This window comes from Chromobacterium sp. FG22, assembly GCF_057809415.1.
In genome coordinates this window covers 1-219,052 of the sequence record NZ_JBMDJX010000005.1, presented here as the reverse complement: position 1 = coordinate 219,052, position 219,052 = coordinate 1, and the positions used below count along the sequence as shown (strand labels likewise).

221 protein-coding genes and 1 other RNA gene (1 of these 222 cut by a window edge) are annotated in these 219,052 nt (G+C 64.6%); 141 read left to right on the top strand and 81 right to left on the bottom strand.

Going from position 1 to position 219,052, the window contains the following annotated elements; genetic code table 11:
* On the top strand, positions 1 to 3,334 hold the 3' portion of the coding sequence (gene purL / locus ACODSD_RS07530) for a phosphoribosylformylglycinamidine synthase (RefSeq protein WP_488877088.1). Its footprint begins 626 nt before the window's first position; only the last 3,334 of its 3,960 coding nucleotides appear in the window; its start codon lies beyond the left edge, outside the window; it ends in the stop codon at positions 3,332 to 3,334.
* A gap of 80 nt (positions 3,335 to 3,414) precedes the next feature.
* On the opposite strand, the gene ACODSD_RS07525 is transcribed toward purL, so the two are convergent.
* Complete coding sequence (locus ACODSD_RS07525) at positions 3,415 to 4,335, bottom strand: LysR family transcriptional regulator (RefSeq protein WP_488877087.1); 921 nt, start codon at positions 4,333 to 4,335, stop codon at positions 3,415 to 3,417.
* 114 nt (positions 4,336 to 4,449) lie between these two features.
* Between ACODSD_RS07525 and ACODSD_RS07520 the strand changes: the two genes are divergently transcribed.
* The 6 genes from ACODSD_RS07520 (at position 4,450) to ACODSD_RS07495 (ending at position 9,162) form a co-directional block, all read left to right on the top strand.
* Positions 4,450 to 5,214, top strand: a complete 765-nt coding sequence (locus ACODSD_RS07520) for a sulfite exporter TauE/SafE family protein (RefSeq protein WP_197081470.1) — start codon at positions 4,450 to 4,452, stop codon at positions 5,212 to 5,214.
* A 209-nt stretch (positions 5,215 to 5,423) separates the two neighbouring features.
* Positions 5,424 to 5,714, top strand: a complete 291-nt coding sequence (locus tag ACODSD_RS07515; protein WP_107798801.1) for a helix-hairpin-helix domain-containing protein — start codon at positions 5,424 to 5,426, stop codon at positions 5,712 to 5,714.
* A complete protein-coding gene (locus ACODSD_RS07510) occupies positions 5,714 to 6,340 on the top strand; it encodes a paraquat-inducible protein A (RefSeq protein ID WP_227103427.1) in 627 nt (208 codons plus the stop codon). Before ACODSD_RS07515 ends, ACODSD_RS07510 begins: the two co-directional genes overlap by 1 nt.
* Positions 6,322 to 6,954 (top strand): paraquat-inducible protein A, encoded by a 633-nt coding sequence (locus ACODSD_RS07505; protein ID WP_107798803.1) that lies wholly within the window; start codon positions 6,322 to 6,324, stop codon positions 6,952 to 6,954. Before ACODSD_RS07510 ends, ACODSD_RS07505 begins: the two co-directional genes overlap by 19 nt.
* A complete protein-coding gene (locus tag ACODSD_RS07500; protein ID WP_488877086.1) occupies positions 6,944 to 8,572 on the top strand; it encodes a PqiB family protein in 1,629 nt (542 codons plus the stop codon). The genes ACODSD_RS07505 and ACODSD_RS07500 overlap by 11 nt, the downstream gene beginning before the upstream one ends.
* Positions 8,569 to 9,162, top strand: coding sequence for a PqiC family protein (locus ACODSD_RS07495; protein ID WP_227103423.1), 594 nt, complete (start codon positions 8,569 to 8,571; stop codon positions 9,160 to 9,162). The genes ACODSD_RS07500 and ACODSD_RS07495 overlap by 4 nt, the downstream gene beginning before the upstream one ends.
* Here the strand turns inward: ACODSD_RS07495 and ACODSD_RS07490 are convergent.
* The gene (locus ACODSD_RS07490) at positions 9,152 to 10,663 is read right to left on the bottom strand and encodes an amidase (RefSeq protein ID WP_488877085.1); all 1,512 of its coding nucleotides are present in this window, start codon (positions 10,661 to 10,663) and stop codon (positions 9,152 to 9,154) included. The genes ACODSD_RS07495 and ACODSD_RS07490 overlap by 11 nt on opposite strands.
* Positions 10,664 to 10,890: 227 nt before the next feature.
* Positions 10,891 to 11,679, bottom strand: a complete 789-nt coding sequence (locus ACODSD_RS07485) for a helix-turn-helix transcriptional regulator (RefSeq protein WP_488877084.1) — start codon at positions 11,677 to 11,679, stop codon at positions 10,891 to 10,893.
* A 103-nt stretch (positions 11,680 to 11,782) separates the two neighbouring features.
* Between ACODSD_RS07485 and ACODSD_RS07480 the strand changes: the two genes are divergently transcribed.
* A complete protein-coding gene (locus ACODSD_RS07480) occupies positions 11,783 to 13,357 on the top strand; it encodes an MFS transporter (RefSeq protein WP_488877083.1) in 1,575 nt (524 codons plus the stop codon).
* A 105-nt stretch (positions 13,358 to 13,462) separates the two neighbouring features.
* Here ACODSD_RS07480 and ACODSD_RS07475 read toward each other — a convergent pair whose 3' ends face one another.
* A complete protein-coding gene (locus ACODSD_RS07475) occupies positions 13,463 to 14,371 on the bottom strand; it encodes a LysR family transcriptional regulator (RefSeq protein WP_488877082.1) in 909 nt (302 codons plus the stop codon).
* 124 nt (positions 14,372 to 14,495) lie between these two features.
* Here ACODSD_RS07475 and ACODSD_RS07470 point away from each other — a divergent pair, with 124 nt between their 5' ends.
* From ACODSD_RS07470 to ACODSD_RS07455, 4 genes are all read left to right on the top strand, one after another.
* Entirely contained in the window at positions 14,496 to 15,680 is a 1,185-nt protein-coding gene (locus ACODSD_RS07470) for an MFS transporter (RefSeq protein WP_488877081.1), read from the top strand.
* A gap of 371 nt (positions 15,681 to 16,051) precedes the next feature.
* Entirely contained in the window at positions 16,052 to 16,780 is a 729-nt protein-coding gene (locus ACODSD_RS07465) for a pseudouridine synthase (protein ID WP_107801719.1), read from the top strand.
* 49 nt (positions 16,781 to 16,829) lie between these two features.
* Positions 16,830 to 17,816, top strand: a complete 987-nt coding sequence (locus ACODSD_RS07460; protein WP_486637308.1) for a hypothetical protein — start codon at positions 16,830 to 16,832, stop codon at positions 17,814 to 17,816.
* Positions 17,817 to 18,069: 253 nt separating this feature from the next.
* Positions 18,070 to 18,429 carry a hypothetical protein gene (locus ACODSD_RS07455; RefSeq protein ID WP_107798808.1) on the top strand — a complete coding sequence of 120 codons (360 nt, stop codon included), beginning with the start codon at positions 18,070 to 18,072 and terminating at the stop codon, positions 18,427 to 18,429.
* A 92-nt stretch (positions 18,430 to 18,521) separates the two neighbouring features.
* Here the strand turns inward: ACODSD_RS07455 and ACODSD_RS07450 are convergent, their stop codons facing one another.
* Positions 18,522 to 19,787, bottom strand: coding sequence for an Hsp70 family protein (locus ACODSD_RS07450; protein WP_107798809.1), 1,266 nt, complete (start codon positions 19,785 to 19,787; stop codon positions 18,522 to 18,524).
* 214 nt (positions 19,788 to 20,001) lie between these two features.
* Here ACODSD_RS07450 and ACODSD_RS07445 point away from each other — a divergent pair, with 214 nt between their 5' ends.
* The 3 genes from ACODSD_RS07445 (at position 20,002) to ACODSD_RS07435 (ending at position 22,244) form a co-directional block, all read left to right on the top strand.
* On the top strand, positions 20,002 to 20,670 hold the full coding sequence (locus ACODSD_RS07445; protein WP_488877080.1) for a YiaD family glycine zipper/OmpA-like lipoprotein: 669 nt from the start codon (positions 20,002 to 20,004) through the stop codon (positions 20,668 to 20,670).
* A 171-nt stretch (positions 20,671 to 20,841) separates the two neighbouring features.
* Positions 20,842 to 21,909, top strand: coding sequence for a DNA-binding protein (locus ACODSD_RS07440; protein WP_107798811.1), 1,068 nt, complete (start codon positions 20,842 to 20,844; stop codon positions 21,907 to 21,909).
* A gap of 98 nt (positions 21,910 to 22,007) precedes the next feature.
* Positions 22,008 to 22,244 (top strand): hypothetical protein, encoded by a 237-nt coding sequence (locus tag ACODSD_RS07435; protein WP_107798812.1) that lies wholly within the window; start codon positions 22,008 to 22,010, stop codon positions 22,242 to 22,244.
* A 99-nt stretch (positions 22,245 to 22,343) separates the two neighbouring features.
* Here ACODSD_RS07435 and ACODSD_RS07430 read toward each other — a convergent pair whose 3' ends face one another.
* From ACODSD_RS07430 to ACODSD_RS07410, 5 genes are all read right to left on the bottom strand, one after another.
* On the bottom strand, positions 22,344 to 22,826 hold the full coding sequence (locus tag ACODSD_RS07430) for a GAF domain-containing protein (protein ID WP_253313612.1): 483 nt from the start codon (positions 22,824 to 22,826) through the stop codon (positions 22,344 to 22,346).
* Between the two features lie 106 nt (positions 22,827 to 22,932).
* On the bottom strand, positions 22,933 to 23,673 hold the full coding sequence (gene phbB / locus ACODSD_RS07425) for an acetoacetyl-CoA reductase (RefSeq protein WP_107798814.1): 741 nt from the start codon (positions 23,671 to 23,673) through the stop codon (positions 22,933 to 22,935).
* A 115-nt stretch (positions 23,674 to 23,788) separates the two neighbouring features.
* Positions 23,789 to 24,664 (bottom strand): ribosome small subunit-dependent GTPase A, encoded by an 876-nt coding sequence (gene rsgA / locus ACODSD_RS07420; RefSeq protein ID WP_227103405.1) that lies wholly within the window; start codon positions 24,662 to 24,664, stop codon positions 23,789 to 23,791.
* Complete coding sequence (locus ACODSD_RS07415) at positions 24,661 to 24,987, bottom strand: 4a-hydroxytetrahydrobiopterin dehydratase (protein ID WP_048415508.1); 327 nt, start codon at positions 24,985 to 24,987, stop codon at positions 24,661 to 24,663. Before ACODSD_RS07415 ends, rsgA begins: the two co-directional genes overlap by 4 nt.
* A gap of 1 nt (position 24,988) precedes the next feature.
* Entirely contained in the window at positions 24,989 to 26,233 is a 1,245-nt protein-coding gene (locus ACODSD_RS07410; RefSeq protein ID WP_488877079.1) for a M48 family metallopeptidase, read from the bottom strand.
* A gap of 81 nt (positions 26,234 to 26,314) precedes the next feature.
* Here ACODSD_RS07410 and orn point away from each other — a divergent pair, with 81 nt between their 5' ends.
* The 3 genes from orn to ACODSD_RS07395 all read left to right on the top strand — a co-directional run bounded on the left by orn (position 26,315) and on the right by ACODSD_RS07395 (position 29,249).
* Complete coding sequence (gene orn, locus ACODSD_RS07405) at positions 26,315 to 26,860, top strand: oligoribonuclease (protein WP_107798817.1); 546 nt, start codon at positions 26,315 to 26,317, stop codon at positions 26,858 to 26,860.
* Between the two features lie 228 nt (positions 26,861 to 27,088).
* Entirely contained in the window at positions 27,089 to 28,738 is a 1,650-nt protein-coding gene (pgi, locus tag ACODSD_RS07400) for a glucose-6-phosphate isomerase (RefSeq protein WP_488877078.1), read from the top strand.
* 22 nt (positions 28,739 to 28,760) lie between these two features.
* Positions 28,761 to 29,249 carry a CinA family protein gene (locus ACODSD_RS07395; RefSeq protein WP_370445213.1) on the top strand — a complete coding sequence of 163 codons (489 nt, stop codon included), beginning with the start codon at positions 28,761 to 28,763 and terminating at the stop codon, positions 29,247 to 29,249.
* Positions 29,250 to 29,288: 39 nt separating this feature from the next.
* On the opposite strand, the gene xerC is transcribed toward ACODSD_RS07395, so the two are convergent.
* The 4 genes from xerC to ACODSD_RS07375 all read right to left on the bottom strand — a co-directional run bounded on the left by xerC (position 29,289) and on the right by ACODSD_RS07375 (position 31,958).
* The gene (xerC, locus tag ACODSD_RS07390; RefSeq protein WP_227103399.1) at positions 29,289 to 30,173 is read right to left on the bottom strand and encodes a tyrosine recombinase XerC; all 885 of its coding nucleotides are present in this window, start codon (positions 30,171 to 30,173) and stop codon (positions 29,289 to 29,291) included.
* Position 30,174: 1 nt separating this feature from the next.
* On the bottom strand, positions 30,175 to 31,029 hold the full coding sequence (locus tag ACODSD_RS07385) for an AAA family ATPase (RefSeq protein ID WP_107798821.1): 855 nt from the start codon (positions 31,027 to 31,029) through the stop codon (positions 30,175 to 30,177).
* 65 nt (positions 31,030 to 31,094) lie between these two features.
* On the bottom strand, positions 31,095 to 31,508 hold the full coding sequence (locus tag ACODSD_RS07380) for a tellurite resistance TerB family protein (RefSeq protein ID WP_107798822.1): 414 nt from the start codon (positions 31,506 to 31,508) through the stop codon (positions 31,095 to 31,097).
* A 12-nt stretch (positions 31,509 to 31,520) separates the two neighbouring features.
* Positions 31,521 to 31,958, bottom strand: a complete 438-nt coding sequence (locus ACODSD_RS07375; protein WP_107798823.1) for an acyl-CoA thioesterase — start codon at positions 31,956 to 31,958, stop codon at positions 31,521 to 31,523.
* 117 nt (positions 31,959 to 32,075) lie between these two features.
* Here ACODSD_RS07375 and ACODSD_RS07370 point away from each other — a divergent pair, with 117 nt between their 5' ends.
* Entirely contained in the window at positions 32,076 to 32,525 is a 450-nt protein-coding gene (locus tag ACODSD_RS07370) for a universal stress protein (RefSeq protein ID WP_107798824.1), read from the top strand.
* A gap of 125 nt (positions 32,526 to 32,650) precedes the next feature.
* On the opposite strand, the gene ACODSD_RS07365 is transcribed toward ACODSD_RS07370, so the two are convergent.
* Positions 32,651 to 32,974, bottom strand: coding sequence for a helix-turn-helix domain-containing protein (locus ACODSD_RS07365; RefSeq protein ID WP_107798825.1), 324 nt, complete (start codon positions 32,972 to 32,974; stop codon positions 32,651 to 32,653).
* Between the two features lie 272 nt (positions 32,975 to 33,246).
* An RNA gene (gene ffs / locus ACODSD_RS07360) (signal recognition particle sRNA small type) lies at positions 33,247 to 33,345 on the bottom strand.
* Between the two features lie 158 nt (positions 33,346 to 33,503).
* Between ffs and argE the strand changes: the two genes are divergently transcribed.
* Positions 33,504 to 34,676, top strand: coding sequence for an acetylornithine deacetylase (gene argE / locus ACODSD_RS07355; protein ID WP_488877077.1), 1,173 nt, complete (start codon positions 33,504 to 33,506; stop codon positions 34,674 to 34,676).
* A 186-nt stretch (positions 34,677 to 34,862) separates the two neighbouring features.
* A complete protein-coding gene (locus ACODSD_RS07350) occupies positions 34,863 to 36,251 on the top strand; it encodes a sodium-dependent transporter (protein ID WP_227103392.1) in 1,389 nt (462 codons plus the stop codon).
* Positions 36,252 to 36,315: 64 nt separating this feature from the next.
* Here ACODSD_RS07350 and ACODSD_RS07345 read toward each other — a convergent pair whose 3' ends face one another.
* Entirely contained in the window at positions 36,316 to 36,594 is a 279-nt protein-coding gene (locus ACODSD_RS07345; protein ID WP_488877076.1) for a hypothetical protein, read from the bottom strand.
* A gap of 220 nt (positions 36,595 to 36,814) precedes the next feature.
* Between ACODSD_RS07345 and ACODSD_RS07340 the strand changes: the two genes are divergently transcribed.
* The 4 genes from ACODSD_RS07340 to ACODSD_RS07325 all read left to right on the top strand — a co-directional run bounded on the left by ACODSD_RS07340 (position 36,815) and on the right by ACODSD_RS07325 (position 42,437).
* Complete coding sequence (locus ACODSD_RS07340; protein ID WP_488877105.1) at positions 36,815 to 38,014, top strand: amino acid aminotransferase; 1,200 nt, start codon at positions 36,815 to 36,817, stop codon at positions 38,012 to 38,014.
* Between the two features lie 96 nt (positions 38,015 to 38,110).
* On the top strand, positions 38,111 to 38,737 hold the full coding sequence (locus tag ACODSD_RS07335) for a YbhB/YbcL family Raf kinase inhibitor-like protein (protein WP_253313617.1): 627 nt from the start codon (positions 38,111 to 38,113) through the stop codon (positions 38,735 to 38,737).
* Between the two features lie 224 nt (positions 38,738 to 38,961).
* Positions 38,962 to 39,309: a hypothetical protein gene (locus ACODSD_RS07330; protein WP_107798831.1), complete on the top strand. Its 348-nt coding sequence runs from the start codon at positions 38,962 to 38,964 to the stop codon at positions 39,307 to 39,309.
* A 191-nt stretch (positions 39,310 to 39,500) separates the two neighbouring features.
* Positions 39,501 to 42,437 (top strand): DNA translocase FtsK, encoded by a 2,937-nt coding sequence (locus ACODSD_RS07325; protein ID WP_488877075.1) that lies wholly within the window; start codon positions 39,501 to 39,503, stop codon positions 42,435 to 42,437.
* A 71-nt stretch (positions 42,438 to 42,508) separates the two neighbouring features.
* Here ACODSD_RS07325 and ACODSD_RS07320 read toward each other — a convergent pair whose 3' ends face one another.
* Both ACODSD_RS07320 and ACODSD_RS07315 read right to left on the bottom strand, forming a co-directional pair.
* The gene (locus ACODSD_RS07320) at positions 42,509 to 42,643 is read right to left on the bottom strand and encodes a hypothetical protein (RefSeq protein WP_019100128.1); all 135 of its coding nucleotides are present in this window, start codon (positions 42,641 to 42,643) and stop codon (positions 42,509 to 42,511) included.
* Between the two features lie 159 nt (positions 42,644 to 42,802).
* On the bottom strand, positions 42,803 to 43,987 hold the full coding sequence (locus ACODSD_RS07315) for a vWA domain-containing protein (RefSeq protein WP_488877074.1): 1,185 nt from the start codon (positions 43,985 to 43,987) through the stop codon (positions 42,803 to 42,805).
* Positions 43,988 to 44,089: 102 nt separating this feature from the next.
* Between ACODSD_RS07315 and ACODSD_RS07310 the strand changes: the two genes are divergently transcribed.
* The 3 genes from ACODSD_RS07310 to ACODSD_RS07300 are packed head-to-tail and all read left to right on the top strand — an operon-like array spanning position 44,090 to position 47,653.
* Positions 44,090 to 45,517 carry a coniferyl aldehyde dehydrogenase gene (locus ACODSD_RS07310; RefSeq protein WP_488877073.1) on the top strand — a complete coding sequence of 476 codons (1,428 nt, stop codon included), beginning with the start codon at positions 44,090 to 44,092 and terminating at the stop codon, positions 45,515 to 45,517.
* A gap of 1 nt (position 45,518) precedes the next feature.
* A complete protein-coding gene (locus ACODSD_RS07305; protein ID WP_227103382.1) occupies positions 45,519 to 46,043 on the top strand; it encodes a twin-arginine translocation signal domain-containing protein in 525 nt (174 codons plus the stop codon).
* Positions 46,040 to 47,653, top strand: a complete 1,614-nt coding sequence (locus ACODSD_RS07300) for a GMC family oxidoreductase (protein WP_488877072.1) — start codon at positions 46,040 to 46,042, stop codon at positions 47,651 to 47,653. Before ACODSD_RS07305 ends, ACODSD_RS07300 begins: the two co-directional genes overlap by 4 nt.
* 75 nt (positions 47,654 to 47,728) lie before the next feature.
* Here ACODSD_RS07300 and ACODSD_RS07295 read toward each other — a convergent pair whose 3' ends face one another.
* The gene (locus ACODSD_RS07295; protein ID WP_488877071.1) at positions 47,729 to 48,313 is read right to left on the bottom strand and encodes a superoxide dismutase; all 585 of its coding nucleotides are present in this window, start codon (positions 48,311 to 48,313) and stop codon (positions 47,729 to 47,731) included.
* 118 nt (positions 48,314 to 48,431) lie between these two features.
* Here ACODSD_RS07295 and ACODSD_RS07290 point away from each other — a divergent pair, with 118 nt between their 5' ends.
* Entirely contained in the window at positions 48,432 to 49,604 is a 1,173-nt protein-coding gene (locus ACODSD_RS07290; protein WP_488877070.1) for a BaiN/RdsA family NAD(P)/FAD-dependent oxidoreductase, read from the top strand.
* 145 nt (positions 49,605 to 49,749) lie between these two features.
* On the opposite strand, the gene ACODSD_RS07285 is transcribed toward ACODSD_RS07290, so the two are convergent.
* Complete coding sequence (locus tag ACODSD_RS07285; protein WP_107798838.1) at positions 49,750 to 50,088, bottom strand: nuclear transport factor 2 family protein; 339 nt, start codon at positions 50,086 to 50,088, stop codon at positions 49,750 to 49,752.
* 155 nt (positions 50,089 to 50,243) lie between these two features.
* On the opposite strand from ACODSD_RS07285, the gene dnaB reads away from it, so the two are divergent.
* From dnaB to ACODSD_RS07270, 3 genes are all read left to right on the top strand, one after another.
* Positions 50,244 to 51,653: a replicative DNA helicase gene (gene dnaB / locus ACODSD_RS07280; RefSeq protein WP_107798839.1), complete on the top strand. Its 1,410-nt coding sequence runs from the start codon at positions 50,244 to 50,246 to the stop codon at positions 51,651 to 51,653.
* 172 nt (positions 51,654 to 51,825) lie between these two features.
* On the top strand, positions 51,826 to 52,134 hold the full coding sequence (locus tag ACODSD_RS07275) for a (2Fe-2S) ferredoxin domain-containing protein (RefSeq protein WP_107798840.1): 309 nt from the start codon (positions 51,826 to 51,828) through the stop codon (positions 52,132 to 52,134).
* The gene (locus tag ACODSD_RS07270) at positions 52,134 to 52,742 is read left to right on the top strand and encodes an alpha/beta hydrolase (RefSeq protein WP_253313622.1); all 609 of its coding nucleotides are present in this window, start codon (positions 52,134 to 52,136) and stop codon (positions 52,740 to 52,742) included. Before ACODSD_RS07275 ends, ACODSD_RS07270 begins: the two co-directional genes overlap by 1 nt.
* Before the next feature lie 59 nt (positions 52,743 to 52,801).
* Here the strand turns inward: ACODSD_RS07270 and rnk are convergent, their stop codons facing one another.
* The 5 genes from rnk to ACODSD_RS07245 all read right to left on the bottom strand — a co-directional run bounded on the left by rnk (position 52,802) and on the right by ACODSD_RS07245 (position 58,456).
* On the bottom strand, positions 52,802 to 53,206 hold the full coding sequence (gene rnk, locus ACODSD_RS07265) for a nucleoside diphosphate kinase regulator (RefSeq protein ID WP_107798842.1): 405 nt from the start codon (positions 53,204 to 53,206) through the stop codon (positions 52,802 to 52,804).
* Positions 53,207 to 53,373: 167 nt separating this feature from the next.
* Positions 53,374 to 54,231: a flagellin N-terminal helical domain-containing protein gene (locus tag ACODSD_RS07260; protein ID WP_253313623.1), complete on the bottom strand. Its 858-nt coding sequence runs from the start codon at positions 54,229 to 54,231 to the stop codon at positions 53,374 to 53,376.
* Positions 54,232 to 54,386: 155 nt separating this feature from the next.
* A complete protein-coding gene (map, locus tag ACODSD_RS07255) occupies positions 54,387 to 55,181 on the bottom strand; it encodes a type I methionyl aminopeptidase (protein WP_048415481.1) in 795 nt (264 codons plus the stop codon).
* 99 nt (positions 55,182 to 55,280) lie between these two features.
* On the bottom strand, positions 55,281 to 56,660 hold the full coding sequence (gene dbpA, locus ACODSD_RS07250) for an ATP-dependent RNA helicase DbpA (protein ID WP_107801722.1): 1,380 nt from the start codon (positions 56,658 to 56,660) through the stop codon (positions 55,281 to 55,283).
* Positions 56,661 to 56,827: 167 nt separating this feature from the next.
* Positions 56,828 to 58,456 carry a methyl-accepting chemotaxis protein gene (locus ACODSD_RS07245; RefSeq protein WP_107798844.1) on the bottom strand — a complete coding sequence of 543 codons (1,629 nt, stop codon included), beginning with the start codon at positions 58,454 to 58,456 and terminating at the stop codon, positions 56,828 to 56,830.
* A gap of 241 nt (positions 58,457 to 58,697) precedes the next feature.
* Between ACODSD_RS07245 and ACODSD_RS07240 the strand changes: the two genes are divergently transcribed.
* The 3 genes from ACODSD_RS07240 to ACODSD_RS07230 all read left to right on the top strand — a co-directional run bounded on the left by ACODSD_RS07240 (position 58,698) and on the right by ACODSD_RS07230 (position 61,847).
* Positions 58,698 to 59,936, top strand: coding sequence for a TIGR03862 family flavoprotein (locus tag ACODSD_RS07240; protein ID WP_107798845.1), 1,239 nt, complete (start codon positions 58,698 to 58,700; stop codon positions 59,934 to 59,936).
* Between the two features lie 189 nt (positions 59,937 to 60,125).
* Complete coding sequence (locus tag ACODSD_RS07235; protein ID WP_048415477.1) at positions 60,126 to 60,338, top strand: sigma factor-like helix-turn-helix DNA-binding protein; 213 nt, start codon at positions 60,126 to 60,128, stop codon at positions 60,336 to 60,338.
* Positions 60,339 to 60,488: 150 nt separating this feature from the next.
* Entirely contained in the window at positions 60,489 to 61,847 is a 1,359-nt protein-coding gene (locus tag ACODSD_RS07230) for an aspartate aminotransferase family protein (RefSeq protein WP_488877069.1), read from the top strand.
* Positions 61,848 to 61,988: 141 nt separating this feature from the next.
* Here the strand turns inward: ACODSD_RS07230 and ACODSD_RS07225 are convergent, their stop codons facing one another.
* Positions 61,989 to 64,145, bottom strand: a complete 2,157-nt coding sequence (locus ACODSD_RS07225; protein ID WP_488877068.1) for an HDOD domain-containing protein — start codon at positions 64,143 to 64,145, stop codon at positions 61,989 to 61,991.
* 208 nt (positions 64,146 to 64,353) lie between these two features.
* Between ACODSD_RS07225 and cysD the strand changes: the two genes are divergently transcribed.
* Together cysD and cysN are read left to right on the top strand one after the other, a co-directional pair.
* The gene (gene cysD, locus ACODSD_RS07220; RefSeq protein ID WP_107798848.1) at positions 64,354 to 65,280 is read left to right on the top strand and encodes a sulfate adenylyltransferase subunit CysD; all 927 of its coding nucleotides are present in this window, start codon (positions 64,354 to 64,356) and stop codon (positions 65,278 to 65,280) included.
* On the top strand, positions 65,280 to 66,716 hold the full coding sequence (gene cysN, locus ACODSD_RS07215; protein ID WP_488877067.1) for a sulfate adenylyltransferase subunit CysN: 1,437 nt from the start codon (positions 65,280 to 65,282) through the stop codon (positions 66,714 to 66,716). Before cysD ends, cysN begins: the two co-directional genes overlap by 1 nt.
* Positions 66,717 to 67,459: 743 nt before the next feature.
* Here cysN and ACODSD_RS07210 read toward each other — a convergent pair.
* Positions 67,460 to 68,035: a DNA-binding protein gene (locus ACODSD_RS07210; protein WP_488877066.1), complete on the bottom strand. Its 576-nt coding sequence runs from the start codon at positions 68,033 to 68,035 to the stop codon at positions 67,460 to 67,462.
* 107 nt (positions 68,036 to 68,142) lie between these two features.
* Between ACODSD_RS07210 and ACODSD_RS07205 the strand changes: the two genes are divergently transcribed.
* From ACODSD_RS07205 to ACODSD_RS07070, 28 genes are all read left to right on the top strand, one after another.
* Complete coding sequence (locus ACODSD_RS07205) at positions 68,143 to 68,424, top strand: helix-turn-helix domain-containing protein (RefSeq protein WP_081575558.1); 282 nt, start codon at positions 68,143 to 68,145, stop codon at positions 68,422 to 68,424.
* A gap of 93 nt (positions 68,425 to 68,517) precedes the next feature.
* Positions 68,518 to 69,042, top strand: coding sequence for a hypothetical protein (locus ACODSD_RS07200; protein ID WP_488877065.1), 525 nt, complete (start codon positions 68,518 to 68,520; stop codon positions 69,040 to 69,042).
* Positions 69,039 to 71,171 carry a transposase gene (locus tag ACODSD_RS07195; protein ID WP_488877064.1) on the top strand — a complete coding sequence of 711 codons (2,133 nt, stop codon included), beginning with the start codon at positions 69,039 to 69,041 and terminating at the stop codon, positions 71,169 to 71,171. Before ACODSD_RS07200 ends, ACODSD_RS07195 begins: the two co-directional genes overlap by 4 nt.
* Positions 71,172 to 71,221: 50 nt before the next feature.
* Positions 71,222 to 71,965 (top strand): AAA family ATPase, encoded by a 744-nt coding sequence (locus ACODSD_RS07190; protein ID WP_107732742.1) that lies wholly within the window; start codon positions 71,222 to 71,224, stop codon positions 71,963 to 71,965.
* Positions 71,965 to 72,573 (top strand): hypothetical protein, encoded by a 609-nt coding sequence (locus ACODSD_RS07185; RefSeq protein ID WP_488877063.1) that lies wholly within the window; start codon positions 71,965 to 71,967, stop codon positions 72,571 to 72,573. Before ACODSD_RS07190 ends, ACODSD_RS07185 begins: the two co-directional genes overlap by 1 nt.
* A complete protein-coding gene (locus tag ACODSD_RS07180; protein ID WP_488877062.1) occupies positions 72,560 to 72,892 on the top strand; it encodes an XRE family transcriptional regulator in 333 nt (110 codons plus the stop codon). Before ACODSD_RS07185 ends, ACODSD_RS07180 begins: the two co-directional genes overlap by 14 nt.
* A 1-nt stretch (position 72,893) precedes the next feature.
* Entirely contained in the window at positions 72,894 to 73,208 is a 315-nt protein-coding gene (locus tag ACODSD_RS07175) for a hypothetical protein (RefSeq protein WP_107732745.1), read from the top strand.
* On the top strand, positions 73,205 to 73,558 hold the full coding sequence (locus ACODSD_RS07170; RefSeq protein WP_488877061.1) for a hypothetical protein: 354 nt from the start codon (positions 73,205 to 73,207) through the stop codon (positions 73,556 to 73,558). The genes ACODSD_RS07175 and ACODSD_RS07170 overlap by 4 nt, the downstream gene beginning before the upstream one ends.
* Entirely contained in the window at positions 73,555 to 74,166 is a 612-nt protein-coding gene (locus tag ACODSD_RS07165) for a DUF3164 family protein (RefSeq protein ID WP_488877060.1), read from the top strand. The genes ACODSD_RS07170 and ACODSD_RS07165 overlap by 4 nt, the downstream gene beginning before the upstream one ends.
* Position 74,167: 1 nt before the next feature.
* Complete coding sequence (locus tag ACODSD_RS07160) at positions 74,168 to 74,605, top strand: hypothetical protein (RefSeq protein ID WP_488877059.1); 438 nt, start codon at positions 74,168 to 74,170, stop codon at positions 74,603 to 74,605.
* Positions 74,602 to 74,859: a hypothetical protein gene (locus ACODSD_RS07155; RefSeq protein ID WP_488877058.1), complete on the top strand. Its 258-nt coding sequence runs from the start codon at positions 74,602 to 74,604 to the stop codon at positions 74,857 to 74,859. The genes ACODSD_RS07160 and ACODSD_RS07155 overlap by 4 nt, the downstream gene beginning before the upstream one ends.
* Positions 74,859 to 75,098, top strand: a complete 240-nt coding sequence (locus ACODSD_RS07150; RefSeq protein ID WP_488877057.1) for a hypothetical protein — start codon at positions 74,859 to 74,861, stop codon at positions 75,096 to 75,098. The genes ACODSD_RS07155 and ACODSD_RS07150 overlap by 1 nt, the downstream gene beginning before the upstream one ends.
* Entirely contained in the window at positions 75,095 to 75,520 is a 426-nt protein-coding gene (locus tag ACODSD_RS07145; protein ID WP_488877056.1) for a hypothetical protein, read from the top strand. Before ACODSD_RS07150 ends, ACODSD_RS07145 begins: the two co-directional genes overlap by 4 nt.
* A gap of 57 nt (positions 75,521 to 75,577) precedes the next feature.
* A complete protein-coding gene (locus ACODSD_RS07140) occupies positions 75,578 to 75,988 on the top strand; it encodes a gp16 family protein (protein ID WP_488877055.1) in 411 nt (136 codons plus the stop codon).
* Positions 75,985 to 76,416, top strand: a complete 432-nt coding sequence (locus ACODSD_RS07135) for a Mor transcription activator family protein (protein WP_488877054.1) — start codon at positions 75,985 to 75,987, stop codon at positions 76,414 to 76,416. The genes ACODSD_RS07140 and ACODSD_RS07135 overlap by 4 nt, the downstream gene beginning before the upstream one ends.
* A gap of 33 nt (positions 76,417 to 76,449) precedes the next feature.
* On the top strand, positions 76,450 to 77,001 hold the full coding sequence (locus ACODSD_RS07130) for a hypothetical protein (protein ID WP_488877053.1): 552 nt from the start codon (positions 76,450 to 76,452) through the stop codon (positions 76,999 to 77,001).
* A 93-nt stretch (positions 77,002 to 77,094) separates the two neighbouring features.
* Positions 77,095 to 77,502: a M15 family metallopeptidase gene (locus tag ACODSD_RS07125; protein ID WP_107732753.1), complete on the top strand. Its 408-nt coding sequence runs from the start codon at positions 77,095 to 77,097 to the stop codon at positions 77,500 to 77,502.
* Positions 77,502 to 77,735, top strand: a complete 234-nt coding sequence (locus ACODSD_RS07120; protein WP_488877052.1) for a hypothetical protein — start codon at positions 77,502 to 77,504, stop codon at positions 77,733 to 77,735. Before ACODSD_RS07125 ends, ACODSD_RS07120 begins: the two co-directional genes overlap by 1 nt.
* A gap of 194 nt (positions 77,736 to 77,929) precedes the next feature.
* A complete protein-coding gene (locus ACODSD_RS07115) occupies positions 77,930 to 78,511 on the top strand; it encodes a hypothetical protein (protein WP_488877051.1) in 582 nt (193 codons plus the stop codon).
* The gene (locus ACODSD_RS07110) at positions 78,508 to 78,720 is read left to right on the top strand and encodes a TraR/DksA family transcriptional regulator (protein ID WP_081575577.1); all 213 of its coding nucleotides are present in this window, start codon (positions 78,508 to 78,510) and stop codon (positions 78,718 to 78,720) included. The genes ACODSD_RS07115 and ACODSD_RS07110 overlap by 4 nt, the downstream gene beginning before the upstream one ends.
* Positions 78,717 to 78,938 carry a hypothetical protein gene (locus tag ACODSD_RS07105; protein ID WP_081575578.1) on the top strand — a complete coding sequence of 74 codons (222 nt, stop codon included), beginning with the start codon at positions 78,717 to 78,719 and terminating at the stop codon, positions 78,936 to 78,938. The genes ACODSD_RS07110 and ACODSD_RS07105 overlap by 4 nt, the downstream gene beginning before the upstream one ends.
* A complete protein-coding gene (locus ACODSD_RS07100) occupies positions 78,938 to 79,438 on the top strand; it encodes a DUF1804 family protein (protein WP_488877050.1) in 501 nt (166 codons plus the stop codon). The genes ACODSD_RS07105 and ACODSD_RS07100 overlap by 1 nt, the downstream gene beginning before the upstream one ends.
* A complete protein-coding gene (locus ACODSD_RS07095; RefSeq protein ID WP_107732757.1) occupies positions 79,431 to 79,619 on the top strand; it encodes a hypothetical protein in 189 nt (62 codons plus the stop codon). The genes ACODSD_RS07100 and ACODSD_RS07095 overlap by 8 nt, the downstream gene beginning before the upstream one ends.
* Complete coding sequence (locus tag ACODSD_RS07090; RefSeq protein ID WP_488877049.1) at positions 79,616 to 81,379, top strand: hypothetical protein; 1,764 nt, start codon at positions 79,616 to 79,618, stop codon at positions 81,377 to 81,379. Before ACODSD_RS07095 ends, ACODSD_RS07090 begins: the two co-directional genes overlap by 4 nt.
* Positions 81,380 to 81,395: 16 nt before the next feature.
* On the top strand, positions 81,396 to 81,608 hold the full coding sequence (locus tag ACODSD_RS07085; protein ID WP_081575582.1) for a hypothetical protein: 213 nt from the start codon (positions 81,396 to 81,398) through the stop codon (positions 81,606 to 81,608).
* 5 nt (positions 81,609 to 81,613) lie between these two features.
* Entirely contained in the window at positions 81,614 to 83,191 is a 1,578-nt protein-coding gene (locus tag ACODSD_RS07080) for a DUF935 domain-containing protein (protein WP_488877048.1), read from the top strand.
* A complete protein-coding gene (locus ACODSD_RS07075) occupies positions 83,178 to 84,008 on the top strand; it encodes a phage head morphogenesis protein (RefSeq protein WP_488877047.1) in 831 nt (276 codons plus the stop codon). The genes ACODSD_RS07080 and ACODSD_RS07075 overlap by 14 nt, the downstream gene beginning before the upstream one ends.
* Entirely contained in the window at positions 84,005 to 84,568 is a 564-nt protein-coding gene (locus tag ACODSD_RS07070; protein ID WP_488877046.1) for a phage virion morphogenesis protein, read from the top strand. The genes ACODSD_RS07075 and ACODSD_RS07070 overlap by 4 nt, the downstream gene beginning before the upstream one ends.
* 152 nt (positions 84,569 to 84,720) lie before the next feature.
* On the opposite strand, the gene ACODSD_RS07065 is transcribed toward ACODSD_RS07070, so the two are convergent.
* Positions 84,721 to 84,993, bottom strand: a complete 273-nt coding sequence (locus ACODSD_RS07065; RefSeq protein ID WP_488877045.1) for a DUF2513 domain-containing protein — start codon at positions 84,991 to 84,993, stop codon at positions 84,721 to 84,723.
* Between the two features lie 125 nt (positions 84,994 to 85,118).
* Here ACODSD_RS07065 and ACODSD_RS07060 point away from each other — a divergent pair, with 125 nt between their 5' ends.
* From ACODSD_RS07060 to ACODSD_RS06960, 21 genes are all read left to right on the top strand, one after another.
* The gene (locus tag ACODSD_RS07060; protein WP_488877044.1) at positions 85,119 to 86,210 is read left to right on the top strand and encodes a phage protease; all 1,092 of its coding nucleotides are present in this window, start codon (positions 85,119 to 85,121) and stop codon (positions 86,208 to 86,210) included.
* A gap of 7 nt (positions 86,211 to 86,217) precedes the next feature.
* Positions 86,218 to 86,622, top strand: coding sequence for a hypothetical protein (locus tag ACODSD_RS07055; protein WP_488877043.1), 405 nt, complete (start codon positions 86,218 to 86,220; stop codon positions 86,620 to 86,622).
* A gap of 28 nt (positions 86,623 to 86,650) precedes the next feature.
* Positions 86,651 to 87,559, top strand: coding sequence for a Mu-like prophage major head subunit gpT family protein (locus tag ACODSD_RS07050; RefSeq protein ID WP_488877042.1), 909 nt, complete (start codon positions 86,651 to 86,653; stop codon positions 87,557 to 87,559).
* A gap of 10 nt (positions 87,560 to 87,569) precedes the next feature.
* Positions 87,570 to 87,965, top strand: a complete 396-nt coding sequence (locus tag ACODSD_RS07045; protein ID WP_488877041.1) for an HI1506-related protein — start codon at positions 87,570 to 87,572, stop codon at positions 87,963 to 87,965.
* Between the two features lies 1 nt (position 87,966).
* A complete protein-coding gene (locus tag ACODSD_RS07040; RefSeq protein ID WP_235088122.1) occupies positions 87,967 to 88,386 on the top strand; it encodes a gp436 family protein in 420 nt (139 codons plus the stop codon).
* Positions 88,386 to 89,051 carry a DUF1834 family protein gene (locus ACODSD_RS07035; protein ID WP_235088125.1) on the top strand — a complete coding sequence of 222 codons (666 nt, stop codon included), beginning with the start codon at positions 88,386 to 88,388 and terminating at the stop codon, positions 89,049 to 89,051. Before ACODSD_RS07040 ends, ACODSD_RS07035 begins: the two co-directional genes overlap by 1 nt.
* On the top strand, positions 89,048 to 89,236 hold the full coding sequence (locus tag ACODSD_RS07030) for a DUF2635 domain-containing protein (RefSeq protein WP_488877040.1): 189 nt from the start codon (positions 89,048 to 89,050) through the stop codon (positions 89,234 to 89,236). The genes ACODSD_RS07035 and ACODSD_RS07030 overlap by 4 nt, the downstream gene beginning before the upstream one ends.
* Positions 89,236 to 90,654 carry a phage tail sheath subtilisin-like domain-containing protein gene (locus ACODSD_RS07025; RefSeq protein WP_488877104.1) on the top strand — a complete coding sequence of 473 codons (1,419 nt, stop codon included), beginning with the start codon at positions 89,236 to 89,238 and terminating at the stop codon, positions 90,652 to 90,654. The genes ACODSD_RS07030 and ACODSD_RS07025 overlap by 1 nt, the downstream gene beginning before the upstream one ends.
* A 47-nt stretch (positions 90,655 to 90,701) precedes the next feature.
* Positions 90,702 to 91,076 carry a phage tail protein gene (locus ACODSD_RS07020; RefSeq protein ID WP_235088129.1) on the top strand — a complete coding sequence of 125 codons (375 nt, stop codon included), beginning with the start codon at positions 90,702 to 90,704 and terminating at the stop codon, positions 91,074 to 91,076.
* A gap of 7 nt (positions 91,077 to 91,083) precedes the next feature.
* Entirely contained in the window at positions 91,084 to 91,461 is a 378-nt protein-coding gene (locus ACODSD_RS07015; protein ID WP_488877039.1) for a hypothetical protein, read from the top strand.
* A gap of 124 nt (positions 91,462 to 91,585) precedes the next feature.
* Positions 91,586 to 93,709 (top strand): phage tail tape measure protein, encoded by a 2,124-nt coding sequence (locus ACODSD_RS07010; protein WP_488877038.1) that lies wholly within the window; start codon positions 91,586 to 91,588, stop codon positions 93,707 to 93,709.
* On the top strand, positions 93,710 to 94,987 hold the full coding sequence (locus ACODSD_RS07005) for a DNA circularization protein (RefSeq protein WP_488877037.1): 1,278 nt from the start codon (positions 93,710 to 93,712) through the stop codon (positions 94,985 to 94,987).
* Entirely contained in the window at positions 94,971 to 96,098 is a 1,128-nt protein-coding gene (locus ACODSD_RS07000) for a phage baseplate assembly protein (protein ID WP_488877036.1), read from the top strand. Before ACODSD_RS07005 ends, ACODSD_RS07000 begins: the two co-directional genes overlap by 17 nt.
* On the top strand, positions 96,095 to 96,721 hold the full coding sequence (locus ACODSD_RS06995) for a phage baseplate assembly protein V (protein WP_488877035.1): 627 nt from the start codon (positions 96,095 to 96,097) through the stop codon (positions 96,719 to 96,721). Before ACODSD_RS07000 ends, ACODSD_RS06995 begins: the two co-directional genes overlap by 4 nt.
* A gap of 11 nt (positions 96,722 to 96,732) precedes the next feature.
* Entirely contained in the window at positions 96,733 to 97,101 is a 369-nt protein-coding gene (locus tag ACODSD_RS06990; RefSeq protein WP_488877034.1) for a hypothetical protein, read from the top strand.
* Positions 97,102 to 97,159: 58 nt separating this feature from the next.
* On the top strand, positions 97,160 to 97,510 hold the full coding sequence (locus ACODSD_RS06985; RefSeq protein WP_488877033.1) for a phage GP46 family protein: 351 nt from the start codon (positions 97,160 to 97,162) through the stop codon (positions 97,508 to 97,510).
* Positions 97,510 to 98,574, top strand: a complete 1,065-nt coding sequence (locus tag ACODSD_RS06980; RefSeq protein ID WP_488877032.1) for a baseplate J/gp47 family protein — start codon at positions 97,510 to 97,512, stop codon at positions 98,572 to 98,574. Before ACODSD_RS06985 ends, ACODSD_RS06980 begins: the two co-directional genes overlap by 1 nt.
* The gene (locus tag ACODSD_RS06975) at positions 98,571 to 99,140 is read left to right on the top strand and encodes a YmfQ family protein (RefSeq protein WP_488877031.1); all 570 of its coding nucleotides are present in this window, start codon (positions 98,571 to 98,573) and stop codon (positions 99,138 to 99,140) included. Before ACODSD_RS06980 ends, ACODSD_RS06975 begins: the two co-directional genes overlap by 4 nt.
* A 2-nt stretch (positions 99,141 to 99,142) precedes the next feature.
* Positions 99,143 to 100,336 (top strand): hypothetical protein, encoded by a 1,194-nt coding sequence (locus ACODSD_RS06970; RefSeq protein WP_488877030.1) that lies wholly within the window; start codon positions 99,143 to 99,145, stop codon positions 100,334 to 100,336.
* Positions 100,337 to 100,345: 9 nt separating this feature from the next.
* Positions 100,346 to 100,897, top strand: coding sequence for a tail fiber assembly protein (locus ACODSD_RS06965; RefSeq protein WP_488877029.1), 552 nt, complete (start codon positions 100,346 to 100,348; stop codon positions 100,895 to 100,897).
* A 584-nt stretch (positions 100,898 to 101,481) separates the two neighbouring features.
* Positions 101,482 to 102,486 (top strand): BMP family lipoprotein, encoded by a 1,005-nt coding sequence (locus ACODSD_RS06960; RefSeq protein WP_107798850.1) that lies wholly within the window; start codon positions 101,482 to 101,484, stop codon positions 102,484 to 102,486.
* 237 nt (positions 102,487 to 102,723) lie between these two features.
* On the opposite strand, the gene ACODSD_RS06955 is transcribed toward ACODSD_RS06960, so the two are convergent.
* Genes ACODSD_RS06955 through dhbC form a run of 4 tightly spaced genes read right to left on the bottom strand, consistent with a single transcriptional unit; the run spans position 102,724 to position 107,229 of the window.
* Positions 102,724 to 103,518 (bottom strand): 2,3-dihydro-2,3-dihydroxybenzoate dehydrogenase, encoded by a 795-nt coding sequence (locus tag ACODSD_RS06955; protein ID WP_488877028.1) that lies wholly within the window; start codon positions 103,516 to 103,518, stop codon positions 102,724 to 102,726.
* A complete protein-coding gene (locus ACODSD_RS06950) occupies positions 103,515 to 104,405 on the bottom strand; it encodes an isochorismatase family protein (RefSeq protein WP_488877027.1) in 891 nt (296 codons plus the stop codon). Before ACODSD_RS06950 ends, ACODSD_RS06955 begins: the two co-directional genes overlap by 4 nt.
* Positions 104,402 to 106,048 carry a (2,3-dihydroxybenzoyl)adenylate synthase gene (locus ACODSD_RS06945; protein ID WP_253313627.1) on the bottom strand — a complete coding sequence of 549 codons (1,647 nt, stop codon included), beginning with the start codon at positions 106,046 to 106,048 and terminating at the stop codon, positions 104,402 to 104,404. Before ACODSD_RS06945 ends, ACODSD_RS06950 begins: the two co-directional genes overlap by 4 nt.
* Positions 106,045 to 107,229, bottom strand: coding sequence for an isochorismate synthase DhbC (dhbC, locus tag ACODSD_RS06940; protein ID WP_166451738.1), 1,185 nt, complete (start codon positions 107,227 to 107,229; stop codon positions 106,045 to 106,047). Before dhbC ends, ACODSD_RS06945 begins: the two co-directional genes overlap by 4 nt.
* A gap of 207 nt (positions 107,230 to 107,436) precedes the next feature.
* Between dhbC and ACODSD_RS06935 the strand changes: the two genes are divergently transcribed.
* Both ACODSD_RS06935 and ACODSD_RS06930 read left to right on the top strand, forming a co-directional pair.
* Positions 107,437 to 107,592 (top strand): hypothetical protein, encoded by a 156-nt coding sequence (locus ACODSD_RS06935; RefSeq protein ID WP_158274252.1) that lies wholly within the window; start codon positions 107,437 to 107,439, stop codon positions 107,590 to 107,592.
* A 60-nt stretch (positions 107,593 to 107,652) separates the two neighbouring features.
* On the top strand, positions 107,653 to 108,474 hold the full coding sequence (locus ACODSD_RS06930) for a hypothetical protein (protein WP_488877026.1): 822 nt from the start codon (positions 107,653 to 107,655) through the stop codon (positions 108,472 to 108,474).
* Between the two features lie 7 nt (positions 108,475 to 108,481).
* On the opposite strand, the gene ACODSD_RS06925 is transcribed toward ACODSD_RS06930, so the two are convergent.
* From ACODSD_RS06925 to ACODSD_RS06880, 10 genes are all read right to left on the bottom strand, one after another.
* On the bottom strand, positions 108,482 to 109,387 hold the full coding sequence (locus tag ACODSD_RS06925) for a GGDEF domain-containing protein (RefSeq protein ID WP_488877025.1): 906 nt from the start codon (positions 109,385 to 109,387) through the stop codon (positions 108,482 to 108,484).
* 75 nt (positions 109,388 to 109,462) lie between these two features.
* A complete protein-coding gene (gene gntU / locus ACODSD_RS06920) occupies positions 109,463 to 110,800 on the bottom strand; it encodes a gluconate transporter (RefSeq protein ID WP_253313630.1) in 1,338 nt (445 codons plus the stop codon).
* A gap of 1 nt (position 110,801) precedes the next feature.
* Positions 110,802 to 111,329 (bottom strand): gluconokinase, encoded by a 528-nt coding sequence (gene gntK / locus ACODSD_RS06915; RefSeq protein ID WP_235088454.1) that lies wholly within the window; start codon positions 111,327 to 111,329, stop codon positions 110,802 to 110,804.
* Between the two features lie 206 nt (positions 111,330 to 111,535).
* The gene (locus ACODSD_RS06910; RefSeq protein ID WP_107798859.1) at positions 111,536 to 112,537 is read right to left on the bottom strand and encodes a substrate-binding domain-containing protein; all 1,002 of its coding nucleotides are present in this window, start codon (positions 112,535 to 112,537) and stop codon (positions 111,536 to 111,538) included.
* A gap of 219 nt (positions 112,538 to 112,756) precedes the next feature.
* A complete protein-coding gene (locus ACODSD_RS06905; RefSeq protein ID WP_488877024.1) occupies positions 112,757 to 114,223 on the bottom strand; it encodes a GDL motif peptide-associated radical SAM/SPASM maturase in 1,467 nt (488 codons plus the stop codon).
* An 80-nt stretch (positions 114,224 to 114,303) separates the two neighbouring features.
* Complete coding sequence (locus ACODSD_RS06900; RefSeq protein ID WP_107798861.1) at positions 114,304 to 114,906, bottom strand: DUF1842 domain-containing protein; 603 nt, start codon at positions 114,904 to 114,906, stop codon at positions 114,304 to 114,306.
* 45 nt (positions 114,907 to 114,951) lie between these two features.
* Positions 114,952 to 115,575 carry a DUF1842 domain-containing protein gene (locus ACODSD_RS06895; protein ID WP_227103346.1) on the bottom strand — a complete coding sequence of 208 codons (624 nt, stop codon included), beginning with the start codon at positions 115,573 to 115,575 and terminating at the stop codon, positions 114,952 to 114,954.
* A gap of 47 nt (positions 115,576 to 115,622) precedes the next feature.
* Complete coding sequence (locus tag ACODSD_RS06890; RefSeq protein WP_107798863.1) at positions 115,623 to 115,811, bottom strand: DUF1843 domain-containing protein; 189 nt, start codon at positions 115,809 to 115,811, stop codon at positions 115,623 to 115,625.
* 291 nt (positions 115,812 to 116,102) lie between these two features.
* Complete coding sequence (locus ACODSD_RS06885; protein ID WP_488877023.1) at positions 116,103 to 117,053, bottom strand: M14 family metallopeptidase; 951 nt, start codon at positions 117,051 to 117,053, stop codon at positions 116,103 to 116,105.
* A complete protein-coding gene (locus ACODSD_RS06880) occupies positions 117,041 to 118,621 on the bottom strand; it encodes an ABC transporter substrate-binding protein (RefSeq protein WP_488877022.1) in 1,581 nt (526 codons plus the stop codon). The genes ACODSD_RS06885 and ACODSD_RS06880 overlap by 13 nt, the downstream gene beginning before the upstream one ends.
* Before the next feature lie 134 nt (positions 118,622 to 118,755).
* On the opposite strand from ACODSD_RS06880, the gene ACODSD_RS06875 reads away from it, so the two are divergent.
* The 9 genes from ACODSD_RS06875 to ACODSD_RS06835 all read left to right on the top strand — a co-directional run bounded on the left by ACODSD_RS06875 (position 118,756) and on the right by ACODSD_RS06835 (position 131,897).
* Positions 118,756 to 119,979, top strand: coding sequence for a D-amino acid dehydrogenase (locus tag ACODSD_RS06875; RefSeq protein ID WP_488877021.1), 1,224 nt, complete (start codon positions 118,756 to 118,758; stop codon positions 119,977 to 119,979).
* A 34-nt stretch (positions 119,980 to 120,013) separates the two neighbouring features.
* A complete protein-coding gene (locus ACODSD_RS06870) occupies positions 120,014 to 120,625 on the top strand; it encodes a M15 family metallopeptidase (RefSeq protein ID WP_488877020.1) in 612 nt (203 codons plus the stop codon).
* 281 nt (positions 120,626 to 120,906) lie between these two features.
* Entirely contained in the window at positions 120,907 to 122,094 is a 1,188-nt protein-coding gene (locus ACODSD_RS06865) for an O-succinylhomoserine sulfhydrylase (RefSeq protein ID WP_227103336.1), read from the top strand.
* A 202-nt stretch (positions 122,095 to 122,296) separates the two neighbouring features.
* Complete coding sequence (locus ACODSD_RS06860; protein ID WP_019102939.1) at positions 122,297 to 122,944, top strand: TetR/AcrR family transcriptional regulator; 648 nt, start codon at positions 122,297 to 122,299, stop codon at positions 122,942 to 122,944.
* Between the two features lie 90 nt (positions 122,945 to 123,034).
* Positions 123,035 to 125,488 (top strand): acyl-CoA dehydrogenase, encoded by a 2,454-nt coding sequence (locus tag ACODSD_RS06855; protein WP_488877019.1) that lies wholly within the window; start codon positions 123,035 to 123,037, stop codon positions 125,486 to 125,488.
* Between the two features lie 126 nt (positions 125,489 to 125,614).
* Positions 125,615 to 125,992 (top strand): acyl-CoA thioesterase, encoded by a 378-nt coding sequence (locus ACODSD_RS06850; RefSeq protein ID WP_107801726.1) that lies wholly within the window; start codon positions 125,615 to 125,617, stop codon positions 125,990 to 125,992.
* Between the two features lie 185 nt (positions 125,993 to 126,177).
* Entirely contained in the window at positions 126,178 to 127,650 is a 1,473-nt protein-coding gene (locus ACODSD_RS06845; protein WP_486637283.1) for an OmpP1/FadL family transporter, read from the top strand.
* A 475-nt stretch (positions 127,651 to 128,125) separates the two neighbouring features.
* Positions 128,126 to 130,501, top strand: coding sequence for a 3-hydroxyacyl-CoA dehydrogenase/enoyl-CoA hydratase family protein (locus ACODSD_RS06840; RefSeq protein ID WP_488877018.1), 2,376 nt, complete (start codon positions 128,126 to 128,128; stop codon positions 130,499 to 130,501).
* A 193-nt stretch (positions 130,502 to 130,694) separates the two neighbouring features.
* Positions 130,695 to 131,897: an acetyl-CoA C-acyltransferase gene (locus ACODSD_RS06835; protein WP_107798871.1), complete on the top strand. Its 1,203-nt coding sequence runs from the start codon at positions 130,695 to 130,697 to the stop codon at positions 131,895 to 131,897.
* Positions 131,898 to 131,979: 82 nt separating this feature from the next.
* Here the strand turns inward: ACODSD_RS06835 and ACODSD_RS06830 are convergent, their stop codons facing one another.
* Positions 131,980 to 133,413, bottom strand: coding sequence for a PilZ domain-containing protein (locus ACODSD_RS06830; RefSeq protein ID WP_227103326.1), 1,434 nt, complete (start codon positions 133,411 to 133,413; stop codon positions 131,980 to 131,982).
* A gap of 311 nt (positions 133,414 to 133,724) precedes the next feature.
* Between ACODSD_RS06830 and ACODSD_RS06825 the strand changes: the two genes are divergently transcribed.
* The 3 genes from ACODSD_RS06825 to ACODSD_RS06815 all read left to right on the top strand — a co-directional run bounded on the left by ACODSD_RS06825 (position 133,725) and on the right by ACODSD_RS06815 (position 137,998).
* On the top strand, positions 133,725 to 135,860 hold the full coding sequence (locus tag ACODSD_RS06825; RefSeq protein WP_235088465.1) for a patatin-like phospholipase family protein: 2,136 nt from the start codon (positions 133,725 to 133,727) through the stop codon (positions 135,858 to 135,860).
* Between the two features lie 297 nt (positions 135,861 to 136,157).
* Positions 136,158 to 137,087, top strand: coding sequence for an esterase/lipase family protein (locus tag ACODSD_RS06820; protein WP_107798874.1), 930 nt, complete (start codon positions 136,158 to 136,160; stop codon positions 137,085 to 137,087).
* A complete protein-coding gene (locus ACODSD_RS06815; RefSeq protein WP_488877017.1) occupies positions 137,087 to 137,998 on the top strand; it encodes a lipase secretion chaperone in 912 nt (303 codons plus the stop codon). The genes ACODSD_RS06820 and ACODSD_RS06815 overlap by 1 nt, the downstream gene beginning before the upstream one ends.
* A gap of 11 nt (positions 137,999 to 138,009) precedes the next feature.
* Here the strand turns inward: ACODSD_RS06815 and trpC are convergent, their stop codons facing one another.
* From trpC to bluB, 3 genes are all read right to left on the bottom strand, one after another.
* The gene (gene trpC, locus ACODSD_RS06810) at positions 138,010 to 138,816 is read right to left on the bottom strand and encodes an indole-3-glycerol phosphate synthase TrpC (RefSeq protein WP_488877016.1); all 807 of its coding nucleotides are present in this window, start codon (positions 138,814 to 138,816) and stop codon (positions 138,010 to 138,012) included.
* Positions 138,817 to 138,895: 79 nt separating this feature from the next.
* The gene (locus ACODSD_RS06805; protein ID WP_253313640.1) at positions 138,896 to 139,408 is read right to left on the bottom strand and encodes a prolyl-tRNA synthetase associated domain-containing protein; all 513 of its coding nucleotides are present in this window, start codon (positions 139,406 to 139,408) and stop codon (positions 138,896 to 138,898) included.
* 31 nt (positions 139,409 to 139,439) lie between these two features.
* The gene (gene bluB, locus ACODSD_RS06800) at positions 139,440 to 140,081 is read right to left on the bottom strand and encodes a 5,6-dimethylbenzimidazole synthase (RefSeq protein WP_107798878.1); all 642 of its coding nucleotides are present in this window, start codon (positions 140,079 to 140,081) and stop codon (positions 139,440 to 139,442) included.
* 336 nt (positions 140,082 to 140,417) lie between these two features.
* Here bluB and ACODSD_RS06795 point away from each other — a divergent pair, with 336 nt between their 5' ends.
* From ACODSD_RS06795 to aroF, 6 genes are all read left to right on the top strand, one after another.
* Positions 140,418 to 141,872 (top strand): aminoacyl-histidine dipeptidase, encoded by a 1,455-nt coding sequence (locus tag ACODSD_RS06795; RefSeq protein ID WP_488877015.1) that lies wholly within the window; start codon positions 140,418 to 140,420, stop codon positions 141,870 to 141,872.
* A gap of 266 nt (positions 141,873 to 142,138) precedes the next feature.
* Complete coding sequence (locus ACODSD_RS06790; protein ID WP_166451425.1) at positions 142,139 to 143,347, top strand: MFS transporter; 1,209 nt, start codon at positions 142,139 to 142,141, stop codon at positions 143,345 to 143,347.
* Between the two features lie 395 nt (positions 143,348 to 143,742).
* Positions 143,743 to 144,816, top strand: a complete 1,074-nt coding sequence (pheA, locus tag ACODSD_RS06785; RefSeq protein WP_227103307.1) for a prephenate dehydratase — start codon at positions 143,743 to 143,745, stop codon at positions 144,814 to 144,816.
* Positions 144,817 to 144,897: 81 nt separating this feature from the next.
* Positions 144,898 to 145,479: an LOG family protein gene (locus ACODSD_RS06780; RefSeq protein ID WP_227103306.1), complete on the top strand. Its 582-nt coding sequence runs from the start codon at positions 144,898 to 144,900 to the stop codon at positions 145,477 to 145,479.
* A gap of 18 nt (positions 145,480 to 145,497) precedes the next feature.
* The gene (locus tag ACODSD_RS06775) at positions 145,498 to 146,061 is read left to right on the top strand and encodes a hypothetical protein (RefSeq protein WP_199225839.1); all 564 of its coding nucleotides are present in this window, start codon (positions 145,498 to 145,500) and stop codon (positions 146,059 to 146,061) included.
* A 22-nt stretch (positions 146,062 to 146,083) separates the two neighbouring features.
* Positions 146,084 to 147,100, top strand: a complete 1,017-nt coding sequence (aroF, locus tag ACODSD_RS06770) for a 3-deoxy-7-phosphoheptulonate synthase (RefSeq protein WP_488877014.1) — start codon at positions 146,084 to 146,086, stop codon at positions 147,098 to 147,100.
* A gap of 73 nt (positions 147,101 to 147,173) precedes the next feature.
* On the opposite strand, the gene ACODSD_RS06765 is transcribed toward aroF, so the two are convergent.
* The 3 genes from ACODSD_RS06765 to ACODSD_RS06755 all read right to left on the bottom strand — a co-directional run bounded on the left by ACODSD_RS06765 (position 147,174) and on the right by ACODSD_RS06755 (position 150,412).
* Positions 147,174 to 147,818, bottom strand: coding sequence for a TetR/AcrR family transcriptional regulator (locus ACODSD_RS06765; protein WP_107798884.1), 645 nt, complete (start codon positions 147,816 to 147,818; stop codon positions 147,174 to 147,176).
* 96 nt (positions 147,819 to 147,914) lie between these two features.
* Positions 147,915 to 148,781, bottom strand: coding sequence for a mechanosensitive ion channel domain-containing protein (locus ACODSD_RS06760; protein WP_227103302.1), 867 nt, complete (start codon positions 148,779 to 148,781; stop codon positions 147,915 to 147,917).
* 20 nt (positions 148,782 to 148,801) lie between these two features.
* Entirely contained in the window at positions 148,802 to 150,412 is a 1,611-nt protein-coding gene (locus tag ACODSD_RS06755; protein ID WP_227103300.1) for a peptide chain release factor 3, read from the bottom strand.
* Positions 150,413 to 150,608: 196 nt separating this feature from the next.
* On the opposite strand from ACODSD_RS06755, the gene ACODSD_RS06750 reads away from it, so the two are divergent.
* The 9 genes from ACODSD_RS06750 (at position 150,609) to ypfJ (ending at position 159,040) form a co-directional block, all read left to right on the top strand.
* Positions 150,609 to 152,771: a TonB-dependent receptor domain-containing protein gene (locus tag ACODSD_RS06750; protein WP_488877013.1), complete on the top strand. Its 2,163-nt coding sequence runs from the start codon at positions 150,609 to 150,611 to the stop codon at positions 152,769 to 152,771.
* A gap of 101 nt (positions 152,772 to 152,872) precedes the next feature.
* Complete coding sequence (locus ACODSD_RS06745) at positions 152,873 to 153,490, top strand: riboflavin synthase subunit alpha (RefSeq protein ID WP_107798888.1); 618 nt, start codon at positions 152,873 to 152,875, stop codon at positions 153,488 to 153,490.
* Positions 153,487 to 154,149, top strand: a complete 663-nt coding sequence (locus ACODSD_RS06740; RefSeq protein ID WP_488877012.1) for a Dph6-related ATP pyrophosphatase — start codon at positions 153,487 to 153,489, stop codon at positions 154,147 to 154,149. The genes ACODSD_RS06745 and ACODSD_RS06740 overlap by 4 nt, the downstream gene beginning before the upstream one ends.
* A 189-nt stretch (positions 154,150 to 154,338) precedes the next feature.
* The gene (gene ribBA / locus ACODSD_RS06735; protein WP_486637270.1) at positions 154,339 to 155,445 is read left to right on the top strand and encodes a bifunctional 3,4-dihydroxy-2-butanone-4-phosphate synthase/GTP cyclohydrolase II; all 1,107 of its coding nucleotides are present in this window, start codon (positions 154,339 to 154,341) and stop codon (positions 155,443 to 155,445) included.
* 79 nt (positions 155,446 to 155,524) lie between these two features.
* Positions 155,525 to 155,995: a 6,7-dimethyl-8-ribityllumazine synthase gene (gene ribH, locus ACODSD_RS06730; RefSeq protein ID WP_081547190.1), complete on the top strand. Its 471-nt coding sequence runs from the start codon at positions 155,525 to 155,527 to the stop codon at positions 155,993 to 155,995.
* Between the two features lie 64 nt (positions 155,996 to 156,059).
* The gene (nusB, locus tag ACODSD_RS06725; RefSeq protein WP_081547192.1) at positions 156,060 to 156,506 is read left to right on the top strand and encodes a transcription antitermination factor NusB; all 447 of its coding nucleotides are present in this window, start codon (positions 156,060 to 156,062) and stop codon (positions 156,504 to 156,506) included.
* A gap of 80 nt (positions 156,507 to 156,586) precedes the next feature.
* On the top strand, positions 156,587 to 157,537 hold the full coding sequence (gene thiL / locus ACODSD_RS06720) for a thiamine-phosphate kinase (protein ID WP_488877011.1): 951 nt from the start codon (positions 156,587 to 156,589) through the stop codon (positions 157,535 to 157,537).
* On the top strand, positions 157,521 to 158,033 hold the full coding sequence (locus ACODSD_RS06715; protein WP_107798892.1) for a phosphatidylglycerophosphatase A family protein: 513 nt from the start codon (positions 157,521 to 157,523) through the stop codon (positions 158,031 to 158,033). The genes thiL and ACODSD_RS06715 overlap by 17 nt, the downstream gene beginning before the upstream one ends.
* Positions 158,034 to 158,182: 149 nt before the next feature.
* Complete coding sequence (gene ypfJ / locus ACODSD_RS06710; protein ID WP_488877010.1) at positions 158,183 to 159,040, top strand: KPN_02809 family neutral zinc metallopeptidase; 858 nt, start codon at positions 158,183 to 158,185, stop codon at positions 159,038 to 159,040.
* 64 nt (positions 159,041 to 159,104) lie between these two features.
* Here ypfJ and ACODSD_RS06705 read toward each other — a convergent pair whose 3' ends face one another.
* Genes ACODSD_RS06705 through ACODSD_RS06685 form a run of 5 tightly spaced genes read right to left on the bottom strand, consistent with a single transcriptional unit; the run spans position 159,105 to position 164,272 of the window.
* Complete coding sequence (locus ACODSD_RS06705) at positions 159,105 to 159,962, bottom strand: efflux RND transporter periplasmic adaptor subunit (protein ID WP_253313649.1); 858 nt, start codon at positions 159,960 to 159,962, stop codon at positions 159,105 to 159,107.
* Positions 159,963 to 160,005: 43 nt separating this feature from the next.
* A complete protein-coding gene (locus ACODSD_RS06700) occupies positions 160,006 to 160,203 on the bottom strand; it encodes a DUF1656 domain-containing protein (protein ID WP_107798895.1) in 198 nt (65 codons plus the stop codon).
* On the bottom strand, positions 160,193 to 162,352 hold the full coding sequence (locus ACODSD_RS06695; RefSeq protein WP_488877009.1) for an FUSC family protein: 2,160 nt from the start codon (positions 162,350 to 162,352) through the stop codon (positions 160,193 to 160,195). Before ACODSD_RS06695 ends, ACODSD_RS06700 begins: the two co-directional genes overlap by 11 nt.
* Positions 162,339 to 162,854, bottom strand: coding sequence for a MarR family winged helix-turn-helix transcriptional regulator (locus ACODSD_RS06690; protein ID WP_107798897.1), 516 nt, complete (start codon positions 162,852 to 162,854; stop codon positions 162,339 to 162,341). Before ACODSD_RS06690 ends, ACODSD_RS06695 begins: the two co-directional genes overlap by 14 nt.
* On the bottom strand, positions 162,851 to 164,272 hold the full coding sequence (locus ACODSD_RS06685) for an efflux transporter outer membrane subunit (RefSeq protein ID WP_158274255.1): 1,422 nt from the start codon (positions 164,270 to 164,272) through the stop codon (positions 162,851 to 162,853). The genes ACODSD_RS06690 and ACODSD_RS06685 overlap by 4 nt, the downstream gene beginning before the upstream one ends.
* Before the next feature lie 275 nt (positions 164,273 to 164,547).
* Here ACODSD_RS06685 and ACODSD_RS06680 point away from each other — a divergent pair, with 275 nt between their 5' ends.
* Both ACODSD_RS06680 and ACODSD_RS06675 read left to right on the top strand, forming a co-directional pair.
* Complete coding sequence (locus tag ACODSD_RS06680) at positions 164,548 to 166,182, top strand: methyl-accepting chemotaxis protein (protein WP_488877008.1); 1,635 nt, start codon at positions 164,548 to 164,550, stop codon at positions 166,180 to 166,182.
* Between the two features lie 134 nt (positions 166,183 to 166,316).
* Positions 166,317 to 167,936, top strand: a complete 1,620-nt coding sequence (locus ACODSD_RS06675; RefSeq protein WP_107798900.1) for an NAD(P)/FAD-dependent oxidoreductase — start codon at positions 166,317 to 166,319, stop codon at positions 167,934 to 167,936.
* A gap of 98 nt (positions 167,937 to 168,034) precedes the next feature.
* Here ACODSD_RS06675 and ACODSD_RS06670 read toward each other — a convergent pair whose 3' ends face one another.
* Both ACODSD_RS06670 and ACODSD_RS06665 read right to left on the bottom strand, forming a co-directional pair.
* The gene (locus ACODSD_RS06670; RefSeq protein ID WP_488877007.1) at positions 168,035 to 168,817 is read right to left on the bottom strand and encodes a copper chaperone; all 783 of its coding nucleotides are present in this window, start codon (positions 168,815 to 168,817) and stop codon (positions 168,035 to 168,037) included.
* Between the two features lie 6 nt (positions 168,818 to 168,823).
* A complete protein-coding gene (locus ACODSD_RS06665; RefSeq protein WP_488877006.1) occupies positions 168,824 to 170,368 on the bottom strand; it encodes a tyrosinase family protein in 1,545 nt (514 codons plus the stop codon).
* A gap of 259 nt (positions 170,369 to 170,627) precedes the next feature.
* Between ACODSD_RS06665 and ACODSD_RS06660 the strand changes: the two genes are divergently transcribed.
* Positions 170,628 to 171,521: a TraB/GumN family protein gene (locus ACODSD_RS06660; protein WP_235088489.1), complete on the top strand. Its 894-nt coding sequence runs from the start codon at positions 170,628 to 170,630 to the stop codon at positions 171,519 to 171,521.
* A gap of 7 nt (positions 171,522 to 171,528) precedes the next feature.
* Here the strand turns inward: ACODSD_RS06660 and ACODSD_RS06655 are convergent, their stop codons facing one another.
* A complete protein-coding gene (locus ACODSD_RS06655; RefSeq protein ID WP_107798904.1) occupies positions 171,529 to 171,957 on the bottom strand; it encodes a cytidine deaminase in 429 nt (142 codons plus the stop codon).
* 130 nt (positions 171,958 to 172,087) lie between these two features.
* Positions 172,088 to 172,978 (bottom strand): LysR family transcriptional regulator ArgP, encoded by an 891-nt coding sequence (locus ACODSD_RS06650; RefSeq protein ID WP_107798905.1) that lies wholly within the window; start codon positions 172,976 to 172,978, stop codon positions 172,088 to 172,090.
* 189 nt (positions 172,979 to 173,167) lie between these two features.
* Here ACODSD_RS06650 and ACODSD_RS06645 point away from each other — a divergent pair, with 189 nt between their 5' ends.
* From ACODSD_RS06645 to ACODSD_RS06630, 4 genes are all read left to right on the top strand, one after another.
* On the top strand, positions 173,168 to 175,558 hold the full coding sequence (locus ACODSD_RS06645; RefSeq protein WP_107798906.1) for an EAL domain-containing protein: 2,391 nt from the start codon (positions 173,168 to 173,170) through the stop codon (positions 175,556 to 175,558).
* A gap of 69 nt (positions 175,559 to 175,627) precedes the next feature.
* A complete protein-coding gene (locus ACODSD_RS06640; RefSeq protein WP_107798907.1) occupies positions 175,628 to 176,257 on the top strand; it encodes a LysE/ArgO family amino acid transporter in 630 nt (209 codons plus the stop codon).
* 206 nt (positions 176,258 to 176,463) lie between these two features.
* On the top strand, positions 176,464 to 177,015 hold the full coding sequence (locus tag ACODSD_RS06635) for a neutral zinc metallopeptidase (protein WP_107798908.1): 552 nt from the start codon (positions 176,464 to 176,466) through the stop codon (positions 177,013 to 177,015).
* Positions 177,016 to 177,021: 6 nt separating this feature from the next.
* Positions 177,022 to 177,762 (top strand): hypothetical protein, encoded by a 741-nt coding sequence (locus ACODSD_RS06630; RefSeq protein ID WP_253313656.1) that lies wholly within the window; start codon positions 177,022 to 177,024, stop codon positions 177,760 to 177,762.
* 265 nt (positions 177,763 to 178,027) lie between these two features.
* Here the strand turns inward: ACODSD_RS06630 and prmB are convergent, their stop codons facing one another.
* The 13 genes from prmB to wecB all read right to left on the bottom strand — a co-directional run bounded on the left by prmB (position 178,028) and on the right by wecB (position 191,476).
* Positions 178,028 to 178,942 (bottom strand): 50S ribosomal protein L3 N(5)-glutamine methyltransferase, encoded by a 915-nt coding sequence (gene prmB, locus ACODSD_RS06625; RefSeq protein ID WP_107798910.1) that lies wholly within the window; start codon positions 178,940 to 178,942, stop codon positions 178,028 to 178,030.
* A gap of 102 nt (positions 178,943 to 179,044) precedes the next feature.
* Positions 179,045 to 180,421, bottom strand: coding sequence for a phosphomannomutase/phosphoglucomutase (locus ACODSD_RS06620; protein WP_107798911.1), 1,377 nt, complete (start codon positions 180,419 to 180,421; stop codon positions 179,045 to 179,047).
* Positions 180,422 to 180,490: 69 nt separating this feature from the next.
* Complete coding sequence (gene trpD, locus ACODSD_RS06615) at positions 180,491 to 181,519, bottom strand: anthranilate phosphoribosyltransferase (RefSeq protein WP_488877005.1); 1,029 nt, start codon at positions 181,517 to 181,519, stop codon at positions 180,491 to 180,493.
* A 58-nt stretch (positions 181,520 to 181,577) separates the two neighbouring features.
* Positions 181,578 to 181,970, bottom strand: a complete 393-nt coding sequence (locus ACODSD_RS06610; RefSeq protein ID WP_488877004.1) for a lysozyme inhibitor LprI family protein — start codon at positions 181,968 to 181,970, stop codon at positions 181,578 to 181,580.
* Positions 181,970 to 182,539: an aminodeoxychorismate/anthranilate synthase component II gene (locus tag ACODSD_RS06605; RefSeq protein ID WP_486637258.1), complete on the bottom strand. Its 570-nt coding sequence runs from the start codon at positions 182,537 to 182,539 to the stop codon at positions 181,970 to 181,972. The genes ACODSD_RS06610 and ACODSD_RS06605 overlap by 1 nt, the downstream gene beginning before the upstream one ends.
* 166 nt (positions 182,540 to 182,705) lie before the next feature.
* Entirely contained in the window at positions 182,706 to 182,981 is a 276-nt protein-coding gene (locus ACODSD_RS06600; protein WP_488877003.1) for a recombinase RecA, read from the bottom strand.
* A 243-nt stretch (positions 182,982 to 183,224) separates the two neighbouring features.
* The gene (locus tag ACODSD_RS06595; RefSeq protein WP_107798918.1) at positions 183,225 to 184,010 is read right to left on the bottom strand and encodes a hypothetical protein; all 786 of its coding nucleotides are present in this window, start codon (positions 184,008 to 184,010) and stop codon (positions 183,225 to 183,227) included.
* Positions 184,007 to 184,870 carry a YaiO family outer membrane beta-barrel protein gene (locus ACODSD_RS06590; RefSeq protein WP_107798919.1) on the bottom strand — a complete coding sequence of 288 codons (864 nt, stop codon included), beginning with the start codon at positions 184,868 to 184,870 and terminating at the stop codon, positions 184,007 to 184,009. The genes ACODSD_RS06595 and ACODSD_RS06590 overlap by 4 nt, the downstream gene beginning before the upstream one ends.
* Positions 184,860 to 186,737 (bottom strand): polysaccharide deacetylase family protein, encoded by a 1,878-nt coding sequence (locus tag ACODSD_RS06585; RefSeq protein WP_488877002.1) that lies wholly within the window; start codon positions 186,735 to 186,737, stop codon positions 184,860 to 184,862. The genes ACODSD_RS06590 and ACODSD_RS06585 overlap by 11 nt, the downstream gene beginning before the upstream one ends.
* A complete protein-coding gene (locus tag ACODSD_RS06580; RefSeq protein WP_488877001.1) occupies positions 186,734 to 187,702 on the bottom strand; it encodes a hypothetical protein in 969 nt (322 codons plus the stop codon). The genes ACODSD_RS06585 and ACODSD_RS06580 overlap by 4 nt, the downstream gene beginning before the upstream one ends.
* Positions 187,699 to 188,709: a hypothetical protein gene (locus ACODSD_RS06575; protein ID WP_488877000.1), complete on the bottom strand. Its 1,011-nt coding sequence runs from the start codon at positions 188,707 to 188,709 to the stop codon at positions 187,699 to 187,701. The genes ACODSD_RS06580 and ACODSD_RS06575 overlap by 4 nt, the downstream gene beginning before the upstream one ends.
* Positions 188,706 to 190,304, bottom strand: coding sequence for a glycosyltransferase family 2 protein (locus tag ACODSD_RS06570; RefSeq protein WP_235088510.1), 1,599 nt, complete (start codon positions 190,302 to 190,304; stop codon positions 188,706 to 188,708). The genes ACODSD_RS06575 and ACODSD_RS06570 overlap by 4 nt, the downstream gene beginning before the upstream one ends.
* A 2-nt stretch (positions 190,305 to 190,306) precedes the next feature.
* A complete protein-coding gene (gene wecB / locus ACODSD_RS06565) occupies positions 190,307 to 191,476 on the bottom strand; it encodes a non-hydrolyzing UDP-N-acetylglucosamine 2-epimerase (protein ID WP_235088516.1) in 1,170 nt (389 codons plus the stop codon).
* Between the two features lie 406 nt (positions 191,477 to 191,882).
* Between wecB and ACODSD_RS06560 the strand changes: the two genes are divergently transcribed.
* On the top strand, positions 191,883 to 192,455 hold the full coding sequence (locus ACODSD_RS06560) for a hypothetical protein (RefSeq protein ID WP_235088518.1): 573 nt from the start codon (positions 191,883 to 191,885) through the stop codon (positions 192,453 to 192,455).
* A gap of 7 nt (positions 192,456 to 192,462) precedes the next feature.
* On the opposite strand, the gene ACODSD_RS06555 is transcribed toward ACODSD_RS06560, so the two are convergent.
* The 3 genes from ACODSD_RS06555 to ACODSD_RS06545 form a co-directional block, all read right to left on the bottom strand.
* Entirely contained in the window at positions 192,463 to 193,806 is a 1,344-nt protein-coding gene (locus ACODSD_RS06555) for an MFS transporter (protein WP_488876999.1), read from the bottom strand.
* A gap of 20 nt (positions 193,807 to 193,826) precedes the next feature.
* Positions 193,827 to 195,290, bottom strand: a complete 1,464-nt coding sequence (locus ACODSD_RS06550; protein ID WP_488876998.1) for a 2-hydroxymuconic semialdehyde dehydrogenase — start codon at positions 195,288 to 195,290, stop codon at positions 193,827 to 193,829.
* A gap of 267 nt (positions 195,291 to 195,557) precedes the next feature.
* Positions 195,558 to 196,535: a LysR substrate-binding domain-containing protein gene (locus ACODSD_RS06545; protein ID WP_227103242.1), complete on the bottom strand. Its 978-nt coding sequence runs from the start codon at positions 196,533 to 196,535 to the stop codon at positions 195,558 to 195,560.
* Between the two features lie 172 nt (positions 196,536 to 196,707).
* Between ACODSD_RS06545 and ACODSD_RS06540 the strand changes: the two genes are divergently transcribed.
* The 7 genes from ACODSD_RS06540 to ACODSD_RS06510 all read left to right on the top strand — a co-directional run bounded on the left by ACODSD_RS06540 (position 196,708) and on the right by ACODSD_RS06510 (position 202,378).
* Positions 196,708 to 197,520 (top strand): 2-keto-4-pentenoate hydratase, encoded by an 813-nt coding sequence (locus ACODSD_RS06540; protein ID WP_107798928.1) that lies wholly within the window; start codon positions 196,708 to 196,710, stop codon positions 197,518 to 197,520.
* A complete protein-coding gene (locus tag ACODSD_RS06535) occupies positions 197,517 to 198,455 on the top strand; it encodes an acetaldehyde dehydrogenase (acetylating) (protein WP_235088523.1) in 939 nt (312 codons plus the stop codon). The genes ACODSD_RS06540 and ACODSD_RS06535 overlap by 4 nt, the downstream gene beginning before the upstream one ends.
* A 10-nt stretch (positions 198,456 to 198,465) precedes the next feature.
* A complete protein-coding gene (dmpG, locus tag ACODSD_RS06530) occupies positions 198,466 to 199,485 on the top strand; it encodes a 4-hydroxy-2-oxovalerate aldolase (protein ID WP_107798930.1) in 1,020 nt (339 codons plus the stop codon).
* Positions 199,482 to 200,261, top strand: coding sequence for a 2-keto-4-pentenoate hydratase (locus ACODSD_RS06525; protein ID WP_488876997.1), 780 nt, complete (start codon positions 199,482 to 199,484; stop codon positions 200,259 to 200,261). The genes dmpG and ACODSD_RS06525 overlap by 4 nt, the downstream gene beginning before the upstream one ends.
* Positions 200,258 to 200,674 (top strand): RidA family protein, encoded by a 417-nt coding sequence (locus ACODSD_RS06520; protein WP_227103231.1) that lies wholly within the window; start codon positions 200,258 to 200,260, stop codon positions 200,672 to 200,674. The genes ACODSD_RS06525 and ACODSD_RS06520 overlap by 4 nt, the downstream gene beginning before the upstream one ends.
* A gap of 65 nt (positions 200,675 to 200,739) precedes the next feature.
* On the top strand, positions 200,740 to 201,303 hold the full coding sequence (gene nbaC, locus ACODSD_RS06515; protein ID WP_488876996.1) for a 3-hydroxyanthranilate 3,4-dioxygenase: 564 nt from the start codon (positions 200,740 to 200,742) through the stop codon (positions 201,301 to 201,303).
* Between the two features lie 91 nt (positions 201,304 to 201,394).
* Entirely contained in the window at positions 201,395 to 202,378 is a 984-nt protein-coding gene (locus ACODSD_RS06510) for an amidohydrolase family protein (protein ID WP_488876995.1), read from the top strand.
* A gap of 6 nt (positions 202,379 to 202,384) precedes the next feature.
* Here the strand turns inward: ACODSD_RS06510 and ACODSD_RS06505 are convergent, their stop codons facing one another.
* A complete protein-coding gene (locus ACODSD_RS06505) occupies positions 202,385 to 203,293 on the bottom strand; it encodes an aspartyl/asparaginyl beta-hydroxylase domain-containing protein (RefSeq protein WP_488876994.1) in 909 nt (302 codons plus the stop codon).
* A gap of 282 nt (positions 203,294 to 203,575) precedes the next feature.
* Between ACODSD_RS06505 and ACODSD_RS06500 the strand changes: the two genes are divergently transcribed.
* The 4 genes from ACODSD_RS06500 to ACODSD_RS06485 all read left to right on the top strand — a co-directional run bounded on the left by ACODSD_RS06500 (position 203,576) and on the right by ACODSD_RS06485 (position 206,710).
* Complete coding sequence (locus tag ACODSD_RS06500; protein ID WP_486637249.1) at positions 203,576 to 204,337, top strand: dimethylarginine dimethylaminohydrolase family protein; 762 nt, start codon at positions 203,576 to 203,578, stop codon at positions 204,335 to 204,337.
* A 98-nt stretch (positions 204,338 to 204,435) separates the two neighbouring features.
* Positions 204,436 to 205,194, top strand: coding sequence for a transporter substrate-binding domain-containing protein (locus tag ACODSD_RS06495; RefSeq protein WP_107798936.1), 759 nt, complete (start codon positions 204,436 to 204,438; stop codon positions 205,192 to 205,194).
* A 102-nt stretch (positions 205,195 to 205,296) separates the two neighbouring features.
* On the top strand, positions 205,297 to 205,971 hold the full coding sequence (locus ACODSD_RS06490) for an ABC transporter permease (protein WP_488876993.1): 675 nt from the start codon (positions 205,297 to 205,299) through the stop codon (positions 205,969 to 205,971).
* Positions 205,972 to 205,981: 10 nt separating this feature from the next.
* Entirely contained in the window at positions 205,982 to 206,710 is a 729-nt protein-coding gene (locus ACODSD_RS06485; protein WP_488876992.1) for an ABC transporter permease, read from the top strand.
* Here ACODSD_RS06485 and ACODSD_RS06480 read toward each other — a convergent pair.
* A complete protein-coding gene (locus ACODSD_RS06480; protein ID WP_107798939.1) occupies positions 206,702 to 207,175 on the bottom strand; it encodes an Lrp/AsnC family transcriptional regulator in 474 nt (157 codons plus the stop codon). The two genes, ACODSD_RS06485 and ACODSD_RS06480, sit on opposite strands and share 9 nt — an antisense overlap.
* Positions 207,176 to 207,293: 118 nt before the next feature.
* Here ACODSD_RS06480 and ACODSD_RS06475 point away from each other — a divergent pair, with 118 nt between their 5' ends.
* Both ACODSD_RS06475 and ACODSD_RS06470 read left to right on the top strand, forming a co-directional pair.
* Positions 207,294 to 208,409, top strand: a complete 1,116-nt coding sequence (locus ACODSD_RS06475) for a succinylglutamate desuccinylase/aspartoacylase family protein (protein WP_488876991.1) — start codon at positions 207,294 to 207,296, stop codon at positions 208,407 to 208,409.
* A gap of 73 nt (positions 208,410 to 208,482) precedes the next feature.
* Positions 208,483 to 209,523, top strand: a complete 1,041-nt coding sequence (locus ACODSD_RS06470; RefSeq protein WP_488876990.1) for an arginine deiminase-related protein — start codon at positions 208,483 to 208,485, stop codon at positions 209,521 to 209,523.
* Between the two features lie 162 nt (positions 209,524 to 209,685).
* Here ACODSD_RS06470 and arsB read toward each other — a convergent pair whose 3' ends face one another.
* From arsB to ACODSD_RS06455, 3 genes are all read right to left on the bottom strand, one after another.
* Complete coding sequence (gene arsB, locus ACODSD_RS06465; protein ID WP_449727705.1) at positions 209,686 to 210,756, bottom strand: ACR3 family arsenite efflux transporter; 1,071 nt, start codon at positions 210,754 to 210,756, stop codon at positions 209,686 to 209,688.
* Between the two features lie 127 nt (positions 210,757 to 210,883).
* Positions 210,884 to 211,363: an arsenate reductase ArsC gene (locus ACODSD_RS06460; protein WP_227103214.1), complete on the bottom strand. Its 480-nt coding sequence runs from the start codon at positions 211,361 to 211,363 to the stop codon at positions 210,884 to 210,886.
* A gap of 4 nt (positions 211,364 to 211,367) precedes the next feature.
* A complete protein-coding gene (locus ACODSD_RS06455; RefSeq protein ID WP_227103213.1) occupies positions 211,368 to 211,739 on the bottom strand; it encodes an ArsR/SmtB family transcription factor in 372 nt (123 codons plus the stop codon).
* A 131-nt stretch (positions 211,740 to 211,870) separates the two neighbouring features.
* On the opposite strand from ACODSD_RS06455, the gene arsH reads away from it, so the two are divergent.
* Positions 211,871 to 212,593, top strand: coding sequence for an arsenical resistance protein ArsH (gene arsH, locus ACODSD_RS06450; protein ID WP_227103211.1), 723 nt, complete (start codon positions 211,871 to 211,873; stop codon positions 212,591 to 212,593).
* 77 nt (positions 212,594 to 212,670) lie between these two features.
* On the opposite strand, the gene ACODSD_RS06445 is transcribed toward arsH, so the two are convergent.
* Positions 212,671 to 214,266 carry an ABC transporter substrate-binding protein gene (locus tag ACODSD_RS06445; protein ID WP_107799037.1) on the bottom strand — a complete coding sequence of 532 codons (1,596 nt, stop codon included), beginning with the start codon at positions 214,264 to 214,266 and terminating at the stop codon, positions 212,671 to 212,673.
* Positions 214,267 to 214,861: 595 nt separating this feature from the next.
* On the opposite strand from ACODSD_RS06445, the gene ACODSD_RS06440 reads away from it, so the two are divergent.
* The 4 genes from ACODSD_RS06440 to ACODSD_RS06425 form a co-directional block, all read left to right on the top strand.
* Positions 214,862 to 215,851, top strand: a complete 990-nt coding sequence (locus ACODSD_RS06440) for an iron-containing redox enzyme family protein (protein WP_199225850.1) — start codon at positions 214,862 to 214,864, stop codon at positions 215,849 to 215,851.
* A 9-nt stretch (positions 215,852 to 215,860) separates the two neighbouring features.
* Positions 215,861 to 216,862, top strand: a complete 1,002-nt coding sequence (locus tag ACODSD_RS06435; protein ID WP_488876989.1) for a hypothetical protein — start codon at positions 215,861 to 215,863, stop codon at positions 216,860 to 216,862.
* A gap of 42 nt (positions 216,863 to 216,904) precedes the next feature.
* On the top strand, positions 216,905 to 218,395 hold the full coding sequence (locus tag ACODSD_RS06430; protein WP_488876988.1) for a hypothetical protein: 1,491 nt from the start codon (positions 216,905 to 216,907) through the stop codon (positions 218,393 to 218,395).
* Positions 218,379 to 219,052: aminotransferase class III-fold pyridoxal phosphate-dependent enzyme (locus ACODSD_RS06425; protein WP_488876987.1), on the top strand; the 674-nt coding region annotated here is incomplete at its 3' end. The genes ACODSD_RS06430 and ACODSD_RS06425, both read left to right, overlap by 17 nt.

Sequence of the window (219,052 nt, the reverse complement as noted above, 5' to 3'; positions counted from 1 at the left end):
ATTGATGATGTTCGCGCAGGCCAACTCCGAGCACTGCCGCCACAAGATTTTCAACGCCAAATTCATCATCGACGGCGAGGAGCAGGAAAAGTCGCTGTTCCGCATGATCCGGGACACCCACGACGCCAATCCGCAAGGCACGCTGGTGGCGTACAAGGACAACGCCTCGGTGATTGAAGGCGCTTTCATCGAGCGCTTCTATCCGCAGCCGGAAGGCCACGGCTACGCTTACCACAGCGAGCCCACCGATATTCTGATGAAGGTGGAAACCCATAACCACCCGACGGCGATTTCGCCGTTCGCCGGCGCGTCCACCGGCAACGGCGGCGAAATCCGCGACGAGGGCGCCACCGGCCGCGGCTCGCGTCCCAAGGCCGGCATGACCGGTTTCACCGTATCCAATCTGAACATCCCCGGCTTTGTGCAGCCGTGGGAACGTTACAGCGACGTAGCGGCGCAATACGGCAAGCCGGAGCGCATCGCCTCCGCCTTGCAGATCATGCTGGAAGGTCCTATCGGCGGCGCGGCGTTCAATAATGAGTTCGGCCGTCCCAATCTGACCGGCTATTTCCGCACCTTCGAAGAAGCGGTGGAGGGCGAGATGCGCGGCTATCACAAGCCGATCATGATCGCCGGCGGCCTGGGCAATATCCAGCAGCAGCAAATCCACAAGAACGAGATTCCGGAAGGCGCGCTGCTGATTCAGCTGGGCGGCCCCAGCCTGTTGATCGGCCTGGGCGGCGGCGCGGCTTCGTCCATGGACACCGGCGCCAATAGCGCGGACCTGGACTTCGACTCGGTACAGCGCGGCAACCCGGAAATCGAACGCCGTTGCCAGGAGGTGATCGACCGTTGCTGGCAGATGGGCGACGCCAACCCCATCGTGTCGATTCACGACGTGGGCGCCGGCGGCCTGTCCAACGCCTTCCCGGAGCTGGTGAACGACGCCGGCCGCGGCGCCGTCTTCCATTTGCGTAAAGTGCACCTGGAAGAAAAGGGCATGACGCCGATGCAGATCTGGTCCAACGAGTCGCAGGAGCGCTATGTGATGGCGGTGCTGCCGCAGGATCTGGAACGCTTCACCGCGCTGTGCGAACGCGAGCGCTGCCCGTTCGCGGTGCTGGGCGTGGCCACCGACGACGGCCATCTGCAAGTGCGCGACGATCACTTCGACAACAAGCCGGTGGACATGCCGCTGGAGGTGTTGCTGGGCAAGCCGCCGCGGATGACCCGCGACGTAGCCACTCGCGAACGCGATCTGGCCATCTTCGACGCCTCGCGTTTTGAATTGAAGGAAACCGCGCTGCGCGTGCTGCGCAACCCGACGGTGGCGGACAAATCCTTCCTGATCACCATCGGCGACCGCACCGTGGGCGGCATGACCGCGCGCGATCAGATGGTGGGCCGCTGGCAGGTGCCGGTGGCGGACGTGGCCGTCACCACCATGGGTTTCAACACCTACCGCGGCGAAGCGATGGCGATGGGCGAACGCACGCCCACCGCGTTGTTCGACGCGCCGGCCTCCGGCCGCATGGCGATAGGCGAGGCGCTGACCAATATCGCCGCCTCTTTTGTCGGCCACCTGGGCAACGTCAAGCTGTCCGCCAACTGGATGGCCGCCGCCGGCCACCCGGGCGAGGAAGCGCGCCTGTACCGTACGGTGGACGCGGTGTCCAAGCTGAGCCAGGACCTGGGCATCAGCATCCCGGTGGGCAAGGATTCCTTGTCGATGAAGACGGTGTGGGAAGAGGCCGGCGAGAAGAAAGCCGTGACCGCGCCGCTGTCGCTGATCATTTCCGCTTTCTCCCCGGTGGAAGACGTGCGCAAAACCGCCACGCCGGAGCTGAAAGAGGACAAGGATACCGATCTGATCCTGATCGATCTGGGCTACGGCCGCTGCCGTCTGGGCGGTTCCATCTACGGCCAGGTATGGAAGGCGATGGAAGGCAAGGCGCCGGACGTGGAAAGCCCGCACCAGTTGGCGGCCTTCTTCAACACCGTGCAGACGCTGTTGCGCGACGATATGTTGCTGGCCTATCACGACCGCTCCGACGGCGGCCTGTTCGTGACCTTGTCGGAAATGATGTTCGCCGGCCATATCGGCGTCACCATCGATCTGCAGGAACTGGTGATCGAGCGCAAGAACACCCAGCGCATCATCGACGACTTCGTGCAGCCCACTCAGGAAGCCGCCACCCATGGCCGCCTGATGCGGGTGCTGTTCAATGAAGAGTTGGGCGCGGTGTTGCAGGTGAAGAAATCCGACACGCCGGAAGTGATTTCGCGCTTCATGAAGGCCGGCATCGGCCGCGAGCTGTTCGTGATTGGCCGCGTGAACAACAAGGACCGCCTGGTGATCAAGCACCGCGGCGTGGAGTTGTTCAACGAGAGCCGTTCCGATCTGCACCGCGAATGGTCCGAGACCAGCGCCCGCATGCAGCGCCTGCGCGACAATCCGGCCTGCGCCGACAGCGAACACCTGCTGCGTTCCAGCCCGAAAGCGCCGGGCCTGAGCGCCAAGCTGAGCTTCGACGTGCACGCCGATCCGGCGGCGCCCTTCGTCGCCGGCGGCGCGCGCCCGCGCCTGGCGGTGCTGCGCGAGCAGGGCGTCAACGGCCAGTTGGAGATGGCGGCCGCTTTCGACCGCGCCGGTTTCGACACCGTGGACGTGCATATGAGCGACGTCATCAGCGGCCGCGTGTCGCTGGCGGACTTCAAGGGCCTGGCCGCCTGCGGCGGCTTCAGCTACGGCGACGTGCTGGGCGCCGGCGAAGGCTGGGCCAAGAGCATTCTGTTCAATCCGCGCGCCCGCGATCAGTTCGAGGCCTTCTTCGGCCGCGGCGACACTTTCGCGCTGGGCGTGTGCAACGGCTGCCAGATGATGTCCAATCTGTCGTCCATCATCCCGGGCGCCGAACACTGGCCCAAGTTCCACCGCAACGCTTCCGAGCAGTTCGAGGCGCGCTTCGCCATGGTGGAGGTGACGGCCTCGCCGTCCATCTTCCTGGGCGATATGGTGGGCAGCCAGCTGCCGGTGGTGGTCAGCCACGGCGAGGGTCGCGCGGTGTTCGCGCCGGGCGCGCAGGAGCAGGCGCTGACGGCGTTGCGCTATGTCGATTTCGACGGCCGCGCCACCCAGACCTATCCGCTGAACCCCAACGGCTCGCCGGCGGGCATCACCGGGGTGACCACGGCCGACGGCCGCTTCACCATCATGATGCCGCACCCGGAACGGGTGTTCCGCACGGTGCAGAACAGCTGGCACCCGGCGGATTGGGGCGAGAACGGCGCTTGGTACCGGATGTTCGCCGCCGCCCGCCGCTGGGTGGGTTGAGCGGGGCCATGGCGGGCCGGTGTTCCGGCCCATGGTGAGCACGATCGAAACGGAAGCTTTGGCTTCCGTTTTTTTATGGTTCAGCGCGCTTTAAGCCCGTAGCCGGCGTCGCGGGCGGCCGCGCGCACCTCCTCCAGCAATAGCCGGGCTTTGCGCGGAATGCGGCGGTTGGCGAAGACGGCGTGCATCTGCGGATTGTCGCCGTGGCTGGAGACGATGCGGTAATCCGGGCACAGCCGCAGCAGCTGGCCGGCGCGGACCAGCGGCTCGGCCAGCCAATCGCCCAGGCGGGCGATGCCCAGGCCGGCCAGCACGGCGTGGAGCACGGCGCTGCCGGAGCTGACGCGGTGCCAGGGCGTCAGATTGAGGCTGAGCTGGTGGCCGGCGGACACGAAGTTCCAGGCTTTCAGCACGCGCGGCGCGGAGTGGATCAGCACCCGGTGCTCCGGCAGTTGTTCCGGCGTTTGCGGCGCGCCGTGGCGCTCGACATAGGCCGGGCTGGCGTAGAGGTGGCGCTGGTAATCCCACAGCGGGTAGCCGATCAGCTCGCTGGAGGCGGGGAAGGCGCCGCGGATGCTGAAGTCCAGCTTCTCGCGTATCGGGTCCAGTATGGTGTCGCTGTACAGCACGTCGAAGCGCAGCTCCGGGTTGGCGTCGGCCATGCGGGTCAGCACCGGCGGCAAGAGCGCGTGGCTCATCGCCTCCGGCGCGGAAAAGCGCAGCAGGCCGCGCGGCGCCTCGCTCAAGGCCGCCAGCTCGTCCTCGGCTTCTTCCTGCAGGTCCAGCATCTTGCGCGCCGCGGCGTAATAGCTTTCGCCGGCCAGGGTTAGATTGACCTGTTTTTGCGAGCGCGCCAGCAGGCTGCCGCCCAGCGCTTCTTCCAGCGTCTGCACCGCGCGTGTGGCGCTGCTGGGCGATGTGCCCAGCTGGCGCGCGGCGGCGACAAAGCTTTTTCTTTCCACCACCGCGCAGAACACGCGCAATTCCCATAATGATTTCATCCCGGCCCCGGCATTCTGATTGCGATTTTCGCAATACGGTATTGCAAGCACGCTTGGCTGGCAAGGCATAGAATCTTGTCCTAACTGTAAGCGGCGCGGAGCCGGGAGAAGTGGATGCTGTTGACCTTGAGTTTTTTGTGCGTGATTGCCTTCGCCGCCGGCCTGGTGGACGCGGCGGTGGGCGGCGGCGGCCTGATTCAGATTCCGGCCTTGTTCAGCGCCTTGCCCAATCTGGCGCCGGCCACGGTGTTCGGCACCAATAAGCTGGCGGCGGCCATGGGCACCTTGTCCGCCGCGCGTTCCTATCTGAAGCGGGTCAAGGTGCCGTGGCGCTTGGTGTTGCCGGCGGCGGTGGCGGCCTTCTTCATGTCCATCGCCGGCGCGGCCACGGTCAGCCTGATCGACAAGGCCGTGCTGCGCCCCCTGGTGTTGGCGCTCCTGGTGGTGATGGCGGTGTACACCTTGTGGAAGAAGGACTTCGGCTCCCTGCACAAGCCGGTGGCGATAGGCCGGCGCGAAATGGCGATAGGCATGGCCATCGGCGGCGCCATCGGTTTTTACGACGGCCTGTTCGGCCCCGGCACCGGCAGCTTTCTGATGTTTTTGTTCATCCGCTTTTTCGCTTTCGATTTTCTGCACGCCTCGGCCTCGGCCAAGGTGGTGAACCTGACCACCAACTGCGCGGCGCTGCTGTTCTTCATCCCCGCCGGTCATGTGCTGTTTCAGTACGCGCTGCCGATGGCGGTGTGCAATATGGCCGGCGCGACGGTGGGCACCTGGGTGGCGATGAAGAAGGGCACCGGCTTTGTGCGGGTGCTGTTCCTGCTGTTGACCAGCACCTTGATCCTCAAGCTGGGCTGGGACATTTTCCACGGCTGAGCGTCTGTTCAAGTCCGCCGTGCTGGACCGGGCGCGGCGGGCGCCGTTGCGCAAGGCGCATTTGCCGCCTCCCTTCCGTTTCTTCCTTTCCTCCCTCCTTGTCTCGCCTAATTCTCGGGATGTTGAACGGCCTCCGGGCCGGGCCGGCTTTTGAACTCTGGCGCGGCCTCCTTTATGATGCGGGTTGTCGCCATCTGTGCTGAGAGTTTATGCATCCATCACGTTGTCCGCCCGCGGCGCGGGCGCGGCATTTGCGCGAGCTGCCCAATATCGGCCCCAGCCTGGCCGAGGACCTGCGCCTGCTCGGCATCGAAGAGCCGCGCCAATTGCGCGGTGCCGAGCCTTTGCGGCTGTACCACCGTTTGTGCGAACTGACCGGAACCCGGCAGGACCCGTGCGTGCTGGATACGCTGATGTCGGTGGTCCATTACATGGACAGCGACGAGGCGCGGCCGTGGTGGAGCTTCACCGCCGAGCGCAAGGCGAAAGGCGGCTACTGATGACGCGGCCGGACGCCGATTCCAAGCTGACCGCCTGCCACGATTGCGATCTGCTGATGCGGGTGGCGTTGAAGGGGGAGGGCCGGGCGTGCTGCCCGCGCTGCGGCGCTTTGGTGCGCCGTTACGGCGCGCAGCGGCAGGACGCCGAGCTGGCGCTGCTGCTGACCGGGGTGATCGCCTTTCTGCTGGCCAACGTCTATCCGGTGGTGACCCTGGAGGCCGCCGGAGCCCGCAGCGCGGCCACCTTGTGGCAGACGGTGGTGGCGCTGGAGCGTCAGGGCATGTTGTCGGTGGCGATGCTGGTGATGTTCACCGGCATCGTGATGCCGTCGCTGGAGCTGGGCAGCATGCTCTATGTGCGGCTGCCGCTGGCCTTCGGCCATGTGCCGCGCGGCTTTCCCTGGCTGATGCGGCTGAAGATACTGACCCGCCCGTGGTGCATGGTGGAAGTGTTTTTGCTGGGCATCCTGGTGTCCCTGGTCAAACTGGTCAGCCTGGCCACCGTGCACGTGGGCGTGGGCCTGATGGCCTTGTTCGCCTTGATCGTGTTGATGGCGGCCAGCGCCAGTCGTTTCAATCCGGAAGACTTGTGGGAGCGTTGTCAGCAATGTCGGACTACCGCGTGAAAACCGCCGCGCAGTCCGGCCTGTGGCTGTGCCACGGCTGCGGGCTGCTGTGCCGGGCCGGAGAAGGCGCCCAATCCTGCCCGCGCTGCCACGCCGCGCTGCACTCGCGCAAGCCGCACAGCCTGCAGCGCAGCTGGGCCTTGCTGCTGGCGGCGATGGTGGCCTATCTGCCCGCCAATCTGCTGCCTATCATGGAAACCTCCACCATCATGGGCATGCAGAACGACACCATCATGAGCGGGGTGGTGTATTTGTGGAAATCCGGCTCCTGGCCGCTGGCGCTGGTGGTGTTCACCGCCAGCGTGCTGGTGCCGCTGTTGAAGATTTTGGCCTTGCTGCTCTTGCTGGTGACGGTGCAGCTGGGTTCCGGCTGGGCGCCGCGGCAACGGACGCGGCTGTATCGGGTGGTGGAGGTGATCGGCCCGTGGTCGATGTTGGACATTTACGTGGTGGCCCTGATGGTGGCGCTGGTGCAATGGCAGTCGCTGGCGTCGATCAAGGCCGGGCCGGGGGCGATCGCCTTCGGCACGGTGGTGGTGCTGACCATGGTGGCGGCGATGAGTTTCGATCCCAGGTTGATCTGGGATCAGGTAAAGGAAGACGATGAGCAGTGATCAACCCGAAAAACCGGCCGCAGCCGGCGAGGACTTGCCGGCCGCGGTGCCGGTGAAGCGGCGGCGCTGGTCGCCGTCGCTGGTGTGGCTGATTCCGGTGGTGGCGGCGGTGATAGGCGGCTGGTTGGCGGTGAGCGCGGTCTTGTCGCGCGGGCCCACCATCACCATCGCCTTCCAGAACGCGGAAGGGCTGGAGGCGGGCAAAACCCGGATCAAGTACAAGGACGTGGAGATCGGCGAGGTGAAGGCGGTGTCGGTGAGTTCGGACCGCCAGTCCATCCTGGTCACCGCGGAGCTGAGCAAGAACGTGGACGATTACCTGGTGGCGGACAGCCGTTTCTGGGTGGTGCGGCCGCGCATTTCCGGCGGCAGCGTGTCCGGTCTGGGCACGGTGCTGGGCGGTTCCTACATCGGCATGGACGTGGGCAAGAGCAAGGAGCGCCGCACCGAGTTCAAGGGCCTGGAAGTGCCGCCCATCATCAACGCAGACCTACCGGGCAAGATGTTCGTGCTGCGCTCCGACAATCTGGGCTCGCTCAACGCCGGCTCGCCGGTGTATTTCCGCCGCGTGCCGGTGGGCCAGGTGGTGGGCTACGAGCTGGACCCGGCCGGCAGCGCGGTGAAGCTGTCAGTGTTCATCAACGCGCCTTATGATCACTTCGTCACCGTCAACAGCCGCTTCTGGCACGCCAGCGGCATCGACGTGGCCATCGGCGCCAACGGCCTGAGCGTCAACACCCAGTCCTTGGCGGCGATTGCGCTGGGCGGCATCGCCTTTGAAACCCCGCTCAGCGACGGGCCGGACAAGGCGCCGGACGCCAAATACCTGTTCCTGCTCAATGAAACCCGCGAAAAAGCGCTGCAGAACCGCGACCGGGAAACCCAGTCCTTCCGGCTGAAGTTTCGGCAGTCGGTGCGCGGCCTGACCGTGGGCGCGCCGGTGGATTTTCGCGGCATCACCTTTGGCGAAGTCACCGCCATCGGCATCGAATACGCGGCGGCGCGCAAGGACTTCGACATGACGGTGGACATCCGCACCTATCCCAGCCGGCTCAACACCCTGTCCGGCGATCACAGCCTGTCGGCCAAGATTTCCGTGGAATCCCTGGTGCGCAACGGCTTGCGCGCCCAGCTGCGCTCCGGCAGCCTGATCACCGGTCAGCTTTACGTGGCGCTGGACTTCTTCCCCGAGGCCAAGCCGGCCAAGGTGGCGGTGCGCAACGGCATGACCGAGTTGCCGACGCTGCCGGGCGATCTGGAAGAACTGCAGCGGGTATTGCAGCGCATTGCGCGCCGGCTGGACAAGGTGCCGTTCGACAGCATAGGCGAGGAGCTGAATCAATCGTTGAAATCGCTGCACCAGACGCTGGACGGCATGCGCAAGCTGTCCGAGAACATGGACGGCAAGGTGCTGCCGCAGGCGGTGAAAACGCTGGAAGACTTGCAGAAAACGCTGGAAAGCACGCGCCAGACGATGCAGGCGGATTCGCCGCTGCAGCAGGACGTGCGCGCGGCGGCGCAGGAGGTGTCGGAAACGGCGCGCAGTTTCCGCGCGCTGGCCGATTACCTGGACCGCCATCCGGAAGCGTTGATACGCGGCAAGGGAGAGAAAAAATGAAATCCATCGCGCTGAGCTTGATCATGCTGGCGCTGCTAAGCGCCTGCGCCTCGCCGCCCACCACCTTCCATCAATTGCGGCCGGCGCTGTCGACGGCGGCCGCGACCCCCGTGCTGGGCGTCAGCGTGATGGTGGGGCCGGCTAGTCTGCCCGCGGGGCTGGAGCGACCCCAGCTGGTAGTGGAAGACGCCGCCGGCAATGTTGAATTGCTGGACTTGCAACGCTGGGCCGGTCCGCTGGACCGCATGCTGACGCAAGCCGTGGCGGCGGACCTGTCCCGCTCGCTGGGCCTGGCCAGCATCTACGCCTATCCGCAACCGGGCATGGGCGGCGGGGACGTCCGCTTATTGCTGGACGTGCGCCAGCTGCGCCTGCGTCCGGGGCGCGACGCCTCGCTGGAAGTGGCTTGGCAGGCGCTGCCGACGCAGGGCGACAAACGGCCGCTGGCCAGCGGTTATTTCCTGCAGAGTCAGCCTTTGGCGACGCCGGACGCCGCGGCGGCCGCGGCCGGCCTGCAGACGCTGGTGACCGAGCTGGGCCGCCGGCTGGCCGGCGAGTTGGGGCCGGCTCTGGCCGGCTTCAAGCGCTAGGCGGGGCCGGCGGGCGCCGTTGCGCCCACGGTCTGGCCTGCTCCAACTGGCGGGCCAGCCGCAGCAGGGTCAGGTCGTCGCCGCAGCGCGCGACGAATTGCACGCCTATCGGCAGCCCGGCCTGGCTCCAGTACAGCGGCACGCTCATTGCCGGCTGTCCGCTCATATTGAAGGGTATGGTCCAGCCCAGATACTCCATCAGACGGCGCGAAGTGGCCGGGATCAACTGGCCGAAGCGCAAAGTCCAGTCCCAGCCCAGCTTGCCCAGCATCCAGCGCGAGATCGCGGTTTCGGCGGCGCTGGGCCCCAGGCCGCCGACGAGGGCGGGCGGCTGGTTCAGGGTCGGGGTGGCCAGCGCGTCGTAGCGCTGGTGGAAGGTTTCCATGATCCGGGCCTGCTCCCAGGCGAAACCGCGCGCCCAGGCCAGCTCACCGGCGCTGAGCCGCTCGCCGTAGCGCGCCAGCGCCCAGCTGGCCGCTTCCAGTTGCTGGTGGCGCGCCGGCTTGCCGGTGCGGCGCTCGATGTCGCGCAGCAGGCCGGCCATCTCGCCGCAGATGATGGCCAGCATCGCGCGGTTGTATTCCTCCGGCGACGCCAGCGGCGGCGACGCTTCTTCCACCTCGTGTCCCAGCTCGGTCAGCAAGGCCAGCGCGTCGTCCAGCGCGGCGGCGCAGTCCGGGTGCAGCGCGCCGCCCAGGATAGGGCGCTTGCTCCAGGCGATGCGCAGCTTGCCGGGCTCGCGCTGATGCGCGGCGAAAAAGCTTTGTTCCGGCGCCGGCCAGTAATAGGCCTCGCCGCCGCGCGGGCCGCCGGCCAGCAGGTCCAGCATCGCCGCGCTGTCGCGCACGCTGCGCGTCAGCGCGTGTTGGCAGACCAGGCCCTGCCAGCCCTCGCTGTAGTCCGGTCCGGCCGGGCCGCGTCCGCGGCTGGGCTTGAGGCCGAACACGCCGCAGTTGGAGGCGGGAATACGGATGGAGCCGCCGCCGTCGCCGCCGTGGGCGATGGGCACGATGCCGGCGGCCACCGCCGCGGCCGAGCCGCCGCTGGAGCCGCCCGGGGTGCGGGTCAGGTCCCAGGGATTGCGGCTGAGGCCGTAGACCTCGGATTCGGTGTAGGGGCTGAGGCCCAGTTCAGGCGTGGCGGTTTTGCCGATGAAGATCAGGCCGCCCTGGCGATAACGTTGGATGATGTCGGCGTCGCGCGGCGCGACGTAGCCGTCGAACAGGCGGCTGCCGTTGCGAGTGGGCACGCCGGCGATGTCGGCCAGCAAATCCTTGATCAGCACCGGGCAGCCGGCAAGCGGGCCGGCGCCTTGCGCTTGCCGCAACTGGGCCTGAGCCTGTTCCGGCAGCGGCAGGCAGACCGCGTTCAGCGCCGGATTCCAGCGCTCCAGCCGTGCCTGGGCGGCGGCCGCGGCCTCGCCGGCGCTGATCTGGCCATCGGCGATCAGCTGGGCCAGGCCAATGCCGTCGTATTGTTCATAGTCGTTGAAAACGGTCATGCGATCCTCGTGGCGATGCGGTGGCGTAGGCTTATGCTAACGGTATCGTTGGCGCAAGGCCAGGCCAAAGCCTTTTGGGGCGCAGGCGGGAGCAAAGGGCGCATCGATGCACTTGCCAGAGCTAGGAGGGCTCCTTGCGTGGCGGAGGCGTATCGAGGGAGATGGCCGGCAATCAAACTTGGGCTCTGGCCGCATCACGAGCGCCGCTATTCCGGCCGCGTGCCGAATCATTTTTGGAAGTACACCACCATTCTCAAGTGTCGGTGCTCGTCCACCACCAGCGTTTCGTGGTGGAAGTCCTGCGGTTGCCCTGCCGTGTTCAACATGGATCCGATGCCGCGTTGCGCGACTGCATTGCCAGGCGTGTCCCACCCGCGGCGAAAATCCGGTGACAGTGCCTTCAAGTCTTCGATCAAGGCCCGCATGGCGGGGTCTTCCGGCGCAACGGCAACGTCATAGCGAAATTGCGCCAGCAACCGCGGTGCATCGTTGCGCCAGGTGGGCAGCCGTTGCCGCAATTCGGGGTTGCTGAACACCATGCGCAGCAGGTTCCGGTCTTCCCAGGACTTGGCCGCCAGTTCAAGCAGCGCGTCTGCCGCGCTATTCCATGCCACGACATCCCAGCGCAGGTTCTGAACATAGGCCGGCCTGGGGAGCTCATCCAGCAATTGTTGGATGCCGGGCGTCACCGACATCCATTGATGCGCTTCTGGCGGCGGTGGGCGCCCGTGAGCCAGAAGAAACAGATGGCTGCATTCGGCATCATCCAGCTTGAGCGCACTGGCCACGCTCAACAGGAATTTCTCTGACACCTTGAGCTCGCGGCCTTGCTCGAACCACGTGTACCAAGTCAGCCCCACGCCAGCCAGGGCGGCGACTTCCTCCCGGCGCAGGCCAGGGGTTCGGCGTCGCTCGGTTGCGGGCAAGCCAACATCGCCCGGCGTCAGCTTCTTACGATGGCGAATCAGAAACTCGGACAACGCGTGTCGCGTGCGGCTGAGGCTGCGTTCTCGCATGGCTATTGTCACTGGTAATAGGATAAACGGTTAAATTGTCATGTGACTATCTTGCATGGAAGATGCGGTTCTAGCCATCGAATCGTGCAAGGAGCCGCCGCCCATGACGCAGTCAAAACCGCCTGCAAGCCCTGTCTCCGCAACCACGGACAATGTTCGCAAAGAGACCGAGCGCGCAGGGCCTCGCGCCTGGGCGGGGCTGGCCCTTCTATCCCTGCCAACCGTCATGCTCGGCCTGGACCTGACGCTGTTGCATCTGACCCTGCCGGCCTTGGCGGTGGATTTGCAGCCCACCAGTTCACAAGCGCTGTGGATCATGGACGCCTACGGCTTCCTGATTGCGGGCTTTCTCATCACGATGGGGACGCTGGGCGACCGGATTGGCCGTCGCAAGCTCCTGCTGATCGGTGCGGTCGCGTTTGCCGTGGCGTCGGTGCTCGCCGCTTTTTCCTCCAGCGCCAAGATGCTGATTGCAGCGCGGGCAGCGCTCGGCGTGGCAGGCGCCACCCTGATGCCGTCCACGTTGGCCTTGATCGGCAATCTATTCCCCAACCCGCGCCAGCGGGCGCTGGGCATTGGCATCTGGGCAACGATGTGGGGGATCGGATATGCATTGGGGCCGGTCGTGGGCGGGCTGTTGCTGGAGTGGTTCTGGTGGGGGGCGGCATTTCTGATCGCTGTGCCGGTGGTGATCCTGCTGCTGTTGCTCGCGCCATGGCTGCTTCCAGAGTGCCGTGCGTCAAAGGCCGGACGGCTGGACTTGCCCAGTGTGTTGCTATCGCTGGCGGCCATGCTGCCGTTCGTCTATGGCGTCAAGCGGATCGCCCAATCCGCTATCACGCTGGATGCCGGCGTCGCCATCCTGGTCGGGGTGTTGTTCGCCGGGGTCTTCATCCAGCGTCAGCGGCGCTTGGCCGATCCGTTGCTTGATTTGAGCCTGTTCTCCAAGCGCGCATTCTCGGTTGCACTCATCGTGCTCTTGTTCGGTCTCGTGGCAGTCGGTGGCACGATGATGCTGGTCGCTCAGTACCTCCAGTTGGTGATGGGGCTGTCTCCGGCGGCCGCGGGGCTGTGGATGGGCCTGGCCGCACTGGCCATGGTCATTGGCGGTACGGGCGCGCCGCTCGTGGCCAGGGCGATCCGGCCGGGATTCGTTGTCGCGGGTTCATTGGCGCTGTCGATGGTGGGCTATCTGATGCTGACGCAGATGACGGCTGATGCCGGAGGCGTGACGGTGGCGGTTGCTGCACTGGCCTTGACTTATTTGGGCAACGGCACGATCGCCGCTTTGGGAACTGATTTGGTGGTTGGTTCTGCGCCAGCGGAACAAGCCGGGTCGGCCTCGGCAATGACCGAGATGGTGCAGGACTTGGGCATTTCGTTGGGCATTGCGCTGCTTGGAAGCATTGCCAGCGCGGTTTATCGCCACACCATGTTGAGCCATTTGCCCAGCGGCCTTGAGGCGAGCATGCGCGAAGCGGTCGTGGATAGTTTGTGGGCGGCGTCCTCTCTCGCATCGGCGTTGCCCGTTGGCCTCATGGCGCAGGCGCAGGCGGCGTTCATGGCAGGGCTGCATGCCGCCGCCATTTTCAGCGCCGCAAGTGTTGCGGTGTTGACCGTGCTGTCCGCCGTGGCCTTGCGCCAGGTCTGCGTGCTCACTGCCCAGGAAAGGGGGTGAGCGTGGAGCGGTGGCACTTTCGCTGTGTCCTGATCCGGGGCGTGTGATCTACCTGGCCAAGTCCAGAGATGGGGTGGGAGCGTTGCCCCGTGTTTACGATCTCTTTCATTGAATCGTCAATTTTTCTGTCAGGAGTTCTAGGATGGCGTCTACCTTGGTCAATAACTGACGCCCTACCGGCCATACGAGGTTGAGGGGGAGGCCGTCTGTCGCCTGCTCCGGCAGGATCGGCACCAAGGTCCCTCGCTCGATTTCGTCGCGCACCAGCCAAGTTGCCAACTGCGCGACGCCGCAACCAGCCTCAACCGCTGCAACTTGAGCCTCGCCGTTTCCGACGATGATGCGTCCTTCCATCGTGCGTCGCTCAATCGTCCCGTTGTCATGCGCAATCAGCCATGGACTGGTCGTGCCATCAGCTTTGCCGTAGAGCACGGCATCGTGCTTGACCAGATCGGCAGGGGATGTTGGTACGCCATGGATCTCCATGTAATCGGGGGACGCGCAGAAGACGAGGCGCTCACGGCCCAGGAAGCGATGGGCCACCGCCGCGGGCCAGTGCTCCGGGCCGCCGATGCGCACTGCCGCGTCTATGCCCTCATCAGCCAGATCGACGAAACGATCGGTCAAGGAACAATGCACGCGTAGATGAGGGTGCTGCTGGGAGAAACGCAGCATCAAGGGCCAGACGTGCATTCGACCGAACGTCGCCGGTGCGTCGAGTCGCAAGCGGCCTACCGGTTCGCTACCTTGTGCGGCGAGCACAGCTTCCGCTTCTTCGAGATCAGCCAACACTCTCACGCATGTGCGGTAGAACGCTGCCCCTGCATCCGTCAATGCCAAGCGGCGGGTCGTGCGCTCAAACAGCCTGGCGCTGAGTCGGCCTTCCAGACGAGCCACGCTTTTGCTGACGGCGGAGCTGGTCAGATGCAAGCGTTCTGCTGCGGCCGTAAAGCTGCCCGCATCTGCCGTAGCCACAAAGGCTTCAATGCCCTTTAAGCGCTCAGACGGAATCATGCATGCCTCCATGCGTTTATTGACGAATATTTGTCAATAAACAGCAGAAAATTTATCAGAGATAGTATTTTATTTCTCAAATAGGATGGCTTCAATAGTGAACCTTATGTTAGGAGTCTCCTTAATGCTTTCATTTGCAACGCCCGGCGTCAGCACTTCAGCAGGTCGCGGCGGCCTTTCCATCGCCATCCTCGCCGTAGCCGCCTTTGTCATCGTTACGACGGAATACCTGATTGTTGGGCTGCTGCCGGCGCTCGCCCGCGATCTGGATATCTCGATTTCGGCCGCCGGTCAGCTCGTGACCCTGTTCGCCTTCACCGTGATGCTGTTCGGTCCGGTGCTGACCGCTCTGTTGTCTCACCTCGAGCGCAAGCGTCTGTTCATCGTTATCCTGCTGATCTTCGCGGCGTCCAATGCCCTGGCTGCGATAGCGTCCAACGTGTGGGTGCTGGCGCTTGCCCGGTTCATTCCGGCGCTGGTGCTGCCGGTGTTCTGGGGCACGGCGAGCGAAACGGCGGGGCAGATCGTGGGCCCGCAACAGGCTGGCCGCGCGGTGTCGCAGGTGTATCTCGGCATCTCCGCCGCTTTGCTGTTCGGCATTCCGCTGGGTACGCTGGCGTCCGACGCCATCGGCTGGCGCGGGACCTTCTGGGGGCTGGCCGGGCTGTCGCTGGTGATGGCGTTGGCGTTGACGGTCTTCATGCCGACCGTGGCAAGGCCCGAGCGGCTGCGTCTGGCGGAACAGACGCGCATCCTGAAAGATCCCTATTTCGTCGGCAATGTCGCCCTGTCGGTGGCGGTGTTTACGGCGATGTTCACCGCATATACCTATCTGGCCGATACGCTGGAGCGTATCGCTGCCGTGGCGCCGGCGCATGTCGGCTGGTGGCTCATGGGCTTTGGCGCCATTGGCCTGCTTGGCAACTGGTTGGGGGGACGCTTCGTGGATCGCAGTCCATTGGGCGCGACCGCCGCATTCTCGCTGCTGCTGGGTGTCGGCATGGCTGCCAGCGTGCCGCTGGCCGGTTCATTGGTCTTGCTGGGTCTGGCGCTGGCGGTTTGGGGCATCGCCTATACGGCGCTGTTCCCCATCTGCCAGGTGCGGGTGATGAAGTCCGCCACACACGCCCAGGCACTAGCCGGTACCTTGAACGTGTCGGCAGCCAACGCCGGCACGGGGCTGGGGGCCATCATCGGCGGCTTGGTCATTCCTCAATGGGGATTGGAGAGCATCGGCTATGTCGCCACAGGCATTGCGGTCGTGGCGATCCTCATGGCGGCTTGGCTTGCGCGCTTGCAGCCTCGGTGATGGTCGTGGGGAAGTCGCAATAGTGCTAAGACGCCTGCGTTGTTTCCTTAGCGTGGGCAGGGAGTATCGCCCGGTAGCGGATGGTCAGCGCATGGCGGGTGCCGATCGGCGCAGCGTCATGCTTGCCGCCGAGCGCTGCGCAATGCTCGACGACGAGCTGGGGTTCAGTCTAGCGTCCTGGCTGAGTAAGTCTCCAACAAGAAGGTGATGGTTGGCGCATAGCCAGTTGCAGTGGCATCCCCTACAATAGCGGGAATGCAACAGCGGACTTGCCGGTGGTTGCGGGTGGCCCGAGCGTCTGTCTTGGAAGATGGAGACGGAGCGGGCGCCGCAGCGGGCGCAAGCCGCTTTTTTTATTACGGAACGAAATGATGGAACCAGTGCGCCTGTCGAAACGCATGGCCGAGTTGGGTTTGTGCTCGCGCCGCGAGGCCGATAGCTATATCGAACAAGGGTGGGTGAAAGTGGACGGCGAGGTGGCCGTCCTCGGACAGAAAGTGCTGCCGCACAATCTGATCGAAGTGGACAAGAAGGCGCAGGACGCTCAAGCCTCGCGCGTCACCATCCTGCTGAACAAGCCCATGGGTTACGTGTCCGGCCAGGCCGAGGACGGCTACGAGCCGGCGGTGGTGCTGGTCAAACCGGAAAACCAGTGGGCGGAGGACAAGAGCCGCCGCCGGTTTTCTGCGCAGCATCTGAGAGGGCTGGCGCCGGCCGGCCGCCTGGACATCGATTCGGTGGGCTTGTTGATCCTGACCCAGGACGGCCGGGTGGCCAAGCAGATCATCGGCGAGCATTCCAGCGTGGACAAGGAGTACCTGGTGCGGGTGGAGGGCGAACTTTCCGACGAAGGTTTGAGTCTGCTCAATCACGGTCTGGAGCTGGATGGTAAAAAATTGCTGCCTGCCACCGTGGCTTGGCAAAACGAGGATCAGTTGCGTTTTGTGCTGCGCGAGGGCAAGAAACGCCAGATCCGCCGCATGTGCGAACTGGTGGGCTTGCGCGTGGTGGGCCTGAAGCGGATTCGCATCGGCAAGGTCAAGCTGGGCAATCTGCCCACCGGCCAATGGCGCTATCTGCGCGACGACGAATCGTTTTGATCCGGCCGGACGGCCGGTTGTCAGTGGGGGACGCATGTTAGGGCGCTTGTTGCAAAGATGGGGGCTGGATGCCGAAAGCCGGCAGCAGCAGCGGGAGTTGACACAGGCGATAGAGAGCCTGGTCGACGGCACGGACAAGCGTTTGCGCCTGTCTCCCGGCTATCTGGACGCGCTGGCCCCGGGCATGCGCGTCACCCAGGCCTATCTGGCCGAGTTGCCCAGCCGAATGCCGGAGCCGCTGACGCTGTCCTTGCGCGGCTTTGCGCAGGACCCGCGGCTGGGCTTGCTGTTTTCCGGGCCGGCCAGCCTTTTGTCCTGCCTGCGGCAGAGCGAAGCCTTGCGCAATTTCTTCCTGTCCGCCAGCCAGGGCGACGAGGCCTGGGCCTTGTTGTCGATGGCGCGCAGCGAAACCGGCCGCCTGGGCGTGGCGATGGAGGGCGGGGAGCTGCGCCGCGAAGTGCCGCAGCAGGTGGTGAGCTTCGACGGTCATAGGCTGGCCATGCCCTGCGCGTCGCGCGAGCTGCTGCTTGAGAGCAGCGCGCGGCGCAGCGAGGAAATGCTGGTCACGGTGATCGCGCGGCGGCTGAGCCTGCTGGAGCAGTTGCGCCAGACCTTGGACAACGAGATGTCGCGGCTGCAATTGCGCTTGAGCGTGCTGCGTTGCGAGGCCGGCACCGTGGTGGACGGCTCCTCGGACGGTTCGCCCTTGCCCGATACCTGCGAAGGGGTGCAGCGGCGCATGGCCGAGATCGAGCCCCAATTGCGCGAGGCGCGCGGCGCGCTGAGCCTTGAGGGCTTGCTGGAGACGGTGCGCCATGTGCTGGAGCATCCGGCCGAATATTTTCGGCTGGAATGGCGGACCTTGTACCTGAACCGCATGGGGATCAAGCAGGACGCGCCGGGCGAAGACGCCACCGAACTGGAGTTCGAGGAGCTGGTGTTGGGGCAGGCCCAGCCTTTGCGCCGCGCCTTGATGCCGGTGCGGGTGACGCGCCAGGCGCTGGCGGAACTGGAGCGGGAATTCGGCAGCGACTGAGACGGGGCCCGACTACGCCAAAGCGGGCTGTGCAAAGCCGAAACAAGGGCTATGCTGGAACTGTATAGTCGCTTTCGATCAGCCTTCAGGGCGGCTGATTGAGTCTGCCCCGGCACCAGGCCGGGGTTTTTTTGCGCCCGCTGCATCGCAATGGGATATTTTGCGCCGGGAATGCGTGAAACGCCCGCCAGGGCTTGCTTTGTGCTATCCTTGCGCCCCTCTTCAGCAACGACCGTGACCCGTCACTCAAGCCATGAAAGATCCTTGCGATCACTACACCTTCGATCTGATTGGCGGCGTCCGCAAAAAGCCGGGACGCAAGCCCTTGGGCGAGCGCGCGATGACGGTGGCCGAGCGCAAGCGGCGCAGCCGCGAACTGCGCCGCAGCCGCCTGCAGGAGCTGTCGGTGACGGTGGAGCTGAGCCGGGACGCGCAGAAGTCGCTGGATAAAATGATAGAGTGGTGGGGCGTCAGCAAGAAGGAGGCGATCAACCGCGCGCTGATGATAGCCTGTCAATCGCAGACCGGGCGCACCGCGCAGTTGTTCGAGTTCGATCTGCCGCCGGAGGCGCGGCGCAAGGGCAAGAAGACTAACGGCGGTTCCGGCGCGTAAGCACCGCCGCCGTGCGAATAAGCGAAAAGGCCGAGCAAGCATGCTCGGCCTTTGGCGTTTCCGGGCCCGGCGGGCCGGGCGCGAATCGTGTCTTAACCGTAGCGTTTGGCGGCCTCGATCGCCAGGCCGCTGCCGATGCTGCCGAAGAGGTCGCCTTCCACATGGCGGGCCTGGGGCAGCAGGCGCTTGATGCTGTCGCGCAGCGCCGGCACGCCGCTGGAGCCGCCGGTGAAGAAGACGGTGTCGATGTCGTCGGCCTGCGCGCAGGCGTCGGTCAGCAATTGGCGCACGGTGGCGCCGATCTGGCCCAGCATCGCGTCTATGCTGTGATTGAATTGATCGCGGCTCAACTCGCAGTGCAGGCCGGCCTCGATATGCCCCAGGTCCAGCCGGTGCTGCGCCTCGTCCGACAGCGCGATCTTGGCGGCTTCCACCTGCATCGCCAGTCGGTGGCCGGCGCGGTCCTGGATCAGGCGGAACAGGCGGTCCAGCACCTGCGGCTGCGCCGCGTCGCGGTGCACGTCCTGCAGGTCCATCCAGGCCTTGCGGGTGTAGGCGAAGTTGATGGTGTGCCAGGTGGCCAGGTTGAAGTACTGGCTGGACGGCATCTCCGCGTTGTTGCGCAGCCGGCTCTTGAAGCCGAACAGGGGCATCACGCCGTGCAGGCTCAATTGCTTGTCGAAGTCCGTGCCGCCGATGTGGACGCCGCCGGTGGCGAGAATGTCGTCGAGGCGCTCGTCCAGGCGGTGGCGCTCGGGCGCCAGGCGGATCAGGGTGAAGTCCGAGGTGCCGCCGCCGATGTCGACGATCAGCACCAGCTCTTCGCGCTCCAGCCGGGCTTCGTAGTCGAAGGCGGCGGCGATGGGTTCGAACTGGAAGGACACGTCCTTGAAGCCCACCTGGCGCGCGATCTCGCCCAGCGTGGTCTCGGCTTCGGCGTCGGCCTTGGGGTTGTCGTCGACAAAGTGCACCGGGCGGCCCAGCACCACTTGTTCGAACGGGCGCTCGGCGGCGCGGTCGGCGCGCAGCTTCAATTCCTGGATGAACAGGCTGAGCAGGTGGCGGAAAGGCAGGGCCTTGCCTTGCACTTCGGTTTGGCTGTCGATCAGGTTGGAGCCCAGCAGGCTTTTCAGCGAGCGCATCAGCCGGCCTTCATAGCCTTCCATGTACTCCTGCAGCGCCAGCCGGCCGAACACGGAATGATCTTCCTCGTAATTGAAGAAAACCACCGAGGGCAAGGTGATCTTGCCGTCCTCCAGCGTCAATAGAGTGGCTTGGTTCGGGCGCAGCCACCCCACGGTGGAGTTGGATGTGCCAAAGTCAATGCCGCAGGCGCGGGCCGTAGTCTGCGTGTTCATATTCCCTCCCGTAAAGCGAGGCGCGATGGTACGCGGATTGGCGCGGCAAGGGAAGGCTTTGACAACCGAATCAAGCGTTTTGTCGCTTTGGCGGCTTTGGTCGCGCCTGTCTTTTGGCCGGGACGCGCGGTGGCCGCAACGCAATGGGTATATGCTGAAAGCGCGTCCCGCAGGAGCCGGGGCGGGTAATGGACTGAATGGAAAGGATCCAGGCATGAATAAACTGATCGTGATGTTTGTTGCATTGGCGCTGGGGAGCGGCGGTCTGTCCGGCTGCGCGAACATGTCCGAAACCCAGAAAGACACTGGTACCGGCGCGGCGATTGGCGCGGTGGCCGGCGCGGTGCTGGGCGGCCTGACCGCCGGTGGCAGCCCTGGCCGCAGCGCCGCCACCGGCGCGGCCCTGGGCGCGGCGCTGGGCGCCGGCGGCGGCTATTTGTGGTCCAAGCACATGCAGGAGCAGAAGGCGGCGATGGAGCAGGCGACCAAGGGTTCGGGCGTCAGCGTCAGCCAGACCGCGGACAATCAGCTGAAGCTGGACATCCCCAGCGATGTGTCTTTTGACGTGGGCCGCTACGACATCAAGCCCAATCTGCGGCCGATTCTGGACCGTTTCGCCGCCACCTTGAACCAGAATCCGGTGACCACGGTGAAGATCGTCGGCCATACCGACAACACCGGCTCCAATGCGGTCAATGACCCGCTGTCGCTGAACCGCGCCCGCGCCACGCGCGACTATCTGACCGCGCGCGGCGTGGCGGAGGGGCGGATCAGCATCGCCGGCCGCGGCTCGCATGAGCCGGTGGCGAGCAACGCCAGCGCCTCGGGGCGGGCGAAGAACCGGCGGGTGGAAATCTTCGTGGGCGAAGCCGCGCGCGGTTGACGCGGGCGGACGGAGCGATGCGGGGCGGGCGCCGTAAACGGCGTGCCGCCCTTTGTGTTTTCCGGCCGAGGCATGCGCAGGCTGTCTGTTAAATTTTAAATGTAATACGTAATATATTTTAAAGCGACGCTTTGCTAGAATGTCGGCCACGACAAACGGGCATTTTCAGGCATGGCGACAGATATTTATTCGCGCATCCGGCAGGCGGCGTTCGAGCTGGTGGGCGAAGGCGTATGGCCGACGGTGATGGAGGTGAGGGCCAGGATAGGCGCGGGCTCCAACACCACGATCAACAACACCTTGAAAGAGTGGCGGCAGGAGTTTCTGTCGCGGGTGGCGGTGTCGTCGCGGCGGCCGGATTGGCCGGCCGGCCTGGCCGAAGCCTTTGAACAAGTGTGGCAGCGGGCCTGCGACGAGGCGGACGGGCGGCTGGAGTCTTTGCGTCAGGACGCGGAAACCGCGGTGGCCCAGGCCGCGGCGGAGACCCGCGAGCTGGAAGCCGGCCTGGCGGCGCGCCAGGCCGAGTTGCAGTCCGCCTTGCGCGAGCTGGAGTTGCGCGCCGCGAGGCTGGCGGATTTGGAAGGACGCTTGCAGGGTGAGGAAACCCGGCGCCAGATGCTGGAGCGGGCGCAGCTGGAGCAGGAGTCGAGGCTGGAGCAGTCCAGGAAGGAGCTGTCCGAGCTTAGGCGCCAGGCGGAGCAACGTCAGCAGGAACTGGAAGAGCGCGCCGAGCTGAAAGTGCAGGAGGCGCGCGAGGAAGCCGCGCGGCGCGAGGCGCTGGCCTATGAGCGGCTGGAAGGTTTACGGCTGCGGCTCTACGAACAGATGGAAGAGGAGCGTCGGGCGATGCAGCAGGCGCAGGCGCGCCAGGAAGAGGCTTTGCAACAAAGCCGGCGCGAGCGGACGCGGCTGGAGGGCGAGTGGCGCGACCGTCTGGCGGAGCGCGAGCGAGACAACGGCCGTTTGGAGGCGAGGCTGGAGTGGCTGGAAGGGCGTAGCGCCGCCTTAGAGCAGGATGCGTTGCGGCAGGCGGTGCAGTTGGAGCAGACTTCGGCGCGCTTGCTGGATATGGCCAGCGAGAACAGCCGGCTGGCCGGCGAGGTGAATCTGGGCGCCGAGCGGCAGCTGGCGCGTTTGGTCGAGATTCTGGCCGGTTCGCGCCAGGAGCTGTTGGCGCTGGACGAGGCCGGCTTGCGCGAATGGCTGGGGCGGCAACTGCAATTGCCCTTGCTGGGCTAGTGCGCTCCGGACGCGTGTTTCTACTAAGTGCTTGCCACGATGCCGGCGGAAGCCGGCTTTGCTAGTTTGACGTGAGGATTGTCTTGATTGGAGGCAATATGACTTTCGTCGAATATTATCGCGCGCCGGCGCTGATCTCCCTGCTGGCCTTGTTCGTGTGGTGCGGCTTGTGCTGGGCGGACGGCGGCTCTTTCTGGCAGGGTTTGCTGGCGATGGCCGCGGGCAAGAATCTGTCCATTCTGTCCGGTCTGGCCGTGTTCTGGGTTCTGGAGCTGGCGGGACGCGCGTGGTCGAGATCCCGCGAGGGGCGAGACCCTATGCATTTGCAGTCGTAGCCGGCGGCAAGGGCCGGCAATGAAAAGCGCGCCAAAGGGCGCGCTTTTTTCATGGCCGCGGCGGCCTCGAAAGCTCTTGAGGCCGGTTTGCGGGCTTTCTCAGAACAAGCGGGCCAGCCCCGCGGCGATGCGCTCCAGATATTCGGCGTCCACCGCATCGAAGCTGGCCGGTTCGCTGGAGTCCACATCCAGCACCGCGACCACTTCGCCGGCGGCGTTGCGGACGGGCACCACGATTTCCGAACGGGCGCTGGAGGAGCAGGCGATATGGCCGGGGAAAGCGTCGACATCTTCCACCACCAAGGTTTTTTCGGCCTGCCAGGCGCTGCCGCACACCCCTTTGCCAAACGGGATGCGAGTGCAGGCGATCGGGCCCTGGAAGGGGCCAAGCACCAGTTGCTTGTCCTTGACCAGGTAGAAGCCGGTCCACAGCCAGTCGAAGCTGCTGTGCAAGGCGGCGCAGAGATTGGCCAGTGCGGCGATCTGATCGGTCTCGGACTCAATCAGCGCCAGCGCCTGCGGCAATAGGGTTTGATAGCGCTCTTGTTTGTCGGCGCCGTGGATGATCAGCTGTTCTGCCATGGGGTGTCGTCGGGGTGTGGCTTGGGAAAGCGACAGCATACACAGCGGGCGGGCAAAAGAAAACGCCGCCCGGCGGGGCGGCGTCGCGCGGCGGGCCGGGGCCCGTTTACATCATGTGTTGACCGCCGTTCATCGCCACGTTGGCGCCGGTGATGAAGCCGGCTTGTTCGGAGGCGAGGAAGGCGACCAGGGCGGCGATTTCCTCGGGCTTGCCCAGGCGGCCCACCGGAATCTGCGCCACGATCTTGTTGCGCGTCTCCTCCGCCACCGCCATCACCATATCGGTGGCGATATAGCCGGGCGAAATGGTGTTGACGGTCACGCCCTTGCGCGCCACTTCCTGCGCCAGGGCCATGGTGAAGCCGTGCATGCCGGCCTTGGCGGCGGAGTAGTTGGTCTGGCCGAACTGCCCCTTCTGACCGTTGATCGAGGAGATGTTGATGATGCGGCCGAAGCCGCGGTCGCCCATGCCGTCCACCACCGGCTTGGTCATATTGAACAGGGAGTCCAGATTGGTACGCAGCACCGCGTCCCAATCGTCCTTGGTCTGCTTCTTGAAACTGCAGTCGCGGGTGATGCCGGCGTTGTTGACCAGCACGTCCACCGGCCCCAGGTCTTTGGCCACCTTTTCGGCCAGTGCCTTGCAGGCTGCGGTGTCGGTGACGTCGCATTGGTAGGCGTGGATATCCTTGAGTCCCAGCCCCTTCATGTCGGCGAGCCAGGCTTGTTCGCGGCCGGGCTTGCTGTAGGTGGTGACTACGATGTGACCGCTTTCCGCCAGGGCTTTGCAGATGGCGGTGCCAATACCGCCCATGCCGCCGGTTACGAGTGCGATTCGCTTAGTCATAGTGCTGGCTCCTTTTTTGGCTGTCTGTCTGGATATGCTTATGCGATACGACTTTCAGTTTTTTAGGATAAGTGAATTACCCGCGTATGTGAATGGAAAGTACGCACACCCTTCGTCACGGCTTGGACGGTGAAAGTTCATCCGTTAGACGTTGCAGCAAAGAGAGCCGGGACTTGGCGATGGCGCCCGATTCACATGCGGTCATGATGGCACAGTTCGGTTCCACGCGGTGCGAACAATTGTGGAAGCGGCATTGACCAATCAACGGGCGTATTTCCGGGAAGTAGCGGGTTAGTTCGGCGGCCTTCAAATGCTTGAGGCCAAACTCCTGCAGGCCGGGGGAATCGATCAGATGACTGTCCGCGTTCAGATGGTAAAGCGTGGCGTGAGTCGTGGTGTGGCGGCCGGAGTCCAGCGCGGTGGAAATGTCGCCGATGCGGGCGTTGGCGTCCGGCAGCAGCGCATTGGTCAGCGTGGACTTGCCCATGCCGGACTGGCCGACGAAGACGCTGGTCTGGCCTTGCAGCAAGGGCAGCAGCGGCGCGACGTCCTGCTTGGCGGACAGGGTGACCACTTGGTAGCCCAGTTGGCGGTACAGCTCCAACTTGCGCAGCAAGCCCTCGGTTTCCGGCAGGTCGGCCTTGTTGACCACGATGACGGGGTCGATGTCGCCGGCTTCCGCGGCGATCAGGCAGCGGCCCAGCAGTTCTTCGTTGGGGCTGGGCACGGCGGCGATCACGAACAGGATGCGGGTCACATTGGCGGCGATGACCTTGGTTTTCCAGTCGTCCTGGCGGTAGAGCAGGCTGCGTCGCTCTTGCGAGCGCTCGATGACGGCCTGTTCCTTGTTCTGCACCAGGATGTCCACCCAGTCGCCACAGGCGAAATCGACGCGTTTGCCGCGGGTGGTGCAATCGTAAACCTGGCCGTCGGATTCAACGATGAAGCGGCGGCCGTGGCTGCGGATGATTTGTCCGGTCTGACCTGTCATGGGCGGGCCAGCAGCGCTTCGGTCTTGGCGGCGCAGATGAAGTCGTTCAGGGTCAGGCCGCCGGCGTCGTGGGTGCTGAAGTTGACGACGACGCGGTTGTAATGCACCGACAGATCCGGGTGGTGGTCTTCGCGGTGAGCGATCCAGGCCAGCGCGTTGACGAAGGCCATGGTGTCGTGGAAGTTGGCGAAGGGAAAGGTCTTGGTCAGTTCGATGCCGCGGATGTTCCAGCCGGGCAGGGAACCCATCAATTGGTTGACGGTGCTGGCGGCCAGCGGGCTGGCGCCGTGTTGGGCTTCGCAGGACAGTTCGAGCAGGTTCATGTCAGCGGTTTCCTTGTAGATGGTTGATGCGCAGCGCGGCGGGCGGGTGCGAGTCGTAAAAAGCGGAATGCAGCGGGTCCGGCGTCAGCGTGGACGCGTTGTCGCGATAAAGTTTGACCAGGGCGGACACCAGTTTGCCGGCGTCGGTTTCGCTGGCGGCGAAGTCGTCGGCCTCGTATTCGTGGCGGCGCGACAGGCTGCTGGACAGCGGGGTGAACGGAAAGGTGAAGGCCGGCACCGCGGTGAAGAACAGGATTAGCGCCATCGCGGTGCTGGGCGTGGAGACGCCCAGGCCGGCGTAGAACCAGGGCGCGTCCAGCAGCTGCCCCAGCAGGAAGAGGAAGCCCAGCGACAGCGCGAAGGCCAGCGCGATGCGCTTGACGATGTGGCGGCGCTTGAAATGGCCCAGCTCGTGAGCCAGCACCGCTTCGATTTCCTGGTGGTCCAATTGCCCCAGCAAGGTGTCGAAGAACACGATGCGCTTGCCGGCGCCAAAGCCGGTGAAGTAGGCGTTGCCGTGGCTGGAGCGGCGGGAGCCGTCCATCACGAACACGCCCTGGCTCTGGAAGCCGGCGCGTTGCAGCAGCGCTTCGATGCGCGCCTTGAGCTCCAGGTCTTCCAGCGGGGTGAATTTATTGAACAGCGGCGCGATCAGCGTCGGGTAGATTGCCACCATCAGCAGCTGGAAGCCGGTCCAGACCAGCCAGACCCATAGCCACCACAGCGGGCCGGAAATGTCCATCAGCCACAGCACCAGCGCCACCAGCGGCAAGCCGATGACGGTGCCCAGCAGCAGGCCCTTGATCTGGTCGATGATGAACAGCCTGGGCGTGGTCTTGTTGAAGCCGAAGCGGGCCTCGATGCCGAAGGTGGAGTACAGGCTGAGCGGAAAGCTGACGCAGCCGGTCAGCGCCGCCACGCCCACGATCAGCAGCAGGCCGGACGACAGCGGCGAGACGCCTGCGGCGGCCACGGCGCCGGCCAGCCATTGCAGAACGCCGCCAAAGGTCAGCGCCAGGATCACCAGGCTGTCCAGCACGGCGGAAAACAGGCCGAAACGGGTCTTGGCGATGCAATAATCGGCGGCCAATTGATGTTGTTGCAAGGCGATGGCGTCGCGAAAAGCGGCGGGCACTTCCGCGCGGTGGCGGGCGATGTGGCGGGCGTGGCGCCAGCCCAGCCAGAGTTTTAGCGCGAGTGTGGCCGCCAGCGCGGCCAGGAAGAGAGAGCTGAATGCCTCGGTCATCGGAGTCCGTTATCTGCTGTCAGGTTTGCCGCCAGCGCGGCAATGAAGGAAAATAGAAGGGTTTTGCAAAGATTGGCAAGTATGACACAAGATCAAATGAACCTCATCTGGCTCGACATGGAAATGACGGGCCTGAATCCAGAGACCGACCGCATCATCGAAGTGGCGATGATCGTGACCGACAGCCAGTTGAACGTGGTGGCGGAATCGCCGGTATTGGTGATCCACCAGCCCGACGAGGTGTTGGACGGCATGGACGACTGGAACAAGAACACCCACGGCAAGAGCGGCCTGATCGAAAAGGTCAAGGCCTCCACGCTGGGCGAAGCCGAGGCCGAGCAAATCCTGCTGGATTTCATGGCTCTGCACGTGCCGCCGCGGATCACGCCGATGTGCGGCAACACCATCCACCAGGATCGTCGTTTCATGGTGCGCTGGATGCCCAAGCTGGAAGAGTATTTCCACTATCGCAACCTGGATGTGTCTACGCTGAAAGAGTTGTGCAAGCGTTGGAAGCCGGAGGTGGCGCGCGGCGTGGTCAAACGCGGCAAGCACGAGGCGCTGGCGGACATCCTGGAGTCCATCGAGGAGTTGCGTTACTACCGTGAGCATTTCCTCAAGCTCTAAGAACCTGTTTACGATCCGCCGCGCGTCGTGAGACGTGGCACGGCGAGTGCCGCTTCGAAATGCGCATGTGCCACGAGTACATTCCGCTTTCTCAGCCGCAACGCCTTGTCCCGCTCTAGCTCGCGAGATCGTAGACACGTTTTAAGCGGGGTACTGTCCCACAGGAGCGGCTCCGCAGCGGAGCTTGCTCCTTTTTATTGGCGAACACTTATTCCAGCGGCAATCCATATGGCTTCGCAACGCAGTTCCGACATTAATTCCACCCGGGTCTGGGCCCGGCTGCATCAGCATCAGCGCGCGACCCGGCACATGCATATGCGCGAGTTGTTCGACGCCGATTCGCAGCGTTTCCAGCGCTTTTCGCTGGAGCTGGACGGCCTGTTGCTGGACTACTCCAAGAACCGCATCACCGAACGCACACTGGAGTTGTTGTTCGAATTGGCGCGCGAGGCCGATCTGGCCGGCTGGATGGAGAAAATGCGCGGCGGCGAGCGCATCAACGTCAGCGAGGACCGCGCGGTGCTGCACACCGCCTTGCGGCTGCCGGCCGGCGAGAGCCTGCTGCTGGACGGCTGCGAGCTGGTGGCCGAGGTGCAGGCGGTGCTCGCGCGGATGCGCGCTTTCAGCGAACAGGTGCGCGGCGGAGAGTGGAAAGGCTTCAGCGGCCGGCGCATCCGTCACGTGGTCAATCTGGGCATAGGCGGTTCCGACCTGGGGCCGCTGATGGTGAAAGAGGCGCTGGCCGCGTACGCGTCGCCGGAGCTGGACGTGCATTTCGTCTCCAATGTGGACGGCGCGCACGTCGCGCGCACGCTGCAGCGGTTGGACCCCGCCGAAACCCTGTTCATCATCGCGTCCAAATCCTTCACCACGCCGGAGACGCTGCTGAACGCCCAGGCGGCGCGGCAGTGGTTTTTGCAGGCGGGGAGCGAGGCCGATATCGCGCGTCATTTCGTCGCGGTGTCCACCAATCAGCCGGCTGTGCAGGCTTTCGGCATCGATCCGGCGCATATGTTCGGCTTTTGGGACTGGGTGGGCGGCCGCTACTCCACGTGGTCGGCCATCGGCCTGCCGGTGATGCTGTCGATAGGCTTCGACCGCTTCCAGGAATTCCTGGCCGGCGGTCACGCGATGGACCGGCATTTCTTCAGCGCGCCCTTCGCCGCCAATATGCCGGTGCTGCTGGCGCTGATCGGCGTCTGGTACAACACCTTCTATCGCGCCCATACCCACGCCATCATGCCTTACGACCACGGCTTGCGTCGTCTGCCGGCCCATGTGCAGCAATTGGACATGGAGTCCAACGGCAAGCGCGTCGGCCGTTACGGCGAGGCGTTGGATTTCGACACCGGCCCGGTGATCTGGGGCGAAGAGGGGGCCAATAGCCAGCACGCCTTTTTCCAGCTGCTGCATCAGGGCACGCGACTGGTGCCTTGCGATTTCATCATCCCGATGCGCAGTCATTATCCGGTAGCGGACCAGCACCAGGTGCTGGTGGCCAACTGCCTGGCCCAGACCGAAGCCTTGATGCGCGGCAAGAGCGAGGCCGAGGCGATGCGGGAGCTGGCGCATTTGCCGGGCGAGCAGCTGGACATGCTGTTGCCGCAGAAGCTCTTCCCGGGCAATCAGCCGTCCAACACCCTGGCGCTGGACGAGGTGAGTCCGCGCAGCGTGGGCATGCTGCTGGCGCTGTACGAGCACAAGGTGTTCGTGCAGGGCGTGATCTGGGGCATCAACTCCTTCGATCAATGGGGGGTGGAGTACGGCAAGCAACTGGCGCGCCGCATTCTGCCGGAGCTGGCCGCCGGCGACGACGCGCTGGCGCACGACAGCTCCACCAACGGCTTGATCCGCCATTTCAAAGCGCGGCGAGGCTGAGAGGATGGCCATGCAAGAAAGTCTGGAATTGGCTCGCCGTCTGGGCGAGCGTCTGCTGGCGGCGGGCGAGAGCGTCGCCGCCGCCGAATCCTGCACCGGCGGCATGATCGCCGCGGCGCTGACCGACATCGCCGGCAGTTCCGCCTGGTTCGGCTACGGCGTGGTCACTTACAGCAATGAGGCCAAGCAGCGTCTGCTGCGGGTGGAGGACGGCGCCTTGCGCGAGCACGGCGCGGTCAGCGAGGCGGTGGTGAGGCAGATGGCCGCCGGCGCGCAGACGTTGTCCGGCGCGGATTGGAGCGTGGCGGTGTCCGGCGTCGCCGGCCCCGGCGGCGGCACGGCGGCCAAGCCGGTGGGGCTGGTCTGGTTCGGCATCGCCGGTCCTGACGGCTGGAGCGAGGCTTTCAGCTGCCGCTTCGACGGCGATCGCGCGCAGGTGCGCGCGCAAACCGTGATCCGCGCCTTGCAGCGTCTGGACGAGCTGTTGGCCGCGCGCAGCCGCGCCGCTTAGCGTCCACCCGCTGAAGCGCGGCGGGCTTTGAACAGGCTTTTAGTCTTTGTTGTCCGGTTTTTTGCGCGCGCGCGGGTGCGCGCCGTCATAGACCTTGGCCAGGTGCTGGAAGTCCAGCGCGGTGTAGATCTGGGTGCTGGACAGATTGGCGTGCCCCAGCAGTTCTTGCACCGCGCGCAAGTCCCCGGATGATTGCAGCAGGTGAGAGGCGAAGGAGTGGCGCAGCATATGCGGATGCACGTGTTGTTGCGCGCCGGTCTTGATCGCCCAGTCACGCAGGCGTTTTTCCACTTGCCGTCCGCCCAGCCGTCCGCCGTGGCGGGCGATGAAAACCGCGCGCTCCTCTTGCGCCGCCTGGCGTTGCGCCAGCCAGCGCTGCAGGCAGGCGCGCGCCTCGGCGCCCAGCGGCGCAATGCGTTCCTTGCCGCCCTTGCCGCGGATGCGCAGCAGATCGTCGGAAAAGTCCAGGTCTTCCAGATTCAATCCCACCGCTTCGGACAGGCGCAGCCCGCAGGAATACATCAGCTCGAACAGCGCGCGGTCGCGTATGGAGAGCGCGTCGTCGTCGTCGATGCGGTCCAGCAAGGCCGCGGTGCTGTCCACCGGCAAGGCCTTGGGCAGCGGCTTGTCCTGTTTGGGCGCGCGCAGGCCCTGGCTGGGGTCGTCCCCGCGCTGTCCGTTGTCCAGCAGCCATTGGTAGAAGCGGCGCCAGGCGGAGAGCTTGCGCGCCAGGCTGCGGCTGTGCAGGCCTTGCGCGTGCAGCTTGGCCAGGATTCTGCGCAACTGGGCGTGTTCGGCCCGCTCCAGCGGAGCGGGGCTCAGCAGGGCGGCCAGTTGTTCCAGATCGCGCAGGTAGGCGGCGGCGGTGTGGCCGCTGCGGCCGGCCAGCGCCAGCGAGGCGGCGAAGCGCTCCAGGATGTCCATTTCAGCGGCGCAGCCTGGCCATCTGCATCAGGCGCTCGAACAATTGCAGATCCTGTTCGCTCTTGAGCAGCGCGCCCGCCAGCGGCGGCGGGGCGTTGTCCTGATGGCGCTGCTTCAGCGCGGCGGCGTCCATGTTTTCCGCCGACAGCAGTTTCAGCCAGTCCAGCAATTCCGAGGTGCTGGGTTTTTTCTTTAGGCCCGGCAGCTCGCGTATGGAGAAGAACACCTCCAGCGCTTCGCTGACCAGTTGCTGGCGCAGGGCGGGGAAGTGGGCGTCGATGATGGCCTGCATGGTGTCCCGGTCCGGGAAGCGAATGTAATGGAAGAAGCAGCGGCGCAAGAAGGCGTCCGGCAGCTCTTTTTCATTATTGGAGGTGATGATGATGATGGGGCGCTGGCGGGCGCGCACGAACTCCTGGGTTTCGTGGACGAAGAACTCCATCTGGTCCAGTTCGCGCAGCAGATCGTTGGGGAATTCGATGTCGGCCTTGTCGATTTCGTCGATCAGCAGCACCGGGGCGGCGTCGGCGTCGAAAGCCTGCCACAGCTTGCCCTTGACGATGTAGTTGCGGATGTCGTGCACGCGGGCGTCGCCCAGCTGCGAGTCGCGCAGCCGCGAGACCGCGTCGTATTCGTACAGGCCGTGCTGCGCCTTGGTGGTGGACTTGATCGGCCAGACAATCAGCTCTCGGCCCAGGCTGCGGGCCACTTCCTCGGCCAGCATGGTCTTGCCGGTGCCGGGTTCGCCCTTGATCAGGAGCGGGCGCTCCAGCGTGATGGCGGCGTTCACCGCCATCATCAGGTCTTCGGTGGCGATGTAGTTGTCGGTGCCGGAAAATCGGGTATTGCTCGTCATGGGCGGGGGAGGCTTCAAAATGGCCAAAGCAGCCGCGCGGACGGCTGCTTTGGCGCGGAAAGGGGTTAACGGGCGAATTCGCGTTCCAGATCGTCCAGCGAAATGCCCCAGCTTTTCATCATATGGCTCAGCAAGGCCATTTCCGGCTCGCTGATGGTGCCGTCTGACTTGCTGATATCCATGGCCAGCACGCAGGCCAGGATGCGTTTGCGGTGGTCGCTCACCTCGGCCAGCAGGCCGTTGATGCGCTCCGCGTCCAGCAAATGAATGGTGCCGTCGTCGTTGGCTTCGTCGGAGACGTCGTCGCAGTAATCCACCAGCACCTTGGTGAACTGCTTGCGCGGCAGGCCGATCAGGTCGTAGACGTGGAGTTTCTCCAGCAGCTCCAGCTCGCGCGGGTCCATATTGCCATCCGTGATCATAAACATGGCCAGCAGGCGCGCCAGTGCTTCCGGGCTATTGAGTGCGTATTTTCTCATGACGCCTTTCCTTTATTCTGATGTGACGCCTAGCCGCTCCAGAAACGCTGGGGGCATGGCGGCAGGCTTGCGGCTGACGTAGTCGAAGAAGACTAGGCCTGTCTTCAATCTTGCCACTTCTTTCCCGGTTTTGTCATTGCTTGCCTGATAGAGCAGATCGAAACCGCGCGCGCCGACGTCGTCCACGGCCAGCGCGAAGCGCAGCACCTCGCCGTGAAAGGCCTCCGCGCGATAGAGGATGGCGGTGTCCGCCACCACGACGCCCAGGCCCTCGATGCTGAGTTCGTGCGGATAGCCTAGACTTTGTAAAAAGCGCAGCCGCGCTTCCTGAGCCAGTCTCAGCACGGCGTCGTTGCCTAGGTGGCCGGCGTAGTTGATGTCTCCGATGCGGATGTCGACGCGGGTTTCGAATGCGAAGCGCTCAGGCAGGACAATCTGGATTCTGGGCATGATGTGGGCTTTGGGCGAGTGGTTTGGCTGAGTTGTTTGTCTTAACCTGAGTCAACAGGGCAGTGGCATGGTTTGATAGACTGCAAGTGTAAGGCAAATACAACAAGGAGCAGAGTCATGTATCAGCGCATATTCGTACCCGTGGATGATAGTGAAACCTCCAACCTGGCATTGCACGAGGCTTGCCATCTGGCCAAGGAGGTGGGCGCCAGCCTGAAGTTGGTGCATGTGGTGGATTTGGCCCAGTTCGGCTGGGGTGGCACCGAGTTTCTGGACGCGACCGAGCTGCAGAAATCGATCAAGCAGGCGGGCGAGCAGGTGTTGGGTCAGGCCGGGGCCAAGGCCAAGGAGCTGGGCGTGACGGCGGATTGCAAGATCCTGGAAAGCTGGGGCGACAAAATCGCCGCGGTGCTGGTGGACGACGCCGGCGTCTGGGGTGCCGATTTGATAGTGATGGGTACCCATGGCTGGAGCGGCTTAATGCATTTGCTGATGGGCAGCGTGGCGGAGGGCGTGCTTAAACTGGCGGACGTGCCGGTGTTGCTGGTGCGCAACCCGGGGGACTAGGCTGATGGCATGGCGGGCGCCTTGCATGGACGGAGTGAGGCGCGCCGTTGCTTGTCGGACAATCACGCGGGCAAAAATAAAGCCAGCCGGCATCGCTGCGGGCTGGCTTTCCTCGCGGAAGGGGATCAGCCGGCGGTGGCTTCCACGCTGCCGTCCTGGGCTTCCAGCTTGGTGCGAACCGCTTTGCGCAGACTCTTGTACAGGTCCGGGTGGGTTTCCTTCAGGTACTCGACGATTTCGAAGTCTTCGCGGCGAACCTTGGACAGGTCGATCTGCTCGACGTGAACCAGGCGCAACAGTTCGCGCACCGGCTTGGGCATGTTGCGGCCGCTTTCGTAGCGGGAGCCGCCGGACTGGGTCACGCCGATGCGGCTCCAGAATTCTTGCTGGTTCAGGCCGAGCTTACGGCGGATCTCACGCGGGTTGGGGATCTTTTCAAACAGTTTCATGAGTGTTCCTCTCAGTATCAAAGAATATTGGTTCTAATATTTTTTAGGTTTCGTGCCCTGCACCCTAAAAATAGCAAAAAAAATCCATCAGGAATAATTCTGATGCAAAAAAGTTCATGAAGTTCCGTTAAGAGTCGACTTCGTTTTTTGCAATGTTAGTGGATTCTTATTGTCAAGGACAATGGGATTTGCAGGTCGAGACGCAAAAAGATACTGTGTGGTCGCTTTTTTGTAAAGCGTTTTGGCATTTGAGACTGAAAAAAAAGGGGAGGGGCGGCGAGCCTGACCCCCGGCACTTGCGCTAAATAACTGTGGCTGCTTCCTTCCGGACCTGACCAGGTTCGCTATCGCGCAATGCGGGGAGACCCGCCTCAAGAGAAGACGCATTCTAACGACAAGCGGCCGTTTTGCCAAGCTCGGCGTGCGTTTTTGTCGCGACGCCGGCCGCGGCGTCGGTTGCCGAAGCGCGGCCGCGCAGGCAGACTGGGCGGCATCTATATTAATACCGCGGCAAGCGTGGGAGTGTGTGATGGTTCAATCGGCGCAAGAACTGTTGGCGGAACTGATCCGCTTCGACACCACCAGCCGGCATTCCAATCTGCAGTTGATCGAGTGGACGCGCGCCTATCTGTCGCAATTGGGCGTGGAGTCCACGCTGACCTTCAACGACGAGGGCAGCAAGGCCAATCTGTTCGCCCGCATCGGCGCGCCGGAACTACCGCTGGTGGTGCTGTCCGGCCATAGCGACGTGGTGCCGGTGGACGGCCAGGTCTGGAGCAGCGATCCCTTCATCCTGACCGATAAGGGCGATGGTCGCTTGTATGGCCGCGGCTCCGCCGATATGAAGGGCTTCATCGCCTGCGTGCTGTCGCTGGCGCCCTGGTTCGCGGAGTTGGCCGCGCGCGGAGAATTAAGGCAGGGCATAGGCATCGCCCTGTCTTACGACGAGGAAGTCGGCTGCCTGGGCGTGGGCCGGCTGATAGACCGCCTGGCGGCGGACGGAGTCAAGGTGTCGGGCTGCATCGTCGGCGAGCCCACCAGCATGCAGCCGGTGATCGCGCACAAGGGCATCGCTCATTTCCTGTGCAAGGTGGGCGGCCGCGCCGCGCATTCCTCGCTCACCCCGCAAGGCGTCAACGCCATCGAGCTCGCCGCGCGGCTGATCACCCATATCCGCAAGCTGGCCGACGCCGAAGCGTCCTTCGGTCATCGTCAGTCCTTATATGATGTGCCGTTCACCACCTTGCAGACCGGCACCATTCATGGCGGCACCGCCTGCAATATCGTGCCCAAGGATTGCGAATTCATGTTCGAGTGCCGCTGGTTGCCGGGCGATGGGCCTGAGCGTTTTGTCAGTTCCGTCCGGGACTACGCCGCCACCTTGTTGCTGGAGATGCGCGAGGTGGCGCCGGAGGCGCAGATCGAGATCGAACGGGTGGTGTACAGCCCGGCCTTCGAATCGTCTGAAGACAGCGCGGTGCGCCGCACCGTGGCGCGCTTGTGCGGCTGCGACGGCGGCAAGGGCGTCGCCTACACCACTGAGGCCGGCCTGTTCAGCGAGGCCGGCATCGCTTGCGTGGTGTTGGGGCCCGGCAACATCGAACAAGCGCACCGGCCCGACGAATACATCGACATCGATCAACTGGAGCAGTGCGCGGCCTGGTTGCGGCGACTGGGAGATGAGCTGACGCAAAAACCGTGAAGATTTTTTTGCGCTGATGACCGAATAGCCGCAAAATCGCTGCCGGCGACAAGCCGAACACTCAAGTTGCCCGCCGGGGGGATCCCTTAGGCGGGCTTGTTTTATGGCGGCGTGAGCAGCTGTTCAACGCCCGGTCCCAAGGGGCCGGCGAGCGTTGGCGCCGCGGTAGTCAGAAAGAAAAAATAAATGAGTCAGAACGTGGGATCTGTGCGGCAGGGAGGCGCGGCCAAGTCGCGAGACGGCTTCACCTCCAGCTTTGGCGTGTTGGCGGCGACTCTCGGTTCCGCCGTGGGCCTCGGCAATATCTGGAAGTTTCCTTATCTGACCGGCACCAATGGCGGCGCCGGTTTTTTGGTGGTGTACGTGCTGGCCACGCTGCTGGTGGGCTTGCCGGTGATGATCGCCGAGATCATGCTGGGCCGCAAAGCCAAGCGCGACGCGGTGACGGCGCTGAAGACGCTGGCGCCGGCCGGTCAGCCCTGGTGGCTGATCAGCGCTTTCGGCGTGCTGGCCGCCTTCCTGATCATGGCTTTCTATTCCGAAGTGGCGGCCTGGGTCTTCGCCTATGTGTTCAAGTCCTTGGGCGGCGGCCTCTTGTCCAGCGATCCCAAGGTGACCTCGCAGGCGTTTGGCGCCTTGATCTCCGATCCGGTGCAATCCTTGCTGTGGCAATGGCTGGTCTTGCTGCTGATAGGCGGTATTCTGCTGATGGGGGTGTCCAAAGGCATCGAGGCGGTGACCAAGAAGCTGATGCCCTTGCTGTTCCTGCTGTTGCTGGTGATAGGCGCGCGCAGCCTGATGCTGCCCGGCGCGGCCAAAGGGCTGGACTTCCTGTTTACCCCCGATTTTTCCAAGATCAGCGGCGCGGTGGTGCTGACCGCGGTGGGGCTGGCCTTCTTCAAGCTGTCCATCGGCATGGGCACCATGATTACCTACGGCAGCTATTTCCGCGATGATCAGAACATCCCGGTCACCACCTTCCGGGTGATGTGCGCGGACCTGTTCGTTTCCCTGCTGGCAGGCATCGCTATTTTCCCCGCGGTGTTCGCTTTCGGCTTTGAGCCGGCGGCGGGCCCGTCGCTGCTCTTCATCACCATCCCGGCAGTGTTCGCCAGCATGCCGCTGGGCAATGTGTTCATGGTGGCCTTCTTCGTGCTGGCCGCGATCGCCGCCACCGGCGCGATGCTGTCCATTCTGGAAGTGCCGGTATCGGTGTTCAGCGAGCGCTTCGGTATCAGCCGCGTCAAGGCCACGGTGATCAACCTGCTGCTGCTGGCCTTGGTGGGCGCGGGCTGCGCCTTGTCCAACAGCACGCTGTCCGGCTTCAAGCTCTTCGGCATGACCTTGTTCGACCTGTTCGACTTCGTGACCTCCAATCTGCTGATGCCATTGGGCGGCATCTTCCTCTGCCTGTTCGTCGGCTGGGTGTGGGGTTTCGAACAGCTGAAGCAGGCGCTGAGCAATCAGGGCGCCCTGAAGAACGAGGGCTTGTTGAAAGCGCTGTTCTTCGTGCTGCGCTATGTGTCGCCGCTGTTGATCCTGGTGGTGATGCTGAAGGGCCTGGGCGTGATTTGAGCCCGTGCCGTCAAACAGAAAAAGGAGCCGCGAGGCTCCTTTTTTCATGCCGGCCGGCAGGGGTTTAGGGCTGGGCGGCGTCGTCTTCCGGTATTACCACCGGCGGGGGGGTGAAGCCGTTCAGTTCGCGGGCGTTTTTTTCCAACAGCAGCACAATGCTGGTGTTGAGCGCGCCGAAAGTCCAGCTGACCAGGAAAAACACCGAGTAGGCCGATAGCTTGTCGTTGAACAGGGTTTTGCCGTGCAGACTGAGCTCGGCCGGATCGAAAATGGAGAAGAACACCCCTGTCGCCAGAATGGCGATGATGAAGGAGGGCCAGAACAGCAAGATGCCTTTTTTCATTGAGTCATGCTCCTGTGGCTGCCGCAAGGAAATGCTTGGGTGGCTGATGTCAGGGTAATGGCCGGGCGACGCACTGTCAAAACGCGGCGACGGTGGATGAGAGCCCGGAGAACGGCTCTCCATGTTAGACTGTGGCCATCCGGTTTTTCTTGTCCAGCCGGCCAGGGCGAGCGCTTTTGGCCGGTTGTTGCGTAAAGTAATGGAGCCTTGCATGACCTCGATCTTCTCCGCCGTAGAACTGGCGCCGCGCGACCCTATCCTGGGCCTGAACGAAGCATTCAACGCCGACACCCGCACCACCAAGGTGAATCTGGGCGTTGGCGTTTATTCCGACGACAACGGCAAGATTCCGCTGTTGGCGGCGGTGAAGGCGGCGGAGAAGGCGCGTCTTGAAACCATGCCGCCGCGCGGCTACCAGCCGATCGAAGGCGCTCAGGCTTACGACAGCGCGGTGCAGAACCTGCTGTTCGGCGCGGACAGCGAGCTGATCAAGGCGGGCCAGGTGGTGACGGCTCAAGCGCTGGGCGGCACCGGCGCCCTGAAAATCGGCGCGGATTTCCTGAAGCGCCTGAACCCGGCGGCCAAGGTCTATATCAGCAACCCGAGCTGGGAAAACCACCGCGCGCTGTTCGAGTCCGCCGGCTTCGAGGTGGAAAACTACCCGTATTACGACGCGGCCACCCGCGGCGTCGATTTCGAAGGCATGCGCGCCTTCCTGGCGCAACTGCCGGCCGGCTCCGTGATCGTGCTGCACGCTTGCTGCCACAATCCCACCGGCGCCGACCTGTCCGACGCGCAATGGGCCGAGGTGGTGAAGGTCTGCCGCGAGCGCGGCCTGGTGCCTTTCCTGGACATGGCTTATCAGGGCTTTGCCGACGGCATCGACGCCGACGCCGTCGCCGTGCGCCTGTTCTCGGCCTCCGGCCTGCAGTTCTTCGTGTCCAGCTCCTTTTCCAAGAGCTTCTCGCTGTACGGCGAGCGCGTGGGCGCCTTGTCCATCGTCACCGCCGGCAAGGAAGAATCCGCGCGTGTGCTGTCCCAACTGAAGCGCGTGATCCGCACCAACTATTCCAACCCGCCGATTCACGGCGGCGCGGTGGTGGCCGCGGTGCTGTCCAACCCTGAACTGCGTCAGTTGTGGGAAGACGAACTGGCCGGCATGCGCGATCGCATTCGCGCGATGCGCGTCGGCTTGGTCGAGGCGATCAAGGCCGAAGGCGTGGCTCAGGACTTCTCCTTTGTCGCCCAGCAGCGCGGCATGTTCTCCTATACCGGCCTGAGCGCGGCCCAGGTGGAGCGCTTGCGCGCCGACTTCGGCATCTACGCCGTGTCCACCGGCCGCATCTGCCTGGCGGCGTTGAACAGCAAGAACCTGACCTATGTGGCTTCCGCCATCGCTCAGGTGGTGAAGGCGGGCTAAGCCTGGCCGGTTTTGATATCCAGCATCGCCAAAGCCCCGCAAGTCGGGGCTTTTTTTCAATCGGCCTATCGCCGGCCGTAGTCAAGGAGCAGATTCATGCAATTGCACAGCCGCAGCTTTCAAGACGGGGAACGCATTCCGGGCCGCCTGGCCTTCTGCGTGCCGGACGCCGACAGCCATGTCGCGCTGTCCGACAACCTCAACCCGCATCTGGTCTGGAGCGGAGCGCCGGAGGGGACGCGCTCGTTCGCGCTGATATGCCATGATCCGGACGTGCCGTCGCGCGGCGACGACGTCAATCAGGAGGGCAGGGAGGTGCCGGCGGATCTGCCGCGGGTGGACTTCTATCACTGGCTGCTGCTGGACATTCCCGCCGGACAGAGCGAGATCGCCGAGGGCGGCCACAGCGCGGGGGTGAGCGCACGCGGCAAGAGCGGTCCGGACGCGCCGCAGGGCTTGCGTCACGGCATCAACGATTACACCGGCTGGTTCGCCGGCGACGCGGCTATGGCCGGCGACTACTACGGCTACGACGGCCCCTGCCCGCCGTGGAACGACAGCCTGGAGCACCGCTACGTTTTCACCGTCTACGCCTTGGATGTGGCAGCTTTACCGGTGGACGGCGCCTTGACGCCTGCGAATATCGTCGCGGCTTTGGACGGCCATGTGTTGGCCTCGGCCAGCCTGAGCGGCCGCTATACGCTAAATCCGCGTTTGCTGTAATCGTCCCGCAATGTGAAGAAGTGGCAAAAAGGACAGTTTGTCCGTCTCGCAACGCAGAGGCCTCTGGCAAGGGATTGCAGTAGGCCAATGAAATGCAGCATGATGTTGCGGCGTTTCCCGTCTCCGCGGCTGATTTAGTTCGGGAGCCCGCGCCCGCGCGGCGCTTTGAACCGCGGCCAGCCCAAAGCGGCAAACGATAACAACATCAAAGGGGATTAACTGTCATGGTTGCAAACACTGTTAAAGACAAGCTGCCGGCCGCCGCGTTGGCGACGGGCGCTTTTGACGCGGACGATGCCGATGTGCGCAACAATCTGGGGCTGATGGGCTTGTTGGATGTGAACTCCGGCGATGGCCGCTATCGCCTGACCGCGACGCTGGAGCCGGAAGTCGAAGGCGTGGACGACGTTCAGGCCTGGGTGTTGGAAATGGAGCTCGTGACCCTGGCCACCGGTCAGGTGCTGCGTTGCAAACAGGCCGGCGTCGCCTACGCCGGCCCCACGCCGGGCAGCCATCTGCGCCGCTTGTTGGCCAATGGTCAGCTGCAGGGGTATTTGCAACTGGCCGCCTAGCCGGACCGCGCCGCCAGCAGGGATTAAGCCGCCGCATCATGCCGCGGCTTAATTTTTTTCTCCGTCTGGGCGCTCATCGTCCGCGCGCGCCTGCCGCGAACACTATAAAAAACGGTACAATCGCCGCAGTCGGGCCCGCAGCGGGTGCGGGTCCGGCCGTTAATTTTCGACATCGTCAGAGGTTGTGAACTGTGTGGTTTGTGCTGTGTGTGCTGCTGTTGGTGCTGGGTGCGCTGGCTTGGCTGGTGTATACCGGCCGCGTCGTCTTGTCCGAATGGACCCAAAAGCTGGATCGCTTGTTGGGCATGTCGCCGACGGAGCGTCATGAGCCGGACTACTTCGCGGAGGCGGCCGACGCCGGGCCGCACGCCGCGGAGGCGTGGAGCCGTTCTCGGACCGAGCCGGCCGCGCCCCGCGACGCGTCTCCCGCTTCAGCCGAGCCGGAGCCGGTCAGACCGTCCGCGCCGCAGCCGTCCCCTGAAGGCGAAGCGCCGCCGGCCGCCGTCGAACGCGAAACCGTGGTCTTGCCGAAACGGCCGGCCGCGCCGCCGCAGGCCAAGCCGGAACTGCCGACGCTGGAACTGTCCCGCGAATACCGCAAGCGCGTGCGCCAGCCGTCGGCCGAGCAAGAACAGGTCAAGGATCTGCCGGTGATCGGCCTGCATGAGCTGCAACATAATCTGCAGTCGGATTACCGTCGCCGCCAGGCCTCCCGGGTTCTGACGCAGAGCGCCAAGGATCAGGGCGCGTCCGCCTTGCCGGTGATCGAGCCCAGCGAGGTGCGCGAGCAGTTGCGCCACATCCATTCCAAGCGCGGCAAAACCATGGCCGCGCCTCAAGCTTTCGTGATTCGCCCCCAGGCGCTCAAGCCGCAAGAGGCGGAGGAGCCGCAAATCGTGCCGCCGCCCGTGGTGCGGCATGAATTGCCGGCCCGCGCGCGGCCCGCGCATCACGGCTGGCTGTCTCCGCCGCCCGCGCAGGCGCGACCGGCGCCGCCGTTGATCGAGCCCGAAGTGGTGGCGTTCGAGGAGATGTCCGCGCCGATGGCGGAGATCGCGCCGCCTAGGCCGGAGGACGAGGCCCAGGCCCCGTCGTCGGAGCCGGCGTCGCCGGTATTCGCGCCGGTCGAGCCCGCCGCGCCGGCGTTTCTGCTTGACGTGGAGCCCATGTCCGAGCCGGAATGGTCGTCGGCCGAGGCCGCGCCGCCGGCTCCCGCGGCCGACGAGGCGGCGTTGCCGCTTATCGACCCGGTTCCGGTTTCCGTTCCGCAGACCGTAGACGAGGCGGAGCCGACGCGGCCGCCGGAGCCGGCGCCGTGGCGCTGGCCGCAAACGCGCTCGGTTCTGGTGCAGGAGGATGAAAAGCCCGCGGTGGTGCAGCAGGCGGTGTTGCCGGCGGAAGAGCCGCCTTCGGCGGCGGCCGCGGCGCGGCAGCTGGCGGCCAAACCCATGCCCTGGGTCTTGATCGAGCCGCCGGCGGCGGAAGCGAAGCCGGCGGAAGTCTTGGCCGAGCTTCGTCCGCCCTGGGACGCCGAGCCGGCGCCGGAGGCGCCCGAGGCATGGGCGCGGCAGGCGCAGGCCGAAGTGGAGCAGGCGGCGACGCCGGACGCCAAAGCGGAAGCCAAGCCGCGGCCGGTATACGACGATTACGGTTTGCCGGGGCTGGATTTGCTGCGCCCGGCGGACGAGGCGACGGTGACGTGCTCGGAGGAGGAGTTGCTGGAGCGCGGCATCGTCATCGAGGAAAAGCTGGCCGAGTTCAAGGTCAAGGTCAGCGTGGTGGACGCTTACGCCGGCCCGGTGATCACCCGTTACGAGGTGGAGCCGGCGGTGGGCGTGCGCGGCAATCAGGTGGTCAATCTGATGAAGGATTTGTCGCGCGCGCTGGGCCTGGCCGCGATCCGGGTGGTGGAAACCATACCCGGCAAAACCTGCATGGGTCTGGAGCTGCCCAATCCCAAGCGCCAGATGATACGTTTGTCCGAGATCTTCTCCTCCGAAGTGTTCCAGCAGCCGCGTTCGCGCCTGACCCTGGCCTTGGGCAAGGACATCACCGGCCAGCCGGTGGCGATGGATCTGGCCAAGGCGCCGCATCTATTGGTGGCCGGCACCACCGGCTCCGGCAAATCGGTGGGCGTCAACGCGATGATTCTGTCCATGCTGTACAAGGCGCGGCCGGACGAAGTGCGCTTCATCATGATAGATCCCAAGATGCTGGAACTGTCGGTGTACAACGACATCCCGCATCTGCTGGCTCCGGTGGTCACCGATATGAAGCTGGCGGCCAACGCCTTGAACTGGTGCGTGGGCGAGATGGAGCGCCGCTACCGGCTGATGAGCGCGCTGGGCGTGCGCAATCTGGCCGGTTACAACGACAAGGTGAGCGAGGCCGAAGCCATGGGGCAGCGCATCGGCAATCCGTTCAGTCTGACGCCGGAAACGCCGGAGCCCTTGGAAGCCTTGCCCTTCATCGTGGTGGTGGTGGACGAGTTCGCCGATCTGATGATGGTGGCCGGCAAGAAGATCGAGGAATTGATCGCGCGGCTGGCGCAGAAGGCGCGCGCCGCCGGCATCCATTTGATCCTGGCCACTCAGCGGCCGTCGGTGGACGTGATCACCGGTCTGATCAAGGCCAATATTCCGACGCGGATCGCCTTCCAGGTGTCCAGCAAGGTGGACAGCCGCACCATTCTGGACCAGATGGGCGCGGAAAGCCTGCTGGGTCAGGGCGATATGCTGTTCCTGCCGCCGGGCACCGGTTATCCGCAGCGCGTGCACGGCGCCTTCGTCACCGACGACGAAGTGCACGCCATCGTCGAACATCTGAAGCAGTTCGGCGAGCCCGATTACGTGGAAGGCCTGCTGACCGGCGAGAGCGAGGCGGAGGAGGAGTCCGCCGCGGCCACGGCCAAGGCGCAGGCGGCGACGGAAAGCGACCCGCTGTACGACGAGGCGGTGGAAATCGTGATGCGCACCCGCAAGCCGTCTATTTCATCGGTGCAGCGCCATCTGCGCATAGGCTATAACCGCGCCGCGCGGCTGATCGAGGAAATGGAAGCGGCGGGCATCGTCAGCCCGATGGAAAGCAACGGCAACCGGACTGTGCTGGTGCCGCAGCGCGAGTTCTGATCCGCGTGTCGCCGCATGAAAAAAGCGCGCCCTAGCGGCGCGCTTTTTCGTTTCTTATGCGTGGACGGGGGTCAGCGACGGCGCTGGTCCTGATCGTTGCGAATGCGGATCGGAGCCAGTTGGTCCTGGTCTTCCACCGGGCCGCTCAACATCTTGGCGACGACGACCACAGCGGCGATGAGGGCGAATAAAAGCAAAATTTCCATGGCATGGCTCCCCGAGGCTTGAGTACGAACTTGTTGGTGAAGACGATTGCCGGCCAACCGGCCTGGAAGCAAAGTCGTCTATGGCGGCCCCCTGTGATTTCATTCTGGAACACAAGCCGCCGCAAGCTCAAGTAATAATTTGTGTCGGAAAGTTAAAATTCAAGGCGCGCTGCGCTTCAGCGCCCGCATCGCCTGATCAATGCCTTGCAACGTCAGCCCGTACATGCGCCCGGACATCAGTTGCCGCAGCATGTGCAGCGATTGGGTGTAGTCCCAGTGCGCTTCCGGCACCGGGTTGAGCCAGGCGGCGTGCTTGAAGTGAGCGAGCAGGCGGCGCAGCCAGACTTCGCCGGCCTCCTGGTTCATGTGTTCCACGCTGCCGCCCGGATAGCTGATCTCATAGGGGCTCATGGTGGCGTCGCCGACGATGATCAGTTTGTAATCGCCGCCGAAAGTATGGATCAGGTCCCAGGTGGGCAGGGTCTGGGTGTGGCGGCGGGCGTTGTCCTTCCATACCGCTTCGTAGACGCAGTTGTGGAAGTAGAAATACTCCAGGTGCTTGAACTCGGACTTCACCGCCGAGAACAGTTCCTCGCAGGCCTTGACGTGGTCGTCCATCGAGCCGCCGATGTCGAACAGCACCAGCACCTTGACCGCGTTGCGCAGCTCGCGCTGCATGCGCAGGTCCAGCATGCCGGCCTTGCCGGCGGTGGCGGCGATGGTGGCGTCCAGATCCAGCACTTCCTCGGCGCCGTCGCGGGCGAACTCGCGCAGCCGGCGCAGCGCGATCTTGAGATTGCGGGTGCCCAGCTCGACCGAGTCGTCGAAATTGCGGAATTCGCGCTGGTCCCACACTTTCACCGCGCGGCGATGGCGCGACTCATGCTGGCCGATGCGGATGCCGGCCGGATTGTAGCCGAAGGCGCCGAAGGGGCTGGTGCCGCCGGTGCCTATCCATTTATTGCCGCCCTGGTGCCGTTCCTGCTGCTCTTGCAGCCGCCGGCGCAGGGTGTCCATCAACTGCTCCCAGCCCAGCGCCTCCAGGCGGCGCTTGTCTTCCTCTAACAGGTGCTTTTCCACCTGCTTGCGCAGCCAGTCTTCCGGGATGCCGGTTTTCAGTTCGTCCAGCGCCAGCGACAGGCCTTTGAAATGGCTGCCGAACACTTGGTCGAAGCGGTCGAAGTGTTTCTCATCCTTGATCAGCGCGGTGCGCGCCAGATAGTAAAACGCGTCCAGATCGCCGAAGGCGACGCGTTTTTGCAGCGCCTCCAGCAAGGTGAGGAATTCTTTCAGCGTGACCGGCAGACCGGCCTCGCGCAGGGCGTAAAAAAAATCGATCAACATGGCGCGGCTAGAGGGTGACAGCGTGGGTGGGCGATGATATTCTTGTTTTAGAGTCACGGCTCTAAACAATCGTTCGGATACTGCTATCCTAAGGATAATACAATGAATGCCGCCGCCATGCCCATTTGCCGGGATGATCATCTGCAAGCGGAGTTTTCCCGCCTGTACCGCCTTAGCCGGGCTTCAGCGTTTCCGCCGCTGGAGCAGCGCCAGAATTGGCTCAAGCGCCTGGAGAGCATGTTGCAGGACAACCGCCAGGCTTTCGTCGACGCCATCAGCCAGGACTTCGGCCACCGCAGCGCGGTGGAAACCCGGCTGGCCGAGCTGTTTCCCTCGCTGGAGGCCATACGTTACGCGCGTCGGCGGCTGCGGCGCTGGATGCGGCCGGAACGGCGCGGGGTGTCTATGTGGTTCCAGCCGGCCGGCAACAGCTTGATGCCGCAGCCCTTGGGCGTCATCGGCGTGCTGGTGCCGTGGAACTATCCCTTGTTTCTGGCGCTGGGGCCGGTGGTGTCCGCCTTGGCGGCCGGCAACCGGGTGATGGTGAAGATGTCGGAATACACGCCGGCAACCGGCGCGCTATTGCAGCGCCTGGCCGAGCGCTACCTGGGGCCGGAGGTGATGGTCGTGGTCAACGGCGACGCCGAACTGGCCCAGGACTTCAGCCGGCTGCCTTTCGACCATCTGTTCTTCACCGGCTCCACCGCGGTGGGCCGTCACGTCATGCGCGCGGCGGCGGAGAATCTGACGCCGGTGACCTTGGAGCTGGGCGGCAAATCGCCGGTCATCGTCGCCCGGGGCGCCGATCTGCGTCACGCGGCCGAGGCCATCGTCGCCGGCAAGATGCTGAACGCCGGCCAGACCTGCGTGGCGCCGGACTATGTGCTGGTCAACGATAAGGACCGCGAGGCCTTGCTGGACGAGTTGCGCGGCGCGGCGCGGCGCGCCTATCCGACGCTGGCGGACAATCCCGATTACAGCGCCATCATCAATGAGCGTCATTGCCAGCGCCTGCTGCAATGGCTGGAGGAGGCGCGCGCGGCCGGCGCCGAGGTGGAGCAGATCAACCCGGCGGCGGAGGACTGGCGGCCCAGCCGCAAATTCCCGCTGACCCTGGTGCAGGGCTGCCCGGAAGACGCGACTTTGTTGCGGGAGGAGATTTTCGGGCCGATTCTGCCGGTGCTGAGTTACGACAAATTCGACGAGGCGCTGGCCTACGTCAACGCGCGGCCGCGGCCGCTGGCCTTGTATCTGTTCGACCGGGATGCGCTGCGCATAGAGAAAACCTTGCGCGAAACCGTGTCGGGCGGGGTGGCGATCAACGACATCGCCCTGCAGGTGGTGCAGGAGGATTTGCCTTTCGGCGGCGTCGGCCCGTCCGGGATGGGGCATTGTCACGCCAAGGAGGGCTTTATGGCCTTCTCCAAGCTCAAGCCGGTGTTCCGGCAAAGCCGCTGGGCCGGCACCGCCTTGACGCGCGCGCCTTACGGCGCCGGCGTGGAGCGGCTGTTGAAGTGGATGCTGCGCTGAGATGCTGAGCCGCCGCCAATTGCTCAAAACCGGTCTGGGCGGCGCCGCGGCCTTGGCGCTGGCCACCTTGTTGGCCTCGCCGCAGCCGGACGGCCCGGCCGAGGACTGGGCCAAGCCCTTGAAGCTGCGCGCCTTGACGCCGCGGGACGCCCAGTTGCTGGCGGCGATCGCCCCGGGCGTCCTGGGGGCGGGCGTCGCGCCGCCCGAGGACGTGGTGCGCGGCGTGGACCGCGCGGTGGCCGGCTTGCCGCCGGCGATGCGGGCCGAACTGCGTCAATTGCTGGATTTGCTCGGCAACCCCTGGGGGCGGCGCTGGATCGCCGGAGTGTCCGCGCCGTGGCGGCAGGCGTCGGTCGAGGACATCGAAGCCTTTCTGCGGCGCTGGCGCGGCAGCGTTTTTCCCTTGCTGCGCAGCGGCTATCAGGCCTTGCACCAGTTGCTGAACGCGGCCTGGTACGGCAATCCGGCCAGTTGGCCGGCGCTGGGCTATCGGCAGCCGGCGGCGGTGATGGAGATGCTGCCGTGAGCCGCGCGACGATACCCGATCCGGTGGCCGCCGGCGTCGCCGCGGGCTGGAAGGCGCTGGACGGTGCGAGCCTGCCCGATCTGGAGCTGCGGGCCGATGTGGTCATCGTCGGCAGCGGCGCCGGCGGAGGCATGGCGGCCGAGCAATTGGCCGCGGCCGGGTTGGACGTGCTGCTGTTGGAGGAGGGCGGCCTGTACAGCTCGCGCGATTTTCGTCTGTTGGAAGCCAAGGCCTATCCGGAGCTGTATCAGGAGTCCGCCTGTCGCAAAACGGCGGATAAGGGGATTTCCATCCTGCAGGGCCGGGCCGTGGGCGGGAGCACCGTGGTCAACTGGACCAGTTCCTTCCGCACGCCGCCGGACACGCTGAACTGGTGGCGGGAGCGCCACCGTTTGAGCGGCATGGGCGAGGAGGCGATGCGGCCCTGGTTCGAGCAAGCCGAGGCGCGGCTGGGCATCGCCGACTGGCTGCCGGACCCGAACCCCAACAACGCGGCGCTGGCCCGCGGCTGCGCGGCGCTGGGCATCGCCCATGCGCGCATCCGCCGCAATGTGCGTGGCTGTTGGAACCTGGGTTATTGCGGCATGGGCTGCCCCACCAACGCCAAGCAGTCCATGCTGGTGACGGCAATTCCCGCCGCGCTGGAGCATGGCGCCAGGCTGATCAGCCGGGCGCGGGTGGATCGTTTGCGCGCCAATGCGGCCAGAACCCGGCTGGAAGGGCTGGAAGGGCGTTTTCTGGCGGCGGACGGGGTGGGAGAAACCGGGCGCCGCTTCACGGTGAAGGCGGCTCAGGTGGTGCTGGCCGCCGGCGCCATCGGTTCGCCGGCCATCCTGCTGCGCAGCGGCCTGATCGATCCGGGCGGCCATACCGGGACGCGGACCTTTCTGCACCCGGTGCTGCTGTCGGCGGCCTTGATGCCGGAACCGGTGGAGCCGTTCAACGGCGCGCCGCAGACGGTGTACAGCGATCACTTCATGCATGTTCACGCGCTGGACGGTCCCTTGGGCTACAAGCTGGAGGTGCCGCCCATCCATCCCTTGCTGGCCGGCATCACCTTTCCCGGCTTCGGCGCGGCGCAGCCGGCCTTGCTGCGGCGCTTGCCGCATCTGCACGCGACGCTGGCCTTGTTGCGCGACGGTTTTCATCCGGAAAGCCGCGGCGGCCAGGTGCGCTTGCGCGGCGATGGTTCGCCGGAGCTGGACTATCCCTTGAACGAGGTCTTGTGGGAGGGCGCGCGCCGCGCCTGGTTGAGCATGGCCGAGATCCAGTTCGCGGCCGGCGCCAGGCAGGTGCTGACGGTGCACGAGCAGGCCGGCCTGGCCCGCAGCTGGGGCGAGGCCCGGAGCATGATTGCGGGGCTGACGCTCAAGCCCTTGCTGGCCAAGGTGGTCAGCGCTCATGTGATGGGGGGCTTGGCGATGTCGGGCGACGCCGAGTCCGGGGTGGTGGACGAATGGGGGCGGCATTGGCAGCTGGACAATCTGACCGTGGTGGACGGTTCGGTGTTTCCCAGCAGCGTGGGGGCCAATCCGCAGCTGTCCATTTACGCCTTCGCCCTGCGCGCGGTGGCGGCCTTGCGGCAGCGGATGCAGGGCGTAAAAACCTGAGAGGCCATGGCGCGAGGGCGACAAAAAAGGGACCGCGTAGGTCCCTTTTGCATCAGGCTGTCAGGCAGCGTCGAATCAGGCGAAGTTCTTGGCGACGAAGTCCCAGTTCACCAGCTTCCAGAAGCTGTCCAGATAGTTCGGGCGGCTGTTGCGGTAATCGATATAATACGCGTGCTCCCACACATCACAGGTCAGCAGCGGCTTCTTGTCGGTGGTCAGCGGGGTGGCGGCGTTGCTGGTGGATACCAGGTCCAGCGAGCCGTCGGTGTTCTTCACCAGCCAGGCCCAGCCGGAACCGAAGGTGCCGATGGCGGTTTGGGTGAAGGCTTTCTTGAATTCGTCGTAGGAACCCCATTTGGCGTTGATGGCGTCGGCCAGCGCGCCGGTGGGCTTGCGCTCTTCGCCGGCGTTGGGGGCGAAGCCCAGCCAGTAGAAGGTGTGGTTCCAAACTTGGGCCGCGTTGTTGAAGATGCCGCCGGAGGATTTCTTCACGATCTCTTCCAGGGAGGCGTTTTCAAACTCGGTGCCCTTGACCAGGTTGTTCAGGTTGGTGATGTAGGTCTGATGATGCTTGCCGTAGTGGAATTCCAGAGTTTCCTTGGAAATGTGCGGGGCAAGCGCGTCCAGCGCGTACGGCAGTTCCGGCAGTTTGTGTTCCATTATGCTCTCCTTGTTGAGAAAGTAAGCCGCATAAGCGGATGCTTTAGCCGCAAGTTTACTGGATTAAGCCGCTGGTCGCCAATAGTTGACTAAAAAAGTAAAGTAAGGATGAACGCCATTGCAGTATGATGTTATTGTCATTGGAGCCGGCGCCGCCGGCCTGATGTGCGCGGCCACCGCGGGCCAGCGCGGCCGGCGCGTGCTCTTGCTGGACCATGCGCGCAAGCTGGCCGAGAAGATCCGCATTTCCGGCGGCGGCCGCTGCAATTTCACCAATCTCCACGCCCGTTTCGACTGTTATCTGTCGGCCAATCCGCATTTTTGCCGTTCGGCGCTGGCGCAGTACACGCCGCAGGATTTCATCGCCATGGTCGAGCGCCACGGCATCGGCTATCACGAGAAAAAGCTGGGCCAGCTGTTCTGCGACGACGGCAGCGAACGCATCATCGCCATGCTGGACGAGGAGTGCCGGCTGGGCGGGGTGGACCGGCGCATGGAGGCGCAGGTTCTGCGGGTGAGCCGGGACGCGGACGGTTTCGCGCTGGAGACCGGCGCCGGCGTTTTTCGCGCGGCGTCGCTGGTGGTGGCGACCGGCGGTTTGTCCATCCCGCAGATCGGCGCGACGCCGTTCGGCTACCAGTTGGCCGAACAGTTCGGCCTGGAGCTGACGCCGCTGACGCCGGCCCTGGTGCCGCTGACCTTTCACGTGGAGGACGCGGAAGCGTTCGCGCCGCTGGCCGGCGTGTCTTTGGAAGTGGAAGCGCGCGCCGGCAAGGGGCGCTTCCGCGAGAACGTGTTGTTCACTCACAAGGGCGTGTCCGGCCCGGCCATTCTGCAAGTGTCGTCCTATTGGCAGCCGGGCATGACGCTGGAACTGGACCTGCTGCCGGACGCGGACGCCGAGGCCTGGCTGGAGCAAAAGGCCGGCAGCGAGCAGCTTATCGCCAACGCGCTGGCCGAGTTCGGCTGGCCCAAGCGCTTCGCCGAGGCCTGGCTTGAGCGCGAGGGCTGCAATAAGCGGCTGAAGGACTTGTCGCCCAAGCAGCGTCAGCAGCTGGCCGAGCGCTTGCACGGCTGGCGGGTCAAGCCCAACGGCACCCAAGGCTATAAAAAGGCCGAGGTGACGCTGGGCGGGGTGTCGACCAAGGCGCTGTCGTCCAAGACCATGATGGCCAACGCGGTGCCCGGCCTGTTCTTCATCGGCGAGGTGGTGGACGTCACCGGCTGGCTGGGCGGCTACAATTTCCAGTGGGCCTGGTCGTCAGGCTATGTGGCCGGGATGCATTGCTGATCTTGGAGCCTGTTTATGATCTCGCGAGCAAGGGCGAGACAAGGCGAAAACGGCTGAAAAAGCGGAGTGTACATACGGTACATGAGCATTTTGGAGATGTTTTCAACGCCGTATCGCCGACGCGTAGCAGATCGTAAACAGGTTCTTAGTCCGCCGCCAGAAACCACACGTTCTGGATCTTGCCGTCGATGATTTCATAGACGGCCGCCACTTCGAAGGGCTGCTCGGCCACGCCGCTGACGCGTTCGTGGTCGATTACCTTGTTGCCGAACTCGATGCGTTTGACCAGTTCGGCGTGCAGGTCCGGCAAGTTGAAGCGCTGGCCGGCGTAGAAATCTCTCAGGGCGGCTTTGCCGCGCAGGCTGGGCTCCGCGCCGGGCAGCCGGTACACCGTCACGTCGTCGGCGTAGACGGCGAGGAAGGGCTCCAGCTGGCGTTGGTTGTAAGCGTCGAGTTGTCTTTGGACGAGGGCGGTGGGCGTCATGGCGGCTCCAGATGAACGAAGCTTGATGCTGGGGCCGCGCGAGGCGCTTGTCAACGCATGCTCAGCGAGTGGCGGTTTCGGGTTAAAATCGGGTTTTGCCTGATCCAGGCTTGCTTCATTCGCGCGGCCAGGCCGCGCCATCACTCCGAGTCTACATGACTGAATCGTACGAGAATTTTGACAGCGAGATGGCGGCGATCCGTACGCCGCCTCATTCGATCGAAGCCGAGCAATCGGTGCTGGGCGGCTTGTTGCTGGACAACAGCGCCTGGGACAAGATCGCCGACGTGGTGTCCGAGGCGGACTTTTACCGCCATGACCACCGGCTGATCTACAAACACGTGGCCAGGCTGGTGGAATTGGCGCGTCCGGCCGACGTGGTCACCGTTTCCGAAAGCCTGGACAAGAACGGCGAACTGGGCAATATCGGCGGCCTGTCCTATCTGGCCACGCTGGCGCAGAACACGCCGTCCGCCGCCAATATCCGCCGCTACGCCGAGATCGTGCGCGAGCGCTCCATCATGCGCCAGCTGGCGCTGGTGGGCACCGAGATCGCCGAGGCCGCCTACGCGCCGATGGGGCGCGACGCCTCGCAGCTGCTGGACGAGGCCGAGGGCAAGGTGTTCCAGATCGCCGAATCCACCGCCAAGTCCAAGCAGGGCTTCCTGGAAATGCCGGGCCTGTTGAAAGAGGTGGTGGAGCGCATCGACATGCTCTATAGCCGGGAGAACCCGGACGAGGTCACCGGGGTGCCCACCGGCTTCATCGATCTGGACGCCAAGACCTCGGGCCTGCAAGCGGGCGATCTGATCATCGTCGCCGGACGTCCGTCCATGGGCAAGACCGCGTTCTCGATGAATATCGCCGAGCACGTGGCGGTGGAGCAGCATCTGCCGGTGGCGGTGTTCTCGATGGAGATGGGCGGCACGCAGCTGGTGATGCGTATGCTGGGTTCGGTGGGGCGGCTGGATCAGCACACGCTGCGCACCGGCAAGCTGGGCGACGACGACTGGCAGAAGCTGACTTACGCGATAGGCAAGCTGTCCGAGGCGCCGATGTACATCGACGAAACCGCGGCGCTGACCGCGCTGGAAGTGCGCGCGCGCGCGCGCCGTCTGGCGCGCCAGCACGGCGGCAAGCTGGGTCTGATCGTGATCGACTACTTGCAGCTGATGTCGGGCTCGGGCCGCGGCGACAACCGCACCGCCGAGCTGGGCGAGATTTCGCGCGGCCTGAAAGGCCTGGCCAAGGAGCTGCAGGTGCCGGTGATCGCGCTGTCCCAGCTGTCGCGGGCGGTGGAGCAGCGTCCCAACAAGCGGCCGATGATGTCGGACTTGCGGGAATCCGGCGCCATCGAGCAGGATGCCGACTTGATCGTCTTCATGTACCGGGAAGAGTATTACAACCCGGAGAACCAGGAAGTGAAGGGCCTGGCCGAGGCCATCATCGGCAAGCACCGTAACGGTCCCACCGGCGCGGTGCGGCTGGCCTTCGTCGGCAAGTACGCCAAGTTCGACAACGCCGCCACGCTGGGCGTCAGCGGTTGGGCGGACAGCGACTCCTAAGAACCTGTTTACGATCTGCTGCGCGTCGGCGATACGGCGTTGAAAATGGTTTCGAAATGCTCATGTACCACCTGTACACTCCGCTTTCTCAACCGTTTTCGTCTTGTCTCGCCTTAGCTCGCGAGATCGTAAACACGTTCTAAGATGGTTCTGTGAGCATACGAGGCATTCCATGAGCTTTTTCGACAAGCATGTATTCATCTGCTGTAATCAGCGCGCCGGCTGCGAGGATTGCTGCAATAATCACGGCGCCAGCGAACTGCTGGGCTATATGAAGGACAAGGTCAAGGCCCTGGGCCTGGCCGGCGAGGGCAAGATCCGCGTCAACAAGGCGGGCTGTCTTGGGCGCTGCGACGACGGCCCGGTGATGGTGGTGTATCCGGAGGAGACCTGGTACACCTTCGTCGACAAGGAAGACATCGACGAAATCGTCGCCGAGCACATGGTGGGCGGGCGCGTGGTGGAAAGGTTGAAGATCTGATGTTGAAGGCGATGAACAAGCAAGTGGTGGCCGGGCCCGCCGGCGGTCTGGAAACCATCGTGGTGGCGGCCCAGGCCGAGGCGCGCGGCATTGCGGTGATCTGCCATCCCAACCCGCTGCAGGGCGGCACCAACACCAACAAGGTGGTGCAGACCGCGGCCAAGGCCTTGTCGCAGCTGGGCTATGTCTGCTATTGCCCGAATCTGCGCGGCGTGGGCGATAGCGAGGGACAGCACGATTACGGCATCGGCGAGGTGGAGGACGTGATCGCCGTGGTGGAGCACGCGCGCCGCGAGCAGGGCGATCTGCCGCTGGCGCTGGCCGGTTTTTCCTTCGGCGGCTTCGTCGCGGCGCGCACCCGCGCGCGCATAGCGTCGGACAAATTGCTGCTGATGGGCGTGGCGGTGGGCAAGTACGAAACGCCGACGCCGGAGGTGCCGGCCGATGCGCTGGTGATTCACGGCGAGGAGGACGAGGTGATTCCGCTGTCCGCGGTGATGGAATGGGCGCGGCCGCAAGGCTTGCCGGTGGTGGTGTTTCCCGGCGCCGGCCATTTCTTCCATGGCCGCCTGGTGCAGCTGGCGCAGACGATTCAGCGCTGTTGGTAGGGCGTCGTCAGGCCCTGGCGCAAAAAAACCGGTCATCCATGCGATGGCCGGTTTTTTTATCAGCGGTGCAGTTCGCCCGCGGCTTCTGGCTGGTAGGTGACTTCCAGCACCTTCAGGCGGATGCTGCCGGCCGGCGTCGGCCAATCTATGCTCTGTCCGGCGGAGAGGCCGAGCAGCGCGGCGCCGATGGGCGCCAGCACCGAGATCTTGCCCTGTTCGCTGTCCGCTTCGCGCGGGTAGACCAGGGTCAGGGTTTTTTCCTGGGCGTCGTCCAGCTTGACCCGCGCGCAGCTGTTCATGGTGATGATGCCGGCGGGCATGGCGGCGGGCTCCACCACATCGGCGCGCTCCAGCTCGGCTTCCAGCGCGGCCGCGGTGGGGTGGCCGCTCTCGCAATCCTCCAGCAGCGCGGCAAGGCGCTCATAGTCCAGAGAGGACACCGTGATGGCCGGGCTTGTCGACATATGCAACTCCTTCAGATAGACAAAGGGCACCGCAGGGTGCCCGATGATTTAGTGCGCGAAAAGCGTGTGTGCCAATGATATCGCTTGTAACCGCGTGTAACAAGGCTTGGCGGCGCAATCGCCGCTAATACTGGGCTTTGGGCCGGGGGGAGCCCCGGCCTCGCGCTTCAGCCCAGCAGGGACAGCGCCGCGCGCGGGCCGACATTGGCCTGAGCCTGGGCGGCGAGGCCGGTTTGCCCCAGGATCTGTTTGGCCGCCAGCTGCGCCGTCGCGGCGGCGAAGTCGGTGTCGCTGATCCGGCTATTGGCGGCGGCGGTGTTGACCGAGGCGGTTTGCAGATTGTTGATGCTGGCCTCGAAACGGTTGCTGATCGAGCCCAGCGTGCTGCGGGTGTTGGCCAGGGTGTTCAGATCGGCGTTGGTGCTTTGCTGCGCGGCCAGCGCGCCGGCCTGGGTGCTGATGTCTATGGTGCCGGTGGCGTTCAGATTGGCGTTGTAGCTGTTGAGCCCGCCGCTGGCCGGCGCGGCGGACAGATTGACGCCGGAGATGTTCACCTGGTTGTCCGCGCTGCCGTTGGGGCCCACCTGGAAGGTGGTGGAGGCGTTGCTGTTCAGCAGCGGGGTGCCGTTGAATTCGGTGCTTTGCACGATGGCGGAGTTGGCCTGGGTCAGCTGGTCCACCTGCTGTTGCAGCGCCTGGCGGTTGCTGGCGCTGAGCGCGCCGTTGCCGGCCTGGATCGCCAGCTCCTGGATTTGCTGGGTATTGCTTTGCAGCTGATTGAGCGCGCCGTCGGCGGTTTGCGCCAGCGAGATGCCGTCGTTGGCGTTGTTGATCGCCTGATTGTTGCCGTTGATCTGGGCCAGCAGCGCTTCGGAAATGGCGGCGTTGGCCGGGTTGTTGGCGGCGTTGTTGGTGGTCTTGCCAGCCGAGAGTTGAGCCAGCAGCTTGTCTTTGGCTTTCTGGGTCTGGTTCAGCTGGTTCTGCCCCTGCAGCGCGCTCAGATTGCTATTGATGGTCAGTGCCATGGCCGGCTCCCGCTGGATGTGGTTTCACTTCTTCAGTGTAAGAAAGCGCGCGGGGCAGGGCAAGCCGGGTTTTGGGTAAAGTCGCGCCGCGGCGGATGGCGCGGGCATGGGCGTGAAAAAGCCCGGCGGCGCCGGGCTGGGGATGCGTTTCCGGCTTATTTGCCGGGCTTGGGCGGCGTGCCCGCGGACTGGGTCAGGATCTCGTAGCCGCTGTCGGTGACCAGCACGGTGTGCTCCCATTGCGCGGACAGGCTGCGGTCCTTGGTGACCACGGTCCAGCCGTCGCCCAGCATGCGCAGGTGGCGCTTGCCCTGGTTGATCATGGGCTCGATGGTGAAGATCATGCCGGCTTGCAGTTCCAGCCCGGTGCCGGGGCGGCCGTAGTGCAGCACTTGCGGCTCCTCGTGGAATTTGGTGCCGATGCCGTGGCCGCAGAATTCCTGCACCACGCTGTAGCCGGAGTTTTCCGCGTGCTGCTGGATGGCGTAGCCGATATCGCCCAGCGTGGCGCCCGGCTTGACCTTGTCGATGCCGCGCCACATGCATTCGTAAGTGATGCGGGACAGGCGGCGGGCGTGTTCGCTGACGTTGCCGACGTGGTACATGCGGCTGGTGTCGCCGTGGTAGCCGTCCTTGATCACGGTGACATCCAGATTCATGATGTCGCCGCTCTTCAGGGGCTTGTCGTTCGGGATGCCGTGGCAAATCACGTGGTTGACCGAGGTGCACACGGATTTGGGGTAGGGATTGTGGCCGTCCGGCGCGTAGTTCAGCGGCGCCGGGATCGCGCCCTGCTCATTGACGATGTAGTCGTGGCACAGCTTGTCGATGGCTTCGGTGGTGACGCCGGGCTTGATGAAGGGGGTGATGTAGTCGAGGACTTCCGACGCCAGGCGGCCGGCGATCCGCATCTTTTCGATGTCTTGGGCGTTTTTCAGTTGGATGCTCATGGGATTCTGGTGATGTGCGTGTCTGCGGCTAATGAGACGTATTCTAGCAAAAACGCCCCCGGCCCGGCAGTGCTTGTCGGGCCGGGGGCGCGTCGTCGTTCAAATCAGGCGCATCTTGAACTGCTTGCCCTTGATCTTGCCGGCGGACAGGCGCTCCAGCGCCTGCTCGGCGATGGCGCGGTCCAGCGCGACGAAGCTGGCGAATTCGAAGATGCTGATCTTGCCGATCTGGGCGCCGCTAAAGCCGGCGTCGCCGGTCAGCGCGCCGAGGATGTCGCCGGGGCGCAGTTTTTCGCGCTTGCCGCCGGCGATTTCCAGCGTGACCATCGGCGGCAGCAGCGGGCCGCCGGGGGCCGGGGTCAGCTGTTCCAGCTTGGCCCAGGTCAGCGGCGCCTGCTGATAGCTTTCGATCAGCGCCAGCCGCTTGTCGTCGTTGTCGGCGGTCAGGGTCAGCGCCAGACCCATCGCCTCGCCGCGGCCGGTGCGGCCGATGCGGTGGATGTGGATTTCCGGATCATGGGTGACGTCGACGTTGATGACCAGGTCCAGTTCCTTGATGTCCAGGCCGCGCGCGGCGACATCGGTGGCCACCAGCACGGTGGCGCTCTTGTTGGCGAAGCGCAGCAGGATCTGGTCGCGTTCGCGCTGCTCCAGGTCGCCGTACAGCGCCAGCGCGCTGAAGCCGCGCGCCTGCAGGTCTCGCACCAGCTCCTTGCAGCGTTCCTTGGTGTTGCAGAAGGCCAGCGCGGACGTCGGGCGCAGGTGCCGCAGGATGGTGGTGACGGTTTCCAGCCGCTGTTCCGGCTTGATCTTGTAGAACCATTGTTCGATGCGTTCGCCGCTGTGCAGCGATTCCACCTGGATTTCCTGCGGGCGGCGCATGAACTGGGCGCTGATCTTGCGGATGTTTTCCGGATAGGTGGCGGAGAACATCAGGGTCTGGCGCTGGCGCGGGCAGGCGCGCACGATGCCGACGATTTCCTCGATGAAGCCCATGTCCACCATGCGGTCCGCCTCGTCCAGCACCAGGGTGCCGACGCCGGACAGATTCAGCGAGCCGCGGAACAGGTGATCCTGCAGCCGGCCGGGGGTCCCCACCACGATGTGGGCGCCGTGCTCCAGCGAGCCGATTTGCGGGCCCATCGGGCTGCCGCCGGTCAGGGTAACCACTTTGACATTGTCTATGCTGCGCGCCAGCCGGCGGATTTCCTGCGCTACCTGGTCGGCCAGCTCACGGGTGGGGCAGAGCACCAGCGCTTGCACGCCGAACCAGCGCGGGTTCAAGCGCGCCAGGATGCCGAGTCCGAAAGCCGCTGTCTTGCCGCTGCCGGTCTTGGCCTGGGCGATCAGGTCCTGGCCGTCCAGAATGGCCGGCAGGCTGGCCGCCTGGATGGCGGTCATGCTGTGGTAGCCCAGGCTGTCCAGATTGGACAAGAGGGCGGCGGACAGGGGCAGGGTGGAGAAAGCGGCTTTTTTCACAATGACTTGGCGTATTACGGTATCGGGCTGCGAGTGTAACAGGCCGGCGGCCAACGGCCAAATCGGATATCCGCCGCCGGCGGATTTATTTCGGCTCCGGCCCGCAAGAAGGCGGAGGCCCCGCGCGAACGGGGCCGAAATTGACTGGCGGCTCCATGGAGTTGGATTCACACGGTGAAGCGCGACACCGATTCCGTCAGCCGCTGGGCCAATTGTTCCAGTTGTTCGGCGGCGTTCACGGTTTGGCCGATCTCCTGATCGTTGGTCTGCGCCATTTCGGCGATGGCGTCTATGCTGCCGGTCACGGATTGGCTGGCGGCGCGCTGCTGCTCGGTGACGGCGACGATCTGGCGCAGGCCCTGGCGCACCTCGGCCACCGATTGATTGGCGGCGTCCAGCACGCTGGACACGCTGTCGGCGGACTGGCGGCTGGCGGCCAGCGAGCTGAGGCCGGCGTTGACCGCGGCGCGCACCGCGTCGGTTTTCTGGTTGAGCGCGCCGGTCACGGCGTCGATCTCGCTGGCGGAGCGGGCCGATTTCTCAGCCAGCTTGCGCACCTCGTCGGCCACCACCGCGAAGCCGCGGCCCTGTTCGCCGGCGCGCGCGGCCTCGATCGCCGCGTTCAGCGCCAGCAGATTGGTCTGTTCGGCGATCTCGCGCACTTCCTTGGTCATATTGGTGATGCTGGAGGTGGAACTGGCCAGCTCGGTTTCCGCCTGCGCCATCAGCCGCACCGCCTGCTCCACCTGGCTGACTTCGCGTTGCAGCTGGCTCAGGCTGGCGCGGCCGTCTTCGGAGCGTTGCAGGCTCTGGTCGGCTTCGGCGCTGACGTCCTCGGCCTTGCCGGCGATTTCGCCGATATGGCTGGCCAGCTGCTCCACCGCGCCGGCGGCGGACTGGGACTGGCGGTTTTGCCTGTGCGAGCTTTCCGCCAGGTGGGCGGCGCCGTCGGCCAGTTGGCGCGAGGACTGCGACACCGCGCCGGCGGAGGCGCCGACGTGGCGCACCAGCTCGGCGATGGCGGCCAGCATCTGGTTGAAGCGCAAGGCGGTGTCGCCGATTTCGTCGCGGCTGCGCACCGGCAGCCGTCGCGTCAGATCGCCTTCGCCCTGGGCCAGCTCGGCGAGCCCGGCCGACATCGCCTGCAGCGGGCGGGTGACGAGGCGGCGCGCCAGCAGGAAGACCACCGCCATCAGGGGCAGGGAAGCCAGGATGGCGAACAGAATGCTCTGATCGCGGAAACGGCTGACCGAGGCGTAAGGCTTTTCCAGGGAGACGCGCATGCTGACCACGCCCAGCGGCGTCTTGTCCGCCACCTGGTGGCACATCATGCAGTTTTTGCCCAGATAGTTGCGCGAGGCCAGCGCCGGATAGACCACGCGCAAATGTTCGCCCAGCGCCGGCGTGGATTCAATCCGGATATGAGGCTTGCCGTCCCGCAGCGCCTGTTGCTCCACCGCGTCGCCGTTCAGATTCTTGTCGCCGGCGTTGCCGGGACCGAACTGCTTGCTGACGGCCGGGGCGCGGATCACCCTCAGATCGCGCACCGCGGACAGTTCCTTGATCTGGTCCAGAAAAACGTCGCGTTGGCCCACGGTGCCGGTAATCATCATGCCGGTGAGCCCGGCCATGGTCATTTCATTCATGCTGTGGGCCAGGTCTTGCGCCTGTTCCACGGCGATGTCCCGGCTGACGCTGGTTTCCCAGGCAATCAGCCCGCTCCAGGCCAGGACCAGGCAGCACCATACCGCCATGGTCAGTTTCAGCCAGATCGGCCAATCGGAAAATTTGCGCATGCGTGTGCGGACGGAGGGTCCGTTCTCCCGGTGTGTTTGTAGAATCGCGCGATTGCCGCTATAGGTTTATTGAAATGGGTCGCAGCGCGATGGTAGTGATTTGATGACGTAGGAATGTTGGTTTAAATCAAACTTATAGTTAAAACGATTAGGCTTGGGTTTGCGGCGGTTTTCTGTGAAAATCCCGCCCTCGCCGCAGTTTGGGCGCATTCTTCACCATGGATTTCAAGGAGCGCAGTATATGGGTGACACAAGCGGACGCCGCGTAGCCATCATCGGCGGCGGGCCGGCCGGCCTGGCCGCCGCCGAGCAACTGGCGGCGGCGGGCGTGCGGGTCGATGTCTACGACGCGATGCCGTCGGTCGGCCGCAAATTCCTGCTGGCCGGCGTGGGCGGCATGAACATCACCCATTCCGAGCCCCACGCCAGCTTTGTGCAGCGCTACGGCGCTCACAGCGCCGAGTTGCGGCCCATGCTGGACGTGTTCAACGGCGAGCATGTGCGCGCCTGGGTGCACGGCCTGGGCATAGAAACCTTCATCGGCAGTTCCGGCAAGGTGTTTCCCAAGGAAATGAAGGCGGCGCCGCTGCTGCGCTCCTGGCTGACGCGCTTGCGCGAGGCGGGGGTGAGCTTCCACGTGCGCCATCGTTTCCTGGGCTGGGACGAGCGCGGCCGCCTGCGGCTGTCGTCGCCGGACGGCGAGCGCCTGGCCGAGGCCGACGCCGTGGTGCTGGCCATGGGCGGCGGCAGCTGGCGCAAGCTGGGTTCGGACGGCAGCTGGGCGGCGATGCTGCGCGAGCGCGGCGTGGAGGTGTCCAAGCTGCAGCCGTCCAACTGCGGCTTCGACGCCGGCTGGAGCGAGTATTTCGCCGACAAGTTCGCCGGCGCGCCGTTGAAATCGGTGACCTTGCAGTTCCATCCGGCGGTCGGCCATCCGTTCAGCCGCCGCGGCGAGTTCGTCATCACCGCCGGTGGGGTGGAGGGCAATCTGATTTACGCCTGCTCCGGCGCCATCCGCGACGAAATCGCGCGCAGCGGCGCGGCCTTGTGTTATCTGGACCTGATGCCGGACTGGAGCTTGCAGCGCATTCTGGGCGAAGTGGCGCGGCCGCGGGGTTCGCGTTCGATGTCCAGCCATTTGCAAAGCCGCTTGGGTCTGAAGGGCGTGCGCATGGGCTTGCTGCGCGAATGCTTGGACAAGGACGTGTTCAACGACCCCGCCAAGCTGGCCGAGGGCATCAAGGCCTTGCCTTTGCGCTTGCTGGCGCCGCGGCCGCTGGACGAGGCGATCAGCACCGCCGGCGGCGTGACCTTCGGCGCGTTGGACGACAATCTGATGTTGCAGGCGATGCCCGGCGTGTTCTGCGCAGGCGAGATGCTGGATTGGGAAGCGCCCACCGGCGGTTATCTGCTGACCGCCTGCTTCTCCACCGGGCGCGCCGCCGCCGGCGGCGTGCTGCGCTGGATGCGGCAGGCTTGAGGCCTGTTGCGTCCACGCCAGCGCAATAGGCGGCGACTGCGTATTTACACGGAGCGCTGCCTGCATTTTTTTTGCAAGCCCCTATACTGGTAATGTCGCGCGAAACGCGCGGCCACGTCATTGTCGAGAAAGCCGCCCACTGCATGGACTGTCATGATGCGAAGGCGAACGCCTGAGGAGAACAGCGCGATGAAGCTTGACGATTTCAACCAGGTGGCCGATCTGATCGGCCTGAAAAAACGCTCGCGCGAAGCGGTGTGGCTGATGGAGGTGGAGGGCATGACCGGCTACTTCGCCGCCCAGCAAATGGACATCAGCGAGTCCACCGTGTCCCGCGCTCACAGCCGCTTCCGCCGCGCGCTGCAAAAAATCAACGCTCTGGCAGGCCATCTGCCCTTGTAAAGCCGCCATCGCGGCGCTGACGAAGCCCGGCCTCGGCCGGGCTTCGTCGCATTCAGGCTGTTCCTTGTGCCGGGGTGGGCCGGCGCCGCTGCCGCCGTCGACGGCATCTGGATATACTGACGCGCAGTCTTCCCCTTCAAGGAGAGCTTCATGGCTTTGCGTCACGGCATCGATTTCGACAAGGCCCAGGCCTTGCACCGGCAGGAACTAGCGATGTTTTCCGAGCGGTGCCCGCGTTCGCGGCAGCTGTCCGCCGCCGGCGGCGAGCATTTGCTGTTCGGCGCGCCCTTGCACTGGATGGCGGACTGGTCCACTCCCTTCAATCTCTATGTGGAAGAGGCCCGGGGCGCGCGGCTGCGCGACGTGGACGGCCATGAATACCTGGATTTCTGCCTGGGCGACACCGGCGCGATGTTCGGCCATTCGCCGGAGCCGGTGGCGCGCGCCATCGCCGAACAGGCGGCGCGCGGCCTGACCGCCATGCTGCCGTCGCCGGACGCGGTCTGGGTGGCGGAGGAACTGGCGCGGCGCTTCGGCCTGTCGCACTGGCAGTTCGCCCTCAGCGCCAGCGACGCCAACCGCTTCGCGCTGCGCTGGCTGCGCGCCGCCAGCGGCCGGGATCAGGTCGTCGTGTTCAACGGCTGTTACCACGGCACGGTGGACGATGCCTTCGTCGATCTGGTCGACGGCCGGCCCAGGCGGCGCGCCAGCCTGCTGGGCCAGGTCCACGATCCGGCCGCGCATACCCGGGTGGTGGAGTTCAACGATCTGGAAGCGCTGGAGCGGGCCCTCAGCGACGAGCGGGCGGCCTGCGTGCTGGCCGAGCCGGTGATGACCAATATCGGCATGGTGTTGCCGGATCCCGGTTACTGGAGCGAGGCCCAGGATTTGATCCGCCGCTACGGCAGCTATTTGCTCTTGGACGAAACCCACACCATCAGCAGCGGGCCGGGCGGCTACGGCGCGGCCTACGGCCTGAAGCCGGACGCGCTGGTGTTGGGCAAGCCGCTGGGCGGCGGCCTGCCGTGCGCGGTCTATGGGTTCAGCGCGGAATTGGCGGAGCGGGCGCAGCGCGCCAAGCGCGCGGCCGCGCCCGGTCATTCCGGCATCGGCACCACCTTGAGCGGCAATATGCTGGCCGCGGCGGCGATGCGCGCCAACTTGGCCGAGGTGATGAGCGACGCCGCCTATCAGCGGATGTTCGCGCTGGCCCAGCATCTGGCGGACGGCTTGCAGGACTGGATAGAACGCTGGCGGCTGCCGTGGTGCGTGAGCCGCGTCGGCGCGCGCTGCGAGTTCCAGTTTTCCCCGCGTCCGCCGCGCAACGGCAGCGAGGCGGGGGCGATGCTGGACGAGGAGCTGGAGCGGGTGATCCATCTTTACCTGCTCAACCGCGGTTTCCTGATCACGCCCTTCCATAATATGTTGCTGCTGTGTCCGGACGCGGAGTTCGCCGACATCGATCGCCTGCTGGAGGCCTTGGACGGTTTCGCCGGCGAGGTGGTTTAGCGCCGGTTCAACCCCTCGCGAGCCAGAGCGGAACAAGGCGTTGCGGCTGAGAAAGCGGAGTGTACAAGGGGGGCGTGAGCATTTCGAAGCGGTGCTCACCGTGCCACGTCTCACGACGCGCAGCAGATCGTAAACCGCTTCTTAGCGCGCGGGCTGCTGGCGGATGGCGAGCAAGGCCTGATTGCGCAGCGTCTTCAGCAGGCTGAGCTGCTCCGGCGCGATGGCCAGCGAGCCGGCCTGGCGGCGGTCGCCGTAGAGTATGCCCAGCTTGCGTTTGTCCAAGGACAGCGGCAGCAGCACAAAGGTATGGGCGACGCCCATCTGGCGGAACCAGGCCGGGATGTGCTGGGCGATGGCCGGCGCGTCGATGTCGTCTATCAGCATGTCGGCGTTGCGTTCCAGCGCCTTGCGGAACAGGCTGTCGCCGCTGTCGATGTCGGCGCGCAGCGCCGGCAGCAGCAACTCCACTTTTTCGCCGAAACCGAAGCGCGCCTGCAGCGGCAGATCGGCCCCGCTGCGCGCGCAGATCAGCGCGTGGTCGAAGCCCAGTCCGCGGTACATGGTTTCCAGAATGATGCGCAGCAGGTCGTTGAGCTTGTAATCGCCCAGCAGGGTGTTGGTGATGTCCTGCACGCCGGCGGACAGCACGGCGATCCGGCCGGCGGAGCCGGCGGTGGCCTGTAGCCGGGTGGGGTCCGGCGCGGGCGGCGGCGGCGCGGCGGGGCTGGGCGGCGGCGCGCTCTTGTCCAGCCTGGCCTGGCGCAAGGCCTGCGAGCGCGGCCCTTGGCCGGCTTCCGGGCCCAGTTCCGCCAGATAGGCGGTGAGCTGGGTTTGCGCCTGCGCCAGTTCCCGTTCCAGCGGCGCCCACTCCAGCGCCAGCGCCCGGCTGTAGCGTTGCAGCAGCTTGCGGCTGGCCTCGGTCTGATCGATGCCGCTCTGGGTCAGCTGGCAGACCAGTTCGCGGCACAGCGAGCTTAGCGCCTTCATCCGCATCTCGCCGGTTTGCGGCTGGCGCACCGCGCCGGCCGGCATCGGTTCCATGCCGGTCAGAATCCGTTCCGGAAAACGCCACAAGGCGGCGGTGGCGGCGCCCAGGTCGGCGTAATGAGCGCCCAGCGTCTGGTGCGCGGCCTGGTCGACGCCGGCGCCGGCGGCGATCAGCGTCTGGATTTGCCGGTACTCGTCGCGGAAGTAGTTGACGCACAGCAGTTCGCCCAGGTTTTGCAGCATGCCGCAAATCAAGGCTTCTTCCGCCTCGCGCACACCGCAGGCCGGCGCCAGCGAGCGCGCCAGCAGGCCGGTGAACAAGGTCTTGATCGCCACGTCGCGGATCTCGTCGGCGTGGGCGCGGTTGTGCAGGTGTTCGAACAGCAGCAGGCTGAGCGCCAGATTGCGTATGGTGTCGAAGCCCAGGATCACGATGGCGCGCGAGATGGTGCTGACCGCGCCGCCGTACTGGCTGAAATTGGCGGAATTCACCACTTTCAGCAGCTTATTGGTCAGCGACACGTCTTTGAGGATGGCGCTGGACAGCGCTTGCAGGCGCTCGCTGTCGGCGTTGTTGCTCTTGTTGATGGCGGCGATGGCCTGGGACAGCGCCGGAAAGTCCGGCGCGTGGCGCATGCGTTGCAGCAAGTGGTCCAGCGCGGCGCGGCCGCCTTCCTGGCGGTTGAAGCGTTGATGGCGGGCCAGCCAGTCCTGCAGCCCGGCCAGCGCGCGGCGACAGGCGCCGGCGTCGGCCGCCGGGTCGCGCAGCGCGTCCAGCCATTGCTCCAGCTCCGGATCGCAGTCCCGTTCCGGCGCGCCGGCGCTGATCAGCCAGCGCAGCAGTTGTTCGGCCTGAGACAGCTCTTGGCGCAGCCGTTCCGGGCTCAAGGCCTGGCAGGCGTGTTCGCCCAGCAGCGCGACGCGCTGGTGGATGTCGGCGAGCACGGTTTCGGGATAGAGCCGTCCCAGGCATTTGCCGCTGGCGTGCAGGTGGATCAGCGGCTCCAGAATGTCGCAGGCCAGGCCGATGCGCTCGGCCAGCGGCAGCGCGGCCAGCGCCTTCAGACGCAAGGGCTGCAGCGTGTCCTGCCGGTAGACGGCGTAGGGTTTGCCGTCCAGGCGGGCCTGGCCCTGCCAGGCTTGCAGCAAGGGATGGCGGAAGGCCGGGCGCGGCGGCGCGTCCGGCAGCTCGGACGCGGACTCCACCAGCGCCAGCGCCGCGCCGTCGCGGCTGGCCAGCAGCACCGACAGGCCGTCCGGGCAGTGCAGCGTGGCGACGATTTGGTATTCCGGCTCTGCGGCGGGGCTCATCGCTGTCTCCGTGCGGCTTGCGTATTTGTACTAATGTAGACAGTTATTGCCGCGTGGGCCGAAGATTCCGCAGCGTCCGTCCTGGCGTTCTTATTGCCCTTTGGACTAATTGTTGATTTGCTAAGAGCATATTGATATAACCCATCGGTTTTGATGCGCCGATGGGCTTTCGGTAGATTTGAGCGCATCTACAGGATGGGCAGGAAGCATGAACATCGGTCAACAGAGGCTGACTCACCTCAAGCAGTTGGAAGCGGAGTCTATCCACATCATTCGCGAAGTGGCCGCGGAATTCGAAAACCCGGTGATGCTGTATTCGATAGGCAAGGATTCGGCGGTGATGCTGCATCTGGCCAAGAAAGCGTTTGCGCCGGGCAAGCCGCCGTTTCCCTTGATGCACGTGGACACCACCTGGAAGTTCAAGGAAATGATCGCGCTGCGCGACAAGCAGGCGCGCGAGTACGGCTGGGATCTGATCGTCCACGTCAACCAGGAGGGCGTGGACGCCGGCATCAATCCGTTCACCGCCGGCAGCGCCAAGCACACCGACGTGATGAAGACCGAGGGCCTGAAGCAGGCTTTGAACAAATACGGTTTCGACGCCGCTTTCGGCGGCGCTCGCCGCGACGAGGAAAAAAGCCGGGCCAAGGAGCGGGTGTATTCCTTCCGCGACCGCAACCACCGCTGGGACCCGAAGAACCAGCGGCCCGAGCTCTGGAACATCTACAACAGCAAGATAGACAAGGGTGAGAGCATACGGGTGTTCCCGCTGTCCAACTGGACCGAGCTGGATATCTGGCAATACATCTTCCTGGAAAACATCGAGATCGTGCCGCTGTACTTCGCCGCCGAACGGCCGGTGATAGCGCGCGACGGCACGCTGATCATGATAGACGACGAGCGGATACTGGATTATCTGAGCCCGGCGGAGAAGGCGAGCATTGAAACCCGCCGCGTCCGCTTCCGCACCCTGGGCTGTTATCCGCTGACCGGCGCGGTGGAATCGCAGGCGGCCACACTGCCGGACATCATTCAGGAGATGCTGCTGACCCGCACTTCCGAGCGTCAGGGCCGGGTGATAGACCACGACAGCGCCGGTTCGATGGAAAAGAAAAAGATGGAAGGATATTTCTGATGACCCACCAATCCGATCTGATCGCCGGCGACATCCTGGAATACCTGCGCCAGCACGAAAACAAGGATCTGCTGCGCTTCATCACCTGTGGCAACGTGGACGACGGCAAGTCCACCTTGATCGGCCGGCTGCTGCACGATTCCAAGCTGATCTTCGAGGATCAGCTGGCGGCGATAGAGCGCGACTCCAAGAAATACAACACCACCGATCAGGAGATAGACCTGGCCTTGCTGGTGGACGGTTTGCAGGCGGAGCGCGAGCAGGGCATCACCATCGACGTCGCCTACCGCTATTTCAGCACCGACAAGCGCAAGTTCATCATCGCCGATTGCCCGGGCCATGAGCAGTACACCCGCAATATGGCCACCGGCGCGTCCACCAGCAATCTGGCCATCATTCTGATCGACGCGCGGCGCGGGGTGCAGACCCAGACCCGCCGCCACAGCTACATCGTCAGCCTGCTGGGCATCCGTCATGTGATCGTGGCGGTGAACAAAATGGACCTGGTGGATTACGATCCGGCGGTGTTCGAGCGCATTCGCGACGAGTATCTGGCCTTCGCCGAGGGCCTGGCGATTCCGGACATCCGCTTTGTGCCGATCTCCGCGCTGCGCGGCGACAATGTGGTCAGCCGCGGCGAGGGCGCGCCCTGGTATCAGGGGCCGACGCTGATGCAGTTGCTGGAAACGGTGGAAGTGCGCAGCGACGCGGCGCTGGAAGGCTTCCGCCTGCCGGTGCAGTACGTGAACCGGCCCAATCTGGACTTCCGCGGCTTCTGCGGCACTATCGCCGCCGGCGAGATCCGCCCCGGCGACGAGGTGCTGGCGCTGCCGTCCGGCCGCCGCAGCAAGGTCAAGGCCGTGGTGGCTTACGAGGGCGAACTGGCCGCGGCCGGGGCCGGCGAGGCGATCACGCTGACGCTGGAAGACGAGATCGACGTGTCGCGCGGCGATATGCTGGTGCGCGCCGACCAGCCGCCGCCGGCGGTGGCGGCCAGCCTGGACGCGCATCTGGTGTGGATGCAGGACGCGCCCTTGCGCGCCGGCAAGGAGTACGGCTTCAAGCTGGCCGGCAAATTCGTCACCGGCCGGGTGGAGGCCATCCTGCACCAGGTGGACGTCAACACGCTGGAGCAGAAGCCGGCCGAGGCGCTGCACCTGAACGAGATCGCGCTGTGCCGGATCAGCCTGAACGCGCCGGCGGTAATAGACGCCTACGCCGCCTGCCGTGGCACTGGCAGCTTCATCGTGATCGACCGGCTGAGCAACGCCACCGCCGGCGCCGGCATGATCACGGCGGCCAGGATGGAGCAGGCGGCCGCGCCTCAGGACGAATTGCAGCGCTTGCGCGCCTTCGAGCTGGAGTTGAACGCGCTGGTGCGCAAATACTTCCCGCACTGGGAGGCCAAGGACATCGGCCAGCTGTTTCCGCGCTGAGCGTGTGTTGAGCGTTGCCGACGGCCCGTCGCCCTAGTGTTCAGAGCCTGTTCAAAGGCTAGTGAGCGGGAGCGGGACAAGGTGTCGCGGCTGAGAAAGCGGAATGTACGTTTGGTATATGAGCATTTCGAAGCCGTCACCTCTCATGAGGCGCTGCGGACTTTGAACAAGATCTTAGAACCTGTTTACGATCTTTTGTAGATGTGTTTAACCGTTGCTAGATACGTAGGAAACCATGTATTCGACGCGCCCCGGGTCCCTTCAAGCCTGCCGTCGGGTGGCAGGCCCGAGGTTTTAAGCGGCTGCTTGTTCGAGCAGCGCGACGTTAGCTGTGGGGTGGTGGTTAGTTTGTCACTCCAGGATAGAGGGGTGAACACTGCTCAAAGCCAATAGCGGCGCGGCTTCTGTCGAAATCTTGCTGCGCGGACGCCGTGCGCAAAAATGAGAAATTCTGGTGTGATTGTGGAAGTTTTTGCGTTGTTATTGTCACTGGAATGATCAGCTTTCGACAATAACTGACCATCGTCCTAGTCACAGAGCGGATCGTTTGCCGCCTCTTTGTTCTCAGGACGATTTTTCATGTATGGGCAGTGCGGGATTTTGCATAGTGCAGTCTGCGCTGTCTCTTCAAATGCATCATCCAAGGCACGCGCCAAAGCAAGCTTAACCTCTTCTAGTTCCAACTTGCGGCTATGCTAACTGCAAAGCCATCAGCATAGCCGCATTTATAAGTGCCGCCAATTCTAGGCGGAGAGCACCTTCAACATTTCCTGCAGATCCTTCTCCGTCGCGCCTTTGGCCAGATAGTCGCACAGCACGGCCAGAATGCCAGCCCGACGTCCTGGCTTGAGACGCAGCCCTTTTTTCTGAAGCCACTCCTCAAGGACTTCATCGACGAACTTTATCGTTGCCAGATCGACGCTACGTTCTCCTGGTGTGATCACGCCGGCCACTTTCTCTTCTCGTATGGCTTCTTCTGGCTCCGTGCTTACCTGCTCAGGCAATGGAATGTACTGACCAGGGATCTCATACACCCAGCGAGTGCCACCGCGCCCTTTCTGCTCCTCGCGATACCAACCTTCATTCTCAGCCCGTATACGAATGTTATCCCTTGAGGACGGCAAACCAGGCAGTCCCATCTTGGATATCTCGCTTGCGCTGTAGAGCTTCCTTTTCAATGCAGTTCCTTTGAGCGCAACTGCATTGAATGCAATGCAGTTTTCGCCGTTGCTCGCCCACCTAGCAAATCCAATAAATTCAACCATTTGAATAAGGTAAACGGCTGCTGGGCGCAGGCGGCGCAAGAAAATCAACTGCATCGCCTTGACGCTCCACTTCGATGCAGTTAATCTTGGTTAAAAGTGACCTTCGGGATTAACGCCCGAACAAAAAACCGGCGGTAACCGGTTATCAAAAGGAGCCAAGTATGAGTTCGACTCAGCCCCCTGGCTGGCACAAAGAGGACATCAAGGCGGCGATCCGCAAAGCCGGCAGCACGATGAACGCCTTGGCGCGCGATCGCAATCTTCCGCTTTCGACCATCCGCAACGCCTTGATTCGTCCGGTGTTGTCCGGCGAAGTCGCTATTGCCGAGTTCCTCGGAATTCCCGCCCACGAGCTTTGGCCGGAACGCTGGACGCCGGAAGGACGCCGCATCCGCCCTCGTTACGCCCACAAGTATATCGAGGCGAACAAAAACCGTTCATGACAAAACGGTCAGCGTAATTCGCACCCCTTAATTCTAACGAATTGTTCGCTTTGATAGTGCTTCAAGTGAACTGAAGCGGCAAAGGAGTACAACATGAGCCGTCGCAAGCGTAATGACCGAGTTGATCCGCACGAGGACCAGCTCCCCCTCAACTTCGATGTGTTCGCCATCGAAACCCCTAGCGGCGTCGTCGCCGTCCAGGGCGAAAACATCCTGGACGCCGCGATCCGTCAAGCGCTGGTTGTGGTCCTGGATAGCGCATTCGGCCGCGGGCTGTCACGCGACCGCGTCGCGGATCAGATGAGCGAGAAGCTGTGCCGCAACATCAGCAAGGCCCATCTTGATTTGTGGACGGCCCCCAGCCAAGCGGAGCGCCGGATCCCCGTCGACGCGCTGATGGCGCTGATGTCGGTATGCGACGACTACAGCCCGCTGGAGTGGATGGCGCATTACGCCGGGCGCAAGCTGTTGACCGCCGACGAAGCATTGTGTGCCGAGTTTGGAGCCATGGCGGTGTTGGATCGCCACATCAAAGCCAAGCAAAAATCCATTGAGGGACAGATGGATGAAAAGCTGCTTGGCCAGTTGATGAACAGAATGAAGCGGCTGAACAAATGAACTCGGCCCTGAAGTCCCACTACAGCGCTGCGGAGTTGGCCTCCATGAGATTGCCAGGGCTGCCAACCTCACGAGATAACGTGCGCCTGACCGCAGAGCGGGAATGCTGGTCCTTCGTCGAGACAAAAGGCAAAGGCGGCACCCGCCGCGAGTACAGCCCGCCCGCCGATGTGCTTGCAGCGATCCGCGCCAAAGCCGCCGAGAAAGTGGCGGCGCTGTCAGCGCCTGTCCTTCCCATCCGACGTGAAGACCAACTGCCGTTGATCGAGACCGAGGGCCAAGCGCTCAAAGCGGATGCCCGGCGCGGCGTGCTGCAGTCGCTGGAAATGCTGATGCAGCGCTCCGGCTACCCGATGAAGAAAGCCGCCGCGGTACTGATCGACATGGCCCGCGTGGGTGCCGCCAATGAGCAGTTGGTGGGCATGCTCAAGATGGCCCGCGACGAGCGCGGCCGCAAAAGCGAAGACGGCTTGCCGAGCGTGCGCAGCGTGCTGCGCTTTGTCGAGTACGAGCGCGCCGGCATGCTGGCCCCGAAGAAGCGCGAGCGAGACATGAGCGTGCCCGCCTGGGCGCCTTTCTTCCTCGGTTACTACCAGCGCCCGGAAAAACCCACGGTGGAACACGCTTACCGCGAGTTCATCAAGGATTGGGCACAGGCTCAGCCGGGAACCGAGATACCGAGCGTATGGCAAGTGCGCCGCTTCCTATCCAAAGTCGGCAACGTGAGCCGCGAGATCGGCCGCATGGGCGAGCATGAGCTGAAAACCCTGCGCCCCTTCATCCGCCGCGGCTTTGAAAACCTGCTGCCGGGCGACATCTACAGCGCCGACGGCCACACATTTGATGCCGAAGTGCAGCACCCCTTGCATGGACGCCCGTTCCGCCCGGAGATCACGACCATGGTCGATATCGCCACCCGCAAGGCGGTGGGATGGTCTGTCGGCCTGGCAGAAAGCGCGCTGGCCGTGCTGGACGCATTGCGCGATGCGGCGATGAAAGCTGGGATCCCGGCGGTGTTCTACGTCGACAACGGGTCCGGCTACAAGAACCAGATGATGCTGGACGTCTCCACCGGCTTCATGGCCCGCCTTGGCATCGAGATGGTGAACAGCCTGCCATACAACTCCCAGGCGCGCGGCGTGATCGAAAAATTGCACCAGACCATCTGGATCAACGCTGCCAAGAGCCTGCCGGGCTACATCGGCTGGGACATGGACCGCGAGGCCAAGCTGGCCACCTTCAAGCTGTCGCGCAAAGCCATTGCCCAAAACCAGCAGACCGCCGCCATGCCGCTGATGGCCTGGGAACGCTTCGTCGCCTTCTGCGAAGAAAAGGTGGCCGAGTACAACGACCGCCCGCACCGCAGCTTGCCAAAGATCACCGACCCGGCGACGGGCCGCCGTCGCCACATGACGCCGAACGAAAAGTGGGCGCTGCATGTCGCCCAGGGTTTCGAAGCCCACCGCGTCACCGACGACGAGGTCCGCCCTCTGTTCCGTCCTCAAATGCTGCGCACGGTGCGCCGCTGCGAGATCGAGCTGCTCGGCAACCGTTACTTCGCCCGCGCCTTGGAAGAGTTCCACGGCGAGCAGCTGCGGGTCGGCTACGACATTCACGACCCTCAAATTGTCTGGGTTTACGACGACGAAGGCCGCTTCCTCTGCACCGCCGAGCTGGACGCCAACAAGCGTGACTACATGCCGAAATCGGTTATCGACCGCGCTCGCGAGAAGCGCGCCACCGGCCGCGAGAAGCGTCTTGAAGCCAAGTTGGGCGAGGTGCGGGAAGAACTGCACGGCACCCCGGCGCTGGAGCACAGCGACACCGTCACCATCCCCGGCTTCATGAGCATCAACCGCGAGCAACTGGCGCAACGGGCGCGGGAGCTGCAGGCGGTTGACGTGGTGGCAGAACCGGTGGTCAGCAAGCCGACGGCGCAGGAAACCGCTACGCCGGCCGCAGAGACCGTCGCCTGGGGCGTGCCCAGCACACCGGAAGCGCGATGGGCGGAGTGGAAACGACTGAACGCGATGACAGAGGAGGACATCGACAGCGAGAAGGCAAGGAAATGGCGGCACACCTATCAGGCGACCGCCGAATTCAGAACGTATCAGCGCAAGAGCGCGTGATCTTATGCCGCGCTGCTGCAACAGCGCGGGACCAACTTGGAGATTAAATCATGACTCAACACCAACCGATGGTCAATCGCGTGGCGCACATCGCCAACCTGGACTTGGTCGCCGTCGCTGCCGAGAAACTGCTGTCGCGTGTCGATGGACTACCCGGCATCGGCGTGATGTACGGCGAAGCCGGCCGCGGTAAAACCATCGCCTGCAGCGCTCTGGCAAATCAGACGCGAGGGTACTACGTGCAGATGCGCAGCGCCTGGAACCGCAAGGCATTGCTGGAGAAGATCCTGTTCGAGATGGGCATCAAGCCTGCAGGCACCATCCCGAATCTGCTCGACCAAGTGTGCGAACAGATCGCCGCCAGCCGCCGCCCGCTGATCATCGACGAATTCGACTTCTGCCTGCGCTCCGACGGCCTGATCGAACTGGTACGGGACATCTACGAGGGCAGTCAAGGCACGCTGCTGCTTGTGGGCGAAGAAACCATCCCGCAAAAACTCAAGCGGTGGGAGCGTTTCCACAGCCGTGTGATGGCCTGGATCCCGGCCCTGCCGGTGTCGCTGGCCGACGCCGAGTTGTTGGCCCCGATCTATTGCCCGAGCGTGAGCATCGCAGAGGATCTGCTGGCGCGCTTGGTTGAAGTGGCGCATGGCTCGGTGCGCCGGGTGTGCGTGAACCTGACCCGCGTCCATGAAGAAGCCATGATGCTGGCCGAGTCCGAAATGACGCTGGCCAAGTGGGGCGAGCGCGACCTGTATACCGGCGACGCGCCGAAACGCCGCGGGGGCCTGTGATGTCGCGCCCCGCACCGATGATCAGCGCCGGCGGCCGCGGCAGCTTTCAGCGGATCTGGGAGGCGATCCGCGCGCGCCGCGACGACTTCACGCTGCTGCTGATTTACAGCGACACCGAGGCCAGCCGCGGCGGGATCCTTCACTACATCAACGCCCTGGTCAAAGGCGGCTACGTCGAACGCATCAATCAGCGCATCCGCAACAACGATCAGCAGCACTTCCGCCTGATCCGAGACTGCGGCATCGAGTACCCGCGTTTAAACGCCAAGGGGGAACCGATCCAGCGGGATCTTGCCACCGAGGCGATCTGGAGAACCATGCGCATTGTCGGCGGCGAGTTCTCGACGCGCGAACTCGCGGCGCTGGCCAGTACGCCGGAACGCCGCGTCGCCCACACTACCGCAAGCGTGTACATCGGCCAGCTCGTCCAGGCCGGCTATGTGCTGCAGACCCGGAAACGGAGCAAGTCCGGCCCGCCGCGCTATCGCTTCCTGTCGCAGCGCTACACCGGGCCGCGTCCGCCCGTCGTCGGCCGCAACGCCTACGTGTACGACCCGAATTTGGACAAAGTGGTGTGGGCAGAGGAGATCAACCATGACGACCTCTGAAACCTGCGCCCACTGGCTGGACTTGCTGCGCGCCGAGGCCGAGCGCACCAGCATGCGCTCTGTCGCCGCGCGGCTGGGGTACAGCCCGACCACGATCAGCCTGGTGCTGTCCGGCAAGTACCCCGGCCGGCCCGACAAGATCGCCAAGGCCGTGATCGAACTGCTGGAACACGCCGTGGCTTGCCCCTACCTCGGGCATACCATCGCCGCCGACCTCTGCCGCAGCCATGCCACCGGCCCGGCACCGACTCACAACCCGCTCAAGATGGCTCACTGGCGCGCCTGCCAGCAGTGCCAAAACCGCCGCAAAGGAGACTGACATGCATGCCGTTCAAACACAGATCTATTCCCCGGCTCAGCGTCAATGCGTCAACGAAGTGATGCTCGCCGCCGCGCTGCGCCTTGCTGGAGCCATTGAAGAATTGACCGCCCGCGGTTTTACCGTACTGCGGGTCGACTTCACCCCGGCGCGGCCGACGATCACCGTGCTGAAAGACGGCCGCTGCCAAGCGCTGATTGAGTCCGGCGAAGCGGCTTACTACTCGTTCGGGCGTGAAGCGCATTTCGGCCCCTATCGCGCCGCGCAGTTCAAGTGCGAAGGCTGCCGGGTGGTCTGGTCTGAACTTGAGTCATGACGCAGATCGAGTTGGACGCGGCCACCAAGCAGCGCCTGGCCGACGAGGTCGAGCGGCTGGTGGCGATGGGGAAACCCAGGTCGGAGGCGCGGCAGATTGTTTGGCTGGACTACCAGGACGAGCTGGCGGCGTTCACCGCCCCAACTCCTCCGGAGCCAGTCCAGCCGGAGCCGGCCCCACCGGACACCCCGGTGCCGGAGCCACCGGAGCCGCCACCACAGCCCGCCGTAACGACGCCAGCGCGTAAGTTCTGGCAAGCAGCAGATGAACCGTCATTCACCCCGGATTGGTTGAGCCGGAACCGGGTTGAGCTGGCAAAAGTGAAGCGATTACTGAGGAGCAAGACATGAACACGATTCCGCAGGGCTACAAGCAAGACGCCAAAGGGCGCCTGATTCCCCTGGAAGCCATCAAGCCCATTGATCTGGAGCGCGACCAGCTGGTGGCCGAGATCATCGAGAAAGCGCAAGTGGTGAGCCAGACGCTTGCGACGTTCAAAGAAAGCGTCTTCGCCGACATCGGGGCGTTTATCGAGCTGTCGGCCGAGCGCTACGACGCCAAGCTTGGCGGAGCCAAGGGCAATGTCAGTCTGGTCAGCTTTGACGGCCGCTACATGGTCAAGCGCGCCAACCAGGACACGCTGACATTCGATGAAGGGCTGCAGGCCGCCAAAGCTCTGATAGACGAATGCGTACATACGTGGACCGAGGGGGCGCGCAGCGAACTCCGCGCGCTGATCAACGACGCCTTCAACGTGGACAAGGAAGGCAACATCAGCACCGGCCGCATTCTCAGCCTGCGCCGCTTGGACATCCAGGACGAGACGTGGCAGCGCGCGATGACGGCGCTCAGCGACTCGGTGAGGGTGCAGTGCTCGAAGTCGTATATCCGCGTGTACGAGCGCGTCGGCGACACCGACCAGTATCGTCAGATCCCTCTTGATATCGCGGGGGTGTGAGATGGCCGATCTGATCGTGAAATGTGCCCGTTGCCGTTACCCGCATCGTGAAAGCGAGCGTATCGAACGCCCGACGGAACTGGGGGACGTGTTGGCCTGCCCTCGCTGCGGTGCTCATTCGTACTACGACATGACGCCGCAGGTCGCCTGGTGCTGGGCCTCGGGCCTGATTGAGTGGGGCGACCAGGGGCAGGAGCCAGAAGGCGGCATCGTCATCGCCCGCGGCCCGAAATGCTCGCTCAAGTCCATTCTCAACGTGGTGGCGCGGCATGGCTTTCAGCACGGAGTTCTGTTGGTGCCAGGCGTGCCGGAAGCGGCTGACCAACGTGCGGCGGCAGATGCGTTGGACCAGTGGCTGTCCTGGTGCGCAAGCACCTCTCACGAAGACGTCGTGTTTGTGACGCCTCCGGAGAAAGCTTTGGGAGGTGCCGCCGCATGAAAACCTTCGACCCTGACGTTATTGAGTTCACCAACCAGCTCCGCGATTGGCACGAATCCCGCGTCCAGAACCTGCGGTTGATCGTGGAGAATCCAAGCGCCGACTTGATGCTCGGCACAAGCGAAATCAAGGCCGATAGCGACCTCGCCAAAGGCATTCGTATTGGCATCCAGTTGGCCCTGGCTCAATTGGGCAAGCTGCCCTTCAGCGTTACCCCTTGCACTGACGACGTAGTAGATGAGGAGACCGAGTGATGGCCATCGTCCACGAAGAAACCAGCCACGATGATCTGCCGGTAACCATCATGGTTTCCGAGCGCACCAAAGGCGAATTCCGTCCGCCTTGGGAAATGATCGATCTTGAGTTTGACAGCTTCCAGCGCCTTACCCCGACACAACTGCGCCAACTCGGCAGATGGCTCCTTCAGGAAGGAAAGCGCATTGGCCGCGAGTACAAGTCAAACGGCGCACCGAAGAAAGGAGATGCCCAATGAAATTAAGCAAAGAGCAGAAACAGGAGCTGATCGACAAGCTGAGCTACCCCTGGGGGAGGGTCAGCCTCCAGTGCGATGGCTATCAAATCTCGTTGGTTGTTAGGCGAAGCAAGGGAATGACCTACCGGGTTGTTACCTACGTAAATGGCAGCTGGCAAGGCAAGTGGATGTCCGGCAAGGAAGAACACCCGGAGCAAAGGTTTTTACGCAAGTCAGTGCGCCCGCTGGTCAGCCAGAAAAAAAGGGACGAACTGGAGAAGGCCGTAGGCAAGCGCTGCTTCAAGAAAATGTGTGCTGAGGATCCGTATTGGACCGCAGCCATAACCGTCTATGACGTCAGCTGGGCCAGCGGCAAGGCCGTCATCAACCATCTCTGCAAGGTCTGCGACTCCATCGAGATCCTTTCGGAACAAGCGGCATAGAACCCGGTGTCGAGCCGGCGCTTGCCGGCTCCGCAACGCGTTTTAACGGAGTGACAAATGAACCGCAACCCCGCCCTGGCGAAGATCCACATCGCAAAGAAAGAACTGGCCATGGACGACGACACCTACCGCGCCATGCTGCAGAGCATTGCCGGCGTGTCGTCTAGCAAAGATCTGACAGTTGCTGGCGTCAACAAGGTGTTGGCCCATTTAAAACGCTGCGGCTGGAAGCCGAAGACCGCGGCCAAGACCGGAAAGCGGCCCAGCGTGGGACGGGATCGTAAGGCGCTGGTGGGCAAGGTCGAGGCGCTGCTGGCGGAAGCCAAGCGCCCCTGGGCCTACGCCGACGCGATGGCCAAGCGCATGTTCACGGTGGACAAGGTGGATTGGCTGGATGCTGAGCAGTTGCAGAAGCTGGTGGCGGCGCTGACTTACGACGCGAAACGACATGGGAGGGACGTGAGATGAAACTGGACGACGTGAAGCACTTGTTGCCGGAAATGGCCCAGCTGATCGCCACTTTGATCGGTCTGCCCAAAGCCGCTCGCTTGATTGACGTCTGGGGCGGCACTACATTTCCTGTCAGCAAGAACAAGCGCCGCGACGGGCAGATCCGCTACGAGGCGCTGGCCGAGGTGGTGGGCGTCGAGGCGGCAGATAAACTCACAGCCCACTTTGGTGGTGAAGTGCTGGCGATCCCGCGCTGCGCGGTGGCGATGCGAGAAGTGCGTGACCGGTTGATCCGGGCCGAGTTCGACGAACTGACCCGCGAGCACCCGGCCGTGCATGCCGTCAACCAGCTTGCGCGCAAATACCAGATGACCGAGCGCAATGTCTGGATGTTGCTGAAAAAGGTGGACCAGATTAGCGAGACACCGCAGGGTAAGCTGTTTTAGGATGTCGGCATTCCGGTGAAGCGAGGAAATGTCATGACGCGTTATCTGTCCATTCTGTTGGTGGCTTTGTTGTTGGCGGGCTGCTCAAACGGAGAAAAAGAAAAAATGACTCAGCTGGAGACTGAGAATAAACAGCTGAAGTCCAAGCTTCAGATCTTGGAATCTGAGCACCCTTTAATTGATCTTGAGAAAATCCAAAAATTTGGTCGTGATAGCTTAGGCAGTACTCTTCCCGACATTGATCGAGAAGGATTTTTGACTTCCAGGGCTGCGCTTGCTGGGGTAAACAGCGCTTATGATGCAATGGAAAAAGTGACCCTGGAAACAAACCTAGAAACAATCTTGAAGCCTTTGTATGTGTTGGAAGACATGTGGCCAGCGCATATGAGCACAGCGGCAGAGAAAATAGACCCTGTGTTCCGGTCATGCAGGAATTTGCCGACGCTCGCACGAATGAGCGTTGAAGCCGCCCAGGGCAAAATGCCAGATGTAGCTGTAAAGCTTGATGAACTGGCGAAGCTGATCAGGTTTCAATGCTCGTTTGCTCTGAGCGGTGCCGTATTGAAGAGCCAAGAAAAGAAATAGCACTGATCGTTTTCCACTGAAGCCCCTCACAGCGCCCCAACTGGGGCGCTTTCTTATTCTGGCGGTGTTTCAACCAAAATGGATACCGCTGTCATGGCAAGCCGAAAAATCGAGGATCTGCACCCGGACTTGCAGCCTCTGTGTCGCGAGTTTGTACGCCGCTGCGAAGCTGCTGGGGTCACCGCTCTCATTACCACCACTTATCGTTCTGGCGCTGAGCAGGACGAGTTGTATGCCCAGGGCCGGACCAAGCCTGGCCCGCGCGTGACCAATGCCCGCGCCGGCCAGTCCGCGCACAACGCGATGATTCAGGGCAAGCCGGCCGCGCGCGCCTTCGACGTGGTGCCAACCATTGGCGGTAAGCCGATGTGGGACGCCAAACATCCTCACTGGCAAGTGATGGGCAAGATTGGCATGGAACTGGGGCTGAACTGGTACGGCCGCCCCAATGCGCCGTTCAAAGAGTTCCCGCACTTCGAGCTGGCAAAGGGGTATCAGTAATGAGCCTCGGCGACCTGTTTAAGAACCCCGCAACAAACCGGTTGAGCCACAGCAAATTGTGGGCGAATGTCGCCTGCGCGGCCGCAACCGGCATGTTCATCTACCAGGGCATTTCCAGTGCGTTGACGCCGGACGTCTGGCTGATCTACCTCGGCGTCGTGGGCGGCTACTCTGCGGCCCGCAGCTGGATCGCCACCCGTCGCGACAACGCCAAAGGGGGCAAGGATGCTTAAGCTCGCGCTGCGCCTGGTGAGCTGGGGGCGTCGTTTGCTATCCCCGGCCAAGGTCCAAGCCCCCGCCGTTCAGCCGCGGCCCATCCCCAGCGCCGCGCCGGTCTGCCTCAGCTGGCCGATGCCTGGCCGAAAGTCCGGCGTGGCGGCGATCCGCCGCGCGGCCAGGAAGGCGCGCAAACAGCGGAGAACTCGCCATGTTTGATATCCGCCCCTTTATCAAGCCCTTGGCCATCACCGCCCTTATTGCCCTGGTCTGGGGGACTGGCTTCTATTCCGGCCAGAAAGTCGCGTCAACCGCTGCAGCCAGCAAGCTGCAGGCTGTCCAGCTCTCTCACGAGCAAGAGCGGTCCCGCGCGGCCGATGCCAAAGCCGGCGAACTAACAGCCGCGTTGGCCGGCCAGCAGAAGCTCGCAGAACAAGCCAACAAGCTGGGCTGGGAGCTGCTGCAAACCCGTTCCCAATTGGCTACCACCCAGACCCAACTGAAGCAAAGGATTGCCGATGCGACTCAATCTGATGGTGATCGTTTTACTGGCCTCGGCCCTGGTGGGCTGCGGCTCTACAGCTCAGCCCTCGGCTACCCCGAGCGTAATCCGGGTCTGCCCGCAGCCAACGCCGGAGATGCTGCAAATCCCGGTCAAACCGGGGCCGCCGGTGCCGGGCTACAGCCGGCGGACTTGATCGCCCACGCCGCCGACTATGGCGCGTGGTGCCAACAGCTTGAAGCTCAACTGGGCACCCTGTCCCACCTTCATGGAGGTGCCACGACTAAATGACGGACATCTTCGACCAGGCGCAAGAACTGGAGCTGCGCCAGCGTGAGCAGGCGCTGGCCCGGCAGGCAGCACAGCAAAAAACCGGCACGAGCCTCAGTCACTGTGAAGACTGCGGCGACGCGATACCGGAGAAGCGCCAGACCTTGGTCAAGGGCTGCACCCGCTGTTTTGAGTGCCAAACCATTCACGAGAGGATCAATGCCAGATGAGCGACAACAACGAAGTTACCCGCGCCCTGGGGCGCATAGAAGGCAAGCTGGACATGATTGTGACCAGCCAACAGCAGCAGAACGAACGGCTGGACAGCATGGACGAACGGCTGCGCCACGTCGAGCAACAAGCCGCCAAGGCCGGGGCGATCAGCGGCGGCATCGTGGCCGTCGGCACCGCCATTGCCGTCGAGGTGGTTAAACGGGCGTTGACGTAATGGCGCATGCACCGGAGACCCGCGACAAAGTCAGGCGCCTGTATGTGTTTGACCGCATCGGGCTGGAGGTGGCAGCGCTGCAGTGCGATGTGTCGATGTCTACCGCCAGCCGCTGGAAGCGCGAAGCGGCCGAGGCCGGCGACGACTGGGACAAACTGCGCGCCGCGGCGATCCTGGCCGGCGACGGCATCGAGAACGTCGCGCGGGCGGCGCTGACCGGCTTTTTGACGCAGTACCAGACGACGATGGACGCGATCAACACCAACGTGGACCTGCCTGCTGAAAAGAAGGTCGCGATGCTTGCGAGCCTGGCCGACTCGTTCAACAAGACCGTGGCGGCCAGCCGCAAAGTGTTGCCGGAGACCAGTCAGCTGGCGACGGCCATGGACGTAGTGCAGAAGATGGCCGCGTACATCCGCGACAACCACCCGCAGCATGCTGCGGCCTTTGTCGAAGTGTTGGAGCCGTTCGGCAACGAGCTGGCGAAACTGTATGGGTGACGAGATGACGGCGGAACAACAGACCTATTTGCTGATCAAGGGCGCAATCGCGGACCTGGAGCCGGATGATCAGAAGCGCGTCGCCGAGGCGTTGCAGCGGCTGCGCGATGTGATGGCGGATTACCCCGACGGGCATGCCGTCATGGCGATGGCGTTGCTGGGTGCCGAGATCCAGCGATGAGCCAGGCGTTCACAACCAAGGAATTCTTCGACGAGCTGCGCGAACTCTCCGCGCAGCTCAAGCGCGATATCGAAGCGCACCAGGCCGGGCTGGACTCGTCGCCGGAAGCGATCAAGGCCCGACGCCGCAGGGTGCTGCGGGATGGCGATTTCGAGTTCTTCGCCTATACCTACTTCCCGCACCACATCCGCGGCACGCCGTCGTTGTTCCAGGACCATCTATGCAAGCGCTTGCCGCAGCTGCTGCGCGAGCCGAGCGGCGTGACCGAGTGGTGGATCGCGCCGCGCGGCGAAGCCAAGTCCTCCCTACTGACCAAGATCGGGCCGACCTGGTGCGCGGTGCAAGGGCTGATGCAGCGGCCGGAAGTACGCAAGGAAGTGGGCTGGGCCGGCCCGCCGCCGCCCTTCATCGACTACATCATCCTGCTGGGCGCGGAAACCAAGTTGCCGACCAAGCTGCTGGAGGTAGTCAAGACTGAGCTGACGGTCAACGCGCAACTGGCGCTGGACTTCCCTGAAGCCTGCGGCCGCGGCCCGATGTGGAAGGTCGGCGAGTTCGTCACCCGCACTGGTGTGAAAGTCGAGCCGTTCGGCGCGGAACAAGCGATCCGCGGGACGTTTCACGGCGCAAGCCGGCCCAAGCTGCTGCTTGGCGACGACCTGATCACCGACGCCGAAGCCAAAAGCCCGACCGAGCGTGAAAACCGCTGGAACTGGCTCGGCAAGGCGATTGACTATCTGGGGCCGCCGGACGGCTCGGTCAAGTACCTGGGCGTCGGCACGGTGTTGAACAAAGACGACCCGATCAGCCGGGCAAAGCGCACCATCGGCCACATCGTCCACCACTTCCGCGCCATCGAGAAGCTGCCCACCCACATGGACTTGTGGGAGCAGTGCCATGCGCTGATGCTGAACGAGGACAAAAAGGCCGCGGAGGCCGCAAACGAGGCCGGCCGCAAGCTGTCCGACGCCGAACTGCCGTCCTACCGTTTCTACCTGGGCAACCAGGTGTTGATGGATGCGGGCGCGGTGACGTCGTGGCCCAGCGTCCGCTCGCTGTACTGGCTGATGCGGCAACGGGCCAAAAATGGCACCGCCTTCAAGACCGAGATGCAAGGCGATCCGCGCAGCGACGAAGACAAGGTATTTGGCAACGTCCAGTTCTGGGTTCAGCGCATGCCGGACTGGACCATGTTTGGCGCGTGCGATCCGTCTATGGGCCGCGGCGAGTCGTCCGACCCGTCCGCAATCCTGTGCGGCGGCTGGGACCGGCATACCAAGATCTTACATGTGGTCGAGGCCGAGATTAAACGACGAGTACCGTCGAAGTTATTGGCTGACTTGATCAAGGCGCAGCGCGAGCAGCGCTGCCAGGCCTGGGGCTTTGAGAACAACAACGCCTATGAGCATATGCGCCACACCATGATGCAGGAGGCGTTGAACGCGGGCGTGCCGCTGCCCTTGGTCGGCGTGACGTCTCTGGCCGCGCCGGAGGTGCGCATCGACTCCCTGGAGCCGTTCATCTGCGACGCCTTCGTGCCGCGGATCCTGATCAGCCCGGCATTGACCAATCTGCTGGCCGAGCTGGACACCTGGCCGGAGCCGCAAACCAACCATCACTACGACGGCCTCAACGCGCTGCAGATTTTATGGATGATCGCGTCGACGCGCGGCAATGCCGTGTTCGAGTTCACGCCAGTGGCCCGTGGCGGCCGAGGTGACAACGACAGCGGGTTCAGCGCCGAATCCGGCGCATGGTGACGAATTGGAGGATGAAATGGAGTTCCTGGCTTTATGGATCGGCTATGTGGTGATGGTAGTGGGAGGTGTCGCCATTCTGGCTGCGCTTGTGATCTGGCTGTATTTCTTTGGATGCAGGCAGGACCAGAAGTGTCTGGACCTTCGAGATATCCAGGAGGCGATTAGGGAATGGAAAAAGGCCCATCCTGAAAAGTGGGATGCCTACCGCAAACGCCGAAATATTGGGTGACAAACATGGCGCAAATTGTGGACCAATTCGGTCAACCGATTCAAAAAGAAGTGCTGCACGAGCCGCAGACTGCCCGCGTGGGCTGGGTCACGCGCGAGTTTGCAGAGCACCCGTCGCGCGGGCTGACGCCGCAGCGCCTGGCCCGGATCCTGGAGGATGCCGAGCAAGGCAACCTGGCCGCGCAAGCCGACCTGTTCACCGACATGGAGGAGAAAGACGGCCACATCCTCGCCGAGATGTCAAAGCGCAAGCGCGCGTTGCTCACGCTCGACTGGAGCATCGCCCCGCCGCGCAACGCCAGCGCCACGGAGAAAAAGCAGGCCGATCAGCTGCAGGAGTGGCTGGCGGACATGGCCGAATTCGACGACGTTGTGTTGGACTGTCTGGACGGCATTGGTCACGCATTTGCAGCGCTGGAGATTGAATGGCAACGCCTGGGCAGCACCTGGCTGCCGCGGAGCCTGACGCACCGGCCGCAACGCTGGTTCCAGACCCTGCAGCATGACGGCAACGCGCTGCGGCTGCGCGACGGCTCGGCCGAGGGGGCTGAGCCTTGGCAATTTGGCTGGGTGATCCATCGCCATAAGGCAAAGTCTGGCTATCTGAACCGCGCCGGCCTGCACCGCGTGTTGGCCTGGCCCTATCTGTTCAAGAACTTCAGCGTGCGCGACCTGGCCGAGTTCCTGGAGATCTACGGCTTGCCGCTGCGCCTGGGCAAGTACCCCGCGGGAGCCAGCAAAGAAGAAAAGGCCACGTTGCTGCAGGCGGTGGCCAGCATCGGTCACAACGCCGCCGGCATCATCCCGGACAGCATGCTGATCGAGTTCCAGAACGCCGCCAACGGCAGTCACGAACCGTTCCAAGCGATGATGGATTGGTGCGAGCGGACCCAGTCCAAAGCGATCTTGGGCGGCACGCTGACCAGCCAGGCCGACGGCAAGACCTCGACCAACGCCCTCGGCGCGATACACAACGAAGTGCGCCACGACCTGACGGTCAGTGACGCGCGTCAGTTGGAAGGCTCGCTAACCCGAGATCTACTCTATCCGCTGGCGGTCCTGAACTTCGGTCAGGTGGATCCGCGCCGCATGCCGCGCCTGGTGTTCGATACCAGGCAGCCGGAAGACTTGAAGCTGTACGCGGACGCGCTGCCGTCGCTGGTCGGTCTGGGACTGAAGGTGCCCACTGCCTGGGTCTACGAGAAGCTGGCGATCCCCACGCCCCAGGACAACGAAGACGTGCTGATCGCGCCGCGCCCGGAAATGTCCCTACCACCGGAGCTGCGGCCCAAGGAGGCCAAGGCGGCGTTGTCTTATCGCGCGGTCCTGACAAATGCCCAAGGCGAAGTGGTGTATCCTGACCAGGCGGCGCTGGACACCATCGAGTTGCCGGATCTGAGCGGCGATGCCAACACCCTGCTTGAGCCGGTGATCCAGGCACTGCGCAGCGGCGCGACGCCGGATGACGCCATCGAGGCGCTGACGGCGGCTTTCCCGCTGTTGGACGACGACGCGATTACGGAGATGCTGGCGCGCGCGATGTTCGTCGCCGATGTGTGGGGGCGCTTGAATGCCGACAGCTGACGCGGTCGATCTGAGCTACGCCATCGGCCTGCCGCCCGAGGATGCTATCGCCTACTTCAAAGAGAAAGGCTACGCGATCAGCTTCAAGTGGCAAGACGTCTGGGCCGAGGCGCATGCGCGCGCGTTTACCGTGTCCGGCGTCACTCGGCTGGACGTGCTGACCGATGTGCGCGAAGCGCTGACAGCCGCGCTGGAGAATGGCGAAACCCTGGCCGACTTCCAGAACCGGCTGCAGCCGTTGTTGGAGGCCAAGGGCTGGTGGGGCAAGGGGCGCATCGTCGACGAGGGGACCGGCGAGATTCTGGGCAAGCGGCTCAACCCGCGCCGGCTCGAAACTATCTTCCGCACCAACCTGCAGTCGAGTTACCAGGCTGGCCGCTTCCAGGAACAACTGGCCAGCGCAGAGTTGCGGCCGTATTGGGAGTACGTGGCCGTCATGGACAACCGCACCCGGCCGGCGCACCGCAGCTTGCACGGCCGCGTGTTCCGCTACGACGACCCGTTCTGGAGCCGCTTCTATCCGCCCAACGGCTGGAACTGTCGCTGCAGAGTACGCACTCGCAGCGCGCGGGACATGGAGCGCCTGGAGCTGTTGGCGGCCAGCAGCGAGGGGCGACTGGAAGAAGTGGATCAGCCGATAGACCGCGAGGGCAATACGCGGAAGGTGATCGCCTTCAACGACCCGGCGACCGGCAAGCGCTTCGTCGCGGATCCCGGCTTCGGCTTCAATCCAGGCGTTGCCGCCTATGAGCCGGATCTGAGCAGATACCCGCCCGAGCTGGCGAAGCAATACCGCAAGTACCAGGAGGCCGCATGATAGACATCAAGGTGGACAACAGCGGCGTCCTCGCCGCGCTGCAGCGGCTGGAGAAAGCGGTCACGCACCGCGCGCCGCTGATGCAAGCCATCGCCGGCATCATGGCCGACGCAGTCGAGGAAAACTTCGCGCGCGAGGGCCGGCCGGCCTGGCAGGGATTGAAGCCTGCGTCCTGGATGTCGAGAGCGGGCGCGCTGACAAAACGCGGCCAGGTATCCCAGTCGCGCTTCGAGAAGAAAGTGCGAGGCGGCAAGATCCTGCAGGCGTCCGGCCGGTTGGCCAGCAGCATGACCCAGAGCAGCAGCAACGATAACGCGGTGGTGGGCACCAATGTGAAGTACGCCGCCATCCACCAGTTCGGCGGGCAAACCAAGGCCCACGAGATCCGGCCGCGCAACAAGCGCGCGCTGGCCTGGGCCGGGGGCCGGCATCCGGTGCGTAAGGTCAACCACCCTGGCAGCAAGATCCCGGCGCGCCCCTTCCTTGTGCTCGGCGGCGAGGACATGCGCGAGATCGAGGCGACGGTGGAGGACTATCTGAGGGCCGCCTCGTCCGGCTGACCGCAAAACGAAACGCGCCGTTCTGGCGCGTTTTTAGCGGACTGGGTGATGCGGTGATGTACCGGAACCCCGCATCGTTGAAATTAAACGGGGTTTAAACGCCCTGCAGCGGGATTGGGGGTAGCCTGTTGGGTGATATATGCGCGGTCACATTAGAAAAGTGGGCTTGCTTCGAGATCATCAAGCAGGTCGTGTCCCTTCCATGTCAGCCTGAATGCTGTAGATATAGCCATTCGCTCCGAGTCACTTTTTTTACCAATGAGCAAAAATCCGCCTTCTTCTAATAAGGCAAAATGAAAGTCCTGCTCTTCGGTGCCTGCTCCAGGCTTGTCGGCAATAAACGTGCGTACCTCCTTTTCATTGCCTCCATCTGCTTTGACGATACCTTGCAGCATGGCTTTGATCACCGTCTTACTTCTTCTCATTTTACTCTCCTATGACAATGGTAATTGCATTGTGACACGCTGCCAGATCCGGTCAATGCGCTGCATCAATTTCCACTGAAGCCCATCAGCTAATCCCCCTCGCAGTGTCCCATCAAAATGGGGGCATGCCACACCTGACACATTTCATCGCCGCTTTGACGGTCGACCTCAAACAAGCCGGAACGGAAGGCAAGGCGCCTCGCGTCGTCAAGCTGATCCCCGCCGGCAGTTTCCGCGCCCGAGACGGCCGGCCGGTTGAGGTGCCCGCATGGAAGATGGATAGCGTGCAGGCCGCCATTTTGATTGCCGAAGCTGCCGCCCGGAGGACGCGCTATGTAATCGACTATGAGCATCAAACCCTGCGCAGCATCGAGAACGGCAAGCCGGCACCCGCCGCCGGCTGGTTCACGACCCTGGAATGGCGGGACGATGGACTTTACGCCGTCGACGTCGAATGGACCGCGAGCGCCGCAGCGATGATCGAGGCCGATGAGTACCTCTATATATCTCCCGTCTTCCCCTACGACAAGGAAGGCCGCGTTACGGGCCTGCTGCATGTCGCTCTGACCAACAACCCGGCATTGGACGAACTGCCTGATCTGCAGGTGGCGGCCTTGTCGCGTCTGGTTTCCTTAACTCAGTCCGTTAAACAGGAGGACTCCACGATGGACGAACTGATCGAGCAGCTCCGTTGGCTGCTCAACCTGCCTGTCGGCGCAACCGCCGACGATATTAAAGCCCAGCTGCAGAAGCTGATTGAACAGCTGTCCGGGGGCCAGGGCACCGCTGCCGCCAACATCGACTTGCTGCAGCTGCTGACCAACCAACAAGCCCGCATCGCCACGCTGTCGGCAACCCAGGTCGACCCCGCCCGTTTCGTGTCGGTGGAGACCATGCGCGCCCTGCAAGACCAAGTAGCTGTGCTCACCGACAAGCTGCAGGGCGGCGAGGTTGAGCAACTGCTGACCGCGGCACTGTCCGACGGCCGGCTGTTGCCGGTACAGGAAGAATGGGCGCGCGGCCTGGGCAAATCCAATCTGGACGCGCTGCAGTCGTATCTTGCCAGCGCTCCGAAGATCGCCGCGCTGTCGGCGACCCAAACCCAAGGCAAGCCGCCCGCGGCTGACCCGGAAACCGGCTTGGATGCCGACACGCTTGCGGTTTGCAGCATGTTTGGCAACGACCCGGCCGCCGTGGCCGCCGCGATGAAGGAGTAAGCACGTCATGACCGCTACGACTCAAGACCGCAACACCCCGATGAAGGACGGCTCGCTGATCGTTGTGCCGGTGGCCGCGGGCCAAAAAATCCCGGCCGGGGCGCTGGTTGCCGCCAGCGCCACCGGATTCGCCACCAACGGCGCGACGGCGACGACCTTGGCCTACCTCGGCCGCGCCGAAGGGCTGGCCGACAACACCGCCGGAGCCGACGGCGCGATCAGCATGACGATCCGCCGCGGCAAGGCGTTCAAGTGGGCCAACGAATCCGGCGACCCGGTCACCCAGGCCAGCGTCGGCCGCGCCTGCTACATCGTCGACAACCAGACCGTGGCCAAAACCAACGGCACCAACACCCGCACGCTGGCCGGCACTGTACTCGGTGTCGACGTCGATGGCGTGTGGGTCATCTAAACCCCAGCGACTGGAAGGAGCAAACCCCATGATCATCAACGCCGCTACGCTGAAGGCGATCTTCGTCAACCTGAAGACCACATTCAACAACGCTTTCGACGCCGCGCCCAGCCAGTGGCAAAAAATCGCCATGCTGGTGCCGTCGACCGCCCGTTCCAACGATTACAAGTGGCTGTCCACTTTCCCGCGCATGCAGAAGTGGATCGGCGAGAAAGCGGTCAAAGCGCTGTCCGCCTTTGGCTACAGCATCACCAACGACGACTGGGAAACCACCGTCGAGGTGGACCGTAACGATATCGACGACGACAACCTCGGCATCTACGCGCCGCAAGCGCAGATGGCGGGCTTCTCGGCCAAGCAGTTGCCGGACGAGATCGTGTTCGATTTGGTCAATAAGTCGTTCAACAGCCAGTGCTACGACGGCCAGTACTTCTTCGACGTCGATCACCCGGTGGCGGATGCCTCGGTGTCGAACAAGGGCACCAAGAAACTGTCCGCCGCGTCGCAAGCGGCCGCACAGGCCAGCTACGGCGTTGCGCGCACGGCGATGAAGAAGTTCAAGGACGATGAAGGCCGCCCGCTGAACATCACCCCGAACGTGTTGCTGGTGCCGCCGGCCCTGGAAGACATCGCCCGCGCGCTGCTGAGCAACGACCGACTCGATGATGGCAAGACCAACCCCTACAAAGGCACGGCCGAGCTGGTGGTGGTGCCCTGGTTGACCTCGGACGACGCTTGGTTCCTGCTCGACACCACCAAGCCGGTCAAGCCCTTTATCTATCAAGAGCGCAAAAAGCCGGTATTCGTCCAGCAGACCGATCCTCAAGCCGACGATGTGTTTAACCGCCGCAAGTACAAGTTCGGCGCGGAGGCTCGCGCGGCCGGTGGGTACGGTTTCTGGCAGCTGGCTTATGGCTCCGACGGCAGCGTAGCGTAACGGGGGCGTCATGGCTAAAACCAACACCAAGGCCGCGCCAGACGGGGCGGCCGAAGAGAAGCCGCAGCAGCCCGCCACCCAAGTGGTGGAGCCGCCGGCCGCGCTGCCGCCGGAGTTGCCGTCGAGCATCAAAGACTCTGGCGCTCCGACTGAAGGCGATCTGCAGCAGCCCGCCACCCAAGCGGTGGAGCCGCCGGCCGCGCTGCCGCCTGAAGTGACGGGGATGTTTGCCCCCGACACCGTCGAGGTGGTAGCGAAGTGCGAGCAGTTCCGCCGTGCCGGCCGCTGGTTTACTCGCGAAGTTACCCGGATCCCGCTGAGCGAGTTGACCGCCGCAGAGTTCGAAGTGCTGTGCCAGGAGCCGATGCTGTCCTTGCAGCTGCTCCGCGTCGGCGGGGGCGAATGAGATGTACGCCACCCGCGACGACATGGTGACGCGCTTCGGCGAAGGTGAAGTCATTGCGCTGACTGACCGCGCCTTTGCCGGCGCAGTCGACGAGACGGTACTGGCGGGCGCGCTGGAAGCGGCGGGCGTCGAGATCGACGGCTATATCAGCAGCCGCTACCGGCTGCCGCTGGCCCAGCCGCCGAAGATCCTCACCGGTTACGCATGCGACATCGCGCGCTATCGGCTTTGTGGCAGCGGCACGCGGGTGACCGACGACATCCGCGACCGTTACCGCGATGCTGTCAAGTTCCTTGAACTGGTGGCCGCGGGCAAGGTCACGCTGGGCGGCATGCCGGACGGCGCGCCCATGCCAACCGACAACACCGTGCAGTTCGCCAGCGGCACGCGGGTGTTCGCGCGGGATGGAGGGCTGTTCTGATGATCATCGCCAGAACCGAAGAGGCCATCATCGCGCGTTTGCGGCTGGGCCTCGGCCGCATGGTCCGCGAAGTCGGCAGCTATGGCGGCGAACTGGACGATGGTCTGGAGGAAGCCATCCGGCGTTTCCCTGCGGCATGGGTGACCTTCGGCGGTGTTCCCAGGACCGAGCCGTACTCGGCGTCGAAGTGGAAATTCAAAGCCGACGCCAGCTTCGTCGTGATGGTGGGCGACCGCAGCGTGCGCAGCGAAGCGGCCAGCCGTACCGGCGGCGCGGCCGCGGCGGAAGTCGGCACTTATCGGCTGGTCACCGCGGTGCGTCGCTTGCTGTCGGCTCAGGACCTGGGTCTGCCGATTCATCCGCTGCAGCCCGGCCGGATTCGCACCCTGTTCAACTCCCGTCTGGAGAACGACGCGTTCTCGGTGTTCGCCTGCGAGTTCTCGACCTTCTGGATGGAAGAAGCCCTGCCGCATCTGCGCTGGCCGACGCCGCCGGCTGCCGGCGCGCCGGATGCGGTTAACGACCCGGACGCGGTGTTCACCGGCTACCAGGGCAAGACCGGCGAGCCGGATCCGGATTGGCTGCGCACCGGCCTGAATTACCACTTGATGCCGGACGACGGCCAGCCCGACGCCTCGGACATCCTCACCAGGAGCGATCCATGAAAGTGAAAGCCGCGCCCGGCATCAAGGTGCCGAGGGAAGACAAACCGCGTGAGTTCATCACCGACGCCACCGCGGTGGACGTGCCGAACAGCGCCTATTACCTGCGCATCCAGGCGGATGGCGATCTGATCGAGATCGACGCCGCCGACAGTGCCAAAACCACCGCAAAGAAAGGGGGTGAATGATGGCCAGCCCGAATATCAGCTTCGACAGCATCCCGGCCAGCATCCGCAAGCCCGGCAAGTACTTCGAATTCAACACCAAGCTGGCGGTGCGCACACTGCCGGGCAATCCGCAGCGCGTGCTGGTGCTCGGCCAGAAACTGGCCGCCGGCACCCAGGCGGCGATGGTGCCCGCCGACGTGTTCAGCGACGAGCAGGCGGCGCAGCTGTTTGGCCGCGGCTCTCAGCTGCACTTGATGGCCCGCGCCGCGATCACGGCTTACCCCTATTTGCAGCTGACCGCCGTCGCCATCGCGGATCCGGCCGGCGTGGCGGCCTCGGGCACGGTGACATTGACCGGCACCGCCACCGGCAGCGGCGTGCTGAAGCTGTGGGTCGGCGCGACTCGGGTCGATGTCGCGGTCAACAGCGGCGACACCGCCGCCGCCGTGGCGACGGCCCTGGGCGCGGCGCTGGCCGCCCGGCCGGATTTGCCGGCTACCGGCGCGGTGGCGTCGGGCGTGGTCACCGTGACCTGCGTACACAAGGGAACAATCGGCAATGACCTGAAGCTGGTGGCCAGCGCAACAGCGCCCGGTCTCTCCGCCGCGGTGGTGACCCTGGCCGGCGGCACCCTGGACCCGGACTATACCGCCACCTTGGCGGCAATGGCCGGCGGCGGGCACAACATCATTGTGGCCCCGCTGTCGAGCCAGGCGCAGCTGACCGTGATCCGCAGTCACCTGGACTTCGTGTCCGGGCCGATGGAGCAACGCGGTGCCATTGGCGTGTTTGGTTGGCCTGGCTCGCTGGCGAGCGGCACCACCCTGGCCGGACAGATCAACAGCGGCCGCATCACCGGGGCCTGGCATCGAGGCGCCTTGCGCCTGCCCTGCGAAATCGCCGCCGCCTACGCCGCGGTGCTGGCCAGCGAAGAGGATCCGGCGCGGCCGCTGAACACCCTGGAGCTGGCGGGCATCGACGTGACCGGCATTGACCAGCGGCCGACCCGGACCGAGCAGGAAAACGCCCTGTACAACGGCATGACGCCGCTGGAGATCGGCCCCGGCGACCGGGTGCAGATCGTGCGCGCCATCAGCACCTACACCAAGGACGCCCAGGGCGTGGACGACGTGGCGCTGCTGGACATCACCACCATTCGCACCCTGGACTACGTGCGCAAGGCGTGCCGTGAGCGGATCTCGCTGCGCTTCCCGCGCGAGAAGCTGTCCGAGCGCACCCCGGACAAGGTGCGTTCGGAGCTGTTCGACGTGCTGCTGAAGCTGGAAGAACTGGAGATCGTCGAAGCGGTGGAGGCCAACAAGGACGGCCTGATCGTCGAGCGCGACAGCCAGGACGTGAACCGCCTGGATGCCAAGATCCCGGTGGACGTGGTCAACGGCCTGCACGTGTTCGCTGGACGCATCGACCTGCTGCTGTAAACAACCAGGGGCGGCGCAGGCCGCCTCGCATCAACCAGGAGGACATCATGGCGCTTCAGGAATACGCAGGGGCCATCGTGCTGGAAGTCGACGGCAAGGAAGTCGAAGTCATCGACATCAGCATCAGCACCAAGACCGGCCGGAAGCTGGTCAAGACGATGAACAAGACCGGCCGGGCCAAAGGTTTCGCCAAGGGCATCGCCGAATACGATTTGTCGGTAACCGTCGCCATCCCGCTGAGCGGCGACCTGGACTGGGAGGCGATTGAAGGCGCGAAGCTGACCATCTACCCGAACAGCGCAGGCGGCAAGCGTGAAAGCTATCTCGACTGCTTCACCACCGAGACCGGCGACAAGTACTCCGTCGACAACGAAGCACGCCGCGACCTCAAGCTGCAGGCGCTGCGCCACGTGAAGGAATAAACGCACCATGACCGAAAAAGGCGAACTGCAGTACGGCGTCGAGTATCCGGCCGGATCCGGCCAGATGCACTACGAATTCGAGATTCGCTTGCCCACAGTAAGCGACAACATCGACGCCATCGAGACCAGCGGCGGCGGCTCCAATTTGCGCCTCAACACCATGATGCTGGCGGCCAGCCTGGTGAAGCTGGGCGGCATCCCGCGCGAGGCGATCACCTTTGAGCTGTTGGGCACCATGGTGGATGACGACTACGACGTGATGACCGATGCGCGAGATCGTCTCAAAAAAAAGCGGATGCGGCCGAAGAGCAACTCAGCGGATTCCGACTCGCCGTCGTCGTCCTCGGCCGGCACGGCATCCCCGAGTCCCGGATCCGGGAGCTGAACGCCGTCGAGTTTGAAGGCTACCTTGCCGCCGTCAATAGCTTGTACGGCGGCAAGAAACGCCAGCTCGGCAGCGTCGAGCAGCGCAGCATTAAATCCCAGCGCAAAAGGAAGCCCGGTTAAACATGGCAAGAGAACCTGAAGTCGGCCTAACCCTCAAGGCCCGCGACGAAGCCTCGCGTCCGATTGCGCGGGCGATGCAGGATCTGGAGAAGAACACTCAGCGCGCCGAGAAAGCGGTCATTGGCCTGTCGCGCGAAAGCCAGCGCATGGCCAGCGCCAGGGAGCAACTGGGCGTCAGGTCAGAACGCACTATCCAACGCGAGATCCAGCAGACCGAGGCCGCCTACAAGCGCCTGGCCAGCAGCGGCACCATGACGGCGCGGGAGCAAACCCGCGCCTACAGCGCAATGCGGGACCAGGTCAAAGAACTGCGCCGCGAGATGACAGGCGTCAGCCAGTTGCAGCGCAACTTTTCGGCTGGGTCCAAAGTGTTGGCATCAGTCGCCGCTGGCGGGATCGCTGGGAGCGCTGTGTTGGCAAACCCAATGCGCAGAGTGGCCAGCTACGATATGCGATTGGCGCAAATGGCAAACACCGCGTTCAACGACTCAGAGGAAAACGGGCGCAAACTGTCTATTGATGAGCAGATACAACGTCGGCGCGACGGCAAAGCACAACTGGAGGGGTACATCCGGTCCGGGACCAATGAGGGCGGCACACGTGACGACAACGCCGCGGCGCTCGATAAGCTGATCGCGCGCGGCATCTTCTCGCCGCAGGAGGCCGGCAAGCTACTGCCGATGATCAGCAAGGCGGCCACAGCCGCCGGCTCCAGCGCCGAAGAAATGACCGGTGTGGTCATGGCGGCGGTGCAGAACGCCAAGATCCCGGTTGATCAGATCCCGAAGGCGTTGGGCATGGCTTTGAAAGCGGGCCAGATGGGTGGCTTCGAGTTGAAGGACATGGCGACCTGGTTGCCCAAGATGCTGGCGATGGGTGGGCTGTCCGGCTTGCGCGGCACCGATGGGCTGGCATCGATCTTGGCCGCCAGTCAATTGGCCGTCACTGCGGCTGGCAGCACAGATGAAGCCGGCAACAACGTCGTCAACTTCTTACAGAAAATAACCTCATCCGATACCGCCAACGACTTCAAGAAAATCAGCTCCCGTACGATGGGGACGGCAAAAAAAGGTGAAAAAGGCGTAGACCTCTACGGCACGCTGGCGCAGGCGCGCAAAGAAGGCATCGACCCCGTCGAAGCCTTCACACGTCTTGTGCGCAAGGTCGCGGCAAGCGACAAGGAGTTCACTCGACTGCAGCGCCAGGCTGGCGATGCAAAGAACGACAAGGAAAAGTCGGCGATGTACGGCAGTATGGCTGACATTTTGCAGGCCCGCGGAGTGGGTAAAACACTGCAGGACCGTCAAGCAATGCTGGCCCTATTGCCAATGCTGTTCGATCCCAAGGCATATCAAAAAATGAAGTCGGGCATCCTGGGCGGGAGCGAGCAGGACGTAGACATCAATCAACGCTTCATCAAAGAACAAGCAGGGTTTAAGTTCCAGCAGGCGGAGAACGTCAAGGAACAAGGACAGTACGACTCCATCGGCAAGTTCAACAATGTAGTGGGCGATGTGGCCGGCAAGTTGGCGGAATATGGATCCCAGTACCCCGGCCTGACTGCGTCCTTGGTTGGAGCCACGACCGCAGTCAGCGCCTTGGCCGCCGCAGCCGGCGCGGCCGCATTGCCGATGCTGCTGATGGGCAAAGGCGGTTTGCCCGGCATTTTGGGCGGCGGCGCAGGCGGCGGGATCCTCGGCCGGGCAGCCAGCGGGGCCGGCGTCGCGCTCCGGGCCGGCGGCGTGGGGCTGGCCGGCCTGGCGGGCTACGGCGTTGGGTCACTGCTCAACTCGGGCATCACCCAGGCGCTGACCGCAACGAATGGCGGCAAAGAGCGGACGCTGGGCACCTGGCTTTACGACATGGTCAACGGCGACAAGGACGCCAAGCTGCTGGGTCCAACGCAACTATCAAAGCGTAATGACCCCAGCGCCGCCGCGCCGATTCCGCAGCTCAATCTGCTGCAGTCGGCGGTCAACGCGTCGACCAAGTTGGACTTCGCGGCGCAGAAGATGCAGCAGGCCACAAGCCAGCCCATCCCGATCAAGGTAACGGTGGATGTTCAGAACGGCAACATCGTCGCTGCCGTCAATGCCGCCAACACCACTACCGGCAGGAGGTTTTAGATGGCCTGGGCCGACACCCTACTTGACGCCAGTTTCCGCGGCGTGGCCTTCGATTGCCTGCGCGCACAGGACAGCGCACAGCGCGACTCGGCCAGCCACGAATACCCCTACCTTGACGGCGCGGACGTGGAAGACCTGGGCCGCAAGGCCCGACGCATTACGATGTTGGCCGCCTTCTTCGGCAAGGACTACGAAAGCCGCCTGCAAGGCTTCCTGAAAGTGCTGGACGAGCCGGGCCACGGCGAGCTGATCCACCCGGTGTTTGGCAGCATCAAAGCGGCCCAGCTCCTCAGCTACGAAATCGGCCACGACGCCGACAGCCCGGATTACTGCACGGTGGAGTTGGCTTTCGTCGAAGCCACGCCCGGCAACCCCTTCTTTGTCCAGCAGCTGCCGGTGCAAAAGGCCGAGGCGGTCAGCCTGCTGGCGGAAACGGCCCGTTTCAACGGTATCGAGGTGTTCGCCTCGGCAATCTCTGCCTTGAGCGGCGTCACCGGCAGTCTGTCGCGCTTGAATGCGTTGCGCGACGTGATGACGGGCACGCTGGGCGCAATCCGCAGCCAGCTGCAGAGCATCATCGGCACCACGCTGGATCTGATCGACTACCCGCGTGCCTTTGCTGGCGACGTGGTCAGCCTGGTTAACGGCATGGCGGATCTGCGCAGCTTCGATGCCGGCGTGATCATGTCGGACTGGAAAAGCCTCACGGGTCAACTCAACAATGTTGTCCAGTTGCCGGGCGCGGTGGCGTCGGGATCCGCAGGCACGACAGGAAGCGGCGGAGAGTCTGGCGGCAGTGTCGGGGCTGAAGCCAAGCCGATTCCCGCGAAGGCGGAAGATGTCGCGCTGGTGACGGCCGTCGTACAGACGACAGTGGCCACTACGCTGGCCGAGGTGGCGGGCCAGATCCTGGCCGCCGAGGCGGAGAAGCCGACCTTATCCCCTCCCGAAGTCGAGCGGATTGCCAATGATGTGCGTGGCTCCATTCAGCAAGCCATTGAAACGCACCGCCAGCTGTTCCCCGTCGAAGTTTTTCGGCCCGTCACCGAGGCGCTGAAAGACACCGCCCTGGGCACCCAGGACGCCGCCTCGGCGGTGATCGAGGCGCTGCCGCCGCTGATCTCCAGAACCGTCGAGGCGCCTGGCAATTTGCACCTGGCCGCCTTCCGTTGGTATGGCGATTACACGCGGGCCCAGGAGCTGGCGCGGCTGAACCCGCACTTGATCAACCCGAACGCGCTGCAAGTGGGAGACGTGCTCAATGCCTACGCCCGATAGCCATTACCAACGCCCCTCCGGGGACAACGCAGTCAGCGTGTTGATTGGCGGCCGGGTCCACCAGCAATGGACCAGCTACGAGATCGACTCGGATCTAATGATCCCGGCCGACGCATGGCATGTGTCGCTGGGCTTGCCCAAGGGCGAGTTTCCGCCGCTGGTGGAAGCCGGAGCCAGCGTGGTAGTGCGGATTGGACGCGACACTGTGCTGACCGGTCAGATAGACGAGATCGCCGACCCCATCGACAAGAACAGCCACACGCTGAGTCTGTCCGGCCGCGACGGCGCGGCGGTGCTGGTGGACTGCTCCAGCCCCATCTTCACCGCCAAGCAAGCGACGCTGGCCGAGGTGGTGGCCAACGTGGTCAAGCCGCTGGGCATCAGCAAGATCCGCATCGACGCGGCCCGGTCGATGACGTCGGAGAAAATCAACGTGGAACCGGGCGACACCGCATGGGAAACCCTGGTCCACGCCGCTGAGGCGAACGGACTGTGGCCCTGGTTTGAGCCAGACGGCACCCTGGTGATCGGCGGCCCGGACTACAACACCCCGCCGGTGGCCAGTTTGGTGATGCGCCGCGAGGGCAAGGACAACAACGTGATCAGCTTGAGCCGGGTACGTTCAATGGCGGAGCGCTACTCCGAGTTCACGGTGCTGGGCCAACGCCATGGCACAGCAACGGAAAACGGCAAGCACGCGCTCAAGAGCACGGTGCGGGATCCCGACGTCAAGATCTATCGGCCCAAGATCATCGTCGACCACGAGGCCGAGAACACCGAGGCGGCGCGCGCTCGCGGCCGCAAGCTGTTGTCCGACTCCAGATTGAAGGGCTTTACGCTGACCGCCAAGGTGGCCGGCCACCGCACAAGCGGCGGCGTGTTGTGGCAGCCTGGCCAGCGCATTCATGTGATCAGCGACGCCCACGGCATCGACGCGACCTTCTTTCTGATGGCGCGCAAGTTCCAAGGCGGCCGGGGCCAGGGCACCGTCACAACGCTGACGCTGAAGGAAGACAAGGTCTGGGTGCTGGACGCCCACCCGCATAAACGCAAGCACCGCCGCGGCAAGAACGGATCGGCGGGGCTGGAAGCCGTGGACGTGAGCAAATGATCAACGAAATCGACAAGCGCATCCGTCGGGCGATGTCCAGCGTGCGCCAGGCGTTCCGCGGGGTACTGACACGCGTCAGCAGCGGCCCGGCGGTGCAACTGGCCCAGGCTGACGGCTTGGCCGGCGAGCGCCTGCAGGACAATGAGCTGTTCCAGCACTATGGACTGACCAGCAACCCGCCGCCGGGCACCATGGCGGTGATCCTGCCGGTGGGCGGCAAAACCGCTCACGGCATCGTGATCGCCACCGAGCACGGCAGCTACCGGTTGAAGTCATTGGCCCCCGGCGAAGTAGCGCTCTACACCGACGAAGGCAGCAAGATCGTGATGAAGCGCGGCCGGCTGATCGAGACTGACTGCGACGTGTTTAAAGTCAACTGCCAGACCTGGGAAGTTAACGCCAGCGCCAGCGCCACCTTCAACACCCCGGCGCTGACGGCCAGCGCGGTGTTCAACGCCCAGGGCCAGATCAACGGCAGCGGCGGGATGGCGATCAGCGGCGGCAGCGGCGCGCACGTGGACGGCACGCTGACGGCGACAGAGGATGTGGTGGCTGGCGGCAAGAGCGGCGCGCACCATACGCACCCGGGGGACTCGGGCGGGGTGACGGGGCCGCCGAATTAAAGACATTCCCTATGGATAATTTGCAAGCCATTTGGCATGATGCGCATTTAATCAAACATGGGGCCAACATGAAACCGATGTTACAACAGACTGCTTTTGATGGAGCAATCGATAGCGAACTGATAATGACGTTGTTGAAGGAGATCTCGGATCGGTCCTATATCTTCAAATCTGAAGCATGTGAGCGCAGTTTGAACAGAGAGGGTTTCTCGCGAGAACAAGTGATGGCGCACTATCTCCTGATTGCTGAGCAGGAGTGGATTATGGGCCATGTCGACATTCATCAGGCGAAAGCAGTTGCATTGCGGCTTAGTTGGAGCGGGCACCAGATGCTTAAGTCACTTGAGAACAAGCAAATTGATGTGTTAAGCGCCCTATAACAGCGCACTGAAGCCCATCACATGAGCTTCGCCACAACCATGCCCCGACAATCGGGGCATGGACGCTTTAATTGACCCCAAAACCGGCGACTACACCGGCTTCCGCACCGACACCCTGGCCAACGCGGTCTATCTGCGGCTGATGACGCCGCTGGGCAGCTGGTGGGCCGACCCCTCCTTGGGTTCGCGCTTGCACGAGCTGCAGCGAGAGAAGGACGTCAGCCGCGTGGCTGTGCTTGCCCGCCAATACTCGGAGCAGGCGCTTGCGCCGCTGATCAAGGACGGTCGCGCCAACAGCGTGGCTGTCACCACGTCTCGCCAGCAACCCGGCTGGCTTGAGCTGCACATCCAGGTTGAAGACATCAGCGGCCGTGTACAACGCTTTCAGCACCCTGTGAGGGTCGCGTGATGGCCTTCTCCGTTCCCGCATTCGCCAAGATCCGCGACGATCTATTGCGGGACATCAAGAACCAGTTGCCGGATGCCGACATTGGCCCCGATAGCGATTACTTCATCCGCGCCAGCTCGGTCGCCAGCGCCGTTGAAGGGCTGTACCAGCATCAAAGCTGGATCGTGCGCCAGATCTTCCCCGACACCGCCGACCGCGAGTACCTGGAGCTGCATGCCCGCGTTCGCGGCCTTGCTCGCAAGGCGGCAGTGGCGGCCCAGGGGCAGATCAAGGCATACGGCACGCCGGGCGCGTCGGTGCCGACTGGTCTATCCGCAAAGCTGGGCGACCAGGTGTACACCACCACGTCGGCCGGCGTGATCGACGGCGGCGGCATCGCCACCGTGACGGCCGTCGCCAATACCGCAGGCACTGTCGGCAACGCCGCAGCCAATGCGGCGCTGGAGTTGACCGCCGCGCCGTCCGGCGTCACCAGCGCGGCCAGCATCGTGACCATGACCGGCGGCGTCAACGAAGAAGACGACGCCGCCTTGTTGGCGCGGCTGCTGGAGCTGATCCGTCGCCCGCCGGCCGGCGGCAACCGCCACGATTACCGGCGCTGGGCGATGGAGGTGCCGGGCGTAACCGCCGCCTACGTCTATCCGCTGCGCCGTGGCCTCGGCACCGTCGACGTGGCGATCACATCGGCCGGTGCGCTGCCGTCGGAGGCAACTATCGACGCGGTGCAGGACTACATCGATGACCTGCGTCCAGTCACGGCCAAGAACTGCCTGGTGCTGGCCCCAACGCCCAAGACGACAAACGTCTCCGTCCAGGTGAAGTTGTCCGGTATCACCCTGGCCGCCGCACAAGTGCAGATTGAGGCGGCGCTGGGCGTCTATTTTAATCAGCTCGCGCCAGGTGAAACCGCGATCAAAAGCCGCATGGAAGCACTGGTCTCTGATCTGTCCGGGGTGCTCGACCGCGTGGTGACATTGCCGGCCGCCAACGTGGTTCCGGTGGTGGATGAAACCAAGGTGGAATGGGTGCGGGTGGGCACCATCACCGTGACGGCGATGCCATGAACCACGATGAGCTGTTGACCCTACTGTTGCCGCCAGTGAGCTATGCGCCCAGTGGCGGCACTTTGCGAGCGGAGCTGACCGCGGAAGGCAAGGCGCTGGATGCCGTGCAGGTCAGCGCGCGCTACGTCGCGGGCGGAGTGACGCCATTTTTGGCGCAGCAACTGCTGCTGAACTGGGAGCGCGTCTGCGGCATCACCCCGCCGGCCAGCGCCCCTTATCAGCAGCGCCTGCAGGCCGTGCTGGCTAAGTTGGCGGAGATCGGCGGCTTGTCCATCCCGTACTTCATCCGTTTGGCGGCCGGGCTGGGCTACCAGATCACCATCAATGAGCCGCAGCCGTTCCGAGCCGGCGTGAATCGGGCAGGTGACACGCTGTGGGTCTCCGGCATTGTCTGGGTGTGGCAGGTGGTTGTGCATAGCGAAAGCGCGCGTGCGTTCCGCTTTCAAGCGGGTCTATCCGCGGCGGGCGAGCGTTTAACAGCATTTGGAGACCCGATCCTTGAGGAAGTCATGAACAACCTCAAGCCGGCACACACCTTTGTTTATTTTGCCTACCAGGAGACATAGAGATGCAACTGATCAATACCCCGGACGGCCTTTTTCATGATGGTAACCCGGCGACTGGCGACCTCGGCACGATTGTGACGGCGTTGTGGCTCAACACCCTGCAAAACGAAGTGGCCAATCTTGTAACGGGCCTGGGTGCCTCACTTGATCCAGCCGATGATGACCAAGTCAAAACGCTGCTGCTTGCCGCTCTTGCAGGTAAAGTTGACAAGAACAATGCTGTGGTGGCCGACGCTCTCAAGATAAACGGCGCCTACCCGAACGTGGTCATGAACGAGACGGACCATACCGGCGTTGACGGCTGCTGGCGCTTCATTGCGGACGGGGGGCACCTCTCTTTCCGGCGCAATTTATCGCCTGGGCGCAACTTCTTAGAAGAGACCATCCCGCTATCTATCAATTCCGCCGATGTTGTGACATTGCTGGCTACGCCTCATTTTCCGACCGCACCAGTAGGGGCAAATGATGATCGCGGCGCGTCGACTCAGTTTGTCCAGTCCGCTGTTTCTGCCCTCGGCGTGCGCCGTTACACCACAGGTTCCGCGTTGCCAACATCAGACATCGGCCCGATCTGGCACGACGATTTCAACGGATGGATGACCTGGCAAGCGTTCACTGCGAACGGCGCAAGCTATACAGGCTACGCGTCTGTGCTTGTCGGCGCTCCGCTGTTGGACGCACAGCAAACTGCGCGGCCAGGCTATATCAGGTCAGGTGTGACCAACTTGCCAAGAACTCAACATGCCGCGCTGAGGAACTGGGCGATCCACAACGGGATCATGGTGTCAGCGGGCGTTTGGGCTGCTGGGGCCATCGCCGTCGCCGACAATCCAGACGGTACGACGTTTCGTATCTACGACGTGCGAGGCGAATTTCCACGCTATTGGGACGACGGCCGAGGAGTTGACTCCGGCCGAACTTTCGGCAGCGGGCAAGCGGCGACGCAAGTGCAAAACATCGGTGTTTTTGCAGGCTCGCCGACAAGCGCAATACTTGTCACACCGCGTTCTGCCGGGATTGCCGGCAGCTATCCATTTGGGGCTGATTTGCCGCAGTATGCCGATGCGATCATTGCTGAGTCATCTAGCGGCTCATACTTCACTACGGGGCCGCTGGCTCTGGGTGGATCGACATCAGTAAGCCGGTATACGACTCGCCCGCGAAATGTCGCGATGTTGGTCGCGGTAAAGTTCTAGGAGACAGCCATGGAACAGTATTTCTTTGACGCTGATGGCGTCTTCACTTATGTAGCTCCGGCCGAGCCGATGCCGCTGGTGGATGGTGAATTCATGATCTACGCCAACAGCACGCTTGAAACTCCGCCAGCAGCCAAGGACGGCAAATGCCCGGTATGGAAAGGAGAGCGCTGGGAACTGGTGGTGGATTACCGCGCGCTCAAGTTGTGGAGCAAGGCGACGGCGCAGCCCGTGCGGGCACAGCTGGGCGATACCCCTGACAGTTTGCAGGCCACCGAGTTGGAGCCGCCACATTTTGCGGTGTGGGTCAATGATGGCTGGCGAATAGATGCTACTGCGGAGCGCGCTGCTCAAGCCGCTGCGGCCGGTGCCGAGATTGTGCGGCGTCGAGCCGTAGCGGATGCAGCGATCACTCCGTTGCAGGATGCGGTTGAACTGAGCATGTCGACTGCCGCTGAGGAGGCTGTGTTGACGGCGTGGAAGCGCTACCGAGTGTTGCTCACGAGGGTGCCGCAGCAAGCCGGATTTCCAGCGGCGATAGACTGGCCAACACCGCCATAAGTTAGGTGACAATTAGAGCGCAAAATTACGCTATTTGGCTTCATTTGGCGGTGTCAAAACTGTCGAAAATGAGTGCCAAATAGCGTGCCGCGTTACATTAGCGCGCTGCGAGTTCAGCCGCGCCTCGGGCCTGACGGGCCCCGACGGGGAGCCGGAGGCCAGGCTTGCAGGGCGGCCTTTAGGGTAAAGGGAGATTTGGCCGCGCAAATCTCCCTTTCCGTTCGCCGGGCGGAACCGGCCCTAAATCATCATCCGCGTAGCGGATTCAATGCTTTGAACAATACTTCCGTTCCGGTTTGAAAAGATCGTGAACAGGTTCTTATGGCGAGCTGTCCGTTTTTCGACCTGTTGTTGCAGGATTCGGCCACGCCGGTTTACAGCCGGCGGCAGGCTGCCTACAATCCGGCAGCTTCAATTGGCGCGTTGTATCCGCTGCGGTTCGCAGCGGCGTGGTTCTGTTTCGTCCCGTCTGCTCCGGCAGCCGCGGTCCACTCGGTTTCCCCCTCCGTCTTTCGCTTGAAGCGCCGGCAACGCCGCCCGCGGCGCTGTCGCATCGCCTGTAATCCACATAGAAAAGATAAAACATGACGTTTGCGCTGAAACACATCGCAGGCGCAACCGCTGCCATCTTGCTGGCAGGCCCGGTTGCAGCCAAGGATTTCACTGTCGCCGTGATCTACGATCAGGCGGGCAAGTTCGACAAGAGCTTCAATGAAGCGGCATTCAACGGCGCCGAACGATTCAAGAAAGAATTCCACATCAACTACCGCGAAGGCCAGGTCAGCAACGACGCTCAGAAAGAGCAGATGCTGCGCAATATGGCGCGCAAGGGCGCCGACCTGGTGGTGGCGGTGGGCTTCGCCTACACCCAGTCCATCGAGACCGTGGCCAAGGAGTTCCCCAAGGTGAAGTTCACCCTGGTGGATTCGGTGGCCAAGGGCCCGAATGTGCAGAGCATCGCCTTCAAGGAGCAGGAAGGCTCCTTCCTGGTGGGCATGGCCGCCGCGCTCAAGTCCAAGAGCGGCAAGGTGGGCTATCTGGGCGGCATGGACGTGCCGCTGATCCGCGCCTTCGGCTGCGGTTACGCCCAGGGCGCCAAGTACGCCAATCCCAAGGCGGTGGTGATGCAGAACATGATAGGCACCACCCACGCCGCCTTCAACGACCCGGCGCGCGGCGGGGAATTGGCCAAGAGCCAGTTCGATCGCGGCGTGGACGTGGTGTTCGCCGCGGCGGCGCTGTCCAATATGGGCGTGATCCAGGCGGCCAAGGGCGCCAAGAAGTTCTACATCGGCGTGGACAGCAATCAGAACTATCTGCAGCCGGGCGTGGTGCTGACCTCCATGGTCAAGCGCGTGGACAACGCGGTGTATGAAACCATGCGCGACGCCAAGAACGGCGCGTGGAAGCCGGACGTCAAGCTGATGGGCCTGAAGGAAAACGGCGTGGACTGGGCCTTGGACCCGCACAACCGTTCGCTGATCACGCCTGAGATGGAGAAGAAGATTCTGCAGGCGCGCAAGGACATCGTCAGCGGCAAGATCAAGGTGGTGGATTACCGCGCCGCCAACCGCTGCCCGGTGAACTGATCCGCCGGAGCCGCGCCGCGCTTGGCGCGGCGACGTGACAACGGGCAAGACCAATGGTCTTGCCCGTTTTTCTTTGCGGATCGTGAATAGGTGTTCAGAACCTGTTTACGATCTCGCGAGCTAAGGTGAGACAAGGCGAAAACGGCTGAGAAAGCGGAGTGTACATACGGTACATGAGCATTTCGAATCCGGTTTCAACGCCGTATCGCCGACGCGCAGCAGATCGTAAACAGGTTCTCAGATCCCCAGCGTCGCGCCGCCGTCCACGTACAGATTGTGCAGCGTAATGTGACGCGCCTGATCCGACAGCAGGAACAGCGCGGCATTGGCCACATCCTGCGGTGTGGCGATGCGTTGCAGCGGGATGCCGGTGCGGTACTGCTCCAGCGAGCCTTGCAGGATGGCCGGCGGGATGGCGTCGTCGCTCCACAACTGGCGCTGCATCGCGGTGTCGGTGGAGCCGGGCGACACGATGTTGCAACGCACGCCGAACTCGGCCAGCTCCAGGCCCAGGCATTTGCTGAACTGGGTGGTGGCGGCCTTGGACGCGGCGTAGGCCGCCATCTGGGTGCGCGGCACTTCGGCGGCGTTGGAGCCCACGGTGACGATGCCACCCCGGCGGCGAGCCTGCATGCGCCGCGCCACCGCGCGGCTGAGGAAGAACACGCCGTGAGTGTTGACGGCGAAACTTTGCAGCCAGTCCTCGTCGCTGAGCTGTTCCACCGTGCCCAGACGCAGCACGCCGGCGACATTGGCCAGCATGTCGATGGCGCCGATCTCGTCTTCGATGCGGGCCACCGCCTGTTCCACCGCCGCGCCGTCGCGGATGTCCAGCGGCAGCGGGATGATGCGGCCGTCGGCGTGGGCCGGCGTGTGCAGCGCCAGCTGCTGCAGGCCGTCGGCGCGCAGGTCCAGCGCCGCCACGCGGCAGCCCTGGTCCGCCAGCGAGCGCGCCAGCGCCGCGCCTATGCCCTGGGCCGCGCCGCTGACCACGGCCAGCCGCCCGTGGAATTCCGGGTAGCTGGCGCTCATGCGGCGGCCCCGTCCAGCTGGCGCGCCAGCAGCGCCTGCCAGGCGTTGACGGTGGGCTGCTGCGCCAGTTCGATGAAGTCGATTTCCGCGCCCAGCGCGCGCCATTGTTCCAGCAAGCTCATCAGGCGGATGGAGTCCAGGCCCCAGTCCAGCAGATTGTCGTCCAGGCCGATGTCGCTGGCCGGCTGTTGCAGCAGTTCGGCGATGGCGGCGCGCAGCGCTTCCGCGCTGGGCGCGGCGCTGGCCGGTGCGGCCTGCTGGTCCAGCTGGCCCAGCAGGCGCTGGCTGTCCAGGGTCACGCCGCAGCGCTGGGCCACGTATTCCAGCGCCATCGCGTGGCGGTCGGCGGAGAAGTCGGCCAGGCCGTCGGCGACGAAGAAGGGCTGGATGTCGTACATGAAGGCGTCCAGCGCGGTGCTCATGCAGCCGATGTGGGCGTAGATGCCGCAGATGATCAGCTGGTCGCGGCCTTGCTGGCGCAGCAGGTTGAGGAAGGGCGAGCGCTGGAAGGCGCTGTAGCGCCACTTGGTCAGCACGGTGTCGTCGGAGGCTGGGCTCAGGCTGGCCACGATGGGATGGCGTTCCGGACGCGCCGGCAGGCCGGGGCCCCACATATCGTTGAGCAGGCCGCGGTCGCTGTCGGCCTGTTCCGCCGGCTGGGCGGTGTAGAACACCGGAATGTTCAGCTCGTGGCAGCGCGCGCGGATGGCGGCGATATTGCGCAGCGCGGTGGCCACCGGCTCGGCCTCGCGGTCATAGAAATCCAGGAAGTATTCCTGCATGTCGTGGATCAGCAGCGCGGCGCGCTGCGGCGCCACCGTCCAGTTGACGCGGTTGTCCGGCAGTTGCGACGGGATGGCGTAGGGGGCGATGCGGGGAATGCTCATGCTTGTGACCTTTGGGTGGACTGCGCGGCCAGTTTCTGTTCCAGCATCTGGCGCAGGGTTTTCTTGCTGACCTTGCCGACGCTGGTTTGCGGCAGGGTGTCGACCAGCTCCAGCCGGTCCGGAATCTTGTAGGCGGCGAGGCCGCGCTCGCGCAGGAAGGCGGCCACCTGGGGCAGGCGGATCGCCTGTTGCTCGCGCGGGATGATGAAGGCGCAGGAGCGCTCGCCCAGATAGGGGTCGCTCATCGCCACGATGGCGACGTCGCGCACCAGCGGGTGGGCCAGCAGGTGGTTTTCCACTTCCTCAGCGGAGATTTTCTCGCCGCCGCGGTTGATCTGGTCCTTGGCGCGGCCTTCCACCGTCAGATAGCCGTCGGCGTTCATGCTGACCAGGTCGCCGGTGCGGTAGAAGCCGTCGGCGGTGAAGGCGCGCTGATTGTGGTCGGCGGCGCGCCAGTAGCCGCGGATGGTGTAGGGGCCGCGCGTCAGCAGGTGGCCGACTTCGCCCGGCGCCACCGGCTGGTCCTCGTCGTCGACGATGCGCACTTCGTCGTCGGCGCTGATCGGCCGGCCTTGTGTGTTCAGCACCTGCTCCGGGCCGTCGTCCAGCCGGGTGTAGTTGACCAGGCCTTCGGCCATGCCGAAGACCTGCTGCAGCTTGCAGCCCAGCGCGGGCTCGACGCGGGCGGCGAGCTCGGGGCCGAACTTGGCGCCGCCCACTTGCAGCAGGCGCAGGCTGGCGAGCTTGCCCGGCTGCTTGGCGGCGGCGTCCAGCCACAGCGGCACCAGCGGCGGCACCAGGGCGGCGATGGTGACGGCCTCGGTCTCGATCAGCTCGAAGGATTCGTCGACGCTGGGGCCGGAAGCCAGCACCACGGTGCCGCCGGCGTGGAAGACGCCGAAGCTGCCGGGCGAGCTCATCGGGAAGTTGTGGCCGGCCGGCAGCACGCACAGATAGACGCTGTCGCGGCTCAGGCCGCAGATCTCGGCGCTGGCGGCGAAGCTGTACAGATAGTCGTCATGGGTGCGCGGAATCAGCTTGGGCACGCCGGTGCTGCCGCCGGAGAGCTGGAAGAAGGCCAGGCCGCTGGGGTCCGGCTCCGCCGGCAAGGGCTGGTCCATCAGATAGAGGCTGTTGAGCGGGGTGTAGTCGCCGGCGTCGCCGGCCACGATCACCTGCTGCAGCGAGGGCGCCAGCGGCAGCAGCTCGGCCGCCAGCGCGCGGTAGTCGAAGCCGGCGTGCTGATCGGCGCAGAAATAGACCGCGGCGTCGGTGTGCTGGCAGAAGTAGGACACTTCGGCGCGGCGGTGCGCCGGCAAAGCGAACACCGGCAGCATGCCGAGGCGGAACAGCGCGAAGGCGACGATGAAGAACTCGGCGCAATTGGGTAGCTGCACCACGGCGCGCTGGCCGGGACGCAGGCCGCGCGCGTACAGGCCGGCGGCCAGGCGCTCGGCGTAGAGCTTGAGCTCGCGGTAGTTCAGCCGCTGCTTGCCGGCCACCAGCGCCAGTTTTTCCGGCTGCTGCTCGGCCTGGGCCGCCAGCATGGAAAACAGGGTCTGGCCTTGCCAATAGCCGGCCTCGCGGTAGCGGCGGGCGAAATCTTCAGGCCACGGCGTCCAGTCCAGTTGTTGCTCGCTCATGCCGCCTCCGCCAGATCGGCCAGGCCCATTGCGCGCAGCATGGTGCGGAATTTGGCCGCGGTTTCGGCCAATTCGCTTTCCGGCAGCGAGCCGGTGACGATGCCGGCGCCGGCGAACAGGCGCAGCGTGCGTTCGGCGATTTCGGCGCAGCGGATGGTGACCGCCCATTCGCCGTCGCCCTTGCCGTCGCACCAGCCCACCATGCCGGTGAAGAAGCCGCGGTCGAAGGGTTCGATCTCGCGGATCAGGCTGCGCGCCGGGTCCGCCGGGAAACCGCACACCGCCGGGGTGGGGTGCAGCGCGCGCGCCAGTTCGAAGGAGCCCACCGCCGGATCGATCAGCTCGCCGCTGATGCGGGTGGACAGATGCCACATGGTGGCGGTGGAGACCAGGGACGGGCCGGCCGGCACTTGCAGATCGCGGCAGTACGGCGCCAGCGCCTCGACCACGGCGTCGATCACCAGCTTGTGCTCGAACAAGTCCTTGCCGGACTCCAGCAGCGCGTCGGCGCGGCGGCGGTCTTCCGCCGGGTCCGGGCTGCGCGCGGCGGAGCCGGCCAGCGGATTGGTGATCACTTGCCGGCCGTAGCGGGCCAGCAGCAGTTCCGGGCTGGCGCCCATCAGCGCGCGGCGCGGCGCGCCGTCTTCGCTCAGCTGCACGGCGAAGGTGTAGCCGTGCTGGTTCTGGCTGGCCAGATTGAGCAGCAATTGACGCTGGTCTATGGCCTGCTTGGCGGAAAGCTCTAAGGTGCGCGACAGCACCACCTTGTCCAGCGCGCCGCTGCCGATGCGGGCCAGCGCGTCGCTGACGCCCTGGCAGTAAGCGGCCGGCGCCGGCTGCGGCGTCAATTGGCAATCGGCTTGCAAGGGCTGGCGCAGGGCGCTGCGCTGTTCCTGACGCAGCGCGTCGGCGCGGCGCACTTGTTGCGGCACGAACAACCACGGCTGTTGTTCCGGCATGAAGGGGATGGCGCCGACGACCACGGCCTGAGCCGGGTCCGGCTGGGCGGCCAGCGCGGCGGCGATGGCGGCGCTGGGATCGGTGTCGGTGATCACTTGCTGGATGCCTTCGGCCAGCAGGGTGTGGCATGGCGAGGCGAAGAAGAAGGCGGAATCGGCCTGGTAGGCGGCCAACAGATTGTGTTCGCCGCTATAGGCTGGGTCGAGTGAGGTTTGGTTCATCGCTATTCCTGAGTCCACTGGGTAGGTGGGGGATGGCTCGTCTGAGCGTCGAGGGCGAATATAAATGATAATCGTTATCCATTGCAATACGGTGATATTGCGTACAGATGATATTGATTCCACATTTTTTGACTAGGGATATAGGGGGAATACTGTTTTTTTGAAGCGCTTGGGTCGTGAGAAGGGTGTGGGATTAAGGAGTTGTCCTTGCCGGTCGATAAAGTTTGGAAAGAGCGACTAAGCGGGCAAGACGGTGGGCTACTCAGGGATGAAGAGGGAGTGGTTGGCTATGCGATTTGCTTGTCTGGAACAAGAATGCAATTGACAATCATTATCAATAAAAATATCGTAGCCGCCAATTGAACCGCTTGCATGGCAGGCGCAGGATGGAGAGCGACAATGTATTTTGAAGGCAGCGATAGCATGGACGGTGTTCCCGATAGTGCGCAGACGGCGGAGCCGATGGGCTTACTGCGTTTGCCCTCGCCGCGGGAACTGATGGCCGACGCGATGGCGGACGACAGGGCGCGGGAGACGGTGGCGCGCGGCCGCCGTCTGACTCAGGCCGCGATAGCCGGAACGGGGACGCGCCGCCTGCTGTTGCTGCGTTTGCCGCTGCCGGCCTTGCTGGAGCAGGCTGAACAGCTGAGCGCCTGGCTGTCGCGGGAGGCGGGCTGGAGCGTGTTGGCCCAGCCGCTTGCCGTCGCGACGACGGGGCGCGGACGACAAGCGCTGTTGGAGCAAAGAAAGGTTTATCTGCGATGCCTGGCCGCGGGCGTTCCCTTGGCGCATGTCTTGATTCAGCCCAATGAGATGGCGTATCTGAGCGATCTGGTCAGCGCGGTGTTGCTGCCGCCCACCGTGATCGAGAGTCAGATTCATCGGGAGCTGGCTTCGGCGCTGCCATGCCCGGTATTGCTGGAGCCCGGCGACGCGGACAAGCTGCAGATCGCTCGCGACGCGCGCCAGGCGGTGGCGGCCAGCCATCGTTTCCCGATGCTGCTGAACGAGGGGCGGGTGGGCCTGGTGGAAAGCGCCGGCAATCCGGACGGCGCGGTGTTGCTGGGCGCGGGCATGGCGGCCGGCGGCGCGCCGCATTTGCTGGCCTTCGACGACGCGCCGGAGCGCGCGGAAGACTGGGCGCCGGCTTGCGGCGGCCTGACGCTGACCGCGTCCAGCGTGTCGGCGGCGCAGCGGCGATTCCAGCGCTGGCAAGCGTCCGAGCTGTTGGCCACGGCCGACTGAGCCGGTTTTAACGCACGCTGCTCACGCAATCCCGCCCGCTGCCCTTGGCGTGGTACAGCGCTTCGTCGGCGCGCGCGTAGCAGCTGGCGATGTCGTCGTCGGGCCGCAGCTCGGTCAGCCCGATCGAGCAGGTGTAGCCCAGCTCGGGCTTGGCCGCCAGGGGGCGGTCCAGCCGCGCGGCGGCGAGAATCCGTTCACAGCATTGCTCGGCCTCCAGCAGCGAGGTTTGCGGCAGCAGCAGCATGAATTCCTCGCCGCCCAAGCGGCCGAAGCCGTCTCTTTGCCGCAGCTGAGCGCGCGCGGTCTGGACGAAGCCGCAGATGACGTGGTCGCCGGCCGGATGGCCCTCCAGGTCGTTGATGCGCTTGAAGTGGTCGAGATCGAGAATGGCGAGACAGGCCGGCGCCGCGTGTTGAAGCCGCTGCTGCAACAGCAGTTGCAATAACTGCATCAGATGGGTGCGGTTGCTGATGCCGGTCATCGGGTCGGTCTGGGCGGCGCGCACGGCCACGTCGCGGGCCTGGCGCAGTTCGCGCTTGTCGGCGCGCAGTTCGGTGATATCGCTGGCCTGACACAGCATCCAGCCGTCCGCGCTCATGGTTTCCGTCATCCACATCCAGCGGCCGTCGCATAGATCGGCCTCGAATGCGCGGTAAGGCAGTTTGCCGCGGCGCGAACAGGCGGAGCGCAGCCAGGCTTCGATATCGTCGGTTTCTATCCGCGAGCCTTGCTTCTGCCGGTAGTTTCGTCGCATGAGTTCCGCCCAACTCAGGTATTCCTCTTGGGACAGGAAGAAGCTTTGGCGAAAGGCGGTGTTGGCGTAGCGCAGCATGTCTTGCGGGTCGAACAGCGCGATCAGGACCGCGCTGTCGTCCAGCAAGGCAAGCAGGGTGGTGCAGAGGGGGTCCGTCATGGCGGTGGGCTACTCAAGCGTGTTTCAGTGAGTATCGTACCCGGCGGCCATGCTTGCCAAGGCGCATGCCGCGCGTCACAGCATGGCGAAGGCCGCCATGCCGACCAGGGCGCCGGTCGTGCCCAGTATGGTCTCCATCAGCGACCAGGTTTTCAGCGTCTGAGCCTCGTCGGCGCCGGTGAATTTGCCGAACAGCCAGAAGCCGGAGTCGTTGACGTGGCTGAGCACGATGGAGCCGCCGGCGATGCAGATGGACAGCGCCGCCAGCTGCGCGCCGGACAAGCCCATGGTTTCGATGGCCGGCAGCACCAGGCCCACCGTGGTCAGGCAGGCGACGGTGGCCGAGCCCTGTATGACCCTGACCGCGGCCGCCAGCGCGAAGCAGGCGACGGCGATGGGCAGGCCGGCGCCGATCAGCGCGTTGCCCAGCGCCGGCCCCACGCCCGAATCCACCAGCACCTGCTTGAACACGCCGCCGGCGCCGGTCACCAATAGGATGATGCCGGCCGGTTGCAGCGCGGCGTTGCAGACGCGCATGACCTGTTCCGCGTCCATGCCGCGGCGGATCGCCAGGCCGTAGATGGCGATCAGGCAGGCGGCCAGGATGGCGCTGAACGGGTGGCCGATGAACTGCAGCCAGTGGTAGACGGCCGAGCCCGGCGCGGCCAGATGGCTGCCCAGGGTCTTGCAGGCCACCATGACCAGCGGGAACAGCACCAGGGTCAGGCTGAAGGCGAAGGAGGGCATGCGGCCGCGATCCAGAGCCGGCTCGCTGATGTCGTCCGGCAGCGCCAGGCTGACGTGCCGGCTGATGAAGCTGCCGAACAGCGGCCCGGCCAGCAGCATGCCGGGAATCGCCGCCGCCAGCCCGATCAGAATCATCCAGCCGAAGTCGGCCTGCATCTGCGAAGCCAACAGCATGGGCGTGGGACCGGGCAAGAGGAAGGCCGCCGCCGCGGCCACGCCGGCGAACAGCGGCACCGCCAGCTTGACCACATTGCCGCCGGTGCGGCGCGCCACCGCGAACACCACGCCGATCAACAGCACGATGGCGACGTCGAAGAACAGCGGCAACGCGCAGACCAGTCCGGCCACGCCCAGCGCGTAATGCGCGCGCCGTTCGCCGAAGCGGCTCAGCAGCCGGTCGGCGATCTGATCGAGCGCGCCGGTTTCGTGCAGGATCTTGCCGAACATGGCGCCCAAGGCCACCACCACGGCGAGGAAGCCCAGCGTGCCGGCCATGCCTTTTTGCATGGTGTCGGCGATTTTCTCCACCGGCATGCCGGAGGCCACGCCGGCGCCGATCGAGACCAGCATCAGCGCGATGAAGGCGTGCAGGCGCGCCTTCATCACCAGCAACAACAACAGAGCGACCGAGCCCAGCGCGGTCAATACCAGGGTTGCGATGGACATGTCAGCGCTCCTGGCGGGACTGGATCAGGCGCAGCGCGCCGGCGACGACGCTGTCCAGCTCGGGGCGGATGTCCAGGGCGTGGACGTCGGTCTCGTCCGGCCCCGGCTCTTCCAGCGCGGCGAATTGAGAGGCCAGCATATCGGCCTTCTGGAAATGGCCTTGCCGGGCTTGAAGCCGTTGCAGGATCAAGTCGAAATCGCCTTTCAGGTAGAGGAAGGACAGCTGGGGGTTGCCGGCGCGCAGCTGGTCGCGGTATCGCCGTTTCAGCGCGGAGCAGACGATGATGGACAGCGCGTTGCTGCGTTGCATGGCGTAGGCGGCGTCGCTGAGCGCGGCAAGCCAGGGCAGCCTATCGGCGTCGTCCAGCGGCGTTCCGGCGGCCATTTTGTCGATATTGGCGCGCGGATGCAGGAAATCGCCGTCCAGCACGGCGCATGTCAGGTGTTGGGCCAGCCGCGCGGCGAGCGCCGATTTGCCGCAGCCGGAGACGCCCATCAGCACGTAAACCTGATGTGGTGTGGAATTCATGAAGCCACTCCAATGAGTTGTCGCTTTCGTTTGAAGGCGGATCGTGATTGTTACCGGTAACATCATGCCGATGACAATATGTCGGCTTTGCGGCGAGCAGGCAAGCGTTTTGAGCGCCGGGCTTGATCCGGAACCGGCGTCATCGCTTGAGGGCTTGATTGCTAAGGGATTTTACGGGGAGGCCGGTGTCGTATTCCGGCACCGGCTTAGACGCTGCCGCCCAGGCTCAGGGTATAGCCCAGGTCCACGACCGGATCGGCGTAACGCTGGCCGTGGATGCGGCCGAGCAGGCGTTGCGCCGCCAGCCGGCCTATCGCTTCGCGCGGCGTGACCACGCTGGCCAGCCGCGGGTGCAGCGCGGCGCCGATGTCCAGCGCGTTGAAGCCGGCGACGGCGATGCGCTCCGGCACCGCCAGGCCCATGGCCTGGGCCTCCAGCAGCGCGCCGGCGGCGATGTCGTCGTTGGTGCAGAACACGCCGTCCAGATCCGGCGCGGAGGCCATGGCCTGGCGCAGCATTTCGCCGCCAAGCTGAAAGCTGGAATGTTGTTCGGTCTGGATCTCCAGCGGGATCAGCCCGGCCTGCTCCATCGCCGCCCGGTAGCCGGCGGCGCGCAAGCGGGTGCGGCGGTCGAGGCGGGCGGCCAGATAGGCGATGCGCCGCTTGCCGCGCGCGATCATGGCCCGGGTCATGTCCTCGGCGGCGGCCTGATGGTCCAGGCCCACGGCCAGGTCTATGGGCTGGGTCGGCAGCTCCATCACTTCCACCACCGGGATGGCCGCCACCTGCAGCATGCGCAAAGTGCGTTCGGAGTGAACGGTTTCGCACAGGATCAGCCCGTCCACCTGGAAGGACAGCAGCTGCTCCACCTGCCGGGTTTCCTGTTCGATGTCGTAGCAGTAATGGCCGTAAAGCGTGTGGTAGCCGGCCTCGCGGGTCATGGCTTCGACGCCGTGCACCAGGCTGGAGAACACCTGATTGGACATGGACGGCAAGAGCACGCCGATGGCGCGGCTTTTGGCGCGGGCCAGCAGGTCCGGCACCCGGTTGGGGATATAGCCCAGTTGCTCCATCGCGCCGGCGATGCGCTGTCCGGTGGCGTCCGACACCAGGCTGGCGTTGCGCAGATAACGGCTGACCGTCATCTTGGAAGTGCCTACCCGGTCGGCGATGTCCTGCAGCGACGGGCGGCGCGGCTTATCGCTCATGACGCGGGCCCGGCAAGGCGGAAGCGACGGCTTCCGGGGATAGGGCGAACGGCGCGAAACGGTTCATGCGGGCATCGGGCTCCCATGGCGGCGTGGTGAGGCTAGGCAAGCCGCGATTGTAGACCGATTTTCGTCAAATGAGCTATGGCCAGTGGATGGCCGTGGCGGCGGCGCCGAGTTTTTTGGCATAAAACCGCGTTTCGGCGCCGGCGCGGCGTCTTAATCGTCCGGCAAACCCAGCAGGCGGCGCAGATTGTTGATCACTTGCTGGCGTTTGGCCTGTTCTTGCAGGTAATCGCGTTCGGCGGCGGCGACGTCGGCCGCGCAGTGCGGACAACAGGTCTCGTCGGGGTGGATGTATTGCTGGCACTGCCGGCACAGCGCCAGCTTGGCCGGCGGCCGGCCTTCGCGCGGCGCGGTCTTGCCCTTGTTTTTCCAAGTCAGCGCGATCACCTGGCCGCTGCGGCTGATGCGGCCGACTTCCTGGCCGCTGGCGATGTCCTCGGTGATCAGGTCGAAACGCCCGACGGCGAAGGAGGCCGGCGCGGCGTCCTGCAGTTTGACGATGCGCTCGCGCAGGCCCTGTTTTTCCAGTTCCAGCGCGCGGTAATGGCAGTAGGGATTGTTGCCGGGCTTGCCCAGCAGCGAGTGGGAGGTCCAGGTGCAGCCGCCGCGGCAGACGTCGTTGTAGTAGCAGCCGCGGCAATAGCCCCACAGATCGTCCACCGAGCGCAGCCGGCCGAAATGGATGCCCTCGCTGTGGTGCCAGATGTCGTCCAGGCTCATGTCGCGCACATTGCCGCCGGAAAAGCCGACGGTGGCCAGCGAGGGACAGCCCTTGACGGTGCCGTCCGCCTCCAGCGCCAGCACGGTCTGACCGGCGGCGCAGCCGCTCCAGTGCACCCGCTCGTCGCCGAAGCCGCGCCACAGCCGCTCGTAAGGGCCGTAGTAGCCGATATTGTTGCCCACGTTCATCAACAGGCCGCGTTCCACCCCCTCGCGGTAAAGCCGCGCCAGCAAGGGCATCAGCTCTAGCAATTGGTAGGGCTGCAGCAAGAGTTCGTCGTTGTCCACCGCATTGCCCATCGCCACCGTCAGCTGGATCTGCCAGTGGGTGGCGCCCAGCTCGATGATCTGATCCATCAGCGCCGGCAAGTCCGGCATGGTGGCCGCGCCGATCTGGGTGTTGACGCTGACGGCGAGGCCGGAGGCCTTGGCGCGGCGCAAGGCGTCCACCGCCTTGTCGAAAGCGCCCGGCACATTTCGCACCTTGTCGTGCAGGGGCGCGAGGCCGTCCAGCGACACGCCGACGCCGTTGAGGCCGGCGTCTATCGCCTGTTGCAGCCGGGCGGGGTTCAGATTGCGGCCGCCGGTCTGAATCGCGCAATACATGCCGTGGCCGCGGATGGCGCGGATCAGCTGGGTCCAGTCCTTGCGCAGATAGGCCTCGCCGCCGATCAAGGTGATTTCGCGGGTGCCCAGCGCCGCCAGCGCGTCTATCACTTCCAGGCATTCGGCGGTGGACAGCTCGTTGGGGCGGCGGTGGCCGGCGCGGGAGCCGCAGTGCAGGCATTTCAGATCGCAGGCCAGGGTGATTTCCCAAACCACGTGCACTGGGACGTAGCGCTTGAAGTCTTCGTCGTCCAGATAGCGTGCAGGGCGGACGGCGGGGCTGTCGTCTAGCATGGGCGGGTCCTTGAGAGAGGGCGAGGAGCGCCCGGCGGGCGCTCCTGGGCTTTGAACAAGCGCGGATGAGGAGGGGCGGTTTAGTGCCTGCCTTCGAGGCGGGCGATTTCAGCATGAAGCTGCTTCAGCGCGGCCTCGATATTGTCGTGCTGCTTCAACTGCTCTTCCGCCTGGCCGGCCAAGGACTTCATCTGCGCCAGATTGCTGCTGACGCGCGATTGTTGCAGCGCGGCGGCGTACAGCGGGATGGGGTGCGGATAGGGCTTGCTGCCGGCGCGCGGCTCCGGGTGCACGGCCGGCGCTTCGGTGACGATGGCGTGCGCGACGGTGTGCCAGGCTTCCTGGTAGAAGAAGCGATAGCTGGCGTGGCCGTCCTGCCAGTCCTGATCGAGGATGCCTTGCAGATGGAAGGTTTCGGCGATCTGGCTATTGGGCGAACTGGGGCTGCCCTCCAGCGACAGCACGATGTGATGCTCGGCCGACGGGTCCAGCTTGGCCTGGCTGTAATGGCCCCAGACATTGGCCTGGAACTGCAGCGGCGGACTGACGCTCTGGGTGATGCTGGCGTGGCCGCTGATCTTTTTCTGCGGCGTGTCGACCAGCAAGTCCAGGGTCAGGACCGGCGCGCCCAGCACCGGTTGGGAAATGAGGTAACGGACATGGAACAATCCTGTTGCTGACATGGAGCACTCCTTGACGAATGGGAAGGTATCGGCGCGAGCGCCTGCTTATTTGCGGTCCAGCTTGGTGATTTCCGCCTTCAGCGCATCCAGTTCCTTGCGCAGTTGCGGCTGGGCGTCCAGCTGCTGTTTGGCGTAAGCGGCCAGGGTTTTCATATGGGCCAGGTCGCCGCTGGCGATGGCGCTTTGGATCGGCACGCCGTACAGGGCGTTGATGGGCGGATTGGGCAGGATCACCGGGCCGGGTTCCAGCGGCAGCGGGAAATAGCGGGATTTCAGTTCCGGGTTCAGCTTGGCCGGCACATTGTCCACTTCCACCCATGTGGAGCCGTCGAGATAGCTGTAATTGGCGATGCCCTTTTTCCAGTCGTGGCTGAGCACCAGGTGCAATTTGAAGTTGGTGGTGTTGCCGTTGTGGCCTTGGGCGGAGATCAGGATGCGGCCCTCGCTGGTCGGCACCACGCCCAGGTAGGCGTATTGGCCGTGAACATGGGAGTGCAGGTTCAGCGGCGGGTGGAGGCTTTGGTTGACGACGTGGGCGCTGCCGGTCACAGAGTGGGTGGGGGGCGCCACCAGCAGGTTCAAGAGCAGCGTCGGCGCGCCCGCCAGATCGTTGCCGATGAGGTAGCTGACGGGGAACAATCCGATTTCAGTCTGAGTATTGCCTGACATAAGACCTCCAAAACGAAAGGTGAGGGATGCCTCGGGCTGCGCGGCGCTCAGCGCCGTTCCAGACGAGTGATTTCCAGCTTCAATTGCTCAATGGCGGCGTGCAGATCGCCGTATTGGTGCAGATGCTGCTCGCCTTGCTCCAGCAAGGTTTTCATCTGCGCCAGGTTGCCTTCGGCGATCGCCTGATGAATGGCGACGCCATAAGGCAGCGTTTGATGCGTGGGAAGATGGCTCATGGTGTTCACTTCCTTGCGCTGAATGATTTGAGGTGGACGCACGGCCAGGGACGACCGGGCGCGGTAGCGGCTGCCGGCCGCGCGGCAGTGCTTATCGGTGTAGCAGTTGGGATGGGGGGCGTGCTGGCCTAAATGGCGGTTTTTATGAAAAACAAATACTTAAGTGGAAATGCTGAGTCGTGCAGAATGGAGCTGGGAGCCGGTCTTGGAAAGAGAAATGCTCATGCGGCGCATGAGCATTCCGAAGCGGTGGCCGCGCCTCGCTGCGCGCGGCGGATCGTCAACAGCTTCTCAAAAGCGGGAGGACGCCCGGGCCAGATAGAACCACTCCTGGCCGCTAGGGCTGCGGGGGTTGGGGAAGACGATGCGGCCGTCGTCCAGCGCCGTTACCGGGCTGCCGTCGGCGCGCCAGCCTATCAGCTCGCCTCGGCTCACCGGGTCGAAGCTGGTCCAGTCGCGGGCGAAGCGGTCTCCGTCGTCGAGCTTGTCCACCACCTCGTACAGGCTGAGCGCCTCCAAGGGGCCGGCCGCGGGCGGCGGCGCGTCCAACATGCCCAGATGAGCCAAGGTGTTGACGATGGCCTGGTAGGCGACGCTAGGCGCGGCCGGGTCATCGTGCTGGCCGCACTCCAGCGTCAGCGCCCAGCCGCCTTGTTGGCGCATGTACTCGGTGGTGCCGACGCCGTAGCGGACGTCGCCGTCCGGGGCCTTGCCGCGTCGGCTCACGCCCAGCGCGTAAGTGGCGAGCCAGCCGTCCACCGCGCGGGCCACGCCCAGCCTTTGCGCCAGCGCTTCTTCTTGCGCGGCCAGGGCGAAGGACTCCAGCTCGCCGGCGTTGTCGCGCGGTCCCAGGAACACGAAAGCCTGGCCCTGGGACTGGAAGGAGTGCAAGTCCAGCAAAACCTCGTGCTCCGCCAGCAGCGGACATAGCCAGTTGGCGACATGGTCTTCGTAATCGCGCGGCGCGTCGCTGGGGGCGAGATGGCGGTTCAGATTGCGTTCACCGCCGCGCTGGCCCAACTGAAAGGCCAGCGGATTGCTCACCGGGACCAGGGTCAGCCGGCCGGCGCGCAAGGCCAGCGCGCCTTGTTCCAGCTCCGCCATCAGCCGGCGGACGGCGAGCGTGCCGCAGCCCTCGTTGCCGTGCACGGCGGCGGTGACGATCAGGCGGGGGCCGGCCCGCAAGCCCTGATAGCGGTGGCTGACGAAATAGGGCGGCCAGCTTGGGTTTATTTGAGCCATACGTCCTCGAAGTCGAAAGAGCCGTTGGGATTCATCACGAAACCCTGCACATTGTTGCGCAGCGGAATGTAAATGCGGGAATGGGCCATGGTGATCCAGGGACGTTCGTATTTGAAAATCTCCTGGGCTTTCAAATAGTACTGGGCGCGTTGCTTCTGCTCGGTGGCCTGCCGGCCCAGCAGCAGCAGCTTGTCGAACTCGGGGTTGCAAAAGCGCTGGCCGCCCTTGCTGACGCTGCAGGACAGCGAGTTCCACAGGAAATCGTCCGGATCGCCGGAGTTGCTGGTCAGGCCGGACATATAGACATCGTGTTCGCCGGCGGCGGCGCGTTTCAGGTATTCGCCCCATTCGTAGGATCGAATATTGGCCTTGACGCCTATCCTGGCCCAGTCCTGCTGGATCATCTGCGCCATCAGCTTGCCGTTGGGGTTGGTCGGCCTTTGCACCGGCAGCGCCCACAGATCGAGGGCGAAGCCGTTGGGGTAGCCGGCCTGGGCCAGCAGCGCCTTGGCCTTGGCCGGGTTGTATTCATTGCGGGTTTTGGCGTTCCAGCTCCAGGTGGACGGCGGATAGGGGTTGACCGCCTGGGTGGCGCCGCCCTTGGGGAACATCGCCTTGAACAGGGCGTCGCGGTTGATGGCGATGTCCAGCGCCACGCGCACTTCGCGCTTGGCGAATTGCGGCCGTTTCAGATTGTAGGCCAGATAGGAGATGTTGCTGGCGCCGGTGGCGGCGATCTTGATGTTCTTATCGGCGTTCAAGGTGTCCAGATCGGCCTCGCGCACCGCCGCGGCCACCTGGCATTCATTGGCTTTCAGTTTCTGGATGCGCACTTGAGGATCGGTGACGATGGCGAAAATCAGGCTGCGGGTTTTCTGCGGCGCGCCCCAGTACTGGGGGTTGGCCTCGTAGCGCACGGTCGAGTCCTTGGCGTAGCTCTTGAAGCGGTAGGGGCCGGTGCCTATGGGCTGCAGATTGATCTGCGCGGGCTTGCCGGCCTGCAGCAACTGCTGGGCGTACTCCGCCGACTGCATGCCGGCGAAGCCCATCGCGAAGAAGGTCAGGAAGGTGGCGTTGCGTTCTTTCAGCCGGATCTTGACGGTGTTCGGGTCCAGCTTTTGCACCGAGTCTATCAGCTTGACCAGGCCGTAGCCGTCCGGGCCGGTCAGCGGGGTCTTGAACGCCTGGTTGAACGGCAGCTCCGGCCGGATCCAGCGGTTGACGGTGAAAACCACGTCGTCGGCGGAGAAGTCGCGGCTGGGCTTGAAGTAATCGGTTTGATGGAATTTGACGCCGCGGCGCAGCTTGAAAGTGTATTCCAGCCCGTCCGCCGACACGCTCCAGCTTTCCGCCAGCCCAGGGCGCAGCGCCACGCCGCCGCGTTTGAATTCGGTCAGCCCCTGAAAGACGGGCTTGACGATGTTGTAGGTGGAGGCGGTGTCCCACATCGCCGGGTCGAAGCCTTCCGGCGCGGCTTCCGCGCAAAAGACCAGGGGCTTGGCCGCCAGCGCGGCGGCGGGCAGCGCGCCGGCCAGCAACAGGGAAAGGGAGAGGATCGATTTTGTCATTTACGCTATCCTGAGTTCTTGTTCGCGGCAGGCGAATTGTCCGTCATCTACCGCTGTCGGTCCAAGGTCTTGGCGATTGGTTCCCGGCGTCGAAAGCCGGCTTTGCGGTTTGACGGACTTTGCGAGGGGGCGGAATGGACGAGGCGAGGGTGCTGATCGTGGGCGCCGGCGTGATTGGACTGTGCAGCGCGTGGCGGCTGGCGCGGGCGGGCTGGCCGGTCACGGTGCTGGAACGGCGCGGCGAAGCGGCGGCCGGCGCCAGCCACGCCAACGGCGGCCAGCTAAGCTACAGCTATGTGTCGCCGCTGGCCGACGCCGGGGTGCCGGCCAAGGCGCTGGCCTGGCTGCTGAGCGCGGACGCGCCGATGCGTTTGCGCCCGCGTTGGGACGCGGCCCAGTGGCAATGGCTGTGGCGCTTCTACCGGGCCTGCAACCGCGAGGCCAACCGCGCCGGCAGCGCCCAATTGTGGCGTTTGGCGCAAAGCAGCCGCCAGCAGTTGGATGCGCTGCGCGCGGAAGGACTGGACGGTTTCGCCTGGCGGCGCAACGGCAAGCTGGTGCTGTACCGCGGCGCGGCGGCGCTGGAGCATGCGCGACAGGGCGTGGCGGCCTTGAGCGAGCTGGGCGCGCGTCAGCGTTTGCTGGACGCGGACGCCTGCCGCGCGCTGGAGCCGGCCTTGGCCGGCTTGAGCGGGCCGCTGGCCGGCGGGGTGCATACCCCGGACGAGGAGGTGGCGGATTGCAGGCTGTTCTGCCTGGCCATGCAGCGAAGAATGCGCGACGAGGGTCTGGACGTAGAGTTCCGCTTCGGCGAGGAGGTCGTAGGTTTCGAACTGGCCCAGGGGCGGGTGCGGCAAGTTTGGCTGCCCGGAGGCGCTCTGCCTTGTCGGCATCTGGTGTTGGCCGCCGGCGTCGGCGGCGCGGGGCTGGCGCGCAAACTGGGCCTGCGGCTGCCGCTCTACCCGCTGAAGGGCTATAGCCTGGACATGCCGGCGGGCGAGGGTTTGCCCGCGCTCAGCGTCACCGATTTCGAGCGCAAGATCTTGTACGCGCCGATAGGCGGCCGTCTGCGGGTGGCGGCGGCGGCGGACCTGGTCGGCTATGACGAAAGCCCGGACCCGCGGCGCGTGGCCGGCTTGCGCCGGCAAGTGATGCGAGATTGGCCGCGGGCGGGCCGCCTGGAACAGGCGGCGGAATGGGCCGGTTTGAGGCCGGCCACGCCGGACGGGGTGCCCATGATAGGCCGCGCGCCCGGGGGTCCGGCCAATCTGTGGCTGAATCTGGGACACGGCGCCTTGGGTTTCACCTTGGCCCTGGGCAGTGCCGAGCGGCTGGCGCGGGAGATGGCGGGGGAGTGAGGGCCGGGGGATGGACGAGGGAAGCGAGGCGAGCATGAAAGCGGTGATCGGGATGGAGGACTTGGCGGCGCATCCGGAATACCTGTCGATAGCGGGCATCGACGGGGTGAGACTGGACCTGCGCTATGCCTGCGCCAACAATTTCGTGGGGCGAAACCTTTACGGCGAGGCGGCGCCGGCCTTATTGCACCGCCGTGCGGCCGAAGGCCTGGCCATGGCCGCGCGCGAGCTGCGCCGGCTGCGTCCCGGCTTCCATTTGCTGGTTTTCGACGCGCTGAGGCCGGGGCGGGTGCAGCGGGTGCTGTGGGACATCGTCAAGGACACGCCGCAGCGCATCTACGTCGCCGACCCGGCGCGCGGTTCGATCCACAGCTTCGGCATGGCGGTGGACCTGAGCGTGGAGGATGCCGACGGGGACGAGCTGGATATGGGCACCGGTTTCGACGACTTCACCGAACGGGCGCAGCCGCAGCGCGAGGCGGAGCTGTTGCGGACCGGCAGGCTGAGCGAGGCGCAAGTGGCCAACCGTCAGCTGTTGCGCCATTGCATGAGCCAGGCCGGCTTCAATGGCATCGCCACCGAGTGGTGGCACTTCGAGGCGGCGGATCGCGACTGGGTGCGCGCGCATATGCTGCTGATCGAGTAAGCCGGCCGCCGTCGCCGGCTGGCGCTAATGCCGCCGGGCCGGCGGCTTTATGCCCGGCAGGCATTTAGCAAACCGTGGATTTTCAGGCAATATGGCCATTGGCCTTACCCTTGGCGCCTGTTCATGTTCCCGCGAGGCAAGGCGAGACAAGGCCTTGCGGCTGGGAAAGCGGAGTGTGCGCACGGCGCATGAGCCTTTCGAAGCAGTATTCGCCGCGCCAGGTCTCATGACGCGCAGCCGATCGTGAACAAATTCTTAGAAGCACCCGCAGAGAAACATCAATGGCATCCGACAATATCGAACAAGCCTGTTGGCACCCGGAAACCCAGGCAATCCGCGGCGGCCGCGAAATCAGCGATTATCGCGAGCACAGCCAAAGCCTGCATCTGACTTCCAGCTTCACCTACGATTCGGCGGAACAGGCCGCGGCCATGTTCCTGGGCGAACTGGACGGCTACACCTATTCCCGCTTCACCAACCCCACCGTCGCGGCCTTTCAGCAGCGGCTGGCGCTGATGGAGGGCGGTGAGCGCGCCATCGCCACCGCCACCGGCATGGCGGCGATCCAGGCCATCATGATGAGCTTGCTCAAGGCCGGCGATCACATCCTGTCCTCGCAAAGCCTGTTCGGTTCCACCACCAATCTGTTTGCCGGCCTATTGGCCAAGTTCGGCGTGGAAACCACCTTCGTCGACGCCACCGACCTGCAAGCCTGGCGCGACGCGGCGCGGCCCAATACCCGTTTGTTGTTTCTGGAGACGCCGTCCAATCCGCTGACGGAAATCGCCGACATCGCCGCCATCGCGGCTATTGCCCATCAGCATGAGGCTCTGCTGGTGGTGGACAACAGCTTCTGTTCCCCGGCCTTGCAGCAGCCGCTGAAACTGGGCGCGGACCTGGTGATGCACTCCGCCACCAAATACCTGGACGGCCATGGCCGGGTGATGGGCGGCGCGGTGGTGGGCAGCGACGCGCTGATCGAACAGATCTACCTGCACGTGCGCACCGCCGGCCCCACCTTGGCGCCGTTCAACGCCTGGGCTTTGCTCTCCGGCATGGAAACCCTGCATCTGCGGATGGAAAAGCACAGCGCCAACGCGCTGGAGTTGGCGCGCTGGCTGGAAGCGCAGCCGGCGGTGGAGCGGGTGTTTTATCCAGGGCTGGCCAGCCATCCGCAATATGAACTGGCCTTGCGTCAGCAAAGCGGCGGCGGCGCGGTGGTGTCCTTCGTGGTCAAGGGGGGCAGGGCCGAGGCCTGGCGCGTGGTGGACCGGGTCCAGCTGATTTCCCGCACCGCCAATCTGGGCGACGTCAAATCCACCATTACGCATCCCGCGTCCACCACCCACGCCCGCATCACGCCGGAAGCCAGGTCCAAGGCCGGCATCGTCGAAGGCCTGTTGCGGGTGGCGGTGGGCCTAGAGCATGTCGAGGATCTGAAGCGGGATTTGGCGCGCGGCCTTGACTAAACGCTTTCAACATGTGTTTCATTCAAACGGCAGTCTAAAATACGGACTGCCGCTTTTGTTGCCGCCCTGAGAGTTTGGCCCGAGCGCCGTCGAGACATGTCTTGACATTCGTCAAATTAAAACGTAAGTTTGAAACGCTTGTTCGAAAGCTGAAATGAGCAAGACCATAAAACCAGCAAATACAAAAAAGGCACTGGAGAACATGGAAGCAAGCCGCCCCGATACCGCCACCCGCATTCTGGACGTTGCAGAACGCTTGTTTGTGGAGCACGGTTTCGAAGCGACCTCGCTGCGCATGATCACCCAGCAAGCCGAGGTAAACCTGGCCGCGGTGAATTACCACTTCGGCTCCAAGGACGCGTTGTTCGAGTCCGTGTTCATGCGCAGACTGGCCCCGCTGATAGCGGACTGCCTGGCGGAACTGGACAAGCTGGAGGCGGAGGCCTCGGAGGAGAAACTGTCGGTGGAAGGCTTGGTGCTGTCGTTCATACGGCCCTGCCTATCGCTGTCCAAGGACCCGTCGCGCGGCGGGGCGATGTTCGTGCGCCTGTTGTCGCGCACCTTGGTGGAGAACCACCGCCTGTTGCGCGAAACCATCTCCCAGCAGTACAGCGTGTTCGTCCAGCGTTACAGTCGCGCGTTTCAGCGCGCCTTGCCCTTGCTGGACACGGAGCAGTTGGCCTGGAGAATGCATCTTGCGTTCAGCGTCATGTTCAATGCCTTCGCCGGCAACGATGTGCTGAAGATCTTCACTCGCAGTCAGATCGTCAGCGCGCGGGATCCGGACATGATCGTCAAATACCTCGTGCCCTTTGTCATGGCTGGCCTGGTCGCGCCCATGGAAGGCTGATTCCGGAGCGCAGGGCAGGACGCGTCGACCAAGGCCGCGTCCCTTGCTGTTGCCGCCGGAATGGAAGGGTCAACACGAGGGTAAAACAAAATGATATCTGCCGTTGTTCTGGTCGTGCTGCTGGGCGCGCTGGCGTATTTCCGCGCGCCTGTTCTGGCCTGGACCGTGGGGCTGGCCGCCTGGCTAGCCGCGCTCCAGTTCGTCTTCCATTGCCCGCTGCCGCCGGCGGCCTGGGCTGTTTTCGCGGTGATCGCCGCCGTTCTCAATCTTCCGCCCTTGCGCCGCGCCGTGTTCACCGGCCCGGTGTTCGGCGTGTTCAAGAAAATCACGCCGGCGATGTCCCAGACCGAGCAGGAAGCCATCAACGCCGGCACGGTCTGGTGGGATCGCGACCTGTTTTCCGGCAAGCCGGACTGGAACCGCCTGCTGTCCTTTCCCGATCCCAAGCTGACGCCGGAAGAACAGGCCTTCATCGACGGCCCCACCGAACAGCTGTGCGCGATGATTGACGATTGGAAGATCACCCACGAGCTGAAGGATCTGCCGCCGGAAGTATGGCAATTCATCAAGGACAACGGCTTTCTGGGCATGATCGTCAAAAAGCAGTACGGCGGTCTGGAGTTCTCCAACTACGCTCACGCCAAAGTGGTCACCAAGATCGCCACCCGCGGCGGCACCGCCGCGGTATCGGTGATGGTGCCCAACTCTCTGGGCCCGGGCGAATTGCTGCAGCACTACGGCACCGAGGAGCAGAAGGATTATTATCTGCCGCGCCTGGCCAAGGGTCTGGAGATTCCCTGCTTCGCGCTGACCAGCCCCTATGCGGGCTCGGACGCCGGCAGCATTCCCGACTACGGCATCGTCTGCCGCGGTTCCTACACCCATCCGCGCACCGGCGAGCGTTTCGACGACGTGCTGGGCCTGCGCGTCAGCTGGGAAAAGCGCTGGATCACCTTGGCCCCGGTGGCCACCATCCTGGGCCTGGCGTTCAAGATGTACGATCCCGAGCATCTGCTAGGCGATAAAGAAGACCTGGGCATCACCTGCGCGCTGGTGCCCACCGAACACGAGGGCGTGGCCATCGGCCGTCGCCATTTCCCGGGCGGCGCCGCCTTCATGAACGGCCCGACCTGGGGCAAGGACGTGTTCATTCCGCTGGACTGGATCATCGGCGGCCGCGAGTTCGCCGGCCAGGGCTGGCGCATGCTGGTTGAGTGCTTGTCGGTGGGCCGCTGCATTTCCCTGCCGGCGATGTCGGTGGCTTCCGGCAAGATGAGCACCTTCGTCACCGGCGCTTACGCGCGCATCCGCGATCAGTTCGGTCTGCCCATCGGCAAGTTCGAAGGCGTGGACGAGGCGATGGCGCGCATCGGCGGCTACACCTATCAGATGGAGGCCTCGCAGGACCTGGCCTTGACCGGCCTCGATACCGGCGAGAAGCCGTCGGTGCTGTCCGCCATCCTCAAATACCACAACACCGAGCGCATGCGCAAAGCCATCAACGACGCGATGGACATCCATGGCGGCAAGGCCGTGGTGCTGGGACCGCGCAACTATCTGGCGCGCGCCTATCAGGCGATTCCGATCGGCATCACCGTGGAAGGCGCCAACATCCTGACCCGTTCGATGATCATCTACGGCCAGGGCGCGATCCGCTGCCATCCCTTCGTGCTGCGCGAAATGAAGGCGGCGATGACTGACGACGGCAAGGAGTTCGACGCCGCCATCACCGGTCACATCAACTTCGTGATCAGCAATGTGGTGCGTTCGCTGTGGCTGGGTCTGAGCGGCGCCCGTTTCGTCGGCGCGCCGCGCGGCGGCGAAGTCGGCGCCTACTATCGCCGGCTGACCCGTTTCTCCAGCGCCTTCGCCTTGCTGTCCGATATGGCGATGTTCAGCCTGGGCGGCGGCCTGAAGTTCCGCGAGAAGCTGTCCGCGCGTCTGGGCGACATGCTGTCCGGTCTTTACATCGCCTCCGCCTGCCTGAAGCGTTTCGAGCGCGACGGCGCGCCCAAGGAAGACCTGGCGGTGTTGCAATGGTCGGTGGAAAACGCCTTGTACGATGTGCAGCAGGCGATGGACGGCTTCCTGGCCAACTTGCCCAGCCGCATGCTGGCGGCGGTGCTGCGCAAGCTGATCTTCCCGTGGGGCCTGACGCTCAAGCCGGCGTCCGACCGCGTCGGCACCCAGGTGGCGCGCGCGATGATGGAGCCGGGCGCGACCCGCGAGCGGCTGACGCGCGGCATGTATCTGCCCAAGGAGGAAACCGATGCGGTGGGCGTGCTGGCGCACGCGCTGGAGGCGGTGCTGGCCACCGAGCCGCTGGAGCAGAAGCTGCGCAAGCTGGCGCGCGACGGCAAGTTCGTGTCGGTGACCGCGCGCGAGCGCCTGGCGGAAGCCTTGGCGGCCGGTTTGCTCAATCAGGCCGAGTTCGACGCCGTCAGCCGCGCGCGCAAGCTCAAGCGCGACGTGATCATGGTGGACGATTTCGACAAGATGCTGGAGCAACATGACGATAAGCTGCTGCAACGCTTGATCTTCTGAGTGTAAGGGGTAAGATTTGCCGGGATCCGTCCCGGCATTTCACGCCAGCGGCTGGCAGACGGCCGCTGGCGTGAAATGATGAAAAGTCGCCAAGATCGAGCGATGAACAAGAACAAAGGAGTGAGCATGGACCGCCCTGAAGTCCGGATTCCCACGCTGCGCGTGCGCGCGCTGCCAACCAGCACCAACGCTTACGGCCGAGTCCAGGCCGGTTGGCTGATGAATCAGATCGACATGGCCGGCAGCCTTGACGCCGAGCGCCTGTCGCGCGGCCCGGTGACCACGGTGGCGGTCAATACCTTTCAATTTGCCGCGCCCATCCTGCTGGGCGACGTGGTGGACCTTTATGTGGAACGGCTGAGAATAGGCCAGAAGTCCATCACCCTGAAAATCACTGTCGAAGCGGAGCGCATCGATGGCTCGCACGAGGCGATCACCGAAGTGGTGGCCACCTATGTGGCGGTGGATTGCGATGGAAAATCGCGTCTTTTAGGTGTTATTTAGCGCATTTCCATGCTTTTTTGCGTGCTTGTTGCAGAAATGTCTCATTAAACGTTTGTTTGGAACAAACACTCCAAAACCTTGTGGAATTGCTCTAATTCTCTGGTAGCATCAAATATGACCAGTGCTTGTTATTGGTCATCTAACACCTAAGAACACTATAGCAACGCCAAAGAGAGAGGGAGAACATGAAACTCAAGCACCTCAGCCTGTCCGTGATGGTCATGGGCGCAACATTCGGTCTAATGTCCACCCAGGCCGTGGCCTCGGGTTATCAGTTTGGTTCGCAGAGCGTGTCCGGCCAGGGCACGGCGCATGCCAACGGCGCCGAGGCCAACGATCCTTCCACTATTTTCGCCAACCCGGCCGGTCTGTCCCGGCTGGAGGGTACGCAGTTTTCCGGCGGCGCGACCTTGGTCGTGCCGCATTCCGAGTACACCGATAACGGTTCCACCAACGTTCTTGGGCAGTCTACCGGCGGCGGCAATGGCGGTTCCTTTGCACCCAAGGCCGTGGCGGCGCCCAACTTTTACCTGTCGCACAAGCTGAACGACAAGATCAATCTGGGCTTGGGCGTGTTCGTGCCCTATGGCGCCAAACTGGACTATGGTTTCGACTGGGCCGGCCGTTATGCCTTGAAGAGCGTGAATCTGCAGTCCTTCAACTTCAACCCTTCGATGTCGTTCAAACTGGATGACCGCCATTCCTTCGGTTTCGGTCTTTCCGCGCAGTATATGGACGCTAAGCTGCAGCAGATGGCGGATGCGACTACGGGGGTTAATGGCGCATTGGCCGCTCGGTTAAAGGCTGGTGGCGCGACGCCTGCGCAGATTGCTGGGGCGCTTGGCGCGATTGGCGTTCGCGGTGATGGTTTGGCGGATGTTCAGGGTGATGATTGGGGTTTTGGTTGGAACATTGGTTATATGTTCCAGTTAAACGAAAATACCCGGTTTGGTTTGGCGTACCGTTCCAGTATCAAGCAGTCTTTGAGTGGTTCATCTACTTGGACATTCAATAATGTTACGAACAATGCCTTTGGTGGCATTCCTGGATTCCCGATTGCGCAAAACTCTTTGGGTGCTCTGGCGAAAGGTAAGCATCCCAACGCTTCTGCCAAGGTGGATGTCACTACGCCGGAAACTGCATCCGCTAACTTCTTCCATCAGTTGAACCCGAAATGGGCGGTGATGGGCGATGTGACCTGGGTGGCCAACTCGCAAATGAAGGATATCGTGATCCAGCAGTCCACTGTGGGTGGTACCGCACAGGGTGATATGGTGATCCACCAGAACTGGCGCGATACCTGGCGTGTCTCCCTGGGCGCCAACTACCTGTACAACGATGCCTGGCTGTTCCGCGGCGGCGTGGCCTGGGAGCAATCGCCGCTGCAGTCCGATAATGACCGTCATCCGGCGCTGCCGGACAGCGATCGTTTGTGGTTGTCGCTGGGCGCCAACTACAAGATCAACAAGCAAAGCTCGATCGACGTCGCGTATAGCTTCATTAACTTTACGAACGCTAACGTCAATTACACGGATACTTGCAATCCTAGCGGCCAGATGTCCAATGGCCAGTTGTGTACCGGCAACGGCGGCACGGTCAAAGGCAGCTACAAGACCTATCTGCAGCTGATCGGCTTGCAGTACAACTACCGGTTTTAATTGAATCGGCGCCGCTGGGCGCGCGGATTTCGGGTCGGGCGGGCGCGGTGGCGCTCGCCCGGTTTTTGCGTCTGCGCTGCGCCGGTTTTCCCGCTTGTTTTCTCTCTCTATTTTTCTATGAACCCCCTGTTTTTTTGCCCAAATTGGGTTAGACTTATTTGATAGAAAAGCGAGTGTTTGATATTTTTCAATGCAGATCTTTTCCAGCTGCGCTTGATCCGCCGCGATAGTGGCTGCCGGCGCGGTTTTTCAGTAGATTGACGGATGTCCGCGGCGGTGGGAAAGCCATCTCTCGCCAGGCTTCCGGGCGGGCCGGGCTTCATCATAATCATTCTCCCGGCCGGCCGAGTTGTGCCGGCTGCAGCGGCGGCGCGCCGCCGACTCAGCGCAAGGACGAACAACGCCCGTCCTTGAGGCAGGCTGAGCAGGCGAGAGGGGCCTGTCTCATGTTGTGTTTCAACAAAACGAGGAAACCATGTCTCAAACCAAGTTCAACGTACGCAAGGTAGCCGTGTTAGGCGCTGGCGTGATGGGGGCTCAAATCGCCGCCCATCTGGTGAATGCCAAAGTTCCGACCATCCTGTTCGACTTGCCCGCCAAGGAAGGCGACAAGAACGGCATCGTGCTCAAGGCGCTGGAAGGCTTGAAAAAGCAGAAGCCCGCTCCCTTGGCCAATAAGGATGCCGTCAACCACATTCAGCCGGCCAACTACGACGACCACCTGCACCTCTTGAAGGATTGCGACCTGGTGATCGAAGCCATCGCCGAGCGCATGGACTGGAAAGCGGATCTGTACCACAAAGTGGCGCCGCACCTGGGCGAGCACACCATTTTCGCCACCAATACGTCCGGCCTGTCGATCAACACGCTGGCGCAAAGCTGCCCGGACAATGTGCGCCCGCGTTTCTGCGGCGTGCATTTCTTCAATCCGCCGCGCTATATGCATCTGGTGGAAATCATTCCCTGCCTGACCTCGGACGCGCACATCCTGGATAAGCTGGAGCGCTTCCTGGTGTCCAGCCTGGGCAAGGGCGTGGTTCGCGCCAAGGACACCCCCAACTTCGTCGCCAACCGCATCGGCGTATTCTCGATGCTGGCCACCATCGCCAACGCTGACAAGTTCGGCATCCGCTTCGACGTGGTGGACGACCTGACCGGTCCGCGTCTGGGTCGCCCCAAATCGGCCACCTTCCGCACCGCCGACGTGGTGGGCCTGGACACTTTCGCCCACGTGGTCAAAACCATGCAGGACACCCTGCCGCAAGACCCGTGGCACGGCCTGTTCCAGACTCCGGAATGGATGCAGAAGCTGATCGCCGCCGGCGCGCTGGGCGCCAAGACCAAGGCCGGCATCTATAAGAAAGACGGCAAGCGCATGTTGGTGCTGGACCCGGCCAAGGGCGAGTACGTCGGCTCCGGCGAGAAGGGCGACGACGCGGTCAAGGAAATCCTGAAGATCGCCAATCCGGCGGAAAAATTCCAGAAACTGCGCGAGAGCAGCCATCCGCAGGCGCAATTCCTGTGGGCATGTTTCCGCGATGTGTTCCATTACATTTCCCACCACCTGGCCGATATCGCCAATAGCGCGCGCGACGTCGACTTCGCCATCCGCTGGGGCTTCGGCTGGAGCGTGGGTCCGTTTGAAACCTGGCAGGCCGCCGGCTGGCAGCAAGTGGCCAAGTGGCTGGACGAGGACGTAAAAGCCGGCAAGGCGCTGAGCGCCGCCGCGCTGCCGGCCTGGGTGCTGCAGGGCGACCGCGCCGGCGTGCACTTCGCCGAAGGTTCTTACGATCCGGCCGGCAACAAGCTGGTGGGCCGCTCCACGCTGGACGTGTACCAGCGTCAGCTGGCGCCGGCGAAGGTGCTGGGCGAGGCGGCGGCGCCGCTGGGCGAAACCGTGTTCGAAAACGAGGGCGTGCGCGCCTTCACCACCGGCGACGAAGTGCTGGTGGTGTCGTTCAAGTCCAAGGCGCATGCGATCGGCCCGGCCGTGATCGAGGGTCTGAACAAGGCCGTCGACATCGCCGAAGACCGCTTCAAGGGCCTGGTGATCTGGCAGACCGAGGAGCCGTTCTCCGTCGGCGCCGATCTGCAGTCTATGATGCCGGCCTTCATGATGGGCGATTGGGACGCGATCGACGCGACGGTGCGCCGCTTCCAGGAAACCTCGATGCGCCTGCGCTATTGCCAGGTGCCGACGGTGGCGGCGACCCAGGGCTATGTGTTCGGCGGCGGCTGCGAATTCGCGATGCACTGCGACAAGACCGTGGCGGCGCTGGAATCCTATGTCGGTCTGGTGGAAGTGGGCGTCGGCCTGCTGCCGGGCGGCGGCGGCTGCAAAGAATTCGCCTTGCGCGCCGCTCAGGAAGCGCGCGGCGACGTGCTGGCCGCGCTGAAGGACTACTTCATGGCCATCGCCACCGCCAAAGTGGCCACCAGCGGCTTCGAAGCGCAGGAAATCGGCTTCTTCCGCAATGGCGACCCGGTGGTGTTCAACGCTTACGAGTTGTTGCACGTGGCTAAACAGCAGGCGATCGCTCTGGCCGAAGCCGGCTACCGTCCGCCGCTCAAGGTCAAGGGCTTCCCGGTGGCCGGCCGCAGCGGCGCCGCGTCCATCAAGGGCCAGTTGGTGAACATGCTGGAGGGCAACTTCATTTCCAAGCATGACTTCTTCATCGCCGGCCTGATCGCCGACGTGATGACCGGCGGCGACGTCGAGGCCGGCACCCTGGTCAATGAGCAGTGGATTCTGGATCTGGAGCGCAAGGCCTTCATGACCTTGCTGAAAAACTCCAAGACCCAGGATCGCATCGCCAATATGTTGACCACCGGCAAGCCGCTGCGCAACTAAGTGCTTGGGGGTGATTCTGCTGCGCGCGCCGATATCGAATGCTGCGATGCTCGCCGTACCGCATGTACGGCTGCGCTTCTCGCTTCGATCTCGGCCCGCTCGCGACGAATCCTCCCGCAAGCACGGCCAATAGCCAGATGAAAGGCAGCCTGATCGCCGGAGCGCGGGTCAGGCCGCCGACAGGAGAATCAAAATGAGCAAACAAGTACAAGAAGCTTACATCGTCGCCGTCACCCGCACGCCGGTGGGCAAGGCGCCGCGCGGCATGATGCGTCATGTGCGTCCGGACGATATGCTGGCGCACGTGATCACCGGCGCGCTGGCCCAGGTGCCTAATCTGGATCCGAAGCTGATTTCCGACTGCGTGGTGGGCTGCGCCTTCCCGGAAGCGGAACAGGGTCTGAACATGGCGCGCATCGGCGTGTTGCTGGCCGGCCTGCCCAATACCGTGGGCGGCATCACCATCAACCGTTACTGCTCGTCGGGCATCAACGCGGTGCAGATGGCCGCCGACCGCATCCGCCTGGGCGAGGCCGACGTGGTGATCGCCGCGGGCGCCGAGTCGATGTCGCTGGTGCCTATGATGGGCAACAAGGTGTCGCTGAACCCGGAAATCTTCGCCAAGGATGAAAACTACGGCATCGCTTACGGCATGGGCCTGACCGCCGAAAAAGTGGCGCAGCAGTGGGGCGTGTCGCGCGAAGACCAGGACGCGTTCGCGGTGGAATCGCATCGCCGCGCGCTGGCCGCGATCGACGGCGGCAAGTTCAAGAGCGAGATCACGCCGCTGGAGGCGACCTACCGCACGCCCAATCTGGAAACCGGCGAAGTGGCGGTCAAGACCCGCGTGCTGGACACCGACGAAGGCCCGCGCCGCGAGACCACGCTGGAAGGCCTGGCCAAGCTGAAAACGGTGTTCGACGCCAAGGGTTCGGTCACCGCCGGCAATTCCTCGCAGATGTCCGACGGCGCCGGCGCGGTGATTCTGGTGTCCGAGCGCGTGCTCAAGGAGTTCAATCTGACTCCGCTGGGCCGCTACGTCACTTTCGCGGTCAAGGGCGTGCCGCCGGAAATCATGGGCATTGGTCCGAAAGAGGCGATCCCGGCCGCTTTGAGCCAGGCGGGCCTGAAGCAGGACGACCTGAAGTGGATCGAACTGAACGAGGCGTTTGCGGCACAGGCTTTGGCGGTGATCCGCGATCTGGAGCTGGATACCTCCAAGGTCAACCCGCATGGCGGCGCCATCGCTCTGGGTCACCCTCTGGGCGCCACCGGCGCCATCCGCACCGCCACCCTGGTGCACGGCATGCGCGACGCCGGCCAGAAGGGCTACGGCATGGTGACCATGTGCATCGGCACCGGCATGGGCGCCGCCGGCATCATCGAAGTCTTGTAAGCGGGACGGTTCTCGCGTAAAAAAACCGGCTCGCCATGGCGAGCCGGTTTTTTATTGCCCGCCGCGCGGCGGGGGGCGGGGCTTAGTCCACCTTGGACAGCGTGTCGAAGTCGCTGTGGCTGCAGTCCTCGTATTCGTGCTGCGGGGTTTTGAGGCGAATCTGGTAGGACTTGCCTTGCGCCGCCAGCACCAATTGCTTGTCCGGCAGCGTCAGGGCCTTGGGCATCAGGAAGTAGCGCTGGCCTTTGCGGGAATTGGGCTGGGTGATGTAGATGGCGGTGGAGGGCGGGGATTCCGAGTGCTCGGGGTCCAGCAGCGATACGCCGACGGGGTTTTGCCCGAGGATTTCTATGCCCACCTTGGTGCCGTTGCTTTGGCGCAGGATGCGGCGGATCACGCCCAGCAGCTGCGGGTGATTGTCCGCTTTGACCAGGATGACGCGGCCGATGGCCAGCTGTTCCACCGCCTTGCCGATGAAGGTGAGGCCCATGCCGGTGGAACTGATGTCGTTGATGCGCCAATCGCTGGCGCGCTCGGGGTCCTGCGTCGGCACGTCCTGAACCTTGACCTGATAGGCGACGCGTTCGAAGCCTATGCTGACATGGGCGTTGGACGCGTGCAGCGAGCGCTCCGACTTGCGCAGCGATTTGCCGCCGTCGGTAGACCAGCGAATGGCCAGTTTTTCGCATAGAATGGCCCATTCCTCGCGCTCCAGCCCGCCGTCCATGGCCGCCAGGGCGGGAGGGATCCGCCTGTCCAGATCGAACATCAGATCCGCCAGGCGGCTGGTGATCTCGTAAGCGGACCAGTAGCGGTGCCATTTGCCGGCCATGCCGCGCAGCATGGCTTGCGGCGGTTCGGGCATCGACAGGTTGTAGACGAAGATGGGCTCTTCCACCGGCGGCTGTTTGTCCAGCGGAATGCTCTGGCTCAGCATCATCAGCAACTGGTCTACCGCGATGATCTCCTTGTGCAGCATATTGTCGGTCTGCGCCAGGAAGAGCATGCCGGCCTGGATCAGCAGTTGTTCACAGCTGAATTCGTCCGGGCTGTTCAGATAAAGCTTGATCGGGTGCCGGGAAAAACCGCTTTCCTCCGCCTGGCTGAAAAAGCGGAAACCGTTTTGCCAGGCGGCGCCTTCCGGCTTCAGATAGCGCAGGGAGTTCCAGGCGATCAGCCGCATCTGATGATGCAGGCCGCGGATGGTGACGATGCGGATTTCGTCTTCCGGCACCGCGTTGGGGTGGCTTTTGTACAGTCTCAGGCAGATCTGGTAGGCGGAGGACAGCTCGTGCCAGTAGGCGAGGATGGTGGGCAGATAGCCTTTGCTGCCGCCTTTGGACTGCAAATAGTCCCGGCACAGCTGGCGATGGATGTTGTTGGCCTTGTCGTCGACGTAGACCAGGGTCTTGACGCGCTCTTTCAGCGAGATATCGGTGTCGGTATTGATTTTGGCGACGGCTTTGATGATTTCCACCAAGGCGCCGAAATACTCGGTTTCAGGCAGGTCGCGCACTAATAGCGTTGCAGACTGCGCCACTTCGGAGGCAGTCGTGTTTTTGTTCAGTAGGGAACTGACTAGTGATTTGAAGTCAAACATTTAGCCCGGCTTTATAGGAAATTATGTTTTCATTGGCATATCGCTATATCTTACGCCACGCGCAGGCGTGGGTGAAACGGTAATTCTCATTATTTACCCATATGCTTACAAATAACAATCGCTGGAATCGGCGACAGCGGCTGACATCGCTGCTGTTGCTCGGGGTTTTGTCGCAAACGGCCTGGGCAGGCAACGGGGAAGAGCTTGGCGCGTATCCGCCGCAAGGCGTGGGTTTGGTGCTGGGCGGCGGCGGCGCGCGCGGTTTCGCCCACCTGGGGGTGCTGAAGGAACTGGAGCGTTTGCGGATTCCCATCGCCTGTATCGCGGGGACCAGCGCCGGCGCCCTGATTGGTGGTATTTATGCAAATGGCTTGCCTTTGGCGCAGATGGAGCACGAGTTTGACGCCGCCGATTGGGACGCCTTGCTCTCCGGCAAGCCGACGCGGGCGGACGTGCCCTACGATCGCAAGCGCGACGATTACAAGAACTATCTGGACGTTACCTTCGGCTTGAAGAAGGACGGTCTGAAAGTGCCGCGCAGCGCGATCAATTCGCAGGAAATCGAGCTGTACATCCACAAGCTGACGCGTGATCGCGTGGTGGGCAGTTTTGATCAGTTGCCGATCCCGTTTCGCGCGGTGGCTACCGACTTGGCCACCGGTGAACCGGTGGTGTTCGCGCAGGGCTCGCTGGCGCGCGCGCTGCGCGCCAGCATGGCGGTGCCGGGCTTGTTCGACCTGATAGAAGACGACGATGGCCGCCTGCTGGTGGACGGCGGCCTGGCGCGCAATCTGCCGATTCAGGATGTCAAAGGCCGCTGCGCCGATCGGGTGATCGTCGTCGACGTGTCCACGCCGCTGATGAAGGCGAAAGAGATCAACAGCCTGTTCGATGTGGTGGCGCAGACTTCCAATCTGATGGTCAGCCGCAACGCCAAGGAGCAGTTGCGGAAGCTGGATAAGCGCGATCTGGTGATCAAGCCGGATTTGAGCGGTTATACCGCGGCCTCTTTTAGCGAACACCAGGCAATCACCCAGCGCGGCGAGGGGGCGGCCAAGGCTCTGGCCAAGCAGCTGTCGGCCTATTCGGTGTCGGAAGAAGAGTACGCGGCGTGGAAGCGCCGCTTGGAGCGGCCGCACTTCCCCTTGATCGACAAGATTCAGGTGGAAGGCAAGCCCGGCCAGTTCACCAAGCCGGAGCAACTGGCCAAATCGCTGGCTTTCTCCTCGGTGGTGGAGCCGATCAGCAGCGCTCAGACCCGTCTGCGCGGCGTGTTCGCCGGCGGCGACTACGACCGGCTGACCTACCGCGTGGACAGTGTGTCCGGCCGCAATGTGATGACGGTGTCGCCGCTGGAGCGCAGCATCGGCCCGAACTTTCTGCGCTTCGGCCTGAATCTGAGCAGCGCGACGCCGGGCGAGAGCAATTTCAACTTTTTGGCTTCGCATGAATGGCGCAACGCCAATAGCGCCGGCGGCGCCTGGCGCAACGATGTGTCCATCGGCCAGAACAAGCTGTTCAAGACCGAGTGGTACCAGCCGCTGTACGAGGGCAGCCCGGTGTTCGGCGCGGCGTCCTTTGGGTATCGACAGGATTTTTTGTCGATTTATAACGCGGACCATTCGTTAAATACGGAGTGGAACAATGATGTGGGCAGCGTGCGTCTGGATGGCGGCGTGGCCTTGGGGCGTTACGGCGAGTGGCGGATTGGCGCGTACCGGGACGATAATCACTTCGGCTCGCGGGTATCTTGGTTTCCTGGCTTGGTGCCGTCAAACTTTCGGGATACCGGGGTGGGCACCAGCTTGGTGGTGGATCAGTTCGACAATCCGCGCTGGCCGCGCTCTGGCTACTTCTTTAGTGGCCGGTTGACCAAGAGCATTCCATCCTGGGGCAGCGATGTCAATCTGACCAACTACGATACGACCATGGAGTATGTCAAGACTCTGGGCAGTGTGACGATGCGCTTGACCGCCAAGAACAAGGGCGCTTTGAATCTCGACGACAGAGAGGATGCCCAGACCTTGCCCAGATCGCTGGGCGGCTTCTTGAATCTGAGCGGTTATCAGGACTCCGAACTGATTGGCGATCGCTCGTCCCTTTTCCGCTCGATGCTGTATTGGCGAGCGTCCAGCCTGCCGTCGGCGATTGGCTCCGGCGTTTACGCCGGTATCTCGATGGAGCTGGGCAAGATTTGGGGCCGAGTGCGAGCTGAAGACCTCTCGTCGCACGATACTAACTGGATTCCCGCCGGATCGGTCTTCCTCGCCGCGGACACCATCATCGGGCCGTTCTTCCTTGGCGTTGGCACCGCCAAGGGCGGCAAACCCACCGCCTATCTGTATCTGGGGTCCGACTACTGAGTCGATTGTGGCTTGGGCCTGAGGCTCATCAAACTAAAAACGCTATATGGCAGCCGCCATATAGCGTTTTGTTTTTATTGACCTGGTGGGGGCGAACGGCTGCTCCAGCCCACGCTTATCGATCTTTCGGACGGTTGAATTTTAAGTTCTTGTATTTTCTGTTGTTGATATGTGACGTAAAAATACAAACGTTTGAATAATTCTGGTGTTTTGGACCGCTTTCTCCTATTACCAATCTTGGGCATGCAAATAAGAGCAAATACTCAGCCCGCATTGATCAACTAGAGGAGAAACACCATGAAGAAGTTGTTACACGGAGCATTGCTGTGTCTGGGCCTGCTGTTGCCCCTGTCCGCCGCCCACGCCGCCGGCGGCTATACCCAGACGCGCTACCCCATCGTGCTGGTGCATGGCTTGTTCGGTTTCGGTCAGTTGTTGGGAGTGGATTATTTTTATCAAGTGCCGGCGGCCTTGCGCGCCGACGGCGCGCAGGTGTTCGTGGCCGAGGTGTCCGCGCTGAACAGCAATGAGGCGCGCGGCGAGCAGTTGCTGCAGCAGGTGCAAAAAATCATCGCCATCACCGGCGCCGCCAAGGTCAATCTGATCGGCCATAGCCAGGGCGCGCCCACGGCGCGCTACGTGGCCGGGGTGCGGCCGGACCTGGTAGCTTCGGTCACCTCGGTGGGCGGGGTCAACAAGGGGTCGGCGGTGGCCGACATCGTGCGCGGCGTCGCGCCTCCGGGATCGGTGTCCGAGGCGGTGGCGTCCGCGGTGGCCAAGGCCTTGACCGCGGTGATGCAGTTCTTCGCCGGCACCACCGGACAGCCGCAATATCCGGTGGGCGCCTTGGATTCCCTGACCACGGCGGGAGCCTCCGCCTTCAGCGCCAAATTCCCGCAAGGGGTGCCGACCAGCGCTTGCGGCGAGGGCGATTATCAGGTCAACGGCATCCGCTACTATTCATGGACCGGTTCGGCCACCGTCACCAATGTGCTGGATCCGCTGTCGGTGCCGATGGGCGTGCTGGGCTTGGCCTTCGGCTCCACGCCCACCGATGGCCTGGTCAGCGCCTGCTCCGCGCATCTGGGTCAGGTGATCCGCGATAACTACCGGATGAACCACGTCAACGAGATCAATCAGAGCTTTGGTCTGGTCAGCCTGTTCGAGGTCAGCCCGGTGAGCTTGTACCGGCAGCAGGCCAATCGCCTGAAGAACACGGGTCTGTGATGCTGCGGGCCTGGATGGGGTGGGGCTGCGCGCTGCTGCTGGCCGCGCTGGGCTGGCTGTGCGTGCCCGGAGCCGACGACGCGGCGGCGCAAACCGGAGTCGCCGCGCCGGCGGCGGCGCCGTCCTTGCGCGGCACCCAGGCGGATGGCCGGGCGCGCGTGGAGGCGAGCGGGGCGCTGAGAGTGGACGCGGAGCTGCGGCGCTTGTTCGATTACCAGTTGGCGGCGCTGGGGGAGCGGGACTTGCCGGCGGTGCGCAAGGCGGTGCAGCAGGCCTTGCAATCGCAATTGGGCGCCGCGGCCTTGGGGCAGGCTTTGGCCTTGTTCGACCGTTACGTCGCCTATCGGCGAGCCTTGAGCGAGACCAAGCTGGCGGCGGGAAACGCGGCCGAGGGTTTGCAGCGGATGAGGGCGCTGCGTCTGCAATTCCTGTCCGCAAGCGAGGTGGCGGGCTTGTTTGGCGATGAGGACGTCTACGACGACTTCACCGTCCAGCGGCTGCGCATCGCCGCCGACGCCGGTTTGAGCGCGGAGCAGAAGGCGGCTAGGCTCAAGGCCTTGGAGGCGGCTTTGCCGGCCGAGCTGCGCGCGGCGCGGCAGGAGCCGGTCAAACATCTGGCGCTGGCGGAGGCGGAGGCGGCTTTGAGGAAGAAGGGCGGCGGCGAGCAGGAGTTGTACGCCTTGCGCGCCGGCATGGTGGGGCAGGCCGCCGCCGACCGTTTGTCGCAGCTGGACCGCGAACAGGCTCAGTGGCAGGCGCGCATAGACGGCTACCGACGGGAGGCGCAGCGCTTGCGGGCGGCGCCCGGCCTGGACGCCGCGCAAAGACAGCAGGCGCTGACCGCCTTGCGCGCGCAACGCTTCAATGCGCAGGAGCAATTGCGGCTGGACGCTTTCCTCCCGCCGCAATAGCCGGCAATGTTTTAGTGGTCCGTCGGGTTTCGAAACAGCCGGGAGAGTCCTTCTCCCGGCTCTTTTTCGCGCATGAAGGCTTCGCCCACTAGGAAGGTGTGCACCTCGTGGCTGCGCATCAGCCTCACGTCGTCGACGGTGGCGATGCCACTTTCGGTGATGGCGATGCGGCCGTTCTCGATTTGCGGCAGCAGCTTCAGCGTGGTGGCCAGGCTGACTTCGAAGCTGCGCAGATTGCGGTTGTTGACGCCGATCAGCTCGGTTTGGAGTTGCAGCGCCTGTTCCAGTTCCTCGGCGTCGTGCACCTCGGCCAGCACCGCCATGCCCAGTTCCATCGCCAAGGCCTCCAGTTCGCGCATCAGCGGCAGTTCCAGCGCGGCGGCGATCAGCAGAATGCAATCGGCCCCCATCGCGCGGGCTTCGTATACCTGGTAGGGGTCGACGATGAAGTCCTTGCGCAGCACCGGCAGCCGGCAGGCGGCGCGGGCGGCCTGCAGATAGGCGGCGTCGCCCTGGAAATACTGGCGGTCGGTCAGCACCGACAGGCAGGCCGCGCCGTGTTCGGCGTAGCTGGCGGCGATGTCGGCCGGATGGAAGTCCTCGCGGATCACGCCCTTGCTCGGGCTGGCTTTTTTGATCTCGGCGATGACCGCGGCCTGGCCCAGCGCGTGTTTGGCGCGCAGCGCGGCGACAAAATCGCGACGATCGCCGCTGCGCGCTTCCGCGGCGGCGCGGACCGCGCTCAGCGATTGCTGGCGCAAGGCGGCGGCGATTTCTTCACGCTTGGTGGCGATGATGGTGTTGAGTATGTCTGACATGCTTGGGTCTGCAATCCGGGCGAATCGAAAGAAACGACCATCATGCAGGAACTGCCGTGGCCTTGACAAGCCGCGGCGCTCAGGGCCGGCCAGCTTGCTCCTGCCGGCGCGGCACCTCGACGATGCGCGGCGCGTGGCCGGTCAGCTCCAGGAAGCGCATCAGCTCCGCCATCGGCAGCGCCAGCGTGCTGGTATTGACCAGGGGATGGCAGAGGATGGCGTCCCGGCGGCTCAAGTCCTGATCGACGACGATGGCGACCTGGCGGTCGCGGTCGTTGAAGGCGGCCAATAGCGTCACCGCGCCCGGCGTCAGGCCCAGATAACGCTGCAGGCGCTCCGGCGAGGCGAAGCGCAGGCCTTTGAGCTCCAGTTGCTCGCCCAGAGCCTTGATGTCGACGCCGGCGTCGGCTGGCACCGCCAGCAACACGTGCTGGCGGCCCTTGGCGTCGCACAGAAACAGGTTTTTGCATTCCGCGCCGGGCAGACCCGGCGTCAGGCGCGCGGCTTCTTCGCAGGTATAGACCGGCGGGTGGTCGAAGCGCTGATGGCGGATCTGGTGCTGATCGAGAAAGTCGTACAGAGCGTGTTCCATCGCCTCAGGCTAGCATGGCGACGCGGGGGGCTCAATGGTCGCGCCAGCGGTCTTCGAACACCAGTTGCTCCAGCGGCTGGCGGCTGGCCCACTTTTCCTGTTCCAGCATCGGTTGGGCGTAGAACTCGGAGACATGGCCGAGGCAGAGCACGGCGATGGGCTTGGCGCCTTCCGGCATGCCCAGCAGCGCGGAGAGCGCGACGGGGTCGAACAGTGACACCCAGCCCATGCCCAGGCCTTCGGCGCGCGCCGCCAGCCACAGGTTCTGGATGGCGCAGGCCACCGAGGCCAGATCCATCTCCGGCAAGGTGCGGCGGCCGAACACATGGCGTTCGCGGCCGTCCATCAGGGCGGCCACCAGCACCTCGCCGCAGTCGCGGATGCCTTCCACTTTCAGGCGCAGGAATTCCGCCTGGCGCTCGCCCAGTTGATCCGCGGTGCGCAAGCGCTCCGCGTCCACCAGCGCGCCTATTTTTTCGCGCAGGCCGCGGTCCGCGATGCGGATGAAGCGCCAGGGCTGCATATAGCCGACGCTGGGCGCGTGGTGGGCGGCTTCCAAGAGGCGGCGCAGCAGCGCCGGGTCCACCGGGTCCGGCAGAAAATGGCGCATATCGCGCCGCTGCTCTATCACCCGGTAAATGGCGGCGATGTCTTGATCGGGGTAACGGTGCATGGCGGGCCTTTCTTTAGATGCTGTTCAAGTCTGCGGCGCTCCAGCTCGCCAGCCTTTGAACAGGCTCTGACAAACAGATGCGGGGATTATTCAGTGTCGGAGGATAGCGGCTTTGTCACAGCTGGCAAATAGCATGGCGGCGCTTGCAGGCGGACTCATGACTTCGGTCAAGCGATTCAGCGGATTAGACGCTTTTGGCATGAGTTTCCCACATGACGCGGCGCATGCGGGCGTGATAAAGTGGACAGTCTGAATTCCAACGTCGCCGCGCCTGGCGCGGCGCGTTCGGCCATAGCCCGAACCGCTATCGCATCTTGATGATTTAGAGGACTTTCCGTGACCCGAATTGCAGAACTAGAACCCAAAGTCGTCTGGGAGCACTTCCAGACCCTGTGTGAAATCCCGCGTCCGTCCAAGCATGAGCAGCAATTGCGCGACTACCTGAAAGGCTGGGCGGAACTGCGCGGCCTGGACACCGTGGTGGACGAGGTGGGCAACCTGATTATTCGCAAGCCGGCGACCCCGGGCTACGAAAACCGCGTCGGCGTGGTGCTGCAAGGCCATCTGGACATGGTGTGCCAGGCCAACACCGGCACCGAGCACGACTTCTTCAAAGACCCGATCCGCCCGACGCTGCAAGACGGCTGGCTGGTGGCGGAAAACACCACGCTGGGCGCCGACAACGGCATAGGCGTAGCGCTGGGCATGGCGGTGCTCAATAGCGAGGAGGTGCCGCACGGCCCGATCGAGGTGCTCTTGACGCTGGACGAGGAAGCCGGCATGGGCGGCGCGCTGGGTCTGGGCACCGGCCTGCTGCAAGGCCAGTACCTGATCAATATCGATACCGAGGAGTGGGGCGAGTTCTATATGGGCTGCGCCGGCGGCGTGGACGTCAACGTCAGCCGCGGCTACGCGAGCGAGACGCTGCCCGCCGGTTACCAGGCCGCCAGCCTGGTGATCAAGGGGCTGCGCGGCGGCCATTCCGGCGCCGACATCCACCTGGGACGCGGCAACGCCAACAAGATTCTGATCCGCCTGATCCGCGAACTGGAAGCGGAAACCGATCTGCGCGTGGCCTCGTTCAAGGGCGGCACCGCGCGCAACGCCTTGTCGCGCGAGGCTTTCGCCGCCGTGGCCTTCCCGGCCGCCGACGCGGCCAAGGTGGCGGCCAAGCTGGACGCCTTCCAAAGCCTGCTGCGTTTCGAACTGGCCGGCGTCGACGAAGGCGTCACCGTGGTGCAGGAGCGGATTGAGCTGGACAAGGTACTGGCGCGCGCCGACCAAGGCGCCATCTTCGCCGCGCTGCACGCGGCGCCGCATGGCGTCAAGCGCATGAGCCAGCGCGTCGAGGGCGTGGTGGAAACTTCCAACAATCTGGGCGTGGTGGTGCTGGAGGACGGCAAGCTGTTCGCCAACCTGATGGTGCGCTCCTTGCTGGATTCCGGCACCTGGATGCTGGCGCGCGAAGTGGAAAGCCTGTTCTTGCTGGCTGGCTGCCAGGTGGGCATGGAAGGCGGCTACCCGGGCTGGGCGCCGAATCCGCAATCCAAGCTGCTGGCCTTGTTCCAGCGGGTTTACGCCAGCGAATTCGGCGGCGAGGCCGAGGTGCAGGTGATCCACGCCGGCCTGGAGTGCGGCATCCTGGGCTCCAAGTATCCGGGCATGGACATGGTGTCCTTCGGCCCCAATATCCGCGGCGCGCACGCGCCGGGCGAGCGCGTGGAAGTGGAGTCGGTGGGCAAGGCCTGGCATTTGCTGAAGGCGGTGCTGGCCGCGGTGCCCGCGCGCTAAATCGCGATCCTCGACGGTTTGAAGCGAACACCGGCCGGCGCCAGCGCTGGCCGGTTTTGTTTTTGCCGTCCTGGTTTTGCCCTATGATCACAACTGATCACGACAGCCGCGCCGCTGTTAGTCCTTGTTCAAAGTCCGCCGCGTAGCGCGAGACGGATGGTAAAGGGGCGTTGAAAACCCGCTCATCGCTTTTTCAGCCGCAAGGCCTTGCCTCGCCCTGGTGCGCGAGATTTTGAACAGGCTCATCTTTCGCATGGAGACAAGCGATGAACGATTCCATCAAGCGATTATTGCTGACCGGCGGCCTGATCGTGTCGCTGGCCATGGGCATACGCCATGGCTTCGGCTTTTTCATGCCGCCGATGACCCAGGCCTTCGGCTGGAGCCGGGAAGCCTTCGCCTTCGCGCTGGGCCTGCAAAACCTGGTCTGGGGCCTGGCGCAGCCCTTCGCCGGCGCGCTGGCGGATAGGCACGGCTCCGGCAAGGTGTTGCTGGGCGGCGCCTTGCTTTACGTCGCCGGCCTGGCTTTGATGACGGTCTCAGGCACGCCCTTGCTGTTTTCTCTGTCGGCCGGCGTGCTGCTCGGCCTGGCCTTGTCCTGTGTCACCTACAGCGTGATTTTCGGTGTGGTGGCGCGCAGCGTGCCGCCGGCCTATCGCTCGCGGGCGATGGGCATCGTCGCGGCGGCAGGCTCTTTCGGCCAGTTCGCGATGATTCCGGTGGAGCAGGGCTTGATCGACGGCCTGGGCTGGTTGCCGGCGCTATTGATCCTGGCCGGCTGCGCGGCCTTGATGCTGCCGCTGTCCGGCTGGCTGGCGCGCGAGGACCGGCCGGCGCAAAGCGCTGCGAGCGCGCATTTGTTGCGCAGCATGGCCGATACCTTCGCCGCCGCCTGGGCCGAGCGCGGCTTCCGCCTCTTGATGGCCGGTTATTTCGTCTGCGGCTTCCAGGTGGTGTTCATCGGCGTGCATTTGCCGGCCTATCTGCGCGACCACGGCCTGGGCGGCGGCGTCGCCAGCCTGGCGCTGGCCTTGATCGGCCTGTTCAACATCTTCGGCACCATGGCCTTTGGCGAACTGGGCAGCCGCTGGTCCAAGCCCGGCCTGCTCAGTTTCATTTACCTGGCGCGCAGCGTGGTGATCGCGGTCTTCCTTCTGCTGCCGCTCAGCGGCGTTTCGGTGGCGGTGTTCGCCGCGGCGATGGGCTTTCTGTGGCTGTCCACGGTGCCGCTGACCAATGGGGTGATCGCCGGCATGTTTGGCGTGCGTCATCTGGGCATGTTGTCCGGCGCGGTGTTTTTCTCGCATCAGGTGGGCAGCTTCCTGGGGGTGTGGCTGGGCGGGGCGCTTTACGATCTGCTCGGCAACTACGATCTGGTGTGGATGCTGGCGATAGCGCTGGGCTTGCTGGCCGCCGCCGCCAATCTGCCGGTGCGGGAAACCCCGTCGGCCAGTTTCGCCAAGGAGGACGCGTGAGAACCTGGTTGTTTTCCATCGGCGCGGTCTTGCTGCTGGCCTGGCTGACCGGGATGTATCTGCGCGCGGATTTCGTGGTGGATCTGGCCAACCGGGTGTGGACCTGCTTTGGCTAGGAAGCGGTTCAAGGTCCGCGGCGTTTCGGCGATACGGTGTTGAGAGCGTCTTTGGAATGCCGGCGCACTCCGCTTTCTCCGTCGTTTTCGCCTTGTCTCGCTCTAGCTCGCAAGATCGTAAACACGTTCTAAGCGCGGGCCGGTCTCTTGGGTTTTCTCGCGACAAAGGCTTGCGAGCCTGGCTCATCTCGCGGAAACTGAGTGTTTAGAGACGCGCTCGCGGCCAAGCCGGGCGGCGCGTCTTCACAGGATGTGTGCAATAGAGAAAGACTGGAAGCCGTGTCGGAACATTTACTTAAACAGCACCGCGACGCCATCGACAACATCGATGTGGAAATCCTCAATCTGCTGAACCAGCGCGCCACCCATGCGCGCGAAATCGGCGAGATCAAGGGCGGCGGCATCATTTATCGGCCCGAGCGCGAGGCGCAGGTGCTGCGCCGCGTCAAAGAACTGAATCCCGGCCCCTTGCCGGGCGAGTCGGTGGCGCGCTTGTTCCGCGAGGTGATGTCCGAATGCCTGGCGCTGGAAAAGCCCTTGTCCATCGCCTATCTGGGGCCGGAAGGCACGTTCAGCCAGCTGGCCACGCTCAAGCATTTCGGCCACGCGGCGCGCACCGTGGCCTGTAGCTCGATCGACGAGGCCTTCCGCCTGGTGGAGTCGCGCGGCCTGGATTACGTGGTGGCGCCGGTGGAAAACTCCACCGAAGGCGCGGTGGGCCGCACGTTGGACCTGATGGTGACCAGCCCGCTGAAGATTTGCGGCGAAGTGGTGCTGCGCATCCATCACCATTTGCTGCGCAAGGTGGAGGGCCTGGACGGCATCCGCCGCGTGTACGCCCACGCCCAGGCGCTGGCGCAGTGTCACGAGTGGCTGAACAAGAATCTGCCGGAGGCGGTGGAGCGGGTGTCGGTGGCCAGCAACGCCGAAGCGGCGCGCCTGGCGGCCGAAGACGAGGGCGCGGCGGCGATCGCCGGTCAGGCCGCGGCCGAGCGCTACGCTTTGCTGAAGCTGGCGTCCAATATCGAGGACGAGCCCAACAACACCACTCGTTTCCTGGTGCTGGGGCTGCAGGACGTGGGCGTGACCGGTCAGGACAAGACTTCGGTCGTGGTGTCCGCGCCCAACCGCCCAGGCGCGGTGCACCATCTGCTGGCGCCCATCGCCGGCAATGGCGTGTCCATGAGCAAGTTCGAGTCGCGGCCTTCGCGGGCCGGGCTGTGGGACTATGTGTTCTTCATCGATATGGAGGGGCATAGAGACGATGCCAATGTGCGCCAGGCCTTGGCCGGCCTCGCCGAGTGCACTTCCTTCGTCAAGGTATTGGGTTCTTATCCGCTCGCGGTGCTTTGAGCGCCGGAGGGGGATGCAAGCGGGCCGCGCAGCGGCCCGTTGTGTTTTTGACGCTGATGTTTCAATAGGGGAAAAATAAAAATGAAAGCCATCTGTCTGTTTTGCGGCTCCAATAAGGGCGCCAAGCCCGAATACGAAGCGGCCGCGCGCGATTTTGGCCGCACCTTGGCCGAGCAGGGCGTGACCCTGGTTTACGGCGCCGGCAAGGTCGGCCTGATGGGCGTGGCGGCGGACGCCGCGCTGGCGGCCGGCGGCAAGGTCGTCGGCGTGATTCCGGAGTTTCTCAAGGCCAAGGAAGTGGCGCATACCGGCCTGACGGAGATTCATGTCACCGAAACCATGCATCAGCGCAAGGCGCTGATGGCGGAGTTGTCCGACGGCTTCATCGCCTTGCCGGGCGGCTTCGGCACCTTCGACGAATTGTTCGAGATCCTGACCTGGGGCCAGCTGTCCTTGCACGGCAAGCCGGTAGGCCTGCTCGACGCCGCCGGCTATTACCAGCCCTTGCACCGGATGATGGAGCACGCGGTGGCCGAAGGCTTCGCCCGCCCCGGCAATATGGACCTGTTCCGCATCAGCGAGGACCTGCCCACGCTGCTGACGGAGATGCGCGCCTACCGGCCGCAAGAGGTGGCCAAGTGGCTGGACCTGGCCAAGGCCTGAGCCAGCGCTGAAACCGAGATGCGCGCAAGGGAAACGGCGGCGCTGGGCTGGCGCCGGCTGAAACGGGTGTTGACCTGGCCGCCGGCCTTGCTGGCGGCCTTGATCATCCTGTTCGAGGAATACGCTTGGGACGAGTTGTCCGCGGCGCTGGGACGCTTGGCGACCTGGCCGCCGCTGGCGGCGCTGGAGCGGCGCATCGCCGCCTTGCCGCCGTGGGCGGCCTTGGCGATGTTCGCGTTGCCGGCCGCCTTGCTGCTGCCGGTCAAGCTGGCGGCGCTGTTCCTGATCGGACGCGGCCACGCGCTGCTGGGCTTGCTGATCATTCTGCTGGCCAAGCTGGGCGGCACCGCGCTGGCGGCGCGGCTGTTTGCGCTGACCCGGCCGGCGCTGATGCGGGTGGCCTGGTTCCTGCGGCTGTATAATGGCTTCGTTTACTGGCGCGGGCGCATTTTCGAACGCTTGCATGCTTCGGCGCCGTGGCGGCTGGCGCATGCGCTGGCCGGCTTTTTCCGGCGCGGCGCGCAGCGTCCGTCGTTCTGGTCGCGGCTGGGACGGCGTTTGGCCCGGCGCTGGCGGCGATGAAGGGTTTTGAACGGGGTAGCGGATGATCATCATCATGAACCGGCTGGCGCCGGAAAGCGAAGTGGCGGCCGTGGTGGCCAAGATCCGCGGGGCGGGACTCAGCGAGCATGTGTCGCGCGGCGCGGAACGCACCATCATCGGCGCGGTGGGCGACGAGCGCAGCCTGTCGCCGGAAATGTTTGAATCCATGCCTGGCGTGGAGCGGGCGATGCGAGTGGTGCGGGAATACCGCATCGTGTCGCGGGAAACCCATCCGCAGAACAGCGTAGTGCAGGCGCGAGGCCTGGCTTTCGGCGGCGAGGCCTTGCAGGTGATCGCCGGTCCGTCGGCCGTGGAGTCGGCGTCGCAAATCGCTCAGGCCGCGACCGCGGCGCGGGCCGCCGGCTGCCGGCTGCTGCACGGCGGGGTGTTCAAGCAGCATCCCAGCCCTTACGGTTTCCAGGGCTTGGGCGTGGAGGGCATCGAGCAGTTGATCGCCGCCGGCCGCGCTGAAGGTTTGCCGGTGGTGTCCGAATTGGCCGACGTGCGCATGCTGGACGTGTTTCTGGAGCAGGGCGTGGACATCATCCAGATCGGCTCGCGCAGCATGCAGAACGTGGAGTTGTTGAAGGAAGTGGGGCGTTTGAACAAACCGGTCATCCTCAAGCGCGGCGTCGCCGCGACCTTGGGCGACTGGCTGATGGCGGCCGAATACATCGCCGCCGGCGGCAACCACAACATCGTGTTCTGCGAGCGCGGCATTCGCAGCTTCGAGCCGGCCTACCGCGCCACGCTGGACGTCAGCGCGATTCCCCTGCTCAAGCGCGAGACCCATTTGCCGGTGATCGTCGATCCCAGCCACGCCGCCGGCAAAGCCTGGCTGGTGCCCGCTCTGGCCAAGGCGGCCCTGGCCGCCGGCGCGGACGGCTTGCTGCTGGACATGCATCCGCAGCCGGAAACCGCCTTGTGCGAGGCCGATCAGGCCTTGACGCCGGAAGGGCTGGCCGCCCTGATGGCGGAATTGCGGCCCTTGGCGGCGGCCTTGGGGCGTAGCCTGTAATCCGCTTTAGAAGCGCCGACGCATGAAAAAAGCCGCGGTTACGCGGCTTTGCTCTTTTCGCGGAGGCGGGTCGTCACACTTTGTGGCGTTCGCACAGCGCCTGGAAGGCGCCCATATACTGATCCTGCACATAGGGCTTGAGCAGGGCCAGCACCTGCAGCACGCCGCGGTGGCCGGATTCCTCGGTGATCGGCGCCTTGGGGCGCGCGGTCTGTTCAAAGGCGAACCAGAACTTTACCACCAGCCAGATATTGATGCTGACCGGTTCGATGTCTTCCTCGTCCATTTCCAGCAGGCCCAGGCGGATGAATTCGCGAAAGTGCTCGGCCAGGATGTTTTTCAGCTCGGTGTTGACGAACTGGTGGTACTCCGACTGCATCTGAGGGTTGCGCGCCAGCATGCCCGGCAGGTCGTAGAACATGAAGCGGAACTGCCACATCGCCAGGAAGGCGGTGTCCAGGTAGTTGACCAGATCGTCCACCGTCATTTCGCGGTTTTCCGGCACCGCCAAACGCTGGTTGATGAACTCGCGGTACATCAGGAAGATCTGGTAGACGATTTCTTCCTTGTTGCGGAAGTGGTAGTACAGATTGCCCGGACTGATGCCCAGATGCGCGGCGATGTGATTGGTGGTGATGCTGCGCTCGCCCTGTTCGTTGAACAGCTTGAGGCTCTCCTGGATGATGCGGTCGTAGGTTTTGATTCTGTTTTTGCTCATGATGCGCTTGGGCTGTTCAATGACATTCGCGATGCGCCATTCTAACGCAAATTTGGAGTTCTTGCTCTAATTATTTGCGCGCGATACGCCGTCGCTTCAGGCCTGGGCGGCGTCGTTCTGCTCCGGAAAGCATTGCGCCAGAAAACTGTGCAGGATGGTTTGTTCGATACGATGCCGGTCTCGGGCCGGAATGGCGATGCGCAAGATCAACTGATAGCGTTTTTCATCCACCGGCTGCAAGGCGATGCGCGGCTCCACCGACGGAATGTCCACCAGATTGCGTTTGGCCATGTCTTCCATGTGCTGACGCGCCACTTCCAGGTGGGGCTGGCAGGATTCTTCCGCCGCCGCCATCAAGAGGCGTTCGGCGCGGATGGGCGGCACGGTGTAGGCCATGGGCACGTTGACGATGTGCATCACATAGTCGCCCATATAGTTTTCGCGGATCACCGGCGTGGACAGCAGCAGGCTGTTGGGGAAGGTCAGCGCGCGCCCGGTCATCTGGTGCGAGCTGTGATTGGGTCCGATCTCCATCACCGTGGTGGACAGCAGGCCGATGTCCACCACCCGGCCGCGCACCGCGCCCACTTCGATGTGGTCGCCCAGGCTGTAGCTGTTGGAGGTCTGGCGCACCAGGCCGCCGGACAGGCACATGATCAGTTCCTTGGTGGCCAGGATCAGCGCGGCGGCGAAGGCCAGCATCGACACCGCGATGGTTTGCAGCTCGCTGGCCCAGATCAGGCCGATGCCCGCCAGGCCGGAGATGAACAGGATGTTGCGGGTGTTCACCGACCAGCGCCGTTTCGACTCGATCGCTATGCTGTTGTTGGCCGCCAGCAGCCGGTCCATCACCAGGCGGATGATCAGCAGGGCGGCGATCAGGATCAGCGAGCGCGCTATCTCGTGCGAGTAGTTGTCGCGCAGATAGCCTATCAAGTCGAATAGGGTGGCCTTGGGCTCCATGTCGGGCGTCGGTTTCAGCTTCAGTCGTTGAGTTTGACCGCGTGTTCGCGGGTTTCGTGGAATACGATGTCCGGCCAGCGTTCCTGGGTCAGTTGCAGGTTGACGCGGTTGGGGGCCAGGTAGGCGAGGTTGCCGCCGGCGTCGGTGGCGATGTTGATCTGCAGCGCTTTGACGAATTCGTCCAGCTTTTTGCGGTCCTCGCAGCTGAACCAGCGCGCGGACCAGATGCTGGCGGATTCGAACATCGCGTCCACGCCGTATTCGGCGGCCAGGCGCGAGGCCACCACTTCAAACTGCAGCACGCCCACCGCGCCCAGAATCAGGTCGCCGCCGCTGTGCGGCTTGAATACTTGCACCGCGCCTTCCTCGCCCAGTTGCTGCAAGCCTTTCTGCAACTGTTTCAGCTTCAAAGGGTTTTTGATGCGCACGCCACGAAACAGTTCCGGCGCGAAGAAGGGAATGCCGGTAAAGGTCAGTTCCTCGCCTTCGGAGAAGCTGTCGCCGATCTGGATATTGCCGTGGTTGGGGATGCCGATGATGTCGCCGGCAAACGCTTCTTCTACGATCTCGCGGTCGTGAGACATGAAGGTCACCACGCTGGAGGCGGCGATGTCGCGGTTCAGGCGCAGATGCTTCATCTTCATGCCGCGCTCGAACTGGCCGGAACACACGCGCAGGAAGGCGATGCGGTCGCGGTGCTTGGGATCCATATTGGCCTGGATCTTGAACACGAAGCCGGAGAACTTGCCTTCGGTGGGCGCGACATCGCGCACGGTGGCGTCCCGCAGCTGCGGCGCCGGCGCCCAGTTGATCAGCGCGTCCAGGATTTCGCGCACGCCGAAGTTGTTGATGGCGGAGCCGAAGAACACCGGCGTCAGTTCGCCGGCCAGGAACTGGTCCAGATTCCACTCGTTGGACGCGCCCTTGACCAGCTCGATCTCCATGCGCAGTTGTTCCATTTCCAGCGGGAACAGCTGGTCCAGGCGGGGATTGTCTATGCCCTTGATCACTTCCACGTCGGTGATCAGTTTTTCCGCGCCCGGTTCGAACAGGATGACTTCATCGTTCAACAGGCTGTAAACGCCGCGGAAAGCCTTGCCCATGCCGATGGGCCAGGTGATGGGCGCGCAGCGGATCTTCAGCACGTTTTCCACCTCGTCCAGCAGCTCCAGGCTGTCGCGCACCTCGCGGTCGTATTTGTTCATGAAGGTGACGATGGGCGTGCTGCGCAGGCGGCAGACGTTCAGCAGCTTGATGGTCTGCTCCTCCACGCCCTTGGCCGCGTCTATCACCATCAGGGCGCTGTCCACCGCCGTCAGCACGCGGTAGGTGTCTTCGGAGAAGTCCTGGTGGCCCGGGGTGTCCAGCAGGTTGACGGTGTGGTCGCGGTATTCGAACTGCATCACCGAGGACGCCACCGAGATGCCGCGCTGCTTCTCGATCTCCATCCAGTCGGAGGTGGCGAACTTGCCGCCTTTCTTGCCCTTGACGGTGCCGGCCATCTGGATGGCGCCGGAGAACAGCAGCAGCTTTTCGGTCAGCGTGGTCTTACCGGCGTCAGGGTGGGAAATGATGGCGAAGGTGCGGCGGTGGGACACTTCTTCGGCGATGCGGGCGAGTTCGGCGGACATGGGGATGCTTGTATTGGAATTCGATAAAGCCGGCTATTTTACCGGACTTGCCTTAAGGTGGAAGTTTTATGTTAATATTGAGAATGATTATCATTAATATAACAAAACCGTGATGCCTGGCTGCTACCTTTTCTCGTCTTGCCCCGATTCCATTTCCCCCGCTCAAAATCCGCCGCGTTTCCGCCCCAAGGCGCTCGTGCTCAGCCTGGCTTGCCTAGCCGCGCCCGGCGTCTGGGCCGCCGAGGCGCCGGCGCGCCTGGACACCGTCCACGTCACCGCCGACGGTCCGCAGGCGCGGGTGGGCAGCAATAAGCTGGACCGCGAAGAAATCGAGCGGCCGCAAGCCCGTTCGCTGGCCGAAGTGCTGGACGCTCTGCCCGGCGTCAACGCCGGCGGCTCGCAGCGCCCCGGAGGGCAGACCATCAATGTCTGGGGCTTCGAGTCGGTCGAGCATGTGCAAGTGACCCTGGACGGCGCGCCGCAAGGTTTCGAGAAATATCAGCAGGGCAGCTCTTTCATTGATCCGGAATTGTTGGGTTCGGTGGAGGTGCTGAAGGGGGGGCATTCGCCGTTCTACGGCAATGGCGCCTTTGGCGCCGTGGTCAAGGCGGAAACCAAGACCGTGGCGGAGTTGCTGCAGCCGGGCAAATCGGTGGGCGGCTTCGCCAAGTTGATGTATCAGGACAACGGCAATCAGTTCGGCCAGTCGCTGGCCGCCTACGCCGGCGGTCCGGGCAGCAAGGCCGACATCCTGGCCTATATGACGCGCTCGCGTGCCGGTAATGGTAAGTTGGGCGACGGCTCCAGTATGATGTTTTCCGGCAACGATCTCGAGGGCGGCATGCTGAAACTGGCTTGGCGCCCGGTGTCTGGTCATCGGCTGCGTCTGGGCTGGACGCGTCAGGAGGAGGAGCGGCGCACGCCGTGGGCGGCCAAGCGCGGCGATATTCCCGCGCCGAGCGAGAGTGAAATACAAAAATACGGTTTTGAAGGTGCCTGGCTGCGTAAATCCGTCTGGCGTGAGCAGGAAAACGAGACGGTGAGCGCGGACTGGACTTTTGTCAGCGATTCGCCGTGGCTGGATCTACAGCTGAGTTACGCCCAGTCGCGGCGTTATCAGCACGATACCCGGCCGCCGACGGCCAGTATTTATGCTTTCTCCTCGCAATATGGAAACGAAAGTTGGGTGACTCAGCGCGACCGGCGTCTGGAGTTGCGCAATATCGCCCGCTTTGGTTCCGGTTGGGCAAGCCAGGAAGTCACCGTGGGCGTCAGCTGGGCGCACAAAACGCTGGACGCCTTGTTCTATCGCCCGGACAAGGTGAAGGATCCGGCTTACAACTACGGCTATTTGAATCCGCGCTACCAACCGCCGGGCGAAGAAACCGTGCGCTCCGCCTACTGGGTGCATCAATGGCAGCCCTTGGCCGGCCTGACGCTGACGCCTTCGCTGCGCTACGACCATGTGTGGATACAGGGGCGGGAAAACCTGGCTTCCGCGTATAACGACCCAACTCTGGGGCATGACTACAGCGGTCTGGCCTATTCTGGCTGGTCGCCGCGGCTGGGCGCGCGTTGGAATTTCAGGCCTGGATGGACGCTGGATGCCGCCTATAGCCGCACCTGGCGTGCGCCGGGTGTGGATGAGGTTTATGACACTCAGGCCGAGGGTAGCAAGACCACGGCCAGTAGCCGCCAGTTGCGACCGGAGACGCTGAATGCGTTCAAACTGGGTCTGGAGTATGAACGCGGCAATGTGTTGGCGTCCGGAGATAGTCTATCCGCGGCGCTGACCTGGTACCGTCAAACTGTCAAGAGCGATATTGCGCAGCGGCTGGGGAAAAATCGGGGTGACGGGCCGGGCTGGCCGCTGCCGCCTGGAGCGGGTCTTTACCGCAATATGCCCGGCTACGTGATCCAGGGCTTCGAATTGGAGGGGCGCTATCAGGCCGGCGGATGGTTCGGCAGCTTGTCCTTGTCTTCCACTAAGGGGGATCGGAATCACAGTCTGCTGGATCCTTGGGGCAAGGACGAGCCCATCACCAATATTCCGCCGCGCAAGGCGGTGGCCAATCTCGGCTATCGCTGGAACAAGATCGGCCTGTCCTTGAGCGGGCAGGGCAAGTTTGTGCGCAAGCAGGATCGGGTGTTGCACGATAGTGCCTTCATTTATCCGGCGCAGCATGGCTACTCGCTGTATGGTCTGTTCCTTGGCTGGCAGCCGCAGGGCCGGCTCAAGGGCTTTGAGGCGCGGCTGGCGGTGGACAATCTGTTCAATACTCAATACACCCCCTATCTGACCGAGGGCGCCGAGGGCATGGGGCGCGCGATCCGCACCAGCGTGTCCTGGCGTTTCTAAATGCCGGGAAAAAGCTTGAGTCCGATTTAAGACCAGGAGGGGCCGCGCGCCCCTCCTTGCGTTACAATGGCGCTCCGAATCCCTAGCAAAGGAGCGTCTTCGTGTTTACCGGTATCGTCCAAGGGGTGGCGGAAGTGATCGCCATCACGGAGAAGCAGGACTTCCGCACTCATACGCTGCGCTTGCCCGACGCGCTGTTGCCCGGTCTGGAACTGGGCGCCTCGGTGGCCCACAACGGCTGCTGCCTTACCGTCACCGCCATCAACGGCGATCAAGTTTCTTTCGACCTGATGCGCGAAACCCTGCGCGTCACCAATCTTGGCCTGCTGCAAGCGGGCGATCTGGTCAATATCGAGCGCGCCGCGCGTTTCGGCGATGAAATCGGCGGCCACGCAATGTCCGGCCATATCTTGTGCCTGGCCAAGGTGTCCCGAGTGATCGATCTGCCCAATAATCGCACCGTTTGGTTCGAATTGCCGGCGGAACACATCAAATACGTGTTCGCCAAGGGCTATATCGGTATTGACGGCATCAGCCTGACCATAGGCGAGGTGACGGACAACCGTTTCTGCGTGCATCTGATTCCGGAAACCCTGGAGCGCACCATCATCAAGTCGCGCAAAGTGGGCGATCTGATCAATATCGAAGTGGACCCGCAAACCCAGGCCATCGTGGAAACGGTGGAACGGGTGCTGGCCCAGCGCGGAGCCGCTGAGTGAACAGAGCCGGCCGGCGCGTGCTGGCCTCCTGGAGCGGCGGCAAGGACTCTTGCCTGGCCTTGTGGCGCGCGGTGAGCGCCGGCGCCAGCCCGCAGGTCTTGCTGACCATGATGGACGAGGATGGCCGGCGCTCGCGCTCGCATGGGGTGCGTCCGGAAGTGCTGGCGCTGCAAGCCGCGGCGCTGGGCCTGCCCTTGCGGGTGGGCCGTGCGAGCTGGGACGGTTATGAGGCCGAGTTCATCGCCCGGCTGGAAGAGGCGCGCGCCGACGGCTGCGAGGCCGCGGTGTTCGGCGACATCGATCTGGACGCCCATCGCGAGTGGGAGGAGAAGGTTTGCGCCGCCGCCGGCCTGCAAGCTTGGCTGCCACTGTGGCAGCAGCCGCGCGCCGAGCTGGTGCGCGAACTCATCGACGCGGGCTTCCAAGCCCGCATCGTGGTGGTGAACACCCGGCTGGCGAGCGAAGAGTGGCTGGGTCGCGAGTTGAGCCGCGAGGTGGTGGACCGGATGTTGGCGGAAGGTTTGGACCCTTGCGCCGAGGCCGGCGAGTTTCACACATTGGTGACGGACGGGCCCTTGTTCGCGCGGCCCTTGCGTTTGCGCGACGGCGACATCCATCGCCATGGAGATTATGTCAGTCTGGACCTGTTGCCCGGCTGAGAAGCTGTTCAAAGTCTGTTGCGCTTCGCGAGGGCGCGGCACGGCGAGTAGCGCTGCAGAATGCCGATGCGCCGTATACGCTCTTCAGTTGTTTTCGCCTTGGCCCGCGAGACTTTGAACAGGTACTGATAATGAATTCAGGCGGGCGGCGGCCCGCGCCAAAAACAAGTGCTTACGAAGGAAGACGGTATGACTATTTCCCCGATTCAGGACGTTATCGCCGACATCAAGGCCGGCAAGATGGTGGTGCTGGTGGACGCCGAAGACCGCGAGAACGAAGGCGATCTGGTGATGGCGGCGGAGTTCGTCACCCCGGAGGCGATCAACTTCATGGCCAAGCACGGCCGCGGGCTGATCTGTCTGACCTTGACCGAGGAGCGTTGTCAGCAATTGAACCTGCCGCTGATGGTCAGCAATAACGGCACCCCGTACAGCACCAACTTCACCGTGTCCATCGAAGCTGCCGAAGGCGTGACCACCGGCATTTCCGCCGCGGACCGCGCTCGCACCGTGCAGGCCGCGGTGGCGCGGCTAGCCAAGCCGGCGGACCTGGTGCAGCCGGGCCACATCTTCCCGCTGAAAGCGCAAAAAGGCGGCGTGCTGATCCGCGCCGGCCACACCGAGGCCGGTTGCGATCTGGCGATGCTGGCCGGCCTGGAGCCGGCTGGCGTGATCTGCGAAATCATGAACGACGACGGCACCATGGCGCGCTTGCCGGAGCTGGTGGAGTTCGCCGGCGAGCACGGTTTGAAGGTGGGCACCATCGCCGACCTGATCCAGTACCGCAGCCGCACCGAATCGCTGGTGGAAAAAGTGGGTCAGCGGCCGGTGGATACGCCGTTCGGCGCATTCGAGCTGCACGTGTTCCGCGACATCACCACCCGCGCCACCCATCTGGCCCTGGTCAAGGGCGAGATCCAGGCGCAGCGCGAAACCCTGGTGCGCGTGCACGAGCCCTTGTCGGTGATCGACGTGCTGGCGCCCTTGTGCAGCCAGCACTCCTGGACCGTGCCCAATGCCTTGGAAATGATCGAGGAGGCCGGTCACGGCGTGGTGGTGCTCTTGTATCGCGACGAAACCGGCGAGGCGCTGGCGCAGCGCGCGCTGGGCCAGGAGCAGCAGAAGCAGCGTTGGGACAGCAAGACCTTCGGCATCGGCGCGCAAATGCTCAAGGCGCTGGGCGTAGGCAAGATGAAGCTGATGACCGCTCCGGTCAGCCTGCCGTCCATGACCGGCTTCGACCTGGAAGTGACCGGCTTTTGCCAGCCGAGCGCCTTCCACGTGGATGAAGAATGAGCGGCTGCGCAATGGCTAAGGCCCGGGGATTGAGGTAGAATCTCCGGTTTTCCGTAGTGATTCCGCCGCGAGGAACAAGATGCTTCAAGCTATCCAGCGTATAGAACCCGATCTGACGGGCAAGGGCCTGAAAATCGGCGTTGTGATGTCGCGTTTCAACACCCCGGTTTGCGAAGGCTTGCGCGACGCCTGCTTGGGCGAGCTGGCCCGGCTGGGCGTGGCCGCCGAGGACGTGACCCTGGCCACGGTGCCGGGCGCGCTGGAAGCGCCGCTGGTGTTGCAGACCATGGCCAAGAGCGGCCGCTTCGACGCGCTGGTGGCGCTGGGAGCGGTGATCCGCGGCGAAACCTACCATTTCGAACTGGTGTCGAACGAATCCGGCGCGGGCGTGACCCGCGTCGGCCTGGACTTCGACATCCCGATCGCCAACGCGATTCTGACCACCGAAACCGACGAGCAGGCCGAAGTGCGCATGGAAGTCAAAGGCCGCGAGGCCGCTGCCGTGGCGGTGGAGATGGCGAATCTGCGCAAGCGCATCCAGCGCGGCTGATCGGCTCCCGCCAAGATACCGGAGCCGGGCGTGCCCGGCTCTCCGCTCTTTACAAGGAACCTCTATGAAAACCGCTCGCCGCCGCGCCCGCGAATTTGCCATCCAAGGCATTTACGAATGGGAGCTGAACCCGGATCGTCCGGCCTCCCTGATCGAAAAGCATCTGCGCGAGAATGAATACTTCGCCAAGGCCGATGAAGCCCTGTTCCGCGAAATCCTGTACGGCGTGCTGAAAGACGTGGGCGCGCTGTCCAAGCAGATCGGCCACTATTACGAACGCGCCGAAGACGAAGTCAGCCCGGTGGAACGCGCCGTGCTGTTGATGGCCGCGCTGGAACTGACCCAGCATCCGGAAACCCCGTATCCGGTGATCATCAACGAAGCCATTGAAATCACCAAGACCTTCGGCGGCACCGACGGTCATAAGTTCGTCAACGGCGTGCTGGACAAGCTGGCCGCCGAAGTGCGCGCCGACGAAGTGGCGTCGCAGAAGGCGCGTCGTCAGAACTAAGGCCTTGTCGCCGGCGCCGTCAGACCAGAACACACCCGCTGCCGCGGGTGTTTTCATATCGGCCGGGCAGAAAGATCGTGATGAATGAATTTGAATTGATCCGCCGTTATTTCACGCGGCCGGCCGGCGGCGCGGTCCTGGGCGTCGGCGACGACGCCGCCATCCTGCGGCCGACGCCGGGCTGCGATCTGCATGTCTCGGTGGACATGCTGGTGGAAGGGCGGCATTTTTTCGCCGACGTCGCGCCGGAGGCCTTGGGCCATAAGACGCTGGCGGTGAACTTGTCCGATATGGCGGCAATGGGCGCCGCGCCGCGCTGGGTGGTGCTGTCGCTGGCCTTGCCGGCGATGGACGAGGCCTGGGCCGCCGGGTTTTCCCAAGGATTCTTCGCATTGGCGGAGCGTTACGGCGTTGACGTGATAGGCGGCGACACCACGCGCGGCCCCTTGACGCTGTCGGTGACCGTGGGCGGGGAGACGCCGGGCGGTCAGGCGCTGCGCCGCGCCGCCGCCCGCGCGGGCGACGATGTCTGGGTCAGCGGCGAGCTGGGTCTGGGCGCGATGGCGGTGCGTAGCCGGCTGGGCAAGCTCGCGCCCTTGCCGGACGGTTTGCGCGAGGCGGCCTGGCGCAAGCTGGAATACCCGGAGCCGCGCATTGCCCTGGGGCGGGCTTTGCTGCCCTTGGCGCACGCCGCCGCCGACGTGTCCGACGGTCTGCTGTCGGATCTCGGCCATATCGCCGCCGCCTCCCGGGTGGGCGCGGAAGTCTGGGCCGAGGCCTTGCCGTCCCACCCGCTGGCGGAGACCGCGCGCGGGCAATGGCTGGATTGCCTGGCTGCGGGCGGCGACGATTACGAACTGGTATTCACCGCGCCGGCCGAGCGCCGGGCGCAGATCGAGGCCTGCGCCGCGACGGCGGGCTGCCGTCTCAGCCGCATCGGCCGCATCGTTGCCGGCCAGGGCGTCAGCCTGCTGGACGGCGAGGGCAACATCATTCAACTGGAAAGCACCGGCTATGACCATTTCAAATGAGACCGAAACCCTGAAACTGCAGCCGGACTGGCGCTTCGTCCTGAGCCATCCCGCCCATTTCCTGGCCTTTGGCTTCGGCAGCGGCCTGGCGCGCAAGGCGCCCGGCACCTGGGGCACGGTGGCCGCCTATCCCTTGTTCTTTGTGCTGAACGCGCTGGGGGTGCAGGGACTGGCGCTGGCGGCGCTGTGCCTGCCGCTGTTCATCGCCGGGATCTGGATCTGCGGCTACAGCGGCCGGGCGCTGGGCGTGCACGATTACGGCGGCATCGTCTGGGACGAGATCGTCGCCATGCTGCTGGTGCTGGCCTTCGCGCCGGCCACGCCCTTGGCCTGGTTGCTGGCCTTTGTCTTGTTCCGCTTTTTCGACATTCTCAAGCCCTGGCCTATCCGCTGGCTGGACCGTCATGTGGGCGGCGGTTTCGGCGTGATGGTGGACGATTTGCTGGCGGCCTTGTTCGCGCTGGCGGTGCAGTGGGGCATTTGGCGCCTGCTGTAAGAACGGGTTCAAGGTCCGCTGCGTTCGCCGGGCGGGTCTGGCCGGTTTCAAGTCAAACGCGTACCATGCGGAACTTTTTGATGTCCTTGTTCTAAGGTGCCGCGGCGAAGCGGCCTGAGCGGGCGAGAATGGACTTGGGGGGATTGGGCATGCGTTGGGATGGGAACCGGGAAAGCGATAATGTGGAAGACCGCCGCGGCGAACGCGGTGGGGGCGGCGGCGGGGCGTTCGGCATCGGCGCGGTCTTGATCGGCCTGGTGGCCTGGCTGGTGTTCGACGTCAATCCGATAACGGTGATCAATCTGATCAGCGAGATGGAGCCGGCGGCCGAACAGCAGGCGCCAGCCAGGGCCAGCGCGGCGGACGACCGCGACGCCAAGTTCATCCGCGTGATGCTGGCGGATACCGAGGATGTGTGGCAGCCCTTGTTCGAAGCTCAGGGCCAGCGTTACCGGCCGCCCAAGCTGGTGATGTTCAGCGGGGCGACGCCCACGGCCTGCGGTCGAGGCGACGCGGCCATCGGTCCGTTCTACTGTCCCGGGGACGAGAAAATCTACATCGATCTGTCTTTCTTCCAGACCCTGGGCCGTGAATTGGGCGCGCCGGGCGAGTTTGCCCAAGCTTATGTAATTGCGCATGAAGTCGGACATCATGTCCAGCATCAGCTTGGCATTTCCGCGAAGGTGGACGAAGAGATGGCGCGCAGCGACGAGCGGCGCGCCAACGCTTTGTCGGTGCGTCAGGAGCTGCAGGCGGACTGCCTGGCAGGGGTGTGGGGACGTCATGCGGACCAGGCGAGACGAATTCTGGAGCAGGGCGATCTGGAGACGGCGCTGAACGCCGCGGCCAGGATAGGCGACGACGCCTTACAGCGTTCGGCCGGCCGCGAAGTGGTGCCGGACTCCTTCACTCACGGCAGCGGCGAGCAGCGGGTGCGCTGGTTCCGCCGCGGCTTCGACAGCGGCGACATAGCGCAGTGCGATACCTTCCGCGCGCGGCGGCTGTAACAGCGACTCAGTGGGGAAATGAAAAATGGGGCCAACGGCCCCATTTTTCATGCTTGTCGCGGAGCTAGCGCACCACCACGGTGCAGGTGGTGCCAGCCACCAGCAGCTGCCCGGCCGGCAGCGCGTCCAGCTCGATGCGCACCGGCACCCGCTGCGCCAGCCGCACCCAGTTGAAAGTGGGATTGACGTCAGCCAGCAGTTCGCGGCCGGTGCCGGCGTCGCGGTCGGTGATGCCGCGGGCGATGCTGGCGACGCGGCCGCTCAGGGTCGGGCCGCCGCTGAGCAGGGTGATCTCCACCTTGGCGCCGGGTTTGAGCATCGGCAGCTTGGTTTCCTCGAAATAGCCTTCCACGCGATAGGAGTTGCGGTCTATCAGCGCCAGCTTGGGCGCGCCGACGGCGGCGAAGTCGCCGGCATGGACATTGAGATTGGTCACATAGCCGTCCACCGGGGCGCGCACCACGGTGCGTTCCAGATTGAGCCGGGCCAGATCGCGCGCCGCCAGCGCCGCCTGGTATTGGGAGCCGGCCGCGGCGGCGGCGAAGGCCGCGGTTTCGCGGTTTTCGGCGGACACCACGGCGCTGTCCAGGCCGTCGCGACGCGCCGCCTCCTTGCCGCGGCGGTTTTTCTCGGTGCGCTGCCCCTCCAGCGCGGCCTCGGCCTGGGTCAGCGCCGCCGCGTAGCGGCTGCGGTCGACGACGAAGAGCACGTCGCCCTTGCGCACCGGCTGGTTGTCCTTGACCGCTACCTGGGTCACCAGGCCGGCCACGTCGGCGGAGAGCGTGATCACGTCGGCGCGCACGCGCCCGTCGCGGGTCCACGGCGAGTGCATGTAGTGGTCCCACAGCGCCTTGCCCAGCCAGACGGCGAGCGCCAGCAGTAGCAAGGTGATCAGGTAGCGGATGAGAGTGTTGATTCGCATATTGATTATCCGGAAGGGTGTTCGGGGTGGGCCGGAGGCGTATTCAGTACAGCAGCAGAGCCAGGCCGCTGAACACGCAGATCAGCAGGCTGAGGCGGAATAAGGCCGGGTGCCAGACCCGGCGGTAAAGACCGGCCCGGCCCAGCAGCCAGTCCAGCCCGGCCTGGCACAGCAGGCTGAACAGGAACAACGGCAGCAGGGTGGGGATCAGGATGCCGAATACGGCGATTTCACGAGTCATGCTCAGTTCCTTGCGCAGCGGTTGCGGCGGCTTCGGCCACGTCCAGCAATGAGGTGTGGATCAGGTGCAGATCGGTCAGCGCCCGCTGGATGCGTGCGGCGCGTTCGGGTTCCGCCAGCGCCAGATGGGCGCGCAGCGCCGGCCCGGCCGCACGCATGGTGGCGATGGCCTGTTGCAGCCGTTCCGGCGACGGCGCGGCGAAATAGCGTTCCAGCTGTGCCACCGTGTGTTCCAGATCGGCGCGCAACTGCGGCGACGGCGATTCCGCGGTCAGCGCGCGCAGATTGATCACCGCCAGGCCCAGCTCCAGCAAGGTGATGGCCTGGGCGGTGATCGCCTGTTTCAGTTCGGCCTGGGCCGGGCTCAGCGTGTTCAGCAGATTGAGCAGGTCGCGGATGCGGTTCTCGTAGCGCTGCTTCAAGTGGGGCAGCTTGGCGTCGCAGGCGCGGCGCGCTTCCCGCCACAGGGCGGCGGCGATGTGGCGCGGCGAACCCATGGTGTGCTCGGGCAGCACCAGCTGGAAGAAGGCCGCCGCCAGCGCCAGCCCGAGGATGCGGGCGATGCCGTTGTTGAGAAAGGCCACGATGTCGTAATTCATCGGGTTTTGCGGGTTGACGGCGCTGGCCAGCACGATGGTCATGCCGGCGCCGACGCCGGCGTATTTGGGCAGGCATTTCAGATAGCTGCCCAGCGCCAGGAAGGGCAGCAGGCCCAGCATCAGTATCGGGAAGCCGTTGCCCTCGCTCAGCAGCCAGAACAGGCTGACATAGGCCAGCGGCGTGCCCAGCGCGAAGCCGGTCAGGAATTGTTTGACCATCAGCACCGGCCGCGGCGAGGAGGCGGCGAGACCGCAGAGCACGGTGGCCAGCAGCACCGCCTCCAGCGCGCTGGGCCAGGCCAGCCAATACCAGGCGACGGACAGGGTGCCCAGGGTCAGCGCCGCGCGCACGCCGCCGGCGACGGCCACCGGCAGCGGCGTGCCCGGCACATAGGCGGCCAGCGCGTCGATCTGCTGCGGCATCTTGCTGGCGAAGCCGTGGTAGACGCCGACGAAGGCGTGCATTTCCTCGATGAAGCGGCTCAGCAGCTCGGTGGCGGTGTCGAAGTCTATCCGCCAGTGCTCGGCCCGCTCGCCGCCCGGCAGCAGCGCGCGGGCGGCGTCTATGCGGCGCGGCCAGCCGGCGCGGAGCCGGCCCAGCTGCGCCTCGGTGTCCCGGGCTTCCGCGGCGTTGCGCGCCGGGCCGTCGACGCCGCTGAGCACGGCGGCCACCTCGGAGAACAGCGGCAGCAGCAGGCCGGGCAGCGGCGAGTCCGCGTCGCGGCGCAGCCGTTCCATTTGCCGGTGCAGGGTGTGGAAGGTGGTCAGCGCGGCCATGAAGGTGGCGTTGAAGGCGTGCAGCTGATTGCTGCGCGAACGCACGTGTCCGGCTTCGAAAAAAGCCGTGGCGCGGCCGGCCTCCAGCGCGGCGATGTCGGCGGCGAACTTGAGCTGGGCCTGCTCCAGATCGCTGGCGTGCAGCTTCTGCGCCAGCGCGTCCTGGCACAGCAGGATGAAGCGCAGATAGCGGCCGCGCACATTGCTGACCACCAGCTCCGCCTGGTAGCGCGGAAACACGATGTCGTAGACCACCGCGCTGCAGATCAGGCCCAGCGAGATTTCCGAGACCCGGGTCACCGCCAGGTCGAACACCGTCAGCGGGCGGCCGATGGCCGGCAGCGCGATGATGCAGGCGGTGTAGCCGGCCAGCACGAAACCGTAGGAGCGCGAGTTGCGGTACAAGGTGGCGCAGCCGGCGCACAGGCCTATCCAGAGCGACAGCGCCGCCAGCAGCAAGACCGGCTGCGAGGCCAGCATGCCGACCAGGATCAAGGCCGCCGCGCAGCCGGCCAGCGTGCCCAGGAGCCGGTAAAAGCCTTTTTCCAGCACCAGGCCGCTTTGCGGCGAACCGACGATGAGCACGGTGATCAGCGCGGTGCCCGGCGAATCGAAGCCCAGGCGGAAGGCCAGCCACAGCGCGGCGAAGCAGGCCAGCAGCGTCTTGAGGATGAAGATCCAGCGCTCGCCCTCCTGCCGCAGCCAGTCCTGTCCGGCGCCGCGCAGCGCCCGGCCCAGCCAGCGGCGCCGGGCGGCGAGGCTAGTCGTGCTCATCGTTGGGCGCCGCCTGGTTCAAATTGCTGAGCTGGCGCAGGTAGAACTGTTCCTGCTGCTGCATTTCCTCGGCGCTGAAGCCGGCGAAGGTATTGCCCAGGTTGCCCCAGACATCGGGCAGCAGCTTGCGGATGCGTTCGCGGCCGGCGTCGCTGAGGGTGACGGCGACCGCGCGGCGATCGTCGCTGAGGCCGCCGCGACGGATCAGGCCCTGCTTTTCCAGGTCGTTGCAGATGCGGGTCATATTGGCCGGTTTTTGCGAGCAGGTTTCCGCCAGAGAGCCGGGCGTCGTCGTCTCTTGCTCGGAGCCGTAGAGCACCGCCAGCACCAGATAGCTGCTCTCGGTCAGCCCGTGTTTGCGCAGGGCGGCGTTGGTCAGGTCCTGAAGGCGTTTTTGCACATGGTAGTTCAGCCGCGTCAAGGTCAGCAGCGCCAGCGGAAATTCCGGAATTCTGGTCTTGACGCGGAGCAGGCGTTTGCGGGTTTCTTCGAAGTGGCTCATGGGCTTTCTCCGCCGACGATGGGATTGGGGGATTCGACGCCGCCGCCCAGCGCGGCCATCAGAGCGGCGTAGCTGTCCAGGCGCTGGGCTTGGGCCTGAGCGCGCTTTTGCCGGGCGGACAGCTCGTTCAGCCGCAGCTGGCGCACCGCGCTCTGATCGCTGAGGCCGGCGCGGTAAGCCTGTTCGGCCAGCGCCCGTTCGCGGCTGGCGGCGTCCAGCGCCTGTTCGGCCTGCCGGCTTTGCTGGTCCGCGGAGCGGGCGCGGACGATGGCGCTGGCGGTTTCGCTCAGGGCGTTGATCAAGGCGGCGTTGTAGCTTTCCACCGCCTGATCGTAGGCGGCGGTTTGGGCGCGCAGCTGGCCGCGCAGGCGGCCGCCTTCGAATATGGGCAGGCTGATCGCCGGGGCGAAGCCGCGCAGAGCGGCGGCCGGGGACAGCAAGTCGGCGAAGCCTATCGCCTGATAGCCGGCGAAGGCGCTGAGATTGATATTGGGATAGAAGGCGGCGCGGGCGACCTTGATGCGCGCGGCCTCGGCCTCCACCCGCCAGCGTTGCGCGCTCAGGTCCGGCCGCCGGCCCAGCAATTGGGCCGGCACCGCGGCGAGCGGGTCCAGCGCCTGGTCCAGACGCAGCGCGGGGCGCGTCGGCCGGTTTCCGGCGTCGGGCGCTTGCCCGCTGAGCGCGGCCAGCTGATTGCCCAGGGTGGCGATGCGTTCGTCGATTTGAGCCAGCTGGACGCGGCCGGCCGGCAGCCTGCCGCGCTGCTGTTCCACCTCCGGCTGGGCGGCCAGCCCGGCGGCCTTGCGGCGCAGGCTGAGGTCCAGCAGCGCCTGCTGCTGTTCCAGTTCCGCCGCCGCCAGATCTCGCTGCTGATATTGCTCGGCCAGCTGCAGATAGCCGCGGATGATGGCGCTCTCCAGGTTCAGCGCGCTCAGCCGGGCGTCGGCCGCGGCCATCTGGGCGTCGCTCAGCGAGGCGGACAGCGCCTGGCGTTCGCGCCCCCAGGCGTCCAGATCGTAGCTGAGGTTGACGGCGGCGCGGGTCTGCCAGTCGTAGTTGCCGTGACCCGCCGGCGCCACCAGGTTTTTCTCCGCGTGCAGCTGCCGGGTGCTTTGCCATTGCGCGTTGATTTGCGGCTGGGAGGCGGCGGCGCTGACCTCGCTCAGCGCCTGAGCCTGGCGCAGCCGCGCCTCGGCCCCGCGCAGGCCGGGGTTGTCCTGCAAGGCCTGGCGGATCAGCCGCTCCAGTTGGGGATCCCGCCATTGCCGCCACCAGGCCGCCGCGGGCATGCCGGCCCAGGGCGCGTTCACGGCGGGCGGCGTTTTGAGCTGGGACTGCGGTTTGACGGCGTCCATTTGGGCGCAGGCGCTGAGCAGGAGCGCGCCGGCAAGGGCGAGGGTGGCGGAAAACGGCTTCATCTGTCTATCCATGTTTTACATCTGTGTATATTTTATTTGTAGATATTACATTTGTAAAATATAAAATCGATGCGGTATCGCGAAGCGGCCAAGTCATGCGCCTGGCCGGGCCGCTTGCGACTGACGCAAATCAAGCATATGTCATTAATCATGGTCAGCTGATTAATGACGGGTGTATTATTTGGGTTTGCTTAATAAAACCAGCGAATAAACCGGACCGCCGCGGCATGCCTGCGACCCGGTTTGCCGCCTCGTCAGCGATTTTTGGAGACATCATGCAAGCGGGCCTTTCCTTGAAGCAGCGTTTGTTGTTATTGATTTTTAGCGTGATCGCGTTGACTTGTCTGCTGGGCGGCCTGGTGCTGCGCAGCATGCATCAGCAAATGATGGCGGACCGGCAGGATCTGATCCGCGGCCAGGTGGAGAACGCCTTGAGCCTGGTGGCCAATTACGAGGAGCGGGCGGCGGCCGGCGCCATGCCGGAGGCGGAGGCGCAGCGCCAGGCGCTGCTGGCGCTGACCCGGCTGCGTTTCGCCGGCAAGGAGTATTTTTTCACCCTGGACAAGGGGCTGGTCTGGCTGGCGCACGGGGTCAACCCCAAGCTGGTGGGCAAGGACATGCACGCGGTCAAGGATTCCAGCGGCAGCAGCCTGGGCGACAAGTTCGACCAGACCCTGAGGCAGGGGCAGGGCAAGGGCTTCGCGGAATTCGTCTGGGACAAGCCCGGCTCGGCGGAGCCGCAGCCCAAGCTGGCGTATTTGCAGTCCAGCCCGCGCTGGGGCTGGGTGGTGGGCACCGGCCTGTATATGGACGACGTCTGGGCGGCCTTGCGCGTGCAATTGCTGGGTGTGGCGGTCCAGGTGCTGCTGATCGCCGCGGTGTGCGGCGGCCTGGGCTGGTGGCTGTTCCGCAGCGTGATGCGGCAATTGGGCGCGGAGCCGGCGCAGACCGCGGCCGTGGTGCGGGAAATCGCCGGCGGGCGGCTGGATGTGCCGGTGCCGGTGCGGGCGGGCGACGCGGACAGCCTGATGGCCAATATCGCCCATATGCAGCAGGCTTTGCGGCAGATGGTGGCCGACATCGTGGCCAGCGCCGGCGAACTGGGGCGGCTGAGCGAGGAGGTGGTGACCGGCGCGCAGGCGGTGGCGGACAACTCCCAGCAGCAAAGCGAGAGCGCCACTTCGATGGCGGCGTCGATCGAAGAGCTGACGGTGAGCATCAACCACATCTCCCAATACGCGCAGGACGCGCGCCAGGTGTCGCAGCAGTCCGGCAGCTTGTCGGACGAGGGCGGCGAAGTGATCGCCAAGGCCGTGGCGGAGATGAAGGGCATCAGCGAGACGGTGGACCTGACCGCCGGCGCGATCTCGGCGCTGGCGGACAAGACCGCCACCATCTCCAGCATCATGCAGGTGATCAAGGACATTGCCGATCAGACCAATCTCCTGGCCCTGAACGCGGCGATCGAGGCGGCGCGCGCCGGCGAAACCGGCCGCGGTTTCGCGGTGGTGGCGGATGAGGTGCGCAAACTGTCCGAACGCACCGCGCAGGCCACCGAGGAGATCGCCGGCATGATAGACGAGATCCAGCTCAGCTCCGATCAGTCGCGCGCCAATATGAGCCAGACCGTGGAGCGGGTGCGCGCCGGGCTGGCGCTGGCCGAGCAGGGCGGGGATATGATTCAGCAAATCCGCGGCAGCGCCGGCCAGGTGGTGCAAGTGGTGCGCGATATCTCCCATGCGCTGCAGGAGCAAGGCGTGGCCAGCCAGGACATCGCCCGCCACGTGGAGCAGATCGCCCAGGTGGCCGCCGGCAACGCCGCCGCCGCCACCCAGGCGTCCAGCGGCATTCAGAGCATGGACGAGGTGACCGGCGGCCTGCGGCAGACGGTGGCCGGATTCCAGGTGTAGCGCGGTAGACGGCGCGCGGCAGGCCGGCGAACAGATTCTTACGGGAAGTTTGCGACTTGGCGATAGGGTTAAGAGCGGTTTGCCGCTACAATACCGCCTCGTTGAATAGACACCAACCCGTACTGGAATTCAAGATGTTGCGCATTACCGAATTGAAACTGCCGCTGGAACACGCCCCGGAAGAGCTGAACGCCGCGATCGCGGCTTATCTGGGCGTGCCGGAGCAGGACATCCGCCAGGTCGTCGTCTTCAAGCGCAGCTACGACGCGCGCAAGGGCATGATGAACCTGGCCTACATCGTCGACATCGACGTGGCCAACGAAGCCCGTCTGCTGGCCCGCTTCAAGGCCGACAAGCACGTGATGCCGACGCCGGACACCCAATATCACTATGTGGGGCAGGCGCCGGAAAACCTGGAGCGCCGCCCGGTGGTGGTGGGGTTCGGCCCCTGTGGCATCTTCGCCGCGCTGCTGCTGGCGCAGATGGGCTTCAAGCCCATCGTGCTGGAGCGCGGCAAGAAGGTGCGCGAGCGCACCAAGGACACCTGGGGCCTGTGGCGCAACAAGGTCTTGAACCCCGAATCCAATGTGCAGTTCGGCGAAGGCGGCGCCGGCACCTTCTCCGACGGCAAGCTGTACAGCCAGATCAAGGACCCGCGTCATCTGGGCCGCAAGGTGCTGACCGAGTTCGTCAAAGCCGGCGCGCCGGAGGAAATCCTCTACGTGGCCAAGCCGCATATCGGCACTTTCCGCCTGGTGAGCATGGTGGAAAAAATGCGCGCCGAGATCGAGGAGCTGGGCGGCGAAATCCGCTTCCAGCAGCGCGTCGCCGACATTCATCTGGAAGACGGTCCGGACGGGCGCAAAGTGGCGCGCGGCCTGACCTTGGCCAGCGGCGAGCAGATCCGCGCCGATCACATCGTGCTGGCCCTGGGCCACAGCGCGCGCGACAGTTTCGAGATGCTGCACGGCCACGGCGTGTATATGGAAGCCAAGCCGTTCTCGGTGGGCTTCCGCATCGAACACCCGCAGACGCTGATCGACAAGGCGCGCTGGGGCAAATACGCCGGCCACCCGCTCTTGGGCGCGGCGGATTACAAGCTGGTGCACCACGCCGGCAACGGCCGGGCGGTGTACAGCTTCTGCATGTGCCCGGGCGGCCAGGTGGTGGCCGCCACCTCGGAAGAGGGCCGCGTGGTGACCAACGGCATGAGCCAATACTCGCGCGCCGAGCGCAACGCCAATTCCGGCCTGGTGGTCAGCATCGGTCCGGACGATTATCCGGGCGATCCGCTGGCCGGCATCGCCTTCCAGCGCGAGCTGGAAAGCCGCGCCTATGTGCTGGGCGGCGGCACTTACGAAGCGCCGGCGCAGCTGGTGGGCGATTTCCTGGCCGGCAAGCCGTCCACCCAGGTGGGCTCGGTGCCGCCGTCCTATCAACCCGGCGTGCACTGGACCGATCTGGCCGCGGCCTTGCCGGATTATTGCATCGCGGCGATGCGCGAGGCGCTGCCGGAGTTCGGCAAGAAAATCCGCGGTTACGATATGCACGACGCGGTGCTGACCGGGGTGGAAACCCGCACCAGCTCGCCGCTGCGCATCACCCGCGGCGAGGATTGCCAGAGCTTGAACGTGCGCGGCCTATACCCGGCCGGCGAGGGCGCCGGCTACGCCGGGGGGATTCTGTCCGCCGGAGTGGACGGCATCAAGGTGGCGGAGGCGGTGGCGCAGGCCATCGCGGCGGAGCGCCGTTAAGGAAAGCGTTTAGGGATCATTGCCGCAGTGTCGTGAATCCGCCGCTTGGCTGAGGACGCGCTGAAACGGCCCGCAATCGCGGGCCGTTGTCTTTGGCGCTAGGGGTTTTCCGCCGCATGGCCTTTCACGCCGCCGGCCGGGCGCTCGCGCCCGCCTGGGCGCCAAGCTTTGGGGATGGGCAACAAGGGCGGCGCGCCCTCCGGCCGGCGGCGTTCCAGCAGCAGCCACAGGCCGATCGCCGCCATCAAGGGCAGATGCCCTGGCCCAGCGAGCAAAGGCGGCAACATCCAGGCCCAGCAGGCGCCCGCGCACCAGACGCCGGCGGCGAGGCCGGCGCGCAGCGCCGACAGCGCGGCCGGCCAGCCGAACGGCGACAGCCTGGGCTGGCGGTGGCAGGCTTGCAGGCAGCGCAGCCGCTGCGGCGCCGCCTGCCAGAGCCCCGCGACGCCGCAGGCGACGACGAAGGCCTGCCACGGCGCGGCGCTGAAGGTCAGCAGCGCCAGGCCGAGCAGGTGCAGCAGCAGGCCGGCGACGAGCCAGGGCAATAGATAGCCGCAGCAGAACATGGCCAGCGCCAGCGCGCGCTTGCGCGCCAGGCTGCGCAGCCACAGTTGCCGCAGCGGGTCGGCCAGCAGCGGCGCCATCATCGCCAGCAGCATCAACAGCCAGGACGGCAGCCATTGCGCCGGCGGGTTCAGCCACAGCGCGCCGGTCAGCGCGTCCCAGCCGCCGCCGGGACGCTCCAGAACCCAGGCGCCGCAATAACCCGGCGCGGTCAGCCGCCGCTCCAGGGCGATCAGGCCGAGCCAACCCAAGAGGCTGGCGCAGCACAGCGGCCAGGGCGTGTCCCGCAGCGCGGCGATCAGGGTCTTGACCGGCATGGACGCTTACTGGCCGTGGCGGTAGACGCTGATGCGGCCTATCGTCACCTCGTCGTCGTCCTCGATGTCGGACACCGGCACCAATTGCACCCCCATCGGCGCCGTGTCCAGCGTCTGGCTTTGACACATGCGGTCCACGATGTCGGTGATCTCCAGCGTCTGGCTGACGCCGTTGCCGCCGTGCTCGGCCAGCGAGGCCTTGCGCGCGCCGAACAGCGCGATGGTGCCGGCCAGGTTCTGCGGGTGTTGCGCCGGGTCGGCGCCCTGGGGCAGGCCGACGTAGACGTTGAACGTGCCGCCGTCCACTTTGCAGCGGATGTTCTCCAGGCTGAGAAAGACGCGGTCCGGCTCTTGCGGCGCGGCGTCTGGCTGGGCCTTGAACTGGCGGGCGGCGGCCTGGCTGGCCTGGAAGCTGCTCAGCACCTTGTTCTTGGCGTCGTCGTCCAGCTGCATCTGCGCGTGGACGGTGCTGTTGCCCAGTTTGATCGCCGCCGCGTTGGCGCCCAGCAGTTCGGTTTTCGGATTGTTCGCCATGGTGTTTGCCGCCGCGGTGTCGGGATGGATGGCCGCCAGCGTCTGCATGCGCTGCGCGACACGGCTGGCGCCGCCGAGAGGGTCCGATACGTCCTGGTAGACGTAGTTCAGGTTCGGCGCCTGGGTGTTGAGCATGTCCTTGGCGACAAAGGTGTAGCCGCTGCCGTTGGGGCGCGGCATCGCGAACTTGCGGTTGACCGGGCCTTCCAGCCAATTGTCGTTGCTGGGGTTTTTGTGGCCGGGATTGCGATTGAGCCATACCTGCCACAGCCGGTCGATATTGGAGTGGTGGATCCAGAACACCGGGTCCAGGCCGGCGAGGTCGGGGTCCGACATCAGGCCGTTGCGGCCGCCGATATTGGTGTGCACCGGATTGTGCGGCAGGTTTTCCAGCCCGCCGCTATTGCCGCCGCCGTGCCAGAACGGCGTTTGCGGCCCGCCGTAGCCCGGCGGAATGCCGTTGGCGGTGCCGATGAACTGCGCGTCCTTCAAGGCGGTGAGCTGCACGGTTTCCGGGCGCAGCGTGATGTGATTGGGCTGGTTGTTCCAGCCGTAGCGTTGGGCCAGCCACAAGGGATTGGCGCCGCCGTCCGGCAAGGTCTTGGACTGGAAACAGGTGGGCAGGTCGCGCGCCTTGGCGTTGGCGCCGTCGCTGTAGTTCCAATAGGGCAAGGCCCAGTCGGCGGGGCCGCCCAGCTTGACGATCTCCGCCAGCACAATGGCTTCGAAGGCCGCCAGATAGCCGCGGTGCCAGGGCATGAAATACCAGCTCTGGTGCTGGCATTGCCGCCAGTAGGTGTTCTGATCGGCGGCGCTGGGCAGCGCTTCGCCGGCTTGCAGATAACCGTGTTGTTGCCAGAGCTGGGAATCGAAGCCGTGGATGGCGGCCAGGTAACGCCAGCTGGTGGGGTCCTTGATCGGGCGTTTCTGCATTTCCCGCACCGCCCGCGCGTACCACAGCACGGTGGGGTCCCAGGGATTGCTCATTTTCAAGATGTCTTTGCGGACGCGAGCCATGTCGTTCTCCTCGATGCGAACGCCGTTCCGGCGCGGCCGAGGCGGGAGTGGCTAAGGCTGGCGGTGAGGCGGTGTATTCGGATTAGCAAACCGCAAAGCTTTCGAACTGTCCTAAAGAACAGTTTTTGCCTCGGGGCAATTACTTATTTGAAGCGCCGCTTGCAAGTGGCCGGGCTTTGGCGCGGCAAGGGCTTGAAAGCGCGCCGGCGGGAAGGCGCCAAGCTGGTATCCTTGACCGGTTTTGATTTGGATCGCAGACATGAAACGATGGCATTGCCTTTGGGGCGTCTGGCTGGCGCTGTGCTGGCTTCTGCCGGCGGCCTTGGCCGCGGCGGCGCCGGCCTACGGCCCCTTGTTCACCTTCAGCAAGCAGGGCCGCACCCATTATCTGTACGGCACCATGCATGTGGGCCGGCCGGGCTCCGACGCGCCGGACTGGGGCTTGGAACAGGCGCTGAGCGCCAGCGACGCGCTGGTGCTGGAATTGGACCCGACGGCGGAGGCGGCGGTGGCCGAGGTGACGGCGCTGGCCGGCGCCGCCGCGCCCAGGCAGTGGCGGCAGTTGGACGCCGGCAGCCGGGACTCCTTGTTGAGCCAGTTGGATCAGATGGGCGTGGCGCGCGAGCAGGCGCGCAGCCTGGCGCCCAGCCTGTGGCTGATGCAGCTGGCGCTGCGGGAATACCAGCGCATGGGGCAGCAGGCGCAGCACAGCCGCGAAGCGATGTTGCTGGAGATGGCGCGCGCGGCCAGGCGGCCGGTGCTGGCCCTGGAAACGGCCGGCCAGCAGAGCCGTTTATTGTTTGAGATGCCGGCGCCGGCGCTGCGCGAATGGGTGCGTCAGAGCGCCGAATGGCAGGGCGCGGAGGAGGCGGATCGTTATTACCGGGATTTGATTTCAGCTTGGGAGCGCGGCGATCTGGACGCCTTGCAGGCCTTGGTGGCGCTGCCGGGCTATCCGCGGCTCAGCGCCTGGACCCAGCATGAAATGCTGGATCGCCGCAATCTGGCGATGGCGCGCCGCATAGACGACTGGGCGGCCTCAAAGCGGCTGTTCGTGGCGGTGGGCGCGCTGCATCTGGCCGGCCCCCAGGGCTTGGTGCGCCAGCTGCGGCAGCGCGGCTACCAGCTGAGGCCGGCGCCGCGCGCGCCGTGAGCGGGCTTTAGCTCGCGTCCTTGAGGTTCTTGGGTCCGAAAGCGCCCGGCAGCAGCACTTTCAGCGTGGTGTCTATCTGATCCTCGCCGTCGCAGATGGCGCGCACGCGCATGGACGGGCCGAATTCGTTCAGCACCTGGCGGCAGGCGCCGCAGGGCGGCGTAGGCGTGGCGGTGGGGGTGTAAATGCAGACCGCCAGGACATCCTGGATGCCGTGGTTGGCGCGCGCGGCGTAGATCGCGGTGCGCTCGGCGCAATTGGTCAGGCCGTAGGAGGCGTTTTCCACATTGCAGCCAATGTGGATCTTGCCGGCGCCGTCCAGAATGGCGGCGCCGACGGCGAACTTGCTGTAAGGGACATAAGCCTGGCGAGCCGCCAGGCGGGCGGCCATTTCCAACTCGGCCCATTGCTCGTTGTTGGGTGTGTTGCCGGTCATATTGCCTCCGTTGCGGTTGGCGTGGCATGTTGCGCCGCGCGCGGCCGGGCTGTCAATATCCCGCCGCGGCGCGCGCGTCCGGCTTCAGTACAGCAGAGGCGTCCGCTCCGGCGCAAGCGGCGCCGACTGGTCATTGGCGCAGGTGGTCCCGGCAATGCCGCGCCATCGCGTCGGCCAGCGCCTGCGACAAGGCCGACTCCACCCGCCAGTGGTGCCAATACAGCGGAATGTCCAGATGCTGCTGCGGAAACAGGTCGATCAGCCGGCCGGAGGCGATGTCGTCTTCCAGCATCAGTTCGGGCAGCAGGCTGTAGGCCAGGCCCTGGCGGGTGATTTCGACGAAGCCCTGCGGCGTGGGCACCGTCAGATAGGGGAAGCCGCCGTGATAGGACACGGTGTGCAGCAGGAATTCGCGGTGCACGTCGTCCTTGCGGCTGTACAGAATGGTGGGCGCGGCGGCCAGCGCCGTTTCGGTGACGCCGTCCGGAAAGTAGCGGCGGGCGAAATCGCGGGTGGCGACGCATAGATAGCGCATATGGCCCAGGAACAGACTGTCGCCGCCCTGGATAGGCTGCGGCCGGGTGCTGACGCAGCCGACCACGTGGCCGGCGCGCATCAACTCATGGGTGTAATCCTGATCGTCCACCATGATGTCCAGCAGCACCGGCTGGCTGTCCAGCACCGGCTGCACCGCCTGCAAGAACCAGGTGGCCAGGCTGTCGGCGTTGACGGCGATGGCGAGGGTGGTGAACTCCGGCCGCGGCCCGCTGGGCAGCAGGGTGTTCATCAGCTGGTTTTCCATCAGGCTGATCTGGCGGAAGTATTGCAGCAGCTGGCGGCCGGCCTCGGTGGGTTCGGCCGGGATGGTGCGGGTCAGCACCGGCTGGCCCAGTTGTTCTTCCAGCTGGCGGATGCGTTGAGAAATGGCGGACTGGGTCAGGAACAGCTTTTTGGCCGCCTTGTCGAAGCCTCCGGTTTCGGCGACGGCCGATAAGGTTTCCAGTTGTTTCGGATCAAGCATGTTTTTACGTCCTTGCCGTGATAATTCCACGGTGTTTCTTGCCTTATCGCCGCCACCTATGGCATGTTGTGCTGCTTCGTCCGAACACGGACGGTGCAAAGGTTTGCCTGCACGCGGTGGCGGCATAAAAATAATTAGAGCGGCTGGCGGCGACGGTTCTGATCGGCTGGCGCCGGCGGCTCATGGCCAATGACAGGCATGTTGAAGATGCAAGCAGATAATAAGGCACTATTGGATGGCATGTGCCGTTTTATCGGAGTTCGGGCGGATCATATGGCGACGCTCAGCGCCCATGCTCCGTTGTTGTTGTCGCGCAAGGAGGCTTTGGGCAAGGAGTTCTACTGGTATGCGATGAAATGCCCGGACACGCTGGCGCTGCTGAGCGAGCGCCTGCCGGGCGGCATCGATTCGCTGGTGGACGCCTTATTGCAGTATTGCGAGCGGATGCTGACCCGCCCGGTCAACGGACGCGCCGCCCGGCGCGTGGTGGAGCAAGGGCGTTTGATGCGCCAGCTGGGCGTGGGCCTGATGTGGGTGGTGGGCGCTTACGAGCGCTGCCAGGCGCATTTCCTGGCGCGCTTGACCGAGGCCGGGCTGGCCCTGGACGAGCTTGCCGCGCTGTCGCGGCTCTTGCGCAAGCGCATTCTGCTGGACCAGATGCTGCAATTGCACGGCCACCAGCAGTCCTTGCAGGAGGCGGTGGACAGCAAGCACCGCCATTTGCAGACCATGTCCGGCCTGTACGCCACTCTCAGCGGGGTCAGCATGGCCCTGGTGCGCTGCTCTGAGCGCCGCGAACTGTTCCAGGCGATTTGCGACGTCTGCGTCCGCGAGGGCGATTTCTCCCATGCCTGGGTGGGCCTCTTGGACGCCGACTCCCAGTGCGTGCGTCCGGCGGCGATGGCCGGCGTCCACGCCGAAGCCTTCATTCCCCGGCTGCAAGTCTCCGCGCTGTCCGAAAGCCTGCATGGCCGCGGCCCCAGCGGCCGGGCCATCCGCGGCCTGGCGGTCCAGGTGGTCAACGACTGCGGAGAAGACCCGTCGATGCAGCCGTGGATGCGGGTGCTCAACGCCAGGAATGTGCGCAGCGCGCTGGTGGCGCCGCTGACGCTGCGCGAGCAGGTGATCGGCACCTTGTCGCTCTACTCCGGCCAGCCGGGGTTTTTCGACGACACCAAGGTGGCGCTGGTGGACACCATGGCGCGGGAGATCAGCCGCGCGCTGGAGCGCCAGGACGCGCTGGAGCGCAGCCATCGCGCCGAATCCGAACTGGCCTTCCTGTCCTTCCACGATCCGCTGACCGGCCTGCCCAACCGGCACCTGATGAAGGAACACATCAACAAGCAGCTGCAGATCCGCCGCGCCAACGCGCGGCTGGCGGTGCTGGTGCTGTCCATCGAGGGCTTTCACGAAATCAACGCCCGCCTGGGCCACGAGGGCGGGGACGCGGTGCTGTGCGAAGTGGCCAACCGGCTGCGGCGCTGCATCTATCCCTATGGCTACGTCGGCCGGGTGGGCGCTTCGCGCTTTGTCGCCTGCAGCGACCGTCACGAGCAGCTGGACCAATTGGTGGACAGCCTGATGGGCAGTCTGCAGCAGCCGGTGGACTGCATGGGGGTGGTGATCCACACCCGTTGCAGCATGGGCATCGTGGTGGAGCCGGTGAACGGGCGCAGCGACGCCGCGGCGCTGCTGCGGCGCGGCGAGCTGGCGCTGAGCCGGGCCAAGGAAGCCGGCGGCGGCCACTGCCGTTACTACCATGTGACCATGGACGAAGAAATCCAGCACATGCACGCGGTGCGCAACGCCTTCGCCGTGGCCATCGCCCGCGATGAACTGGCGCTGTTCTACCAGCCCAAGATCAATCTGCGCGACAACCGCATCGAAGGCGTGGAAGCGCTGGTGCGCTGGCGCCGGGACGGCCGGCTGGAAATGCCGGGCGCCTTCTTCCCGGCGATAGAAAACACCGATCTGATGCGGGAGCTGGACTGGTGGGTGCTGCGCGAGGCCTTGCGCCAGTCCGGCGAATGGCTGGCGGACGGCCGCCATATTCCGGTCAGCGTCAATCTGTCCGCCATCACCTTGAAACACGAGGGCTTCGTGCCCGGCATCCAGGCCTTGTTGCAGGCCTATCCCTTGCCGGCCGGTTATCTGGAGCTGGAGGTGCTGGAGAGCGTGACCCAGCAGGAGGCGGAGCAGATCACCGCCAAGCTGGAGCATTGCCGCGACCTGGGCCTGTCCATCGCCTTGGACGACTTCGGCACCGGCGCGTCCTCGCTGGTGCATTTGCAGCAGCTGCCCTTCGACACCATCAAGATCGATCAGCGCTTTGTCCGGCTGCTGCTGGATACGCCGGGCAACGAGGCCATCATCCGCAGCATGGTGTCCTTCGCCCATTACACCGGCCGCAAGCTGGTGGTGGAGGGCGTGGAGAGCCGGGCGATCTGGGACCGTCTGCTGGAAATAGGCTGCCTGGACGGGCAGGGTTACGAGATTTCGCCTCCGGTGGACCCCAAGCACTTGCCGGCGTGGATCGCGGATTGGGAGCGGCGGGTAAGTATTAATTCAGCTTATATATAATAATTTTTATTAGTTTTACTTTGATGCGTCGCTCCCTTAGTCTGTGTCCAAACTTTCCGGGAGCGGTACGTGTTCAACTTCAGCGTTTATCTGTCTGCCCTTGGGCTATCCATCGGGCAGATCGTCGGCATTGGGCCGCAGAATGCCTTCGTGCTGCGGCAGGGCATAGGCCGCAGCCACATCCTGCCCATCATCGTCATCTGCATCGTCGCCGACGTGTTTCTGATCGCCTGCGGGGTGATGGGGGTGGGCAAGCTGCTCAACGCCATTCCCGGCTTCATCGTCACCGTGACCTGGCTGGGCGCGGGCTTCATCCTGTGGCTGGGCTATAAGGCCTTCCGTTCCGCGTTGACGCCGGGCGCGATGTCGCTGGCCGGCGGCGTGGAGCGGGACCGCAAGCGCGCCATCCGCACTGTGCTGGCGGTGACCCTGCTCAATCCCTATACCTGGCTGGACACCGTGGTGTTGATCGGCGGCGTGTCCGCTATCTACGGCGAGAGCGCCGCGCCGTCCTTCCTCTTGGGCAGCCTCAGCGCCTCGGTGCTGTGGTTCGGCGGCATCGGCTGCTTCGCCGGCAAGCTGGCCCCCTTGTTCCAGCGGCCGCAAAGCTGGCGGGTGCTGGATTGCGTGATCGGTCTGGTGATGTTGTTCACCGCCTTCATGTTGTTGCGCAATTACGGTTTTGAAGGGATGGCCTGAGCGGCTGAGACGGCGTTTGACGCGCGTTTTTTTGAAAGTGACGGCTTGCTTTTGGGCAACCCGTCACTTTTTCATATGCGGTTTGTCGTGACAAGGTAATTTTTCACTGCAGAAATATTCATTTGGAATTGCAAAATAACTTTGTAAATACCAAATCATTTACCATAACTAAATCTCCGTTGTGAACAACATAAGGAGAGTTAGTCATGAAAGCTTTGATTCAAGCCAGTCTGATGGCGGTTTCCGTGTTGGGCGGTCTGTCTTCCCCGGTGGTGGCAGCCCCGGTGAACAACAGTTATCTCCAGTCCAGCGCCAATGAGATCCGCGGCTTCCTCGGCGGCTACGCGCGGCCGACGGTCTACGTCAACCAGTATGCCTGCCGCGAGCCTCAACTCAGCGCGATGGCGTGCGGTCCTTACACCATCAGCGTGGGCACCGGCTTCCTGCAGCAGCAGGAAAACAGCTATGGCAACTATGTGGCCAAGTTCATCCTGGCGCACGAATGGGGCCATTCCATCCAGTTCACCCATAACATCTACCGTCAGGCGCCGATGCAGGAGCTGCAGGCCGACTGCGTGGGCGGCACTTTCGCCAAGTACGCCGAAACCAATCTGCGTTATCCGAGCTTCATCGAGAACGCGGTGGCTTCGGCGCGCAACGCCGCCGATTACGGCGAGCACGGCACGCCGTCGCAGCGCGATTACTATTCGCGCTACGGCCACGCCAACGGCCTCAACGCTTGCCTGAACTCGATCTGATCGATAATGGGCAAGCGAGCGTGGGGGCTGGCCGGCGGGCTGGCCTTGCTGGGTTTGGCCTGGCTCAGCCTGCCTGAGCCGGTCCGCGCGCGGCTGGGTTTGAGCGAGCCGGCGCCGGAGGCTCCTGCGGCCTTTGTCGCCGCTCAATCGGGGACTGCCGCGCCGGCCAAGGGCGCCGGTCCGGCGCGGGCTTATCAGGGCCTGAGCTTCGCGGTGGGCGACGGCCCGCCGCCGGCCGCGGCCCCGGCAGAGCCCTTGCCGGAGAGCAAGGCCGAACGCCAGCGCAAGCAGGCCTTGCGCCAGCTGGGCTATGCCATCGACGAGCGCTTCTACCGGATGTCCCTGGCCGACTTGCGCAAGCTGGCCGCCGCCGGCAATGTCCAGGCCCTGACCCATCTGGCCGAACGCTATTTGTTCGAGCTGGACGGCAAGCCGCAGCGGCCGGGCTTCGAGCCGGAGATGCGTTACCGCGAGGAGGCGCGCGCCGCCTTGCAGCAAGCGTATCGGCTGGGCAACCGGCATGCGGCGGCGATGATCTCCGAGAGCTATCTGCTGGAGCGGCAGCCCTTGGAGGCCGCGGCCTGGAATCTGGTGGCGCGGCGAGCCGGGGACGCGCTGAGCGCGGACTGGTTTCTGACCACCAAGGACTACCGGCAGTTGAACGCCGGGCAGAAAGCCGCGGCGGCGGAGCGGGCCGAGCAGATCTGGCGCGAACTGCATCCGGGCGCGGTTCAGTCCAAGGGCTAGCGGCCGCAAAAAACCGGCGACATCCGCAAGGGGGTCGCCGGTTTTCTCCTTAGAGCCTGCTCAAAGTCTCGCGAGCAATGGCGAGACAAGGCGAAAACAAGCGAAAAAGCGGAATGTACAAGTGGTACATGAGCATTTTGAGGATGTTTTCAACGCCGTATCGCCGAAGCACAGCAGACTATGAACAGGTTCTTAGCCGAAGCTTGGCGTTTTCCACGCCCTTGTCCAACAATTCCGCTGAAGCGCAGCGGACTTTGACACGTTTTTACTGCGCGTCGGCGGCCAGGCCGGCCACCAGATCCTCGCGGGTGATCAGGAAGACGAAGCCGTCGCCGCTTTCGGTTTCCATCCACATGAAGGGCAGGGTGGGGAAGCACTCTTCCAGCATGTCGCGGTTGTGGCCGATTTCCACCAGCAGCACGCCCTTGTCGTTCAGGAAGTCCGGCGCGCGGCGCAGGATTTCGCGGGTGGCGTCCAGGCCGTCTTCGCCGGAGCCCAGCGCCAGTTCCGGTTCGTGCAGGTATTCCGGCGGCAAGGCGTCCACCGATTCGGCGTCGACATAGGGCGGGTTGGAGATGATCAGATCGTACTTGTCCTCGATGCCCTCGAACATATCGGTGTGGATGAGCTGCACGCGCTCGTCCAGGCCGTAGTTCTGCACATTGATGGCCGCCACTTCCAGCGCGTCCAGCGAGATGTCCACCGCGTCGATTTCCGCGTCCGGGTAGTGGTGAGCCAATTGAATCGCCAGGCAGCCGGAGCCGGTGCACAGGTCCAGCGCGCGTTGGACCAGCTCCGGGTGTTCGATCCACGGCTGCAGCGGTTCGCCCAGCAGTTCGTAGATGAAGGAGCGCGGCACCAGCACGCGTTCGTCCACGTAGAAGTTGAAATCGCCTTGCCAGGCTTCGTGGGTCAGATAGGCCACCGGCACGCGCTGTTCGGCGCGGCGCTCGATCATGTCGATCACGTCCTTGACCTCGGTGGGCAGCAGCTTGGCGTCCAGGAAGGGCTCGAGCTGGTCCACCGGCAGCTTGAGCGCGGACAGCGTCAGATAGGCGGCTTCGTCGTAGGCGTTCTGGGTGCCGTGGCCGTAGAACAGGCCGGCGTCGTTGAAGCGGGACACGGCGAAACGCAGCAGGTCGCGCAAGGTGTTGAAGCTGGATGCAGCCTGGGCGTACATGGTTTTCCTTTCAATACAACAGGGACATGGCGGCGGCCATGTCCCCGGCGGTGTGGGTTCGCGCTCGCGCGGAGCGCGGTCAATGTGGCTGGGCCGTCGGCGTCAGAACGGCAGCTTGGCGTCGGTGGCGGTGCCCAGCACGCGGCGGAAGTCGCCCTTGATGCGTTCCAGCGCCGCGTCGTTGTCGGCCTCGAAGCGCAGCACGATCACCGGCGTGGTGTTGGAGGCGCGCGCCAGGCCGAAGCCGTCCTTGTATTCCACGCGCAGGCCGTCCAGGGTGTTGACCTCTTCGGCGCCGTCGAAGCGGGCGGAGGCCTGCAGCTTGGCGATCAAGGCGTGGTTTTCGCCTTCCTTGGCCATTTTCAGATTCAATTCCGGCGTGGACACCGCATTGGGCAAGGCGTTGAGCAGTTCGCTCGGGTCGTCCACGCGGGACAGCACTTCCAGCAGACGGGCGCCGGCGTACATGCCGTCGTCGAAGCCGTACCAGCGCTCCTTGAAGAAGACGTGGCCGCTCATCTCGCCGGCCAGCAGCGCGCCGGTTTCCTTGATTTTGGCCTTGATGAAGCTGTGACCGGTGCGCGCCATCACCGGCACGCCGCCGTTCTGTTTGATCCAGGGCTTGAGCAGACGGGTGGATTTCACGTCGTAGATGATCTTGGCCTTGGGGTTGCGCTCCAGCACGTCGGCGGCGAACAGCATCAGCTGGCGGTCCGGCCAGATGATGGTGCCGTCCTTGGTCACCACGCCCAGGCGGTCGCCGTCGCCGTCGAAGGCCAGGCCGATTTCGGCGTCGGTCTTCTGCAGCGCGTCGATCACGTCCTGCAGGTTTTCCGGCTTGGCCGGATCCGGGTGGTGATTGGGGAAATTGCCGTCCACGTCGCAGAACAGCTCGCGCACGCGGCAGCCCAGGCGGCGGAACAGCACCGGGGCGAAAGCGCCGGGCACGCCGTTGCCGCAGTCCACCACGATGTTGAGCGGGCGCTCCAGCTTGATGTCGGAGGTGATGCGGTCCAGATAGGCTTCCGCGATGTCGTGGGTGCCGTAGCCGCCTTCGCCGCTGGCGAGATCGCCGTCGACGATGCGCTGGTACAGCTTCTGGATGTCGTCGCCGGCCAGGGTGTTGCCGGCCAGCATCATCTTGAAGCCGTTGTAGTCCGGCGGATTGTGGCTGCCGGTGACCATGACGCCGGACACCGAACCCAGCTCGTGAGCGGCGAAGTACAGCATGGGGGTGGCGACGCGGCCGACGTCGATCACGTCGACGCCGGCGGCCTGGATGCCTTCGGCCAGCGCCTGGCACAGATCCGGGCCGGACAGGCGGCCGTCGCGGCCGACCACAACGGTTTTCACTTTGCGGGCCTTGGCTTCGGACCCGACGGCCTGGCCGATCTGGCGGGCGACTTCATTGGTCAGAGTCTTGCCGACGATGCCGCGGATGTCATAGGCCTTGAAGATGTCTTTGGACAGTTTGCTCATGGCGTTCTTATGCAATCGAAATGAAAGAGGCGCGCGGAGCGGCGGCGCTCCGCGTCGGAAATTAGGGGCTCAGGCGGCCAGCGCGGCGCTCAGGCTGATCAATTGGTCCAGCTTGGCGCGCGCCAGTCCGGAGTCGAGCGCTTCGCGCGCCATGGTAACACCGTCGGCCAGGGTAGGGGAAACGCCGGCCGTGTAGATGGCGGCGGCGGCGTTGAGGCAGACGATGTCGCGCGCCGGGCCGGCTTGGCCGTCAAGCACCGACAGCAGAATGTCGCGCGAGGCGGCGGCGGTGTCCGCGCGCAACTGCTTGAGTTCGGCGAAGTCCAGGCCCAGTTCGCGCGGGTCCAGCTCGTACTCTTCGATTTGCCCGTTCTTTAGTTCAGCCACCATGCTGGGGCCGGACAGGGTCAGCTCGTCCAGGCCGTCCAGGCCGTGCACGATCAGCGCGTGGCGGCTGCCCAGCTGTTTCAGCACCCGCGCCTGGATGCCCACCAGGTCCGGGTGGAACACGCCCATCAACTGGTTTTCGGCGTCGGCCGGATTGGTCAGCGGCCCGAGGATGTTGAAGATGGTGCGGGCGCCCAGCTCCTTGCGGATGGGGGCCACGTGGCGCATCGCGGTGTGGTGGTTGGGGGCGAACATGAAGCCGATGCCGATTTCGTCGACGCAACGGCCCACTTGTTCGGCGTTCAAGCTCAGCTTGACGCCCAGCGACTCCAGCACGTCGGCGCTGCCGGAGCTGGACGACACCGAGCGGCCGCCGTGCTTGGCCACGCGGGCGCCGGCCGCCGCGGCGACGAAGGCGGAGGTGGTGGAGATGTTGAAGGTATGCGATTTGTCGCCGCCGGTGCCGCAGGTGTCCACCAGGTGGTCGCGTTGGCTGATGGGCACCGGGGTGGCGAACTCGCGCATCACCGTGGCGGCGGCGGCGATTTCCAACACCGACTCCACCTTGACGCGCAGGCCGATCAGGATGGCCGCGGTTTGCGCCGGCGTCAGTTCGCCGCGCATGATCTGGCGCATCAAGTCCAGCATTTCGTCATAGAACAGCTCGTTGCCGTCGATCAGACGGTTCAGCGCGGCCTGCGGGGTAATCATCGGGGGAGTCCTTTTGCTTGCGTGGGCGGCGTCGCGCGAAGGCTCGCCGTCCGGTGATTCAATTGCCGGCGTGCGCCGCCAGTTGGGAGAGGCGCTGCTCGATCAGATCGACGCGGCAGGCGGCCCGCGCCTGATCCGCGCCGTTGCCGCTGGCGTAGCTGCTGGCCACCCAGCGGCACTGCTTGTCCAGATAGGTCTTGAAGGCGCGGCCGGATTGGCTGAGCGCCAGCCGGGCGCGGTAGCGGTTGCCGGTGATCTGGTCCAGCTCGCGCATCGCCGCGGCGGCCTGGTTCTCGCCGCGGCTCAGTTCGGCCTCGGCCTTGCTCAAGCGCTGTTGCAGACAGACGGACACGGCCGGGCTTTGCGCCTCGGCCCGCATGCAGTCGTCCAGCGCGCCGGCGCCGCAGACGGCTGGCAGCGCCAGGGCGGCCAGCATCAACATCCTCTTCATCAGGCGAACTCTTTCAGAAAATTGTCCAGCATCGTGTGGCCGTGATCGGTGAGGATGGATTCCGGGTGGAACTGCACGCCTTCGATCGGCAGCGTCTTGTGGCGCACGCCCATGATTTCGCCGTCGTCGGTCCAGGCGGTGACGTCCAGGCAGTCCGGCAGCGTCTCGCGCTCGATCACCAGCGAGTGATAGCGGGTGCAGGTCACGGGATTGGGCAGGCCGCGGAACATGCCGACATCGCGGTGTTTGACCGGCGACACCTTGCCGTGCATCAGTTGTTTGGCGTGGACGATGCGGCCGCCGAAAGCCTGGCCTATGCCCTGATGGCCCAGGCACACGCCCATGATGGGCAGTTTGCCGGCGAAGTGCCGGATGGCCGGCACCGATACGCCGGCCTCGTTGGGCGTGCAGGGGCCGGGGGAGATCACCAGGTATTTGGGCTGCAGCGCTTCGATTTGCTGCAAGCCGATTTCGTCGTTGCGGAACACCTTGACCTCCTGGCCCAGTTCGCCGAAGTACTGGACCAGGTTGTAGGTGAAGGAGTCGTAGTTGTCGATCATCAATAGCATGTTTGGCTTAAACCTTTGATTTCACTGGCCTTAAAGGGTTTGCCAGCTATTTGATGCCTCCGGCGGCGTCCGCGCGTTTGAGCGCGGGCCGAACGGGGAGGCGGTTGGAGCATGAGAATCAATATACCGGATCGGGCAAAAGTGCGCAGCTAGCTTGGCGGCCTGCCTATCTGGCGATCGGGTCAAGGTCCGTCGCCGCGGCCTGGCCGCGCTCCGCTCGCGCCAGATCGACGACGGCCTGGATCGCGGCCCTGGCCTGCGGGCTGTTGTGCCAGCAGCTGGAGCCCATCATGTCGGCGATCTGGCGGGTCAGCAAGGCCGGGTCCTGGTCCGCCAGTTGCGGCAAGGAAGAAAAGCCGATTTGCTCCAGCCTTGAAACCACGGTGGCGCCCACGCCTTTCAAAGCCACCATCTTGTCTTTTTCATTTGCGCTGAAACCCATGCGGCCTCCCGGTCTTGATTGCGGTCCGCCTAACAGGATACACGCGCCGCGCGGTTTGAATGAGAGGCGGCGGAGATGTTTCGCGCCGATGCCGCTCTTAGAACGTGTTTACGATCTAGCGAGCTAGAGCGAGACAAGACGAAAATGGCTGAGAAAGCGGAATGTACAAGGGGTAGATGAGCATTTCGAAGCGGTACTCGCCGTGTCACGTTTCACGACGCGCAGCGGATCGTAAACAGGTTCTTATTCCCAACTCATCGCCCAGGCGTACAGCGCAATCATCATCATGACTTCCATCATCAGGCTGCCCAGTATGAAGAGCAGGGGCATGAACAGCAGCGAGCCGTAATGCAGCACCAAGGCGGCGGCGAAATAATGCAGCGGCGCTTCCAGCAACAGGTAGGCGAGGGACGCGCCGCTCAGGGCAAGCTTGTGCCAGAGCGGCTTTTCCAGCACGTGAAAGGTCAGCGCGTGCACCCAGGGCATCAAGAACAGCAAGGTCAGCACAAAGGTCAGGCAGGAGCTGTGATATTCGGGAAGCGAGTGGCTGAAGGCCGCCGGCAAGAAGGCGAAGTACACGCAGGCGCAAGCCTGGATGATGACGAACAAGCGCAGTAGATAGCGCAGCGGCATGTTTTCCGGACTGATCAAGAACGACAGCAACAGCAGCAGTAAGCCGGCAAGCCCATTGCTCCACCATTGCCAGAACGAGGGCACCGAGGCCGGCAGATCCAGCCACGGCAGCCATAAACCCGGTATCCGCCCGTCCAGTATCTCCAGGCGGGAGAGCTGGGCGGGCACGCCGGTCGCCGCGATGCTCCACTCCGTAACCGCCTGCCAAAAGGCGAGCGTCTGCGGCAGAAAGGCGAGCAGCAAGAGATTGAACAGCAGCGGCAAGCCTAGGATCTCCAGCCAGCGCAGACGCCGGAACGGCTCGGTGCGCATGGCCCGGTGCAGGGAGATGCGCTCGCCGCCGTGGCCGGTGTGGCGGACCGCCTTGAAGTGTTGCAGACGTTCTTGAAGGCTCATGGCAGGTTCCAGAACACGGCGGTGGTGATGCCGGAGCGGTCGTAATAAGGGCTGTGGTAGCGCTCGACCCCGACATGGATGCCCCAATGCCGGCCTATCCATTCCCTCCAGCTCAGTTGATAGAGCTGGCTGTCGAAGCTTTGCTTGGGCTGGTCGACGCCGATGGGCATATAGCCCTCGCCGCCGGCGTTGACGGCCAGGGTGATCAGGCGCCAGCGGTCGCGTCCATAGGTCACCGCGCCGTAAGCCTGCATCGAACTCACGCTGCCGGGATTGCTCAGCGTGCGGTGCACGCCGCCTTCCACCACCCAGGGCGAGTCGAAGTAATAAGCCATGCCCAGGGTCAGAATGCGGTCGCTATAGCCTTGGCGGTTGTCGTTGTAGGCCAGGCCGAAGGTGCTGACCAGATTGCGGCCGGGCAGCCATTTGCGGTTGAGGGCGGCGCCGTAATGGGTGCCGGGCCAGAAGGTGCCGCTGCTGCTGCGCCCCAATTCCAGCCGGCTGTACCAGTCCGGGTTGATGTCGTGGTTCCAGCCCGCGTTCAAGGCGATGCCGTGTTCGCCGAAACGGCTGTCCTGCTCCGCGATCCAGTCGAAGACGTTGCCGGCGTCGGTTTGCCATACCCCGGACAGATAGACGCCGTTCCAGGCGGGATTGTTTGCGGTGAGGCTGGAATGCTGTCCGCCGACTTCGATGCTGCGCGCCCAGGAGTACGGCTCCGGCGTCGAGGCTTCCGTCTCGACATCGGCGGCGGCCGGCGAGGCTTCGGCCGCCTCCGGGGCGGCGGCCTCGTCGGCGCGGGCTTGGCCGGCAAGGCAGCAGGCCAATAGGCAGAGGTGGGCGAGTGGTTTACTGAGCATGGCGGGTCTCCGTCGTGTCGCTCGTTGTTTGCAGATAGTCAAAGCGCAGGTCCTGCCCGGATTGGGCGCTGACGCGCCAGGCGTCCGGCAGCGCTTCTATCTCCGCTTTGCCGGAGCGCAGCACCGGTCTTGCCGAGCTTTTGGGCAGCAGCCAGCTTTGCCGCGCCAGGCTGCCTGGGTTGTGCGCGCTCACGCTGACCCAGGACGCGTCCCGGCCTTCCGCCGGCGCGACTTGCCATTGAGTCAGTTCGCGCTGGGACAGGAAGCGGGACAGCTGGGTCATCGTGTACCAGTGAAAGACGCCCTGGTCGCGCAGCGCCCGGGTTTGAGCCAGCCATTGCTTGACCGTCTGCTGATAGAAGTAGACGCCCGGCGGGTGGAAATAGACCAGGCGTGCCACCCGCTGTTGCACGGCGAAGCGGGTCATGTCCTGCAGCCAAAGCGTCATTTGCTCGCTGGGCAGCTTATTGCGCACCGCTTCTTCGAAGGAGGCGATGCCGCCGTTGGCCGATACCGGGAAGGCCCAGGGCCGGCCATGCATGTCGGCGGGGTCGATATAGGTCCGGGTGGGGCCCATGGACAGATCGCCCACATAGTAATAAGCCAGCACCCCGTGTTGGCGCAGCCAGGCGGTCACCCAGTCCGGATGGTGGCCGTTGGGCGCCGAATACTCGGTGAGCGCTTGCTGGGTGAGGTTTTCCAGGTCTTGCTTGTTGTTGGCGAGATAGGATGCCCACTGCTTGCCGTTGTGCTCGTTGATGTTGAAGGCGAAGTAGTTGTGCATCCAGCCGCCGTGCGCGCCGATGTCGTAACCCAGCGCCCGCAAGCGGCGAACCCAGTCCTGGGCTTGCGCGTTATGGGCAAGGTCCATGCCCCGGCGGTCGCCGGGCTGATTGGTGTCCGGACCGGTGGTGAAATGGACGGAATAGGGGCCTTGCTCGAGAAAGCCCAGTTTTTTCAGCAGGTCCAGATAGGGGATGGCGTTGGCGTCGTCCACGTGCCAGTTCATCACCAGGCCGCCGACGCCGTCCGGCACCGAGGCGAGCTGAGGCAGATGCAGCACCCGCGTATTGAAAAAGTTCAGATAGGACTGCAGCCACAGGCCGTCGGTGCGTATCTTGAGAAAGGTGACCGGCAGATTGACGAATAAGACTTTGCCGCGGCCGTAATCCCGCAGGCCGGCAATCAAGGTGCCGTCCGGGCCTTCGGCCAGCACCCGTCCCTGGAAAGAACCGCGGGTCGCCAGATAACTGAAGGCGGCCTGGTCGTAGCCGTAGGTCGAGGCCTGCAGCAAGGAGGGCTTGCCGCCGGCATAGGGCTGGAAGCGGCCGGGGGTGATGCCGAGTTCGGCCACCGCGGACGGCGACATCAGCATCAGGTCCCTGCGCACCATCTGCTTGCCCAGTTCCCGGTACAGCAGATAATCCACGCCCACCATGCGAGCGAGCGTCGGCTTGTCCAGAAAGCGGCCGCCGGCGTTTTCGCTGGCGGCGTCGTAATTGATCCATAAGGCGCCGCCCGCCTGCACGTATTCCTCCAGCACCCCGGCCAGCGCCGCGTCGACATGGCGATGAATGGTGTCCGGCAAGATGATGCCGCGGATGCGGACACGTTGTTCCGGCTCCATGTCCACCAATTGGCTGGCGGTGATCTGCATCATCGCCACGCCGCCTTCGTTGGCCGCGTCCTGCCAGGCCAGCGCGTATTTGTTGCTGGCCGGCTTGTCGGGCAGCAATAGGGCGATGAAGGCCCTGGGCGGCGGCGTCCGGCTTGCGCTCAGCTTGTGCCAGATCGCGCTTGCCGCCAGTAATAGTCCAAGCAATAGGATGATGAACACCCAAAGAGGACATGATCGAATCTTGTTCATTCTTCCTGCCTTTGTTCTTGCTCCGCCGCTGTCGCCAGGCGGTGCGTCAATCCTTGAAAAACCGCTTCCTCCAGCACGTTCCAGCGCGGCGTTCCGCGCGCCGGCGCCGCCTGTCGCAGCCAGGCGCGCGCCGCGTCCTCGCGGCCGCCTCTCAGCGCGGCCAGGGCCAGCACGCCCCAGGGAAAGTCCAGATGAGCCTTGTCCTGGACAAGCCAGGGTCGGCCTTCGCCGCGCAGCCAGGCGTCGAAGGAGGCTTGACCGGGCATCGCCGGCAAATCCGCCATGTCGGGGAAGAGTTGCGCGGCGGCTTCCGGGTAGAAGGCGATGGGCGGGATGTCGCGGCTGGCGACGCGCCAACGCCGGGTTTTCGCCTCCCAAAAGGTCTTGGGCAGCGCCGCGGCCAGCTGGCGCATCCTCCGGCAGCTGGCGCCGGCGTTGACGCAGTCGTCGCGCAGCGCCGCGTAGACCTCGACGTTGTCCATCAGGTAAGCCAGCTTGGCGCCGGCTGTGTAGTCGTAAACGCCGCTGCGCGCTTGCCTCAGCCGCCACAACGCGCGCCGGGCGCGCGCCAGCGAGACCTGCAGGGCCGGCGGCATTTCTTGTCGCCGGTAGCGCCGGTTCAGCAAGGAAATCCACATGGCCAGCGTGGAGTCGTCGGCGTCGGCGTCGGCCACCCGACGCCAAACGCCGTCGGCCTGGCGTTCGAAACGGGGAAAACTGCCGTTGCTTTCCTGTCTGGGGGCCAGCCACGCCGTCCAGGCGTCCGCGGCGGAGACGATGGACAGGCCCAGTTCGTCGGCCGTCAGCAAGGCTTTCATCGCGAAATAAGGGTCGACATGGCGACCATGCGCTTGCAGCAGGATGGCGCCGTCCTCGTCTTGATAGCCGGGCCAGCTGAGCAGGCCGGCTGCGGCCTGTCCCGCCCCGCAGCACAAGGCCAGTAGCAGATAGAGACGCTTCATCATCCGCGCACCTTGCCGCGGATGCGGGCCCAGATGGTGCCGTGCGCGCGCAGAGGCGGCGTCAGCAAGACCCGGCGCGAAGAAACGGTGTTGGGCGCGTCCGGCGCGCCCAGCGCGGAATGGGCGCCGATGGCGACGAGCCGGTCCGCCACGACCGGGCCCAGCAGCTGGCAGTGTTCCCGGCAGATGATGGAGTGGTCGGACACGACGGCGCCGGTCACGATCACCCCGCGGGCCAGGCGCACCGGCCCGCTGGCCTTGACGCTGCCTTCTATCCGGCAGCCGGCACCGATGCGCAAGCCGCCGCGCACCACCAGATGGCCGCGCAACAAGCTGTTTGCCGGCAACTGGAAATCGCCGTCCACCACCGCCCGGCGCATTTCCGCGTTAAAGGGATGGGCCGCGGGCAAGCCGCCGATGTCCACCTCCCTGAGCGGCCCGGCCGCGGCCTGCTGCGGCGGCGCGTCTCCCAGGCGTATGCTTGCGGCTTGGATGCGCTGGAACAGGATGGGGCCGGCAATGTCCAGCGTCTCCTCCGCCACGGCCCGTCCGAACAGCTGGCTGTCCGGTTCGATGCGGACATTCCGGGCGCCGGCCCAGCGCAGGATGGAGCTGCCTCGCCCCAGGCTCAGCTCGCCGTCGGCCAGGACGCTGCGCAAGATCGCGCCCGGGCCGGTGGCGATGTCGTCATCGCAATGGATTTCCTTCAGAAAGCTGAAGTGGGCGGGGATGCGCAACGCGCCCGCGGCCAAGACTTCTTCGTCCACGACGGGGCGGGGTGTTTGTCCGAGGGCTTCCAGGCGGGCGTTCCAGTCTTGCCGCCATTCGCCCGAGTCCAGCGCGTCCAGCCGCTGCCGATAGTTGCGGGCGAAGACGTTGGCTGTGCCGATATGCAGCCGGTTGATGCCCAGCGCGGAGGTGTCGGTCTTGCGCAGCAATTCCAGCAGGCCGGGCAAGAGCGGCAGGGCGACCAGCGGCACGACGCCCAAGATATAGATCAAGGCCATCATCCCGGCTGCCTCCGATAACGCTTGGTTTTGTCCCAATGCAGCGTTCTGTTTTTCTTGAAGGGTTCGATCAGCGACTGCTGCAGCGTGGCGCGGGAAATGGTGACCAGGCTGACGAGAAAACCCAGAATGGCGAAAGGCAAAATGCGCAGCCTTTTGCCGTTGCCGTCCAGATAACAGGCGACGCCGATCTCGAAGAAGGCGGCGAAATTGCCCATCGCGCTGTAGCAGACCAGGGCCAGGATCAGCAGCACGCCGGGAGACGGCAACATGCTGTCGAAAAAGAACAGCAGCAGGGTAATGGCCCAGCCCAGCAGCAAGAGCGGGGACATGGCGTAAGTGCCCAGCAGAAGGAGCCCGTCCAGTTTTTCCCGCTTTTGCACCCCGCGGGTGCTCAGCAGGCGGCCGACGTGCCGCGCCAGCGCCTGATTGTGGCCGCGCGTCCAGCGCATCAATTGCCGGATGCGAACCGGCCAGCTTTCCGGCACCTCCTCGTAACACTCGGAGCGATTGGTGTAGACCGTGAGCCAGCCGCCGATCAGCAGCCGGTAGGTCAGATCGGTGTCTTCGGCCAGCACGTCGTCGTGCCAGCCGCCCACGCTGTTGAGCGCGGCGACGCGGATGCCGCCGACCGTGCCGCCGTACTGCGGCACCAGCTTCATATTCATCCTGGCCTGCTGGTCCACCTGATAGCCGCCGGCGCGCTCCATGTCCAGCATGCGGGTCAGCAGATTGGCGCCCGGATTCAAGGGCACCACGCGGCCCATCACCGCGCCGACCTCGGGATCGAAAAACGGCGCGATCAATTGCTTGAGCAAGCCGCGGCTTGGCAGGTAATCGGCGTCGAAGACGATGAACAGCTCGGTGTCGATCAAGGCCGTCGCGTCCTTCAGCGCCGCGGCCTTGCCGGGCTTGCCCTGGCTGCGGTGGAAGGGCCTGATCACGTCCGGCCTGCGCGCCGCGATGCGGTCTATGATGGCGCGGGTGCCGTCCGTCGAGCGGTCGTTGACCGGCATGATGATCATTTGCCCCGGCGGGTAGTCGGACTCGAGCAAGGCCTCCATCGCATCGGCGATCACGGCCTCCTCGTTGTGCGCCGCGATGAAGACCGTGACTTTGGGCCAATGCGCCGTCTCAATGTCCAGATAAGGATGACGCTGATGGCCGAACAGCCGGTTCAAGGTGAAGGCCATATGCCGCGCCGCGTACACCATGATCAGGAGCACCACGCCGTACAGCACCATGTTCAGCGCGCGCAAGGGCCAGATGAAGGGTTGGGCGCTGGCGCGCAGCAGCAGAGGGTCGTCCTCCTGGCTGACCGTGCGGCGGCGCGCTTCTTCGATCTGATCCAGGATCAGCTGCTGGGTATGGCGCAGGTCGACGTTGTCCGACGCCCCCTTGATGCTGACGGAGGGACGGACGGCGGCGGGGAGCGCGTCCGGGTCCATGGGCAGCGCCTCCATGGCGGCCCGGCTTTCCGACGACGCGGCCGCGCCGCGCCGGGACGCGTGATGGCCGGCGGCGGCCGGCTCCTTGGCGGACCAGGCCGGCGAACAGAAAATCAGCAGGATCAGCCAGAGCAGGGCTCGCGGTGCCATTCCTATCTCCCCGGCGCGGAGGCGAGAGCGCTGGCGGCCTGCCGCGGGCGCGGCAAGGCGGAGAGAATGGCGGCGATGCGTCTGCCGGCGCTGCCGTCGCCATAGGGGTTGTGGGCTTGAGACATGCGCTGGTAAGCCGCCTGGTCGTCCAGCAAGGCGCTGGCGTGGCGGACGATAAGATCCGTTTCGGTGCCCACCAGCTTGGCGGTGCCGGCCGCGAGCGCTTCAGGCCTTTCCGTGGTGTCCCGGGTGACCAGAACCGGTTTGCCCAGCGCCGGCGCCTCTTCCTGTATGCCGCCGGAGTCGGTGATGATCAGGTGGCAACGGGCCATCAGGTAGACGAAGGGCAGGTATTGCAGCGGCTCGATCAGGTGAATGTTGCGCACCCGGGACAGCAGCGCGTACACCGGTTGGCGAACATTGGGATTCAAATGCACCGGGTAGACGATGTCCACGTCCGGGTAGCGTTCCGCCAATTGGACCAGCGCGCGGCAGAAGCTTTCGAACTTCTCGCCGAACTTCTCCCTGCGGTGGCCGGTGACCAGCACCACTCTCGCCTCCGGCCGCAGATAGGAGAAGGCGGCGGCGACGCCGGCCTTGAGCTCCGGCTGCTGCTCCAGCTTCTTCACCGTCAGCAGCAGAGTGTCGACGACGCTGTTGCCGGTGATGAAGATCCGCTCGGGATCGACCTTTTCATTGCGCAGATTGAGACAAGACTCCTCTGTCGGGGCGAAATGCCAGGACGCCAGAATATCGGTGACGCGGCGGTTCATCTCCTCCGGCCAGGGGGAGTACAAGTCTCCGGTCCGCAAGCCCGCTTCCACGTGTCCAATCGGAATCCTGCGGTAAAACGCCGCCAGGCTGGCGCCCAGCGTGGTGGCGGTGTCGCCGTGCACCAGCACGACGTCGGGCTGGACTTCCTCCAGCACCTTGTCGACGGTTTCCACCAGTCTGGCGGTCAAAGACGCCAAGCCCTGAGCCTGTTGCATCAGCTTCAGGTCGAAGTCCGGCTTGATCTCGAAAAAATCCAAGACCTGATCCAGCATCTCGCGGTGCTGCCCGGTCACGCACACTTTTGACGCCACGCCCGGGCAGTCTTGCAGCGCGTGGATCACGGGCACCATCTTGATGGCCTCCGGACGGGTGCCAAAGATTGTCAGTACAGTAAACATATTGTCTCCATTGCAGCGATTCCAGGGCCTTGATACGGCTTACTTTGTTTGTTTTGTTAAAACTACTGTTTTTGTTTGTTTAAATTAAGCTAGCACAGGTTTGGCTAGAAACAAAGTTAAATATTTGTTTAAATCAATTGGTTTAATATTGAGCGAGTCAGTCGCCTGTTCGCCAGCGGGCCGAGGCCGTAGCGGATTGGGCGGATCCGCAGGCGTCGATCGCAGGATTCCGCCGGAATGCACCTGACCGAAGCGCTAGTGCCCGGGCCGGGATTACGGTGTGAAACTGCAATGGCATTTTTTTGTTAGCATGCGAGGACATATGCATGGGGAGCGTTAAATCGTTTGGGAAGCGGGCCTGAAGCGCCGGTGAGCGCGGTCGGCTTCAATCTGGGGAGTTGTGCCCATGGAAAAGAAACAATGCCTTCATTGCGGGTACTGGCGCGGCGACGCGCCGCGCGATAGGCGGGCGCCGGCTTACGCCTGCCCGCTGTGTCAGGCGCCTTATCAGGAAATGTATCCGCAGCCGTTGCCGCGGCGCGAGCCGGAGCCGGCGTCCCGGCTCAAATGGGCCCATGTGGGCGCGGTGATCGTCGTCCTGCTGGCCGGTGCGGCGGGTTTGACGTACACGGTCTGGCCCAGCCAGCAGCAGGCCGAGGCCAGGAACGAGGCGGAACTGAGGGAAATCGCCGGCGTGGTGTTGCCGGGCGCGGAGCAGGCCAAGGAGGAGCTGTGCGGCGGCGAGGCTTTCGCCGCCGGCGCTTTTTGCCGCTGGGAGCCGGAGCTGGCGGCGGTGGGGCGCCGGGCGACGCTGGCGCGGAACTGCATGGAGGTGGTCTCCGTCCGGATTCACCCGGGCAGCAAGAGCCCGGAACGGCCCGATTTCGCGGTGGGGTGCCGAGACGCCGCCGGGGAGATGATGGAAATGAGTTTCAACGAGGAGGACTTGAAGGCCGGCGGCGCGGCGCCGGCCGAGTAGGGCCCGTTCAAGTCTCGCGGGCCGGGCCTGGGGCGTAGCTTCGCCGTTTGAACAAGAGGGCGACGGCGATGAGCGCGGCCGGCAACAGCAGCATGCTGAAAATCCAGTCCGGGCGCACCTGCTGACGCATCAGCTCGGCGCCGGCCAGCACCCCGAAGATGGCGCCGCCGCGGCCGACGCCGTACATGCCGCCCACTCCGCTGGCGCGGCAGCGGGTTGGATAAAAGGCGGCGGACAGCGAGGCCAGCGCCGATTGCCCGCCGCCGGAGGCGAAGCCCATGCAGAACACCAGCAAGCCCAGCTGTCCGCCTTGCTCGCCCTGGGCGACGGCGGCGCCTATCGCCCAGGCCAGCAGGCCGGCGACGGCGAAGTTGGCCGCCAGCAGGCGGTGCGGCTCGGCGCGGCCCATCCACCAGCCCAGCAGAATGGAGCCGACGCCGCCGCCCAGCGGAAACAGCGCGCTGATCCAGGCGAAGCGGCTCAGCGAGAGGCCCGCCTCCTTCAACAGCAGCGGCATCCAGTTCACCACCAGGTAATAGATCAACATGCTCATGAAGCAGCTGAGCCAGAGCAGCAAGGTGCCGACCGTCAAGGGCCGGCTCAGCACCGCGCGCAGGCCGGCGCGCGGCGCGTCGCCGTCGTCGCCCAGGCGGAAAGCGACGGCTTGCTCCAGTTCCGGCGTGGCGGCGAGGCGGCGCAGCCGCGCTTTAATCTCTTTGACTGAGCGCCGGCGCGCCGCCAGATAACGCACCGATTCCGGCAGCCAGCGGTATAGCGCCAGCGCCAGCAGCAGCGGGAACACCCCGCCCAGCCACAGCGGCGCGCGCCAGCCGTAAGAGGGAATCAGCCAGCCGGCGCACAGGCCTCCGGCGCCGGCGCCCAGCGGAAAACCGCACAACATGGCGCTGACCAGCAGCGCGCGGCGTCGCGCCGGGCTGTATTCGGACAGCAGGGTGATGGTATTGGGCAGCGCCGCGCCCAGGCCGATGCCGGTGAACAGGCGGTAGACGGTGAGCGCGTTCAGCGAGTCCGCCGCCGCGGTCAGCAGGCTGCCGACGCCGAACAGCAGCGTCGACGCGATCACCGCGGGCTTGCGGCCCAGGCGGTCGGCCAGCGGCCCGCCCAGCAAGGCGCCGCCGGCCAGGCCGAACAGGGCGGCGCTGAGCGCCTGGCCCAGCTGCGGCTTGCTCAGCCCCCACTGCTCCATCAGCGCGGGCGCGATGTAGGACAGGGCCGCCAGGTCGTAGCCGTCGGCGAACATGACCAGAAAGCACAGCGTCAGCAAGACGGCGTGAAAGGATCCCAGGCGGCTTTGGTCGATGAAGCGGTCAACATCCAGGGCGGCGGACATGGCGGCGTTCTCCCGGCGCGTCACAGCTTGACGCAGACATTGCTGATGTCGGAGTAGAAATCCAGCGAATGGCGGCCGCCTTCGCGGCCGAGGCCGGACAGCTTGCTGCCGCCGAAGGGGGTGCGCAGATCGCGCGCGTACCAGGCGTTGACCCAGACAATGCCGACCTGGACGCGCCGCGCCAGCCTGTGGGCGCGGTCCAGCCGCTGGGTCCACATGGCGCAGGCCAGGCCGTAGGGACTGTCGTTGACGCGGCGCAGGATCTCCTCGTCGTCGTCGAAGGGCGCGATGTGGCAGACCGGGCCGAAGATTTCCTCGCGCACGCAGCGCGCGTGGTCAGGCAGGCCGGTCCAGATCGTCGGGCGCACATAAGCGCCTTGATCGCGCGCGTCGCCGAACTGCGGCGTTTCGCCGCCGGTCACCACCGCCGCGCCTTCCTCGCGCGCCAGCGTGAAATAAGACAGCACCTTCTCGCGGTGCTGGCGCGACACCAGCGGGCCCAGGTCCACGCCGTCCTCGTCCGGATAGCCCAGTTTCAGGCCCTCGGCGCGGGCTTTCAGCGCGGCGACGAAGCGATCGAAGATAGGGCGCTCCACATAGACCCGCTCGGTGCACAGGCAGACCTGCCCGGTATTGAAGAAGGACGATCTGGCCACCCCGGCCACCGCCGCGTCGAAGTCGGCGTCGGCGAACACCACGGCGGCGTTCTTGCCGCCCAGCTCGAAGGAGATGTCCTTCACGCCGTCGGCCACCGCCTTCATGATGGCGCTGCCGGTGCGCGATTCGCCGGTGAAGGACACGGCGCTGATTTGCGGCGCGCGGGTCAGGTGCTCCCCGGCCGAGCCGGGGCCGAAGCCGTGCACCAGATTGAACACGCCGGCGGGAACGCCGGCCGCGTCCATCACCTCGGCCAGCAGGGCGGCCGACGACGGCGTTTCCTCGGAGGGCTTGCACACCACGGTATTGCCCATCGCCAGCGCGGGGCCCAGCTTCCAGGTCAGCAGCAATAGCGGCAGGTTCCACGGCGCGATCACAGCCACCACGCCCAGCGGCTTGCGCACGGTGTAGTTGAACAGCAGGCCGCCGTCGGTCTGCGGCGTTTCGCAGCAGTCGTCCACCTGGGCGACGGCGAGATCGGCGAAGGTCCGGAAATTGGCGATGGCGCGCGGCAGGTCCAGCGTGCGCGCCAGGTGCAGCGGCCGGCCGGTGTCGGCCACCTCGGCGGCGACGAAGTCGTCGAAACGCGCCTGGATGCCGTCGGCCACCTTGTGCAGCAGCGCGGCGCGCTCCGGCGCGCTATAGCGGCCCCAGGGCCCTTGCAACGCGTCGCTGGCGGCCTGGACGGCGCGGGCCACCTGGGCGGCGTCGGCTTCTACCGCCTGGTTCAACAGGCGGCCGTCCACCGGGCTGATATTGTCGAAGCGCTGGCCTTCCTCTTCGAATCGGCCATTGATGTACAGCGGCAGCAGGGCGGGGCGGCTCATGGTTTCTATCCTCGTCAACGGGGGTGGACGCCGCGGTCTTAGAACCTGTTTACGATCTGCTGTGCGTCGGCGATACGGCGTTGAAAATGGTTTCGAAATGCTCATGTACCGTCTGTACACTCCGCTGTCTCAACCGTTTTCGCCTTGTCTCGCCTTAGCTCGCGAGATCGTAAACACGTTCTTAAGGGGCGACGCAATATTGGCGAGTGTAGGAAAGGCGGCCTTGGGCGCGAAAATGAATAAATCGAGTCTTGCTATTCCGCGCGCTTATACCTGATCCGCCGCGTCCAGCGCGGCGGCGGCCAGTTTCAGGCTGTCTATCATCTGCCGGGCCGCCGGCGTCAGCGGCTTGTCGGCGCGCACCGAGTAGCCGACGGCGGTGGGCGGCCCCACCTCGTCCAGCGGCAGCACCGCCAGCAGCTTGGCGGCGGCGAAGCGGCGCGCCGCCAGCCGCGGCATCAGGCCCAGGCAGTCCGAATCCACCAGCAGATTGACATTGGTCAGCAAGGACAGCGATTCCAGCAGATTGTCCGGCAGCGGGAGGCCGGCGTCGTGGAAGAACTGCTCGGCCACCAGGCGGGCCGGCGAATCCGGCGGCGGCAGAATCCACGGCCAGTCGCGCAGTTCGGCGAGGCGGGACGGCGGCGCGGCCAGCAGCGGATGGTGGCCGCCGGCCACGATGCACAGCCGGTTCAGATAGAGCGGCTGGTGGCGCAAGGGCAGCTTGCGGGTGAGCGGCGCTTCCGGGTCCGGCAGACGGCCCACCACCAGGTCCAGCTCGCCGGCGGCCAGCGCCGGGAACAGATAATCCTGCGGTCCCTCGCGCACGGTGACCAGCAGCTTGGGCGCGTGGGCCTTCAGCCGCAGGATGGCCTGCGGCAGCAGGCTGGCGCTGGCGGAGATCTGGGTGCCGATGATGACATGGCCGCAAATGCCGCCCTTGAAGGCGTTGATCTCGTCGGTCAGATAGCGCAGCTCGGCGATCACCGACTTGACGCGCTCGCCCAGCAGCAGCCCGTATTCGGTGGGCGTCACGCCGCGGTTGCCGCGCAGGAAGAGCACGGTGTCCAGCTGCTGCTCCAGCTCGCGTATCGCCTTGGTCACCGCCGGCTGGGTCAGGTGCAGCTCGCGCGCGGCGCGGGCGATGGACTGGCAGCGCAGCACCCGGTCGAACACCAAGAGCGGCCGCAGCTTGAGCCGGTTCAACACCATATCGTGAACGGAAAAGGGCGTGAGAGGGTCCATCGGCGCTCCTGTGCGGTTGGGACGGCGCGGCAGAAGACTATGGCATAACTTTAGGGAATAGCAGAAGCCCGGATATTCATTTTCTCCTTATCGGCGCGCTCCATAGACTGAACGCGTCCCACTGATACGGCCGGTTTGGTCCGCGCCGGAGCGCTTGAATAAGGAGAACGCCTTGAGCCCAGTTCCACCATCCGCATTGCAAGCCGCCGCCGAGCAGCTGCGTCGCGCCGCCGACGCCGGCCAGCCCTGCGCGCCGGTGCGCGGCCTGCTCGGCGAGGGAGACGTCGACGCCGCCTATCAGGTGCAAACGCTGAATGTCCGGCATGCGCAGGCCCAGGGCCGGCGGCTGGTGGGCAGCAAGATCGGCCTGACCTCGGCCGCGGTGCAGCGGCAGCTGGGCGTGGCGCAGCCGGATTTCGGCCGCCTGTTCGCCGACATGGCGGTGTGCGACGGCGAGGAGATCGACAGCCGGCGGCTGCTGCAGCCCAAGATAGAGGCGGAAGTGGCGCTGCTGCTGGGGCGCGATCTGGACCATGACAAACATACGCTGGCCGATCTGTTCCGGGCGGTGGACGCGGTCTTGCCGGCGCTGGAGATCGTGGACAGCCGCATCGCCGGCTGGGATATCCGCATCAGCGACACCATCGCCGACAACGCGTCCAGCGGCCTCTTCGTGCTGGGCAACCGGCCGCGGCGGCTGGCCGACGTCGATCTGCTCGGCTGCGGCATGACGCTGGAGCTGCGCGGCGAGCCGGTCTCGGTGGGCGCCGGCGCGGCCTGTCTCGGCAATCCCTTATTGGCCGCGCTGTGGCTGGCGGACACGATGGCGCGGCGCGGCGAGCCGCTCAAGGCCGGCGACATCGTGCTGACCGGCGCCTTGGGGCCGATGGCGCCGGCGCGCGCCGGCGACGTGTTCACCGCCCGCATCCAGGGCCTGGGCGAAGTGTCGGCCCGCTTCGCCCCACTTCAGGGAGCATCCTCATGAGCCATCCCGCTCGCGTCAAAGCGGCCATCATCGGTTCCGGCAATATCGGTTGCGATCTGATGGTCAAACTCCTGCGTCACGGCCAGCAGCTGGAATTGGCCGCCATGATAGGCATCGATCCGGATTCCGACGGCCTGGCCCGCGCGCGCCGCCTGGGCCTGGCCACCAGCCACCAGGGCGTGGAAGGGCTGTTGGCCATGCCCGGCGCCGCCGACATCCGCCTGGTGTTCGACGCCACCTCGGCCGGCGCCCACGCGCGCCACGAACAGCTGCTGCGGCCGCGCGGCGTCCGGGTGATAGACCTGACGCCCGCCGCCATCGGCCCCCATGTGGTGCCGGCGGTGAACCTGGACGCGCATCTGGACGCGCCCAATATCAATATGGTCACCTGCGGCGGCCAGGCCACCATTCCCATCGTGGCCGCGGTGGCCGCGGCGACGCCGGTGTTCTACGGCGAAATCGTCGCCTCCATCGCCAGCAAATCCGCCGGCCCCGGCACGCGCGCCAATATCGACGAATTCACCGAAACCACCGCCCAGGCGATTGTCGGCGTCGGCGGCGCGCGCAGCGGCAAGGCCATCATCATTCTGAACCCGGCGGAGCCGCCGCTGATGATGCGGGACACGGTGTTTTGCCTGACCGCGCCGGCGGACCGGGACGCCATCGCCCGCTCGGTGACCGCGATGGCGGACAAGGTCAGCGCCTATGTGCCCGGCTACCGGCTGAAGCAGGAGGTGCAGTTCGAGGCGCTGCCGGCGGAAGCGCTGACGGCCTATCCGGAACTGGCGCGGAGCGGCGGGCTCAAGGTGTCCGTCTTCATCGAGGTGGAAGGCGCGGCCCACTATCTGCCGGCCTACGCCGGCAATCTGGACATCATGACATCGGCGGCGATGGCCTGCGGCGAACGCGTCGCCGCCCGCCTGCTGCAAGCCTGAGGAGCCCGGCATGGACAAACTGTATATTTCCGACGTGACCCTGCGCGACGGCTCGCACGCGGTCCGTCACCGTTATTCGCTGGCCCAGGTGCGCGCCATCGCCGCGGCGCTGGACGCGGCCGGGGTGGATTCCATCGAGGTGGCGCACGGCGACGGCTTGGAGGGTTCCAGCTTCAACTACGGCTTCGGCGCCCATAGCGACGTGGAGTGGATCGCCGCGGCGGCCGAATCCGTGCGCAACAGCAAGATCGCCACCTTGCTGCTGCCCGGCATCGCCACCGTGCGCGCCTTGCGCGAGGCCTACGACGCCGGCGCGCGCATTGCGCGCATCGCCACCCACTGCACCGAGGCCGACATCGCCAGACAGCACATCGGCTACGCGCGGGAACTGGGCATGGACGCCGTCGGCTTTCTGATGATGTCGCACATGACCACGCCGCAGCGGCTGGCCGAACAGGCCAAGCTGATGGAAAGTTACGGCGCCCATTGCGTCTACGTGGTGGACTCCGGCGGCGCTCTGCTGATGCAGCAGGTGCGCGACCGCTTCCGCGCCTTGCGCGACGCGCTGCGGCCGGAGACGGAAACCGGCATCCACGCCCATCACAATCTGTCCCTGGGCGTGGCCAACAGCATTGTGGCGGTGGAAGAAGGCTGCCGCCGCGTCGACGCCTCGCTGGCCGGCCAGGGCGCCGGCGCCGGCAACGCGCCGCTGGAAGTGTTCATCGCCGCCGCCGAGCGCCTGGGCTGGAACCACGGCTGCGAGCTGATCCGGCTGATGGACGCCGCCGACGATCTGGTGCGGCCCACCCAGGACCGCCCGGTGCGGGTGGACCGCGAGACGCTGGCGCTGGGCTACGCCGGCGTCTACTCCAGCTTCCTGCGCCACGCGGAAACGGCGGCGGCGCAATACGGCTTGAAAACCCTGGACATCCTGCTGGAAGTGGGACGCCGCCGCATGGTGGGCGGGCAGGAGGACATGATAGTCGACGTGGCGCTGGACTTGCTCAAGGCCAAAGGAGGCGCGGCATGACGGACTTTGTTCAAAACTGCGCCCGCGAACTGGACATCGCGACCCAAACCGGCGAAGCCGTCGATCAACTGAGCGCGCGGCGGCCTTTCGATCTGGCGCAGGCCTATCGCATCCAGCAGGCCGGCATCGCGCTGCGCCAGCAACGCGGCGAGCGCGCGCTGGGCTTGAAGCTGGGCTTCACCAGCCGGGCCAAGCGCGTGCAAATGGGCGTGGACGCGCTGATCTGGGGCGAGCTGACCGACGCCATGCAGCTGGCGGACGGCGGCGAGCTGGCGCTGGGCCGCCTGATCCATCCGCGGGTGGAGCCTGAAATCGCCTTCATCACCGCGCAGGAGATCTCGCGGCCGCTGTCCCTGGCCGAGGCCGGGCTGGCGCTGGCCGGCGTGGCGCCGGCGCTGGAAATCATCGATTCGCGCTACCGCGACTTCCGTTTCAGCCTGGAGGACGTGGTGGCGGACAACTGCTCATCGTCCCATTTCGTCGTCGGCCCGCTGAGCCCGCCGGACACGCCGCTGGACAATCTGGGCGTGACGCTGCGCTTCAACGGCCGGCCGGTGCAGTTGGGCAGCAGCGCCGCCATCCTGGGCCAGCCGCTGCGCGCGCTGATGGAAGTGTCCGTGCTGCTGCACGCGGAAGGGCGTGCGCTGCCGGCCGGCTCCTTGCTGCTGGCCGGCGCGGCCACCGCGGCCGAGCCCTTGCGCGCAGGCCTGCACGTTGGCGTGGAGATCGCCGGCCTGGGCCGCTGCGAGTTTGAAACCGAAGGGAGCGCCGCATGAGCACCCAAGCCACCACCGTCAGCGGCAAGGCCGCGCCGCGCGGACGCTTTCCGCACCTGAAGCGGGCCGGGGACTTCCTCTTTGTCTCCGGCACCAGTTCCCGGCGGCCGGACAACAGCATCGCCGGCGCCGAGGCCGACGCCATGGGCGCGACGCGGCTGGACATCGCCTTGCAAACCCGGGCGGTGATCGAGAATATCCGCGACATCCTGGCCACGGCCGGCGCCGGGCTGGCCGATGTGGTTGAAATCAGCGCCTACCTGGTGGATATGAACGATTTCGCCGCATACAACCGGGTTTACGCCGACTACTTCGACGAGGAAGGGCCGACGCGGACCACGGTGGCGGTGCATCAGCTGCCGCATCCGCATTTGCGCATTGAGATCAAGGCGATCGCCTACAAGCCGCTTTAGAACGTGTTTACGGCGGCGAGTAGGTTCTTTTAGGTGTAATCAAGCACAAGAGAAGGAGAGAGGAGATGGAACTGCAATACGGCATGCCGCTCAATCTGCTGGACTGGGCGCAGCGCAACCAGGGTCTGCTCAAGCCGCCGGTGTGCAATGCGGCCGTTTGGTCGGACGGCGACTACATCATCAATATGGTGGGCGGGCCGAATACCCGCACCGATTTTCACGACAACCCCACCGAGGAGATTTTCTACCAGATCCAGGGCAACGCCTATCTGGAGATATGGGACCGCGGGCGCTTCGATCGCATCGAGCTGCGCGAAGGCGACGCCTTCCTGCTGCCGGCCCACGTCATCCACTCGCCGCAACGGCCCGAGCCCGGCCTATGCCTGCTGGTGGAGAAGCCGCGGCCGGCCGGCCAGTACGACAGCCTGCAATGGTACTGCCCGGTCTGCGCTGCCGAGATCTGGCGTTTCTCCAAGCAGCTGGAAAGCCTGGTGGACGATCTGCCCAAGGCCTATCAGCTGTTTTACGCCTTGAGCGAGGACGAGCGCCGCTGCCGCCATTGCGGCACCGTCCACCCCGGCAAGGATTACGCCGCCTGGCACGAGTTGCGGCAGCGTTCCCGTCATTGAGCGTCCGTTCCATGACCGCCGCGTTCCCGCCCTAGCTCGCAAGACGGGAACCGATTCTTGAAGCAAGCTTAATTAACCGAGAAACGCAGCCATGATAGACATCCACTCCCATTTCTTCCCGCGGATCAGCCAGGCCGAGGCGGCCCGGCTGGACCCGCGGCGCGGGCCCTGGCTGGAGACCTCCGGCCGCAACGGGCAGATCATGGTGGGCGAGCAGCCGTTCCGGCCGGTGCACGACGCGCTTTGGGACGGCGCGCGCCGGCTGGCCTGGCTGGACGAGCAGGGCATAGACATCCAGATCATGTGCGCGACGCCGGTGATGTTCGCCTACGCCGCGCCGATAGAACGCGCCTTGCCGTGGGCGCAGCTGATGAACGATCGCGCGCTGGACATGGCGGCCATCGCGCCGCAACGCTTGAAAGTGCTGGCGCAAGTGCCCTTGCAGGACGTGGACGCCGCCTGCCGCGAAGCCAGCCGCGCCCGCGACGCCGGCCACATCGGCGTGCAGATCGGCAACCACGTCGGCGAGCGGGATCTGGACGACGCGGGCCTGCTGACGTTTCTCAGTCATTGCGCGGCCGAGAACATCCCGCTGCTGGTGCATCCATGGGACATGATGGGCGCCGGCGCGCGGATGAAGCGCTGGATGCTGCCCTGGCTGGTGTCGATGCCGGCGGAAACCCAGCTGGCCATCCTGTCGCTCATCCTGTCCGGCGCTTTCGAACGCCTGCCGGCCAGCCTGAAAATCTGCTTCGCCCACGGCGGCGGCAGCTTCGCCTATCTATTGGGCCGGGTGGACAACGCCTGGGAGCAGCGCGACATCGTGCGCGAAGACTGTCCGCGGCGGCCGTCCAGCTATCTGGACCGGTTTTACGTGGATTCCGCGGTGTTCGATCCCGGCGCGCTGCGGCTATTGATCGCCACCATGGGCGCGGAGCGGGTGATGCTGGGCTCGGACGCGCCTTTTCCGCTGGGCGAGCAGACGGTGGGCGGCCTGGTCCGCGAGACGGTGGCGGACGCCGATATCCGCCGGCGGCTGCTGGCGGACAATGCGCGGGCCTTCTTCAGTTTATAGGGCGGCTCAACTCAGCAGCCAGCCCAGCAACAAGCCGCCGAACAACAGCCATTTCAGCGCGTAATAGCCGAGGCGGCTCTGCGCCTTGATGCGCTTGCCGAACAGCCGCACCGCCTGCACATAGCGGAACAGGCGGTTGAGCGCGCCGGTGCGGTCCCCGTCCTGATTGGGGGCGCTGGCGGCGCCCAGCAGCAGGTGGCTGAGCTGGCGGTTGAACCAGGCGGCGAGCCGGAAGCGCATCGGCCGTTCGATGTCGCAGAACAGAATGATGCGCTGGTGCTTGGTGGCGTTTTCGGCGTGGTGCAAATAGGTTTCGTCGAACAGCACCGCCTCGCCGTCGCGCCAGCTATAGCGTTCGCCGTCCACTTCGATGTAGCAGGCCTCGCTTTGCGGCGTGGACAGACCCAGGTGGAAGCGCACCGATCCGGCGAAGGGGTCGCGGTGGCGCACCAGGCGGCTGCCCGGTGGCAGGCTGGCGAACATCGCCGCCTTCACCGTGGGAATGCCCTCCAGCAAGGCGGTGGTGTACGGACACAGCTTGGCCGCGGACGGGTGCGGCTGGTCGTACCACTTGAGATAGAAGCGCTTCCAGCCGGTTTTGAAGAAGGAATTGAAGCCCAGGTCGTCGTAACGGTCGGAGGCCTTGATCGCGCCGCCGTCGGACAGGGCCAGCGCCTCGGTGCGGATGCGCTGCCAGTTGTCGTTCAGGGTCCGCAATTCCGGAAACTGTTGCAAGGGCAAATAGGGGCGGGCCGGCAAGGTGGAGAACAAGTAGCAGAAGCAGTTGATCGGCGCCATGAAGGTGGAGTGATCGGTCAACTGCCGCCAGAAACCCAGACGTTGGCGGCCGCGATAGTGGATGTAGACGGTACAGAGCGCGAAAACGAGGAGGATGGAGAGTTTGATATACGGCATATGGGCTCGCCTGTGCATGGATATGCTCAATTTCAAGCAAATACCGGTTTTGGACGACTGGTAGTTGGGATAGTTTAGCAAAATCCTGCCGCCGCCGCCCCCCGCGGCGGGCCGCGCAAACGGCTGTATTGGGCCGGAAAACAGCCGAAACCGGCTGTGCCGGCCGCCGCATACGGCCGACACCCGCAAGGGGCGCTGCCTAGAATGGTTCGAGCGAGAACGGCCCCGCGCCGTCCCCGGCAATCATTCGCTTGCCGGGCCGCCCGACCAAGGAGCCTGCCCATGCATTTCACCCACGCGATCACCCGTTTGCCGGCCGACACCGTGGCCGGCGGCCTGACCACCGCCGATATCGGCGCGCCGGACCCGGCGCTGACCCGCGCCCAGTTCCGCGACTACGTGGACATCCTGCTGAGCCTGGGCCTGACCGTCAGCACGCTGCCGGCCCAGCCCGATTATCCCGACGCCCATTTCGTTGAAGACACCGCGGTGCTGATGCCGGAACTGGCGGTGCTCACCCAACCCGGCGCGCCGTCTCGCCGCGGCGAGGTGCGCAGCATCGCGCCGCTGGTGTCCCGCTTCCGCCACGCCGTATCGATGGACGGCGACGCGCGCATGGACGGCGGCGACGTGCTGATGATAGACAAGCGCTTCTTCGTGGGCCTGACCAGCCGCACCAACGAGGCCGGGGTCAGCCAGTTTGCCGCCGCGGTGGAAAAGTTCGGCTATGTCGTCACCGCGGTGGAAGTCAGCGCCGGCCTGCATCTGAAATCCATCGTCAACTACGTGGGCCGCAACACGCTGATCCTGTCCGAAGACCGCGCCGACGATCCGGTATTCCGCGGCTATCAGCAGATCGTGCTGGCCAGGGACGAGGAATACGCCGGCAACACCCTGTGGATCAACGACACCCTGATCACGCCCAGCGGCTACCCGGACACCCTGCGCAAGCTGAAGACGCTGGGCCTGCCCATCATCGAGACCGACACCAGCGAAATCCGCAAGATGGACGGGGGCTTGACCTGCATGTCCCTGCGCTTCTGAAAAACCGTTTCATTCGCCACCGGCCGCAGAGCCGGGAAGATTCAGAACCTGTCGCCGACGCTGAGCCGGCGAGGAACAGGCTCTCAAGGAGAAACCAGATGAAAACCATCAGCATCGCGCTCTTGCTGGCGCTGAGCGCCGGCCCGTCGCTGGCCAAGGACATCAAGCAAATCCGCTGGGGCGTGGACGGCGGCTATCCGCCCTTCGACGTGCTGGCGCCCAACGGCGAGATCACCGGCTTCGATCCGGACATCGCCAAAGCCGTCTGCGCCGAACTCAAGGCCCGCTGCGTTTTCGTCAAGCAGCCGTTCGACAGCATGATAGCCGCGCTCAACGCCAATAAGTTCGACGCCGTCATCGCCTCGCTGAACGTGACGGCGGAGCGGCGGAAGCAGGTGGATTTCAGCGACAAATACTACGCGTCCGCCTCGCAGCTGGTGGCGCGCAAGGGCAGCCCGCTGCGGCCCACGCCGCAGTCGCTGGCCGGCAAGACCGTGGGCGTGCAGTCCGGTTCGGTGCACGAGCAGTACGCCAAGGCCAACTGGGGCGGCGGCAAGGTCAAGATCGTCACCTACGCCAACCAGGACAATGTCTACCTGGACCTGGCCTCCGGCCGCATCGACGCCGCCTTGCAAGACAATATCCAGGCCGAGACCAGCTTTCTGCGCACCGAGCGCGGCCGGCAGTTCGCCTTCGCCGGCCCCAAGCTGGGCGAGTCCAATCCGGTGGCCGTCGCGGTGCGCAAGAACGATCCGGAACTGAAGGCGGCGATCAACCGCGCCATCGCCGCCATCCGCGCCAACGGGGTGTACGAGGGGATACGCAAGAAGTACTTCGGCTTCGATATCTACCACTAAGCACCTGTTCATCGTCTGCTGCGCGTCGCGGCGCGCGCACCGCTTCCATCCCTATCCACCCCCGGCCGGCGCCCGCCGGCCGCTTCCCCAAGGAGGGCGGCCATGGTGGCGTCCTATCTGCCCCTGTTGCTGAGCGGGGCCTGGCTCAGCCTGCGCGTGGCGCTGGCCGCGCTGGGGCTGGCCCTGCTGTTCGGCCTCGCCAACGCCTGCGTCAAGCTATTCGGGCCGCGTTGGCTGCGGGCGGCGTCCATCGCCTACACCACGGTGATCCGCGGCATTCCGGAACTGGTGATGATGCTGCTGCTGTTCTACGGCGGCGAGAAAGTCTTCAATCTGCTGCTGGCGGCCTTGGGGCTGCCGGCGGTGGAGTTCGACAAATTCCTGGCCGGGGTGCTGACCATAGGCTTCATCTTCGGCGCCTATTACACCGAAACCTTCCGCAGCGCCTTCCTGGCGGTGCCGCGCGGCCAGTTGGAGGCCGGCGTCGCCTACGGCATGCGGCCGTGGCGGCTGTTTCGGCGCATCCTGTTTCCGCAGATGCTGCGCCACGCCTTGCCCGGCATCAACAACAACTGGCTGGCGCTGATGAAGTCGGCGGTGCTGGTCTCGCTGATCGGCCTGGAGGACATGGCCTGGCTCGCCGAGCAGGCCGGCCGCGCCACCCAAATGCCTTTCCTGTTCTATTTCCTGGTCTGCCTGGTCTATTTGCTGTTCACCGCCGCCTCCGGCGGGGTGTTCCGCTGGCTGAGGCTGCATTACAGCCGCGGCCTGCTTTGAGGGGGAAACGATGACGCTAGACGAAATCCTGCGCGCCTTGCCCAGCTATTTATGGGGAGAGGGCGGCCAATGGAGCGGGCTGGCGCTCACCGCCAAGCTGTTCCTGGTGTCCGGCGGCCTGGGCATGTTGCTGGCGGTGCTGCTGGCGCTGCTCAGGGTCTACGGCCCGGCGCCGCTGCGCTGGGCGGTGGCCGCCTTCAGCTATTTCTTCCGCGGCACGCCCTTGTTCATGCAGCTGATGCTGATCTATTACGGCGTGTCGCAATTCAGCTGGGTGATAGAAGGCTGGCAGGCGGAAGACCCGTTCTGGCTGCTGTTCCGCGACGCCACCTTCTGCGCCATCCTCGCCTATGTGTTGAACACCGCCGCTTACGCGCAGGAAATCCTGTCCGGCGCGCTCGCCGGCTACCCGCGCGAGGAAATCATGGCGGCGGAGGCCTTCGGCATGTCGCGGGCGCGGGTCATCCGCCGCATCGTCTTGCCCGGCGCGCTGCGGCGCTCGATACCGGTGCTGAGCAATGAAATGGTGTTTTTGCTGCACGCCACCGCCTTATCGTCCACGGTCACGCTCTTGGACGTCACCGGCGTGGCGCGCGCCTTGTACGCGGCCACCTACGCGCCGTTTTCCCCCTTCTTGATGGCGGCGGCGATCTACCTGGGCTGCACCTTCGCGCTGCTGGCGGGCTTTCGTCAGGCGGAACGCCGCTGGCTGAAGTTCCTGCGGCCGCGCTCAGCCTAGCGCGCCGGCGCTGCGCTTGATCTCCTGCAGCTCGGTGATGGTGATGATCTTGTCGATCTTGAAGGCGGCGCTGTTCAGCCATTGCTCGGCCAGCTCGCGGTATTGCTGGATGTCGCGGCAGCCGACGCGCACCTGGAAATCGAAGCTGCCGGCCACCAGCCAGGCGTCCAGCACCGCCTCGCTGCGTTGCAGTTCCTTGATGAAGGCCTGCTGCGACAGCGCGTGATCGGCCAGCGCCACCTGGGCCACCACGATGACGGGGTAGGCCGGTTCCGGCAGCTGCACCACGGCGCGGTAGCCGCGGATCACGCCGGCTTTTTCCAGCCGGCGCACGCGCTCCAGACAGGGCCGAGGCGTCAGATTGACCTGCTCGGACAAACGTTGAAAGGACATGCGGCCGTCGGCTTGCAAAGCGGCGAGGATTTTCAGGTCGATACGGTCCAGGCTGGGTTTCTTGTCGTTCATGGCGGGTTTCAGGATGGATGGGCTGCCTGATGATTTGAGCCTCAGGCGCCGACAGTGTCAAGGCGGCGCGTCCAGCGTGGTTTTGATATCTCAATGACATGGAAAGGGAGGGCGTTTTATGGAGCTCGTCACCCAGGCGTTGCCGCAGGCCAGCATAGGCATGCGGCGCGAACTCTTGAGCCTGCATTACGGCCGGCGCGGCGCCGGGCCCAAGGCCTATTTGCAGGCCAGCCTGCACGCGGACGAACTGCCCGGCATGCTGGTGATCCACCATCTGCGCCGGCTGCTGGACCAGGCCGAAGCGGCCGGCCTGCTGCGCGGCGAAATCGTGCTGGTGCCGGCGGCCAATCCCATCGGGCTGGCCCAGGCGCTGTTGCAGCAGCAGCCCGGGCGTTTCGAACTGCGCAGCGGCGAGAACTTCAACCGCCGCTTCACCGATTTCCACCCGCTGCTGCGCCCCGGCCTGGAGGCCGGCCTTGGCGATGACGCCGCCGCCAATCTGCGGACGGTGCGCGCCCGGATGCGCGCCGCGCTGGACGCGCAAAGCCCGGTCACGGAACTGGAGGCGCTGCGCCTTGCCCTGAGCCGGCTGGCGCTGGACAGCGACCTGGTGCTGGACCTGCATTGCGACAGCCAGGCGCTGCTGCACGTGTACGCCGACGCGCCGTTCTGGCCGGCGCTGGAGCCGCTGGCGCGCTATCTGGGCGTGGCCGCGGCGGTCTTGAACGAGGCACCGGGCGGCACGACTTTCGAGGAATCCTGCGGCCAGAGCTGGTGGCGGCTGGCCGGCGAACTGGGGCCGGCGCATCCGCTGCCGCTGGGCTGCGTGGCCGCCACGGTGGAACTGCGCGGGCAGGGCGATCTGGATCACGGCCAGGCGCGGCGGGACGCGGAGGCTTTGTACGCCTATCTGCAAAGCCGCGGCCACATCGCCGGCGCCGCGCCGGCCTTGCCGCCGCCGGTGCCCGCGCCGTGGACCTGGCGCGGCATGGCCAGCGTGAGCGCGCCCGCGCCCGGCCTGGTGCTGCGCCATTGCGCGGTCGGCGCGGAAGTGGAGCGCGGCCAGCCGCTGCTGGAGCTGATCGACCCGCTGGAAAACCGGGTCATCCCGGTGCTCAGCCCGGCGGCGGGGCTGCTCTACGTCAGCCACCCGCTGCGCTACGCCCAGGCCGGCATGGAGCTGTGCCGCATCCTGGGCCGGGCCGACACCGGCGCGCGCGTGTCGCTTGCTTGAACGTTTGCGTCATGTTTCCGGCATGGCCGCAACGCGTACTGTCAGTAGAATGATTTGCCGCCCGCGGGCGGCCATGCGAACCCCCACCCAAGAGCCGCCCACCATGCAAGCCCAAGCCATCGCCGCCGTCGACGCGCCGGCGCAAGAAAATCTGGAGCCCATCTGGCTCCGCGCCAGACAAGGCCAATTGGCCCGCGCCGTCGTGATGGTGCGCCCTCACGATTTCGCCTTCAATGAACAAACCGGCGCCGACAATGTGTTCCAGCACCGGCTGCAACTGCCGCCGGCCCAGGTTACCGCGCGGGCGCTGGCGGAATTCGACGCCATGGCGCAGCGGCTGCGCGACCGCGGCGTTGAAGTGCTGGTGCTGGAAAAAAGTCCGGACGGCTATCCAACGCCGGACGCGGTGTTTCCCAACAACTGGTTCAGCACCAGCGTGGACGGCAGCCTGCACGTCTACCCGATGCACACGCTGAACCGCCGCCGGGAACGGCGGGTGGAGGAACTGTGCCAATTACTGCTGAGCCACGGCTACGAGGTGGAGCAAGTGGTGTGGGCCGGCCATCCGCTGGAAGAGGAGCTGATCCTGGAGGGCACCGGGGTGATGGTGTTCGACCATCCGCGCAAACGGGTGTACGCGGCGCGCTCGCAGCGCTGCCATCCGGGCGCGCTCTACCGTTACGCGCGCCGGCGCGGTCTGGAAGCGGTGCACCTGTTCGACACCGTGGACAGCCGCGGCGTGCCCATCTACCACACCAATGTGATGATGAGCGTGGGCGAGGGCTTCGCGGTGATCTGCTCCGAAAGCCTGCACCGGCCGGAGCAGCGGCGGCAAGTGCTGAGCGCGCTGGGCGAACACCACGAGGTGATCGACATCAGCCTGGCCCAGGTGGAGCGCAGCTTCTGCGGCAATATCCTGCAACTGCGCGGCGCCGGCGGCCAGCCGCTGATCGCGATGTCGGAGCAGGCCTGGAACGGCTTCACGCCGGCGCAGCAAAGAACGCTGGAGCGCCACGGGCAGCCGGTGGTCAACCCCATTCCCACCATAGAGGCGGTGGGCGGCGGCAGCTGCCGCTGCATGCTGGCCGAGTTGTTCCTGCCGCGCGTCCGCTAGCGGCTGCCCCGGCAAGGGCCGGGAACGCGTTCCGTCGCGGCTCGTTCGGGAGGGAGGCTAGGCCGCCTGGACAACTCAATCCACGGTTCAGACGCTGCCGCACGGCTCCGGCAGCGTCGCGGCTTTGCGGCAGGGGCCGAACGGCCTGAGCGTGTTTAGCGACTACGCGCCTCTTTCATACCAGTCTTTGCTGGCGTTCACGATGCGAACAACCAGCAGCATGGCGGGGACTTCAACCAGCACGCCGACAACAGTGGCCAGCGCCGCTCCGGAATGAAATCCGAACAGGCTGATGGCGGTGGCCACCGATAGTTCAAAGAAGTTGGACGCGCCAATCAAAGCGGACGGGCAGGCCACGCTATGCTTTTCTCCGACGAGCCGGTTGAGCCAGTAGGCCAGGGCGGAGTTAAAGAACACTTGGATCAAAATGGGGACCGCCAGCAAGGCAATGACTAGCGGCTGCTTCAATATCGCTTCGCCCTGAAAGGCGAAGAGCAGAACCAAGGTTGCGAGCAAGGCGGTGATAGACCAAGGGCCAATCTTGCTCATGGCGGCATCGAAAGCCGCCTGCCCCTTGGCTAGCAGCGCCTTGCGCCATAATTGCGCCAGGATGACCGGAATCACGATGTAAAGCACGACCGATACCAGCAGGGTGTCCCATGGCACGGTGATCGCGGAGATGCCGAGCAGGAGGCCGACGAGCGGCGCGAACGCCACAACCATAATGCTGTCGTTCAGGGCGACCTGGGACAGCGTGAACAAGGGGTCGCCATTGCTCAGCCGGCTCCACACAAAGACCATGGCGGTGCAGGGCGCGGCGGCCAGCAGGATCAGTCCGGCAATATAACTGTCCAGTTGTTCCGCCGGGAGCATGTCAGCAAATAGGTTGCGAATGAACAGCCAGCCCAGAAACGCCATGGAGAACGGCTTAAGCAGCCAATTCACCACCAGGGTCACGCCAATGCCGCGGACATGATGGCGCACTTCGTGCAGCGCGCCAAAATCGACTTTGACCAGCATGGGAATGATCATCACCCAAATCAGTAAACCGACGGGCAGGTTGACCTGGGCGATTTCCAGCTTGCCGATAGCCTGGAATAGCTGCGGCAGCGTTTGTCCCAGCGCGATTCCCGCGATGATGCAAAGAAAAACCCAGAGGGTCAGGTAGCGTTCAAACCTGCTCATCGACGCCGGGCCGTCCCGGCGAAGAGCGGCGTCGCAAGGGGTAGACAAAACAATTCTCCTTTTTCAAACGTGCGGGCTGATCGGGATTTTGCGATTGCCTTGATCGGGGCAGCCGCTTGGCCGCGCGCTGATGGCTTGCGTGGTCATGGCCGTCATGCCGCCTGGCGCTTTGCCTTCAGGGCAGCAAGCCGCCGATACGATCCAGTTCCGTTTTCAGGCGCGCGGGGTCTTGTTGCAGCTCGGCCAGCGGCAAAGCCAGGAAGGCTTCGATCCGGGTGCGCAGAATGCGGTAGGCCGCCATGAAGGCCGCGTCGATTTCCGCGTCGGAGCCGGTGGCCTGGGCGGGATCTTCCACTCCCCAGTGACTGCGCAGCGTCGGCCCCAGGTAGGCGGGGCAGGTTTCGCCGGCGGCGCCGGCGCAGACGGTGATGACGATGTCGGGGGTGGCTGGCAGATTGTCCCAGGATTTGCTGCGGCAGCCCTCGGCAGCCATCCCTTCGCGCCTCAATAGCGCCAGCGAGCGCGGATGCACTTGCCCTGTGGGTTGGCTGCCCGCGCTCATGGCTTTCCAGCCGGCCGGCGCCAGGTGGTTGAAAACGGCTTCGCCCAGGATGGAGCGGCAGGCGTTTCCGGTGCACAGGAAAAGCACGTTCATGGGGTCAGTTTTCCGTTTCAGTTTTGGATGATGGGGGCAAGGCGGCTTCGGGGCAGCATGAGTCCGCACGCATGTCGACGCATTGCTCCGGATGGCCGGCGCAGCACTCTTCGGTCAAATAGGCGATCAATTCCAGCATCAAGGTCAAATTGGCGCGATAGCGCTGGTAGCGTCCTTCCTGCTCCACCGAAACCAAGCCTGCATGGCTCATGCCCTTGAGGTGAAAGGACACATTGTTGGGAGGAAGGTTGAGCGTGCCGGCGATTTGGCCAGCCACCATGCCTTCCAGTCCTTGCCTGACCAGCAAGCGGTAAATGTCGAGCCGGATGCTGGAAGACAGGGATTCGAAGATTTGGGTCGCGGTTGTGTTTTTCATGGTTCAACTATACAAGAATTATTGAAATAATGTCTAGATCCATTATCATGGCCTGCGTTCCGCTCACCCTTGTGAGGCCGCAACGCGGGGTCCGCACAGGGGGATTGACTCGTTATCTGCAGGAGGCCGCTATGTTCATCCATTCCCCCGATTTGCCCAATGTCCGGGCTGATCTATTTGAAAGCCCGTCGTATTCGCCGTTGTCTGCGGTGCCCGCATCCAAGCATGCGCCCCGCTTTTTACTGCTGTACGGCTCGTTGCGCGAGCGTTCATACAGCCGTTTCTTGGCTGAGGAGGCGGGCCGTTTGTTGCTTGCGATGGGGGCGGAGGTCAGGATGTTCGATCCCAAGGGCTTGCCCTTGCCGGATGAGGCTCCGGACAGTCATCCCAAGGTGCAGGAGTTGCGTGAGTTGGTCTTGTGGGCCGAAGGCATGGTGTGGTGTACCCCGGAAAGACATGGGGCGATGACGGGCGTCATGAAGACGCAAATCGACTGGATTCCGCTGTCCGCTGGGGCCGTTCGTCCCACTCAGGGCAAGACTTTGGCGGTGCTGGAGGTGTCCGGCGGTTCTCAGTCGTTCAATGCGGTCAACCAACTGCGCATTTTGGGGCGCTGGATGAGGATGCTGACCATTCCAAATCAGTCCTCGGTGCCCAAGGCTTTTCTGGAGTTCGACGAGGGAGGCCGGATGAAACCGTCAGCCTACTACGACCGGGTGGTGGATGTGATGGAGGAGTTGATGAAGTTCACACTGTTGACCCGCGATGTTTCTCCCTATCTGACGGATCGTTACAGCGAGCGTAAGGAAAGCGCCGAAGCCTTATCTCTGCGGGTGAGCCAACATAGTATTTAGCCGCCGGGGTGCGGCGGCCCGTAGACTGTTCAAGTAGCCGCCAGACAGGGCGCCGCTGGACGACGCCCTGTTGAGGCTTACTTCACGCTGACGCCGCTGAACTGATAATCGCCAAAGGGGCTGATCTTGAAGCCGTTCACTTCCTTGCGCATCGGTTGATTGATGATGGAGTGGGCGATGGTGGTCCACGGCAGATCGCGCTTGAAGAGGGTTTGCGCCTGCGAGTACAGCTTGGCGCGCTCGGCCTGGTCGTTCAGGGTGCGGGCCTTGATGATCAGCGCGTCGAACTCCTTATTGCAGTAGCGCGAGTAGTTGGAGCCGTTCACCGCCTCGCAGCTGAGCAGCACGCCCAGGAAGTTGTCCGGGCTGGCGTAGTCGCCGGTCCAGCCCATCAGGCCGGCATCGTGCTCGCCGCGCTTCATCCGCTTCAGGTATTCGCCCCATTCATAGGACACGATCTTGGCCTTGACGCCGATCTTGGCCCAGTCGGACTGGATCATCTCCGCCATCAGTTTGGCGTTGGGGTTGTACGGCCGTTGCACCGGCATCGCCCACAAGCTCAGCTCGAAGCCGTTGGGGTAGCCGGCCTTGGCCAGCAGCGCCTTGGCGGCGGCCACATTGTAGGGCGCGTTCTTCAGGCTCTTGTTGTAGGACCACAGCGAGGACGGGAAGGGGTTGCTGGCGGCCTGGCCCTGGCCCTGGTAGACCGCGTCTATGATGGCCTGGCGGTTGATCGCCATGTCCAGCGCCTGGCGCACCTCGCGCTTCTGGAACTGCGGCTTGTCCAGGTTGTAGCTGAGGTAGCCGATATTGAAACCGGGCGCGGTCAGCATTTTCAGCTTGGGATCGGTCTTCATCACCGCCAGATCGCTGGGGCGCGGATAGGACATGATCTGGCACTCGCCGGCCTTCATTTTCTGGTAGCGCACCGAGGGATCGGTGGCGATGGCGAACACCAGATTGTCCACCTTCACCGCGCTCTTGTCCCAGTAAGCCTTGTTGCCGGCGTAGCGGATCTGGGCGTCCTTCTGGTAGCGCTTGAAGATGAAGGGGCCGGTGCCCACCGGTTTCTGGTTGATGTCGGCGGCGCGGCCGGCCTTGAGCAGCTGCTCGGCGTATTCGGCGGACAGGATGGAGGCGAAGGGCATGGCGATCTTGATCGCCAGGTCGGCGTCCGGCGCTTTCAAGACGAAGCGCACCGTTTGCGCGTCCACTTTTTCCACGGCGCTGACGTTGCTGGCCAGGCCGGTGTCCACCGCGTAGGGGAATTCCGTGTTGTAGGCTTTGCGGAAGGGGTGGTTCTTGTCGAACATGCGCATGAAGGTGAACACCACGTCGTCGGCGTTGAAGTCGCGCGTCGGCTTGAAATAGTCGGTGGTGTGGAACTTCACGCCCTGGCGCAGCTTGAAGGTGTAGACCTTGCCGTCCGGCGAGGCGCTCCAGGAGGTGGCCAGGCTGGGAATGGCCTTGGTCGAGCCTTTCTCGAAACCCACCAGGCGGTCGAACAGCGCGTGGCCGGCCGCGTCGAAGGTGGTGCCTGAGGTGAACTGGGCGGAGTCGAAGCCGTCCGGGCTGGCTTCGGAGCAGTAGACCAGGGTGCCGGCGGCCTGGACGGAGACGGCGAAAGCGGCGCAGCAGGCCGCGGCCAACAATTGCGGTTGGATCTTTCTCATTGCTATTTCCCTATTTGCAGAGCGGTGAAGGGCGCGGACGCCTTCTTCATGAGTGCTTGGCAGGCCCTTGGGGGCTTTCTATTTGTTCATCTGTCCGATTCCCGCCGTTTTGGCGGCCCGGCATGCGTTTGGGATGGCCGTTTGATGCCGGATTCAAGCGACTAAGGCGGGAACGGAAGACCCTGCCAGCATATAGATTGTTGTCCCGGCGTCAATCGTGCGCTGCGGCGTAAGCGCGCCCGCATTTGAGATTTTCGTTTCGACGAGCTGGGCGCATTTTAAGAATGATATTTAAAAACAGTTATTTGTGTCAGTTTTCAGGCGTTTCTGCATTGCGGCGGCAGGCATAAGATAGGGAGGCCTGCAAAAGGGCGTTTTTGTTTTCTCTTAAGCCAAGGAGAGCCAAATGCAAGCCAGCACGCAAGAAGCGGTGGTTGTGGTCAAACCCCGCAATCCGCGTCCGGTCCTGGTGCCGGTCCACTTGTAATCGGGTAGGAACGGGGCCGCCGTTTCAGGCGCAAAGCCCTGGGCCGATCTGGATTCCGCGCCGCCGGCTTGCCGGCGGCCGCGCTCATCTTTAAGAGGAGACTCCTTTGTGTCCCATCCGTCCGATCTTCGTTTTTGCCTGAACGGCGATGTGATTTCGCAATCGCCGCTGGTGGTCAAAACCGCCGGCGACGAGGAATTGGAGATTTCCGCGGGTCTTGCCAGCACGGAGGAGGTCAGCGCGCTGATGGCGCGCCTGGCCGGCGGCTGCAGCCAGCGGGACGCGGAGCGCCTCCTGCCGCGCCAGTCCGCCGACGAGGTGCGTCGTTTGCTGGTCAGCCTGGAAAACTACGGCGTGATCCGCCCGCTGGCGCCGGCGCGCGGCAAGACCGGGCTGGAAGTGCTGCTGGAGGTGGAGGACCTGTCCAACCGCCTGCTCTACCAGACGCTGTACCGCAATCCGTTCTGGACCCATTGCCAGAACGCCAGCCAGCCGGGGGATATTCCGGAGCGGGTGTTCCACGGCATGGTGATAGAGAACTATCACTTTTTGTTCCGCGAAAGCTATTTCGACGCGCCGGTGCTGTCCTATGTGCCCAATACCCAGGCGCGGCTGGCGATGAACGCCTTCTTCGCCGAGGAGTACGGTCACGACGAGCTGCTGCTGCAGGCCTTGAACCGCATCGGCATCAGCCGCGAGGACCTGGCGCACGCCGTGCCGCTGCCGCAGACCATGGCGCTGTGCAATGCGCTGGCCTATTGGTCGCACAACGATCCGCTGTTCTTCTTCACCACGCTGGGCATTCTGGAAGGCAAGGACATCCGTCAGGACTCCTTCCTGGACGCCGCCTACCGGCTGGGCGTGGACGCGGATTTCCTGCGCCCGGTGAAGGCGCACTCGGACATCAATCTGAAGGGCGAGCACGGCAGCCTGACCCGCAAGATCTTCGCGCAGATCCCGGTGGTGGATCAGGAAACGGCGCGGCGCCTGCTGGCGCAAACCCATTTGTTCGTCGAGCTCTACGACGCTTTCTACAGCGCGGTCTGGCGGCATTATCTGCACGCCGACACCTTGCTGCGCCGCATCGAGCATTATTGAGGAGGCATTATGCACGGCCCCGGCACCCATGATCTGTTTCGTTACCCGGCGCTGCGGCCCGGGGTGGAAATCCAGTCGCAGGACGGCGGCGTGGCCCTGCTGTACCGCGAGCAGTCCTGCGATCTGCAAGTGGCCGACGAAGGGCGGCTGCAATTGCTGGCCCTGCTGGACGATCTGCAGCGCGCGCCGGCCAGCATGTCGGCGCTGCGCGCCGCCCATCCGGAATTGGCGGGGACGATTCCCGGCCTGCTGGAGGAGTTGGACCGCCTGGGCCTGGTGACCGAGGCCAGCTTCGAATTGCCGGACGACGCGCTGTCCGGTTGCGAGTTCAACACCCGGCTGCGCAATCTGGCGCAAAGGGCGATGCGCAAGCGCGGCCATTCCCGGCTGTACGGCATGCTGTCCGACGGCAGCGCGCCGCGCAATGTGCTGATCGGCTACGCGCTGGAGTATTACTACCTGGTGCGCGCGGCGCCGGGCCTGATCGCCTCCGCGCTGTCGCACGCGGACAGCCGGCAGAACCAGCGCAGCATCCAGCGCTTCCTGGTGTCGGAGCTGGATCACGATCAGATGCTGGCCGAGAGCCTGGCCAGCGTGGACATGGAAGTGGAGGGCCTGGACCATCTGCAGCCCCTGCCGTCCACCTTCGCCTTGTGCGCGGCCTTGGGCGTGTTCGCGCGTCAGCATCTGCTGTCGTTCAAGAGCGTGTTGTTTCTGTTCGAGATGCCCGGCGACGAGTTCAACCGCGCGCTGGTGCGCTGTTGCGAACGCGCCGGACTGGACAAGGGCTTTTGGGAGCCGCTGCTGCGCCACGCCTACCTCAACGATACGCTGGGGCACGACGACATCACCTCCGAACTGCTGCAGGACATCAGCGCCATCAGCCGCGAGGAGCAGCTGGTGGTGGAGAAAAACCTGGTGCTGACCATAGAAACCATGGCGCTGCAGGACGAGGAAATCGTCGATTACTACAGCCGGCCGGACGCCTTGATGCCGCGGCTCTATTTGTAATCCCCCGCAGTAGTCCTCGAGACGGCAGCCAAGGAGAGAACGATGGAAGCCTGGCAAGTCACCCATTATCGCGCGCCCCACCTGGTGCCCTTCAGCGCCCATCTGGCCGACGACGGCCAGACCGTGGTGCTGGCGGCGGACGCCAAGGAGTACGAAATCCAGTTTTCCGGCGTGGATGGCGGCCGGGTGTTGGACAGCGTGCTGGCGATGGCCAATCCGGACGCGGAAATCTGGTTCGACATCCACGCCGGATCGGCGCCGTCCTGGCAGCTGTCGCTGGCGGAACAGCTGGACGCGCTGTCGCTGATCCGCGACGCGCCGGCGGACCCGGCGGCGCTGGAGCGGCAGCGCCGGCAGTGGGAGGCGCTGAGCCGCCGCTGCGTGGACAAGTTGTTGGCGGCCACCGCCGGCGCGGCGCGCGGCGCTTACGCGCCGGTGGTGCTGAACATGCTGCGCCTGCTGGACGAGCCGGCGCCGCAGGCCGACGCCTTTTGCATAGACGAGGCGGGCGCGCCGGAGTGGCGGGACAATTTCGCGCTGCAAACCTTCTATCTGCAAAAGCTGTACCTGGCCGACAATCTGCCGCAGGCGCTGACGCTGTGGCGGCGGGTGCTCAACGGCTTCGCCGACGGGGCCGGCTTCGTCGGGCTCAGCCGCCGCGAGGCCGGCGCGGCGGAGATGCCGGCCAGCGAAGGCTTTTACTGCCCGGCGCATCTGGAAGCCTATGCGCTGTGCCTGGTGGATCTGCTGCTGCTGGCGCCCAAGCCCGAGGCGCGGCGGCGGCTCCTCCGCCGCGAGCCGGCCTCGGCGGTGGACAGCGGCGTCAACTTCATGCGCCGCGCCGAGCAGTTTGCGCTGGACGGCCTGGCCGAGCTGGGCGAATCGCGCTATGTGCGCAGGGTGAACGCCGACGACGCCGGCTTCGGCCCCCTGGTGCAAGGCCTGTTCATCGAGCAATACCACGTCACCCAGCGTTTCGTGGAAATCATCGCGCCGCTGATGACCAAGCGGCTGCGCAGCCCGCTGAAGCAACGGGTCTACCGTTATTTCCAGGAGGAGCTGGGCCACGAAGTCTACGAGCGCGCCACCTGCGAAGCGCTGGGCGTGCCGCCGGCCTGGCTGGACCAGGCGCTGCCGCTGCCCTTGTTCCAGGCCTATGTCGACGCCTTCACCGTGCTGGGCCGTTACGACCCCATCGGCTATCTGAGCTCCATCATGGTCACCGAGGGCATGTTGGGCGTGGACAATCCGGTGCACGAGCGGCTGGAGTCGCTGGTGGAGTTCCGCGCCGATTACCAGCGCGTGGCCAAGCGCCACGACGATTTGAATCTGGAGCTCAACCACGCCGCCTTGTCCCGGCTGTTCTTCCGCGAAATCAGCGCCTTGTCGCCGCGGACGCAGCAACGCGCAGAGGCCAATCTGGCGTATCTGCTGGAGCTCAACCTGCGGGCGATGGACCAGGTGGCGGACTTCTACGGTCCGCAGGCGCAGCTGGCCGTCTGCTCGCTGGACGGCTATGCCGTCGCCGGCTGAACGCGCGGCGACGCAAGCCGCCTACGCCGCCAGCGTCAATCCGGCCTGGCTGGAAACGTTGAGGCAGTGCGGGCTGGACGCCCGGCCGCTGGAGGCGGAGGGCGCTTGGCTGCGGCTGGAGGACGGCCGGCGCTGGCTGGACTTCGTCGCCGGCTACGGCGCGGCGGCGCTGGGACATCGCCCGCGGGCGCTGCTGGCCGGCCTGGCGGAAGACCTGTTCGATCCCGCGCCCAATCTGCATCCGCTGGGCTTTTCCGGCCTGGCCGGCGATCTGGCCGCGGCGCTGCTGACGCTGGCCGGCTTCGCCGACGGCAAGGCCCTGTTCGCCAGCACCGGCGCGGAGGCGGTGGAGGGCGCGCTGAAGCTGGCGCGGATGGCCGGCGGCCGGCGGCGCGCCTTGAGTTTCGACGGCGGCTTTCACGGGCTGACCCTGGAAGCCACCGAACTGGCCGGCGGCGATTTCTGGCGGCAGGGCCTGCCGCGGCGCGAGGACTGCGCGGTCTTGCCCTGGGGCGATCTGGCCGCGGCTGCGGCCGAGCTGGCGCGCGGCGACGTGGCCGCGGTGCTGCTGGAGCCGGTGCAGGGCAGCGCCGGCGCGGGCGCCTGGCGCGGCGAGGATCTGGCCGAGCTGGCCGCCTTGTGCCGCCGCCACGGCGC

What these genes read in the sequence shown, in the direction of transcription:
- ACODSD_RS07190 (WP_107732742.1), top strand. Translation starts at nt 71,222, where the DNA reads ATGACTCAACACCAACCGATGGTCAATCGCGTGGCGCACATCGCCAAC.
- ACODSD_RS07035 (WP_235088125.1), top strand. Translation starts at nt 88,386, where the DNA reads ATGATCATCGCCAGAACCGAAGAGGCCATCATCGCGCGTTTGCGGCTG.
- ACODSD_RS07385 (WP_107798821.1), bottom strand. Translation starts at nt 31,029, where the DNA reads ATGACGAGCAATACCCGATTTTCCGGCACCGACAACTACATCGCCACC.
- ACODSD_RS06855 (WP_488877019.1), top strand. Translation starts at nt 123,035, where the DNA reads ATGATATCTGCCGTTGTTCTGGTCGTGCTGCTGGGCGCGCTGGCGTAT.
- ACODSD_RS06860 (WP_019102939.1), top strand. Translation starts at nt 122,297, where the DNA reads ATGGAAGCAAGCCGCCCCGATACCGCCACCCGCATTCTGGACGTTGCA.
- ACODSD_RS07055 (WP_488877043.1), top strand. Translation starts at nt 86,218, where the DNA reads ATGACCGCTACGACTCAAGACCGCAACACCCCGATGAAGGACGGCTCG.
- ACODSD_RS06705 (WP_253313649.1), bottom strand. Translation starts at nt 159,962, where the DNA reads ATGCGAATCAACACTCTCATCCGCTACCTGATCACCTTGCTACTGCTG.
- ACODSD_RS07120 (WP_488877052.1), top strand. Translation starts at nt 77,502, where the DNA reads ATGAGCCTCGGCGACCTGTTTAAGAACCCCGCAACAAACCGGTTGAGC.
- ACODSD_RS06605 (WP_486637258.1), bottom strand. Translation starts at nt 182,539, where the DNA reads ATGCTATTGATGATCGACAACTACGACTCCTTCACCTACAACCTGGTC.
- ACODSD_RS07345 (WP_488877076.1), bottom strand. Translation starts at nt 36,594, where the DNA reads ATGAAAAAAGGCATCTTGCTGTTCTGGCCCTCCTTCATCATCGCCATT.
- bluB (WP_107798878.1), bottom strand. Translation starts at nt 140,081, where the DNA reads ATGCACCGTTACCCCGATCAAGACATCGCCGCCATTTACCGGGTGATA.
- ACODSD_RS07490 (WP_488877085.1), bottom strand. Translation starts at nt 10,663, where the DNA reads ATGACCGTTTTCAACGACTATGAACAATACGACGGCATTGGCCTGGCC.
- ACODSD_RS07000 (WP_488877036.1), top strand. Translation starts at nt 94,971, where the DNA reads ATGCCTACGCCCGATAGCCATTACCAACGCCCCTCCGGGGACAACGCA.
- ACODSD_RS06635 (WP_107798908.1), top strand. Translation starts at nt 176,464, where the DNA reads ATGAAAGCTTTGATTCAAGCCAGTCTGATGGCGGTTTCCGTGTTGGGC.
- ACODSD_RS07130 (WP_488877053.1), top strand. Translation starts at nt 76,450, where the DNA reads ATGACGCGTTATCTGTCCATTCTGTTGGTGGCTTTGTTGTTGGCGGGC.
- ACODSD_RS07480 (WP_488877083.1), top strand. Translation starts at nt 11,783, where the DNA reads ATGACGCAGTCAAAACCGCCTGCAAGCCCTGTCTCCGCAACCACGGAC.
- ACODSD_RS07205 (WP_081575558.1), top strand. Translation starts at nt 68,143, where the DNA reads ATGAGTTCGACTCAGCCCCCTGGCTGGCACAAAGAGGACATCAAGGCG.
- ACODSD_RS07110 (WP_081575577.1), top strand. Translation starts at nt 78,508, where the DNA reads ATGACGGACATCTTCGACCAGGCGCAAGAACTGGAGCTGCGCCAGCGT.
- ACODSD_RS06945 (WP_253313627.1), bottom strand. Translation starts at nt 106,048, where the DNA reads ATGAGCGAGCAACAACTGGACTGGACGCCGTGGCCTGAAGATTTCGCC.
- dhbC (WP_166451738.1), bottom strand. Translation starts at nt 107,229, where the DNA reads ATGAACCAAACCTCACTCGACCCAGCCTATAGCGGCGAACACAATCTG.
- ACODSD_RS07465 (WP_107801719.1), top strand. Translation starts at nt 16,052, where the DNA reads ATGGAACCAGTGCGCCTGTCGAAACGCATGGCCGAGTTGGGTTTGTGC.
- orn (WP_107798817.1), top strand. Translation starts at nt 26,315, where the DNA reads ATGACACAAGATCAAATGAACCTCATCTGGCTCGACATGGAAATGACG.
- trpD (WP_488877005.1), bottom strand. Translation starts at nt 181,519, where the DNA reads ATGATTACCCCGCAGGCCGCGCTGAACCGTCTGATCGACGGCAACGAG.
- ACODSD_RS06685 (WP_158274255.1), bottom strand. Translation starts at nt 164,272, where the DNA reads ATGAAGCCGTTTTCCGCCACCCTCGCCCTTGCCGGCGCGCTCCTGCTC.
- ACODSD_RS07270 (WP_253313622.1), top strand. Translation starts at nt 52,134, where the DNA reads ATGTTGAAGGCGATGAACAAGCAAGTGGTGGCCGGGCCCGCCGGCGGT.
- ACODSD_RS06780 (WP_227103306.1), top strand. Translation starts at nt 144,898, where the DNA reads ATGAAAGCCATCTGTCTGTTTTGCGGCTCCAATAAGGGCGCCAAGCCC.
- ACODSD_RS07485 (WP_488877084.1), bottom strand. Translation starts at nt 11,679, where the DNA reads ATGCGAGAACGCAGCCTCAGCCGCACGCGACACGCGTTGTCCGAGTTT.
- ACODSD_RS06575 (WP_488877000.1), bottom strand. Translation starts at nt 188,709, where the DNA reads ATGATGGCCTTGATCTATATCTTGGGCGTCGTGCCGCTGGTCGCCCTG.
- ACODSD_RS06875 (WP_488877021.1), top strand. Translation starts at nt 118,756, where the DNA reads ATGGACGAGGCGAGGGTGCTGATCGTGGGCGCCGGCGTGATTGGACTG.
- rsgA (WP_227103405.1), bottom strand. Translation starts at nt 24,664, where the DNA reads ATGACAGGTCAGACCGGACAAATCATCCGCAGCCACGGCCGCCGCTTC.
- ACODSD_RS07140 (WP_488877055.1), top strand. Translation starts at nt 75,578, where the DNA reads ATGAACCGCAACCCCGCCCTGGCGAAGATCCACATCGCAAAGAAAGAA.
- ACODSD_RS07070 (WP_488877046.1), top strand. Translation starts at nt 84,005, where the DNA reads ATGATAGACATCAAGGTGGACAACAGCGGCGTCCTCGCCGCGCTGCAG.
- ACODSD_RS06480 (WP_107798939.1), bottom strand. Translation starts at nt 207,175, where the DNA reads ATGAACGACAAGAAACCCAGCCTGGACCGTATCGACCTGAAAATCCTC.
- ACODSD_RS07095 (WP_107732757.1), top strand. Translation starts at nt 79,431, where the DNA reads ATGGGTGACGAGATGACGGCGGAACAACAGACCTATTTGCTGATCAAG.
- ACODSD_RS07020 (WP_235088129.1), top strand. Translation starts at nt 90,702, where the DNA reads ATGGCGCTTCAGGAATACGCAGGGGCCATCGTGCTGGAAGTCGACGGC.
- ACODSD_RS06430 (WP_488876988.1), top strand. Translation starts at nt 216,905, where the DNA reads ATGGAAGCCTGGCAAGTCACCCATTATCGCGCGCCCCACCTGGTGCCC.
- ACODSD_RS07230 (WP_488877069.1), top strand. Translation starts at nt 60,489, where the DNA reads ATGGCTTTGCGTCACGGCATCGATTTCGACAAGGCCCAGGCCTTGCAC.
- aroF (WP_488877014.1), top strand. Translation starts at nt 146,084, where the DNA reads ATGATCATCATCATGAACCGGCTGGCGCCGGAAAGCGAAGTGGCGGCC.
- ACODSD_RS07315 (WP_488877074.1), bottom strand. Translation starts at nt 43,987, where the DNA reads ATGTTGATCGATTTTTTTTACGCCCTGCGCGAGGCCGGTCTGCCGGTC.
- ACODSD_RS07370 (WP_107798824.1), top strand. Translation starts at nt 32,076, where the DNA reads ATGTATCAGCGCATATTCGTACCCGTGGATGATAGTGAAACCTCCAAC.
- ACODSD_RS06805 (WP_253313640.1), bottom strand. Translation starts at nt 139,408, where the DNA reads ATGGAACACGCTCTGTACGACTTTCTCGATCAGCACCAGATCCGCCAT.
- ACODSD_RS06680 (WP_488877008.1), top strand. Translation starts at nt 164,548, where the DNA reads ATGCAAGCGGGCCTTTCCTTGAAGCAGCGTTTGTTGTTATTGATTTTT.
- ACODSD_RS07030 (WP_488877040.1), top strand. Translation starts at nt 89,048, where the DNA reads ATGAAAGTGAAAGCCGCGCCCGGCATCAAGGTGCCGAGGGAAGACAAA.
- ACODSD_RS07125 (WP_107732753.1), top strand. Translation starts at nt 77,095, where the DNA reads ATGGCAAGCCGAAAAATCGAGGATCTGCACCCGGACTTGCAGCCTCTG.
- ACODSD_RS07435 (WP_107798812.1), top strand. Translation starts at nt 22,008, where the DNA reads ATGACTTTCGTCGAATATTATCGCGCGCCGGCGCTGATCTCCCTGCTG.
- ACODSD_RS06495 (WP_107798936.1), top strand. Translation starts at nt 204,436, where the DNA reads ATGAAAACCATCAGCATCGCGCTCTTGCTGGCGCTGAGCGCCGGCCCG.
- cysD (WP_107798848.1), top strand. Translation starts at nt 64,354, where the DNA reads ATGAACATCGGTCAACAGAGGCTGACTCACCTCAAGCAGTTGGAAGCG.
- ACODSD_RS07090 (WP_488877049.1), top strand. Translation starts at nt 79,616, where the DNA reads ATGAGCCAGGCGTTCACAACCAAGGAATTCTTCGACGAGCTGCGCGAA.
- ACODSD_RS06535 (WP_235088523.1), top strand. Translation starts at nt 197,517, where the DNA reads ATGAGCCATCCCGCTCGCGTCAAAGCGGCCATCATCGGTTCCGGCAAT.
- ACODSD_RS06675 (WP_107798900.1), top strand. Translation starts at nt 166,317, where the DNA reads ATGTTGCGCATTACCGAATTGAAACTGCCGCTGGAACACGCCCCGGAA.
- ACODSD_RS07520 (WP_197081470.1), top strand. Translation starts at nt 4,450, where the DNA reads ATGCTGTTGACCTTGAGTTTTTTGTGCGTGATTGCCTTCGCCGCCGGC.
- ACODSD_RS07210 (WP_488877066.1), bottom strand. Translation starts at nt 68,035, where the DNA reads ATGCAGTTGATTTTCTTGCGCCGCCTGCGCCCAGCAGCCGTTTACCTT.
- pgi (WP_488877078.1), top strand. Translation starts at nt 27,089, where the DNA reads ATGGCTTCGCAACGCAGTTCCGACATTAATTCCACCCGGGTCTGGGCC.
- ACODSD_RS06840 (WP_488877018.1), top strand. Translation starts at nt 128,126, where the DNA reads ATGTCTCAAACCAAGTTCAACGTACGCAAGGTAGCCGTGTTAGGCGCT.
- ACODSD_RS07430 (WP_253313612.1), bottom strand. Translation starts at nt 22,826, where the DNA reads ATGGCAGAACAGCTGATCATCCACGGCGCCGACAAACAAGAGCGCTAT.
- ACODSD_RS06865 (WP_227103336.1), top strand. Translation starts at nt 120,907, where the DNA reads ATGGCATCCGACAATATCGAACAAGCCTGTTGGCACCCGGAAACCCAG.
- ACODSD_RS07185 (WP_488877063.1), top strand. Translation starts at nt 71,965, where the DNA reads ATGTCGCGCCCCGCACCGATGATCAGCGCCGGCGGCCGCGGCAGCTTT.
- ACODSD_RS07305 (WP_227103382.1), top strand. Translation starts at nt 45,519, where the DNA reads ATGCTGAGCCGCCGCCAATTGCTCAAAACCGGTCTGGGCGGCGCCGCG.
- ACODSD_RS06755 (WP_227103300.1), bottom strand. Translation starts at nt 150,412, where the DNA reads ATGTCCGCCGAACTCGCCCGCATCGCCGAAGAAGTGTCCCACCGCCGC.
- ACODSD_RS06960 (WP_107798850.1), top strand. Translation starts at nt 101,482, where the DNA reads ATGACGTTTGCGCTGAAACACATCGCAGGCGCAACCGCTGCCATCTTG.
- ACODSD_RS06435 (WP_488876989.1), top strand. Translation starts at nt 215,861, where the DNA reads ATGCACGGCCCCGGCACCCATGATCTGTTTCGTTACCCGGCGCTGCGG.
- ACODSD_RS07105 (WP_081575578.1), top strand. Translation starts at nt 78,717, where the DNA reads ATGAGCGACAACAACGAAGTTACCCGCGCCCTGGGGCGCATAGAAGGC.
- ACODSD_RS06650 (WP_107798905.1), bottom strand. Translation starts at nt 172,978, where the DNA reads ATGCTTGATCCGAAACAACTGGAAACCTTATCGGCCGTCGCCGAAACC.
- ACODSD_RS06555 (WP_488876999.1), bottom strand. Translation starts at nt 193,806, where the DNA reads ATGTCCGCCGCCCTGGATGTTGACCGCTTCATCGACCAAAGCCGCCTG.
- ACODSD_RS07165 (WP_488877060.1), top strand. Translation starts at nt 73,555, where the DNA reads ATGAACACGATTCCGCAGGGCTACAAGCAAGACGCCAAAGGGCGCCTG.
- ACODSD_RS06850 (WP_107801726.1), top strand. Translation starts at nt 125,615, where the DNA reads ATGGACCGCCCTGAAGTCCGGATTCCCACGCTGCGCGTGCGCGCGCTG.
- ACODSD_RS06510 (WP_488876995.1), top strand. Translation starts at nt 201,395, where the DNA reads ATGATAGACATCCACTCCCATTTCTTCCCGCGGATCAGCCAGGCCGAG.
- ACODSD_RS06965 (WP_488877029.1), top strand. Translation starts at nt 100,346, where the DNA reads ATGGAACAGTATTTCTTTGACGCTGATGGCGTCTTCACTTATGTAGCT.
- argE (WP_488877077.1), top strand. Translation starts at nt 33,504, where the DNA reads ATGGTTCAATCGGCGCAAGAACTGTTGGCGGAACTGATCCGCTTCGAC.
- ACODSD_RS07145 (WP_488877056.1), top strand. Translation starts at nt 75,095, where the DNA reads ATGAAATTAAGCAAAGAGCAGAAACAGGAGCTGATCGACAAGCTGAGC.
- ACODSD_RS06655 (WP_107798904.1), bottom strand. Translation starts at nt 171,957, where the DNA reads ATGACCGGCAACACACCCAACAACGAGCAATGGGCCGAGTTGGAAATG.
- ypfJ (WP_488877010.1), top strand. Translation starts at nt 158,183, where the DNA reads ATGCGTTGGGATGGGAACCGGGAAAGCGATAATGTGGAAGACCGCCGC.
- ACODSD_RS06820 (WP_107798874.1), top strand. Translation starts at nt 136,158, where the DNA reads ATGAAGAAGTTGTTACACGGAGCATTGCTGTGTCTGGGCCTGCTGTTG.
- ACODSD_RS07155 (WP_488877058.1), top strand. Translation starts at nt 74,602, where the DNA reads ATGAAAACCTTCGACCCTGACGTTATTGAGTTCACCAACCAGCTCCGC.
- ACODSD_RS07380 (WP_107798822.1), bottom strand. Translation starts at nt 31,508, where the DNA reads ATGAGAAAATACGCACTCAATAGCCCGGAAGCACTGGCGCGCCTGCTG.
- ACODSD_RS07060 (WP_488877044.1), top strand. Translation starts at nt 85,119, where the DNA reads ATGCCACACCTGACACATTTCATCGCCGCTTTGACGGTCGACCTCAAA.
- ACODSD_RS06930 (WP_488877026.1), top strand. Translation starts at nt 107,653, where the DNA reads ATGGACGGTGTTCCCGATAGTGCGCAGACGGCGGAGCCGATGGGCTTA.
- ACODSD_RS07010 (WP_488877038.1), top strand. Translation starts at nt 91,586, where the DNA reads ATGGCAAGAGAACCTGAAGTCGGCCTAACCCTCAAGGCCCGCGACGAA.
- ACODSD_RS07200 (WP_488877065.1), top strand. Translation starts at nt 68,518, where the DNA reads ATGAGCCGTCGCAAGCGTAATGACCGAGTTGATCCGCACGAGGACCAG.
- ribH (WP_081547190.1), top strand. Translation starts at nt 155,525, where the DNA reads ATGCTTCAAGCTATCCAGCGTATAGAACCCGATCTGACGGGCAAGGGC.
- ACODSD_RS06610 (WP_488877004.1), bottom strand. Translation starts at nt 181,970, where the DNA reads ATGAAGAGGATGTTGATGCTGGCCGCCCTGGCGCTGCCAGCCGTCTGC.
- ribBA (WP_486637270.1), top strand. Translation starts at nt 154,339, where the DNA reads ATGACTATTTCCCCGATTCAGGACGTTATCGCCGACATCAAGGCCGGC.
- ACODSD_RS07525 (WP_488877087.1), bottom strand. Translation starts at nt 4,335, where the DNA reads ATGAAATCATTATGGGAATTGCGCGTGTTCTGCGCGGTGGTGGAAAGA.
- ACODSD_RS06600 (WP_488877003.1), bottom strand. Translation starts at nt 182,981, where the DNA reads ATGGGTTTCAGCGCAAATGAAAAAGACAAGATGGTGGCTTTGAAAGGC.
- ACODSD_RS07295 (WP_488877071.1), bottom strand. Translation starts at nt 48,313, where the DNA reads ATGGAACACAAACTGCCGGAACTGCCGTACGCGCTGGACGCGCTTGCC.
- ACODSD_RS06910 (WP_107798859.1), bottom strand. Translation starts at nt 112,537, where the DNA reads ATGAGCGATAAGCCGCGCCGCCCGTCGCTGCAGGACATCGCCGACCGG.
- ACODSD_RS06690 (WP_107798897.1), bottom strand. Translation starts at nt 162,854, where the DNA reads ATGAGCCACTTCGAAGAAACCCGCAAACGCCTGCTCCGCGTCAAGACC.
- ACODSD_RS06845 (WP_486637283.1), top strand. Translation starts at nt 126,178, where the DNA reads ATGAAACTCAAGCACCTCAGCCTGTCCGTGATGGTCATGGGCGCAACA.
- ACODSD_RS06475 (WP_488876991.1), top strand. Translation starts at nt 207,294, where the DNA reads ATGGAGCTCGTCACCCAGGCGTTGCCGCAGGCCAGCATAGGCATGCGG.
- ACODSD_RS07050 (WP_488877042.1), top strand. Translation starts at nt 86,651, where the DNA reads ATGATCATCAACGCCGCTACGCTGAAGGCGATCTTCGTCAACCTGAAG.
- ACODSD_RS06630 (WP_253313656.1), top strand. Translation starts at nt 177,022, where the DNA reads ATGGGCAAGCGAGCGTGGGGGCTGGCCGGCGGGCTGGCCTTGCTGGGT.
- ACODSD_RS07310 (WP_488877073.1), top strand. Translation starts at nt 44,090, where the DNA reads ATGAATGCCGCCGCCATGCCCATTTGCCGGGATGATCATCTGCAAGCG.
- ACODSD_RS06490 (WP_488876993.1), top strand. Translation starts at nt 205,297, where the DNA reads ATGGTGGCGTCCTATCTGCCCCTGTTGCTGAGCGGGGCCTGGCTCAGC.
- ACODSD_RS06470 (WP_488876990.1), top strand. Translation starts at nt 208,483, where the DNA reads ATGCGAACCCCCACCCAAGAGCCGCCCACCATGCAAGCCCAAGCCATC.
- ACODSD_RS07225 (WP_488877068.1), bottom strand. Translation starts at nt 64,145, where the DNA reads ATGAGCCCCGCCGCAGAGCCGGAATACCAAATCGTCGCCACGCTGCAC.
- ACODSD_RS07085 (WP_081575582.1), top strand. Translation starts at nt 81,396, where the DNA reads ATGGAGTTCCTGGCTTTATGGATCGGCTATGTGGTGATGGTAGTGGGA.
- ACODSD_RS06890 (WP_107798863.1), bottom strand. Translation starts at nt 115,811, where the DNA reads ATGAGCCATCTTCCCACGCATCAAACGCTGCCTTATGGCGTCGCCATT.
- ACODSD_RS06445 (WP_107799037.1), bottom strand. Translation starts at nt 214,266, where the DNA reads ATGAGAAAGATCCAACCGCAATTGTTGGCCGCGGCCTGCTGCGCCGCT.
- ACODSD_RS06950 (WP_488877027.1), bottom strand. Translation starts at nt 104,405, where the DNA reads ATGAGCATTCCCCGCATCGCCCCCTACGCCATCCCGTCGCAACTGCCG.
- ACODSD_RS06995 (WP_488877035.1), top strand. Translation starts at nt 96,095, where the DNA reads ATGATCAACGAAATCGACAAGCGCATCCGTCGGGCGATGTCCAGCGTG.
- phbB (WP_107798814.1), bottom strand. Translation starts at nt 23,673, where the DNA reads ATGACTAAGCGAATCGCACTCGTAACCGGCGGCATGGGCGGTATTGGC.
- ACODSD_RS06905 (WP_488877024.1), bottom strand. Translation starts at nt 114,223, where the DNA reads ATGCTAGACGACAGCCCCGCCGTCCGCCCTGCACGCTATCTGGACGAC.
- ACODSD_RS06815 (WP_488877017.1), top strand. Translation starts at nt 137,087, where the DNA reads ATGCTGCGGGCCTGGATGGGGTGGGGCTGCGCGCTGCTGCTGGCCGCG.
- ACODSD_RS07495 (WP_227103423.1), top strand. Translation starts at nt 8,569, where the DNA reads ATGAAATCCATCGCGCTGAGCTTGATCATGCTGGCGCTGCTAAGCGCC.
- nbaC (WP_488876996.1), top strand. Translation starts at nt 200,740, where the DNA reads ATGGAACTGCAATACGGCATGCCGCTCAATCTGCTGGACTGGGCGCAG.
- ACODSD_RS07170 (WP_488877061.1), top strand. Translation starts at nt 73,205, where the DNA reads ATGACGCAGATCGAGTTGGACGCGGCCACCAAGCAGCGCCTGGCCGAC.
- ACODSD_RS06660 (WP_235088489.1), top strand. Translation starts at nt 170,628, where the DNA reads ATGAAACGATGGCATTGCCTTTGGGGCGTCTGGCTGGCGCTGTGCTGG.
- prmB (WP_107798910.1), bottom strand. Translation starts at nt 178,942, where the DNA reads ATGTACGCCCAGGCTGCATCCAGCTTCAACACCTTGCGCGACCTGCTG.
- ACODSD_RS06585 (WP_488877002.1), bottom strand. Translation starts at nt 186,737, where the DNA reads ATGAACAAGATTCGATCATGTCCTCTTTGGGTGTTCATCATCCTATTG.
- ACODSD_RS07440 (WP_107798811.1), top strand. Translation starts at nt 20,842, where the DNA reads ATGGCGACAGATATTTATTCGCGCATCCGGCAGGCGGCGTTCGAGCTG.
- ACODSD_RS07470 (WP_488877081.1), top strand. Translation starts at nt 14,496, where the DNA reads ATGCTTTCATTTGCAACGCCCGGCGTCAGCACTTCAGCAGGTCGCGGC.
- wecB (WP_235088516.1), bottom strand. Translation starts at nt 191,476, where the DNA reads ATGTTTACTGTACTGACAATCTTTGGCACCCGTCCGGAGGCCATCAAG.
- ACODSD_RS07080 (WP_488877048.1), top strand. Translation starts at nt 81,614, where the DNA reads ATGGCGCAAATTGTGGACCAATTCGGTCAACCGATTCAAAAAGAAGTG.
- rnk (WP_107798842.1), bottom strand. Translation starts at nt 53,206, where the DNA reads ATGTCGACAAGCCCGGCCATCACGGTGTCCTCTCTGGACTATGAGCGC.
- ACODSD_RS07445 (WP_488877080.1), top strand. Translation starts at nt 20,002, where the DNA reads ATGAATAAACTGATCGTGATGTTTGTTGCATTGGCGCTGGGGAGCGGC.
- ACODSD_RS07500 (WP_488877086.1), top strand. Translation starts at nt 6,944, where the DNA reads ATGAGCAGTGATCAACCCGAAAAACCGGCCGCAGCCGGCGAGGACTTG.
- ACODSD_RS07240 (WP_107798845.1), top strand. Translation starts at nt 58,698, where the DNA reads ATGGGTGACACAAGCGGACGCCGCGTAGCCATCATCGGCGGCGGGCCG.
- ACODSD_RS07135 (WP_488877054.1), top strand. Translation starts at nt 75,985, where the DNA reads ATGAAACTGGACGACGTGAAGCACTTGTTGCCGGAAATGGCCCAGCTG.
- ACODSD_RS06990 (WP_488877034.1), top strand. Translation starts at nt 96,733, where the DNA reads ATGGATAATTTGCAAGCCATTTGGCATGATGCGCATTTAATCAAACAT.
- ACODSD_RS07260 (WP_253313623.1), bottom strand. Translation starts at nt 54,231, where the DNA reads ATGGCACTGACCATCAATAGCAATCTGAGCGCGCTGCAGGGGCAGAAC.
- ACODSD_RS06980 (WP_488877032.1), top strand. Translation starts at nt 97,510, where the DNA reads ATGGCCTTCTCCGTTCCCGCATTCGCCAAGATCCGCGACGATCTATTG.
- ACODSD_RS06505 (WP_488876994.1), bottom strand. Translation starts at nt 203,293, where the DNA reads ATGCCGTATATCAAACTCTCCATCCTCCTCGTTTTCGCGCTCTGTACC.
- ACODSD_RS06900 (WP_107798861.1), bottom strand. Translation starts at nt 114,906, where the DNA reads ATGTCAGCAACAGGATTGTTCCATGTCCGTTACCTCATTTCCCAACCG.
- ACODSD_RS06460 (WP_227103214.1), bottom strand. Translation starts at nt 211,363, where the DNA reads ATGAACGTGCTTTTCCTGTGCACCGGAAACGCCTGCCGCTCCATCCTG.
- ACODSD_RS07040 (WP_235088122.1), top strand. Translation starts at nt 87,967, where the DNA reads ATGTACGCCACCCGCGACGACATGGTGACGCGCTTCGGCGAAGGTGAA.
- dmpG (WP_107798930.1), top strand. Translation starts at nt 198,466, where the DNA reads ATGGACAAACTGTATATTTCCGACGTGACCCTGCGCGACGGCTCGCAC.
- ACODSD_RS06895 (WP_227103346.1), bottom strand. Translation starts at nt 115,575, where the DNA reads ATGTCAGGCAATACTCAGACTGAAATCGGATTGTTCCCCGTCAGCTAC.
- ACODSD_RS07350 (WP_227103392.1), top strand. Translation starts at nt 34,863, where the DNA reads ATGAGTCAGAACGTGGGATCTGTGCGGCAGGGAGGCGCGGCCAAGTCG.
- cysN (WP_488877067.1), top strand. Translation starts at nt 65,280, where the DNA reads ATGACCCACCAATCCGATCTGATCGCCGGCGACATCCTGGAATACCTG.
- ACODSD_RS06970 (WP_488877030.1), top strand. Translation starts at nt 99,143, where the DNA reads ATGCAACTGATCAATACCCCGGACGGCCTTTTTCATGATGGTAACCCG.
- arsH (WP_227103211.1), top strand. Translation starts at nt 211,871, where the DNA reads ATGTTCATCCATTCCCCCGATTTGCCCAATGTCCGGGCTGATCTATTT.
- ACODSD_RS07505 (WP_107798803.1), top strand. Translation starts at nt 6,322, where the DNA reads ATGTCGGACTACCGCGTGAAAACCGCCGCGCAGTCCGGCCTGTGGCTG.
- ACODSD_RS06760 (WP_227103302.1), bottom strand. Translation starts at nt 148,781, where the DNA reads ATGGAGCCCAAGGCCACCCTATTCGACTTGATAGGCTATCTGCGCGAC.
- ACODSD_RS07415 (WP_048415508.1), bottom strand. Translation starts at nt 24,987, where the DNA reads ATGAACCTGCTCGAACTGTCCTGCGAAGCCCAACACGGCGCCAGCCCG.
- ACODSD_RS07475 (WP_488877082.1), bottom strand. Translation starts at nt 14,371, where the DNA reads ATGATTCCGTCTGAGCGCTTAAAGGGCATTGAAGCCTTTGTGGCTACG.
- thiL (WP_488877011.1), top strand. Translation starts at nt 156,587, where the DNA reads ATGAATGAATTTGAATTGATCCGCCGTTATTTCACGCGGCCGGCCGGC.
- ACODSD_RS07150 (WP_488877057.1), top strand. Translation starts at nt 74,859, where the DNA reads ATGGCCATCGTCCACGAAGAAACCAGCCACGATGATCTGCCGGTAACC.
- ACODSD_RS06580 (WP_488877001.1), bottom strand. Translation starts at nt 187,702, where the DNA reads ATGATGAAGCGTCTCTATCTGCTACTGGCCTTGTGCTGCGGGGCGGGA.
- gntK (WP_235088454.1), bottom strand. Translation starts at nt 111,329, where the DNA reads ATGAATTCCACACCACATCAGGTTTACGTGCTGATGGGCGTCTCCGGC.
- ACODSD_RS06590 (WP_107798919.1), bottom strand. Translation starts at nt 184,870, where the DNA reads ATGCTCAGTAAACCACTCGCCCACCTCTGCCTATTGGCCTGCTGCCTT.
- ACODSD_RS06955 (WP_488877028.1), bottom strand. Translation starts at nt 103,518, where the DNA reads ATGAGCGCCAGCTACCCGGAATTCCACGGGCGGCTGGCCGTGGTCAGC.
- xerC (WP_227103399.1), bottom strand. Translation starts at nt 30,173, where the DNA reads ATGGACATCCTGGAGCGCTTCGCCGCCTCGCTGGCGCTGGCCGGCCGC.
- ACODSD_RS06645 (WP_107798906.1), top strand. Translation starts at nt 173,168, where the DNA reads ATGACAGGCATGTTGAAGATGCAAGCAGATAATAAGGCACTATTGGAT.
- ACODSD_RS07065 (WP_488877045.1), bottom strand. Translation starts at nt 84,993, where the DNA reads ATGAGAAGAAGTAAGACGGTGATCAAAGCCATGCTGCAAGGTATCGTC.
- ACODSD_RS07275 (WP_107798840.1), top strand. Translation starts at nt 51,826, where the DNA reads ATGAGCTTTTTCGACAAGCATGTATTCATCTGCTGTAATCAGCGCGCC.
- ACODSD_RS07160 (WP_488877059.1), top strand. Translation starts at nt 74,168, where the DNA reads ATGGCCGATCTGATCGTGAAATGTGCCCGTTGCCGTTACCCGCATCGT.
- ACODSD_RS06500 (WP_486637249.1), top strand. Translation starts at nt 203,576, where the DNA reads ATGCATTTCACCCACGCGATCACCCGTTTGCCGGCCGACACCGTGGCC.
- ACODSD_RS07235 (WP_048415477.1), top strand. Translation starts at nt 60,126, where the DNA reads ATGAAGCTTGACGATTTCAACCAGGTGGCCGATCTGATCGGCCTGAAA.
- ACODSD_RS06715 (WP_107798892.1), top strand. Translation starts at nt 157,521, where the DNA reads ATGACCATTTCAAATGAGACCGAAACCCTGAAACTGCAGCCGGACTGG.
- ACODSD_RS06570 (WP_235088510.1), bottom strand. Translation starts at nt 190,304, where the DNA reads ATGGCACCGCGAGCCCTGCTCTGGCTGATCCTGCTGATTTTCTGTTCG.
- ACODSD_RS06545 (WP_227103242.1), bottom strand. Translation starts at nt 196,535, where the DNA reads ATGGACCCTCTCACGCCCTTTTCCGTTCACGATATGGTGTTGAACCGG.
- ACODSD_RS06765 (WP_107798884.1), bottom strand. Translation starts at nt 147,818, where the DNA reads ATGAGCAAAAACAGAATCAAAACCTACGACCGCATCATCCAGGAGAGC.
- nusB (WP_081547192.1), top strand. Translation starts at nt 156,060, where the DNA reads ATGAAAACCGCTCGCCGCCGCGCCCGCGAATTTGCCATCCAAGGCATT.
- ACODSD_RS07365 (WP_107798825.1), bottom strand. Translation starts at nt 32,974, where the DNA reads ATGAAACTGTTTGAAAAGATCCCCAACCCGCGTGAGATCCGCCGTAAG.
- ACODSD_RS06775 (WP_199225839.1), top strand. Translation starts at nt 145,498, where the DNA reads ATGCGCGCAAGGGAAACGGCGGCGCTGGGCTGGCGCCGGCTGAAACGG.
- ACODSD_RS07410 (WP_488877079.1), bottom strand. Translation starts at nt 26,233, where the DNA reads ATGACCGAGGCATTCAGCTCTCTCTTCCTGGCCGCGCTGGCGGCCACA.
- ACODSD_RS07015 (WP_488877039.1), top strand. Translation starts at nt 91,084, where the DNA reads ATGACCGAAAAAGGCGAACTGCAGTACGGCGTCGAGTATCCGGCCGGA.
- ACODSD_RS07115 (WP_488877051.1), top strand. Translation starts at nt 77,930, where the DNA reads ATGTTTGATATCCGCCCCTTTATCAAGCCCTTGGCCATCACCGCCCTT.
- ACODSD_RS06595 (WP_107798918.1), bottom strand. Translation starts at nt 184,010, where the DNA reads ATGAGCCTTCAAGAACGTCTGCAACACTTCAAGGCGGTCCGCCACACC.
- ACODSD_RS07245 (WP_107798844.1), bottom strand. Translation starts at nt 58,456, where the DNA reads ATGCGCAAATTTTCCGATTGGCCGATCTGGCTGAAACTGACCATGGCG.
- ACODSD_RS06835 (WP_107798871.1), top strand. Translation starts at nt 130,695, where the DNA reads ATGAGCAAACAAGTACAAGAAGCTTACATCGTCGCCGTCACCCGCACG.
- ACODSD_RS06560 (WP_235088518.1), top strand. Translation starts at nt 191,883, where the DNA reads ATGGAAAAGAAACAATGCCTTCATTGCGGGTACTGGCGCGGCGACGCG.
- ACODSD_RS06925 (WP_488877025.1), bottom strand. Translation starts at nt 109,387, where the DNA reads ATGACGGACCCCCTCTGCACCACCCTGCTTGCCTTGCTGGACGACAGC.
- ACODSD_RS06975 (WP_488877031.1), top strand. Translation starts at nt 98,571, where the DNA reads ATGAACCACGATGAGCTGTTGACCCTACTGTTGCCGCCAGTGAGCTAT.
- ACODSD_RS06550 (WP_488876998.1), bottom strand. Translation starts at nt 195,290, where the DNA reads ATGAGCCGCCCCGCCCTGCTGCCGCTGTACATCAATGGCCGATTCGAA.
- ACODSD_RS06665 (WP_488877006.1), bottom strand. Translation starts at nt 170,368, where the DNA reads ATGGCTCGCGTCCGCAAAGACATCTTGAAAATGAGCAATCCCTGGGAC.
- map (WP_048415481.1), bottom strand. Translation starts at nt 55,181, where the DNA reads ATGAGCATCCAACTGAAAAACGCCCAAGACATCGAAAAGATGCGGATC.
- ACODSD_RS06695 (WP_488877009.1), bottom strand. Translation starts at nt 162,352, where the DNA reads ATGAGCACGACTAGCCTCGCCGCCCGGCGCCGCTGGCTGGGCCGGGCG.
- ACODSD_RS06885 (WP_488877023.1), bottom strand. Translation starts at nt 117,053, where the DNA reads ATGGCTCAAATAAACCCAAGCTGGCCGCCCTATTTCGTCAGCCACCGC.
- gntU (WP_253313630.1), bottom strand. Translation starts at nt 110,800, where the DNA reads ATGTCCATCGCAACCCTGGTATTGACCGCGCTGGGCTCGGTCGCTCTG.
- ACODSD_RS06525 (WP_488876997.1), top strand. Translation starts at nt 199,482, where the DNA reads ATGACGGACTTTGTTCAAAACTGCGCCCGCGAACTGGACATCGCGACC.
- ACODSD_RS06700 (WP_107798895.1), bottom strand. Translation starts at nt 160,203, where the DNA reads ATGACTCGTGAAATCGCCGTATTCGGCATCCTGATCCCCACCCTGCTG.
- ACODSD_RS06455 (WP_227103213.1), bottom strand. Translation starts at nt 211,739, where the DNA reads ATGAAAAACACAACCGCGACCCAAATCTTCGAATCCCTGTCTTCCAGC.
- ACODSD_RS07320 (WP_019100128.1), bottom strand. Translation starts at nt 42,643, where the DNA reads ATGGAAATTTTGCTTTTATTCGCCCTCATCGCCGCTGTGGTCGTCGTC.
- ACODSD_RS06985 (WP_488877033.1), top strand. Translation starts at nt 97,160, where the DNA reads ATGGACGCTTTAATTGACCCCAAAACCGGCGACTACACCGGCTTCCGC.
- ACODSD_RS07335 (WP_253313617.1), top strand. Translation starts at nt 38,111, where the DNA reads ATGCAATTGCACAGCCGCAGCTTTCAAGACGGGGAACGCATTCCGGGC.
- ACODSD_RS07515 (WP_107798801.1), top strand. Translation starts at nt 5,424, where the DNA reads ATGCATCCATCACGTTGTCCGCCCGCGGCGCGGGCGCGGCATTTGCGC.
- ACODSD_RS06870 (WP_488877020.1), top strand. Translation starts at nt 120,014, where the DNA reads ATGAAAGCGGTGATCGGGATGGAGGACTTGGCGGCGCATCCGGAATAC.
- ACODSD_RS07175 (WP_107732745.1), top strand. Translation starts at nt 72,894, where the DNA reads ATGCATGCCGTTCAAACACAGATCTATTCCCCGGCTCAGCGTCAATGC.
- ACODSD_RS07180 (WP_488877062.1), top strand. Translation starts at nt 72,560, where the DNA reads ATGACGACCTCTGAAACCTGCGCCCACTGGCTGGACTTGCTGCGCGCC.
- ACODSD_RS07025 (WP_488877104.1), top strand. Translation starts at nt 89,236, where the DNA reads ATGGCCAGCCCGAATATCAGCTTCGACAGCATCCCGGCCAGCATCCGC.
- ACODSD_RS07455 (WP_107798808.1), top strand. Translation starts at nt 18,070, where the DNA reads ATGAAAGATCCTTGCGATCACTACACCTTCGATCTGATTGGCGGCGTC.
- ACODSD_RS07375 (WP_107798823.1), bottom strand. Translation starts at nt 31,958, where the DNA reads ATGCCCAGAATCCAGATTGTCCTGCCTGAGCGCTTCGCATTCGAAACC.
- ACODSD_RS07510 (WP_227103427.1), top strand. Translation starts at nt 5,714, where the DNA reads ATGACGCGGCCGGACGCCGATTCCAAGCTGACCGCCTGCCACGATTGC.
- ACODSD_RS06670 (WP_488877007.1), bottom strand. Translation starts at nt 168,817, where the DNA reads ATGCCGGTCAAGACCCTGATCGCCGCGCTGCGGGACACGCCCTGGCCG.
- ACODSD_RS06790 (WP_166451425.1), top strand. Translation starts at nt 142,139, where the DNA reads ATGAACGATTCCATCAAGCGATTATTGCTGACCGGCGGCCTGATCGTG.
- ACODSD_RS07005 (WP_488877037.1), top strand. Translation starts at nt 93,710, where the DNA reads ATGGCCTGGGCCGACACCCTACTTGACGCCAGTTTCCGCGGCGTGGCC.
- ACODSD_RS06485 (WP_488876992.1), top strand. Translation starts at nt 205,982, where the DNA reads ATGACGCTAGACGAAATCCTGCGCGCCTTGCCCAGCTATTTATGGGGA.
- ACODSD_RS07075 (WP_488877047.1), top strand. Translation starts at nt 83,178, where the DNA reads ATGCCGACAGCTGACGCGGTCGATCTGAGCTACGCCATCGGCCTGCCG.
- ACODSD_RS06520 (WP_227103231.1), top strand. Translation starts at nt 200,258, where the DNA reads ATGAGCACCCAAGCCACCACCGTCAGCGGCAAGGCCGCGCCGCGCGGA.
- ACODSD_RS07330 (WP_107798831.1), top strand. Translation starts at nt 38,962, where the DNA reads ATGGTTGCAAACACTGTTAAAGACAAGCTGCCGGCCGCCGCGTTGGCG.
- trpC (WP_488877016.1), bottom strand. Translation starts at nt 138,816, where the DNA reads ATGTCAGACATACTCAACACCATCATCGCCACCAAGCGTGAAGAAATC.
- ACODSD_RS07045 (WP_488877041.1), top strand. Translation starts at nt 87,570, where the DNA reads ATGGCTAAAACCAACACCAAGGCCGCGCCAGACGGGGCGGCCGAAGAG.
- ACODSD_RS06620 (WP_107798911.1), bottom strand. Translation starts at nt 180,421, where the DNA reads ATGAGCAAACTGTCCAAAGACATCTTCAAGGCCTATGACATCCGCGGC.
- dnaB (WP_107798839.1), top strand. Translation starts at nt 50,244, where the DNA reads ATGACTGAATCGTACGAGAATTTTGACAGCGAGATGGCGGCGATCCGT.
- ACODSD_RS07100 (WP_488877050.1), top strand. Translation starts at nt 78,938, where the DNA reads ATGGCGCATGCACCGGAGACCCGCGACAAAGTCAGGCGCCTGTATGTG.
- ACODSD_RS07285 (WP_107798838.1), bottom strand. Translation starts at nt 50,088, where the DNA reads ATGACGCCCACCGCCCTCGTCCAAAGACAACTCGACGCTTACAACCAA.
- ACODSD_RS07450 (WP_107798809.1), bottom strand. Translation starts at nt 19,787, where the DNA reads ATGAACACGCAGACTACGGCCCGCGCCTGCGGCATTGACTTTGGCACA.
- ACODSD_RS06880 (WP_488877022.1), bottom strand. Translation starts at nt 118,621, where the DNA reads ATGACAAAATCGATCCTCTCCCTTTCCCTGTTGCTGGCCGGCGCGCTG.
- ACODSD_RS07195 (WP_488877064.1), top strand. Translation starts at nt 69,039, where the DNA reads ATGAACTCGGCCCTGAAGTCCCACTACAGCGCTGCGGAGTTGGCCTCC.